Raw genomic sequence first — 230,686 nt, 5'->3', positions numbered from 1 at the left:
CGGCAAAGCCCGGGCGAGCCGCTCCGCCTGGTCGATCATCTCCCGGTCCGAGGTGTTCACGATCGCCACGGAGAGCACGCACATGACGTACTGCTCCTCCATGCCGGGCGGCGGCGTCCGGCCGACCATGGCGAGAGTCCTCTCCGCGAACGCCCGGCCCTCCATCCGCATGCCGCGCAACATCCAGTACCACCACAGCGCGGCGACCAGCCGCAGCGCCCACCCGCTCCGCCCGGACCCGATGGCCCGGTGGAGCGCGGCGCGTATCTCGTCCTCCTCGGCCGCCAGCCGGCGCAACCAGACCAGCTGGTCCCGGCCGTGCAGTTCCGGGGCGGCCCGCTCGGCGAGCGCGGTGAGGTGGCCGGCGTGGGCCTCGCGCAGCCGCTCCTCCTCCCCCGACTCGGCCAGGCGCTCGGCGCAGAAGACCCGGATGGTCTCCAGCATCCGGTAGCGGCCCCCGGCCACCTCGATCAGCGACTTGTCCACGAGCGCGGCCAGCAGATCGAGGGCGTCCCGGCCGCCGTCCCCGCAGACGCGTTCGGCCGCCTCCAGCGTGGCGCCGCGGGCGAACACCGCGAACCGCCGCGCGAACACCCGCTCCGGCTCCTCCAGCAGGTCCCAGCTCCAGGCCACGACCGCGCGGAGGGTGCGGTGCCGGGGCAGCGCCGTACGGCTGCCGCCGGTGAACAGCCGGAACCGGTCGTCCAGCCGGTCGGCCACCTCCCCGGCGTCCATCGAGCGGAGCCGGGCCGCGGCCAGCTCGATCGCCAGGGGCAGCCCGTCCAGCGCCCGGCAGATCCGCAGCAGGGCCTCCTCCCCGGAGTCCTCGGAGTCCCCGGAGGCTCCGGAGTCGAAGCCGGGCCGTACGGCGGCCGCCCGGTCCCGCAGCAGCCGCAGGGCGAGCTCCTCCGGCAGCGGGTGCACGGGCAGCAGCACCTCCCCGGTGATCCCGAGCGGCTCGCGGCCGGTCGCCAGCACCCGCACCCCCGGGCAGGCCGCGAGCAGCCGGTCGGCCAGGCGGGCGGCGTCCTCCACGACGTGCTCGCAGTTGTCCAGGACCAGCACCAGGTCGCGCCCGGCGAGCGCGGCGAGCGCGGCGACCAGCCGCTCCTCCGGCTCGGGCGGGCGGGTCACGCGGAGCGCGGTCTCCCGGACGCCGAGCTCGCCCAGGAGCAGCCGCGGCAGGTCGCGGCCGTCGCGCAGGTGGGCCAGCTCCGCGAAGCAGACCTCGGCGTCGAGGCCGGCGGCCGCCTCGGTCGCGAGCCTGGTCTTGCCCACCCCTCCGGGCCCCGTGAGGGTGACCAGCCGCCGCTCCCGCAGCAGCCCGCGGATGCGCAGGACGTCCTCCCGACGCCCCACGAAGCTGGTGAGCTGGGCCCGGACGCCGCGCCTGACCGGTTCCCGGGCCGGCTTCCCAGCCGGCTCCCCGGCCGGGTCCGTCCCGCGCAGGATGGCCAGGTGCGTCCCGGCCAGGTCGGGTGAGGGGTCGGCGCCCAGTTCCTCGGCGAGCACGCGCCGGGTGTCCTCGAAGACGGCCAGCGCCTCGGCCCGCCGTCCCTCCGCCCGCAGGGCCCGCATGAGCAGCCCGCACAGCCGTTCCCGCAGCGGGTGCTCGGCCAGCAGCGCCCGCATCTCGGCCACCGAGCCGCCGCCCGCCTCGAAGCGGTCCTCCAGGGCGCCGAGCCGCAGTTCCGCCAGCCGCCCGGCCAGCGGCTCGGGCGCCGGCCCGCGCCACAGCCCCAGCGCCTCCTCCACGAGGGCGAGCGCCCCGCGCCGCTCCCCCGCCGCCAGCGCGGCGCGCCCCTCCCCCGCCAGCCGCTCGAACCGGTGCGCGTCGACGTCCTCGGGCCGGGCCGCGATCCGGTAGCCGGACGGGAGCAGCTCGACGGCGACGCCGAGCCTGCGCAGCCGGGAGATCTGGGAGTGCAGGGAGCGGTGGGCGCCGGGCGGGGGGCGCTCGCCGTACAGGACGTCGATCAGGCGGTCGGCGGAGACCGTCGCGCCGGGGTCGGCCAGGAGCGCGACCAGCAGCGCGCGCAGCCCAGGCCCGGGGACCTCGACGGGATCGCCGTCCTCGCCCGCCAGCCGGACGGGGCCCAGCACCTCGAAGCGCATGGTTCGATTCTCGCCCCCACGGCCGGAACCCGCGCGGCGGAGATCTCCGGGCGCCGTTCTCGCGATGCGCGGCCCCGCCGGAGGGGCCGCCGACAGCGGCCCCTCCGGGACGCCGTTCCGGGAGCGGGGCCTACGCCAGGCGGCGCGTGCTCTCCCGCAGGACGACCTCGCCGGGGATCTTCTCGACCCTCGCCTCCTCGACCTGGTCGAGGGCCATCTCCAGGGCGCGGGCGCCCATGTCGGCCAGCGGGAGCCGTACGGTGGACAGGGCCGGGACCAGGTCCCGCAGCGTGGCGATGTCGTCGAACCCGGCGACCGAGACGTCCTCCGGCACCCGGACGCCCCGGTCCCGCAGGGCCGCGAGCGCGCCCACCGCCATCACGTCGTTGACCGCGAACACGCAGGTGGCGCCCGCCTTCACCGCCTCGCCGACCGCCGCGTAACCGCCGTCCCGGTCGAAGGACCCGTGCACGACGTACGGCGCGGGCAGGCCGAGCCCGGCGAGCGCCTCGGCGAACCCGGCCGTCCGGTCCCGGGCGGTGATCAGACCGGCGGGCCCGGCCAGCACGGCGAAGCGCCGGTGCCCCAGCCCGGCCAGCGCGGCGGCCAGGGCGGCGGCGCCCTCCCGGTTGCCGGGCGCCACCGTGTCGGCGCCGAGCAGGTCCTGCCCGACGCACGCGACCCGGCCGCCGCCCTCCCGGTAGCGGTCGAGCTCCTCGCGGAGCCGCCGCGTCGCGCGCAGGTCGGCGGTCCGCGATCCGGCGAGGAGGACGGCGCGCACCCGCTGGGCGCTCAGCGTGGAGACGTAGGCGATCTCGCGCTCGGTGTCGCGGTGCGTGGTGCCGACCATGACCATCAGCCCGCGGCTCTCGGCCACCCGCATCGCCCCGTCGGCGAGCGCGGCGAAGTAGGGGTCGACCAGGTCGTGGACCACCAGCCCGACCACGTTGGCGGCCCCGCGCGCCAGCGTCTGCGCCGCCACGTTCGTCCGGTAGCCGAGCTGCGTGGCGGCCAGCTCGACCCGTGCCCGCAGAGACGCGCCCACCTGGCGGGTGCTCCCGTTGAGCACTCGCGACGCGGTGGCGAGCGAGACTCCCGCGTGCTTGGCGACATCCTCAAGGGTGACCACGACGACCTCCAGGAAAGCGATTTCCAAGTCTGCCAGACGGCGACTCCCCCCGCACGCGATCTTCGTCGCCCCCTCTCTCCGGCGCAACCGGAAGCCGGTCCGGGACGGAACCGCGCCGGACGGCGCCCGTCCCCGGAGGCCCGCGCCGGGGAGACCCGGTCCCGGGCGGCGCCCGCCCTGGAAGATCCGCACCGGGGGACCCGTCCCCGAGCTGGGGTCGGACCGCCCGGGCCGCGGGAACAACCCGCCCGCACCGAGTGTTGTTACTGACCAGTAGCATGTCTGCGGAAGCTACCCAGCAACGAGGAGCGAACCCCGTGCCTTCGTCTCGTGACGTCGTATTCGTCGACGGAGTGCGCACGCCCTTCGGCAAGTCGGGCCCCAAGGGCCTGTACGCCGAGACGCGCGCCGACGACCTGGTGATCCGCGTCATCCGCGAGCTGATTCGGCGTAATCCGAACCTGCCGCCGGAGCGCGTCGACGAGGTGGCCATCGCGGCCACGACCCAGATCGGCGATCAGGGGCTGACCATCGGCCGCTCCGCCGCCGTCCTGGCCGGTCTGCCCAAGAGCGTCCCCGGTTACGCGATCGACCGCATGTGCGCCGGCGCGATGACCGCGGTGACCTCCGTCGCGGGCGGCATCGCCTTCGGCGCCTACGACGTGGCCATCGCCGGCGGCGTCGAGCACATGGGCCGCCACCCGATGGGCGAGGGCGTCGACCCCAACCCGCGGTTCGTGGCCGAGCAGATCGTGGACGGCTCCGCCCTGGTCATGGGCATGACCGCGGAGAACCTGCACGACCGCTACCCGACCATCACCAAGGAGCGCGCGGACGCCTTCGCCCTCGCCTCCCAGGAGAAGGTCGCCAAGGCCTACGCCGACGGCAAGATCCAGCCCGACCTGGTCCCGGTCGCCGTGCGCTCCGCTGAGAGGGGATGGGGCCTGGCCACCGCCGACGAGGCTCCCCGTCCCGGCACCACGCTGGAGGGCCTGAGCACGCTGAAGACCCCGTTCCGCCCGCACGGCCGGGTCAGCGCGGGCAACGCCTCCGGCATCAACGACGGCGCGACCGGCTGCATCGTGGCCGCCGCCGACGTCGCCCGGGAGCTGGGCCTCACGCCGAAGATGCGCCTGGTCTCCTACGCCTTCGCGGGCGTGGACCCCGAGGTCATGGGCGTCGGCCCGATCCCGTCCACCGAGCGCGCGCTGCGCCTGGCCGGGCTCTCCATCGACGACATCGGCCTGTTCGAGATCAACGAGGCGTTCGCCGTCCAGGTGCTGGCCTTCCTGGAGCACTTCGGCATCGCCGACGACGACTCCCGCGTGAACCCGTACGGTGGCGCGATCGCCTTCGGCCACCCGCTGGCCTCCTCCGGCGTGCGGCTGATGACCCAGCTCGCCCGCGAGTTCGGCGAGCGCCCCGACGTCCGCTACGGCATCACCACGATGTGCGTCGGCATGGGCATGGGCGGAACGGTCATCTGGGAGAACCTCGCCTGGGAAGGTGCGAAGTGATCAACGAGCTTTTCAAGGACGAGGTCGTCACCAAGGCGATCGTCCGCGACGTCGAACTGCCGTACGGCGCGGGCACCATGGCCCTGATCACGCTGGACAACGGCTTCGACCACACCAAGCCGTCCACCTTCGGCCCCGGCGGCCTGACCTCGCTCGACGAGGCCCTCGACGCCGTCGCCGGCCGGAGCGACCTGGCCGCGGTGGGCGTCGTCGGCAAGCCGTTCATCTTCGCGGTCGGCGCCGACCTCAAGGGCGCCGCCCTGGTCTCCGAGCGCGAGCAGGCGCTGGCCATCGGCAAGCTGGGCCACGACGCCTTCCGCCGCCTCGGCGAGCTGTCCGTGCCGTCGTTCGCGTTCGTCAACGGCGCGGCGATGGGCGGCGGCCTGGAGGTCGCCCTGCACTGCACCTACCGGACCATCTCCTCCGGCGTGCCCGCGGTGGCCCTGCCCGAGTGCTTCCTCGGCCTGGTGCCCGGCTGGGGCGGCACCCAGCTGCTGCCCCGCCTGATCGGCCCGGCGAACGCGCTCAAGCTGATCATCGAGAACCCGCTCGCGCAGAACCGCATGATCAAGGGCCGGGACGCCTTCAAGCTCGGCATCGCCGACGCGATGTTCGAGGGCGCCGACTTCCTGGAGGAGTCGCTGCGCTGGGCCGCCCAGGTGCTCCGCGGCGAGGTGACGGTCTCCCGCACCGACCACACCGCCGAGGACTGGTCCAAGACGATCGCCGACGCCCGCTTCCTGCTCGACATGAAGCTGCACGGCGCCAACCCGGCCCCCTACCGGGCGCTGGAGCTGGTCGAGCTGGCCCGCACCGCCTCCCGCGACGAGGGCTTCGACGCCGAGGACCAGGCGCTGGCCGACCTCCTCATGGGCGACGAGCTGCGCGCCGGGCTCTACTCCTTCGACCTGGTGCAGCGCCGGGCCAAGCGGCCCGCCGGGGCGCCGGACAAGGCGCTGGCCCGCAAGGTCACCAAGGTGGGCGTCGTCGGCGCGGGCCTGATGGCCTCGCAGATGGCGCTGCTGTTCGCCCGCCGCCTGGAGGTCCCGGTCGTCCTGACCGACCTGGACCGGACCCGCCTGGACAAGGGCGTCGCCTACGTCCACGCGGAGGTCGACAAGCTGCACGGCAAGGGCCGGATCTCCGGCGACCAGGCCAACCGGCTCAAGGCCCTGGTGACCGGCTCGCTGACCAAGGACGCCTTCGCCGACGCCGACTTCGTCATCGAGGCCGTCTTCGAGGACATGAAGGTCAAGCAGAAGGTGTTCGCCGAGGTCGAGGCCGTGGTCTCGGAGACCTGCGTGCTGGCGACCAACACCTCCTCGCTCTCGCTGACCGAGATGGGCTCGGAGCTGAAGCACCCCGAGCGCCTGGTGGGCTTCCACTTCTTCAACCCGGTCGCGGTCATGCCGCTGCTGGAGATCATCCGCGGCCACGCCACGGACGACGCCACGCTGGCCACCGCGTTCGCGGTCGGCAGGTCGCTGAAGAAGTCCAGCGTGCTGGTGAAGGACGCCCCGGCGTTCGTCGTCAACCGGCTGCTGACCCGCTTCATGGGCGAGGTCATCACGGCGGTGGACGAGGGCACCCCGCTGGAGGTCGCCGACCACGCGCTCGACGGCCTCGGCCTGCCGATGACCCCGTTCGCGCTGCTCCAGCTCGTCGGCCCGGCCGTCGGCCTGCACGTCTCCGAGACGCTGCACGCCGCCTTCCCCGACCGCTTCGGCGTCTCGGAGAACATGGCCGAGCTGGTCGCGGCGGGCAAGCCCGGCGTCTACGCCCCGGACTTCTCCCTCGACCCCGAGGCGGTGGCGATCTTCTCCGGCGGGACCTCCCCGTCCACCGCCGAGCAGGTGCGCGAGCGCACGCTCCGGGCGCTGGAGCAGGAGATCCGCATCATGCTGGAGGAGGGCGTGGTCGCCGCGGCCCAGGACATCGACCTGTGCATGATCCTGGGCGCGGGCTGGCCGTTCCACCTGGGCGGCATCACGCCGTACCTGGACCGCGCCGGCGTCGCCCGGCCGCGTTTCCTGGAGCCGGGGGTGGCCTCCGTCCCCGCGTAGCACCGGGTAACCCCGCGTCCCGCCGGAACCCCGGCGCGTGAGAGGGCCTCGCATCCGCGAGGTCTCGCACGCCGGGGAACCCCGTGCCGGGAGAGCCCCGTGACGTCCGCGCCCTCCGCCCCCATCCGGGGCGGAGGGCGCGCGTGCGTGCGCCGCCGTCCCGATCCGGTCAGGCGGAGCGTTTCCCGCCGCAATATTGATCTTGACCGTGCTACGCTCCCTCCCGGCGTCGCGCTCCGTCCCAGCGGAGATCGCTCTTGCTGTGGTCCGGGAGCCCGCGGCGTCCGCGTTCCGGGAGCTCGCGGCGTCCGCTACCCGATGCGTCCGCCCGTGTGAAAAAGTCACTGTTCGGGCACGTCTTGAGCGGGATCCTTCCGGGCGGCGCAGACGGCGGGGCCGGGCGACCGGCCCTTAAGGGCGAGGGGGGAGGCGCCCGTAAGCCCGGCAGAAGGAGACCGTAAGGGCCCTGCGCCACTGTGGAGTCATCGGAAGCGGGCAGCACCGCACCGGACGAACGGGAAGGAAGCATCTCATGCGTAAGCTCAAGCTCCAGGTCCAGACCACCGTCGATGGCTACATGGCCGGCCCGAACGGCGAGATGGACTGGATGAAGTTCCCCTGGACCGACGACATCGGCGCCTACATCGACGCGCTCACGAAGCCGGTCGACTGCATCGTGCTGGGCCGCAAGCTCGCCGAGGGCTTCATCCCGGCCTGGAAGTCCGAGCCCGAGGGCGAGTCCCAGGAGTCGATCGACTGGATGAACAACACCCCCAAGGTCGTCATCTCCGACAGCCTCACCGAGTCGCCCTGGGACAACGCCGTCGTGGCCGGCGGCGACCTCACCGAGGCGATCAACGCCCTCAAGGCCCGGCCGGGCGGGGACATCGTCGTCTACGGGGGCAGCACGCTCGTGTCGAACCTGATCGCCGCAAACCTGATCGACGAGCTGCACCTGTTCGTCAACCCCACCGCGATCGGGACCGGCCTGCCGGTCTTCCCGGCCACCGGCGCCAACCAGCCCTTCCGCCTGGTCGGCGCGCACCCCTTCGAGTGCGGCATCACCGCGATGCACTACGAGCCGGAGCGCGCCTGACCGTGCCCGCCGCCGAGGGGCCGGCCCGCCCCCGGCGGGCTCCCGGCCGGCGCCGGTCAGCCCCCGGCCGGGACCGGATCGGCGGCCTGCGCCGCCACCAGCTTCGCGTACCGGCCGCCCCGGGCGAGCAGCCCGTCGTGGGTGCCCCGCTCCACGATCTCCCCGTCGTCCACGACGAGGATGAGGTCGGCGTCCCTGACGGTGCTCAGCCGGTGGGCGATCACGATGCGCGTCTGGGTGAGCCAGCCGAGGTTGGACTCGATCCGCGCCTCGCTGGTGCTGTCGAGGTGGCTGGTGGCCTCGTCGAGAAGCAGGATCTTCGGACGCGCCAGCAGCGCCCGGGCGAGCGCGAGCCGCTGCCGCTGGCCGCCGGACAGGCCCCCGCCCTCCACCAGCATGGTCTCGTACCCCATGGGCATCGCGCAGATCTCCTCGTGCAGGCAGGCCAGCTCGGCCGCCTCGATGATCCGCTCCAGCGGGGCGTCGGGATCGTTGAGCGCGATGTTCTCCCGGATCGAGCCGGTGAACAGTGACGGCTCCTGGTTGACCACGCCGAACTGGTGACGCAGGGAGCGGAGGTTGAGCTGCGGCAGCGGCACCCCGTCGTAGCTGACCTGTCCCTCGGTAGGGGTGTACAGGGCCAGCAGGAGCCGGGCCAGCGTGCTCTTGCCCGCCCCGGACGGGCCGACGAGCGCGACCTTCTGCCCCGCGCGGATCTTCACCGAGATGCCGCGCAGCGTCCACGGCCCGCGCGGGTCGTGCCGGAAGCCGACGCCGTGCAGCTCGATCGAGCCGCGCAGCCTGACCACCTCGATCCCGGCGGCCGGCTCGGGCTCGGAGGCGAGGATGTCGGAGAGCCGGTCGAAGTGCGCCCCGGCCTGCTGGAGCCCCTGCAGGCTGGTCATCAGCGCGGCGATGGGCATGAGCGCGGCCACGGACAGGGCGTTCAGGGCCAGCAGGGCCCCCAGGGTCAGCTCCCCGTCGAGCACCCGCCACGCGCCGACCCACAGCAGCGCGAGCGGGGCGAGCAGGCGCAGGGCGCCGAGCGCGGCGTCCAGCAGGCCCTGGGTCAGGCCGCCCCGGATGTCGGCGTTCAGCTGGTCGGTGAAGTGCTTCGACCACTGCTCGACCGCGCGGTGCTCCGCTCCCGACGCCTTCAGCGTCTCGATGCCGCCGATGGCCTGGACGAGCTGGCTCTGGGTGGCGGAGAAGGCGCTGAGCTCCTCCTGGGTGAGCCGGTTGACCCTGCGGGCGGTGGCCAGCAGGAGCAGCACCTGCAGTGCCGCGAACCCGAGCAGGCAGGCGCCGACGACGGGGTCCCAGACGAACACCAGGACCAGGTAGCCCAGGGCGAGCGGCCCGTCGAGCAGGGCCGAGAGCACCTGCCCGGTGAGCATCTCCCGCAGGACCGCCACGCTCCCGGCGCGCGCCACCAGATCGCCCTTGCCCCGCTGGGTGAAGTAGCGGTACGGCAGGGCGACCAGGTGGGAGACCACTCCCCCGGTCAGTTCGGCGTCGGCGCCCGCGCGGACGGAGACCAGCAGCACCGAGCGGAGGTAGCCGACCGCGAACTGGGTCACGCCGGCCAGCGCCAGCCCCAGGCCGATCATGCTCAGCAGCCCGCCGTCCTCCCCCGGCAGCACGCGGTCCACCAGCGCCTCGGAGAACAGCGGCAGCGCGAGACCGAGCAGCTGGAGCAGGAGCGAGGCCAGGACGACCTGGGCCAGCAGGCCCTTCCTGCGAGCCAGCAGCGTGCGCAGGAACCGGCGGCGCCAGGCCGTGCCGGCGCTGGAGCGCCCCGGCTGGAAACCGGGGCCGGGCTCGAAGGCGAGCACCACGCCGGTGAAGCCCTCGTCGAACTCCTCCGCGGTGAGCCTGCGGCGGCCCCTGGCGGGGTCGACGATGTCGACGCGCTCCGGGGACCAGCGCTCGACCACCACGAAGTGGTTGAACTCCCAGTGGACCACCGCGGGCATCGGAACGCGGGCGAGGTCGGCGGGGCTCAGGGAGAAGGCGCGCGCCTTCAGCCCGCACTCGCGGGCGCCCTCCAGCAGCGCCTTCGCGCTGAGACCGTCCCGGCCGATCTGCAGCCGGTCGGTGATCTCCTGCAGGGAGGCGCGGTGGCCGTGGTGGGACAGGACCATCGCCAGGCACGCCGCGGCGCACTCGGTGGCGGTGTTCTGGAGCACGACGGGGACGCGTCTCACGCCACGCCCCCGATCCGGGTGTACAGCGCCGCGGCGAACACCGCCGCCACCACCGCCAGCAGGGCGACCACCGCCCACAGCGCCACCAGGGTGCCCGTGCCGATCGTCAGCCGAGTACGGTCCCGCCGCCCCGCGCTCCGGTGCCGGCGGAGCGACTCCTCCCGGAAGATGCGACGGCTCACGACCAGTGCCATTCGACTGCGGCCCGGCGGCGGCGCTCGGCCAGCCACTCGGTGAACGCCACGCGCCCGGCGGCGGCCAGCGTGCGCTCGTCGTCGCGCGCGGCCGTACGGCCCAGGACCGCCCCGGCCAGGAATCCCCCGCCGTGGGGCACGGGACCGGCGACGGTCCCCGGCCCGGCCTCGCGCAGCGGTGCGGGCAGGTCGGCGGCGAAACGCTCGGCGATCACCGTCTCGACCTCGCCGTCCAGCTCCGCCAGGGCGGCGGTCCCGGCGCCGTGGAGGGCGGCCAGGACGGGGAGGTTGCCGGTGACGTCCCCCTCCGGCCCGGTGATCCAGGCGGCGCGGACCCGGTCGAAGTCCCCGGGGCGGGCGGCCAGGCGGGCCGGGCCGAGCTCGGCCTCCTTGCGGCGGCGGAAGCTCCGGCGGCGGGCGATGCCGCCGATGTAGTCCTCGAACTGCCCGGGGGTCATTCCCATCTCGGTCAGCCAGGCCAGCGTGGCGGCGCGGTCGTGCAGGCCCCGGCCCCTGCGGAACTCGTCCGCGGCGGCCTGGAGCTCCTCGTCGGAGACCGGCCCGTCGTCGCCCGCGACCTCGTTGATGATCAGGCACTGGTCGACGATCTCGTCGTGCGGCGTCGTGTCGCGGCGCGACAGCGAGCGGATCATGGTCAGGGCCTGCGCCACCGACAGGTGAACCTCGTCCACGGTGACCAGCTGACCGGCCGCCCAGTGCGTGGAGTGGTCGATCAGCCAGGGCACGCCGTCCTCGGCCTGCGCGCTGAGGGCGACGGTGCCGCCCTCGGGATCCGACAGCAGGAGGTCGAAGTCGACCACCGGGGTGCCGGGCCGCTCGTCGACGACGAGCTGGGCCTGGAGACCGGGATGGTCCGCCGCCCACGCGGCGGCCGTCCGCCTGGCCTGCGCCACGTGCGCCCGCCGCCGGGGCAGGCCGCGCAGCAGCCGCGCCCCGGACTCGAGCGCGCTTCCGAAGTCACTCATGATCTGTCTTTCCGTCCACGGTGTCGTTCGCGGGGTGGGTCGCCGTGTCGTTCACGGGGGCGCTCATCGCGTGCTCCGCGATGCCGTCCGCCGCCACGAGCCAGTCGGCGATCGCGTCGCTGACGGGCAGCCCCGCGCGCTGCTCCACGAAACCCCAGGCGCCGTTGGGGTTGATCTCCAGGAAGGCGTACTCCCCGTCCGGAGTGAGGATGAGGTCGATGGCGCCGTAGGTCAGTCCGAGCGAGGCGGTCAGCTCCGCGCACGCGCGCTCCAGCCCGTCCGGGAGACGGTGCGCGGCGTAGCGCACCCGGTCGTCGTCGTAGTGCCGCCAGTCGTCCCTGGCCGTGCGCGAGTCCCGCGCGTCGATCTCGGCGGCGAAGACCCGCTCGCCCACCACGATCACGCGCAGCTCCACGGCCTTGGGCACGTAGGGCTGGAGGATGACCGGCTCGTGCTGGAGACGGTGACGGGAGGTGAGGTGGCGGCGGCCCAGGACGGTGGTGTACGTGCGATGGTCGGCGCCGTCCAGGGTGAACTCGTCGGAGTTGATCTGCTTGGCGATCAGGTTGCCGCCCGCGCGCTCGTAGGCGGGCACCAGTTCGGCGGGGTCGTTGGTGTAGACGGTCTCCGGGACCCGGAAACCGAGCGCCGCCGCCCGCGCCATATGGATGATCTTGTTGTGCGCCCGGCGCTCGACCTCCCTGCGCGAGGGCAGCCACCGCGCGGGGGCGAGTTCCCACGCCCCGTCGAGCAGGAACTCCGCCTGCCAGACCGCGTGGCGGCGGTGCGAGGGCTCGGTCACCGTCTCCGCCGGGCGGGGCGCGTTCGGCCGCCGCCGCCACACCGCGCGCACCTCGGCCAGGTCCAGCCGCTCGGCGCCGGTGTCGAGCACGATCCGGTGGCCGCCGTCCGCGAAGGCGGCCGTGAGCCTGCCGCGGGCGGGGAAGTCGCCGGGATCCCACCAGGTCACCCGGGCTCCACGCCGCTCCAGCTTCGGCAGGACCAGCTCGACGGCGTCGTCCCGCCGGTCACTCAATATCAGGATCATGCTCGTTTCCGTCACAGAGGAAGCCCGTCGCAAAGGAAGCGGCGGAGCGGGAGGGCCCGCTCCGCCGCTTGTCACCCCGTGGTGTCAGGGCAGGGTTAGCTGATGACCCACTCGGCCGGCTTGCCGCCGATCTTCCAGGACACGCTCATCCGGCCGCCGGCGACCTCGCCCAGCTCGGCCTCGGTGAGCTCCGCGCCCTCGAACGGGATGTCGTCGATGCTGAACTTCGACATATTGGTTTCCCCCTTTGAGCCGTCATCTACGGCTTCGATCTTTTCTTCCGGGTCTCCGACTCGGTGACCCGCTTACGAGAAAAGACACTAAAAGGTGCCGCTTGACCGTTTCTTGAATGCACCTTTCATCACACTTGTCACTCCTGAAACAGCAGTTCAGCGGGCCGGTCGGCAGGAGGCCCGCGGCGGGAAGCACCTCCGCCGCCGCCGCTTACAGACCGCTTGCAAGCACGCCGTAAGGGACGGCGGCCGGATCACCGGTCCCGGATGCGGCACACGGGCGGCAGCGGCTACACGCCCCCGTAGGCGGCCAGCACGATCTCCATGCCCCGGTTGCCGCCGGGGGCGCCCGGATTCCGCACCTGGTTCGTCACGTACGACACCACCATGCGGGCGTCGAAGTCGATCCAGGCGATGGAGCCGTCCATCCCGCCCCAGAAGCAGGCCCGCGGCCCGCCCGGCGCACCGCCGTACAGGGCGTATCCCATGCCGTAGCGCATGCGCATGTCCAGGTAGCGGTCCACCCCGTCGAACTGCTCTTCCAGGGCGCGCTCGCAGCCCGCCGGCGACAGCAGCCGCACCCCGCGCACCGTGCCGCCGCAGGCCAGCGCCGACTGCGCGAGGGCGACCGACCGGGCGTTGCCGTGCCCGTTGCCGGCCGGGATCTCGGCGCGCCGCCAGGCGGTGCCGTTGGCCGCCGTCGGCGGGAGCAGCGGGTTGGCGATCTCATGGGCCCGCGGGGGCACGGCGGGGCCGTCCGGCGCCTCGGGGGCGATGACCGGGGCGACGCGGTGGTCGTGCTCGGCGGCCAGCCCGATGTGGAAGTCGGCTCCCAGCGGCCCGGCCACCTCCTCGGCGAAGAAGGCGCCCAGGCTCCGGCCGGTGACGCGGCGCACCACCTCGCCGACCAGGAAGCCCTGGGTGACCACGTGGTAGCCGGCGTCGGCGCCCGGCTCCCAGCGCGGAGCCTGGGCGGCCAGCCTCCGCACGGCCCCCTCCCAGTCGTAGAGGTCCTCGGCCGTCATCGGCTCGTCCCAGGAGGGCAGGCCCGCGGTGTGGGAGAGCAGGTGCCGCACCCGGACGCGCTCCTTGCCGGCGGCGGCGAACTCCGGCCAGTACGCGGCGACCGGCGCGGCCAGGTCCAGCTCGCCGCGGTCGGCGAGGATCAGCGCGCACAGCGCCGTCATCGTCTTGGTCGTGGACCAGACGTTGGTGATGGTGTCGCGCTCCCACTCGACGGTGCGGGCCTCGTCGACGTGCCCGCCCCACAGGTCGACCAGCGGCTCGCCGTCGACGTACACCGCGGCCGAGCCGCCCACGTCCGCGGTCTCCAGCAGGCTCGCCAGCGCCGCGCGCACCTCGTCGAACCGGGTGGCGCACGTACCGTGGATCTCCACCATGCACGGAATCTAGGCCGTTCCGCTCCGGCCGCGCCACAGAATTAGGCCCGGTTACGACAGGTCAGGGCGCTTGTGCCGGAAATCGCGGCGCACGTTTCCATGACACCGCCTGTATTTCCGTGACATCGCCCGGGTTTCCGTGACATCGGGCCGTACTTCGGTGTCACGTAATCGGCCTGCGGTTTGTGCGGATGTGCCCGGCCGGCGCCGGACGGCATCGTCTCAGTGACCGGCCGCGGAGGGCCGGTGACCCAGACGTCCCGTTCCGTGGGCGTCCGCACCCACGGGAGAGCAATCGTGTCCGTCACCGCGACCGGCGCCACGTCACGCGCGTCCTCACCGGACGGCCGCGCGCCCTCGGCTGCGGCGCCCGCCCGGGAACGCGTCCGGTGGGCCGACACCGCCAAGGGCGTCTGCATCCTGCTCGTGGTCCTGTGGCATGTGGTCGCCAAGCACTACCTCCGGGTCGACTGGCGGATCGACCTGCCGGTGGCGGGAGCGTGGGGCGCGCTGGGCGAGCAGCTCCTGCCGCTGCGCATGCCGCTGTTCTTCACCATCTCCGGCATGTTCGCGCTCGGCGCGGTGAACCGGCCGTGGCGGATGACCGCCCGGTCGCGCGTGGCGAAGTTCCTCTACCTCTACGCGCTGTGGCTGCTGATCCACACCGCGATCCTGAGCACGACGCCGGAGTTCCCCACCGACCGCGCCACGGGCGTGGCGGGGCTGGTGGAGCAGCTCACGATCACTCCGTCCAATCTGTGGTACCTGTACGCGCTGGCGCTGTACTTCGTGATCGCGAAACTCACCCGCCGGTTCCCGCGGCTCCTGGTGCTGGGGCTCGCCCTGACGCTGTCGGTCCTCGCCTCCGCCGACCTGATCGCCGCTCCGGGCAACCGCGCCGGGCTGTACCAGAACCTGGTGTTCTTCCTCGCCGGGATGCACTTCCGCCCGGCCGTCGAGCGGCTGGCCGCCGCCGCGGACCGGCGCCGTCTCCTGCTGACCGGCGGCGGTTACGCGACGGCGCTGCTCGTCATGGCGGTCCTCGGCGCGCAGGCCTGGCCGGGCGTCTGGCCCGCGGTCTCCGTGGCGGCGACGGCCTTCGGGGTCACCGCGGCGGTCGCGCTGAGCCGCTGGAGACTGCTGTCCACGCCGCTGGCGGCCCTCGGGCGGCAGACGCTGCCGATCTACGTCATCCACATGCCGGTCCTCGCGCTGCTGGACCTCGCGCTCGCCGGGCCGCTGTCCGGTCTCGGCGGCGCGGGGGCGACGGCGGTCGCCGTCGTCGAGCCGATTCTGCTCACCGCGCTCGTGACCGGGATCTGCCTGGCGCTGAACCGGGGGCTGCGCGCGGCCGGCGCCGTCCCGTTCCTGCTCGACCTGCCCGGCCGCGGCCGGGCCGCCGGGCGGCACCGGGACCCCGCGGGCCGCCGGTCGCACGACCGGGAGGCGGCGCAGACGGCCCAGCACTCGCGGAGCTCGCGGAGCCCGAGGAGTCCGCAGAGCTCGGAGGCCGCTCCCTCCCGTCGTACCCCGGAGCCCGCCCTCCCCCACCGCGGCTCGGAACCCGTCCTCGCCCGCCGCGGCCCGGAGCCCGTCCTCGCCCACCGCGGCCCGGCCACCGTTCCCCACGGGACCGGGGACGCCACCATCCCCTACCGGATTCCGGAGCCCGTCCTCTCCCGCCGCTCAGCCGTCGCCCCGGGCCTTCTCGCCGACCCACCAGCGCACGATGTGCGCCCGTGAGGGCAGGTCCAGCTTGGCCCGGATGCGCTCCAGGTGGGTGTGCACCGTCCGCTCCGACACGTGCAGCCGCCGGGCGATCTGCCGGTTGGCCAGGCCCTCGGCGACGAGCTTGGCGACCTCCCGCTCCCGGCCCGTGAGGACGGTCTCCCCCGTCCCGGCGCCGCGCGGCCGCGGCCGGACCCCCTCGTCGAGGGCGTAGGCGATCAGCTGCGCGGCCCCGAACCTCCGGCCCTCCCCCTCGGCGGCCGCCGCGGCCGGAGCGGACAGCGCCGACCGGGCCGACGTCACCGCCGCGTCGAGCAGGTCGCCGAGGCACACGCCGGCGTGGAGACGCTGCTCCCGGCCGAACGCCTCCGCCGCGGCCGCCAGCCGCAGCGCCCGGGCGGCCTCCTCCCGCCCGGCGGCCACGACGGCCAGGCCCCTGACCAGCTCCAGGACGAGCGGGGACGGCAGGCCGCGAGCGGACCCCTCCGGCGCGGTCTCGCCCGGCGCGGTCCGGTAGCGGGCCAGCCCGTCCCGCAGCCTCCTGTCCGCCGTCTCGGTGTCGCCGCGGGCGAGGGCCAGCATCGCGGTGAGGTCCAGCCACTCGACCGGCACGGGACCGTTCCCATGGCTCAGATGGGCGGTGAGGCATTCCTGCAGCAGCGCGTCCGCGTCGTCCAGATCCCCGGTCAGGACCGCCAGACGGGCGCGGTCGCGCAGGCACACGGCGATGTCCAGCAACCCCGCGGAGGAGCGCAGCAGCTCCAGGCAGCGCCGCGAGGCGTCGTCGGCGGCGCCGAGGTCGCCGCGGGCCTGCTGTACGGCCTGCAGGGTCGCCAGCGCGCGGGCGAGCGTCATGGGGCGCCCGCCCGCCTCCCCCAGCGCGACGGCCTCCCGCGCCAGGGACAACGCCCTGTCCGCCTCGCCCTGGAGCAGGGCCAGGTTCCCGGCCTGCGCGAGGGCCACGCCGCGCCCGGGGAACGCCGGGTCCGTACCGGCGAGGGTCCTCCCCAGCAGCCTGCGGCCCTCGACGATCCGGCCGCGCCGCCACAGGCAGTGGCTGAGCGCCACCGCCAGCAGCACCCCGCGGTCGTCACCGCGCCGCTCCGCCCAGTCCACGGCATGCCGCAGGGCGTCCAGCTCACCGTCCAGCGGGTCCAGCTCGTGCGCCGACCACAGCAGGCGGGTCTCCGCCACGGCCGGTGCGGCCAGCCCGAGCAGCCAGCGCACGAAGCGCTCGTAGACGCGGTCGGCCTCGCCCGCCTCGACCAGCCGCTCGTACCCGTAGAGCCGGATCGACTCGGCCATGCCGAACCGGCTCCGGTCCTGCTCCGGGACGATCAGCGACTTCGTCTCCAGGCCGCCCAGCAGGTCCAGGACCTCCTCGCGGGTCAGGTCCGTACCGGCGCACACCGCCACCGCGCCGTCCGCCGTGAACCCGCCGGTCAGCACCGACAACCGGCGGAAGACCTCCCGTTCCCGCGGGGTCAGCAGCTCGTAGCTCCACCCGATCGCGGCGCGCATGTCCCGGTGCCGGGGCGCGACCGTGCGGGCCCCGCCGCTCAGCAGGCGGAACCGGTCGTCGAGGCGGGAGAGGATCTCGCCGACGGACCACAAGCGCACCCGGCTCGCCGCCAGTTCGATCGCCAGGGCGTTGCCGTCGAGACGCGCGCATATCTCGGCGATCTCGTCGCCGTTCCCGGCCGTCAGCTCGAAGGACGGGAAGACGGCCCGGGCCCGCTCCGCGAACAGCCGGACCGCGTCCGACCGCAGCAGCTCACCGCGGGTGCGCGTGCCGCCCGGAGCGGGCAGCGACAGCCGGGGCACCGGGAAGAGGTGCTCGCCCGGCGCTTCCAGCGCCTGCCTGCTGGTGGCCAGCACGGCCAGGCCGGGGCGGCAGCGCAGCAGGGTCACCGCGAAACGCGCGCTCGCGTCGATGAGATGCTCGCAGTTGTCCAGGATGAGCAGGACCTTGCCGGCGCCGAGGCTGTCCGCGACCGCTTGCGCGGCCGCCTCCGCCCGGTCGGCCGGGAACCGGGTGACGCCCGGGTCCGCCGCGGCCCGCCGTACGGGCGGCGAACCGTCCGCGAGCTCCGCGAGCTCCGCGAGCTCGACCAGCCGGGTCCCGCCCGGGTACGCCCCGCGCACCCTCTCGGCCAGTTCGAGGGCGAGCCTGCTCTTCCCCGCCCCGCCCGGCCCGACCAGGGTGAGCAGCCGCGCCCTGCCGAGCAGCGCCTTCAGCTCGGTGAGCTCGTCCTCGCGCCCGACGAACTTGTCGAGGGGGGCCGGCAGCCCGGCCACCGGAAGCGGGACGGGCCCGGTGGAGGAGACGGGATACGGGGCGGGGTAGGAAGGGGGGACGGCCGCGGCCTCATTCCCCGCTTTCCCCGCTTTCCCCGTGGCCTCTCCCGTCGCCTCCTCCGCGAGCTCCGCGAGCTCCGCGGATTTCCCGACGGCTCTCTCCTCGATCTCCGCGAGCTCCGCGAGCTCCGCGGGTTTCCCCGTTTCCTTGCCCTTCTCCGCGGCCGCTCTGAGCCGGCGAGCGCGCTGGCGGCAGGCGCCCGAGCAGAACCGCGCCGGCCGGCCGGCCCCTCCCGCGCCGGTCCGCTCGCGCAGCTCGGCGCCGCAGTGCTCGCAGCGCCCGGTGTCGGCCGCTCCGGACCCCCGTCTCGCGCTCACCACCCGGTCACCTGCCCTCATAAGCGCGGGGCGTGGATTCCCCGCCGCGCGCTCGAGGCTAACCACCCGCTATCCGATGACTACGGATAAATATGCGTTCGTCAATATGCGTTCGCCTGACGAAGAGGGAAATATGCCGGGAATACCGGTAAGGGCTGTATGGCGGAGCCGTCGCCCGTGACCGGCGGCGCGCGTCGTCACGGCTTCGGCGACTGCCGCGCCAGGCGGCTGTGGCGGTAGCCGTACCCGATGTAGAGGAGGAATCCGACGAGCATCCACGCCACGAACCGGATCCAGGTCTCCACCGGCAGGTTGAGCATCAGGTAGAGGCAGGCCAGCACCGACAGGACCGGCAGCAGCGGCATCAGCGGGACGCGGAAGGAGCGCGGCAGGTCGGGGCGGGCACGGCGGAGGACGACCACCGCGATCGAGACGACGACGAACGCGAAGAGCGTGCCGATGTTCACCAGCTCGGCGATCTCGGCGAGCGGGACCAGCCCGGCCAGGACCGCGACCAGCGCACCGAGCAGGATCGTGATCCGGTACGGCGTGCGGTACGTCGGATGCACCCTGGCCAGCCCGCGCGGGAGCAGCCCGTCCCGGCACATCGCGAACATCACTCGCGACTGCCCCAGCATCAGGATCATCACCACCGTGGTCAGGCCCGCCAGCGCGCCGATGCTGATCAGCGTCGCGGCCCAGGTCTGGCCGACCGCCGTGAACGCGTCGGCGAGCGGGGCGGCCTCGCTGAGCCGGCTGTACGGCTGCATGCCGACGACGACCAGGGAGACCGCCACGTACAGGACCGCGCAGACGGCGAGGGAGGCGATGATGCCGATCGGCAGATCCCGCTGCGGCCGCCGGGTCTCCTCAGCGGCCGTGGCGACCACGTCGAAGCCGATGTAGGCGAAGAACACGATGGCGGCGGCGCTGAAGATCCCCACGACCCCGAAGGCCACCGGGGTGATGCCGAACAGCACCTGGATCAGCGGCGCGGACAGGCCCTCGACAGCGGGCGTCGGCGTGGCCGGCGGGATGAACGGAGTGTAGTTCTCGGCCTTGACGAAGAACAGTCCCGCCACGATCACCAGGAGGATCACCGCGACCTTGATCGCGACCACGGCCAGGTTGAGCCGCGCGGAGAGCTTGATCCCGACGACCAGCACCGCGGTGAGGATCAGCACGATGACCGCGGCGGGCAGGTTGAAGACCGGGTCGTCCCCGGCCAGCGCGGCGGGCAGGTCGATCCCGAGGGAGGACAACAACGAGGTCAGGTATCCCGACCAGCCGACCGCGACGACCGCGGCGCCGAGCATCATCTCCAGGATCAGGTCCCAGCCGATGATCCAGGCGGGGAACTCGCCCATCGTGGCGAAGGAGAAGGTGTAGGCCGAGCCGGCCACCGGAACCGTGGAGGCGAACTCGGCGTAGCAGAGCGCCGCCAGCGCGCAGACGACCGCGGCGGCGACGAAGGACAGGGCGACCGCCGGGCCGGCCGTCTCCTTGGCGACGCGCCCGGTCAGGACGAAGATCCCGGTGCCCACGATGACGCCGATGCCGAACACCGTCAGGTCGAGGGCCGTGAGGTCCTTCTTCAGCCGGTGCTCGGGCGCCTCGGTGTCGGTGATCGACTGCTCGACTGACTTCACGCGGAACATGCTCATGGCGTCTCCCGGTCCGGTGGATTCCCCGGTGCTTCCCCGTGATCGGCGGCCCATGCGGGCCGGGAGCGTCAGGACAGTTCGGGGAGGGCGGCGAAGCCGTCCAGGAGCGCCGTCAGGCCGAGCTCGAACAGCGCGTCGAGGTCGAGGTCGTAGCCGCCGGCGAAGGACGTAAGGATCTTGGCGAACGTGGGATAGCGGCCCGAGGCGGCCAGCGCGTCGAACGCGGCCTGCTGGGAGTCCACCCACTGGTCGTCGGTGAGGCCGCTGGCGGCCTCGGCCTGTGCCCTCCGCTCCAGGTTGACGGCCAGGCCGTGGACGTGGGTGTAGAGCAGCAGGTGCAGGTTGAAGGCGGCCTCCGGTTCGAGCCCGCGGGCGTCGAGGGCCGCCAGCACCCATTCGGAGTGCGTCGCCAGGCCGGGCAGGGCCAGCGGCCGGTTCAGCGAGCTGATCTGCGCCAGCCACGGATGCCGCCGGTGGAGCCCCCACATCGTGCGCGCGCCCAGCTCCAGGCGGGCGCGCCAGCCCTGCGGGGGGTCGTCGGGATAGGACGCCTCGGCGTAGACGGCGTCGGCCATGAGCAGGATGAGATCGTCCTTGCCGCCCACGTAGCGGTAGGGCGACATGGTGGCCACGCCCAGCCGGGCGGCGACGCCGCGCATGGACAGCGCCTCCAGCCCCTCGGCGTCGGCGATCTCGACGGCGGCGCGCACGACCCGCTCGCGGGTGAGCTCCCGGTCGGCGCCGGCCGCCCGGGGCCGCGCCCGCTCCGGTACGGCGTCGCGCGGCGCCACCACGGTGCCCGCGCGGGGCTGGGCCCGCACGACGCCCTCCTGGCTCAGCGTGGCCAGCGCCCTGGTCGCGGTCGCCAGGGCGACACCCCACTCCCGCGCGATCTGCCGCGTCGAGGGCACCCGGTCGCCCGGCGCCAGCTCTCCGTCGGCGATCCTCCTGCGGATCTCGGCGGCGATCCGCAGGTACGGCGGGTCGATTTCCCCGGCCATCGGCACCCCTTTCCGGCTGTCCTAGTACAGACAATACCAGGGATCCCTCGCCGACCCTCCCTTCTGTACTAGTTCAGGAAGAGAAAAATGCCTGGTTGACGGCCCTGTTCGTACGTCGTACATTCAGTTGCGTACAAGGTACACCAACGCATTCCAGCGTATTCCTCGAGGGGGCTCTCCCATGACGACGGTTCTCATCTCGGGCGCGGGCGTCGCCGGCCCGGTCCTGGCCTACTGGCTGCGCCGCCACGGATTCGTCCCGACGGTGGTCGAGCGGGCCCCGGCGGTGCGCACCGGCGGGCAGGCCATCGACATCCGCGGTGCCGCGCTCGGCGTCGTCGAGCGCATGGGCCTGCTGGAGGAGGTACGGCGCAACCGCACCCGCATGCGCGGCATGTCGGTGCTCGACGGCGACGGCAACGAGATCATGCGCGACACCGAGGCCACCTACAGCGGCGGCCGGCTCGACAACGACGACGTCGAGCTGCTGCGCGAGGACCTCGTCCGGATGGTGCACGAGCTCACGCGCGACGACGTCGAGTACGTCTTCGGCGACTCCATCGCCACGCTGCGGGAGCACGGGCACGGCGTCCTGGCCGGCTTCGACGGCGGCGCGACCCGGGAGTTCGACCTCGTGGTGGGCGCCGACGGACTGCACTCGAACGTGCGCCGGCTCGTCTTCGGCGAGGAGGAGCGGTTCCTCCACCACCTGGGCACCCACCTGGCGATCTTCAGCACGGACAACTTCCTCGGCCTGGAAGACTGGCAGGTCTGGCTCAACGAGGGCGGCGCCGGATACGGCATCTACCCGGTGCGCGACAACACCGAGCTCAGGGTCACCATCGGCTTCGGCGCCGAGCCGTTCGCCTACGACCACCGCGACGTCGAGCGGCACAGGCAGCTCGTCGAGGAGCACTGCTCCGGCCTGCGCTGGGAGACCCCGCGGCTGCTGAAGGCCATGCGGGAGGCCCCCGACTTCTACTTCGACTCGATGGCGCAGGTCCGCATGGACCGCTGGTCGTCGGGGCGGGTGGTGCTGCTCGGCGACGCCGGCTACTGCCCGTCGCCGATGTCCGGGCAGGGCAGCAGCCTGTCCCTGGCAGGCGCCTACGTCCTGGCCGACGAGCTCGGCCGGGCCCGCGGCGACCACCGCGCCGCGTTCGCCGGCTACGAGGAGCGCATGCGCCCCTTCGTCGCGCTCAACCAGGCGCTGGCCACCGAGAACCCCGGCGGCCCGGCCCCCGAGGAGTCGGTCGAGCGGGCCAAGAACGCGATCTCCCTCGACGCCTGAGCCCCGTACGGCAGACCCGCACGGCAGCCCCGCACGACAGGCCCTCACGGCAGCCCGCGCGGCAGGCCCGCACCCGATCGTGGCGTCGCCAGAACTAAGGGTTCTTCTAGGGGAAAGTCCGGATCTCCTCGCCGCCTCCGGCGGGAAGGATGGGGGCATGATCCTGGACATACTGGCCCAACTGGACCCCTACCTGGTGGGCGGGGTGCTGATGGCCGTACTGATACTGGACAACACCCTGCTGACCGGGCTGGTGGTCCCCGCGGACGCGTCGATCCTCGTGGCCGGCGCCGCCCTGACGGGCCCGGCCGAGATCCTGCCGGTCGCGGTGGTCGGCACGATCGGCTGCTGCCTGGGGGCCAGCGGCGGCTGGCTGCTGGGCCACCGGTACGGCTCGCGGGTCCGCCACAGCCGGGCCGGCCGGTGGGTCGGGGAGCACCGCTGGGCTCGCGCCGAGCGGATCGCCACCGGCGACGGCGGCGGTCCCGCCCTGGCCGCCGCCCACTTCCTGCCGGTGGTGAACTCGCTGATCCCCGTCCTCGCCGGGGCGCTCGGCATGCCGTACCGGAGCTTCATCCGCTGGGCGCTGCTGGGCGGGGCGGCCTGGGTGACGACCTACCTGACGCTGGGATCCCTGGCGGCGGAGTTCGTGCGGGAGAACCAGCACCTGACGGTGCCCCTGGCCGCGTGCGCCGCGCTGCTGGTCGCCGGCCTGGCCGTGATCGGCCGGCGGGCCCGCGCGACCAGGGCCGCGCGGGCGGAGTCCGAGACCTCCGACGCCTCCGGCGAGCCCGGTACCGCCGGCGCCCTCGACGGGCCCGGCGGATCCGGTTCCGCCGGGGTCAGCGCGCCGGGTGGTTCTCCAGAACCGGAGACCGCTTCGCGACCGCCTCGGTGATCTCGCGGGCGACGTCCTGGGCGGTCAGCCCGATCTCACCGAGGATCTTCGCCCGCTTGGCGTGGTCCAGGAAGCGCTGCGGGATCCCGTAGGTGCGGACCGGGACGTCCACGTCGGCGTCGCGCAGCATGCGGGCCACCGCGTCGCCGACGCCGCCGACCCGGCCGTTGTCCTCGACCACCACGACCAGCTTGTGCACGCGGGCGGCCGCCACCAGCGCCTCGTCCAGCGGCTTGACCCAGCGCGGATCCACCACGGTGGCGGAGATGCCCTGGGCGTCGAGCAGGCCGGCGGCCTCCAGGCACAGCTCGGCCATCGGGCCGACGGAGACCAGCAGCACGTCGGGGTCGCCCGCGCGCAGCACGTCCATCTCACCGAGCTTGCCGACCGCCTCGATCTCCGGGCCGACCGGGCCCTTGGGGAAGCGCACGACGGTGGGGCCGTCCTCGACCGCCACGGCCTCGGCCAGCAGCTCGCGCAGGCGCGGCTCGTCACGCGGGACCGCGACGGCCAGGCCGGGGACGACCTGCAGGATCGACAGGTCCCACATGCCGTTGTGGCTCGCGCCGTCGTCGCCCGTGACGCCCGCCCGGTCGAGCACGACCGTGACCGGCAGCCGGTGCAGGGCGACGTCCATCAGCAGCTGGTCGAAGGCCCGGTTGAGGAAGGTCGCGTAGACCGCCACGACCGGGTGGAGGCCGCCCAGCGCCAGGCCCGCGGCGCTGGTCAGGGCGTGCTGCTCGGCGATGCCGACGTCGTAGAGGCGGTCGGGGTAGGCCTCGGAGAACGGGATCAGCCCCGTCGGGCCGAGCATCGCGGCGGTGATCGCGACGATGTCCTGCCGTTCGGCGCCGAGCCGTACGATCTCCTGGCTGAAGACGTTGGTCCAGCCGTGCGGCTTGGGCTTCTCCTCCCCGGTCAGCGGGTCGAAGACGCCCGGCGAGTGGAAGCAGTCCTCGCCGTGGTTCTCGGCGGGCGAGTAGCCGAAGCCCTTCTTGGTGAGCACGTGCACGATCACCGGGCGGCGGAAGCCCCGGGCCTTGCGCAGCGCGGCCTCCACGGCCTCCTCGTCGTGGCCGTCGACCAGCCCGATGTACTTCAGGCCCAGGTCCTCGAACATGGCCTGCGGGGCCAGGACGTCCTTGAGCCCCTTCTTGACGCCGTGCAGCGCGTCGTAGACCGGCGGGCCGACCACGGGCACCCGCGTCAGGTTGTCCTTGACGAAGTCGAGCACGTCCTCGTAGCGCTGGCTGGTGCGCAGCGAGGCCAGGTGGTTGGCCAGTCCCCCGATGGTCGGGGAGTACGAGCGGCCGTTGTCGTTGACCACGATGATCACCGGCAGGTCCTTCTGCCCGGCGATGTTGTTCAGCGCCTCCCAGGCCATGCCGCCGGTGAGGGCGCCGTCGCCGATCACCGCGACCACCGAGCGGTCGCTCTCGCCGCGCAGCTTGTACGCCTTGGCCAGGCCGTCGGCGTACGACAGCGCGGTGGAGGCGTGGGAGTTCTCGATGATGTCGTGCTCGGACTCGGCCTGGCTCGGGTAGCCCGACAGGCCGCCCTCCTGGCGCAGGGTGTCGAACATCCCCGCGCGGCCGGTGAGCATTTTGTGGACGTACGCCTGATGGCCGGTGTCCCACAGGATGCGGTCGCGCGGCGAGTCGAAGACGCGGTGCAGGGCGATGGTCAGCTCGACCACACCCAGGTTGGGACCGAGATGTCCGCCGGTGCGCGCGGTGGAGGCGACGAGCAGATCCCTGATCTCGGCGGCCAGGACGGGCAGCTCGTCCGCACCCAGCAGCTTGAGGTCCCGTGGTCCCTTGACCGACTCCAGAAGCCTGCCCGGCCGTGCGGTCCGCTCGCTCACGGAATCATCCCCTCATGTCCAGCCATCATCAACGCGAGTCTAGTTCGCTCCCCAACCAGTGCCTTCCATAGGAGCGGAAACCGCACGTTTTATTCACACTTGCCCTAACCTTTTGCACATCATGAACGTGCTTCCCTCTGCTCTACTGTCGTCACTTCTGTTCGCATCTGTAGCCTTCTCCGCAGCGACAGGCGGAGACGAGGCGGGAACGGGCACCGTGACCCCCGTCACGGTCACCGCCCCCGCCCAGGCCGCTCCCGTCCAGGCCCCCGCCGCACGGCCGGTTCCCACCGGCAAGGCGGCCGCGACGGCGAACCCCCTCTACCGCACCGGCTCGATGCCCACGGTCCGATGCTCGACCGGCACGCTCCGCGCGGGGAGCGCCGCCTCCTACCGGGTCTTCATGACGCGCGTCAACCGCTGCCTGGGGAGGGCGTGGGCGACCCAGTTCCGCAAGGCCGGGCTCTCCTTCAGCCTGCCGAAGCTGCGCTTCGTCACCTCCAAGGTGAGCAGCCCCTGCGGCAAGTGGCCCAGCGGCGCGGGCGGCTACTACTGCTCCAGCAACCGCACCATGTACATCGGCGTGACCCGCGCGGTGCTCAAGAACCCCTACGGGCCGAACCACGCGCAGTTCATGGCCCACGAGTACGCGCACCACATCCAGCAGATCGCCGGCATCCTGCCGTACTACAGCAAGGTCGCCTGGCGGGCCAGGGCCTCCACCAAGCTCGCGCTCTCCCGCCGCCTCGAACTCCAGGCCGACTGCCTGGCCTCGGCCTTCCTTCGCGGGGCCGCCGAGGACCTGGAGCTCACCCAGGAGCACTGGGACGCCATGGTCGAGTGGACCGCCGAGAACGGCCACAAGGCCTGGCCGAAGAACGACCACGGCAAGGGCCGCAGCCAGGCGTACTGGATGCAGCGCGGCTTCAACTCCGGCTCCCCGTCGTCCTGCAACACCTGGACCGCCCCCAACCGCACCGTGGCCTGACCGGACCGCACCCGGGCGGCCCCTCTCCCCTTACATGATCAAATATTGCTTTCACCTTGCCTTTTACGTGCAATAGGGTTTTCGACCATGCGTATCCCTTTCGCCGCCCTGCTGTCCGGGGTGCTCGCAAGCCTGCTGTTCGCCGGTACGGCCGTCGCCGACAGCGCGGCGCAGAGCGGACCGGTGCCCAGCGGGAACAAGGCGCTGACCGATAACCCGATCTACAAGACCGGGAAACTCGACTCGCGGTCCTGCCAGGAGCAGCCCGTCCTCCCCGACGACCTGGATTCCTCCCGGGTCTACCTGGAGTTCGTGCTGGAGTGCCTCAACGAGTCGTGGGAGGCGCAGTTCGCCAAGGCGAAGCTGCCCTTCTCCAAGCCCAAGTTCGAGACCACCCGCCGCATCGGTTTCCCCACCGGCTGCGGCGGGTTCCCCGAGGGCGCCCAGGCGGTCTACTGCCCGATCAACAAGAAGATCACTTTCCTGCTCGACCAGGGGATCCTGCGCGAGTCCGGTGAGCTCTTCCTGTTCCAGGTGATGGCGCACGAGTACGGCCACCACGTGCAGCAGCTCTCCGGGATCCTGCCCGCCTTCCACCGCAAGCACGCCAGGACCAAGAGCCTGAAGGCCGTTCTCCCCGACCTGCGGAAGAGCGAGCTCCAGGCCGAGTGCCTGAGCGGCGTCTTCATCGGCAGCGTCTGGCGGTCCCTGAACCGTCGTCCGTCCGATTTCACCTACGTCCTCCGCGCCGCGTACGACACCGCCAGCCACGGCAAGGCCCGCAACATCGCCTACTGGCTGAAGCGCGGCTTCGACCAGGAGGGCCCCGGTTCCTGCAACACCTGGACCGCCTCCGCCTCCAAGGTCTCCTGACCCTCCGACCCCGACCGCGAGAACCCGCCGCACGGTCCCGTGCGGCGGGTTCTCGTTCTTCTCCGCCCGGTACGGCTCCGGCCGGTCAGGACCCCCGGGCGAGGACTTCGAGGGGGTCGGCGAGGACCTTCGTGAAGGCGAGTTCGGCGGCGCCGACGAGAGTGGCGTCATCGCCGAGGGCCGAGGTGCGCAGGCGCAGGTGCTCCCGGGCCGGGGAGAGCGCGTCGGTCGCCAGACGGCTGCGGACCTGGGCGGCGGCGCCGAGATAGACCTCGCGGAGCATGCCGCCGAAGACGACCATCTCGGGATTGAAGATGTTGACGAGGTTGGCGACTCCGAGGCCGAGCCAGTCGCCCACCCGGCTGAGCGCCGCCTGGGCGACGATGTCGCCGCGGTCGGCGGCGTCGACCACGGCGCGGACGGCGTCCCGGCCGACCAGCGCGCCGCCGGAGTCGGCCGGGGGCGGGGAGCCGGCCGGAGGGGACGAGCCCGCCGGAACCGGGGAACCGTCCCCGGGCCGGGCGGCATCGCCCGGTGGAGCGGTCTCGCCGGAGCGCGCGCCGTCCGCCGGGTCCGCGGGCCGCCCGCCGTCCGCGAGCCGGGCGTCGCCCCCGGACCGCTCGTCGTCCCGGAAGGCCGCGCCGGCCCAGGGCTGGGAACCGTCCCGGGGCTGGGGGGCGAACGCTCCGAAACGCCCGGCGGCCTCCAGCAGGGCGCGCTCCCCCACCTCGGCCTCCAGGCAGCCGAGCGAGCCGCAGCCGCAGGGGCGGCCGCCGGGGTTGACGACCATGTGCCCGACCTCGCCGCCGAAGCCGCGATGACCGCCGAGCAGGGCGCCGTTGACGATCACGCCGCCGCCGATGCCGACGTCGCCGTGGAGGTAGATCAGGTCGCGGCAGCCGACGCCGACGCCGCGGGTGTGCTCGGCCAGGGCCCCGAGATTGGCGTCGTTGCCGACCGACACGGGCAGGCCGAGGCCGAGGCGGCGGGCCAGCTCCTCGCCGAACGGCACGTCCACCGAGCCCATGTTCGGCCCGAAGCGCACGACGCCGTCACCCCGGTCGACCCCTCCGGAGAAGGCCGCGGCGATCCCGACGCAGACCGTGTCGGGCCGGGTCTTGCGGTGCATCTGCCGGGCGAAGGCGGCCAGCGGGCCGACGACGTCGTCCAGTGAGAAGGGCCCGCGCCGCCGGACCGTCTCGCGCCGGTCCAGGATCGTGCCGCCCAGGCCGACGCGGGCGGCGACCAGCCGGTCGACGCCCACGTCGAAGGCGAACACGTAGACCCGGGCCGACTCCGGGCGGACCACCAGGGAGGGGCGCCCGGCCCGGCGGGTCTCCCGCGGGAGCTCCTCCCTGACCAGGCCCGCGGCGGTGAGGTCGGCGGTGAGCGCCATGATGGTGCTGCGGTTGAGCCCCATCCGGTTGGTGAGCTCCGCTCGCGAGGTGGGCCCGCTCAGGTGGACATGGCGGAGCAGCGCGCCGAGGTTGTGGCGCCTGATCTCCTCTTGGGAGGGGCCGGCCCGCATCACGTGGTGTTCCTTCAGGGGGTTAGGATCACCGGTCACCTTAGCCCAGTGGCGGCGGCCCGCTTGCGGGACAGCGCGTCCACGCTCGCCGCCAGGAGCAGCACCGACCCGGTGACGATGAACTTGACGTCCGAGCCGTAGCCCATCAGGCCCATGCCGTTCTCGATGACCGCGACCACCGCGCCGCCCAGGACCGCGTCCAGCACCCGGCCCTTGCCGCCGAACAGGCTGGTCCCGCCGATCACGGCCGCGCCCACGGCGTAGAGCAGCACGTTGCTGCCGCCGGTGTTCGGGTCGACCGAGCTGGCCCGGGAGGCCGCGATGATGCCGCCGACGGCGGCCATGGAGGAGCAGATCACGAAGGCGCTGATCTTCATCCGGTCCACGTTGATGCCCGCCCGGCGCGCGGCCTCGGCGTTGCCGCCGACCGCGTACAGGTGACGGCCGAAGGCCGTACGGCGCAGCACGAACGTCCAGACCACCAGGAGCACGATGATGATCGGCACGACGACCGGCACGCCCTTGAGCGAGACCAGCGCGGCGTTGCGGCTGCGCTCCAGGTTGAGGACGTAGACGGCGAGACCGCCGAGCGCGGCCAGCGCCCCCACCCGGACCGCGATCAGCGAGATCGGGTCGGAGGCCAGGTTGCGCCTGCTCCGCTTGCGGGCCCGCAGCAGCTGGATCGCGGCGTAGCCGCCGACCCCGATGGCCAGCATCCCCCAGCTCAGCACGGGCGAGAGGTTGTTGTTGGAGATCGCCAGGATCGTCTCGTCGCGGACGGAGATGTTCGTGCCGCCCTCGACCAGCACCAGGACCAGGCCCTGGAAGCCGAGGAAGGCGGCCAGCGTCACCACGAAGGAGGGGATGCCGAGCTTGGCCACGAGCGTGCCGAGGACGACGCCGATCACCGTGCCGACGGCGATCGCGGCGAGCGCCGCCACGTACCACGGCTGGCCCTGCTCGGCGAGCAGGATCGCGAGCACCGCCGCGCAGACGCCGCTGGCGAAGCCCGCCGACAGGTCGATCTCGCCGAGGAGGAGCACGAACACCAGGCCCATGGCGATCACGGTGACCGCCGCGCCCTGGGTGAACAGGTTGGCGAAGTTGCCCGCGGTGAAGAAGGACGGGCGCATGATCGCGAAGACCGTGCAGAGCACGATCAGGCCGAGCACCGCGGGCAGCGCGCCCATGTCGCCGCCCCGGACCCGCTCGGCGTAGCCGCGGACGTTGGAAGTGATCGAGGGGGCCTCGGGCTTCTGCTCGATGGTGGCGGTCATGCCGGAACTCCGTTGGTCAGGCCGAGGTCCCCGCTCCGGCCGGAGGTGATCAGTTCGACGACCTGCGAGTGCGTGACGTCGGAGGTCTTCACCTGGGCCGCCATCCGGCCGAGGTAGAGCGCGGCGATCCGATCGGACACGGCGAACACGTCGTTCATGTTGTGCGAGATGAGGACCACGGCGAGACCCTGGTCGGCCAGGCGGCGGACCAGCTCCAGCACCTGGGCGGTCTGGGCGACGCCGAGCGCCGCGGTCGGCTCGTCGAGGATGACGACCTTGCTGTTCCAGAGCACGGCCTTGGCGATGGCGACGGTCTGCCGCTGGCCGCCGGAGAGGCTGGAGACGTGCTGGCGGATGGACTTGACGGTCTTGACCGACAGGCTCGCCAGGGTCCTGGCCGCCATCTCCTCCATGGTGTCCTCGTCGAGGACGAGGCCCCGCTTGTTCTCTCGTCCGAGGAACATGTTCTGGACGATGTCGAGGTTGTCGCAGAGCGCGAGGTCCTGGTAGACGATCTCGATGCCCAGCGCCGCGGCCTCACGGGGGCTGTGGACGTGGACGGGCTTGCCCTCGAAGAGGTACTCGCCGGAGTCGATCGGGTGGATGCCGCCGACGCACTTGACGAGGGTGGACTTGCCGGCGCCGTTGTCGCCGACCAGCGCGGTCACCTCTCCGGCGCGGACGGTGAGGGCGACGTCGTGCAGGACCTGGACGGGACCGAAGCTCTTGTCGATCCCGCGGAGTTCCAGTACGGGGGTCATAGCTGCTCCTCGGATGCGGGGAGGGCACGGCCGCCGCCGGGGCGGCCGGCCGTACCCTCACGGCGCGTTACTGGATTCCGGCCTCGGTGCACTTGGCGGCGAAGTCGCCGGTGCACAGCTCTTCCTTGGTCACGAAGCCGTCGGCGACGACGTCCTTGACGCTCTCGAAGAAGATGGGCTGCGGGTCGAGCAGGACGGCGGGCACGTCCGCGCCGCTCTCGGTGTCCTTGACCGTGCCGGTCGCCGCGGGCTTCTCACCCTTGGCCAGCCCGATCGCGAGCGCGGAGGCCGCCTCGGCCTCCTTCTTGATCGCCTTGTAGACCGTCATGCACTGGTCGCCGGCGAGGATGTTCTGCAGGCCCTGCACGGTGGCGTCCTGGCCGGTGACCGGGACCTTCCCGTTGAGCTTGTTCTTCTTCAGCACGGTGATGGCGGCGTTGCCGAGGCCGTCGTTGGCGGCCAGCACGCCGGCGATGTCCGGCTTCTCCGTCAGCATCTGCTCGAAGAGCGTTCCGGCCTTGGTGTTGTCCCAGTTCTCCACCGACTGCTCCGGGCCCTTGACGTACTCGCCCGCGTCGAACTTGGGCTTGAGCACGCCGTCGTAGCCGTTCTTGAACAGCGTGGCGTTGTTGTCGGTCGGCGAGCCGTTGAGGTAGGCCACGATCGGCTTCTCGGCCTTCTTGTCCGTGAGGCACTTGACCAGGCCCTCACCCTGCAGGGTGCCGACCTTGGTGTTGTCGAAGCTCACGTAGTAGGCGGCGCCGCCGCCCAGGGTCAGGCGGTCGTAGTCGATGGTGGCCACGCCCTGGCTCTTGGCCTTCTCGAGCACGGCCTTGCCGGTGCCGCTGTCCAGGTTGACGATCATCAGGACGGTGGCCCCATTGGTGATCATCTGGTCGGCGATGGTCTGGAACTGGGTCTTGTCACCCTGTGCGTTCTGGATGTCGTAGGCCACGCCCGCGGCCTTGAACGCCTCCTCCAGGTACTTGCGGTCGGCGGTCTCCCAGCGGGCGGAGGACTTGCTGTCCGGCAGGATGACGCCGATCTTTCCGGCGGCGGCGGGCTTGCTCTCGCCGGGGGCCGGGCTGGCCTGGGCACCGGTGTCGCCGCCCTCACTCCCGCAGGCGGTGAGACCGAGGGTCATGGCCGCGGCGGCGGCGGTCAGGCTGAGGATCCCCTTGCGCATGGTGCACGGGTCCTTTCTTCGAGAACTTCGTGAAGTGGGGGGTATGAAGTGCGGCATGCCGAGTCAGCGGTACGGCCGCCCCGGGTCGCGGTGCGCCGTGCCGTTGAATGTTGTTTGCGGCAACGTATTCCCCGCCAGCCAGGAACGCTAGCCCTCGGATGGCCAAAATTTGTTGTGGCTGGTAACAATCCAGAAACGCGGCTTTAACCCAGGGCGCTCTGCACGATCAGCCCCAGGGCCGAGAGGGTGACCACCACGAGGACCGCCGTCCTGACCCGTCCGGCGTCCAGATAGCGCCGGAGCGGCCCGGAGGCCAGGAAGCCCACGATCACGAAGGGGACGAGCGCCGCCCCGAACGTCGCCGCCCCGACCGGCAACCGGCCCAGGAGCGCGAGGATCGCCAGCGACTGCGCGGCGCTGAGGAAGAAGAACATCGCCAGGGTGGCCCGGATCTGCGGGCCCTTGGCGTTCTGGTAGACGAGGGCGATCGGCGGGCCGCCGATCCCGGTCGCGGTGCCGGTGATCCCCGAGACGAAACCGGCCCCCGTCAGGGTCGCGGGAGTGCGCGGCACGGCCGCCGCCCGTACGGTGAGGACCACCGCGATCAGCACCATCACGGCCACCAGGACGCCCAGGAGGCGGGTGGAGACGTAGACGACCACCAGGCCGCCCACGAAGCTGCCCGGCAGCCGGCCCAGCACCGCGAAGCCGAGCCCCCTCCAGTCCACCCTGCGCCACTCCGCCATGAGAGTGAACAGCGGCAATGTGACGTTCACCATCTGGATCGCCCCGGGCATGACGGAGGGCGCCAGCATAGTGATCATCGGGGCCGCCACCAGCCCCAGCCCGAACCCGACCGCCCCCTGGACGACCGCCCCGGCGAACACCGCCAGCCCCGCCAGCCCCAATGTCAGCAGCTCGTCACTCATACGTGCGACCGTAGACCCGGCCGCGGGAAGGGCCCCGAAGAGCCCGGAACGACGGCGGCCGCCCGGCGGGACGCGTTCCCGCCGGGCGGCCGCCCGAGGTCCTCCTGATGCGGGCGGGGCCGCGCGGCCCCGCCCGGCTGCCCGCTACTTGGCGAGCAGGGAGCGCAGGACGTACTGCATGATGCCGCCGTGGCGGTAGTAGTCCGCCTCGCCCGGGGTGTCGATGCGCACGACCGCCTGGAACTCCTTGTCGCCCGCCTTCACCGTCACGGTGCGCGGGATGCCGCCCTTGTTGAGCTCCTCGACACCGGTGATGTCGAAGGTCTCCTCGCCGGTCAGGCCCAGCGAGGACGCGGTCTCGCCCTCGGGGAACTGCAGCGGCAGCACGCCCATGCCGATCAGGTTGGAGCGGTGGATGCGCTCGTAGGACTCGGCGATGACGGCGCGGACGCCGAGCAGCGCGGTGCCCTTGGCCGCCCAGTCGCGCGAGGAGCCGGAGCCGTACTCCTTGCCGGCCAGGACGACGAGCGGGATGCCCGCGGCCTGGTAGTTGGCGGAGGCGTCGTAGATGAAGCTCTGCGGGGCGCCGTCCTGGGTGAAGTCGCGGGTGTAGCCGCCCTCCACGCCGTCCAGGAGCAGGTTCTTCAGCCGGATGTTGGCGAAGGTGCCGCGGATCATCACCTCGTGGTTGCCGCGGCGGGAGCCGTAGGAGTTGAAGTCCTTGACCTCGACGCCGTTCTCCCGCAGGTACTCCGCGGCCGGGGTGCCCGGCTTGATGGAGCCGGCCGGGGAGATGTGGTCGGTGGTGACCGAGTCGCCGAGCTTGGCCAGCACGCGGGCGCCGGTGATGTCGGTGACGGGCTCCGGCTGGGCGGGCATGCCGTCGAAGTAGGGGGCCTTGCGGACGTAGGTCGAGGCCGGGTCCCACTCGAAGGTGTCGCCGGTCGGGATCGGCAGCGACTGCCAGGTCTCGTCGCCCTTGAAGACGTCGGCGTAGTCGCGCAGGAACATCTCCTGGTCGATCGAGCCGCTGACGACCTCGGAGACCTCCTCCGGCGACGGCCAGATGTCCTTGAGGAAGACCGGCTGCCCGTCGGACCCGGTGCCGATCGGCTCGTTGTTCAGGTCGATGTCCATCGTGCCCGCGAGCGCGTAGGCGACCACCAGCGGCGGCGAGGCCAGGTAGTTCATCTTGACGTCGGGGTTGATGCGGCCCTCGAAGTTGCGGTTGCCGGACAGCACCGCGGTGACCGTGAGGTCGTGCTCCTGGATGGCGGCCGAGATCTCCTCGTCCAGCGGCCCGGAGTTGCCGATGCAGGTGGTGCAGCCGTAGCCGACCAGGTTGAAGCCGATCTTGTCGAGGTACGGCTGCAGGCCCGAGCGCTCGAAGTAGCCGGTGACGACCTGGGAGCCGGGGGCGAGGGAGGTCTTGACCCACGGCTTGCGGGTCAGGCCCTTCTCCACCGCCTTCTTGGCCAGCAGGGCGGCGCCCATCATGACGTACGGGTTGGAGGTGTTGGTGCAGCTGGTGATGGCCGCGATGGTCACCACGCCGTGGTCGATCTCGAAGCCGGTGCCGTCGGCCAGCGTGACCGGGACCGGCTTGTGCGGGCGGACGCCGTCGGCGCGGGCGTTGGAGGCCGGGGCGTCGGAGGCCGGGAAGCTCTCCTCGACGGCCTCGTCCACGCCGTCGCCGTCGAAGTCGGTGACGTAGTTGCGCACGTCGCGACGCCAGGTCTCCTTGGCCGCGGACAGCGCGATGCGGTCCTGCGGGCGCTTGGGGCCGGCGATAGACGGGACCACGGTGGCCAGGTCCAGCTCGATGTACTCGGAGAAGACCGGCTCCTCGGCCGAGGGGTCGAGCCAGAGGCCCTGGGTCTTGGCGTAGGCCTCGACCAGGGCGACCTGCTCGTCGGAGCGGCCGGTGAGCTTCAGGTAGTTGACGGTCTCGCCGTCGATCGGGAAGATCGCGCAGGTCGAGCCGAACTCGGGGCTCATGTTGCCGATGGTGGCGCGGTTGGCCAGCGGCACGCTGGAGACGCCCTCGCCGTAGAACTCGACGAACTTGCCGACGACGCCGTGCTTGCGCAGCATCTCGGTGATGGTGAGCACCAGGTCGGTGGCGGTGGCCCCGGCGGGCAGCTTGCCGGTCAGCTTGAAGCCGACCACGCGCGGGATCAGCATGGAGATCGGCTGGCCGAGCATCGCGGCCTCGGCCTCGATGCCGCCGACGCCCCAGCCCAGCACGCCGATGCCGTTCTCCATCGTGGTGTGGGAGTCGGTGCCGACGCAGGTGTCCGGGTAGGCCTTGCCGTCGCGGATCATGACCACGCGGGCGAGGTGCTCGATGTTCACCTGGTGCACGATGCCGGTGCCCGGCGGGACCACCTTGAACTCGTCGAAGGCGGTCTGGCCCCAGCGCAGGAACTGGTAGCGCTCGCGGTTGCGCTCGTACTCCCGCTCGACGTTGCGCCGGAAGGAGTCCGGGCCGCCGAAGAAGTCGACGATGACGGAGTGGTCGATGACCATCTCCGCCGGGGCCAGCGGGTTGATCCTGGAGGGGTCGCCGCCGAGGTCGCGGACGGCCTCACGCATGGTGGCCAGGTCCACGACGCAGGGGACGCCGGTGAAGTCCTGCATGATCACGCGGGCCGGGGTGAACTGGATCTCCACGCTCGGGGCCGCGGAGGGGTCCCACTGGCCCAGCGCCCGGATGTGGTCGGCGGTGATGTTCGCGCCGTCCTCGGTGCGGAGCAGGTTCTCCAGCAGGATCTTCAGGCTGTACGGGAGGCGTCCCGACCCCTCGACGGCGTCCAGCCGGTAGATCTCGTAAGCCGCGTCGCCAACGCGGAGCGTGTCACGGCTGCCGAAGCTGTTCGCGGACACGATTCGCCTCCCTCATCGCCAAGTCGTCTGCGCGCCTCGTCCAGAGGCGCAACTGAAATCCTGCCGCACCGCGGAAGTGCCCACGTCAGTTAGGTATGCCTAACCGACGGCCCCCCGCAGGTTGCAGCGGTTGTCTCGACATCAAGATATCCCCCAGATATCTCGACATCAAGTTACCCACCAGTATGGTCAGGCCGGGACGAGGCGCCAGTACAACAGGCCCAGAACGACGACGGAAAGTACCGGCGCGAGAAACTTCTGCTCGAAGGCGCGGCCCGTCTTGATGCCGATCTTCCACGGCAGCAGCCAGCGCTGCCTCATCGGCCACAGGACCGGGCAGCCCTTCTCGGTGCAGCAGTCCCCCACCACGTGCACCAGGCACCCGATCGCGACGGCCAGCCCCAGCCAGGCGTAGCCCACGTTGTCGGAGCGGAACACCGCGAACAGCCCGGCGGTCATGGCGATGTTCACCATCGCCGAGGCGAACTTCTTGCCCGGGACCCCGATGCCGATCGCCCGCAGGGCGAGGCCGATCAGCAGCACGACCAGGATGTCCCGGCCGAGCGGGAGGCTGTTGGCCAGATAGTGGGCGCCGAACCCGGCCCCCACCGCGAACAGCAGCGAGTGCGTGGCGTGCCGGTGCCCGCCGGCCAGCCAGTTGACCGCCTTGCTCAGCGCCCAGGTGACCGGGCCGAAGGTCTGCGCGATCGTCGCGCTGGGATGGTCCAGGTCCGGCAGCATCGCGGCCCCGGCGCAGATCAGCGCGCCCGCGACGAACTCGGCCGGGTTCATCGCGTTCACCATGATCCCGGTCTCGACGAACCGGGAGGACTCGGTCAGCAGCGGCAGCGCGGCCAGCGTCGGCGCCACCCCCAGCCAGGCGATCGCCCCCGTCAGCGCGTGCGTGTGCCCCATCACCGCTCAACCACCACCATCACGATCACAGTGATCGACTGTACGGCAAAGCCGCCCCTCGGGGGATGACGCCGGCTTGCACCGTCACCCGACAGATCGGGCCCATCCGTCCTGCTTCGCGGCACTCCGCGGCGGCCGGGCGGGATCAAGGACCGACGGGTCACCGACGGGTCATCAATGGGTCGCCGCGGGGCCACCGACAGGTCACCGCCGCGGTTCCGGGCGCCGTCGAGGCGGTCGCGGACCCCGGCGCCGCCCGGGTCGCCGATCCGTAGAAGTTCCCCGCGACAACCGTCCAGCGGTGGAAATTTCCCTGTGACGAGAGCCTCCGGCAGGAGAAACGACAGACGGGACCGTTCCGTGCCGAAAGCACCCCCCAGCCCTTCCGGCGCGGAACGAATCCCGTCTATGTCCTTTGTAACGTGTAGGTCTCGGTGCTTGTTCCGAAATCCGGCGAGAATCGAGTGATCTATCTCACTTCTTCGACCGCACGGGCGACATCTTGTCGCTCAGTATCCCCATCGTCACGGTCGGCGACTTTCCCGAGGAAGACGCGTTCCACGACAGAGGGTTGTCATAAGAATGTTCTCGATATATCTTTGAAGAGTCGAGAGCGATCGAATGGCGATCGCGAACCTTCGGAGGAACGACATGACATACGCACACTCGATGGGCGACCGCTGGGCGGGCACGGACCCGCGTGAGATCCGCCGCCAGATGAAGCGCGCCGCCAGGGAGGCATGGCGCGCCGTGAACGAGAGCCGGCATCAGGCGGGCGCGCCGGGGCGGCACGGTCCGCCCGGCCCGCGCGAGGGCGGCCCATACGAGGGCGGCCCGCACGAGCACCGCCACCGCGGCCATCGGGGCGGCCCCTGGGGCGGCTTCCCCTGGGACTTCGGGCGCGGTCCCTGGGGCGGCCCGGGGCGCGGCGGCTCCTGGGGCGGGCGGCCGCCGTTCGGCCGGGGCCGCAAGGCCAAGCGGGGCGACGTCCGCGCCGCCATCCTGGCGCTGCTCTCCGAGGAGCCGCGCAACGGCTACCAGATCATCCAGGAGATCGCCGAGCGGAGCCAGGGCGGGTGGAAGCCCAGCCCCGGCGCGGTCTACCCGGCGCTTCAGCAGCTCACCGACGAGGGCCTGGTCCTGGCCGAGGAGAACGACGGCCGCAAGACCTTCCGCCTCACCGAGGAGGGCCGGGCCTACGTCACCGCGCACCCCGACGAGGTGCGCGCGCCGTGGGAGGAGATGACGCCCGACGTCGACGACACCACCCGGGAGCTGATGGACCTGGCCCGCCAGTCCGGGTTCGCCATGCTGCAGATCCTGCAGACCGGGAGCGAGGCGCAGATCCGGCAGGCGCGCCAGCAGCTGATCGAGACGCGCCGCAAGCTCTATCAGATCCTCGCCGAGGGCGACCCCGCCGACGAGTAGAGGACGGCGGGCCCACCCCCCGGGGGTCGGCCCGCCGAGGGCGTTTCCATACCGATTCCATTTCCACGATGACGAGGAGCACACATGACCCCCCGGGACGACCTCCGCGTCGGAGACGCGGAACGCGATGCGGCGATGGCGGTGCTGCGCGAGCACTACGCCCACGGCCGCCTGACCCACGAGGAGCTCGACGAGCGTCTCGGCCTGGCCCTGTCCGCCCGCACCGGGGGCGACCTCGCCCGGGCCCAGGAGAACCTCCCCGACCCGTACGAACCGCCCGCCGACGCCCGCCGCGGCGTTCCCGGGGACGCCTTCCGGGACGGAGCCTTCCGGTACGGCGTGCTCGCCGGCCCCGGGGCGGCGCACGCGGCCTGGCGTGCGGAGCGGGCGCAGTGGAAGGCGATGTGGCGGGAGCAGCGGCGGGAGGCCTGGCGCCGGCACGCGGAACGACACGCCGCCTGGCACCGGCACGCGGCACGGCACGGCGGCTGGCACCGGCACCCGATGGCCCGCCGGGGCGGGCCGCCCGTCGCGCCGCTGCTGCTGGTGCTGCTGGTCGCCGGAGTGGCCGTCGCCGGGTTCGGGGTGCTGAAGTTCCTCTTCCTGGCCTGGCTGGCGGTGACGCTGCTGCGGGTGGTCCGCCACCGGGGCCACGCCCGCCGGCCCAGCCGCCCCGGCGCCTTCTAGCCTCCCGGCGCCGGGATCCCTCCCGTGCGGCGCGTCACACGGACGCGCCGCGCCGGCAGGTCGGGGAAACACGCCGGAGCGGCCCGGAACGCCCCGGAGGGGCGTCAGGAGGCGGCCCGGAACTCGGACCCGGAACGACTCTCGGAGGCGTCGGAGAGGCGAGCCGGAACGACGCGGAGGGGCGTCAGAGCGGCGTCAGAGCGGCGGCCGTCCCAGGGACTCCCGGAGCCGTCGCATCTCCCCGGCGATCCGGTCCAGCGTCCAGTGGGCGTTCAGCCCGCTGGGGTTGGGCAGCACCCAGACCGCCGTCTCCCCGACCCGGTCCTCCTGCGGCCCGACCGCGGCCTTGGGCCGCCCGAACGCCGTCCGGTAGGCCGTCACCCCCGCCACCGCCAGCACCCGGGGCGCGACCTCGGCGACCAGCCGCGCCAGCCGCAGACCGCCCTCCCGGTACTCCTCGTCCGACAGCTCCGCGGCCTGGGCCGTGGCGCGCGGCACGACGTTGGTGATGCCCAGCCCGAAGGAGGGCAGCAGGTCCTGCTCCGCCGGGGACAGCAGCCGGGGCGTGAAGCCGGAGCGGTGCAGGGCCGGCCAGAACCGGTTGCCCGGCCGGGCGAAGTGACGCCCGGTGGCGGCCGAGTACAGGCCCGGGTTGATCCCGCAGAACAGCACGTCCAACCCGGGGCCCAGGATGTCGTCGACGGTCAGGTCCTTGGCCGCCTCAAGCTCGGCTCTCGTCGGAGGCATGAACGCTTCCCTCCCCTCCCAGACGGCTTTCACTCATCCCGGCCCGCCGCCGTCCGCTCCTCCGCCCCGGCCCGGGCCCGGACCCGCATCAGCGGCACGGCGGCGGTGAGCGCGCCCGCCGTGCCTAGCACCAGGATCAGGAGCGGGCTCACCCCTTCGGCGAGCGCGTCGGCGAGTGACTCCAGCGGTCCCTCAAGGATTCCCGCCAGACCCGCGATCATGAACAGCGTGGCCCCTGTCCGGCCCAGCAGGCGATCGGGTGTGACCGCCTGGCGGTGGCTGAGCAGAATGATCGCGGTGAGTGTCCACCCCATCCCCGGGACGTACGTGCCGAGCACCTGCCCGGCCGTTTCCCATACCGTGCCGCCCAGCGCGAACAGGAGCGCGAACGGCTGGGTCACCAGCACGGTCAGCCACGCCAGCCGGAGGGCGCCGACCCGCCGGTACAGCAGAACGGCCAGCAGGGCCCCGGTGGGAGACGCGCCCCACCACAGCCATGACAGCCCTGCCGCCTCAGTGCCGTACGGCGAGCGCAACTCGTCCCCGGCCTCGTCGATCACCCCTTCGAACAGCACCGACAGCACCAGGTACAGGGCGATCGCCCGGAGCACCGGATGACGCAACGTGAAACGCACCCCTTCGGCCGTCTCCCGCCACAGGGCCTTCCGCGGCCCCGGGGGTTCCTCGGGTGCAGCGATCCCCCGGAACATCAGCGCCGCGGCGGCGGAGAGCACGGCCGCGCCGAGCAGGACGACGGCGGAGAAACCCTTCACCGTCTCCTCGCTCAACGGCAGGAAGATGAGAAGAGGCACGAGGATCCCCGGCACGATCGTCAGCGCGGCGTTCGCCGGGACCAGCCAGTCTCGTCCGGCGACGGACGGCAGGAAGGAGTTGCGAGCGTTCTCCCCGGTGGCCCGCAGCACCGCCAGGAACGCGCCCACCGCTGCGAGGTGCGGCAGAGTGCTCACCCCCAGCCACTCCGCGGCTGAGACGGAGAGGAAGAGGAACGCCGCCAGCAGGCTCACGGCCACGAGCACGGACCTGCGCCGCATCCGGTCGATCAGCACGCCCAGGGGGAGCGCCAGCAGCAGCGGGAGCAGACCCTCCGGCATCATCACCAGGCCGAAGTAGGTGTAGCCCCCGCCGTTTCCCATGACCGCGTTTATGACGAGCAGGCTCATCACACTCGCCTGGACGTACACGGCGGCCTGGAAACCCATGTCACCGGCGAGGAAGAGGAGGAAGGAACGGCGCCGGAAGAGGCTGGGGGAGATCATCCCCGCATCCTTCACACCGCCGACAGAAGCCGCAAATCAACCGGCGGAGTGCGCCCGGGGCCGTACCGGCGGAACACACCCCTGGAAACCTCGTCTCCGGCCGCACCGGCCCCCCTGCCGGCCCGCGCGGATCCGATGGGTCCGCGCGGGTCCTGCGAAGGCCTGTCCGAAGCCTCAGAGGCGGGGGTCGACCGGCTCCGACTCCAGGGCGAGGACGGCGAAGACCGGCTCGTGCACCCGCCAGAGCGGCTCGCCCTCGGCCAGGCGGGACAGCGCCTCCAGGCCGAGCGCGTGCTCGCGCAGGGCCAGGGAGCGCTTGCGGCCGAGGAAGCGGTTGCGCAGGACGTCCAGGCTCTCGGTGTAGTCGGGGCCGTAGATGATCCGCAGGTACTCCCGTCCGCGGACCTTGATCCCGGGCTGCACCCGGCCCGTGCGCGCCTTCTCCGCCCGCGGCTCCCGTGCCCCGCCCTCCGGCCCGCCCTCGGGCCCGCCGTCCGGGACGCTCTCCCCGGTACGGCCCTGCGGCGCGGCGGCCATGGTGACCGGCTTGACCACCATGCCCTCCCCGCCCCCGGCCGTCAGCTCCGACCACCAGTCGGTCGCCGCCCGCCTCGACTCCGCCGAGTCCAGGTCGACGTAGACGTGCCGGGTGGGCGCGATCAGCGGGTCGTCCAGGCGGGACAGCAGGTCCAGGTGCCAGGGGTGCGGCTCGGTCGCCGCGGTCGCCCGGCCCTCGCACGCCAGGATCTGGAACGGCGCCACGCGCAGGCCGTCCAGCCCGGAGACCGGCCAGCAGTAACGCGCATAGGCGTCCCTGAACCGGGCAGCGTTGTCCAGACGGCGTCGGGCGTGGTCCAGCAGACCGCCCACACCCAGGCCGCGCCCGGCCGCCGCCTCCAGCGCCGCGATCGCCTCCGGAAGCGCGGTGCGGGCCGCCGCCCCCACCGACGCGTACTGGCTGCGGATCAGCCCCTCCGCCTTGGCCGACCAGGGCAGCAGCTCGCAGTCCAGCACCAGCCAGTCCGAGCCCAGCTCGTCCATGAGCGGCGCGCACGCCTGCCGGAGCCGGTCCACGAGCCCGCCGGCGACCGCCGGGTCGTCGAAGAACGGCCGCCCGGTGCGGGTGTAGACCGCCCCCGCGCTCCCGTCCTCGACCCCGAACCGCGCCTCCGCGGCCGTGGCATCCCTGGTCAGTACGGCCACCGCCCGCGAGCCCATGTGCTTCTCCTCGCACACCACCCGGCCCGCCCCGGCCGCCGCGAACTCGTCGAACGCCTCGGCCGGGTGCTCCAGGTAGCCGTCCAGCCGGGAGGTCTCCGGCGGGGCCATGGTCGGCGGCAGGTAGACCAGCCAGCGCGGATCGACCGCGAACCGGCTCATGATCTCCAGCGCCGCGGCGGCGTTCTCCTCCCTGACCTTGATCCGGCCGCCGCCGTGGCGCACCTCGATGTGCTTGGTGCCCTGGACGTCGGCGATGGACAACATCCCGGGGTCGCGGTAGCCGGGCGCGGTGAGCGGCCTGGCCGGCTCGTACCAGACCCGCTCCGCGGGCACCGATACGATCTCCCGGCTCGGGTAGCGCAGCGCGGTCAGCTTGCCGCCGAACACCACGCCGGTGTCCAGGCAGATCGTGTTGTTGATCCACTCGGCCTCGGGGACCGGCGTGTGCCCGTAGACGACCATGGCCCGGCCCCGGTACTCGCGCGCCCAGGGGTAGCGGACCGGCAGGCCGTACTCGTCGGTCTCCCCGGTGGTGTCGCCGTACAGCGCGAAGGAGCGCACCCGGCCGGAGGCGCGGCCGTGGTAGGCCTCCTTCAGCCCTGCGTGCGCGACCACGAGCCGGCCGCCGTCGAGCTGGTAGTGGCTGATCAGGCCGTCCATGAACGCCAGCGCGGCCGTGCGGAACTCCTCCGGCTCGGCGGCGAGCTGGTCCAGCGACTCCTGCAGGCCGTGGGCGACGCGCACCTTGCGCCCGTTCAGCGCGCGGGCGAGCTTCTGCTCGTGGTTGCCCGACACGCACAGCGCGGTCCCGGCCGCGACCATGCCCATGACCAGCCGGAGCACGCCCGGCGTGTCCGGTCCGCGGTCCACCAGGTCGCCGACGAACACCGCCGTGCGGCCCTCGGGGTGGGACGCGCCGACGCCGCCGGGCTCGATCTCCCAGCCCAGCTCGCGCAGGAGCGCCTCCAGCTCGGCGCGGCAGCCGTGCACGTCGCCGATGATGTCGAACGGCCCGGTCAGCTCGCGGCGGTCGGTCCACGCCTTCTCGGTGACGACCGTGGCGGCCTCGATCTCCTCCACGCCGCGCAGCACGTGGACCCGGCGGAAGCCGTCCCGGGAGATCTTCCCCAGGGAGCGCTTCAGCTCCTTGCGCTGGCGCCGTACCACGTGCGCCCCGAAGTCCCGGTCGGGCCGGGTCTCGTTGCGCTCGACCGCGACCTCCTCGGGGACGTCGAGGACGATCGCGTCGACCAGGACGTCCTGCGACTTGGCGAGGTCGATCAGCTGCCTGCGCGCCTCCCACTGGACGTTGGTGGCGTCCACGACGGTGAGCAGGCCCCGCTTGAGCCGGGTGCGCACGATGTAGTGGAGCACGTCGAAGGCGTCCGGCGTGGCCGCCTGGTCGTTCTCGTCGTCGGCGACCAGGCCCCGGCAGAAGTCCGAGGAGATGACCTGGGTCGGCGCGAAGTGCGTGCGCGCGAAGGTCGACTTCCCGCTCCCGGACACCCCGACGAGCACGACCAGCGACATCGCCGGGATCCCGATCTCGGTCATTCCGCTTCTTCCCTCTCCCTCCGGGACGGTGGTCCCGGTCGCCGTGTCCCTCCCGCTCCCCGGGGCGGTGTTCTCCGTCATTCCGCCCCCTCCAGCGTGAAGACGGCCATCTGCGTGGGCGGGCCCAGCTCGGGGTCGTCGTCCCCGACCGGGCGGAAGGCGACGGTGTAGCGGTACTCGCCGCACACCTTCGCCGCCCAGGCCGCGAACTCGGCCCGGGTCCACTCGAAGCGGTGGTCGGGGTGGCGCATGCCCGTCAGGAACTCGTAGCGCACGTTGTACTCGACGTTGGGCGTGGTCACGACGGCGTGCCGGGGACGGGCCTCACCGAAGACCACCCGCTCCAGCGCCGGCAGGCGCGGGGGGTCGACGTGCTCGACGACCTCCATGAGCACGGCGGCGTCATAACCGGCGAACCGCTCGTCGGCGTAGGTCAGGGCCCCCTGGAACAGCTCCAGCCGCTCCCGCTGCCGATCGGGCATGCGGTCGAGCCTGAGCTTCCTGGCGGCCACCGTCAGCGCCTGCGCCGACACGTCCGTCCCGGCGACCTTGGTGAAGGCGGGGTCCGCCAGCAGCGCCCCGACCAGCTGCCCGGTCCCGCAGCCCAGGTCGATGACCTTGCGCGCGCCCAGTTCCCGGAGCACGCCGACCACCGCCTCGCGCCGCGCCACGTTCAGCGGCCGCTTCTCCCCGGACACGGCCGCACCATCTCCGCGCCCGGGCTGGACGGAACCGTCCCCGGCCGGGGCGGCGGGGGTTCCGGGGCCGGGGACCGGAGGGAGGCCGGCGAGGGCCTCTTCCGCCGGCGGGACCACGGTCTCTGTCAGGAGCGGCTCGGGGAACTCCTCCGACGAAGCGGTGAGCTCTTCCTCGATGGGCGGCTCCAGGTCCTCCTCCACGTCGTCGCCGAGCTCGGCCAGGCGGGCGAAGGCCGCGCGGGCGAGAGCCCAGCGGCGGCCGAGGTAGCGGCGGGTGATCAGGTTCTTCTCGGGGTGCGCGGCCAGCCACGACTCGCCCGCGCGGATGAGCTTGTCCACCTCGTCGGGGGCGATCCAGTAGTGCTTGGCGTCGTCCAGGACGGGCAGCAGCACGTAGAGCTGGTTGAGCGCGTCGGCCAGCCGGACCTCGCCGCGCAGCGCCAGCCGCACGTAGCGGGAGTCGCCCCACTCCGGGAACTCCTCGTCCAGCGGTACGGCCCGCGCCTCGACCTCCCAGCCCAGCGGCTCGAACACCCGGTGCGCCAGCTCGGGGCCGCCCCGGCAGGGCAGCGCGGGAAGCGTGATCTCCAGGGGGATCGGCCCGGCCGCCAGTTCGGGCCGGGCGTTGCAGCGGCCCGCGCGGGCCGTGCGGAAGACGTCCGCCAGCGCCCCGGCCAGCAGCGAGGAGGCCGCGTAGGGGCGGTCGTTGACGTACTGCCCCAGGGCGTAGTCGGGCGTGGACCGGCCGCGTGAACGCACCAGCCGGACCGGGTCGACGTCGAGCATGAGCGCCGCCGTGCAGCGCTCCTCGCCCGCCTCCGGGTAGAAGACTCGGGCCACGCCGTACGACTGGCCGAACTCCTGGACCCGGTCCGGATGCTTGTGCAGCAGGAAGCCGAGGTCGGTGGCGGGCCGTGCGGTCGTGGATATGGTGAGCAACACCCGGAAAAGTATGGCTCAGCCGGAAGCGTCTGACCAGCGATTATCCCGCCCGGCGATCACTGACCGCCCTGCACGTGCGGCAGGACCTCCGCGGCGATGAGCTCCAGGTGGTCCAGGTCGCCCAGGTCCATCACCTGCAGGTAGACCCGGTCGGCGCCCAGCTCGGCGAACTTCCCGATCTTCTCGACCACCTCGGCGGGGGTGCCCGCCAGCCCGCCGGCCCGCAGGGCCGCCACGTCCTGCCCGATCGCCTCGGCCCGGCGCGCGATCTCGGCGTCGCCGGACCCGACGCAGACGGTCTGCGCGACCGAGAGCACGATCGGGGACCGGTCCCGCGCCTCGCACTCCTCCCGGACCCGGCCGAAGCCCACGGCCGTGTCCTCGAGGGTGCGGAAGGGCAGGTTGTACTCGTCGGCGAAGCGGGCGGCCAGCCGCGGGGTCCGCCGCGCCCCGAACCCGCCGATGATGATCGGCGGCCGGGGGCTCTGCGCGGGCTTGGGCAGCGCGGGGGAGTCGGCGAGCCGGTAGTGGGAGCCTTCGAAGGAGAAGGTCTTGCCCGCGGGCGTGGTCCAGAGCCCGGTGAGGATCTCCAGTTGCTCCTCGAACCGGGCGAAGCGCTCGCTGACCGGCGGGAACGGGATCCCGTACGCCGTGTGCTCGGAATCGAACCAGCCGGTGCCCAGGCCCAGCTCGACCCGGCCCCCGCTCATCTGGTCCACCTGGGCCACGCTGACGGCCAGCGCCCCGGGCAGCCGGAAGGTCGCCGGGGTGACCAGCGTGCCGAGCCTGATCGTGGAGGTCTCCCGGGCCAGGCCCGCGAGGGTCACCCAGGCGTCGGTCGATCCGGGGCCGTGGTCGCCCGGCCCGATCCGCATGTAGTGGTCGGAACGGAAGAAGGCGTCGAACCCCAGCCGCTCCGTCGTCCGCGCGACCGTCAGCAGCTCGTCATAGGTGGCGCCCTGCTGCGGTTCGGTGAAGATCCTCAACTTCATGAGCCCTATTATCCGGGCACTCCGGACGGCATCCACAGAAAGCTCACGGCATGGCGCAGCAGCTTGCTAACGTTCGAACTCCCGGTGCTCTGGGTAATGCAACGAGCACCCTAAGCGATCGTCCGGTGCCGCCCAAGAAGCCGGTGTCGTCGAGAAGGTGGAGGCACATGCCGCTGGCGACCGACCGTACCGCCGCTCGCCACGCCCGCGAGCCGGGCACTCTCCCCCGCTCCGTCACCGCGCTCGCGTCGGTCGCCCTGGCCGCCGCGACCGGCACCGCGGTCTGGATGCTGCCGACCAAGACCGACCAGTGGGCCACGCCCGCCCGGGCCGCGCACGCCGCGGGCGGGGAGCCCGCGCCCGGCGCCGGGTCTCCGGCCGGGCGCGGGTCCGTCCCCGCCGGCGAGTCCCCGGCCGGGGCCGGGTCCGTCCCGGGCTCCGGCGGCTCCGCGGACCCGCCGGGCACCGCTTCCGCCGCCCCCGCCTCCCCGCTCTCCCCCGCGCCCGGAGGGCCGTCCGGCTTCGTGACGTTCGTCGACGCGGTCCGCGACCCGCTCTTCGACCTGCCCCGGGCCGCCCGGCGGAGCGACGCCCGCTGGTTCGTCCTCGGCCACCTCACCGCCGGCTGGGACGGCTGGGACAACTGCTCCTCCGGGTGGGGCGGCATCCCCGAGCCGGGCGCCGGCCCGGTCGCGACCCGGCTCGACCTCCTGCGCGCGGTGGGCGGCGAGGCCGGTCTGATCTTCGGCGGCCCGGCCGGCCGGGAGCTCGCCTCGGCCTGCGCCTCGCCCGACTCCCTCGCCTCCGCCTACCGCCAGGCGGTGAGCGTCCACGGCGCGACCTACATCGACTTCGAGGTCCAGGACGCGGCCGACCACGAGACCGTCGTGCGGCGCGCCAAGGCGATCGCGACGCTGCAGCGGGAGTTCCAGGACACCGGACGCTCCCTCACGGTGAGCTTCACCCTCCCCACGACCGAGACGGGCCTGTCCCCGCGCGACGAGATGATGGTGCGGACCACCCGGGAGGCCGGGGCCCGGATCTCCGCCGTCAACCTTCTCGTCCCGATCCGGCCCGCCCGCACCGGCCAGAGCCACCTGCGCCCCATCGCCTCGACGGTCCGCGCCGCCCAGCCCCAGATAGCGGCGGCCCTGGGCGCGCCCACGGCCTCGGGCCTGGTCGCCCTCACCCCCGTCCTGGTCAGTCCCGGCGACCTCTCCCCCACCGACGCGCGCAAGCTCGTGGGCTTCGCCGCCCGCCACCGCCTGGCCTGGCTCTCCACGCGGGGCGCCGCCCCGTCGTCCGACGTCCTGCGCCTGCTGAACTCACCCCCGCTGTGAGACACGCGGGGATCTACGCCGCCCCCCGGGAGCGCTGGCCGGAGGATCCCCAGGGGGCGATTTCATGATCGTGCGCTGCGCATGCGTCATGATCTTGCAGGAACGCCAGGGATCCCCGGGGATCGCCGGGGATTACGCGTTGCATCACGCCAGGTCAGGGCCTAGATCGACTCGTTGACCAGCAGGGCCACGGACTCCACGTGGTGGGTCATCGGGAAGGCGTCGAAGGCGCGCAGTCCGGCGAGGCGGTAGCGGCGCTCGGCGAACCAGGACAGGTCGCGGGCCAGGGTGGCGGGATCGCAGGAGACGTAGACGATGCGGGACGCCTCCAGCCCGGCGACCCGGTCCACGACCTCGCGGCCGAGGCCCGTGCGGGGCGGGTCGACGACGACCAGGTCGGCGCGTTCGATCCCGTAGCGGTCGAGGGCGTCCTCCACGAACCCCCGCCCGGCACGGGCCTGGGGGAGGTCGCGCAGGTTGCGCTCGGCGTCGCGGACGGCGGCGGGCTCGGACTCGACGCCGAACACGGCGCCGTCGGGGCCGACGGCCTCGGCCAGGGCCGCGGCGAACAGGCCCACGCCGCAGTAGAGGTCGAGGGCCCACTCCCCCTGCTTCGGGGCGGCGAACTCCATGACCGCCTCCAGCAGGGTGGCGGCGGCGCCGGGGTGGATCTGCCAGAAGCCGCTGCCGGTGACGCGAAAGTCCCGGCCGTCCACCCGCTCGGTGACGTGGTGGTGGCCGTGCACCGTGCGGGTGCGGCCCCGGCCCTCGTTCACGAAGACGGACACGCTCTCGTCGAGATCGGGCACGGCCACCGTACGGCGGGGCTTGGGGGAGATCACGACGGCCCGGTCCCCGCCGGAGGAGGCGATGACCTCCACGGAGGAGGCGCCGCGCCAGTTCAGGGTCTCCGCGCCGACCCGCTCCACCTCGGGGTGGGCGATCAGGCAGGCGTCCACCGGCTCGATGTCGTGGGAGCGGTGACGGCGCAGGCCGGGCGTGCCGTCCCGGTCGACGGCGAACTGCACCCGCGTGCGCCAGCCCAGGCCGCCGGGGGCGCCGGGGACCTCCTCGACCCGTCCCTTCCACTCGATCCCGCCCAGGCGCCGCAGCTGCTCGGCGACCACGTCGGTCTTCAGGCGCCGCTGCGCCTCCGGGGAGGCGTGCTGCCAGTCGCAGCCGCCGCAGCGGCCCGGACCGGCGAAGGGGCAGGGCGGGACGACCCGGTCGGGGGACGCCTCCAGGACCTCCACCGCGTCGGCCCGCAGGAAGCGCGTGGTCTCCTCGGTCACCTCGGCGAGGACGCGCTCGCCGGGGAGGGCGTGCCGGACGAAGACCACCCGGCCGTCATGGCGGGCGACGCACCAGCCGCCGTGCGCGACCGGTCCCACCGTCAGTTCAATCGCCATCGTCCCCGTCGTCCCGTCGTGTCGTCGCCTGTGAGTTCCTCCCTGCCGCCGCAGAGCCGTCTAGAAAGGTTATGCCTTGCCGTCGCCCTCCCGGGCCATCTCCTTGCGCGCCGCCTCCTTGCGGGCGGCCTCGTGCCAGGGGCGGCGGACCGCGCCGGGGGCGAAGGGCTCGGGGCGGCCCTTGAGGCGGTCGGAGGAGTGCAGCTGCCAGGGCACGCTGATCACCATCACGCCGGGCTGGAAGAGCAGGCGGCCCTTCAGCCGCAGCGCGCTCTGGTTGTGCAGGATGTGCTCCCACCAGCGGCCGACGACGTACTCGGGGATGTAGACGCTCACCACGTCGCGCGGCGAACGGCGGCGCAGCGACTTGACGTACTCCAGGATGGGCCGGGTGATCTCCCGGTAGGGCGAGTCGAGCGTCTTCAGCGGCACCGGGATGCCCCGCCGTTCCCACTCCTCCTGAAGGGCCCGCGCCTCCTCGCCCTCCACGCCCACGGTGACCGCCTCCAGCGTGGAGGGCCGGGTCGCGCGGGCGTAGGCCAGGGCGCGCAGGGTCGGCTTGTGGATCTTGGAGACCAGGACGACGGCGTGGTTGCGGGCGGGCAGCATCGACTCGTCCGTCTGGGAGTCGTCGTCCACCGAGAGCTCGCGGGCGATGTTCTCGTAGTGGCGGTGGATGCCCTTCATCATCAGGAAGAGCAGCGGCATGGCCACGCAGACGATCCACGCGCCGTGGGTGAACTTGGTGACCAGCACGACCACCAGCACCAGGCCGGTCATGACGCCGCCGAAGAAGTTGATGGCCCGCGAGCGCTGCATCCGCAGCCGGGCCCCGGTGTCGGGCTCGGTCTTCATGTGCCGGCTCCAGTGCCGGACCATGCCGATCTGGCTCAGCGTGAACGACACGAACACGCCGACGATGTAGAGGTTGAGCAGGCGGCTGACGTCGGCCTGGAAGCCCCAGAGCAGCAGGACGGCCCCGGCCGCCAGGATGACGATGCCGTTGGAGAAGGCCAGCCGGTCGCCCCGGGTGTGCAGCTGGCGGGGGAGGTAGCGGTCCTGGGCGAGGATCGAGCCGAGCACCGGGAAGCCGTTGTAGGCGGTGTTGGCGGCCAGGAACAGGATCAGCGCGGTGACGGCGGCGACGGCGTAGAAGAAGAGCGACCCGCTGCCGAAGACCGCCTCGGCGACCTGCGCGATGATCGGCTGCTGGTGGTAGTCGACCCCGGCGGGGTGGCCGTCGATGAGCACGTCGCGGGCCGCGTAGGCGGGCTCGGCGAGCTTGACGCCGGAGGCGAGGCCCAGGGTGACGATGCCGCTGAACATCGTCACCGCGATCAGGCCCATCATCAGCAGCGTCTTGGCGGCGTTCTTGCTCCTGGGCTTGCGGAAGGCGGGCACGCCGTTGCTGATGGCCTCGACCCCGGTCAGCGCGGCGCAGCCGGAGGAGAAGGCGCGCAGGATCAGGAAGGCCGCCGCGAAGGAGGTCAGGTTGGTCTGCTCGGCGATGATCTCGTAGTTGGCGGTGGGCGCGCGCAGCTCGTCGCCCAGGACGTAGAGCCGGAAGAAGCCGCAGACGATCAGGCCGAGGACCGCGGCCATGAAGGCGTAGGTGGGGATCGCGAAGGCCACCCCGGACTCGCGGATGCCCCGCAGGTTCACCAGCGTCAGCACGCCGACGATGGCGATCGCCACCAGCGGCTTGTGCTCGGCGACGAACGGGATCGTGGCTCCGACGTAGTCGACGCCGTTCGCCACGGACACCGCGACGGTGAGCACGTAGTCGACCATGAGCGCGCTGGCGACGGTGAGACCGGCGTTGCGGCCCAGGTTGACGTTGGCCACCTCGTAGTCGCCGCCCCCGCTGGGGTAGGCGTGCACGTTCTGCCGGTAGGACGCGACGACCGTCAGCAGCACCACGACGACGGCCGCCGCGACCCAGGGGCTGAAGTTGTAGAACGACAGCCCGGCGAGCGAGAGGATGACGAGGATCTCCTGCGGGGCGTAGGCCACCGAGGAGAGTGCGTCGCTGGCGAAGACGGGCAACGCGATACGCTTGGGGAGCAACTGCTCATGCAGCTGCGTACTGCGCAGCGCACGCCCGATGAACAGGCGTTTGGTAAGGTCCGTCGCTTTCGGCACGTCTGCCGATGCTAGCGGCCCACCCCCCGGCCCACTGACGCGACGCTCCAGAACGGGGCCATACTGGCTAGTGCCACGACCGGCAGCTCCGCCCGCGACGGGGTGGAGATCGGCGGGGACGGCACCAGTCAAACACATCGGAAGACGAGATCCGCCTCGACTCGACCGGCGGGGGAGCATGCATATCGTGATCATGGGGTGTGGCCGGGTGGGTTCGACCCTGGCGCACATCCTGGAGGACAGCGGCCACTCAGTCGCGATCATCGATCGGGATCCGCAGGCGTTCCGGCGCCTGCGCGCCGGATTCCGGGGTCGCCGGGTGACCGGGATCGGCTTCGACCGCGACGTCCTGGAGGAGGCCGGCATCGAGTCCGCCGGCGCCTACGTGGCGGTGAGCAGCGGCGACAACTCCAACATCATCTCCGCCCGGGTCGCCCGCGAGACGTTCGGCGTCGACAACGTCGTGGCCCGCATCTACGACTCCCGGCGCGCCGAGGTCTACCAGCGCCTGGGCATCCCCACGGTGGCCACGGTCCGCTGGACCGCCGACCAGATCATGCGACGGGTGCTCCCCGAGGGCGCCGAGCCGCTCTGGCGCGACCCGACCGGGACCGTCGTGCTGGCCGAGGTGGCCTACCACCCCGGCTGGATCGGCACGCGGACCAAGGACCTGGAGGAGGCCGTGGGCACCCGCCTGGCCTTCGTCAACCGGATGGGCGAGACCCTGCTGCCCCGGCACGACTCGATGGTGCAGGAGGGCGACATCCTGCACGTCATGGCCGCCGAGAACGACATGGACCGCATCAACAAGGCGCTGTCCGGGGCCCCGGAGGAGGACTACTGATGCGCGTCACCATCGCGGGCGCCGGCGCGGTCGGCCGCTCCATCGCCGCCGAGCTCCTGGAGAACGGCCACGAGGTCCTCCTGATCGACATCGATCCCAAGGCCATCAAGATCGATTCGGTTCCCCGGGCGGAGTGGCTGCTCGCCGACGCCTGCGAGATCTCCTCGCTGGACGAGGCCGGCCTGACCGACTGCCACGTGGTCGTGGCCGCCAGCGGCGACGACAAGGTCAACCTCGTGGTCTCGCTCCTGGCCAAGACGGAGTACGGCGTGCCGCGCGTGGTCGCCCGGATCAACCACCCCAAGAACGAGTGGCTGTTCAACGAGTCGTGGGGGGTGGACGTCGCCGTCTCGACCCCGCGCCTGCTGAGCGCGCTGGTCGAGGAGGCGGTGAGCGTCGGCGACCTGGTCCGCCTGATGACCTTCCGCCAGGGCCAGGCCAACCTGGTCGAGCTCACCCTCCCGGAGAACGCCCCGGTGGTCGGCCAGCGCGCCGGCTCGGTGCCGTGGCCGACCGACACCGCCCTGGTCGCGATCCTGCGCGAGGGCCGGGTGCTGGTCCCCACCGCCGACGACCCGCTGGAGGCCGGCGACGAGCTGATGTTCGTGGCCACCCAGGAGGTCGAGGACGAGCTGGCCCAGCTCCTGTCCCCGCATCCGAGGTGACGGCCGCGGGTGGGGAGAACCCGTCTCCCCACCCGGGACGACGGCTCCCCACCCGGGACGACGGCTCCCCACCCGGGACGACGGCTCCCCACCCGGGACGACGGCCGCGGGCGCTTGCGGCGCTCCCGGCCGTACGACGGGGCGGTCAGGAGGCGGGCTGGACCGGGGTGCGGCCCCGGGTCAGCAGCCAGACCATGGCGCCGAGGGCGGCGATCTGCAGCGGCCAGCCCATAACGATCTTGAGGAGGCCCAGTTCGGCCACGGCGTCGTTCCCGCCGATCAGGTAGACGGGGGCCTGCACGGCCACCCGGACCACGCACGGGATCATCAGCATCCAGGTGAGTTTGGTGCAGAGCTTCACCACGGCCGGATCGTTGCGCCAGGCGGTGGGATCGCCGGTGACCGAGCCGATCAGGAAGCCGACCACCGGCCACCGGGTGACGATCGAGATCAGCATCACCACGGAGTAGCCCGCGTTGTAGAGGATGCCGGGCAGGTAGACGTCCTTGGCCTCGCCGGTGCGGGTGGCGAAGAACCAGCCGATGCCGATGCCGATCAGGCTGTTGAGGACGTACTGCGGCGTCGAGCGCTGCACCAGCCTGACCACCAGCAGCAGCACCGCCGCCGAGGCGCTGACGATCAGCGAGAGCTGGAGCTGCGCCGTGACGACCCACATCACGGTGAAGGCGGCCGTGGGCACCGCCGCTTCGATGACGCCGCGGATGCCGCCGAACGCCTTGGCCAGCTGCCCCCGGATCGCGGCCTCCACCGTGTCGTGCGCGGCCGCCTGCTCGGAGATGGTCGTCTTATCGTTCATCGTCTTCCAGCTCGCCGGTTCCGGGCCCATGGATCACTCACGCCCCGTTCACCGGGCGCAGCTCATACCGAGGATTGAACATCACCTTGCGACCGTCCTGCATGCTCACCAGCCCTTCGGCGAGCACCATCCGGCCCGGCTCGATGCCGGCGATCTTCCGGCGGCCCAGCCAGATCAGGTCGATCACGTCGGAGCCGTCGTAGAGCTCCGCTTCGAGCGCCGGCGCGCCGCCCCGGGGTCGCAAGGTCACCGTCCGCAGTGTACCGGTGACGCAGAAGCGGCGACGCCCACCGCACGAGGCGATGGGCGTGGCACCGTGCCGATCGAGGTCCTGCTGCAGTTCGTCGGCCTCCAGCTCGGCCTGGCTCGTCGCCAGCCGCTGGAAGAAACCTCGCAATCCGCGTTTTTTATGCGGTTCCTGCGAACTCACGACCTCTCCTTTGCGAACGTGTCGAATCAGCGTACGCGATCCGGCACGTCAGCGGGTCTCGGCGATCTCCGGACCACGCTCGAAGGGGTTGAGGTCGGGCCTTCCCTGCTCCTGCTGCCCCATCGCCTGCCTCGCCTCGGCGGGCAGGCGCAGCTCGATCGACTCGTGCGGCGCCATCGGCCCGTCACCGCGGACCACCACGATGTCGCGGACGACGTCCTCCAGCGTCGCGGCCACCTCGGCGTCCAGGGCGGCGCGCCCGCTGATCGCCGCCCGCAGGAGCCAGCGCGGCCCGTCGACCCCCAGGTAGCGGACCGGCTGGGAGACCCCGTTGTCCGGGATCCGCGCGTCCAGTTCGGCGCCGAACGGCCCCTGACGCTCCTCGCACGTGCCGCCGGCGTTCTTCACCGCCGCGGCCACCTCACCGCGGACCTCGTCCCAGATGCCGTTCCGCTTGGGCGCGGCGAACGCCTGCACCTGCAGGGCGCTCTCCTGGAAGAGGACGACCGCGCCCGAGATGCGGTCGCCCTCCACGGTGAGCTGGATCTCGAACCCGGGGTCGACCGGCAGGAGCAGCCCGCCGAGGTCGACCCGCTCGCGCGCCGGGTGCGGCTCGTCGGCGTCCCACGGACCGGACTCCCGCGTGGGGGTGCGCTCGACCTCCTCCGCGGGATCAGGGGCCTCCGCGTGCTGTCTCTCCTTGCGGCGTCCGAACATCTTCCTCACGCTCCTTGACGATTGTTGACGGCTCGACGGCCGCGGACCGCCGACCGGCGCGGCAGCCCGCTCAGCGGCCGGTGGACCCGAACCCGTCGGCGCCGCGCGCCGATCCGGGCAACCGGTCCACCTCGTAGAACACCGCCTTCTCCACCTTCTGGATGACGAGCTGCGCGATGCGGTCACCTCTGCGCAGCCGTACGGCCTCCTTGGCATCGGTGTTGATCAGCGTCACCTTGATCTCACCCCTGTACCCCGCATCGACGGTGCCAGGCGCGTTGACCATCGTCACCCCGTGCTTGGCGGCCAGACCGGACCGGGGGTGGACGAACGCGGCGTACCCATCGGGCAGGGCGATCGCCACCCCGGTGCCCACGATCGCCCGCTCGCCCGGGAGCAGCTCGACGTCCGTCGCGGCGTACAGGTCGGCGCCCGCGTCCCCCGGATGCGCGTAGGAGGGCGTCGGCAGCCCGGCGTCGAGCCGGTGGATCAGCACCTCGACATTGCGCGTCACGGGTTCACCTCGTACTCGTGGTGCTCGTCGGCGATGGCCTGGGCGTCGCCGTGCTCGGCGAAGTGCTCCATGCCGACCTCGATGAAGAGCGCGGCGGCCCGCACGGCGACGGGACCGTCCGGGGAGCCGATCCGGCCCTCGGCTTCAAGATATGCCTTCCGGCCGGACATGCCGGTGCACCAGGCGCGGAGGTGGAGGGCGGAGCCCACCGGGACCGGCGCCAGATAGTCGGTCTCCAGCCGCCCGGTGACGTAGGGACGCTGGAACAGCCAGACGGACATGCCGATGACCTCGTCCATCGCCGCGGCCAGCACACCGCCGTGCGCGAGGCCCGGCGCGCCCTGGTGCGCCTCCCCCACGACGAACCCGGCGGTCACCGAGACTCCGTCGGGGGTGACGGCGGACAGGTGCAGGCCGGTCGGCTGCTTCTCGCCGCAGCCGAAGCAGCGGCTGTAGTGCGAGCCGAGCGAGGAGCCGGGGGCGGGCGCTCCGGGAAGCGGCTGCGGGAGCGTCGCCCCGGGCGGGGGCGTGGTGATGGTGGAACGGGTCACGGGGCAGAACGTTACCGGCTGGGCTGGGACGATTCCGCACTCACCGGGGTTCGGAGGTCCCGGACGGCGCACCCGGAGCCGCCTGCGCCGGATCGGCCGCCGGATCGGGCGCGCCCGGAACCGCCGGGCCGGGCGCCGTGTCCGGTGCGGCGGGCTCCGCGGGCGGCACGGCGCCCTTCGGATCCGTCGCCTCCCCGGACTCCGCGCGCCCCGCGGGCTGCGCGGGGTCCGCCTGCGGCACGAGGTCGGTCGGCGGCGCGGGGGCCGGCGGCGGCGCCTCGGAGTCTCCCGCCAGCAGGGGCGCCGCTCCCGGCGGGAGGGCGACCGGCGGATCGCTCAGGAGCTCGGGCACCGCCCGGTAGATGACCGCCGCGACCGGGACCGCCACCGCGGCCCCGGCGATGCCGCCCACGATGCCGCCCACGGCCAGCACCAGGATGATCGCCAACGGGTGGAAGTTCAGCGCCCGGCCGACGATGAGCGGCTGCAGCACGTGGTTCTCCAGCTGCTGCTCGACCACCAGGATGCCCACGAAGATCAAAGCGTAGATCGGGCCCTGGGCGCCGAGGGTGACCAGCGTGGCGACGGCCCCGGCGAAGAAGATGCCGACGATGGGGATGAAGCTGGCCAGGAAGATCAGCACCGCGAGGGGCGCCCAGAGCGGCACGCCCATCCCGGCGAGCACGATGCCCATGATCACACCGTGCACCGCCGCCACCGCCACGGTGCCCTGCACGTAGTGCGAGAGCGTCACCCAGGCGGCCCGCCCGGCCCGGTCCACCCGGGGCGTGGCCGAGCCGAACGCCTTGAGGAACCAGGCCCAGATCCGGTCGCCGTCCTTGAGCAGGAAGAACGTGACGAACAGCAGCAGGACGATCGAGGCGAGCACCTCCAGCGCCACGGTGGCGCCGGTGAGAACGGTCTGCTGCTTGGTGACCTGCGCGGCGATGTTGCTGACCCAGGTGGAGATCTGGGTGGGCTGCAGGTGCAGCGGACCGGTCTGCAGCCAGGTCTGCACCTCGTCGGCGGTCTCCTGGACCTGCCTGACCAGCCGGGGGAACTCCTCGTTGGCCCGCACCCCGATGATCCACCCGGTGCCGCCCAGCACCGTGAAGGCGATCAGCATGCTGACCCAGGTCGCGTAGATCGGCCGCATGCCCGCCGTCCGGAGCCTGCGGGTGATCGGGAACAGCAGCGCGGTGAACAGGAACGCGATGGCCACGGGCAGCGCCACGATCCGCAGGGCGGCCACGCCCTGCGCGACGTAGGACACGGCCCAGCCGATGATGATCAGGCACAGGCTCCACACGGCCATGCGGAGCAAAGTGCGCGGCACCAGCTGCGTCAGACGCTTCCTATCCGAGATCACGCGCTCCAGACTGTCACGCCCCGGCCGGAAACGCGCGCCGTTATCTCCCCGGGGAGAAAACCGGGCACCGGGCGGCCGTGGGCCGGACCGGTGAACGGGATCGGCCCGGAGAGCCGGGGGGCGGAGAGGAGCGGCCCGGAGAGCCGGGGGGCGGAGAGGAGCGGCCCGGAGAGCCGGGGGCGGAGAGGATCGGCCCGGGGAGCCCGGACACTGAAGAGGACCGGCCGTCCGGACCGGTCCCCTCCGCGCCGATTCCCGGTCAGCGCTCTTCCGGCGGCCGAGAGATCACCCGGTCCTCCAGGTAGCAGTCGCAGTTGCCGCACCCTGGCGTCATCCTCTGCCCTCCCTCACCTCGGATATCTCGACCGTACGACACACATTCGTTTCGGACGCCTGACCGGAGAGGTCAGATTGGCGTTTGACGCCACGGCCGCGACGGGACCGGAACGGATATCCACGACGGCGGTCTCCTCGCGATCCGTTCCACGGGACGGGAGGCGGTGGACGGCCGTGACGCGCGCGAGGGCGGCGCGTGACGCGGCCCGGTGGAGCTTCCGGAACAGCGCGGAAAGCTCACGGAGCAAGGTGGAAAACTCACCGAACAGCGCGGAAAGCTCACGGAACAGGGCGGAAAAATCCGGCTATAGCCAACGATATTCGCGAACGCGCGGAACAGAGTCCCCGGCTGTCGCGCCTTTCATGCTAAATCATGATAAATGCTCAAAAGAGCGAGTCGGAGATGGAGGAGCAGCCGTACAGAAGGGGCCCGCGAGCCCTCCGAAAGGCGCCGGCCGTCCCGCGGGAAAGGCCGGAACGCCCCGTGAGGGGGCGGCCCCGGCCTTTCCCCGATCGGACCTGCGCGAGATCAGACGAGGACGACCTCGACGGTGAGGTCGCCCTCACCGGGCTCCAGCACGAACTCCTCGACGGCTCCCGCGCCGCACAGGTCGTCCTGCCCGCGCCGGACGAGGTCGGCCCGGGCGCCGGTGACGGTCAGCCGGGAGACCTCGGCGCGCATCGAGAGCCTGGCGTCGGACTTGGCCCTGCGGACCCGGCCGAGGACCTCGGCCACGGCGGGCAGCAGTTCCGGGTCGCCGCCCCGGTCGTCGGGCGTGGGCCAGGCGGCCCGGTGCACCGAGCCCTCGCGCCACCAGGACCAGACCTCCTCGGTGACGAACGGCAGGAAGGGGGCGAACAGCCGGAGCATCACGTCCAGCGCCTCGCGCAGCGCCGCGCGGGCCGAGCGGGCGCCCGCGTCGCCGGGGTCTCCGGCGTCGCCGTACGCCCTGGCCTTGACCAGCTCCAGGTAGTCGTCGCAGAACTCCCAGAAGAACCGCTCGGTCCGCTCCAGCGCCCGGGTGTAGTCGTAGGACTCGAACGCCTCGGTGGCCTCCCGGACCACCTCCGCCAGCCGGGCCAGCATCGACAGGTCGAGCGGCTCGGTGACCCGGACGGCCTCCACGGACGTCTCGGGGCCGTCGAGGACGTCCCCGGGGACGGGCTCCTGCGGGGCGCCGAAGCCGAGGACGAACTTCGAGGCGTTCAGGATCTTGATCGCCAGGCGGCGGCCGATCTTGATCTGACCGGTGTCGAAGGCCGTGTCGGTGCCCGGACGGCCGCTGGCCGCCCAGTAGCGGACCGCGTCGGAGCCGTACTCCTCCAGCAGGCCCATCGGCGTGACGACGTTCCCCTTGGACTTGGACATCTTCTTGCGGTCCGGGTCGAGGATCCAGCCCGAGATGGCCACGTTGCGCCAGGGCAGCGTGTCCTCCTCCAGATGGGCCCGGACCACGGTGGAGAACAGCCAGGTACGGATGATCTCGTGGGCCTGCGGGCGCAGGTCCATCGGGAACACCCGCCGGAACAGGTCCTCGTCCCGCTCCCAGCCTCCGGCGATCTGCGGCGTCAGCGAGGAGGTGGCCCAGGTGTCCATGACGTCCGGGTCGCCGGCGAACCCCTCGGGCTTGCCGCGCTGGTCCTCGGTGTAGCCGGGCGGCACGTCGCTGGACGGGTCGATCGGCAGCGCCGACTCGTCGGGCAGGATCGGCGCGGAGCGGTCGGGCTCGCCGTCGGCGTCCAGCGGGTACCACACCGGGATGGGCACGCCGAAGAAGCGCTGCCGGGAGATCAGCCAGTCGCCCGCCAGGCCCTCCACCCAGTTGTCGTAGCGGACCTTCATGTGCGGCGGGCGCCACGTCAGCTCCGCGCCCCGGCCGAGCAGCGCCTCACGCAGGACGCGGTCGCGCCCGCCGTTGCGGATGTACCACTGGCGGGTGGTGACGATCTCCAGGGGCTTGTCGCCCTTCTCGTAGAACTTCACCGCCCGCTTGACCGGCTCCGGCTCGCCCGGCATCTCCCCGGACGCGCGCAGCATCTCCACGATCCGCTCGCGGGCGCCGTGGACGGTCTTGCCCGCCAGTTCGGCGTACGGCTCCGCGGGCACGCCGGCCGGCGGCTCGGCCAGGATCCGCCCGTCCCAGCCGATCACCGCCCGGGTGGGCAGGTCGAGCTCACGCCACCAGACGACGTCGGTGACGTCGCCGAAGGTGCAGATCATCGCGATGCCGGATCCCTTGTCCGGCTCGGCCAGGTGGTGGGCCAGGATCGGGACCTCGACCCCGAACAGCGGCGTGCGGGCCGTGGCGCCGAACAGCGGCCGGTAGCGCTCGTCGTCGGGGTGGGCGACCAGCGCCACGCACGCGGGGATCAGCTCGGGGCGGGTCGTCTCGATCCAGATCCGCTCCCCGGACGGCCGCGTGAAGGCGATCCGGTGGAACGCCCCGGGCCACTCCCGGTCTTCCAGCTCGGCCTGGGCGACGGCGGTGCGGAAGGTGACGTCCCAGAGCGTGGGCGCCTCGGCGACGTACGCCTCGCCCCGGGCGAGGTTGCGCAGGAACGCCCGCTGGGAGGCGGCCCGCGCGCCGCCGTCGATCGTGGCGTAGGTCATGGTCCAGTCGACCGACAGGCCCAGCCGCCGCCACAGCTCCTCGAACGCCTTCTCGTCCTCGACCGTGAGCCGCTCGCACAGCTCGATGAAGTTCCGCCGGGAGATGGGGATCTGCTGTTTGCCCGGCTTGTCGGGCGGCTGGAACGAGGGGTCGTAGGCGGTGGCGGGGTCGCAGCGCACGCCGAAGTGGTTCTGCACCCGGCGCTCGGTGGGCAGGCCGTTGTCGTCCCAGCCCATGGGGTAGAAGACCTCGCGGCCGCGCATGCGCTGGAAGCGGGCGACGGTGTCGGTGTGGGTGTAGGAGAAGACGTGGCCGACGTGGAGGGACCCCGAGACGGTCGGCGGCGGGGTGTCGATCGAGTAGATCTCCTCCCGCGTGCGCGAGCGGTCGAAGCGGTAGGTGCCCTCGTCCTCCCAGCGGCCTGCCCATACGACTTCCAGGCCGTCGAGAGTCGGTTTCTCGGGCATGGGCGCATGGCGCGGTCGCTGATTCGTCATGCCTCCTTATGGTATGGCTTCGCATGATCCACCGCTGAAGCAGACTAGTGTTCGTTACCCGAGGGGAATCATCGAGGGAGGAACACCATGGCCGAGGACAAGGAGAAGCAGGACATGGCCTGGCGGGCCATCGGCGGCCTGGTGGGACTCGCCACGGCCTGGGCGGCCAAGAAGGTCCTGGGGTTCGCCTGGGAGAAGGCGACCGGCAAGAAGCCTCCGGCGGACCACGACTCGCTGGAGATCAGCCTCGGCGAGGCGATCGCCTACGCCGTGGTGATGGGCGTGGGCATGCAGGTGGCGCAGATCGTGATGACCCGCACCGCCAGGAAGCGCTACGACGCGTGGAGGGCCATGAAGGACGCGGCCAGGGAGATCGCCTCCTGACGGCCGCCCGAACGGCCCCGTGACGGCCCCGGGAGGCCGGGGCGGTCTCCATGACGGTCCCGGGAGGCCGGGGCGGTCCTCGGAGCGGCTCCGGTGCGGTCTCCGTGACGGTACGGCCCGCCGCGCGGGAACGGCGCGGCGGCCGTGCCGGCGGCGGGTCAGCTCTCCAGCGCGGCGAGGAAGTCCTGCGCCCAGCGGTCCACGTCGTAGGTGGCGACCCGGCGGCGCAGCGAGCGCATCCGCCGGGACAGGTCGTGGGGGGTGGCCCGCATCGCGGACAACATCGTGCGCTTGAGGCCGTCGATGTCGTAGGGGTTGACCATGAACGCCTGCTTCAGCTCCTCGGCCGCCCCGGCGAACTCGCTGAGCACCAGGGCCCCGCGCAGGTCGTGGCGGCAGGAGATGTACTCCTTGGCCACCAGGTTCATCCCGTCGCGCAGCGGCGTCACCACCATCACGTCCGCCGCCAGGTAGAGGGCGGCCAGCTCGTCTCGGCCGTAGGACTGGTGCAGGTACTGCACCGGCTGCTGGCCCAGCTCGCCCTGCTCGCCGTTGATCCGGCCGACCTGCAGCTCGATGGAGTCGCGCAGCCGGATGTACTCCTCGACCCGCTCCCGGCTGGGTGTGGCGATCTGCACGAAGGCCGCCTCCCCCGGCTTGATCGAGCCGTCGGCGAGCAGTTCCCCGAACGCCTTCAGCCGCTGGCCGATGCCCTTGGTGTAGTCGAGCCGGTCCACGCCGAGCAGCACGTGCTCAGGGTTGCCCAGGTCCCGGCGGATCTCCTGCGCCCTGGCGACGATGTGCGGCTCGCGGACCAGGACGTCGAGCTCTCCGAAGTCCACCGAGATGGGGAACGCCTCGGCCCGCACCACGCGGTCCTCGACGTAGATCTCGTGCTTCTGGTACTGGAGACCGAGCGTCTTACGGCACAGGCGGATGAAGTTGGACGCGCCGCCGGGGCGCTGGAAGCCGACGAGGTCCGCGCCGAGCAGTCCCTCCAGCAGTTCCCTGCGCCAGGGCAGCTGCTGGAACAGCTCGCCGGGCGGGAACGGGATGTGCAGGAAGAAGCCGATGCGCACGTCGGGGCGGAGCTTGCGGAGCATCGCGGGGACCAGCTGCAGCTGGTAGTCCTGCACCCATACGACCGCGTCCGGCGCGGCGGCCTCCGCGGCGGCGTGGGCGAAACGTTCGTTGACCAGGCGGTAGGCGTCCCACAGGGCGCGCGAGTAGACGGGCGTGGCGACGACGTCGTGGTAGAGCGGCCAGAGGGTGGCGTTGGAGAAGCCTTCGTAGTAGAGCTCGACCTCCTGCGCCGACAGCGGCACGGGGATGAGGTGCATGCCGTCGTGCTCGAAGGGGTCGAGGCGCTCGTCGGGGGCGCCGTGCCAGCCGATCCAGGCGCCCTCGCGGCGCTGCAGGACGGGAGCGATCGCGGTGACCAGGCCGCCGGGGCTGCGCCGCCACATGTCCTCCCCGACCCGGTCGACGGGCAGGCGGTTGGCGACGATCAGGAACGAGCTGGAGCCCGGCACAAAACCCTCCAATAGTTGACTTATCCAATCAACTACCCCATTAAGCCGTTTTTATGACTTTCAGGGGGCGGCCGGCGGGAGGGAACGTTGTTGCCGGAGATCGTCCCGGACGATGTCGGCGAGCTTCCTGGTGGCCGCGCGGTTGAGGGTGCCACCGGCCACGGCACCGGTCAGGAACGGGCCGAGCGTGGTGAGGTGCCGCCCGAGGGTGCGCATGAGGCGGTTGCGCAGGGCGGTCTTGGCCGCGGTGCCGAGCGCGACGGTGACCGAGCCGGGGGCCATGGGATCCACTCCGCGCTGCTTGGACCAGGCGGTCACGAAGGCGATGGCGCGCTGGGTGCCGGTCCCGGGGACCTGCACGCCGTACACCTCGTGGAGTTCGGCGATGAGCTTGACCTCGATCGCGGAGACCACGAGGGTCTCGGCGACCAGCTGGGCGGGGGCCGACAGCAGCAGGGGCGGGGCGGCGAACTCGGCCGCCGCGAGGGCCCCGCCGATCGCGCCGACCGTCATGGTGGCCTTGGCCGCGGTCCGGGAGAGGTCGTCGGCCAGCGCCTCGCCGGTGAGCCCGTGGTGGTGGGCGGAGAGAGTCGCCAGATCGCGGATCGGGATGCGGGGCGCCACGGCCATGAAGACGTCGGCGAGCCAGCGGCCCCGGCCCGTCCCGGACTCCTTGGCCCGCTTCGCCCCGGCGGCCAGCGCCTTCGTCAGGCGGCCGAGCAGCCGTCGCCGCTCGGCGCCGTCCATCTCGCCGGGCTCGGCGAGCCTCCCGACGAGTTCGGCGACTTCCTGATCGGTTCCCTGGGCGGCGGCCTCACGACCCGTCTCCGGGGTGGGGTCGCCGTCCGAGGCGCCGTCCGAGGCAGTGGCCCGGGTGCCGTCCGGAGCGCCGGCCGACTCCGCGGCCGTGGAGTCGTCCGGCGTGGCACCGGTCTGCCTGTTCTCTGACGTCATGTCGCGGAACCTCCTCAAGGCTGTCCTTCTGCCCTACCCGTCGATGGAAGGACACACATCGGACAGGCCGTCGGAACGGTCGTCAGGCCGCGCACTCCCGGCAGATCTGCTGGCCGTTCCTCTCGACGGCGAGCTGGCTGCGGTGGTGCACCAGGAAGCAACGCGCGCAGGTGAACTCGTCAGCCTGGCGAGGAATCACCCGGAGCGAGAGCTCCTCGTTCGACAGGTCGGCGCCCGGCAGCTCGAGCGACTCGGCGAGGTCGGTCTCGTCGATGTCGATGCTGCCCGAGGACTTGTCGGTACGGCGCGCCTGCAGTTCCTGAAGACTGTCCTCGCTGAGGTCGTCGTCAGTCTTGCGTGGGCTGTCGTAATCGGTAGCCATCGGTCTGCTCCATCCCCCTCATCTATCTGTCTGCGCTCGCTCGCGCGTGTGTCAACGTACGAGAGGCCCGTCTTGTGCCCGGTCCGGCAGAGAGATTCCTGCTTCGGTACCCCGCCGGAATGGTCACCGAACCTCCTCACACGTGAGGGACCGGCCGCACATGGGCGTGGTTAGCCAAATATGGCGAAACACACAGCCCTGGCGACATGCACCACCGTGTTCGACGGCACATCCAACCACATGTGCGACCCGAACGAGACGCTCCCCGCCGGATCAACGTGGCTGGAGTCTCACGGTCACCACGAGACCGCCCCCGTCCCGGGGAACGGCGGTCACGTCGCCACCATGAGCGCGCACGACCGCGCGGACGATGGAGAGCCCGAGCCCCGACCCCTTGGCCGAGTCGATCCGGTCGGCGTTGAGCCGGCGGAACGGTTCGAACAGGCTGCTCACCTCGTACGCGGGCACGTGAGGCCCGGTATTGGCGACCTGAACAATCAGAACGCCCTCCACCATTCCCGCCCGGACCCAAATACGTCCCGACTCGGGAACGTTGTACTTGATCGCGTTCTCGACGAGATTGGAGACGCACCGTTCCAGGAGCACCGGATCGCCCACGGTCTCGGCGCTGCCGATCTCGGTGGCGACCGTGACGCCGGCCTCCTCCGCGCGCGGCGCGAGCTGCTCGAGCGCGGTCTCCGCCACGTCCTTGACGTCCACGGGCTTGCGCACGCTCAGCGCGCGCTCACTGCGGGCGAGCAGGAGCAGGCCCTCGATGAGCCGCTCGTTGCGGGCGTTGACCTCCAGGAGGGTACGGCCCAGCGCCTTGAGGTCCTCCGACGCCTCGGGGTCGCCCAGCGCGATCTCCAGCACCGTCCGGTTGATCGTCAGCGGGGTTCGCAGCTCGTGCGAGGCGTTGGCCACGAACCTGCGCTGCGTGTCGAAGGCGACGTCGAGCCGGGTGAGCATGGCGTCGAAGGTGTCGGCCAGCTCCTTGAGCTCGTCGTCGGGGCCCTTGAGGTCGATGCGCTCGTGGGCGAGGGTCGAGGACGAGAGCTTGCGCGCGGTGGCGGTCATCTTCTGGACCGGTTTGAGCGCGCGGTCGGCCACGACGTACCCGATGACGATCGCGAGGATGCCGACGCCCAGCAGCGCCAGGAGCGACCGGGTGAGCAGGGCCTGGCGGGCCTCGGAGACGGCGAGGTGCTGGTGCCAGGTCCACTGGCGCTCGATCTCCAGGGCGTCGTCCGGTGAGAAGCTGCTCAGGTTGAGGCCGGGCCACGCCGAGTCGATCGCCCAGGCGACCATCATGTACATCACGAACAGCAGCAGCGCGCCCGCCATGAAGAACAGCACGGCGTAGGTGAGCGTGAGCCGCCACCGGATGCTGAGCCGGTCGCTGATCTTCCTCACCCGGTCGACGAGGGACGGCTTCAGCGGCAACGCGCCCACCGGGGGAGGACCGTCCCACGCCGGCGGGCCGCTGGGCGGCGGCGGCTGCACGGGACGCGGGGACGGCGAGGGCTGCGTGGGCGGCGCGGCCGCGCCGCCGGCCTCCCCGCCCTCGACCGGGTGGGAGCCGGGCTCCTCCCGCTTCGAGTGCGGACTGATCATGGGGTGGGTCGGCGCCGCGCGCCGCCGCTCGTCCGGCGGGACGAACTCGGGGCGCTCCCCGGGCGGGGCGAACGCCGGCCGCTCCTCGGGCGCGCTCACAGCTTGTATCCGACCCCGGGCACCGTCTCGATGACCGCCGGCTCGCCCAGTTTCTTCCGCAGGGTCATCATGGTCACCCGCACCACGTTGGTGAACGGGTCGATGTTCTCGTCCCAGGCCTTGTCCAGCAGGTCCTCCTGGCTGACGACCGCGCCCTCGGCGCGCATCAGCTCCTCCAGGACCGCGAACTCCTTCTTGGTGAGGGTGATCTCCTCACCGTTCCTGGTCACCAGCCGCTTGCCCGGGTCCAGGCGGACGCCGGAGCGCTCCAGCACCGGCGGGAGCGCCGGGGCCGAGCGCCGGCCGAGCGCCCTGACCCGCGCGACCAGCTCGATGAAGACGAAGGGCTTGGCGAGGTAGTCGTCGGCGCCCAGCCCCAGGCCCTCGACCTTGTCGTCGACGTCGCCGGAGGCGGTCAGCATCAGGATCCGGGAGGCCGACCGCTCGGCCACCAGGCGGCGGCAGACCTCGTCCCCGTGGACCTTGGGCAGGTCGCGATCCAGGACGATCACGTCGTAGTCGATGTAGCCGGTCCGCTCCAGCGCGCCCGCGCCGTCGTAGGCGACGTCCACGGCCATGGCCTCCCGCCGCAGCCCCGTCGCGATCGCGTCCGCGAGCACCCGCTCATCCTCGACCACAAGCACCCGCATGGCCTCTGACACCTCCCTGCAGTCCGCCGGACAGCCGCCCGAACGGTTCCCCATTCTCACCCCACCGGCCGTAAGCCGGTGGTAAGGCCACCGCCACGATAAGCACACCCACGGTGATGTATGACACAGGCAGGTTTAGGGCAGTCCACGCGATGGGTACAGACGCTCCCAGTCCCTGCTTCGGAACACCCTCCGGCCCCCCATGAGAAAGAAGGTGAGATGGGCGAGTTCACGACCACGATCGAACACCGCCTCGACCAGGCCTACAAGAACCTGCAGGAGGCCAGGTCCACCGGCGACGACTACCTCGCCGACACCCTCACCGCCGAGATCGAGGACCTCCGCCGTCTCGCGACCGACAACGGCGTCCCGCTCCAGCGCTGACCAGACGTGACGGGGCCCCTCGCTCCTCCCCGGAGGAACGAGGGGCCCTCGTGCGTCCGCGCCCGCCGGATCAGGCGTCGCGCTCGGGGTCCAGCGGGGCCAGCAGGTCGTGGAGCGCCTCGAACAGGCCGGGCGCCGCGCAGAGCGTCAGCCCGGGGTTGTACGGCTTGCCGTGCATGCCGCCGACCCTGGCCCCCGACTCCGCCGCGACGAGCCCCCCGGCCGCGTAGTCCCAGTACTGCGGGCCGCGCTCGTAGTACCCGTCCACCCGCCCGGCCGCGACCGCGCACAGGTCCGAGGCCGCCGAGCCGCCCCGGCGGATGTCGCGCACGCGCGGCACCACGTGCGCGAGCACCTCCGCCTGCACCGCCCGCCGCCCGGGGTCGTAGCCGAAGCCGGTGGCGATCAGCGCCTGGTCCAGCGGCACGCCGGTGTTGCAGCGCAACCGCTCGCCGGCCAGCCACGCGCCCTCGCCCTTGGCGGCCGTGAAGACCTCTCCGCGGGGCACGACGTCGACCACGCCCGCGACGACCTCGCCGTCGACCTCGACCGCGATGCTGACCGACCACTCGGGCAGGCCGTACAGGAAGTTGACCGTCCCGTCGATGGGATCGACGATCCACCGGACGCGGCCGTCGCCGGTGGCGCCGCCCTCCTCGCCCAGGATCGCGTCGTCCGGCCTGGCCTCCTTGATCCTGGTGCGGATCAGCTCTTCCGCGGCCCTGTCCAGCGCGGTCACCACATCGGTGGGACTGGACTTGGTGGCCAGCACCTCGGGCCGGGCGGGCCGCTTGGCCAGGAGCATCTCCCCGGCCTCACGGGCGATCCGCTCGGCCAGTTCCAGATAAACGGTGCTCATGGCCGCTCCCCGTCTCTCACTCGTCTCACGACCCCATCGTCCCGTGCGGCCGCTCCCACCGGCCGCACGGGGTCAGGGCGTCGTCCCGGAGAGGGACGTTCAGGAGAGCGACTCCGGCCGCTTCCACTCCTGGCCCAGGACGTGCTGCGCCAGGAAGGCCAGGACGGTCTCGTACCAGACGACGGCGTTGCCCGGCTTGAGCACCCAGTGGTTCTCGTCGGGGAAGTACAGGAACTTCGCCTCCACGCCGGAGCGCTGCAGATCCCACCAGAGGCGCAGACCTTCGCCGATCGGCACCCGGTAGTCCTTGTCGCCGTGGATGACCAGCATCGGCGTGGTGATCTTCTCCAGCGACCGGTGCGGGGAGAGCGTGTCGTACAGCTCGCCGCCCGGCTCGCCGAACTCCCGCTGCCAGTACATGGACGCGTCGGTGGTCCCGGCGAACTGCTCGAGGTGCCACAGCGAGGCGTGGGTGACGATCGCCCTGAACCGGTCGGTGTGCCCGGCGATCCAGTTGGCCATGTAGCCGCCGAAGGATCCGCCCATCGCGGCGGTCCGGCCCGGGTCGATCCCGGGAACCTCCAGCGCCGCGTCGGTGATCGCCATCAGGTCGGCGTGGGTGCGCGGGCCCCAGTTCGCCCAGCCGCGCCGGATCATCTCCGGCCCGTAGCCGGTGGACAGGCACGGGTCGGGCAGCAGGACGGCGTAGCCGTGCGCCGCCATGATCCACGGGTTCCACCGCCAGGACCAGTCGTTCCAGCTGCTCAGCGGCCCGCCGTGGACCCACAGCAGCAGCGGCGCCGGGTTGTCGGCGGAGGCGCCCTCGGGCAGCACCAGCCAGGCGCGGATCTCCGCGCCGTCGTCGGCGGTCGCGGTGACCTCGGTGAGCGTGCCGGGCGGTTCCAGCTCGGGGGCCGGGGAGGCGAGCTCCTCGACCGTGCCGGCCGCGCCCTCCAGGGTGATCCTGACCGGGCCGGCCGCCCGGTCCACGCCGCTGCGCAGCGCGTACAGGGTCCCGCCGGGGGCGACGTTGACCGCGGAGTAGGCGGCGTCGTCGGCGGTGAGCCGTACCGGCTCGGAGCCGTCGGCCGGGACGCGGAAGACCGGGCGGCGGCCCCGGTGGTCGGCGACGACGTAGAGCGAGGCCGAGTCGGGCGCCCACCTGATCTCCGACGGCCAGAGCTCCCCGCCCGCCGCGTGCCCCTCGCCGGTGGCCAGGTCGACGATCCAGAGCGTGACCTCGGGGATCGTGCGGGTGTCGGCATGGCTGCTGCGCACGCAGGCGACCCGGCGGCCGTCGGGCGAGACCGCCAGCGGCCCCTCGAAGTCGTGGCCGTCCTCGCTGGCCAGCACCCGGCGGGCCCCTCCGCCCGCGATCTCGATGGCGACCAGGTCGGAGCGGAGCTCTCCGCCCGGCAGCACGGCCGCCCAGGTGGCGATCGCCGTGGCCCCGTCCGGAGTGACCTCGTAGGAGGCGTTGGTGAGCGCCTTGCCCGGCTCCGGCGTGAGATCCCTGACGTCGGCCAGCCGGTCCTCGCCCACCGTCCCGGCGAACAGCCGGGTCTCGCCGGGCCCCAGGTCGTGGTCCCAGTAGCGCACCGGGTAGCCCTCGTGCAGGATCGCGCTGATCCCGGCGTCCTTGCGGGCCTTGCGCCGCTCGGCCTCGGTCGACTCGTCGCCGGGGAGCACCCCGGAGGCGAAGACCACGGTCGGCCCGCCGGTCGCGAAGCCGTCGATCCCGCCGGGCCGGGAGGCCACCTGCCGGGCCTCGCCGCCGGCGGCGGGCAGCAGCCAGAGCGCGGAGACCTCGTCGTCGGGGTCCTTCACCGTCGGGTCGGGACGGCGGGACCCGAACAGGACGTCGCCCTCGGCGGTGAACTCGGCCCCCGCCTCGCCCTTGAGGGATCTGGTCAGCCGGTACGGCCTGCGCCCGTCGAGAGGGATCTCCCACAGGGCGGTTCCGTAGGACTTGCCGTCCGGGTTGAGCGCCTGCACCACGCCCACCAGGCGGCCGCCGTCCGGGGAGAGACGCAGCGAGGTCAGGCGAGGTACACCGACATAGTCATGCATGTCAGAAAAAGAGGTCACGCTACCGAACCTACCTCTACGGTCTGACACGATCACCTTCCCGTCCGGCGAGCCCTCCCCCACCCCGGCGGCACCCGGATCCGAGTACGTCCCGGCATGCGGTTGGATGAGCACATGGGGACTTACGACGCGCTTCTCGTGGTCTCGTTCGGAGGCCCGGAGAAGCCGGACGATGTGATGCCGTTCCTGGAGAACGTGGTGCGCGGCCGGGGGGTTCCGAGGGAACGCCTGCTGGAGGTCGAGGCCCACTACCAGCGATTCGGCGGAGTCAGCCCGATCAACCGGCAGTGCCGCGACCTGATCGCGGCCGTCGGGCCGACCGTCGATCTGCCGATCTACTGGGGCAACCGCAACTGGCACCCTTACCTGGAGGACACACTCCGGCAGATGGCCGCCGACGGGGTGCGCAGGGCGGCGGCGTTCGTCACCTCCGCCTACGGCTCCTACTCCTCCTGCCGGCAGTACATCGACGACATCGCCCTGGCCAGGGCCGCCGTGGAGGACGCCCCGGAGATCGTCAAGCTCCGCCACTACCACGACCACCCGGGCTTCGTCGCGGCCATGGTGGACCACACCCGCCAGGCCCTGGACCGGCTGCCCGCCGAGCACCGGGACGCCGCGCGGCTGGTCTTCACCGCGCACAGCATCCCGACCTCCATGGCCAGGACGGCCGGGCCCGGCGGCGGGCTCTACGAGACCCAGCTGGCCAGAACGGCCGCGCTGGTCGTGGCCGGGCTGGGCGGCGACCGGGAGTGGGACCTGGTCTGGCAGAGCCGCAGCGGCGCGCCGCACATCCCGTGGCTGGAGCCCGACGTCTGCGACCACCTCGAGGAGCTCGCCGCGCAGGACGTCCCGGCGGTGGTGCTGGTCCCGATCGGCTTCGTCTCCGACCACATGGAGGTCGTCTACGACCTCGACGTGGAGGCCAAGGACCTGGCGGCCAAGCTCGGCCTCCCGCTGACCCGGGCCGCCACGGCGGGCACGCACCCGCGGTTCGTCGCGCTGGTCGGCGAGCTGCTGGCCGAACCGGAGCCGACGGCCTGCGGGATGACCTGCTGCCCGGCGCCGCCGCGCCGTCAGGGGCCGAACGGCTCCCACGGGTAGCCGGGGCCCTCGCCGGCGGGCGCGGCTCCCACGGGTAGGCGCGGGCCTCGCCGGCGGGCGCGGCTCTCACGGGTAGGCGCGGGCGTAGGCCTCGGATATCGACAGGACCTTCCTGACGTACGACCACGAGTGGTTGTAGAACCAGACGGCCTTCTCCAGCTTCTTGCCGCCCTGGCCCGCGCCGTTGGCGCACAGGTAGTTGGCCGCCGAGGGAACGGCGTCGTAGGGGCTCCAGATGTCGGCCACGCCGTCGCCGTCGCCGTCCACGCCGTAGGCCTTCCAGGTCGCGGGCATGAACTGCATCGGTCCCTGCGCACCGGCCGAGGACGGGCCGTTGTTGCGCCCGTGCGAGCTCTCCACCTGGCCGATCGCGGCCAGCACCGTCCAGGACAGGCCGGGGCAGACCCCGGCCGACTTGCGGTACAGCTCCAGGTAGGTGCCGGGCCGCCCGACCGTCACCCGGCCCGCCGCCCGCGGCCGCGGCGGGGTGCTCGCCCGGGCCTTCGCCGGGGCGCTCGCCGCGCGGCGCTCGCCCACCGCGACCACCTGCGCCCCCGAGCCCAGCAGCTTGCGCACCCCGGCGTCGAGCGCGCTCGCCGCCCTCTCCGGGCCGTGCACCAGCAGGGCCGCCCCGGGCAGCAGTCCCAGGCGGCGTCCCGTCTCCTCCCCCACCAGGCCGTCCACCCCGGGCAGCCCGAACGGGGCCGAGGCCGCGACCCGCAGCCGGGGCCCGCCGTCCACCTGGTAGTACGAGCCGAGCGCGAGCCCGAGGCGGCGCACCGCCGTACTGTCGGCGACGAACTCGCCCCGCAGCAGCGCGTTCCAGACCTCCTGCTGCCCGGCCACCTCCTCGGGCGCCCAGGCGCGGAAGCGGGCGGGGTCGACCGCGAGCAGGTTGAGGCCGACCCCGGAGACCTTGACCGCCCCGCCGTCGAAAGAATCGATCTTCTCGACGTGCTTGAGCCCGGCGATGTCCCGCTTGGTCTGGTGGGTCAGGGTGGAATGGGAGATCACCATCACCCGGGGCGGCGTGGGGGTGATCCCGGGGCCTGCGGTGACCTGGGCCGTCTCGGCGGGTCCGGCCCCGGCGGACGGGAGCGCGGCGGACGGGACCGCGGCGGGCTCGCGGGGCTGCGGGGCGAGCGCCGCCAGGTCGGGGACCTCGGCCCGGACGGCGGCCGCGCCGGAGACCGCCGGGGCGGGGGCCAGGAGGGGCCGTGCGACGAGGAAGACCGCGCCGCCGGCGGCGGCCAGGGCGAGCACCCCGGCCAGGAGCGCGAGGAGGACCTTCGGCCGGGGAAGAGGCTCGGCCGGGCTCATTTTGGCTCCAACGGGACGCGGTATGTACTGCCATGCACAAAACTGTTTGCAGTCTCGCCGTTTTGTGCGGAAAAGTCAGGCGAATTCATACATTGCAGGCACGAAAGGGGAATATCGGTGGTCGGGCCGTATCGGGAGCTGTTCAGCAGGCCCGGCGTCAAGGGCTTCGTGATCTCGGGGCTGATCGGGCGGATGCCCATGTCGATGCTCGGACTCGGCATCATGCTGCTCATCCAGGAGCTCACCCGCTCGTACGGCATGGCGGGCGCGGTCGCGGGCACCGTCAACGTCTCCTACGCCGTCGCCGCGCCCCTCATGGGACGCCTGGTGGACAGATTCGGTCAGGCCAGGGTAATCGTCCCACTCGTTCTCACGCACGGTACCGCGCTGGCCGCCCTGATGCTCTGCGTCGAGTTCGGTGCGCCGTCCTGGACCCTGTTCGCCGTCGGCATCGTGATCGGAGCGGCCGCGGTCCCGCTCGGCTCGCTGGTGCGGACCCGCTGGACCCACCTGCTGGGCGGGACGGACCAGCTGCACACCGCGTTCTCGTTCGAGTCGGTCGCCGACGAGGTCGTCTTCGTCGCCGGGCCCGCGCTCGTCACCGCCCTGGCCACCATGGTCAACCCGTACGCCGGACTGATCGTGACGCTGGTCTGCGCGGTCGGCGGCACACTCGTCTTCGCCATGCAGCGCGCCACCGAGCCGCCGGTCCGCGTGGGCGGGAAGCACTCCGGCACGCCGATCACCATCCCGGGGATCGCCCTGCTGTCCTGCGTCTTCCTGGCCATGGGCGCGGTCTTCGGCGCGGTCGACCTGATCACGGTCGCCTTCGCCGAGGAGCGCGGGGTCAAGCCCGCCGCCGGTCTCCTGCTGGCCGCGATCGCGAGCGGCAGTCTGATCTCCGGGCTCTGGTACGGCGCGCGACGCTGGGAGGCCTCCCTGCGCAGCCGGTTCATCCGCGCGCTGGCGGTGTTCGCGGCGGGGTTCACCCCGATCGCGCTGATCGGCGACGTCTGGGTGATGGCCGTGGCGCTGTTCGTCGCCGGGCTGGCCATCTCGCCCACGATCATCGCCGGTTACGCGCTGATCGAGCGGCTGGTCCCGGCCCACCTGCTCACCGAGGGCATGACCTGGGTCTCCACCGCGGTCGGGTTCGGCGTGGCGCTCGGCGCCTGGGCCGGCGGGCGGCTCACCGACGCCTACGGCGCTTCCGACGCCTACGTCTTCGCCTTCGGATGCGCCCTGCTGGCCGTGGCCATCGGGATCGGGGGCTCGGCGTGGCTGCGCACCCCTGTTGCCCGGCAGAAATCATGAGTATCTTTCATGTTTATGAGCGAGTTCCGTAACTGGGCGGGCAACCAGTCCGCCGTGCCCGCCGAGATCCGCACCCCCTCCTCGGCCGGGGAGGTGGCACGTGCCGTACGGGACGCCGCGGCGTCCGGCCGGCGGGTGCGCATGGTCGGCACCGGCCACTCGTTCACCGGGGTGGCGCTCACCGACGGCCTGCTGCTGCGGCCGGAGGGACTGACCGGGATCCTGGAGACCGGCGAGGGCTGGGTGAGGGCGGCGGCGGGCACGCCGCTGCGGGAGCTCAACGAGGAGCTCCACCGGATGGGCCTGGCCCTGGCGAACATGGGTGACATCACCGCCCAGACGCTGGCCGGGGCCATCCAGACCGGCACCCACGGCACCGGCCGGGACGTCGGGGGCCTGGCCGACCAGGTGCTCGCGCTGGAGATGGTGCTCGCCGACGGTGAGATCGTCACGGTCCGCGCGGACGGCGGGGGCCAGGACCGGGACCTGTTCGACGCAGCCCGGGTGGGCCTGGGCGCGCTCGGCGTGCTGACCTCGGTGACCTTCCGGGTGGAGCCGTCCTTCCTGCTGCGCAGCGTCCGGCAGCCGATGGCGCTGAGCGAGATCCTCGGCTCGCTCGACACGATCACGGCGGAGAACGAGCACCTGGACTTCTTCTGGCTGCCGCACACCGACACCTGCCTGACCAAGCGGAACAACCGCAGCCCCGGACCGGCGAACCCGCCGGGGGCGTTCAAGCACTGGCTGGACAACACGTTCCTGGAGAACACCCTGTTCGGCGCGCTGTGCGGGATCGGCGCCCGCTTCCCGGGCGCGATCCCGCGGCTGAACGCGGTCTCCGCGGCGGCGCTGTCCGCCTCCGCCTGCACCGACACGTCCTACAAGATCTTCACCAGCGTGCGGGAGGTGAGGTTCCTGGAGATGGAGTACGCCATCCCGCGCGAGCGCCTCGGCCAGGCCCTGCGCGAGACCCGCGACCTCGTCGAGCGGAGCGACTGGAAGATCACCTTCCCGATCGAGGTGCGGGTCACCCCGCCCGCCGACGCCTGGCTGTCGACGGCCTACGGCCGCGACACGGCCTACATCGCCTGCCACATCTACCGGCCCACGCCCAACCCGGCCTACTTCGAGGGCGTCGAGGAGATCATGACGCGGCTCGGGGGACGCCCGCACTGGGGGAAGCTGCACACCCGCGACGCCGCCTACCTGGCCGGGGTCTACCCGCGGTTCGCCGACTTCCGGGACCTGCGCGACCGGCTGGACCCGGACCGCCTGTTCGCCAACGACTATCTGGACACCGTCCTGGGCCCGTGAGCCGGCCGCTCCCGGTCACCGACGGTCCACCGGCGGTGGACCGCCGGCGCCCCGGTGGCGGCCCGGCCGCCGGCGGCCGGTGATCAAAGGGCGCGCCAAGGATCTCCAGCGGAAACGGCGCAGCGGCGTGTCCCGGGGTTCCGCCGGCCCTCCGGAGGGGCACATTCTCACGGAAGCGCCGCGATACCCGACCCGAGGAGCCCCCCGGAGATGACCTTCCCCCGCCGGTTCCCGGCTCTTCGCCCAAGTTCACAGCGTCGGGAGAGGTTATTCGGAAGAATCCGTCGAGGACCTCGGATCCGCCGCTCCGCCTCGCCGTCTGATAGTGGACGAATGTAGCAAATGTGACTGGCGTCACATCGCCGCTGGCCCCTTCCAGGAAGGCGATGTTCGGACATGCCGGGTACGGTGCTGGCAGGCAACCGGCACACGCGAGAGACTCAAGGGTCCGGGGGAAGAATGAGCACGACGACGAAGGGACTCGCATGCAGGAGCTCCGACTCGTCGCGGTGAGTGAGGACGGGACCTACCTCGTGCTGGCGACAGCCGGCCGGGGCACCCGGTTCACGCTGCCCGTCGACGACCGGCTCCGCGCTGCCGTCCGCGGCAACTTCTCCCGTCTCGGCCAGTACGAGATCGAAGTGGAGAGTCCGTTGCGCCCCAAGGAGATCCAGGCTCGGATCCGCGCCGGCGAGACAGCCGAGGAGATCGCCGCGACGGCGGGCATCCCGGTCGAGCGCGTGCGGTGGTTCGAGGGTCCCGTGCTCCAGGAGCGGGAGTACATGGCGCAGCAGGCACAACGTTGCGCCGTGCGGCTGCCCGGCGACTCCGCGCCCGGTCCCACCCTCGGCGACCTCGTCGCCGAGCGGCTGACCCGGCGCGGCGTACCCGCCGACGAGATCGACTGGGACTCCGCCAAGCGGGACGACAACATGTGGCGGATCAAGCTCGGTTTCGTGTGGAACGGTCACACGCGCAGCGCCGAATGGCTCTTCGATCCGCGCCGCCGCCACATCACCCCGCACGACGACGAGGCCATGCGCCTGTCCGCGAGCGAATACGTCGACCCGGCCGAGGACACCAAGGTCACGCCGTTCGTGCCCCGCGCGGCCAAGCTCGCCCCGGTTCCGCCGCTGGCGCCCGAGCCGCTGAGCCAGCCGCCCGTGTCCTTCCCCGCCGTGGTACGGCAGGAGCCCTCCACCCCGGTCCGGCCCGCCTACGGGCAGCAGGAGCCGCCGGCGCCGTACCTCCAGCCCGAACCCCCCGCCGTGGCCGCCGAGGTCCCCGTCGCCTACGAGCGGCCGCCGATGCCGCCGCTCCCCGAGGGTTTCGAGCCGCCCGCCATCCCGTCGGTGCCGCCGCTGCGCGCCCCGGGCCCGGGCAGCCCGGAGGCGGTCAGGGGCGCCGGCCCGCTCCGGGCGCCGAGCTCCGCGAGCTCCGCGGAGCCCGCCGAGTTTGCGGCGTCCGCTGAGCCCGTTGAGGTCGCGGAGCCCGTTGAGGTCGCGGAGCCCGTTGAGGTCGCGGAGCCCGTTGAGGTCGCGGAGCCCGCGGAGCTCGGGCCCGCCGCGATCACGCCTTCCGCGCCCGCGGACGTCCGGCCGGTTGAGGATTCCGGACCGCCGTGGATGTCCGGGGTCCCGGAAACGCCTGCGGTCCTGGAGACCGCCCCCGTTCCGGAGACGCCCGCGCTCCCGGAGACCTCCTCCGTCCCGGTGTCCGGAGAGAGCGGCGGTCCGGCCGCCGTCCCGGGATCCGCCGCCGCGGCCTCCGCGGAGCCGGCCCCCTCCGGGGAGACCGCGCAGGCCGCAGGGAAGACCGCCGAGGCCGCGGTCGTCGTGCCCGCGGCCCGCCCCGGCGAGGCCCCGCGCGACGAGCGCCCGAAGGACGAACCGGTCCGCAAGGAGACGGAGGAAGCGGTCGCCGCGGAGCCGCGGGCGGCCGAGCCCGCTCCGGTCGGCGAGCAGCCGCGGGAGAACGTGCAGACCTCCGGCGCCGGCCCCCGGGAGGGAGCCGGGACCGCCAGGCCTGAGACGGTCGAGGAGACCGCGGCGGCCGTCCGGGAGACCGGGGCGGGCGAGCAGCCGGGGGAGCGGCACACGCAGGCGCCCGCGGCCCCTGCCCGGGCTCCCGAGTCCCAGGCCCCCGCGGCCGAGATCCCCGCGCCTCAAGCTCCCGCGGCCGAGGATCCCGCGCCCGCGGCGGAACAGGCTCCTGCCCAGACACCCGCGCCCGCGGCGGAACAGGCTCCTGCCCAGACACCCGCGGCCCCTGCCCGGGCTCCCGAGCCCCGGGCCCCCGCGGCCAAGGCTCCCGCGCCCGCGGCGGAACAGGCTCCCGAGCCTCCCCCGCCCCCGGCCGCACCGGCTCCCAAGCCCGCGCCCACCCGCCCGGCCCGGAAGTCCCGGGGCCGCCGCGCGTCCGTCCCGACCTGGGACGAGATCATGTTCGGCGCCCGCCGCCCGGACTGACCGGCTCGCGCCCGCCGCCCGGCCCGCCCGATCCGGCAGGCCGGGCGGACGCCATCGCGGGCCGATCGCTCGATGAATCCCCGGGGCCGGCCGCGACCGGCCCCGCGGGAGAGCCCTGCTCGCCGCCGGGGAGGCCGCAGCCCGAGCGGCCCCGCAGGCGCCCGCCTACGCGGCAGGCCCTGCCTCGACTCCGCGGATTCTTGCCGGGCTCATCGCAGGAGCCCGCCTACGCGGGAGGCCCGGCCTCGACGAACGGGGCGAGCCAGTCGGGGGTGACCTCGGCGACGAAGCCGGTCCCCGCCGCCTCGCCGACGTCCACGGCGGCATAGCCCCCGGTCCCGGCGCCCACTCCGGCGGTGACGGTCACCAGCCCGGCCCTGCGCTGGAACCAGGTCTGGCTGAGCGTCCAGCCCACGACGGCGCGCCGCTCCACCACGGCCTGGGAACGGCGCAGCGACCCCGACCTGACCGAGAGGTGGGAACCGTCGTAGGTGTGGCCGAGCGAGCGGTAGCGGTCGAGGCCGAGCGGGACGCCCAGCGCCGCCAGGAGCAGGGCCGCCGCCATGAGGCCCCACCAGAACCCGGACTCGGCCACGGCCGCCGCCGCCGCGCACGCGGCGATCACCAGCCACGGGAAGATCGCCCGGAACAGCCTGCGCCTGCGCGCCGCCGCCGGATGGCGCCGCAGCTCGGTCGTGATCCGGCCGGCGGCCTCCCCCGTCACTTCCAGCGCCGTGACACGCGGCACGACGGGCAGGAGCTGGCCCCGGGTCTCCGAGTCGCCCAGGCCGGTCACGATCGCCCAGGTCCTGGCCATCCCCGCCCGGCGCTCGACCAGCCCTTCGACCAGCTCGAACCCGCGCACCCTGCGCCGCTCCAGCGACACGCTCCTGCGGGTGAGGAGCCCCCGCTCCGCGACCAGGTATCCCTCCCGCGACCGCAGGGTGAAGTCCCAGTTGAACACGGCGTACATGACCATGCCGACGACCGGCATCGCGAGCAGCAGGAGGACGAAGGCGGCGGCCAGCAGCAGGGGGTGCTCCCACAGCCACTCCCCCATGCTCCACACGGTCCGCTCGTCGATGTTCAGCTCGCCGCCCCACTGGAACGCCGCGCCCACGGCGCCGGCCACCAGCGCGAAGGGCGTCAGCAGATACGCCCCTGACAGGGGCCCGTAGAGGAGCCACTTGCGCGGCACCATGAGGAACACCCGGCCGGGAGCCGTTTCGGGGAACACCTGGCCGGGAGCCGCTTCCCCCGCTCCGGGAGTCCCGGAAGTCCCATGAGGCCCAGGAGTCCCGAGAGTCCCGTGACGGACCGCGGCGGGTCCCCCGGCGCCCGGCGCCGCACCCGCGAGATCCGGCACCGCGGTCGCGCCCCCCGGCGTCGCGTCCGTGAGACCCGCACCATCCGGGCCGGTGCGCGCCTGCACGCCCGCACGGGCCCGCGCGTGCCAGAGCAGCACGGCCTTGAGCCGCTCCGCCTCCGCGGCGGTCACCCCGTCGAGCTCGCCCTCCTGCTTGTCGCCGCCGCCCGCGCCGGTGTCGATCCGGAGGACGGCGATGTCGAGCAGGCGGTGCAGCGGCGGGGTGCTGACATCGACCCCGCGGATCCGCTCCAGCGGGATCGTCCGCACCGACCGGCTGATCAGGGCCCTGGTGAGCTCCAGCCGGTCACCGACGACCTGGTAGGTGAAGGTCGCCCAGCGGATGGCCGAGTAGACGACCGACCCGGCGATGCCGAACGCCGCCCACACGAACGAGCCGGGTGAGAACCCGCCGATGAACAGCACACCGGCCAGCGGCAGGAGGAGGGAGGGCAGCATCCGGAGCGGGTAGGTCAGCAGCACCTTGGGGCTGAGCCGCAACGGCGGGGTGGCCGGAGCCACCGGCACCGCCGGACCCGGCGGAGCGGGCGGCGGACCGTACGCGTAAGGGCCTGGCCCATACGGGCCGGGCGGGTTCGGACCGGTGCCATGGGGACCCGGCGGGTTCGGATCGGGCGGGTACGGGCCGGGTGGGGTCGGGCCAGGCGGCTGCGGAGGGGCGGCGTGGGGGCCGGACAACTGCGGGTCGGGCGGGGTCGGATCGGGTGTTCCGTGGCCGGAGGGGGCCTGGCCGGATTGATCGCTCACGTCGCGTCGTCCCTCAGTTCCTCGGCCCGCCGGGCGAGCCGGTCGGCGAGCTCGGCGGCCACCTCGTAGTCGAGACCTTTGATCGTGGACGATCCGGCGTGGGAGGCCGTACGGATCTCCACCGTGGCCAGGCCGAGCATCCTCTCGACCCATCCCTGCGCCTTGTCCACGGTCTGGATCCGGCTGACCGGGACGAACACCCAGGCCCTGCTGATCCACCCGGAGCGGGCGTAGACCACGTCCTGGGTGAGCTCCCAGCGGTGCGTCGCGTAGCGCCAGAGGGACTCCGTGACCGACAGCGCGACGAGGGTGATCCCGAGCAGCCACGGCAGGAGCGCGATGTTGTCCGGCACCCAGCCGGGCAGCCACGACCAGCGGGCCTCGCCGACCCATCCGGCGAGGGCGTACGAGCCGAGGGTCAGCAGGACCGACCAGAAGATCCCCTCCAGCAGCCACATCGCGATGGCCTTGCGGGAGACCGGGTGCACGGGGTCGCGGAGCGGGACGCCCGCGGGCCGTACGGCCGGCTCGCCCGCCTGGCCGCCCCTCCCCCGGCTGTCCGCTCCATCCCCGTTCACATGGTTTTGGTCGCTCACACCCTCAGCCTAAACGGTCATGGTCAGGCCGACGGGCGGGCCGTGTCAGCCATATGTCAGCGCCCCCGATCCCCCGTCAGCTCCGGGTCCGAAAAGTGTCAGTGGGCTTCTGCATTCTGGAGGAGCGAGCCGACGAAGGAGACGTGAAGATGCGATACGCCATCCAGGCAGAGGGTCTGGCCAAGCGCTACGGGGAGACACGGGCGCTTGACGGTGTCGACCTCGCCGTGCCGCAGGGCAGGCTGCTCGGCGTTCTCGGGCCGAACGGGGCGGGCAAGACCACCGCCGTGCGGATCCTGGCGACGCTGCTCCGGCCCGACGGCGGCAGGGCCGCGGTCGGCGGGTTCGACGTGGTGAAGGACCCGCACCGGGTGCGTTCGCTCATCGGGCTCACCGGCCAGTACGCCGCGGTGGACGAGATGCTCACCGGAGTGGAGAACCTGGTGATGATCGGCCGCCTGCTCGGCATGTCCCGCGCCGACTCCCGGCGGCGGGCGGTCGAGCTGCTGGAGCGGTTCTCCCTGGCCGACGCCGGGGCGCGGGCCGCCAAGACCTACTCGGGCGGCATGCGCCGCCGCCTCGACCTGGCCGCGAGCCTGGTCGGGCGGCCTCAGGTGCTGTTCCTCGACGAGCCGACCACCGGTCTCGACCCCCGCAGCCGCACGGAGCTGTGGAGCGTCGTGCGCGGCCTGATGGCCGACGGGGTGACGGTCCTGCTCACCACGCAGTACCTCGAGGAGGCCGACCAGCTCGCCGACGACATCCTGGTCTTCGACCACGGCAGGGTGATCGCCTCCGGCACCTCCGACGAGCTGAAGGCGACCACCGGGGCGCAGGTCCTGGAGGTCCGGCCGCTCAAGGAGTCCGACCTCGACCTGGTCGCGCAGGTCGTGGCCGACGTCATCGGCGAGACGCCGGACCTGACCGGCGGCAGGGCCACGGCGTCCGTGCACGACCCGGCGGTCGTTCCCGCCATCGTCCGCAGGCTCGACGACCTCGGCGTCGTCGCGACCGAGCTGGCGCTACGCAAGTCCAGCCTGGACGAGGTGTTCCTCGCCATCACCGGCCACCGGGCCGAGGAAGAGCCCGCCGCCGGGGCCGGGGAGAAGGAGGAGGTCTTCGCATGACCGCCATGACCACCACGACCGGCACGACGCCGACACCGACACCGACACCGGCGGGGCACGTCGGTCCGCTGGCCACGCTGCGGCAGACCATGACTCTCGCCTGGCGGAGCCTGGTGCAGATCAAGCACAACCCGTGGGAACTGCTCGACCTGAGCATCCAGCCCATCATGTTCCTGCTGCTGTTCACCTACGTGTTCGGCGGCGCGATCTCCGGATCGACGGGAGACTACCTGCAGTTCGCGCTGCCCGGCCTCCTCGTGCAGAACGCCCTGTTCTACACGCTGTCCACCGCGATCGGGCTGAACACCGACATCACCAAGGGCGTCTTCGACCGCCTGCGGAGCCTGCCCATCGCCCGGACCGCCCCGCTGTCCGGCCGGATCATCGCCGACACCGCCAAGCAGGTGTGGGCCTTCGCCCTGCTCGTCGGTTTCGGCATGGTCCTGGGCTTCCGGGTCGAGACCAGCGTGGTCGGCCTGCTGGGCGCCCTGGCCCTGCTGGTCGTGGTCGCCCTGGCCATGTCGTGGATGTCGGTTCTGATCGGACTGAAGGCCTCCAACCCGGAGAAGGTCCAGATGATCGCCTTCTCGACGATGATGCCGCTGACGTTCACCAGCAGCGCGCTGGTGCCCTCCCAGACCTTCCCCGGCTGGCTGGAGGCCTGGTCCGACATCAACCCGGTCACCCACCTGGCCGACGCCATCCGCGGCCTGCTGATCGGCGGCGACGTCGCCAGAGCCACGATGATCTCCCTGCTCTGGGCGGCGGGGTTCGCCGTGCTCTTCGCTCCGCTGGCGATCCGCGCCTTCCGCAGCCGCGTGTAGGGCCGTGCGGAACCGCGCGCGGCGCGGAGCACGCGGAGCGGATGAGGACCGGCCCCGGCACTGCCCGGGGCCGGTCCTTCGCGTATGCCGTACCGCGGGCCGGGCGGGAAGCCGAGCCATACCGCGAGCCGGGCGGGAAGCCGAGCCATACCGCGAGCCGGGCGGGAAGCCGAGCCATACCGCGAGCCGGGCGGGAAGCCGGGCCGTACCGCCGTCAGAGCCCTTCCGGCGACGCCCCGTCACGGCGGAGGTCCAGGAGGAGGTCCCGGCCGGCGCGGGAGACGAGTTCGTCGCGGGACAGGGCCCGGCCGTGGCCGTAGCACCGGGAGAACTCCTCCTCGCCGAGCGCGGCCCGCGTCCGCTCGGTGATCCGGACGTGGTCGAAGTCGACCACCACGTCGACGCCGCGGACCACCGCGGCGCCGCCGAGCAGCTCCGCCGCTCCGGCCGGGTCGTCCGCCGAGAGCCTCAACCCCGCCCCGCCGATCAGCAGCAGGCCGAGAAGGGATGCGTCCGACGGGCCCGCCACCTGCTCCAGCGCCGCGTCGAGCAACCTCCGGGCCCGGGTGAGGTCTCCCTCCTGACCGGCCAGGAGGCTCAGGGAGGCGTTGAGCACCGCCCTGATCTGACCGGGCATGCTCTCCTCCGCGTCCACCACCCGCAGGGCCTCGGCGTAGTGGCGTTTGGCCTCGGCGACGTCCCCGGCCTCGCGGGCGAAGTCCCCCCGGTAGAGGTGGAGGGCGACCAGGGACACCCGGTCCCCGGTCCTGCGGGTGCCCTGGATCAGCTCGTCCAGCAGCTCGCGCGCGGCGACCTGTTCTCCCTGCAGATTGAGGCCGAAGGCGAGCCTGCTGCGCAGGTAGGCGACCTCCTCGGCGGCCCCGGCCTCCTCCAGGACGGCGATGGCCTCGCGGACCCGTGCCAGTCCTCCGTCGGCCTCGCCCCGCAGGAAGTTCACCTCCGACAGCGCGGCCAGCGCGTTGCCGATCCCCCAGCGTTCCCCGAGCTTCCGGAAACCGCTCAGGCTGGTCTGGAGCTCTTGCTCGCTCTCGTCCACCCGGCCCGCGGAGAGCTGCTCGTACCCGCGGAACAGGCGTGCCAGGGCCAGAACCCAGGGATCCGGGTGGGAGGACATCTCGCGCAGGTGGCGGCCGTCGTCCGGGGGCAGCCCCTGGAACAGCGCGACGACCGGGCCCGTCAGCGCGACCAGGGGATGCCAGGGGGACTCGATCTCCTCGCGGGCCAGTCTGAGTGCCTCGGTCAGCTCGCTCCGCGCCCGGTCGAGCTCGATCCCGGTACCGAGCGCGTTGATCCCGTACGCCGCCCGGACCAGGGCCAGCGACGCGGGATCGACCTCACCGGCCAGGCCCGCACCCACCAGGTCTGTGCTCATCGAAGCTGTGTCCACCGGATCCGCGCCCACCAGGTCTGTGCTCACCGAGCGCGCGTTCACCAGGTCGAGGACCTCCCCGGCGCGCTGGGTGCCCTCAAGGCGGTGGCCGCGCAGCCACCAGTACCAGCCCAGGGCGCCGACCAGTCGCAGCGCCAGGTCCAGGCGGCCGGCCTCGACGGTCCAGCGCAGCGCGGCCGACAGGTTGTCGTGCTCGCGGGACATCTCGGCGATGGACGCCGCCTGGCGGCGGTCGCGCAGCCCGGGATCGGTCGCCTCGGCCAGCTCCGTGAAGAACAGCGCGTGCGCCAGCCGTACCCGCTCCCGATCACCCGACTCGGCCAGCCGTTCGGCGGCGTAGGCGCGGATGCTCTCCAGCATCCGGTAACGGGGCGCGGCCTCGTGGTCGGAGACCGCCAGCAGCGACTTGTCCACCAGCCGGGCCAGCACGTCGAGCACGTCGGCCCGGTCCAGCCCCTCGCCCGAGCAGATCCGCTCGGCGGCGTCGAGGGTGACGCCGCCCGCGAAGACGGACAGCCGCCCCGCCAGCCTCCGCTCCTGCCCGTCGAGCAGGTCCCAGCTCCACTCCACCACCGCGCGCAGCGTCTGGTGGCGGGGCAGCGCGGTACGGCTGCCGCCGGTCAGCAGGCGGAAGCGGTCGTCCAGCCGGGCGGCGATCTGCCCGGCCGTCAGGGACCGGAGCCGGGCGGCGGCCAGTTCGATGGCCAGGGGCATGCCGTCGAGCTCGCGGCAGACCCGCACCACCGCCTCAGCCTCCGACTCGGGCCGGTAACCGGGGCGTACGGCCGCGGCGCGCTCGGCGAACAGGCGGGCGGCCGGGTAGCCGAGCGCCTCGCCCGGGTCCCCGCCCGGCGGGGGAAGCTCCAGCGGCGGCACCGGCCAGGTCAGCTCACCCGTGATGCCCAGGGGCTCGCGGCTCGTGGCCAGGATGCGCACCCCGGGGCAGCCGGCCAGGACCCGGTCGGTGAGCTCCGCGGCCGCCCCGACCACGTGCTCGCAGTTGTCCATGATGATCAGCAGCCGCTTCCCGGCCAGGGCCGAGACCAGGCGGGAGAGGGGGTCGCGGGCGGCCGGGACGGGGATGACGCCGGGCGGCGCCTTCGGGGAGCCGTCGCGCAGGCCCAGCGCGGCGGAGACGGCCTGGGCCACCTCGGACGGCTCGGCCACCGGGGCGAGCTCGACCAGCCACACCCCGTCGGGCATCAGGCCGGTGACGGCCTCCGCCGACTCGACCGCCAGCCGGGTCTTGCCCGCGCCGCCGGGACCGAGGAGGGTGACCAGCCGGTGCCCGGCGAGCAGGTCCGTCACGCGGGCCATGTCGTGCTCCCGGCCGACGAAGCTGGTGAGCCTCGCCCGCAGGTTGCCGGGCCGCGCGTCCGGCATCGGGAGGACCGTCCGGGTCGGGGGAGTCACTTGAGACGGGGCGGAGGCGGAGGCCGGGGTGGACACCGGTACGGAGACGGGAGCCGCATCGGAAGAAGGGGGCGGTGCGGAAGCCGGGATGGGGGCGGGGGAAGCCGGGATGGGGGCGGGGGAAGCCGGGGCGGGGGAAGCCGGGGCGGGGGAAGCGGGCCGAGTCTCGTTCCCTAGCCGTTCCCGGCGCAACATCGCCAGGTGGAGCTCGGACAGCGCGGGCGAGGGGTCCGCTCCCAGCTCCCGGGCGAACGTCTCGCGGGCCTCCTCGAAGGCGGCCAGCGCCTCGACGTGGCGGCCCGAGCCGTACAGGGCGCGCATGAGCTGGCCCCGCAGCCGCTCCCGCAACGGGTGCGCGGCGATCAGCGCGGGCAGCTCGGCGGCGGCCTCGGCCTCCCGGCCGAGCAGCAGGTCGGTCTCGATCCGCTCCTCCAGCGCGGTCAGGCGGAGCGTGTCCAGCCGGGCGAGCGAGGCGGCGACGACCTCGTTCCCGGCCAGGTCCGCCAGGGCGGGACCGCGCCAGAGCGCCAGCGCGGCGCGGAGCGCGCCGGCGGCCTCGGCCGGGAGTCCCGCGGCGAGGGCGGCCCGGCCCTCGGCGGTCAGGCGGGCGAAGCGGTGGGCGTCCACCCGGTCGGGCTCGACCGCCAGCCGGTATCCGTCCGCCCGGACCTCGACCAGCCCTCTCCGCTCGCCCAGCGCGGCCCGGAGGCGGGAGACCAGGGCCTGCAGGGCGTTCGCCACCGCGACCGGCGGCCGGTCTCCCCACACCCCCGCGACCAGCCGGTCGATCGGGACGGGCCGGCCCGCGTCGAGGAGCAGCAGCCCGAGGAGCGCGCGCAGCCGCTGCCCGGCGATCTCCACCTTCTCACCGCATGAGCGGACCTCCAGGGGACCGAGGACCGCGAAGCTCATTTCCGTGTCCAAGCTCACCCCGCCCACCCCACGATTCTGTCTGATTCGTCGCTATTGTCACGCCATGAAACCCCGAGATCCGGTCAGCGCACCTCCCAGTTCCGCGTAGCATCATCGGGCATGGGGCTGTCGAACACGTCTGCGCGCCTACGGCGCACCGCCAGCGCGGTGACCGCCGCCGGGCTCGTCGTCGTCTCCTCCGGCTGCGGGATGGTGGGTGGCAGCGCCGCCTCCGCCGAGGGGGTCCAGCTGGAACCGCTCAGCGTCACGAGCCCCACGCTGCAGGACGGCGGCCCCCTGCCGTCCGACTACTCCTGCCACGGATCGATGGGAAACCCGCCGCTGCGCTGGTCCCGCGTGCCGGACGACGCCAAGTCCGTCGCGATCGTGGTCGACAACAACAACTCCCGCACCGGCGCCGAGGTGCACTGGGTCGTGCTCGACATCGACCCGCGCACGAACGAGGTGGCCGAGAACACGGTGCCGGTGGACGCCGTGGAGGGCAGAACCACCAACGGCAAAGTGGGCTATACGCCTCCGTGCCGTCGTCAGGAGAACTATCGTTTCACTGTCTACGCGCTCAAGGGGAAAGTCGATCTCGATAAGGGTGCCCCCCTCTCCGAGACTCTCCGGAGCATCGCGGACATGACGATCGCCTGGGGACGGCTCACCACGACGAACATCGAGTAACCGGGTAAACACCGGAGGTAGTAATGGTTACCAATTCTTCACGTTCAGTGTGACAACGCCCATAGTGGTCCGACACAATCAGATCCAATGTCCGAGCGCAGGTGATCACAGGGGGCAGGTCGCGTCGATGGCCGCGCGACCTCACCGGCGCCGCTGGGAGGCCATGGCCTTGAAGGTGGTGCAATGATCCCGGTCATAGTGAGCCTGGTGGCCGTCGTGCTCCTCGTGATCGTCGTCGTGACGATGGGGATGCGCTCGATGAGCCGCAGGGAGAGCGCGCTTCCTCCGGAGCGGTTGCGTGAGATGGCCGAGAAGGAGGCGTCGACCCCGACCCGGTCCACCGACGAGTTCGCCGCCAGGGAACCCAAACTGGACCATTACACTCCCGATCTCTCGCCGTTCGACGAGCCCAAACCCCGTCCGCCCCGCAAGCGGAACGAGTTCGGCGAGCCGGACGACTACGACGACGACTACTGGACGCGCCTCCAGGCCGACGAGGGCGGCTTCGGAGGGCCCTTGGCGACGAGGACGGGCGCCGACCGCCCCCTCGACCAGGACGGCCCGTCCCAGGTGGACGCCGACGCGGTGACCGTGCAGGCCCCCCTGCCGAGCCGGCCGCAGCCGCCCCGGGCCCGGCCGTCCGTTCCCGCGCCCGCTCAGCCGCCCGTGCCCGCGCCGGTCGCGAGCTCCACGGGCTCCGCGAGCTCGCTGCCCTCGGGCCTGGCCGACCTGGTGGGCCCGGTCCAGCCGAACCCCGCCCCCACGGCCGCCGCGCTGGCCGAGCAGAAGACGGTCACCTTCGCCGCGCCCACCCCCGGCGCCTTCGGTGAGAGCCGTACGCCGCGGTCCCGCCGGGGCGGCCGCGCCTCCGGCTCGAGCTCCGCGGGCTCCGGAGGTTCCGGCGGCCCGTCGCGCCCCGACCCGCTGAAGGATCCCCTGAGCGACCCGCTGAGCGGCTCCTACCCGCGTGACACCGCCACCTCCAGCGGCTCGATGCCCGCGCTCGACCCGCTCAGCGCTCCGGTGCCCCCGCGCGCCGCGCGGAGCCCGCAGAGCTCGCGGAGTTCGGCCGCCGGCGGTCCCGCGCTGCCTCCGATGGGCCCCACGACCAGCGGCGGCTTCCCCGCCGCGACCTCCTCCACACCGGCCGCGGACCCGCTCTCGGCGCCGTACGGCTCGCCCGAGCCGCCCACGCCCGTCTCCGACAACCCCTGGGCGCGGGCCACCGCCCCGGACTCCGGGGGCTGGGCGGCCATGAACACCGCCGACATCCTGGACGACCCCGGGCCGTCCTACAGCTCGTACCAGACGCCGGTCTACGGCGCCCCTCCCTCCGGCTCCTACGAGGTGAGCTCCGGCTGGGCGACCATCGAGGACGACGTGCTCACCGGCCCGAGCCCGACGGTGTCGACCTCGACCAGCCCGTCCCGCGCCGTCTCCCCCTACGACCGTCCGGCCGACGGCGCCGGGTCCGTGAACGGCGGCTACGGCTACGAGGGCGGTTCGTACGTCTCGCCCGCGACTCCGTCGGCCCCCGCCGCCTGGCCCGAGCCCGCCCCCGCCCCCGCCGGCGGGAACGCGAGCTGGCCGAGCTACGGCGACCTGTACGGCACCGGCCACGCGGCCGCCCCCGACGGGCACGACCGCCCGGGCTCCCGGGGCGGTCACCACCGGAACCCCGAGCCGGACTATCCCGACTATTACCGCTAGGGATCCCCGCAGGAGGCAAAAAGCCCCCGCAACAGCGCCTGACTTCTCCGGTCCTCCGTAAAGGCCGCCGGTGGCTCCTTAGCAAACAAGGGGTCACCGGCATAAGGTCTGCTTCATGGGGACGGACACGAAGAGTGATATCAAGGCGACACGGAGTGACATCTCCTCCGTGCTCCGCCATGACCTGCCCGCCTCCCTCGTGGTGTTCCTGGTGGCGGTGCCCCTCTCCCTGGGGATCGCCGTCGCCTCGGGGGCGCCCCTGGCGGCCGGGCTCGTCGCCGCCGTGGTGGGCGGCGTCGTCGCGGGGTTCCTGGGCGGCTCGGTCGTCCAGGTCAGCGGCCCCGCGGCGGGGCTCGCACTGGTGGTCGCCGACCTCGTCATGAGATACGGCTGGCGGGCCACCTGCATGATCACCCTGTTCGCCGGCGCCCTCCAGCTGGTGCTGGGAGTGTTCCGGATCGCCCGCGCCGCGCTCGCGGTCTCCCCCGCCGTGGTGCACGGCATGCTGGCCGGCGTGGGCGTGGTGATCGCCCTGTCCCAGCTGCACGTCATCCTCGGCGGCAGCCCGCAGAGCTCGGCCGTCGCGAACCTGGCCGAGCTGCCCCGGCAGATCACCGAGAACCACAACCACGCGGTCCTCGCGGGACTGCTGACCATCCTGGTCCTGGTCGTCTGGACCCGGCTGCCCCGGCGGCTGCGGGCCGTCCCCGCGCCGCTGGCGGCCCTGTCCGCCACCGCGGCGGCCTCGATCGTCCTCGGCTGGGACGTCACGCGGGTCGACCTGTCGGCGAGCCTGGAGGGCTGGGCCGCCCCGGCCTGGCCGCAGGGCGACTGGCACGGGATCGCCGCGGCGGTGGTGCTGGTCGCCCTGCTCGCCGGAGTGGAGTCCCTGCTCTGCGCGGTGGCCGTCGACCGGCTGCACGGCGGCAGACGGGCCGATCTCGACCGGGAGCTCACCGCCCAGGGCGCGGCCAACATGGTGACCGGCGCGCTGGGCGGGCTGCCGGTGGCCGGGGTCATCATGCGCAGCACCACCAACGTCCGGGCGGGGGCGCGCAGCCGCTGGTCGGCGATCCTGCACGGTTTCTGGGTCCTGCTGTTCTGCCTCGGCCTGGGCTGGACGATCACCTTCGTCCCGATGGAGGCGCTGGCCGCCCTGCTGGTCTTCATCGGCGTCCAGATGGTCGACGTCGGCCACATCCGGAACCTGCGCGGTCACGGCGAGGTGCCGGTCTACGCCGTGACGATGGCGGGCGTGGTGTTCCTCGGCCTCGCCGAGGGCGTGCTGTTCGGCCTCGGCCTGGCCGCGCTGCTCGCGCTGCGCCGCCTCACCTCGGTGACCGTGGACAGCCGGGAGGACCCCCAGGGCCACTGGCACGTGATGATCGGCGGCTCGCTCACCTTCCTCGGGGTGCCGAGGATCACCGCGGAGCTCCGCACCATCCCGGCCGGGGCCGAGGTGGACCTGGACCTGAACATCGACTTCATGGACCACGCGGCCTTCGAGGCCATCCACGCCTGGCGGCAGGACCACGAACGCGGCGGCGGGTCCGTGAACATCGACGAGATCCACGACGAGTGGTACGCCATGGCCGCCAGCGGCGCCCGGGTGTTCCCCGCCAAGACGCCGCCCCGGGCCCCGGACCGCTGGTGGCTGCCGTGGTCCCACCGGCGGCGCCGGGGACGGGCCGCCGCAGACGTCCGCGTCCCGGCGCGGGACGTTCCCGGCGGCTCCGCCGTGCCCGGCCCGGGCGGCGGCTCCCCCGCGGGCTCCGCCGGGCCCGTGCCCGAGCCGGACGGCGGGGTCCTTCCCGGGGCCCCGTACGGGGAGACCCTCGTGTGCGGGCCGCTCGCCCGCGGCGGGGCCGTCCCCGAGCTCCTCGCCGGAGCCGGCGAGTTCCACCTCCGCACGGCGCCGCTGATCCGCCCGGTGCTGCACGGCATGGCCCGGGCGCAGAAGCCCTCGCACCTCTTCATCACCTGCGCGGACTCCCGGATCGTGCCGAACCTCATCACCTCCAGCGGCCCCGGGGACCTGTTCACCGTCCGCAACATCGGCAACCTCGTCCCGCGCCGGGGGGCGTCCGCCCCGGACGACTCGGTCGCCGCCGCGATCGAGTACGCCACCGACGAGCTCGGCGTGCGGACCATCACGGTCTGCGGGCACTCCGGCTGCGGCGCCATGGTCGCGCTGCTCAGCGGCGGGGAGACGACGGGAGATCTGCCCGCGCTCAACCGCTGGCTCCGCCACGGCCACCACAGCCTGGCCCGCTTCATCGCCACCGAGAGCGACGGCTCCGACGGCGGCCCGCTCGACCGGCTCTGCCGGATCAACGTGATCCAGCAGCTGGAGAACCTCCGGACCCACCCCCGGGTGGACCGGCTGGTGCGCGCCGGGCGCCTGGAACTGGTCGGCCTCTACTTCGACATCGGAGCCGCCCGCGTCCACGTCCTCGACCAGCCCGCCGCCCAGGTCGCCCCGCTCTGACCGCCCCGTCCGTCGTCCCTGTCCCGCCCACCCCGTCCGGAGCTTCCGCCCCGGGCGTCCCTCCTGACAGTCCTGTCCCGGCCGCCAGCCCCTGCGGCTCCGCTCTGGGCGTACGGCTTGCGCCGGAGGTGAAACCACATGGCCCGCGCCCCGCCGGAGGCCAAGAATGAGGCGCCATGAGAACCCTTGTTATCGGCGGCTCGGTCTTCCTCGGCCGGGCGATCGTCGAGGAGGCGCTGCGGCGCGGGCACGAGGTCACGACGTTCAACCGGGGCGTGAGCGGGCAGGACCTGCCCGGGGTCGAGGCCGTCAGAGGGAACCGCGAGTCCCCCGAGGATCTGGCCCGGCTCGCCGAGGGCCGCGAGTGGGACGCCGTCGTCGACGTCTGCGGATTCGTCCCCCGGGTGGTCGGCGACTCGGTGCGCGCCCTCAACGGCAGGGCCGCCACCTACGCGTTCATCTCCAGCATCTCGGCCTGTTCCGGCTGGCCGGGCTCGAGCCCGACGGACGAGAGCACCCCTCGCTTCGACTGCGCCCCGGACGCCGGGCCCGAGGACGGCGACTACGGAGTGCTCAAGGCGGGCTGCGAGCGCGCGGTGGAGCAGGGTTTCGACGGCAACGCCCTGATCATCGAACCGGGCCTCATCCTGGGCCCGCACGAGAACGTCGGCCGCCTGCCCTGGTGGCTGACCCGGATCGCCCGGGGCGGGAAGGTCCTCGCGCCCGGCGATCCCGAGATCGCGATGCAGCTGATCGACGCCCGCGACATCGCCGCCTTCACCCTGTCCCAGGCCGAGGCGGGGACGGCCGACCGGTTCTTCGTCAGCGGGGTCGAGGGCAACGCCACCTACCGCGGCCTCCTCCAGGAGTGCCGGGCCGTGACGGGTTCGGACGCCGAGTTCGTCTGGGTGGACGACCGATTCCTGCTCGACCGTGAGGTCCAGCCCTGGACCGAGCTGCCCGTCTGGGCCCCGCGCAGCCCGGAGTTCGCCGGGGTGTGGCTGCCGTCCTCCGCCAAGGCCCGGGCCGCCGGGCTCACCTGCCGCCCGGTGGCGGAGACCGTCCGCGACACCTGGGCCTGGCTCCGCGACATCCCGGTGGAGCGGCGTTCCTTCGGAACCGCGCGGATGAGTCACGGGATCGACCCGGACAAGGAGGCCGAGATCCTGGCCGCGTGGGAGGGGGAGGCTTCCCCGGCACCGGCGTGAGCATGGCTCCGTGAACGTGGATTTCTGCACAGACGCCCGCGCCCGTCCGGCTTAGGTTACGGGTGTCCGGCCTCGTCCCCCGAATGCCGGACGGCGGTCCATGCTCCCAGGGTCGCAGGTGGGGGGCGGCCCGATCCGCCCCCCACTTCCCGGTGTCCCGGCCGCCCTGATCACCCGCCGCCCTGATCACCCGCCGCCCTGATCACCCGGCCGGCTCCCGCCCCGCCCCGACGGTATTCCGATCTCCGCGAGTTCCGTGAGTGCGAGCTCCGCGAGCTCCGCGAGCTTCGCGAGCCGTGAGATCTACGGGTTCCGCGATCCGGGGTCCCGGAGGAGACTGAAGGGCGATGCCCGTCTTCTGCCGGACGGAAGGCCGAGGATGACCGACCTGGGCGCGCTGCGCGAGAGCATGGTCGAGCGCGTGCGTGCGCGCGGGATCAGCGACACCGTGGCCGACGCGCTGCGGGCGGTGCCCCGGCACCTCTTCCTGCCGGAGACCGCGCCCGCCGACGCCTACCGCGACGAGGCGATCGTGACCAAGCGCGACGCGGACGGCCTGCCCATCAGTTCCTCGTCCCAGCCGACGATCATGGCGCTGATGCTGGACCAGCTCGGCCTCGAACCCGGCCAGCGGGTGCTGGAGATCGGGACCGGGACCGGCTACAACGCGGCGCTGCTGGCCTGCCTGACCGGGCCCGGCGGCGGGGTCGTCAGCGTCGACATCGACCCCGACATCGTCGACCGCGCGCGCCGACGGCTGGACGCGGCCGGCTTCCCCCAGGTGGACGTGGTGTGCGCCGACGGGGCGGAGGGCTTCCCCGGGCGGGCGCCGTACGACCGGGTGATCGCCACCGTCGGGGTGTGGGACCTCGCCCCGGCCTGGCTGGAGCAGCTCGGACCGGCCGGCCGCCTCGTCGTCCCGCTGGACCTGAGGGGGGTGCAGCGTTCGGTGGCGATGGAGCGGGCCGGCGGGCACTGGGTCAGCCGTTCGGTGGTGCCCTGCGGGTTCATGCGGATGCGCGGCCCCTTCGCCGGCCCCGAGCTGATCAGCGTCCTGGACCACGCCTCGGATCTGACGATCTCCCTCCCCGAGGAACGGGAGATCGGTGACGTCCTGGCAGCGCTCGACGGCGCCTCCGCGGCCTTCCGCACCGAGACGAGCGCCGACCGGGGAGAGCTCCTCGACGGGTTCGGTCTCTGGCTCGCGGTCCGCGAGCCGCGCTGGTGCGCGCTGTTCGAGACCCGCCCGGGACGGCTGCCGTCCACGCCCACGGACCTGCCCGGGTTCACGGTGGCCACCGGGATCGTCGAGCGGGGCAGCCTCTGCGTCCTGGAGCACGGACGGCCCGGCGGCGCGCTCGCCGTACACGCCTACGGCCCCGAAGGCCCGGAGCTCGCCGCCGACCTCATCACCCACCTGCGCGACTGGGACATCGCGGGCCGGCCCGGCTCCGGGGACCTGCGCATCGAGGCCCACCCCGCCGGACGGGGCCCCCTCTCCCCCGGCGCACCGGTTCTCGACAAGCGTCACACCCGGCTCGTCCTGCGCTGGCCGGGGCTCTCCCCGCGATGATCGTTCGCTGAACCGTCCGGAACCGGCTGCGACCGTCTGAAAACCGTCACAACCCTAAAGCCGTCACACACCTAAAGACACGCCGTTCGGAGCCGATGCTGAGGACGCCAGAAGTGTCCGAGTCGAGCAGATGGCGGATCGAGAAAGAGAATATGAGGAAGACCTCCCCTGAAGCAGTCCGCGCCGCCGGATCCCGCCTTGCGCGGGAGCCGTACGGCTGGCTGGTGTACCTTCTCGTCGGTGGTCTGTTCACCCTCGTGACCCCGCTGCTCACCCCCGTCTTCCCCGGCCCCGGCGTCGCGGTCCTGGCGCTCCTGCAGCTGGTGTCGGTGCTCGCCGTCATCGTCGGCGTCCGCCGCCACGGCCTGTCCGGCCAGTGGCACTGGCGGCTGATCGCCGCGGCGGCCGTGGTCTCCTACGTGGAGGGCGTGCTGTTCGAGGGCGTGGGCTGGTTCTGGTTGGAGATCCCGGCCTTCCTCGTGCTGTCCCAGCTCGGCACCCCGATCGCGTACGGCCTGGCGCTGGCCGGGCTGGTGCTGCTGGGCCTGCGGACCGGCGGCGCGCGCTGGGCGGGCCTGCTGGACGGCGGGATCATCACCGTCGGCGTCGGCATGCCCCTGTGGACCTTCCTCATCGACCCCGCGCTGGACCGGGCCGAGACGATGACCGCGGGGATCGTCCTGGCGGTGACCGTCCTCTGCATCGACCTCCTCATGCTCGGCGTGCTCGTGCGGATGGTCTTCGACGGCGGGCGGGCGCCCTGGCTGGCGCTCATGACCACGTCCTTCGCCGTCCTGATCGTGGGCGACGGCGCCCACCTGCTCGACCAGGTGGCCGGGCGGGACGCCGGCGCGCCGGCCATGACCGCCTGGCTGGGCTGGGCCCTGCTGACCGGGTGCGCCGCGCTCCACCCCAGCCTGGCGAACACCGCCCAGATCCGTCCCCCCGCCATCACCAGCCGGGCGCGGGTCACCACGTTCCTCGCCGTCACGCTGCTCAGCCCGCTGATCTCCAGCCTGGTCCCCCTGCTCTCCGGCACCGATGAGCTGTCCCTCCGGGACTACGTGGCGATCGTCCTGATGACCGTGCTGCTGGCCGTCCTGCTCGTGCTCCGGCTCACCATCGTCGCCCGCGTGGCCGAGACCCGCGCCGTCGCCCTGGACAGCCAGGCCGAGCAGCTCATCGCCCAGACCGCCAAGCTGACCGTCGCCCTGCACAAGCAGGAGCAGCTCCAGCGCCAGCTGACGCACCGCGCCTCCCGCGACCCGCTGACCGGGCTGGCCAACCGCACCGTGTTCGGTGAGGCCCTGCAGGAGTCCCTGACCGATCCGGAGACCCCGCCCGCCCTGCTCCTCCTCGACCTCGACGGGTTCAAGGACGTCAACGACACCTTCGGCCACTCCGTCGGCGACGAGCTCCTCTCCCAGGTCGGGCGCCGCCTGCGCGGCATCGTCACCTCGGGGCACACCCTGGCCCGGCTCGGCGGCGACGAGTTCGCCATCGTGATGCCCGGCACCGCCCTCGTCACCGCGACCGCCGTCGCGCAGCAGATCCTGCACGCCCTGCAGACCCCGTACCGGGTCGGCGGGCGCGAGCTCCACCTCACCACCAGCATCGGCGTGCTGGCCGACATCCCGGTCAGCAACGCGTCCGAGGCGCTCCGCGACGCGGACATGGCGCTGTACGCCGCCAAGAACGCGGGCAAGAACCAGCTGGCCACCTTCGACCCGGAGATGCGCGCCGCCCGCCTGGAGCACAGCCGGCTGACCACCGGGCTCCGCCACGCCATCGCCCAGCAGGAGCTCACCCTCAACTACCAGCCCGTCGTCGATCTGAACAGCGGCGCCATCACCGCCGTGGAGGCTCTGCTGCGCTGGAATCCCACCGGGGGCAAGCCGGTCCGGCCGGACGTGTTCATCCCGATCGCCGAGGAGACCGGGCTCATCATCCCGATCGGGCTGTGGGTGCTGGAGCAGGCCTGCGCCGACGCGCGCCGCTGGCACGAGCAGTACGGCATCTCCGTGACCGTCAACGTCTCCGGCCGCCAGCTGCGCGACGAGAACTTCAGTGACGCCGTGCTGACGATCCTGCGCCGCCACGACCTGCCCGAGCAGGCGCTGGTACTGGAGATCACGGAGAGCATGATGCTGGCCACCACCACGGCCGAGACCCAGCGTCTCATCTCCGTCCTGCAGGCACTGCGCGATCACGGGGTGCGCATCGCCCTGGACGACTTCGGCACCGGATACTCGTCCCTGGCCTACCTGCGCACCCTCCCGGTCGACATCCTCAAGATCGACCGTTCGTTCACCACCGCGCTCACCGAGGCCGACCGCCGCCAGCAGACCCGCGCCTTCACCAAGGCGATCGTGGAGCTCTCGGCCAGCCTGGACCTGCGCACCGTCGTCGAGGGCGTGGAGACGGACGACCAGGCCGGCATGCTCCAGCAGATGGGCTGCCCGCTGGCGCAGGGCTACCTGTTCTCCCCGCCCGCCCCCGCCGCCCGGATCGACGACCTCCTCCAGTCCGCCCCGTGGCGGAAAGCGGCGGCGTAGGGAGCGGACGGGCGGGAGGGGCCGCTCAGGGAACCCGACAGGTTCCCCGAGCGGCCCCGATGCGTTCTCAGGGCGCCTCGACGGAGGAGATCCGGTATTTCTCCACCTGCGCCACGCGGATCTCGGCCAGCCGGTCGGGCCCCGTCCCCGTGCACCGGAACCGCTGAAGGTGGACGTCGGACTCCCACCGCTCGTACACGTTGATCCGGCCCGGTTCGATCGGGTCGGCCGTGAGCGCGAAGTCGAGGCAGCCGTCGGCGGCCCGTGCCCGCCGGATGACGGCCACGCACCCGTCCAGGTATCCCTTCCGGATCTCCGGATCCACATACAGCTTCCCGGACACGATGATCAAAGCGACTCCCGCGGGCACCTGACGGACGGTGCCGGAACTCTACGCCCCGGCGGGTCCGGCCAAAAAGGCGGTGCCGGGCCACGGGATCGGGAACCGGTCAGACGACGCCGGGCCACGGGATCATGGACCGGTCAGGCGGCGCTCTCCGCGAGTGGTGATCACGAACACCTGCCAGTTGTAGTAGGCGTAGTAGTTCCTGACGTCCCGCTTGATCTGGCGCGCGTGCAGCAGCACCGCGTCGACGTACGCCCAGGAGTGGTTGTAGGCGTACAGCGCGCGCCGGTAGTCGCGCGGCGCCCCCGACGCGTGCAGGTAGTTGGCCGCGGCGAGTATGGCGTCCCGGGTGTCGTGGACGTCACCGCCCATCCCGTACGCCTCCCAGGTCCGCGGCATGAACTGCATCGGCCCCTTGGCTCCGGTGTGGCTCGGCGACCTGACGCGGCCGAACTTGGTCTCGACGAACATCACCGCTGCCAGCACCTCCCAGTCGACGCCGAACCGGCGCTCGGCGCGCCGGAAGTGGCCGATCAGGACGTCGGCGGGCTCGGGCTTCTCGACGCGGAACTTCGCGGGATCGCTGACCGGGTGGGCGAGGGAGAGCAGCTTCCGGATGGCCGTCACATCGGCCTTCGCGGGTCCGGCCAGGGCCTTCGGCAACGCGGCGTAGGTGCGGGAGGCGACCTCGGAGTTGCGCGCCAGATGGCGGTAGAGGCGCTGCTGGTACAGGGCCGGCAGCACCACCGAGTCGGGGACCCGCCCCGTGGCGGTGCCTCCGGCGCGCCTCCAGTCGTCGATGGCGCGCCGCAGCTGCGCGGCGGTGCCGGTCAGAGCACGGGCCAGCTCCGCCGGGGCCTTGGGGATCGCCTTGCCGGGGGCGGGCAGGGCGGGCGCCCGCACCGTCGGCGTCCCCGCCGCCGGCGTGGCCGACGGCTCCGCGGCCGCCTGTGTCACGCTCCGGCCGGGAGCCGCCGGTGAGGAGGCGCCCTGCGCGACGGTGCAACCCGAGAGCGCCACGACCAGGCCGACGAGCGCGGCGGCCATCGGCCCGCCACGCGACCGGCCGCGCGCGCCCTGCGCCCTGTCCTCCACGGCGTCCGCCTGCGCGATCATCGCCCACCCCCTCGACCGGCGGCCGTGTCCCAGCCGTACGGCCCCCGCGTGCCGATCCTTCACCGGCCCAACGTACCCGAGCCCACGCCCGCCCGCCGGTCCGCAGCACGAGGCGGCCGGTCGCGATCACCGGCTCGTACCGGGACCGCTCGTCTCCGCTGTACGGACGACCGGCCGTCCCGCGCCGCCTCGGGAGTCGATCCCGGCGATCGGCGCCGGTCCCGCCAGGACATCACGGCGGGACCGCCGGCCCCGTGCCTCGCCGGGCGCCCGCACAATCGTTCAAGACCGGCGCCGCCACCCGCCGCTACAACTGTCGTGCCGCCGTCCCACCGAGGGGCGCGGCGGAGGTGGACGGATGGACCTGGGTTTCCTCGGCCTCGGGCTCATGGGCCGGCCCATGGCGCTCAACCTGGCCCGCGCGGGCACGCCCCTCGTCGTCTGGAACCGCTCCCCGGGCCGGTGCGACGCCCTGCGTGCGGCCGGTGCGAAAGTGGCGGCGAGCCCCGCCGAGGTGTTCGAGCGGGCGCGCGTGGTGATGCTGATGCTGGCGGACGAGGCCGCGACCGACGCCGTGCTGGAACGCGGGACGCCCGGGTTCGCGGAGAAGGTCGCCGGGCACGTCGTCGTCCACATGGGGACGACCGCGCCCGGGTACTCGGCCGCGCTGGGAACCGACGTCCACGGCGCCGGAGGCGCCTATGTCGAGGCTCCGGTCTCGGGGTCACGCGGACCCGCCGAGGCCGGGCAGCTGGTGGCGATGCTCGCCGGGGAGCCGGAGGCCGTGGAGGAGGTCCGGCCGCTGCTCCGGCCGATGTGCCACGAGACGGTCGTGTGCGGCGCCGTCCCCTCGGCGTCGCTCATGAAGCTCGCGGTCAACCTGTTCCTGATCACGATGGTGAGCGGTCTCGCCGAAGCCGTGCACTTCGCGAACCGGCACGACCTCGACCCGGAGGTGTTCCTGCACGTGCTCGGCTCCGGGCCGATGGCCAGCGCCGTCTCCCGCACGAAGGCCGCCAAGCTGGCCGGGCGCGATTTCAGCCCGCAGGCGGCGATCGCCGACGTGCTGAAGAACAACCAGCTGATCGCCGAGGCCGCCCGCCGCTCGGGGACGGCCTCGCCGCTGCTGGACGTCTGCCTCGCCCTGTTCGGTGAGACGCTGGCGCTGGGGCATGCCGAATCGGACATGGCGGCCGTCATCCACGCCATCGAGGCCAGGACGTCCCCGCCGCCGCGGAAGGGTTCCGGTGGCGGGTGACCGTGTGGCCGCCGCCGTACAGCCGGCCGACCGGACAGCCGGCTGATCACACGACGCGGCTGCCCGTACGGCGCGGCCACCCCGACAGCGGTGACCGCCCCGGACGGCGGTGACCGTCACCGCCCGGCGAGCGCCGCGGTCCACGCCGCCGGAGTGAGCCCGTACGTCCGCTTGAACATCCTGGTCATGTGGCTCTGGTCGGCGAAGCCCGCCGCCAGCGCGGCCTCGATCGGCGGCGTGCCATCGCTCAGCAGCCGGCGCACCCGGTCGAGCTGCCGCATCGTGCGGAAACGGGTCGGGCTGGTGCCGAACGCGGCGCGGAACTGGCGGGCGAGCGTCCAGCGGTCCAGTCCCGCGACCTTCTCGAGCTCCTCGACGGAATGGCGGGTCACCGGGTCGTCCACGATCAGCCCGCGCACGCGCGACAGCGCTTCCAGCGCCAGCGTGGAGCCCCTCCCCGGCCGGGCCGCGGAGTGCCGTTCCAACATGTCCGCCACCAGCAGAGCCACGTCGATCCGCGCGAAGTCGTCGAGCGGATCGTCGATGTCCCGCAGGCACGCCGACAGCGGCGAGCGCGCATCGCGCCGCCTCACCACCGGGTCGGCGACGAACGGCAGCGGCCGCCCGCCCAGCGCCTGCTGCACGAGGAACGGATCGACGTAGAGGATCCGGTAACCGAAGCCCTCGTCCGTCCCGGGCATGCCGTCGTGCACCTCGTCGGGATGCAGGACGTGCCAGTCGCCGGGCAGGCAGTGCCGCAGCTCGCCCCGGTAGCGGAACGTCTGCACGCCCGCCAGCGTCACCCCGATCGCATAGGTGTCGTGCCGGTGCGGCGCGAACCCCTCACCGACCAGCGACGCCTCGAGACGCTCGATCCCCGCCGCCCCGGAGCCGAACCGCAGCCGGTGTCCACCCGCCCCGCCGGCCAGATGGCGCCGCAACCCGTCGAGACCGCCCGCCTGACCGCCGTCGCCATCCCGCCGTCCCACTCCCCCAGGCTAACCTCCCCCCTCCGGAAGACCCCGGAATCTCACGAATGCCCCGGGAGAACGTCGACTCGATGTCCGCGACCGGGATGAACGCGGTTCCGAGCCGTACGCCGGCCGTGCCCGGCACGGGAACACACCTCGTTCAGGGCTGCGAGGTCACCGCCGCTAGCAGGAACCCCAGCACGGCATCGGTGAAGGCCTCCGGCTCGGCCTGGTGAATCAGGTGACCTGCGGGGATCGTGATGTGTCGGCTGCCGCGGATGCGGCGCGCCAACTCGGCGACCCGTTCCTGCGGTATCGGACTCTCCGGTCCGCCTCCGATGACGAGCGTGGATGCCGTGATTCGGCTGAGCTGCTCCAGCCAGATGGAATCGGGGTCGTCGATTTGAGCCTTGATCGCCTGCACCATCGCCCAGTCGTAGGGCAGAGGCCCGTCCGGTCTGGTCGTGATGCTCCGCTCACGCGGCAACGGCGCCGGGACATCTTCCAGAACGAGCCGGTGCACCCGTGGGGGAGCCGCCTGAGCCAGCAGATATCCCACGATCCCGCCCATCGAGTGCCCGATCACATCCACCCGGTCGAGCGACGATCCGTCCATGAATTCCAGCACGTCATCGCGCATCAACTCCAGCGAGTACTCTCCCGGCCAGTCGCTCTGGCCGTGGCCACGCAGGTCAAGGGCGTACACCCGCCAGTGGACGGCGAAGGCCTCCGCCACACCGCCCCAATCCGCCGAGGATTCCCCCAACGCGTGCAGCAAGAGCAGCGGTGGAGCATCCTCGGGGCCGATCGCCCTGTAGGCGAGCCGGATGCCGCCGGAATCGGCGGTCTGATGATCGATCACATTCCAGACGGTACCCGCCCGCCGTCGGCGGGGTCGTCGTAGAAGTCGATGCGGCGGGCCCCGGCTCAGGGCTCCAAGGGCCTGGCGCCGTCCCAGACATCGTCGAAGCTCTCCAGGTAGGTGGTGACCATGTCCCCGCCCAGCACCTTGCGCAGATGCATGACAGGAGCATCGGTGGCGAACTTGCCGTAGATGTGGGTGTTGACGAGAAGTTGGTCGTCACCGCGGTAGATGGAGTTGTACAAGATCGTGTGATGGAGCCGGATCTCGATGCCCTCGACCGGCCGCAGCGGGCGATAAAGCAGCTGCGCCATACGGGTCTGGGCGACCATGCCGTCACTGACGCCTTCGTCGGCTCCGGGCTGGGCGACCTCCAGCGCGTCCGGGTCGCCGAGCAGGATGCGCACCCGCACCCCGGCCCTGGCCTTCTCGGCGAAGGTGCGCATGATGCCGGTGTCCTGGGCGATGAAGATGCCGCTGTAGACCAGCACGCCGATCTCCCGCTTGGCCTGGGTGAACAGACGTCCCCACGCGTCCCTGGGTACGGCCCAGCGATGCGGATAGACCGTGACGATCTCGCTCTCCGAGGCGTCCGCCACCTGCTGGGGCGTCAGCGCCTCGGGCCACAGGTAGGACTCGTCCATCTTCAGGAACGACGCCGCCGCTAGACGGTGCTTCCGGTACGGCGTGCGGTTCTTGGTGATCCACCGCTCCACGGTTTTCGGATCGACCCGAACCGCCTCGGCCAGCTCGGCCACCGATGTCCCGCGCTCCAGCAAGGCCGCGCGCAGTCGCTCGTTCGCCATTCCACCTGCCCGGCAAGGGACGTCCAGGGACGCGGCAATCGTAGACCGGACGTCCTGAACCTGTCCCGTCCTGTGGTGATCTCGTCCCTGCCGGTCGGCGCACCCTCGGTATCGCACGCCGGAGGCAACCGGCCGAAAGGAGCGCTACCAATGATCACTAGCACCACCGGCTCATTCGATGAGGTCGACGAGCCCCCGCCAGCGCGTACGGCGCGGCCCGGGGCGGGACACAGCCCCTGTGGCGTGCATGCCGGGCACGGGAGCGCCGGCTCAAGCGCCGGGAGGGCCGGCGCAAATCGTGCAGCCGACGGCGCGAGAACCGCCGCCCGGCCGGCCGTCCCCGCAACCGCAGCCAGGCGCGGGTGATCCGGTCATGAGCGTGATCCCACTGGTCATCGGCCTGGTTCTCGGTGCCGCCGCGCTCGTCGGCTACGTGCTCGTCATGATCGGTATGCGGCAGGAGGACCGGCGGATGCACCTGGCCGAAGTCCCGCCGAGCCGTACGGCACGGCTGGCGCGCCGGGTCACCGGCTGCCATGTTCGGACGGCGGCACCTCGCGGCTACCCGGCGCCTTCTCCACCTTCGCCTCGACACGCGGGCCCACCCGAATGCGCCCCCATTGCGCCCTCTGAGCGTTCTGGTCTTGCCGGGATACGGCTCCACCTCTGGTCAGAGGGATGAAGGCGGACGAGTCGGCCTGTAGGCCGGGTTTTGTCCTTCACGGGTGTGAAGGGGCGACCATCCATCTAGGGCCGACGTTGCCGGCGGCCTCAAGCGGTCTACCCGCGCGGCTCGGGCGGGCCGCCCTCAGGCGCCGCGCGCGGGACGCCCCGGAGGGCGTCCCTTCTTGACCTTGCTCCGGGTGGGGTTTACCGAGCCGCCCACGTCACCGTGGGCGCTGGTGGTCTCTTACACCACCGTTTCACCCTTACCCCTCTCGGAGAGAGGGGCGGTCTGTTTTCTGTGGCACTGTCCCGCGGGTCACCCCGGGTCGGCGTTACCGACCACCCTGCCCTGTGGAGCCCGGACCTTCCTCGGCGGGCCCCGAAGGGCCCGACGCGGCCGCCCGGCCGGCTCGTCCGCCGTGCCTCAAGCTTAACGGCTTCCGACCGGCCCTCCGTTCCGGGGCACGTGCTGTAGATCTTCCTGTTCGTCGTAGCATCAGGAGGCCGGCACGATGCGGCCGAGGCGGCTCGTTCCGGCCCGCGGGCGCATGGAGGCTCAGGAGTCCCCGAGGCCCCGCTGTTCCTGCAGGCGGCGGAGCAGCTCGAAGGCGGGCTTGTCCATCGACCGCTGGGTGTTGCCGATCGCGATGACGGCCGCCTGCCGCTCCGGGTCGAACCCCACGAACGAGGAGAATCCGCCGGTCATCCCGTTGTGCCAGATCTGCAGGCCGCCGCCCTGGCTCGCGTGCAGCCGCTGGCCCATCCAGCCCAGGTGAACCCAGGAGAAAGGGGTGTTCCGGTGCTCGGTCTCACGGGTGAGCCGGATCGCCTCGGCGAGCTCGCCGGAGTCGGGGTTCAGCTGGGCGCGCACGAAGGCGACCAGGTCCGCGGCCGTCGACCGCAACCCGCCGGCTCCGGCCAGGTCGGCCAGGTGCCACGGCGAGACGGGCCGGCGGCGCCGGTCGTGTCCCTGGATGAGACGGCCTGACTGATCGGTGAGACCGGTGTCGGTCATCCCCAGAGGTTCGCAGATCTCCCGGGTGATCAGTGTCTCGTAGTCGGTGCCGGCCCGGCGGGCGAGCGCCAGCCCCAGCAGACCGGCGCCGAGGTTGGAGTAGCGGAACCGGCGTCCGGGGACGGCGCCCAGCCGGGTCGCGGCCAGGGTCCCCAACAGGAACTCGGCGGTGCATCCGGCGTACGGATCCGGCGTCGACGGGCGCAGCAGCGCCCGCAGGAGCATGCCCTTGGGCAGCCGGGGCAGGCCCGAGGTGTGGGTCGCCAGGTGCCGGAGCGTGATCTCCTTGCCGTCGCGCGACGGCACCCGCGTCCCCTCGGGCAGCAGCGCGGCCAGCGGCTCGTCGAGATCGGCCTTGCCCGCCACGGCCAGCCGCGCCAGGGCCAGTGCCGTGAACACCTTGCTCACCGAGCCGATCTCGAACACCGTGTCGGCGTCCGGGACGCCGTCGTGCTTGCCGCCCGTCCGTCCGGCGCCCCGGATCTCCACCGATTCTCCGGCGATCGCGGCGACCACCACGCCCACATGCTGCTCTGCGAGCCGGTCGGCGGTCTCCCGCACCAGGCTGCCAAGGTCCGTCATATCCGGCAATCTAGTGGATCGTGGGACGAATGGGCGCTGTCCGGGCCTCTTCTCGTGACCAGTGAAGATCAGTGGAGATGTGAGGTGTCGTTGAACGCCTTCACCACGGCCGGCCCGTCGGCGTAGTACTCGATCCGGGAGACGCACGCCAGGTCGAGGTGCATGCGGTACAGCGCGGCGGGAGGCGCCAGCAGGGCGAGCCGGAGCAGCGTCTTGATCGGCGTGACGTGGGAGACGGCGAGGACCGTCCTGCCCTCGTAGCGCTCGACGAGAGCGTCCAGGGTCTCCTGGACCCGCCGGGCCACCGTCTCGAAGCTCTCTCCGCCCGGCGGCGCGACGGACGGGTCCGCGAGCCAGGCCGCGAGCTCGTCCGGCCAGCGGCGCTGGATCTCGGTGAAGGTGTGGCCCTCCCAGTCGCCGAAGTCGGCCTCCCGCAGCCCTTCCTCGACGATCACCTCCAGGCCGGTCCGCGCGGCGACGGCCTCGGCGGTGGCGCGGGCGCGCTTGAGCGGGGAGCTGACGATCACCTGGACGCCGTACGGCGCCCGCGCGAGCCTGGCCGCCGCGGCCTCGGCCTGGGCGGTGCCGTTGGGAGTGAGCTCGGGGTCGCCGAGTCCGGAGAACCTGCGCTCGACGGAGAGCGCGGTCTCGCCGTGGCGGAGCAGGATCAGGGTGGTGGCGGCGGTCGTGGCCGGCCGCCAGCCGGTCCCCTTCGCGGCCGCCCCTGGAACCTCTGACGATATTTCGGAAACATCCGTCGAATCGAAGAGGGACTCCTGAGCACCCCCGGCCCCCGGCACAGCCGAAGCCGGGGATCCGGGCCCGCCCGAGGTGGTCGTGGAGTGCCAGGCGATGCCCTTGGCCGCGGCGTCCATGGCCTCGTTGGCCAGGCGGTCGGCCTCCCGGTTCTGCTCACGGGGGATCCACCGCCAGCTGACGCGGAGACGGCGGGCCAGCGCCCCCGCCTCCAGCGCGAGCGGGCGCAGGCCCTCGTTCTTGATCTTCCAGCGGCCGGCCATCTGCTCGACCACCAGCTTGGAGTCCATCCGGACCTCGACGGCCGCGCCGTCCCCCGCCAGGTCGAGCAGGGCCCGCAGGCCCGCGATCAGCCCGCGGTACTCCGCGACGTTGTTGGTGGCCGTACCGATCGCCGCGGCGTCCTCGGCGATGATCTGCCCGTCGGCGGCGTCCCTGACCACCGCGCCGTAGCCGGCGGGGCCGGGATTGCCCCGGGACCCGCCGTCGGCCTCGACGACGTAGGACGTCACAGACCGGACTCCGGCGTGCGGACCAGGATGCGGCGGCACTCCTCGCAGCGCACCACCTCGTCGTGGGCGGCGGCCTTGATGCGGTTGAGGTCGGCGATGGACAGGCTCGTGCGGCAGCCGAGGCAGCGCCCGCCCTGGAGCATCGCGGCGGCCACGCCGAACTGCTCGCGGAGCTTCTCGTAGAGGGAGAGCAGGTCACCGGGGACGCCGCCGACGACGGCGGCGCGGCGCTCCTGGGCCTCGGCCCTCTCCTTGTCGATCTCGGCGAACGCGGCGTCCCTGCGGTCCTCGGCGGCGGCGCGGGACCCGGCGAGCTCGTCGCGCTCGGCGGCCAGCTTCGTCACCTGGGCGTCGGCCGCCTCCCTGCGCTCCATGATCTCCAGGACGACCTCCTCCAGGTCGCTCTGGCGGCGGTGCAGGGAGGCGATCTCCGACTGGAGGCTGGCGAGGTCCTTCGGGGAGGACACCTGCCCGGAGTCGAGGCGCTTCTGGTCGCGCTCGGCGCGAGTGCGGACCGAGTCGACGTCGCCCTCGGCCTTGGCCTGCTCCCGGGCGAGGTCGCTCGCCTCGGTCTCGGCGGCGATCACCTGGGTCGCCAGCTTGGCCACGCGGGCGGCGAGCTCGTCGATCTCCGCCAGCTCGGGCAGGGTGCGGCGGCGGTGGGCCAGCCGGTCGATGACGGAGTCGATCTCGGCCAGGTCGAGCAGGCGCTTCTGGTCTGCCGGGGCTGCTTTCACGTCGTTTCCTCGCACTCTGCTGTTGTCGTCCACGCGTCCGTGACCGTCTCGGACACGCGCGTCTCAACATTAATCCCCTCGGCCGCCAACTCGGACGCCACGATCCGGGCCGCGTCGGCCAGCCAGGGCCACTCGGTGGCCCAGTGGGCCGCGTCGATCAGGGCGGGCCCGCCCCCGTCCGCGGCGGCCTCGATGAACTCGCTGGCCGGGTGGTGGCGCAGGTCCGCGGTGAGGAACACGTCCACCCCGGCGGCGCGGGCCGTGCCGAGCAGGGAGTCCCCCGCTCCCCCGCTCACCGCGACCCGCCGGACCTCGCGGCCGGGGTCTCCGGCGACGCGCAGGCCGCCCGCCGTGCCGGGAAGGCCGCGGGCGGCCTGCCCGGCGAAGTCCCGCAGGGACATCGGGGCGGGCAGGGAGCCGATGCGGCCGAGGCCCCGGCGGGGGTCGTCGGCGGCGGGGCTCAGCGGGACCAGCGGGCCGGTCAGCCCGACGGCGCGGGCGAGGGCGTCGGAGACGCCGGGATCGGCGACGTCGGCGTTGGTGTGGGCGGTGTACAGGCCGATGTCGTTCTTGATCAGCGTGTGGACCAGGCGGCCCTTGAAGGTGGTGGCGGCGACGCTCGTGGTGCCGCGCAGGTAGAGCGGGTGGTGGGCGACGATCAGGTCGGCGCCCCAGGAGACCGCCTCGTCGGCGACGGCGGCCACGGGATCCACCGCGAACAGGATCTTCGTGACGGGCTGGAACGGATCGCCGCAGACGAGCCCGACCGCGTCCCACGACTCCGCCCACCGGGGGTCGTAGGCGGATTCGAGCACTTCGACGACGTCGGCGATGGTAGGCACCTGCGCAGACTATCGGCCCGCCGCCGGGGGCACGTGATCCCGGCCACCCGGCCGACGGGAGGCTCGGCCGGCCGTCCCGATCAGGGAAGGTCGTGGAGGCCAAGCAGGCCAGGAAGGCCAGAGAGATCAGGGAGGTCAGGGGAGGACAGGGAGATCAGGAGAGGACGGGGAGGTCAGGGAGACGCCGAGGGCGGTCGTCATGTACAGGACGTTGCGTCCGGATCGCTCGCGCGCGACCAGCCCGTTCTCGCGCAGCACCGCGAGGTGCTGCGACACGGCGCTGGGTGTGACACCCAGCGCGCGGGCCAGCTCCGTCGTCGTGGCGGGAGACCGCAGTGCCTCGAGCAGCTCGGCGCGCGCCCGGCCGAGCAGCCGGACCGTGCTCCCCGCCGGCGGCCGCGTTCCCGCGGTCCACAACGCGCCGACGCCCCGTGCCGGGTACCGCACCGTGGTCTGCGTGGACGTGCTCTTCTTGATCATCACATGGGGCGGGCCGAGGACGACGGGGATGAGGACCAGGCCGCCCGGGCCGCGACGCACCACGTGCTCGGTCCGCCAGTGCCTTCCCCGCATCGTCAGCCGGCCATCGCACCAGTGCAGATCCGGATGCAGGTCGGCGAAGAGCTTCTCGGCGCCGCCCGCCGCCAGCTGCTTGGCACGGTAGATGACGTCCGCGTCGAGTACGGCCCGGATCCGCGGCCAGTGCGGCGCGATGAGCCGGTCGTGCGCCGTGCGCAGTTCCGCGGCGATCGCCCGCAGGCCCGCCGCCGGCTGCGCGGCGAGCGCGGCGGCGGCGTCGGGGAGCTCCTCGCCGAACACCCGCCGGAGGCTGGCCCGCACGTGAGACGCGGTCGTTCTCTCCACCGCGGCCAGGTCGTCCTCGATCGCCGTCGCAGCGCCGAGCGGAGCGGGGACGAGGAACTCCGGCCAACTCCGCCGGTCGTTCACGAGCAGCGGCCGGACACGTGACAGACCGAGGGGGCGCCTGGCGATCTCGTCCGCCGCCCACCGCAGCCACCGCAGGTTGAGCGGGTTCCGATCACGACCGCCCAGCTGCTGCAGGCCGGCCACCGTCTCGGACAGCGGTGAGATCGCGAATCGCGTCGCCGCCAGCTCGGCCACACCGAGATCGACCCTCAAAGCCATGAACCGACTATGTACGACTCTGTAGCGGAGGGCTAAATGCTGTCGTGGCGCCGCCCGGCGCCCGAAGATCCCGGCATGAAAGGCATGGAACCGGACGGCACACAGACCGGCACACGACAGGCCGATGCCGAGCCGCGCCTGTCCGCGGCCTACTGGCGGTTGTGGTGGGCGACGGGCGTCAGCACAGCCGGTGACGGCGCGTTCGCCGCGGCGGTTGCGCTGCTGGCCGTCACGGTCACGCGCGACCCGCGGCTCGTGTCGGTCGTGTCCGCGGCGACGTACCTGCCGTGGCTGCTGCTGTCGCTGCCCGCCGGGGCGCTCGTCGACCGGTACGACCGCGCCGGCCTCATGCGGCGCGCGCAGGCGGTCCAGGCCGTGATCGCCGGCGTCATCGCGCTCCTCGCCGCGTCCGGCCGCATCGGCGTCCCAACGTTCGCGGTCATGGCCTTCGGGCTGGGGGCGTGCGCGGTCGTCTCCGCCGGCGCGGCGCAGGCGATCCTGCCGGACCTCGTCGCCAAGCCCCTGCTGCACCGGGCGAACGGCCACCAGCAGACGATCACCACGATCGGCTCCCAGTTCCTGGGACCGCCGATCGGCGGCCTGCTCTTCGCGGTCACTGCGGCGCTGCCGTTCGGGATGGGCGCCGGCTCGTTCGCCCTGTCCGCCGCGCTGCTGACGCCCCTGCCCGGGCGCGGTCCCCGGCAGGGCGGGCGCCCGCCGACGCATCCACTGCACCCGCCGACGCGCACGGCGATCGCGGACGGCCTGCGCTGGCTGGCCCGCCACCGGCTGTTGCGCACCCTCGCCGTCCTGCTCGGTGTCAACACCTTCTGCGGCCACCTCGGTAACGCCACCCTCGTCCTGCTGGCCACCCGGACGCTGGGTCTCGACGCGCGCGGCTACGGACTACTGCTGGCCGGCGCCGCGGTCGGCAGCCTGCTCGGCGGCCTGACCGGCGCGCGCGTCATCAGCAGGGCCGGGGAACTTCCCGCGCTCCTCACCGGGCTCGCCGTGAATGTCGCCGTCTTCATCGGGATCGGACTGAGCCCGAAGGCGATCGTGCTCGGCGTCCTGCTCTCCGTCAACGGTTTCGTCGTCACGCTCTGGAACATCGTGACCGTCAGCCTCCGGCAACAGGTCGTGCCCTCCGAGATGCTGGGCCGGGTGAACGGCGTCTACAGGATGCTCGGCTGGGGTCTGATCCCGCTCGGAGCCCTGGCCGGCGGGTGGATGGCGCACGCGTTCGGGTTGCGCGCGCCGTACCTCGTGGCGGGCGCCGTGCGGGGGATCGCCCTGCTGACCGTGACGCCCGCACTGATCCGCGCCATCCGCGGCCGGAAAGGATCGGGGTAGCCCGGCCCCTCGCTCACGGGGCCTGGAACCCGCGCCCGCACGGGCGATCATTGCTGATCACGACGCCGGTGGTGCCCGGCCTCAGGCACGGCGGCCGGCGGCTTCACCAGCAGACGATGGTCTGGAGTGACGATGGTCTGGAGTCCGGGAGGACGAGCCGGTCCGCCCGGCGCCGCGCCCCGCCGGGTTCCCGGGCGGACGCCGTACGGCCCGGCGGATCGGATGTTCCGGGCGAAGCTCACACTGTTCCCCAATGCGGCCAGATCGCCTAATGTAAGTGGATCCTGACTCCCCCGGAGGACTGCCATGGGTCCCACTGTCGCGATCATCGGTGCCGGATTCGGCGGGCTGTGCATGGCCATCCAGCTCCACAAGGCGGGCATCGACTCCTACACGCTCTTCGAGAAGGGCGACGACGTCGGGGGCACCTGGCGTGACAACACCTATCCCGGGGCCGGTTGCGACATCCCCTCACACCTGTACTCCTTCTCCTTCGAGCGCTATTCCAGCTGGACCCGCCGCTATCCCGGGCAGCCGGAGATCCTCGACTATCTGGAGAGGTGCGCCGACAAGTACGGCCTGCGCCCCCGCATCCGGCTGAACACCGAGGTCGTCTCCGCCGCCTACGACGAGACGCTGGGCAAGTGGCGGGTGCGCACGGCGAGCAGCACGAAAGGCGCGGCGGGAGACGCGGGCGGCGCGGGCGGCGCGGAAGATGGGAACGGCACAGGAGACGGGAACGGCGGCCGCGCGGCAGGCGGGGAGACCGAGGAGCTCTTCGACGTGGTGGTCTCGGCCGTGGGCCAGCTCAACCGGCCGCACCTGCCCGAGATCCCGGGCATGTCGTCCTTCGCGGGGACGTCCTTCCACTCGGCCCGCTGGGACCACTCGGCGGACCTGACCGGCAAGCGGGTGGCCGTGATCGGGACCGGCTCGTCGGCCGCCCAGCTCATCCCGCCGGTGGCCGAGGCCGCCGGGCACCTGGACGTCTTCCAGCGGACCCCCAACTGGGTGATCCCCAAGCCGGACGCCGTCTTCAACCGGGCGGCCCGGGCCGCCTTCCACTATCTGCCGTTCACCCAGCGGGCCTACCGGGAGTGGATCTACCGCTACGCCGAGGGCACCCTCTACCACGCCCTCGCGGGCGGCTGGAGCACCGGTCTGCTCCGCAAGCGCGCCCTGGACCACCTCCGCGCCCAGGTCCCCGACCCGGAGCTGCGCGCCAAGCTCACCCCGGACTACCCGATCGGCTGCAAGCGGGTCGTCATCGACAGCGCCTTCTATCCCGCGCTGACCCGCCGGAACGTGGACGTGGTCACCGACCGGATCGTCCGGATCGTCCCGGAGGGGGTGGAGACCGAGGCCGGGGTCCGCGAGGCGGACACGATCGTCTACGCGACCGGTTTCCTGACCACCGAGTTCCTGGTCCCGATGGAGCTCGCCGGCAGGCAGGGGCGCCGGCTCCACGACGAGTGGAAGGACGGCGCCGAGGCGTATCTGGGCATCGCGGTGCCGAACTTCCCCAACCTGTTCCTGCTGTACGGGCCCAACACCAACCTCGGCCACAACTCGATCGTCTTCATGATCGAGTGTCAGGTCCGCTACATCATGGGCTGCCTGCCGTACCTGAAGGAGCGGGGGCCGATGGAGGTGCGGCCCGAGGCGATGGACAGCTGGCGGCGGGCCCTGGAGCGGGCCATGGACGACATGGTCTGGCAGGCGGGCTGCGCGAGCTGGTACAAGAACGCGGCCGGCCGGGTGACGAACAACTGGCCCGGCTCGACGCCCCTGTACCGCAGGCTCACCCGGGCGCCGCGCCCGGCGGCGTTCCGCTTCGCCCGCTGAACGGCGGCCGCCGACCACCGGCCGGCGACCGATGCTCCACGCCCGCCGATCGGCGGCCGCCGGCCGGTGACGTCACGGATTCCGCGGCGCCCCCGGTCCCGGTAAGGTCCGGGGCACACACACTCGCGAGGAAGGACCCGCCCGTGTCCCCCGCCCCCGCCACCCCCGCCGAGCTGCACGCCGACGCCGTGGTCGCCGACACGCACAACGACCTGCTGATGGCCGTGGCGGCCCGGCCGCCGGAGCGGTGGGCGTCGTTCTTCCGCGAGCGCTGGCTGCCCCAGCTCCGCGAGGGCGGGGTGGACCTGCAGGTGCTGCCGGTCTTCATCGACGGTCAGCACCGGCCGGAGGGGGCGCTCCGGCAGACGCTGCGCATGATCGAGTGCGCGCACACGCTGGCGGAGGGCAACGCCGACGAGGTACGGCTCTGCCTGGACGGGGCCCAGATCGACGAGGCCCTGGCGGAGGACAGGATCGCCCTGGTCCTGGCCCTGGAGAGCATGCCGGGCCTGGACGCGAGCGTCGAGCTGCTTCCCACGATGCACCGGCTGGGGGTGCGGGTCGCCTCGATCGCGCACTGGGGCCGCACTCCGCTGGCCGACGGCAGCGGCGAGGACGCGACCGGGAGCAGGCTGACGGCGGCGGGGGTGGCCGCGGTCCAGGAGATGGAGCGCCTCGGCATGATCTTCGACGTCTCCCACCTGGGCGCGTCGGGCGTGGAGCACGTGCTGGAGCTGGCCAACCGCCCGGTGATGGCGACGCACTCGTCGGCCCGCGCCCTGCGGGACCACCACCGCAACCTGACCGACGACCAGATCCGGGGCGTCGCCGCGACCGGCGGCGTGGTCTGCGTGAACTTCCTGGCCGCCTTCCTCTCCGACGACCCGGCCGCCTTCACGGTGGACCGGCTGGTGGACCACATCGCGCACGTCGCGGCGGTGGCGGGGATCGACCACGTGGGCCTCGGACCGGACTTCATCCGCGAGGTCCTGCGCGACGTCACCCCGCCCTGCTGCGAGTACGGCCCCAGCGGCCTGGACGTGATGGCGTCCGTCCCGGGCCTGGACGGGCCGGCCGGCCTGCCGCTGGTCACCGAGGCGCTGGACAAGCACGGCTTCGCGGAGGAGGAGATCGTCAAGATCCTCGGCGACAACGTGCTGCGGCTGTTCCGCGCCGAGCTGGGCAAGCCCGTCTGATCGGGGAACCGCATCGGTGCGGGACCGGCCCCGGGCAGGCCCGTCCGATCAGCCCTTCCACACGCCGGTGGCCGCGACGGCGCTCACGTAGCCGGCGAAGTCGCGGGGCTCCCGTCCCAGGGCGCGCCGGACGCCGTCGGCCAGGTGGGCGTTGCGCCCGTCCAGGATCTCGGCGAACATCCCGGCCAGCACCTCCGCCTCCATCTCCGGCACGCCGTACTCCATGAGCATGCTCGCGTAGCCGTCGGCGGAGACCGGCACGTAGCGGACCTCCCGCCCGGCCGCCCGGGAGATCTCGGCGGCCGCCTCGGCGAAGGTCAGCAGCCGGGGGCCGGTCACCTCGTACACCTGCCCGGCGTGGCCGTCCCCGGTGAGCGCCGCGGCCGCGACATCCGCGATGTCCTCGGCGTCGACGAACGGCTCGGCGACGTCCCCGGCCGGGAGCGCGATCGTGCCGCCGAGCACCGGCTCCAGCAGGTGGCCCTCGTCGAAGTTCTGGAAGAACCAGCTCGCGCGGACGATCGTCCACTCCGCGCCCGACTCCTGGATCACCCGCTCGGCGGCCGCCGCCTCCGGTTCTCCCCGTCCGGACAGCAGGACCAGCCTGCGGACCCCGCTGTCCACCGCCAGCGCGGCCAGGGCGCGGATCGCGTCGGAGGCCCCGGGCGCGGCCAGGTCCGGGTAGTAGGTCACGTACGCCGCGCCCGCGCCCCGCAGCGCGGGCTCCCAGGTGGCCGGGTCGGCCCAGTCGAAGGGCGGGGTCGCGGACCGGGAGCCGGCCCGCACCGGCAGGCCGCGCTCCCGGAGCCTGGCCTCCACCCGCCTTCCGGTCTTGCCCGTACTGCCTATGATCAAAGTTGTCTTCTCTGCCATGGAATCCGTCATGGAATCAGTGAATCGCGATCTCCATGAGACGCTCCATGGCTGAGATACTCAATTCCATGTTTTATCGTCTACGACTTGTCCGGTGGTTGTCCAGGCCGGGTGTGGGGTGAACGAGATGGACGCGCTGACGGGGCTGCTGGACGGGCCGCGGGCCCGGGAGGCGTTCCTGCTGCGGGCGATGATGGCTCCCCCGTGGTCTGTGCGGATCGAGGACCGCGCCCCCCTCTCCCTGACGGCCGTGGTGCGCGGCGAGGCGTGGGTGATCCCCGACCGGGGCGGGGCGGTACGGCTCCGCCCCGGGGACATCGCGATCACCCGCGGCCCCGATCCCTGCACGTTCGCCGACGACCCGGCCACCCCGCCGCAGGTCGTGGTCCATCCCGGCCAGCGCTGCACCACCCCGGAGGGCGAGGAGCTGTCCGAGGCGATGACCCTGGGCGTACGGACCTGGGGGAACGACCCGGACGGCCCGATGGTGATGCTCGTCGGCACCTACCAGCCGCACTCCGAGATCAGCCGGCGGCTGCTGCGGGCGCTGCCCACGCTGCTGGTCCTGCCGGGCGACTCCCTGGGCAGCCCGCTCGTCCCGCTGCTCGGCCAGGAGATCGTCAGGGAGGAGCCCGGCCAGGAGGTCGTCCTGGACCGGCTGCTGGACCTGCTGCTCATCGCCGTGCTGCGGGCCTGGTTCTCCCGTCCCGAGGCCGAGGCGCCGGCGTGGTACCACGCGCTCGGCGACCCGGTGGTGGGGCGGGCGCTGCGGTTGCTCCACGCCCACCCCGACCGTCCCTGGACGGTGGCCGGGCTCGCCGCCGAGGTGGGCGTCTCCCGGGCGGCGCTGGCCCGCTCCTTCACCGAGCTGGTCGGCGAGCCGCCCATGGCGTACCTGACGGACTGGCGGCTGACGCTCGCCGCCGACCTGCTGCGCGGCTCCGACGCCACGGTCGGCGCCGTGGCCGCGCGGGTCGGGTACGGCAGCGCCTTCGCGCTCAGCACCGCCTTCAAGCGGGTGCGCGGGGTCAGTCCCCAGGAGCACCGCAGGAAGGCGCGGGCCGAGGAGCCCGAGGCGGTCAGTCAGTCGTGAGACTCTCCTTTTCCGACTTTTCCGACTTTTCCGACAGATAGGTCTCGCGGACCTTGGAGCGGGAGAGCTTCCCGGTGGGGGTGCGGGGCAGCTCGTCCCGGAACTCGATCACCCGGGGGTGCTTGAAGTGGGCGATGCGCGGCTGGAGGTGCTCCAGCAGTTCCCCGGCCGACGGCCGGGGACCGGGGGCGGCCTGGATGAGCGCGACCACGGTGTGGCCCCACTCGGGGTCGGGGACCCCGATCACCGCCACGTCCGCCACCGCCGGGTGCTCCAGCAGCGCCGCCTCGATCTCGGCGGGGTAGATGTTCACCCCGCCGGAGATGATCAGGTCGGTGCGGCGGTCGCACAGGAACAGGTAGCCGTCCTTGTCGAGATAGCCGATGTCCCCCGGGGTATACCACTCCCCTCGCATGCTGGCCGCCGTCTTGGCCGGGTCCTTGTGGTATTCGAAGCCGCCGATGCCCGACTTGACGAAGATCATGCCGGGCTCGCCGGGCGGCAGTTCCATACCGCTCTCGTCGAGGATCCTGACCTCGAAGGTCGGGGCCGGACGGCCGACGGTGCCGGGGCGCTCCAGCCACTCCCGCGGTTTGACGGCGAAGGCGATGGCCGACTCGGTGGAACCGTAGTACTCGTACAGGACCGGGCCCCACCAGTCCATGATCCCCTGCTTGACCGCCACCGGGCAGGCGGCGGCGGTGTGGATCACCTGCCGGAGCGACGACACGTCGTGGCGCTCGCGCACCTCGGGCGGGAGCCGCAACATCCGGTGGAACATGGTCGGCACCATCATGGCGTTGGTGACCCGGTGGCGCGCGATCAGCTCCAGGACCGTCTCCGGCTCGAACTTCGGCGCGATCACCAGCGTGTGCCCCAGGTGCAGGGCGAAGATGGTGTGCGCGCACGGGGAGGAGTGGTACATCGGCGAGGTGATCAGGTGGATCTCGTCACCGGGCTTCAGGTCGCACACCTCGCCGAGGAACCAGGTGTAGAGCGGGATCGTCGCCTCCGGCTCGGTGTCCGACAGCGGACGGCGCACCCCCTTGGGGAAGCCGGTGGTGCCCGAGGTGTACCACATGACGGCGCCGGACGTCCGGTCGCCGGGCTCGGTCTCCGGCTGCCCCTCGGCCAGGGCGGCGGCCCCGCCCGACTCCGGGGTGACCGTCAGCCGGGCCCCGCTGTCGCCGACGATGTAGTCGATCTCCCTCTCGGTCAGGTGCCAGTTGATCGGCACGTAGTACAGCCCGATCTGCCCGGTGGCCATCAGCATGGTCACCGCGTCGATCCCGTTGGGCAGCACGCCCGCGACCGCGTCGCCCCTCTTCAGGCCCCGGGCCCGCAACCCGTGCGAGACCCGGTTCACTCGGGCGAGCAGCTCGCCGTACGTCGTCACCGTCCCGTCGGTGTCGATCACCGCCCGGCGGTCCGGGTCGGCCTGTGCGATCCGGTAGAAGCCTGGCAGCCCGCTGATGTCGGCCATGCGTTCTTCTCCTCTCACAGCTCCAGCAGGTCGGCGAGGCGGGCCCGGTGCGTCCGCGGCGGCCCGAGGAGGACCTCGTCGGCCTTGGCCCGCTTGTAGTACAGGTGGGCGTCGTGTTCCCAGGTGAAGCCGATGCCGCCGTGCAGCAGGAGGCTGTCGCGGGCCACCTCGAAGCAGGCCCGGCCCAGGTAGACCTGGGCGAGCGCGGCGGCCGCGGGCAGCTCTGCGGGGGCCTCGTCGGCGGCCCAGGCCGCGTGCCGGACGATCGACTCGGCCTGCTCCAGCTTGCAGTGCATGTCGGCGAGTTTGTGCTTGACCCCCTGGTAGGAGCCGATGAGCCGGTTGAAGGCCACCCGGACCTTGCTGTAGGCGACGATCGCGTCCAGCGCGGCCCGGAGCACGCCGAGCTGCTCGGCCGCCACCGCCACCGCCAGCAGGTCCCGGGTGCGGGCCAGACCGTTCTCGTCGCCCTCCGAGATCACCCGGCCCGCGGCGCCGTCGAAGGTCACCCCGGCCTGGCGGCGGGTGGGGTCGAGCGTGGTGAGCGCCCGCCGGGTGACGCCCTCGGCGGCGGACTCCACCGCCACCAGCGCCCCGTCCGCGGTCTCGACCAGCAGCACGTCGGCGTCCATGCCGTTGATCACCTGGGGAGCGGTCCCGCGCAGCACGGCCCGGCCGTCCCCGCCCGCGGCGTCGACGCCGACGCCGGACGCCGGGACGTAGACGGCGTTCAGGCGTCCCTCGGCGATGCCGGAGAGCAGTTCCTTGTCCGGCGTGCGGGCCTGGGTGAGCGCGACGGCGGCGGCCGTGGTGGCCAGGAACGGCCCCGGCAGCAGCGCCGCCCCGGTCTCCTCCAGGACCACGGCGAGTTCGGCGTGTCCGGCGCCGGCGCCGCCGTACTCCTCGGGGACGATCAGGCCGGTGAGCCCGAGCTCTCCGGCCAGCCTCCGGTAGACGGCCGGGTCGTGGCCGGTCTCGGAGTCCATCGCGGTCCGTACGGCGGACAGCGGCGAGGCCGTGGCGAGGAAGCCGCGGACGGCCTCGCGCAGCTCCCGCTGCTCCTGGGTGAGAACGAGCTTCATGCGAGCCTCCCGTCCGCGGCGGAGGCGTCCCCGCTCGTCCTCAAATCCTTGAACGGCACGTTCTTGTCGGTCCGCGGCTCGGGCGGGAGGTTCAGCACCCGCTCGCCGACGATGTTGCGCATGATCTCGTTGGTCCCGCCGCCCAGGGCCATCCCGGGGGCCATCGCGATCGTGTTGGCCAGCCGGACGCCCGCGCTCTCGCCGCCGTCGCCCTCACCCGGGTAGGCCACGGCCTCCGGCCCGGCCAGCGAGGTGGCCAGGTCGGCCTGGAAGAGGGTCAGCTCGGCCAGCAGCAGCTTGGCCGCGCTGCCCCGGGCCCCGGGGAAGATCCCCGCCTTGGTCTCCTGGGCGAGCCGCTGGTTGAACAGGGCGAGCGCGCGCGAGCGCACGTAGAGCTCGACGAGCTGGTCCCTGACCAGGGGGTCGGTGGCGCCGCCCGGGCCGGCGTGGGCGGCGCGCAGCGCCTCGAAGGCGGCCGGGTTGTCCTTCTGCCCGCCCATGCCGACGCCGCTGGAGATCGACAGGCGCTCGTGCAGCAGGGTCGTGACCGCGCAGCTCCAGCCGTCGCCGACCTTGCCGACCACGTTCTCCGCCGGGATGTGCACGCCGTCGAAGAAGATCTCGTTGAAGTGGGCGCGGCCGCTCATGTCCCGCAGCGGCCGGACCGTGACGCCGGGGGCGTGCATGTCCACGATGAACATGGTCAGCCCCTTGTGCTTGGGCACGTCCACGTCGGTACGGGCCAGCAGCAGTCCCAGGTCGGCGTGGTGGGCGACGGAGGTCCAGACCTTCTGGCCGTCGACCACCCAGCCGCCGTCGGTGGGGACCGCCCGGGTCTGCAGCGCCGCGACGTCGCTGCCGGCGCCGGGCTCGGAGAAGAGCTGGCACCAGATCTCCTCCCCGCGCAGCAGCGGCCGGATGTAGCGCCGCCGTTGCTCGTCGGTGCCCAGGTCGACCAGGGTGGGCCCGCACATGCCCAGGCCGATGGAGAACACGTAGGTCGGCAGGGCGAAGTCCTGGGCCTCGGCGGCGAAGGCGCGGTCCTCGGCCTGGGTCAGGCCCTGCCCTCCCCACTCGCGGGGCCAGGTGATGCCGGAGTAGCCCGCGTCGTACAGCTTCACCATGAATTCCTTCGCGGCGGCCACGCCGCCCGCGTCGGGTGCGCCCTCGGCCCTGGTGTCCGGGGCGTTCTCCGCCAGCCAGGACCTGGCCCCGCGGCGGTACTCGTCAAGATCCATGCCCGCTCCAATCAGTGCTCACTTACTCTAACCAGCGGGCGATCAGCCGTACAGAGCATCGCTCTACACGAGAAGCGGATGCGATCTTTGCCCTCACTTGGCCATGTATCGCCAGGAAAAGGCAATCAATCTGCCTGATGCGATCGTCTGAGAGCGTGCACGCGGGATCCCGCCCGCGAAGTCCCGTCGCGCGTCGGGGTTCCGCGGGATCCGCGGGCAGGCTCCAATCCGGGGGGTGAAGATCGGCGTGCCCGTACGGCGCTCGTGGTCTGTCCGGACCCGGCTCACGCTGATCGCCGTCACCACGGCCGCCCTGTCCGACACCGCCGTCACGGCGGTGGCGCTGTACTTCCTGCACGACCTCGCGGACGCCTACTATCCCGGCGAGCCGATCCCCTGGTACGTCCACCCCGGGCTGTTCGCCTTCCTGGTGGGCACCTCCGCGCTGGGCGTGGCCTTCTCCGGCATCAGCGCCTACCGTACGGTGACCGGCGCGCTGGGCCCGGTGAACTCGATCACGAGCGAGCTCGCGGAGATCACCTCGACCGACCTCGGCCGCCGGGTGCCGGTGCCGGATGCCCACGACGAGATCAGGGAGCTGGCCCAGACGATCAACCAGGCCCTGGACCGCCTGGAGAAGGCGGTGGAGCGGCAGCGCAGGTTCGCCTCCGACGCCTCCCACGACCTGCGCAGCCCGCTGACCGCCATGCGCGCCCAGGTCGAGGAGGCGCTGCACTATCCCGAGGACGTCGACTGGGGGCCCAAGGCGCAGGCCATGCTCGCCAGCCTGGACCGGCTCCAGGCGATCGTGGCCGACCTGCTGACGCTCGCCAAGCTCGACGCCGCCGCGCCCTCCGCCCGGGAGCGGATCGACCTGGGCCGGATGGTCGCCGACGAGCTGGACCGCCGCGAGCGCCGGGTCGAGGTGGTCCGGAGGCTGGAGCCCAGCGTGACGGTGGCCGGCGACCCGCTCCAGCTGGCCCGGCTGCTGACCAACCTGATGGACAACGCCGAGCGGCACGCGACCTCCGCCATCATGGTCACCGTCTCGGCCCACGAGGGCAAAGCCGTGCTGGAGGTGCTGGACGACGGGGCCGGGATCGCCCCCGCCCAGCGGGAGGTGGTCTTCGCCCGGTTCACCCGGCTGGACGCCGCACGGGCCCGGGACGCCGGGGGCACCGGGCTGGGCCTGCCCATCGCCAGGGAGATCGCCCAGACCCACGGCGGGAGCCTGGTCGTGGAGGACAGCTCCCGGGGTGCGCGCTTCGTGCTGCGCATTCCGCTGGCCCGCAGGGCCAGCGACCCCGGCCGCCCGTCAGGGCACTCCCCGGGCCGGGCGGCGGCCGGGTAGCACGGCCAGGAGCATCGCCGTCGCGATCAGCCCTCCCCCGAGCAGGACGGCCCAGGTGAGCGGCTCGCCGTACACGACGGCGGCCAGGGCGGTCACCCAGAGCGGCTGGGCCGACAGGATCACCGCCGCGGGCGCCGGGGGGACGTGGGCCTGTCCGAAGGAGCGGGCCAGGAAGCCCAGGGCGCAGGCCACGATCGACAGGTGGGCGAGGATCGCCCAGTCGGCGGGGGACGAGGGGAGGGTGAGGCCGTCCGGGACGGCGAGGATGCCCGTCATGAGGGCGATGACGCCGAGCTGGATCACCGCGACCGCGTAGGCGTCCTGCCGGGCCCGCTCGAAGGCGCCCAGCACCAGGGTGTGGGCGGAGTACAGGATCGCCGACAGCAGGGTGACGGCCAGCGCCGGCAGGGAGACGTCGGCGTCCCCGCCCCCGCGCAGGAGGGTGAAGACCGTCATCGCGGCCGTCGCCAGGGCGACCGCCGTCCAGGTCCGGCCCGAGAGCCTGGCCCCCAGCAGGACCAGCCCGAGGACCGGTGTGATCACCACGTAGGACCCGACGGTGAACCCCGAGACCGGCGACGGCAGGTCGTGCAGCGCCACCGCCTGGGCGGTCTGCCCCACCCCGAACAGCAGACCGAGCAGGATGCCGGTGATCCAGGTTCTCTCCGGCAGCCCGCGCAGGCAGCGCGGATGCAGCGCGAACAGCACCAGCGTCGCCACCCCGTATCGCTCCGCGAGCAGGTCGGCCACGGGAATGCGGCCGATCAGGTCTTTCATCAGCGGGAAGGCCGACCCCCAGGCGGCGCTGACGAACAACAGAAGCACGGCTCCCACCAGGGGTCGGGGAGCGGTCACTGCTGTCACAAGGGAAGCGTCGCATCACCGTGAGCGAGCGAGCGCTGCTCCGCAAGCCCGGGAGTGGACTGATTACAACCCTGAGTTAAGGACGTCCCTCCGGCATGAGGCAGCTTCATCCCCAACTCGGACCCCACGAGACGTCCTACGGATCGTAGGGGCCCGCGCGGAGGACGGACGTGAGACACCTCACATCCTCCGGGGGACTTCCCGCTCTATTGGATTCTCCGTACAATTAAGGAGCAGGACATCCGATGGGAGTTGCACCGATGACACCCGCTCCGAGCACCACAGCGAACAGAGAGAACGACCAGCAGGTCGTGGAGAAGCGCGCCTACGAGGCGGTCATCGAGCGTCTCTCCAAGGCCTCGGTCGACAAGCACTGGGAGCCCTACGTCGACATCCCCTGGGACGACCCGGACTTCCAGGTCCGCCAGGACGACCCGCGCTGGGAGCTGCCCGGGGTCGACAAGCTGGGCGGCCATCCGTGGTACCGGGCCCAGCCCCCCGCGGTCCGGGCCAAGATCGGGCTGTGGCGGGTGGCGACCGCCATGAAGATCGGCCTGCAGTTCGAGAACCTGCTCAAGCGCGGCCTGCTCAACTACGCCTACCGGCTGCCGAACGGCACCCCCGAGTTCCGCTACGTCTACCACGAGACCATCGAAGAGGGACATCACGGGATGATGTTCCAGGAGTTCGTGAACCGCACGAAGCTCCCGATCAAGGGCATGCCCGGGCCGCTCAGCCTGCTCGCCCAGATCACCCCGTGGATCCCGCTGATCTCCACCGAGCTGTTCTTCATCTTCGTGCTCGGCGGCGAGGACCCGATCGACCACGTGCAGCGCAAGACCCTCAAGGAGGGTCAGATCAAGCACCCGCTCGAAGAGACCATCATGCGCATCCACATCGCGGAGGAGGCCAGGCACATCTCCTTCGCCCGGCACTACCTGCGCCGCCGGGTCCCGCGCATGCCGCGCTACCGCCGCTTCACGCTGGGGATCATCTCGCCGGTCATCCTGGGCATCATGGCCCGGATCATGCTCTCGCCCCCCGGGTCCATGATCAGGGCGTTCCGCATCCCGGAGCAGGTGGTCAAGGACGTCTACACCGAAAATCCCGAGGCCGCCGCGCAGATCCGCGACTCGGTGAGCAAGACCCGGGAGCTCTGCGCCGAACTGGGCATGATGAACGCGCTCCAGCGCAGAGTCTGGAAGATCATGGGAATCTACGACGCCCCCCCTGCGAAGAAAGCGGCACGGTGAGCGAATCATCTGACAGGTCATCCGGCTCCGGCACCGCCCGCCCCGGAGCCAGGACGGCGATCGTGACGGGAGGCGCGTCCGGCATCGGCCGGGCCGTCTGCCGCGAGCTGAGCCGGCGCGGCATGCACGTCGTGGCCGCCGACATCGACGAGGCGGGGGCCGAGCGCACCGCCAAGGAGTTCGGCTGCGCGAGCGCCGGGCTCGACGTCACCGACGCGCGGGCCGTACGGGACCTCGTCCGGCGGGTCAAGGACGAGCGCGGACGGCTGGACTTCATGTTCAACAACGCCGGGATCGCGGTCGGCGGCACCACCGACGAGCTCACCCTCGACCACTGGAACCGCACGATCGACGTGAACCTGCGCGGCGTGGTCCACGGCGTGCACGCCGCCTACCCGATCATGCTGGAGCAGGGCCGCGGCCACATCGTGAACACCGCCTCACTGGCCGGGCTCACCCCCGCCCCCCTGATGCTGCCGTACACCGCGACCAAGCACGCGGTGGTCGGGCTCTCGCTCGCGCTGCGGGCCGAGGCGCGGGCGCACGGCGTACGGGTGAGCGTGGTCTGCCCCGGTTTCACCGACACCCCGCTGCTGGACCACGCCAACCCCGGCCTGCCGCAGACCGCCACGGGCGCCGACGCCCGCGGCTCGGCGACCAGGACCATGGGCCGGCTCTACTCCGTCGACTCCCTGGCCGACGACATCATGCGGGGGGTCGCGCGGAACAAGGCGCTCATCGTGGCTCCGGCCTCGGGACGGCTGGCCTGGCGGGGGGTGCGGCTCTCCCCCGCGGCGGCGGTCCGCGTGGCCGCCCTCGCCGTACGGCGGCTGCGCGGCTAGCGCCTCCGGCCTGCGAGCGGCGGACGACCGTCCCGGGGCCCGCGGCCGTGCGCCGGGCGCCCCGGGCCGCCGAGCGGCGGACGGCCGTTCCGGGTCCATGTCGGGTTGCTCCCGGAACGGCCGTCCGTCCCCCGCTCTCAGCGCTGCCCGGAGGCTCCCAGGTTCCCGGCGAGCAGCTCGATCAGGGGTCCGCGGCGCACGCAGGACGACAGCGCGAACGAGTCGGCCAGCGCGAGCAGTTCCTCGTCGGACAGCCCCTTGAACAGGGCCGCGTACTCGGGAAGCAGCGCCTGCGCGATGAGGATGTGCCGGATCAGGTCGTCGGTCTGGTAGCGGGCGCCCCACGGGTAGGGGTCCCACCCGGGGAACTCGGTCTCCACCAGCCGGTGCAGCGGCGCGAGGACGTCGGCCGATTCCTCCATGGTGGAGCCCCACCGGTCGGCGCCCAGGCGCGCCTTCTTGGCGATGAACGGCCCGAAGCGCTCCAGGTACGGCCCGGCCGGGTCCGGGGTCGCCAGGCCCTGGAGCCCGACGTCCTTGTAGGTCCACAACGACCAGCCGGCCCCGTGGGCGTCGTAGATCTCCAGCTGGTCGCGGAGGATCTGGTAGCGCTGCTCGTCGACCGCCGGGTCGCCGGTGTAGACGGGGCCGAACTCCCCCACCCACAGCGGCGTGCCGGTCTGGCGCTGGAAGACGGTGCGCCGCTCGAAGGTCCGCTCCAGCTGGGCCCGGTCCACCCACTCGCCCCGGGTGTGGCCGGGGTACGGCCCGCCGTGCGCGAAGCCCGCCAGGGCGTAGTCGTGGCAGACGAAGACGGTGTTCTCGTAGAGCTCGCGGAAGACCGAGAAGTCGGTGGAGTAGGTGTTGCCGTCGAGGAAGAGCACGTGGTGCGGGTCGGCGGCGCGCACCGCCTTGACCAGCCGGTCGTAGAACGGGCCGACCACGCGCCCGCCGGAGTCGCCGGGCTCGTTGACGGGGTTGTACCCGGCCACCCACGGGTTGTCCCGGTAGCGGTCGGCCATCACCTCCCACAGGTGGACCACCCGGTCCTGGAAGTGGCGGTGCCGCCAGAAGGAGGCCACGTGCGTGGGGTTGTCGGAGTGCCAGTGCTGGTTCTGCGCGCCCGGAACCGCGTGCAGGTCGATCACGCTGTAGATCCCGTGCCGGCCGAGCAGGTCGATCACCCGGTCCAGGTGGCGGAAGCCGTGCTCGATGATCTCCAGAGGCCGGTCGTCGGACTCGAAGTGACGGTAGTTGACCGGGATCCGCACGCAGTTCATGCCGATCTCGCTCAGGAGGGCCGCGTCGGCCTCGCCGAAGAACGACGTCAGCAGCCGGTCGAAGAACAGCTCGGCGCGTTCCTCTCCGATCGCCTCCGCCACGGCCTCGCGCATCGCCGACTCGTTCGCGGGGTAGCCGGTGATGAAGTTCTCCATGTTCATCCAGCCCCCGAGGCCCACTCCGCGCAGCCGTACCGGGGTGCCGTCGGCGGCGACGAGGTGGGTTCCGGACACATGCAGGGTCACGCGTTCATCCCTTCGTAGCTCCAGCGGTCAGTCCGCTGATCAGGTGACGTTCGGCGACCGCGTAGAAAGCCAGCGCGGGCACCATGGCCAGGACGACGTAGGCGAGGGTTCGGGCGATGTCGCTGGAGTACTGTCCCTGGAACTGCTGGACGCCCAGCGGGATGGTCCACCAGTCGGGGTCGTTGAACACCGCCAGCGGCAGGAAGAAGTTGTTCCAGCTGGCCACGATCGCCAGGACCGAGACGGTGGCGAGGGCGGGCCGGGCCATCGGCAGCAGGACGCGCCAGAAGACGCCGAACGGCGTGCAGCCGTCGATGACGGCGGCCTCCTCCACCTCCCGCGGGATCGCGGCGAAGAAACCGCGCAGAATGATGATCGTCATCGGCAGGCCGAACGCGGCCTGGACCAGGATCACCCCGAGCGGGTTGTCGAGCAGCCCGAAGGTGCGCATCAGGACGAACAGCGGCAGGATCGCCACCGCGAAGGGGAACATCAGCCCGGCCGTGAAGATCGTGAAGAGTACTTCCCTGCCCCGGAACGCGAAGCGCGCGAACGCGAACGCGGCCATCGCCGACAGCCCCACGACGAGCACCGTGGTGGCCAGCGCGATGAAGACGCTGTTGCCGATCTGCCGCCAGAAGGAGCCGGAGGCGAGCACCTCGGTGTAGTTCTCCGGGTGCCACGGCGCGGGCAGCCCGAAGGGGTTGGAGGCCAGCTGGGCGTTGTCCTTGAACCCGCCGAGCAGGGCGAACACGAGCGGGACGAGGACGAACACCGCCAGCGTCGCGGCCAGCAGGTGCAGCGAGACCCCCTTGGCGCGCGACGGCCCGGCGGGACGGCGGCGGCGGTCCGGGCGGCGGCCCGCCGCGGGACCGGCCACCGGGCTCGGCACGGGGCTGCTCATCGGTGGTCTCCCATCGTCGTCACGGCGCCCCGGGTGTCCCTCCGCATGACGAAGCGCAGGTAGGCGAGCGCGAAGATCATGCTGAGGACGAACATCACCACGCTGATCGCGCTGGCGTAGCCGATCTGGGTGCGCTTGAAGCCGAACTGGAACATCGTCACGGCCATCGTCTCGGAGGCGTGGTCGGGCCCGCCCGCGGTGAGCACCCAGACCAGGTCGAACAGCTGGATCGTGCCGATGATGGACAGGAAGGCGGCGATGCGGACGGTCGGGCCGAGCAGCGGGAGCGTCACGTACCGGAACTGCTTCCAGGGGGTGGCCCCGTCGATGGCGGCGGCCTCGCCGAGCTCCCTGGGGATGCTCTGCCGGCCGGCCAGGAACAGGATCATGTAGAAGCCGAAGTACTTCCAGGTCATGACCAGGAACAGGGCGGGCAGGACGGTGGACGGGTCGGCCAGCCACGCGCGTTCCAGCTCCTCCAGGCCCACCGCGCGCAGGATCTGGTTGGCCAGTCCGGCCTCCGGCGAGAGGATCAGCGAGAACAGGACACCGGTGATCACCTCGGACAGGACGTAGGGCGCGAAGAACATCAGCCGGTAGACCGCCCTGCCGCGCATCCGCTGGTTGAGCAGGAGCGCCAGGCCCAGTGCGAGCGGGAGCTGGATCGTCAGCGACAGGACGATGATGATCAGGCCGTTCCGCAGGTCGCCGTGGAAGACGTCGCTGGCGAAGAGCCGGGTGAAGTTGTCGAAGCCGATGAAGTCCTCGGGCCGGCCGCCCAGGCCGTTCCAGCGGAACAGGCTGGTGTAGGCCGCGATCGCGATGGGGGCGAGCACCAGCAGGCCGTACAGCACCAGGGCCGGCAGCAGGAACAGGGCGATGGTCGCCAGGCCCCTGAGCCGGCGGCGGCGCCGGTCCGCGGCCCGCGGAAGGCCGGGCCGCGGACCGGCTCCGGGCTGTGCCCGCTTCTCCGGGCGCTCCGTCAACGCCGGATGTGTCATATGCGTTGCTCCGTGTCGGGGGGTGGACGGGCGGGCGGGCCGATCGGCCCGCCCGCCGCTGCCGGACGCCGTTACCCTTCGGCCTTGGCCGTCTCGGTGATGGCGGCCGAGACCTGCTCGGGTGTCTTGGAGCCCGCGATGAGCCCGGCCACGCTGTCGTTGATCTCCTGTCCGACCGCGGGCGGGTAGGCCTGGTCCAGGTAGAGCTGGAAGCCGGTCGCCCCGGCCAGCGTGCCGGCCACGTTCTTGAGGTTGGCGTCCTTGATCGCCTCCTCGGCGCCGTTCACCGCCGGGAGTCCGGCGCCGGACTCCACGAACTGCTTCTGGTTGTCCATCTGGGTGATGAACTTCAGGAAGTCCACGGCCTCGGCGGGGGCGTCCGCGCCGACGGCGAAGCCGTTGCCGCCGCCGAGCGCCTCGGTGGCCGTCCCCTTGCCGCCCTCGACCGCGGGGAAGGGGAAGAAGGCGAGGTCCTCGCCGATGCCGCCGCCGGAGTCCTTCTGCACGGACGGGGCCCACTGCCCCATCAGCTCCATCGCGGCCTTGCCGCCGCCCACCGTGGCGGCCTGCCCGTCGGGCGTGCTGTAGGCCGCGTTGAGGAAGCCCTTCTGGAAGGGCTGGAGGTCGACCAGCTCCTTGAGTCGCTGTCCCGCGGCGACGAAGTCGGGCCCGGTGAAGTCGTGGGTGGTCGCCGCCTGCTTGAGCGCCTCGAGCCCGCCGACGCGCATGGCGAGGTAGGTCCAGTAGTAGTGGCCGGGCCACTTCTCCTTGCCCGCCAGCGCGATGGGGGTGATCCCCGCCGCCTTGAGCTTCTTGACCGTCTCCAGGAAGGCCGCCCACGTCGCGGGCGGCTCCGAGACGCCGGCCTTCTCGAAGAGCTTCTTGTTGTACCAGAAGCCCACCATGCCGACGTCGATCGGGACGCCGTACGTCTTGCCGTCTACCTGGTAGGCGGCCAGCGCCGCCGGGGTGAAGTCCGCGATCGCCTTCGCGTCCCCGAGGTCCTTGACGATCCCGGCGTCGAGCTGCTGCTTGAGCACGCCGCCGCCCCAGGTCGAGAAGATGTCCGGGGCGCTGGCCGCCGTGGTGACGGTGGCCATCTTGGACTTGAACGCGTCATTCTCCATGGCCGTCACCTTGATGGTGACATTGGGGTTCTTGGCCTGGTACGCCTTGACCCACCCCTCGTAAATCGTCTTGTTCGGCTCGGCGGTCCCGATGTGCCACCAGTCGAGAGTGACCTTTCCTCCGCCGGCGGCCGGCTCCGGGCTCTCGCCCGCGTCGCTGCCACAACCTCCGAGGAGGAGGACGGAGGCTGCCAGTACTGCTACACCGTGTCGACGCAGTGACATCGCCGTCAATCCTTTCCGCGTCGCATGAAAGTTTCGGATAGCCCCCGAATGTTTCATGGCCGGAAGCCTAGGTAAAAATCGGGTGAAGCGTCAATAGACCTCGACGGACATTGGGGACATGGGCCGACAACATGTGCATCTCAGGTCCCGAAAGGTTTCGGCTAGACTTCGCCACATGTCCACCAAGAGGCGGGTAACGATCGCTCAGATCGCGGAAGAGGCCGGGGTCTCGGTCCCCACGGTGTCCAAGGTCATCAACGGCAGGCCCGAAGTGGCCCCCGACACCCGCCACCGGGTCGAGCGGCTGCTCCACAAGCACGGCTACCAGCGCCGCGTCAGCCAGGACGACGGACCGGCCGGCCTGGTCGACCTGGTCTTCGCCGAGATCGAGAGCCCGTGGGCCATGGAGATCGTCCGCGGCGCCGAGGACGCGGCCCACGAGGCGGGCGCCAGCGTCGTCATCTCCGTGCTGCACACCCACGCGGGGCCGGGCCGCGACTGGCTGGAGCGGCTCGCCGCCCGCCGCACCGACGGAGTGGTGATCGTCGCGTCCAAGCTCTCCAGCATGGTGCAGGCCCAGCTCACCGCACGATCCCTGCCGTTCGTGGTGGTCGACCCCGAGGGTGAGCCCGCGCCCGGCGTCGCCTCGGTCGGCGCGACCAACTGGCACGGCGGCCTGGCCGCCACCCGACACCTGCTGGAGCTGGGACACCGGCGCATCGGCATGATCAGCGGGCCCGCCGACATGCTCTGCAGCCAGGCCAGGATCGACGGCTACCGCGCCGCGCTGGAGACCGCCGGGATCGAGGCCGCGCCCGAACTGATCCGCCGCGGCACCTTCCTGGTCGACTCCGGGCACGACCACGGCCACGCCCTGCTCTCCCTCGGCGACCCTCCCACCGCGATCTTCGCGGGGAGCGACCTGCAGGCCTTCGGCGTCTTCGAGGCGGCCCGCCAGCGCGGGATGCGCGTCCCCGAGGACCTGTCCGTGGTCGGCTTCGACGACCTCCCGCTGTCCCGCTCGGCCTGGCCGCCGCTGACCACCGTCCGCCAGCCGCTCCAGGAGATGGCCGCGCTGGCCGCCCGGACCGTGCTCGGCATGAGCCGGGGGGAGGCCCCGGAGACCCGGCGGGTGGAGCTCGCCACCGAGCTCATCGTCCGGGAGAGCACCGCCCCGCCCCGGCTGTGATCCCTTCTCCGGCGACCCCTTCCCCGGATTCCCCGGCGTTCCTCAGCGACCCCTCCCTCGGGCGTTTCCCCTTTCACAAAACGGACATAAGCCCCCTTAAAACGAAATATCTCTTGGGGGGTTCCATGAGTTCGAAGTCGCGTCAGACGAAGGCGCAGCACCAGCAGCAGAAGGCGACGCCGGTCCGCAAGGGGCCGGGCCCGGTGACCTCCGCCCAGCTGCGCGAGGAGAAGGGCGGCGGCCAGGGGGCCGGCCGGGGCGCCGGCGGGCCTCAGGGGCAGCGCCAGGCTCAGCGTCTGGCCAAGCAGTCGATGCCGCTGCGCCGGGGTCAGCACACGGGGACCAACCGCCAGTCCTGAGAGCGGAGGAGCGCCGGCGGGCCGGTCAGGGCGTCAGCAGGCCCGGTGCGGCACGGCGCCGGCGGGCCGGTCAGGGCACTGAGCGGATCTTCCAGACGAGGCCGGCCCCGAGCAGGACCAGCGCGGCCGAGACCAGGTAGAGCACGGGATAACCACCCGCGCCCGCCACGATCGGCCCGGCGATGACCGGGCCGAGCACCTGGGGGCCGGAGTTGGCGATGTTGATCACACCCAGGTCCTTCGCGCGGCCCTCGGCCGTGGGCAGGACCTGGGTGACCAGGGCGTTGTCGACCGACAGGTAGACGCCGAACCCGATCCCGAGGATCGCCGCGCCCGCCATGGTCACCGGCCACAGCGGCCAGAACGCGAGCATCACCGCCGGGACCGCGCCGATCAGCCCGGAGACGGTGACCAGCGTCTTGCGGCGGCCCAGGCGGTCGGAGACCACCCCGGCCACGACGGTGGTGAGCACGACGGCCGCCGTGTAGATCAAGATGAGGACGAGCAGCCCGTCCTCGGCCTTCTCCCCGGGGAACAGCCGCTCGTAGCCGACCGCGTCGGCGAGGAAGTACAGCAGGTACAGCGTGGCCGTCGCATTGCCCAGCTGCATCAGGAACCGGGTCAGCCACGCCCAGAAGAAGTCGGGGTGGGCGCGGGGGCTGATCCGGAAACTCCGCAGGAAGGCGCGCGCGTCGAACGGCGGACGGGAGCCCAGGGGCGGGTCGGCGGTGGTGAGGACGAACGGCAGGGCGCACAGCGGGATCAGCGCGGCGATCAGGAGGTAGCCCGCGTCCACGGTGGTGGCGACCATGGTGACCAGCACGACCGCCAGAACCACGCCGAGAGACTGCGGGATCCCGATCCAGCCGGACACCTCGCCCCGCTGCCGGACCGGAACGTGGTCGGGGACCCCGGCGTTCAGCGACGCCTGCATCATGTTGAGCCCCGCCTGGGCCAGGCACCAGCCGATCACCATCCCGATGATCGTGCTCTGCCCCGCGAGGAGGACCAGCGCCCCCGCACCGGCCAGGGCGCCGGCGAGCGTCCAGGGATGCCGCCGACCGGCCAGCCCCGAGCGGCCGAACCTTCCCCAGGGCCGCGGACTCCGCCCGGGCCGTCCCGCGCCGCCCGCCCCGGCCCGCCGGGCCGTGCGGTCGGACAGCGCTCCCACGATCGGGTTGGTCAGCATCGCCACCGCGGCCCCCGCTCCGGTCACCACCGCCAGCGCGGTCTCCTTGCCTCCCGGGGAGATCTGGGCCGCCTGCGAGGGCAGCAGCACCTGCAGCGGCCCGAAGTACCCCATCCAGAGGGCCAGGTTGGCCAGGGAGATCCCGGCGACCCACCACGGCCCCACCCGGCGCGTCGGCTCGGCGAGCGCCGGGGGCGGGCCGCCGGCGGAGACCGGGGCGGAGGAAGGGGAAGGAGCCTCGGGCGGATCCGGGACCGGCTGGGCGACGCTCATGGGATGGGCACTCCGTCCTCGCCATGGTGAACCGTGCGCCCGGCAACGTGAGGCGTGCTCGGATGTTACGCCGCCTCCCCGCCCGGCAAAAGCCCTCTCCCACAGACGGGGGGCGCGGAGGTGGCCGTCGCCCTAATTATCAAGAAAGTTTCCTAAAAGAAAGGATTGACGGTCCAGGTGGGAGGGCATAGTTTCACGATCAACAACCCGGACGGGGGCGGGCCGGGCGTGTCCGACAGGTCCCATCGCATGGGGATCCACCGGACGCCCCGGGCATTTCCACGCCTGCTCGTGAAAGGTGGCACCCCCCGTGTCCTCACGCCTGCGCACCGGCCTCGCAGCGGCCGGCGCGTCCCTCGCCCTCCTCGCCGGAGCGCTCACCGGAGCACTCTCCGGGACGGCCGCCGCGGCCGTCGACCACGAGACCTGCCGCCCGGACGGCCTCTACACGACGCCGGGCCTCGCCGTCCCCTACTGCCTGGCCTACGACGAGAACGGCCGGGAGAAGATGGGGGCCGACCACCCCCGCCGGATCATCGGCTACTTCACCGGATGGCGCACGGGCAAGAACGGCCAGCCGTCCTACCTGGCCAAGGACATCCCGTGGAGCAAGATCACCCACATCAACTACGCGTTCGCGCACGTCGGCGGGGACAACAGGATCTCCGTCGGCGCCGACGGGCCGGACAACGCCGCCACCGGAATGGAGTGGCCCGGGATCGACGCCCTCGACCCCGCGCTGCCGTACAAGGGGCACTTCAACCTGCTGAACAAGTACAAGAAGGCGAATCCGGACGTCAAAACGCTGATCAGCGTCGGCGGCTGGGCCGAGACCGGCGGCTACTTCGACTCCTCGGGCAACCGCGTGGCCTCCGGCGGCTTCTACTCCATGACCACCAACGCCGACGGCTCGGTCAACCAGGCGGGCATCGACGCCTTCGCCGCCTCCACCGTCGACTTCATCAGGAAGTACGGCTTCAACGGCGTCGACATCGACTACGAGTACCCGACCTCGATGAAGGACGCCGGCCACCCGCTGGACTGGCAGCTCGCCAACGCCCGCCGCGGGTCGCTGATGAAGGGCTACGTCGCGCTGATGAAGACCCTGCGCGACAAGCTCAACGCCGCCTCCGCGGCCGACGGCAGGTACTACCTGCTGACGATCGCCTCGCCCTCCTCCGGCTACCTGCTGCGCGGCATGGAGACCTTCCAGGTCACCCAGTACCTGGACTACGTCAACATCATGTCCTACGACCTGCACGGCGCCTGGAACGAGTTCGTCGGCCCCAACGCCGCGCTCTACGACGACGGCAAGGACGCCGAGCTGGCCAAGTGGGGCGTCTACACGACCTCCCAGTACGGCGGCATCGGCTACCTCAACACCGACTGGGCCTACCACTACTTCCGCGGGGCCATGCAGTCCGGCCGGATCAACATCGGCGTGCCGTACTACACCCGCGGCTGGCGCAACGTCACCGGCGGCACCAACGGCCTGTGGGGCAAGGCGGTCGGCGCCAACTGCCCGACCGGCCTGACCTCCTGCGGCGACGGCGCGCGCGGCGTCGACAACCTCTGGCACGACCTGGAGAACGACAGGGAGGTCAGCGGCGGCGGCAACCCGCTCTGGCACGCCAGGAACCTCGCCGAGGGCCGCATCGGCTCCTACGCCTCCGTCTACGGCCTCGACCCGAACGACCCCGAGGACAGGCTGACCGGCGCCTACACCGAGCACTACGACCCCACCCTGGTCGCGCCGTGGCTGTGGAACCCCACCAAGAAGGTGTTCCTGTCCACCGAGAACGAGAAGTCGATCGGAGCCAAGATCGACTACGTCAAGGACAAGGGCATCGGCGGCATCATGATCTGGGAGCTGGCCGGCGACTACGACTGGGACGCCGCCAAGGGCGAGTACTTCATGGGCGACACGCTCACGACCCTGATGTACGACAAGCTCAAGACCGCCGCGCCGTACGGCGCCGCCCGCGCCAAGGTCGCGATCCCGAACGAGAAGCTCGACGTGCGGATCGAGGCGGGCGGCTTCCCGGTCGGCGACAGCAACTACCCGATCAGTCCCAAGCTGACCATCACCAACAAGTCCTCGGTGACGATCCCGGGCGGCGCGGAGTTCCAGTGGGACTACCCCACCGCCGCGCCGAACAACGCCAAGGACCAGTCCGGCTTCGGCCTGAAGGTGATCAGCAGCGAGCACTCCACCGTCGGCAACGTCGGCGGCCTGAAGGGCGACTTCCACCGCGTCTCGGTGAAGCTCCCCGCCTGGCAGTCCCTGGCCCCCGGCGCCTCGGTGACCATGGACTACGTCTACTACCTGCCCGTCCCCGGCCCGGCCAACCACACGCTGACCTTCGGCGGCAAGACGTACGGCCTGGCCTTCGAGAACGCCCGCGGCGCCACCACCCCCGGCCCGGACCCCACCCCCACGCCGACGGTCACCGAGGACCCGGACGGCACCTGCGCCGACCCCGCATGGGAGGCCGGGAAGGTCTACACCGGCGGCAACAAGGTCTCGCACAAGGACCGCACCTGGGAGGCCAAGTGGTGGACCCAGAACAACGAGCCCGGCACCACCGGCGAGTGGGGCGTCTGGAAGGACCTCGGCCCCTGCTGACCCCTCCGTGACACCCCTCAGCCCGAGCGGACGGCTCCACCCGCCCGCTCCGCGGCTCCCGTAGCTCCCGCTGACCCGGCGTGACGGCCCCCGGGCGGCGGAGACAGGACCGCCCGGCCCGGAGACCCCGGGCCGGGCGGTTCGATTCCCGGGGTGAACGGCGGGGATGGGAACATGGTCGGGCTATGAGGACATCGAACGGAAGGCCGCGACCGGTGCGGCGGCTGCTGACCGTCATGCTGCTGACCGGTGCCGCGCTGCTCGGCGCCGTCGCGCCCGCGCAGGCCCACAACGTGCTGATCGGCAGCGACCCCGAGGACGGGGCCGAGATCGCCACCGCGCCAGAGAAGATCACGCTCACCTTCGACCAGCCGGTCCGGCAGGGATTCGCGAAGATCACCGTGACCGGCCCGGACGGCACCCGCTGGGAGGACGGCGCGACGGCCGTCGCCGGGGAGAAGGCCACGGTCCGGGTCAGGCCCCTGGGACCCGCCGGCGAATACGTCGTGGGCTACCGGATCCTGTCCTCCGACGGTCACCCGGTGGCGGACACGCTGAAGTTCACCCTGACCGCCCCGGGGCCGGGCACCGCCTCCCGGCCCGCCACGGACGCCCCGCCCACCGCCGCGCCCCCGAGCACACCCGACCTGAGCGCCCAGGCGGCCGAGGCCGCGCAGAACGGCGGCGCGGGGATGGCCGTGGTGTGGATCGCCGGGTCGCTGGTCGTGCTGGGCGGCGCCACGGTCGTGGCGCTGCGCCGCACTCGCGAGCGGGAGGGGACGAAGTGACCGCGGGAGAGAGCGGAGCGGCCACGGCCGCCGGGCGGACCGGCGAGCCCGGAACGACCGGAACGACCGGAACGACCGGAACGACCGGGAGGCTGCCCGCCTGGGGCCTCGTCGCCGGGGCGGTGTCCGCCGTCCTCGTCGCGACGGCGTTCGGCGCCGCGGAGGCGGTGCCGGGCATCGCGCTGCCCTCCCCGGTGGTGGAGTACGGCCTGCCCGTGCTGCGCGTGCTGCTGGATCTGGCGGCGGTGGCGGTGGTCGGCCTGAGCTTCCTGCCCAAGCTGCTCGGCTTCGACGACCCGGAGCGCACCGAGCCGGTGATGCGCCGGGCCCGGCCGCTGGCGCTCTCGTTCGCCTGGGCCTGGGCGGTGCTGGCGCTGCTGACCATCGTCTTCCTGGCCGCCGAGCTGAACCCCGGGACCTTCCCCACCCCGGGAGCGGTCGCCGCGTACGTCGACAAGTTCGGCGCGGGCCAGGGCCTGCTCTTCAGCGCCGCCTGCGCGCTGGCCTACGCCGGGATCGGGCTGCTGGCGGTGCGCTTCGGCGAGAAGGTCCCGGCCGAGCTGCGGATCGTGATCGCCCTGTTCGGCCTGCTGCCCATCCCGGTCACCGGCCACGCGGTGGACTCCGTGTGGCACGACCCCATCATGGTCTCGATGGAGTTGCACGTGCTGGGCGCGGCGGCGTGGACCGGCGGGCTCGTGGTGATCGCGGTGCTGGTCGCCCCGGAACGGGAGCTACTGGCCCGGATCCTGCCGAGGTTCTCCCGGCTGGCCACCCTCGCGCTGGTCGTGGTCGGCCTCTCGGGGCTGGTGAACGGGCTGGGCACCATGGCCCTCACCCCCGGGGTGCAGCTCCCCGGCGACCTGCTGTCCAGCGAGTACGGCCTGCTGGTGCTGGCCAAGGTCGCGCTCACCGCCCTGCTGGTCCCGCTCGCCGCCCACATCCGCTTCCGCCTCCTGCCGCGGATCGAGCGGCGGGAGGGCACGGCGGTCGCCGCCTGGGCGGCGGCCGAGGTCACCGTCATGGGACTGGCCTACGGGATCGCGGTGGCGCTGACCACCGCCCAGATCCCGCCCGGATGACCGGCTCGGCGCCCTCGGACGGCGCCGGAGACGGCGAAGCGGGGGCGGACGCCGCCCCCGCTTCGCCGTCTCCGGTGCCGGTGCCGGTTCCGGTTCCGGTTCCGGCGAGCGCTATCCCGGCGTCCGGCTGAGCGCGGGGTCCGCGTTCCGGGCCCGGAGCCGGTAGCGGGTGAGGAACCACTCGCCGGCCAGCCAGAGGGCGGCGAGCCCGGCTCCCCCGATCGCCATGGTCACCGGGCTGATCAGGGGCGGGGAGGCCGCCCACGCGTTCTGCACCCGCAGGACCTGGTCGACGACGAGGGTCGCGACGAGGGAGCCGGCCAGCGCCCGGACGACCGGGTTGCGGATCAGGAACGCCAGGTCGATCGCGAGCGCCCCGGCGATCAGGAAGGCCGGGACCGCCGAGCGCGGGAAGTCCGCCACCGCCAGCAGCGGCCAGATCAGCGTCCGGTAGGCGACGTAGGCGCCGGCCACGGCGGTGGCGGCGAACATCTTGCCGATCATCGCGCGGGCGAAGACGAGCACGATCATCGCCGCCATCGCGGCGTAGAGCGGGTAGACCTGGTCGGGCACCGGCAGCGCGAACCTGACCACCATCTCGCGGTCGATCGCGCGGCCCATCTGGTCGGCGGCGAACTGCAGCAGGATCGGCTCGGCCTCGGGCTTCCCGGCGTCCCACGCCCGGATGCCGAAGACGCCGTACTCCTGGTGCTGGGCGGGGAACCAGACGTTCTCGAACATGAACACGAACAGGCCGCCCAGGACGAGCGTGCGCACGCGTCCGGGCGGGGCGCCCGTGAACCAGCCGCGGATAACACCGGCGAGCATGAAGAACGTGCCGATGTACAGCAGCATGTGCGACGGGCTCCACGACGTGATGTCGAGCCCGTTGACCCGGTGGTTGATCAGGTCCAGCGGAACGGCGATCAGGAACGTCCCGGTGCCCCACTGGATGAGGCGCTGCGCGGTCCTGTCCACGCCGTAGCCGGTGTAGACGTGGATGATCGTGAGGGCCACCACGATGACCGTGCCGACGCTGTTGAGCAGGTGCGGCGGCGCCAGGTCGTCCCGGAGCCACTTGAAGTGCCAGGAGACGTCCCAGGAGGCTCCGAGCACCTTCAGGGTGAACGCGGCGAGCCATCCGAAGTACAGCACCCGGAACAGCTCCGGAGGAGTCTCCCTCCCCGCCTGCCCGCGGGTCCAGTACGGCAGAGCCCACGCGGCGACCGACATGGCTCTTTTTCTCAGGCTTACTGCTGTCACGCGTCGAAATGATGCCTGGCCTTGATGAAGACCGCAATCAGGGATGCCCCGGAGACGATGGTGAATAATTGCCAGACATGGAGTCTTTTGTTCGGAAAGGCGGCCCCGACGACGTCGAAGCCGTCCTGAAGATCAAGAACGCGACCTGGAGAACCGCCTACCGGGACCTGCTCCCCCGGGATTTCCTCGACGGGATGAGCGTCACGCGCCGGGCGGTGGAGGCCTGGCGCGGCCTGATCGGCTCCGGTGAGCAGCATCTGTTCGTGGGCGGGCCCGGCGGGGAACCGGAGGGGGAGATCGCCGGCTTCAGCCTGCACGGCCCGGCCCGGGACGCGGGGATCGACGGCGGGGAGGTCTACGCGATCTACGTGCTCGCCGGCCACTGGTCCACGGGGCTGGGCCTGGCCCTGATGACGCGCTCCGTCGAGCACCTGCGTGAGCTGGGGCACCGGGAGGCGGGACTGTGGGTGCTGACGGGCAACGCGCGCGCCCGCCGCTTCTACGAGCGTTTCGGCTTCACCCCGTCGGGCCGCGAGCAGGACGTGGCGGGCCTGCCGTTCCCGGTTCCGGAGGTGCACTACCGCATGTCCCTGGACCCGGCGCCCTCCTCTCCCTCCCGGCCCGCCCCCGCCCGCCGGACCGCCTAGCCCTCACGGTCCTCGCGGACCGTCCGATCCGCGCGTTCCCCCTCCCGGTCCGCCTCCGCCGCCAGCGCCGACCAGACCGCCTGCGGGGTCAGCGGCGTGCCGGTGATCCGGCCGGCGATCCCGGGCAGGGCGGCGGCCACGGCGTTGCCGATCGCCGCGGGCGGCCCGATCGTCCCGGCCTCGCCCACCCCCTTCATCCCGCCGGGCGTCACCGGGGACGGCGTCTGCATCAGCCGTACCTCGATGTCGGGCACGTCCGGAGCCGCCGGCGGGAGGTAGTCCATCAGGGGCTGCCCGCCGGGCGTGTAGGCCAGTTCCTCGGTCAGCGCCATCCCGATTCCCTGCACGACCCCGCCGCGCAGCTGCCCCTCCACGATCGCCGGGTTCACCACCACGCCGCAGTCGTTGACCACCCAGTAGCCCTCCACCTCGACCGCGCCCGTCTCCGGATCGACCGCCACCGCCGCCGCGTGCGCGCCGAAGGCGCAGGTGTAGGAGGCGGGGTCGTAGGTCACCCGCTCCTCCAGGCCGGGATCGACCCCCTCGGGCAGGTCCCACGCCCGCCACGCCGAGACCGCGATCTCCGCCAGGGTGCGGGAGGCCGCCGGGTCGCCCTTCACCCGGACGACGTCACCGGCGATCTCCACGTCGGCGGGGGACGCCTCCAGCTGGTGGGCGGCGATCATCGTGATCTTGTCGCGGAGCCGTACGGCGGCCCGGACCAGCGCCCCGCCGCCCAGCACGAGCGCCCGGCTGGCGATGGAGCCCACCGGGGAGTACGGCGTGGCGGCCGTGTCCCCCAGCAGCACCCTGACCCGCTCCAGCGGCACCCCCACGTGGTCGGCGGCCAGCTGCGCCAGCGTCGTCTCGATGCCCTGGCCGATGGCCGCCACTCCGGAGGCGACGACCACCGAGGCGTCCTGCTCCATCCGCAGCACGGCCGTCTCGTAGCCCCCGGCCCGGGTGCCTCCCCGCCGCATCTCCTCCGAGGGGCCCATGCCGGTGGCCTCGACGTGGCAGGAGAACCCGATCCCGCGCCGCCTGCCGTCGTCGCCCCGCCGGTCGGGACGCCGCGTCCGCACCAGTTCCCGCAGCGCCTCCAGCGCGGCGGGGTAGTCCCCGGAGTCGTGGGGCAGCCAGGTCCGGGAGGTGTGCGGCAGCTCGTCGGGGCGCAGCAGGTTGCGCAGGCGCAGCTCCACCGGGTCCACGCCCAGCAGGCGCGCGGCCTCGTCCACCAGCCGTTCCCGGGTCCAGGTCGCCTCGGGCTGGCCGAAGCCCCGGTAGGAGCCGGTCGGCGTGGTCGTCGTCACCGCCGCGCGGACCCGCGCGCCCACCCGATCGAACCGGTACGGCCCCTGCAGCGTCACCCCCGTCACCGCGAACGGGGAGATGCCGGCGTTGGACGGATGCGCCCCGAGGTCGCCGAGGATGTCGCAGTACAGGGCCCGGAACCGCCCGTCACCGTCGAACGCCAGCCTGGCCCGGTGCACGGCGTCCCTGGCGGGCAGGGTCGCCGCCAGGTGCTCGCTGCGCGACTCCGCCCACCGCACCGGACGGCCCAGCCGGATCGCCGCCAGGCACACCAGCGCCTCGTCGGGATAGACGTGCTCCTTGCCGCCGAAGCCGCCGCCCACGTCGCACGCCACCACGCGCACCCGCCCGTGGCCGAGCCCGAGGGCGTCGGCGAGGTGGTCGCGGACGTGGTGCGGCGCCTGCGTGGAGGCCCACACGGTCAGCTCGCCGTCCTCGGACGAGGCCGTGATCCCCCGCGGCTCCATCGGGTACGGCGTCGCCCGGCCCAGCCGCACCGTCAGCTCGACCACGTGCTCCGCCGCGGCGGCGGCCGCCTCGCACTCGGCCGGCGGGTCCCCCAGCGGGAAGTCGGTGACCAGGTTGGAGCCCCACTCGGGATGGAGCAGGGGCGCGTCCCCGGACAGGGCGTACTCGGCGCCCAGCACCGGGGGCAGCTCCTCGATGTCCAGATCGACCAGCTCGGCGGCGTCGTGGGCGGCCGCCTCGCTGCGCGCCACCACCAGCGCCACCGGCTGCCCGGCGTAGCGGATCGCGTCCGCCAGGACCGGGTAGTCCACGGCCCGCTGGCCGGGCGCGAGCGTCACGCACGGCAGGCGCACCCCCGCCGCATCCGCGGGGGTCAGCACGTCCAGCACGCCGTCGGCGGCCAGCGCGGCCTTGACGTCGCACCGGACCAGCCGCCCGTGCGCGACCGGGCTGCGCACCACGACCGCGTGCGCCGTCCCGGGCAGCCGGACGTCCCCGGCGAACCGGGCCCGCCCGCGCACCAGCCGGGCGTCCTCCCTGCGGGGAACCCGCGCGCCGACGTATCGCCCGCCGCCCCGTCCGTCGTCGTGTCGCCCATCGTCGCTCATCACCCGATGATGAGCCGCCGGGCGGCTCCCGCCAACAGTCCGCGGGCCTCCTCGCGGGATCCCCGGCCCGCGCGCCGGTCCGGCCGTTCACAGGGGGTGGTCTCAGGTATCTCTCAGCTACGCCTAATAACCTCCTCGTATGAGGCTTTCGGGGAGGCGCGCCGTCTGGGTCGCGGTGGTCGCCGTGCTGGTCGTCGGTGTGGCGGCCTGGTTGGTGTGGCCGTCGGACCCGCCGGTGCGCGGGCAGGAGCAGACCATCGCGGTGGTCGACGGGCCCGCCGACGACCAGCGGGTCACGCTCGACGCGACCTTCTTCCCGCCGGCCGGAGGCGGGAAGGCTCCCGCGGTGCTGCTCGCCCACGGCTTCGGCGGCAGCAAGCAGAGCGTCCGGGACTCCGCGGTGCGGCTGGCGCAGGAAGGCTACGCCGTGCTGACCTGGTCGGCCCGGGGCTTCGGCCGCTCGAGCGGGCAGATCGCGCTCAACTCCCCCGACTACGAGGTCAAGGACGTGCGCCAGCTGGTGGACTGGCTGGCCAGGCGTCCGGAGGTCCGGCTCGACGCGAGCGGCGACCCGCGCGTGGGCATCGCCGGCGGGTCGTACGGCGGCGCGATCGCGCTGATGACCGCCGCCTACGACGACCGGATCGACGCGATCGCCCCCCAGATCACCTGGTACGACCTCGCCGACGTGCTGTTCCCCAACGCCACCGGGCAGGGCCCGGAGAGCGGGGTGTTCAAGCGCATGTGGGCCGGGCTGTTCTTCAGCCGCGGCGGCCCGCAGGCCGCGGGCGGCCTGGCCGCGCTGACCGGCCAGGGCGGGATCGGCGGCCAGGACGGCCAGGCAGGTCAGGACGGCGGGGACCCGCAGGCCGTACCCGGCGGGCAGGACGGCCGCAGCCCCGGGACGGTCCGGCCGCCGACCGTCGAGGAGGTCCGGTGCGGCCGGTTCCTCCCGGAGATCTGTGACATGTACCAGCAGGTGGCCGAGACCGGGCGGGCCACCGCCGCGGCGGTGGAGACCCTGCGCCGCTCCAGCCCCGTCTCCGTACAAGGCAAGATCAGGATTCCGACCCTGCTGCTGCAGGGCCAGCGCGACTCGTTGTTCCCGCTGGGCCACGCGGACGCCAACGCCAGGGCCGTCGCCGCGACCGGCGCCCCGGTCCGCGTCGCCTGGTTCGACGGCGGCCACGACGGCGGCAACGGCGAGGTCGACTGGCTCCACGAGCAGACCCTCTCCTGGTTCGACCACTACCTGAAGAAGGCTCCCGTCGGTGACACCACGGGCAACGCTCCCCCGGTGGTGGCCGGGGCCCCGCAGCCCGCCTCCGGCTCCCCGGCCGAGGGTCCCGAGGGCGTGAGCGTGTTCACCGTCACCCGTGACGGCGGCCGTGACCCCGGCACCCGCCGCCCGGTCCAGCTGCACGCCGTCACCGGCGTCTACCCCGGCCTGTCGGGCAGCCGACAGGTCTCCGTCCCCCTGTCCGGGCCCGAGCAGCCGGTGGCCAACCCGCCCGGCGGCTCCCCCGCCTCCATCTCGGCGATCCCCGGTTTCGGCGGCCTGAGCACCGGCTCGGCCAACCTGAGCCTCTCGGTGGACATGGCGGGCCAGAGCGCGAGCTTCGAGTCCGCGCCCCTGTCCGCTCCCCTCCAGATCACCGGCAGCTCCACCGTCAAGGTCCGCGTCCGCGTCGCCTCCACCGGCACGGGCGCCGGCGCCGGAGAGGAGAAAGCCGGAGGAGAGGCCGGGGAGACCGCCGGGGGTCCCCAGGACGTGACGCTGTTCGCCAAGCTGTACGACGCGGCCGGGGGGACGCAGGCGCCGGTCCTGCCCGAGGGGCTCGTCGCACCGGTCAGGATCACCGTCCCCGAGGGCGGCGCCGGGGAGGCCACCGTCACCCTGCCCGCCGTCGACCACCGTTTCGAGGTGGGGCACCGGCTCCGCGTCGCCTTCACCACGACCGACCTCGGCTACGACACCCCGGCCTCCCCGGCCGTCTACCAGGTCAGCCTGGCCTCCCCGGCCCTTGCGGCGCCCACCGTCACCTCGTTGACCGCCCCCTCCACCGGCCCCGCCTGGTGGACCTGGGCCCTGCCGCTGGCCTCCGTGCTCGTCGCGACGGTCCTGGTCCTCGCCGGGCGGCGCAAGCTCCGCGACGACCACACCCCGGGCCTGGACGCCGTCCCCCTGCGCATCGAGGGACTGACCAAGGCCTACCGCAACGGCGAGCTCGCGGTGGACGACCTGTCCTTCACCGTCGAGCCCGGCCAGGTGCTCGGCCTGCTCGGCCCCAACGGCGCGGGCAAGACCACCACGATGCGGATGATGCTGGGTCTGATCCACCCCGACCGGGGCGAGATCAGGATCTTCGGCCACCGGGTCGTCCCCGGCGCGCCGGTCCTGTCCCGGCTGGGCTCCTTCGTCGAGGGCGCCGGGTTCCTGCCGCACCTGTCGGGCCGGGCCAACCTGGAGCTCTACTGGAAGGCCACGGGCCGCCCCGCCGGGGACGCCCACCTCGACGAGGCCCTGGAGATCGCCGGGCTCGGCGCCGCCCTGGAGCGCGCCGTGCGCACCTACTCCCAGGGCATGCGCCAGCGCCTGGCCATCGCCCAGGCCATGCTCGGCCTGCCCGACCTGCTGGTCCTCGACGAGCCCACCAACGGGCTCGACCCGCCCCAGATCCGCGAGATGCGCGAGGTCCTGATCCGCTACGCGGCGCGGGGCCGTACCGTCATCGTCTCCAGCCACCTGCTCGCCGAGGTGGAGCAGACGTGCAGCCACGTGGTGGTCATGCACCGCGGCCGTCTCGTCACGGCCGGGCCGGTGGGCGAGCTGCTGCGCAGCCGTACGACCGGCAACGGGATGAGCACGCGCCTGGAGGACGTGTTCCTGGACCTGATCGGAGAGAAGGCATGAACGACGCCAACGGCGCGGCCGCGGGTCCGGACGCGTCCGGGACCGGCGGCGGGACGGCTCTCGCCGCTCGGGACCGGGAGCACGGGGCGGCGCGGGGATACTCCCCGAGGCACACGCTGCCGCTCTCGGTGGAGATCGTCCGTCAGTTCCGGCGGCGCCGGACCATGGTGATGTTCGGCCTGCTGCTGGCGCTGCCGTGGGTGCTGGTGATCGCGTTCAAGGTCGGCGGCGGGTGGGGGCGGCCCGGCGGCAACTCGCTGCGCATCTCCGACCTGGCCGCCGACGGCGGGCTGAACTTCGCCGCGTTCGCGCTCTCGGTCTCGGCGAGCTTCCTGCTGGTCGTGGCGGTCGCCCTCTTCTGCGGCGACACGGTGGCCAGCGAGGCCGACTGGTCGTCGCTGCGCTATCTGCTGGCCGCGCCGATCCCCCGCGACCGGCTGCTCCGCCAGAAGCTGGTCGTCGCGCTGGGCTACTCGGCGGCGGCGGTGATCTGCCTGCCGCTGATGGCGCTGCTCGCCGGGACCCTGGCCTTCGGCTGGAACGACGTGCGCGTCCCCGGGACGGGCGAGGTCATCCCGGCGCTGGACGTGCTGCCCCGCTTCGGGGTCGTGATCGGCTACGCCCTGGTCAGCCAGCTCGTGGTCGCCGCGACGGCCTTCCTGCTCTCGGTCAGCACCGACTCCCCGCTCGGCGCGGTCGGCGGCGCGGTCGGCCTGGTGATCGTGAGCACCATCCTGCAGGCGGTGGAGGCGCTGGGCTCGCTGCGGGAGTTCCTGCCCACCTTCTGGAACACGGCCTGGCTGGACGCGCTCGCCCCGCAGCCGGACTTCAGCGGCATGATCAAGGGGGTGGCCGTGGCGGTCGCCTACGCGGCGATCCTGTTCGCCTTCGCCTTCCGCCGGTTCCGGACCAAGGACGTCGTGTCGTAGATCGTGACGCCGCGGATCGCGGGCGGCGCCGGGGGCGCGCGGTTGCCGGGCCCGGGGGCCGGGGAGCGCGCTCCGGCCCGGCGGTCTCAGCCCCAGTGGGGCGGGCGCTCCTCCAGCAGCCTGGCGTCGTCGCCGCCGGACCCGCGCCACTCACCCCAGCCGACGTCGGTGTCGTCGCTGGTCTGGTCGGGCAGGATCTCCGGGCCGTCGTCGAAGAGGTCGACCGGCCGCAGGTCGTCTGGTTCGCGCTCTGTCACGCGTCCCATCGTAGCGACCCTCACGGTGAGTGACCGCCCGCCGGTAAAGCCGGGCGCCGCGTATCCGATGCCCGAAGGACAGTCAACGACCCACGCTGTACGATGCGATGGCAGGTGTCAGCTACCCCCGTGAGGCGGCCATGGCAGCGCCATCAGGATGGCGGCGAGAGGGCAATCTCCCCAACGAGCTCACCAGCTTCGTGGGACGCACCCGGTTGCTGACGACACTTCGCCAGAAGCTGCGCGAGCACCGCCTCGTCACCGTGACCGGCATCGGCGGCGTCGGGAAGTCCCGCACCGCCCTGCGCATCGCGCACATGATACGAGACGAGTTCGGCGACGGCGTGTGGTTCGCCGATCTGGCCCGCCTGCAGGATCAGGGGATGGTCCGGCACACGATCACCTCGGCCCTCGGGATCGCCGACCAGTCCGCGCGGGCGACCGACGAGACGCTGGTCGAGTGGCTCGGGGACCGCGAGATCCTGCTGATCATCGACACCTGCGAGCACCTCGTGGACGCCTGCGCCGCGCTCTTCGAGGACCTGCTGACCCACGCGCCGGGGCTGACCATCCTGGCCACCAGCCGCCAGTCGCTGAACGCCCGGGGCGAGTACACCGTCGCCATCCCGCCGCTGACCGTCCCCGGCGACGCCCCCGGGGAGAACCCCTTCACCAACGAGTCGGTGCAGCTCTTCGCCGCCCGGGCCGGCGCGGTCCTGCCCAGCTTCGTGCTCGACGAGAACAACATCGGCCCGGTCTCCGAGCTCTGCCGCCGCCTGGACGGCATCCCGCTGGCCATCGAGCTGGCCGCGGTCCGCATGCGGGCGCTCTCGGTCGAGCAGATCCTCGCGCTGCTGGCCGACCGCTTCAGCCTGCTGGCGGGCGCCAGCCGTACGGCGCTGCCCCGGCACCAGACGCTGCGCGCCGCGATCGGGTGGAGCCACGAGCTGTGCGAGCCCGCCGAGCGGCTGCTCTGGGCCCGGTTGTCGGTCTTCGCCGGCGACTTCGAGATGGACGCCGCCCGCTACGTGTGCGCCGGGGACAACCTGCCCGGCGAGAGCATCATGGAGCTCGTCTCCAGCCTCGTGGAGAAGTCCATCCTGCTGAGCGTCGGCACTCCCTCGGGACACCGCTACCGGCTGATCGACACCCTGCGCACCTACGGCGAGGAGTGGCTGGACAAGCTCGGCGAGACCCCGCAGGTGCGGGAGCGGCACCGCGACTACTACCTGCAGCTGGCCAAGCGGGGCGAGGAGGCCTGGTCCGGCCCCCGACAGGTCTACTGGTACGTCCGGATGCGCCACGAGCACGACAACATCCGCGTCGCGCTCGAATACTGCCTGAACGTCCCCGGCCAGGTGCGGTACGGCCTGGAGCTGCTGTCCGCGCTGTGGTTCATGTGGGTGGCCTGCGGACTGGCCCGCGAGGGCCGTCTCTACCTGGAGAAGACGCTGGAGCTGACTCCCCAGCCGAGTTCCGAGCGGTGCAAGGCGCTGTGGGTGCTCTCCTACATCCACAGCAGCCAGGGCAACATCCCCGGGGCCATCGAGGCCGCCGAGCAGTGCAGCTCGGACGCCGTCCGGGTGGGCGACTCGGCCGCGGTCATCCTGGCCACCAAGATGCTCGGCACCGCGGCGTGGCTCCAGGGCGACCTGCAGAAGGCCAGCGCCCTGCTCGGCGTCGCGATCGAGTTCCACCGCAGCGGCCGGGAGCTGAACCCGGGTCTGCTCCCCTCGATCGTCGAGCTGTCGATGGTGCTGCTCATGCAGAACGAGCCGGTCGAGGCCGAGGTCCTGCTGCGCGACTGCATCGCGGTGTGCACCCAGCGCGGCGAGGTGTGGCTGCGCTCCTACGCCATCTACGCCCTGGCCAACGCCTTCCACGGGATGGGCCGGCCGGCCGAGTCGATGGTCCACGCCCGCGAGGCGCTCCGGCTCAAGCGCTACTTCCACGACGTGCTCGGCATCGGCCTGACGGTCGAGCTGATCGCCAAACTGGCGCTGGAGGACGGCCAGGCCCTGCTCGCCTCGCAGCTGATGGGCGGCGGTCAGCAGAACTGGCGGACCTACGGGCTGCCCCAGCTGGGCTCGCCCTTCTTCAACAGCGAGCACGACCGGTGCATCAAGGAGTGCAAGCGGCTTCTCGGCGAGCAGGTCCACGAGGAGGCGTTCTCGCAGGGCAAGAGGCTCAGCCTGGAGGAGCTGATCGAGCTCGCCCTCGGCGACCAGGAGCCGGACGACCCGCTCCTGCAGCTCTGAGCCCGATGCGGGTCCGTCCCGGCGTGGAATCGATCCCGGGGCGAGGCCGATCCCGGCCGGTCGCGCGGTCCGTCCCGGGCGTTCACCCGGCGAGCAGGCCCTCCCGCTGCCAGGCGACGGTGTAGCGGGAGCTCGTCAGCGAGTAGTCCACGCTCCCGCTGATCCAGTACTCCAGTCCCCGCACGTAGGCGTCCACCGCCTTCGAGCGCAGCCGCGCCAGCGAGGCCCCCAGCTCGACCATCTCGGCGACGGCCTGGTCCCGCATCCCGCCGATCTCGTCCATGGCCCGCTGGCAGGAGTAGCCCCGGTGCCGGGCCAGCACGGTCACCAGGTTGTTGACGGAGTTGCCCGCGCCCCTCTCCTTGGCGTAGGAGATGAGGTCGTTGTCCCAGACGACGACGTCGTTGGCGCTCTGGGTGATCGCCCGCAGATCCGGGTGGCGCCATTCGTCCGGGGTGAGCCGCAGCCCGCTGGCCACGTCGATCAGCGTGAAGACGGTCAGCATGGCGCCGGTCCGCCGCCTCATGAGGATGTAGTCGCCGAGGGTCGGCACCACCCCGTCCTGGCGGTTGGCCGCCTCCCACACCTGGGCCGCCAGGTAGTCCTTGGTGACGACGCACCACCGGTCGAGCTGGTCGGCGTCGCCGTACCGGATGATCCGGCTCTTGATGTCCAGCAGGGCCCGGGCGAACACGTCGTCCACGTGCAGGCTGCTCCGGCCGGGCTGGATGTCGTCCAGGACGGTGACGAACCGGGGCATCGCCCGGGCGATCTCCGCGGCATGCCGGTCGGTCTCGCAGAAGACGTCGTCGAAGGCGAACAGCCACACACACCAGTCGGTCACGAGCCTCAACCGGTGATAGGCGGCGTAGGGATAGGTCCGGGCCCCCAGCCAGCCGTACCGCGCGTTCCTGTAGCGTTCCACCGTCTCGGGACCGTCCAGCAGTTCCGAGGCGACGGCCCACTCGACGGTCTCCCGATCCACCAGCTCCACATGGGGATTGACCTCGCTGGGGAACGGACAGGACAGGGCAGGAAGCCGGAGGGGTGCGCCGGGCGGGTGCGCATTGCTGACTGCCACGCACTCCAGAATGACTGAACGGCGCAGAATTTCCTATACGTGTTCAATACACGAACGGCTGTGGCTCAGGACAGCCCTTCGCACCCTTCGGTTACATCCGCCCGCCCTGTCAGCCGCCGGGCCGCTCCGGCGTTCCTCCTGGTCGGAGATCCGCGGTGGTCATGCCGGTGACGTCCCGGCACGGGTCCGCCGGCTCCGGGTCTGGCTGCATGACGCCCGTTCTGTCCCGATAGGGTGCCCTCCAGGTCGCCGGGCGGGCGGAATTCCCCCGGCATCCCGCGGGTTCATCTGAAGAGACGATCGACGAAAGGCTGGAACACCGTGTTCGACCCGACGGATCTCTACCGGCTCGGTGAGGACGTTCCCGAGCTGACCGATCCGGTGCTGCTCTACCACTTCGACGGGTTCGTGGACGCGGGCGGAGCCGGCCGGCTCGCCATGGGGCACCTCCTCGCCGAGCTGGATCACCGGGTCATCGCGACCTTCGATGTGGACCGCCTGCTCGACTACCGGTCCCGGCGTCCGATCATGACGTTCGACACCGACCGGTGGGTGGACGTCGAGACCCCCGAGCTCGCCCTGCACCTGGCCCATGACGCGACGGGCACGCCCTTCCTCCTGCTCACCGGCCCCGAGCCGGACCGCGAGTGGGAGCTGTTCGCCGCCGCCGTCGAGACGCTCGTCACCCGGCTGGGCGTCGCCAAGCTGGTGACCGCCCACGGCATCCCGATGGCCGTCCCCCACACCCGCCCGCTGGGCGTCACCGCGCACGCCAACCGCCCCGAGCTGATCGCCGGGAAGACCAGCGCCTTCGGCAGGGTCCAGGTCCCCGGCAGCGCGGCCGCCCTGATCGAGTTCCGGCTCGGTGCCAGGGGCCACGACGTCCTCGGCTACGCCGTGCACGTCCCGCACTACCTCGCCCAGGCCGAATACCCGACGGCGGCGCTGACCGCCCTGGAGTCGATCACCGGTGGCACCGGCCTGGTGTTCCCGCTGGAGAGCCTGCACGAGGCCGCCGGACGCACCACCGCCGAGATCGCCTCGCAGATCGAGGCGTCGGAGGAGCTGTCGACCGCGATCCACGGCCTGGAGCAGCAGTACGACGCCTTCGCCGGCGGCACCGAGCGGGAGAACCTGATCGCCGAGGCCGCCGAGATGCCCACCGGCGACGAGCTCGCCGCCCAGTTCGAGGCATTCCTGGCCGAACGGGACGAACGAAGCAACGAGTAAAATGACCGAAATGACTGATTTGAACGACCGTCCCGAGCTCCGCGTCGGCCTGATCGGGTACGGCGTGGCCGGGGCGTTCTTCCACGCCCCGCTGATCGCCGCCACGCCCGGCCTGAAGCTGTCCGCCGTGGTGACCGGCGATCCCGGGCGCGCCGCCGAGGTGTCGTCCCGGTACGGCGCGCGGCCGGTCGCCGACGCCGCCGGGCTGTGGAACGCCGGGGACGCCGGAGACGCCGTCGACCTGGTCGTGATCGCCTCTCCCAACCGCACTCACGTCCCGCTGGCCGAGGCCGCCCTGGAGGCGGGCCTGCCGGTGGTGGTGGACAAGCCGCTGGCGGCGACCGCGCAGGAGGCCCGCGGCCTGGCCAAGCTGGCGCGGGATCGCGGCCTGATGCTGACCGTGTTCCAGAACCGCCGCTGGGACGGCGACTTCCTGACGATCGAACGGCTGGTCGCCTCCGGCGAGCTCGGCTCCGTGAACCGGCTGGAGTCCCGGTTCGAGCGGTGGCGGCCCGTCCCCAAGGGCGGCTGGCGCGAGACGGGCGGCGCGGCCGAGGTCGGCGGCCTGCTGTACGACCTCGGCAGCCACCTGGTCGACCAGGCGCTGCGCCTGCTGGGCCCCGTCACCTCGGTCTACGCCGAGTCGGACGTCCGCCGGGCCGGGGTCGTCTCCGACGACGACACCTTCATCGCCCTCACCCACGCGGGCGGCGCCCGCTCCCACCTGTGGATGAGCGCGGTAGCCCCCCGGCTCGGGCCGCGCTTCCGGGTCCTGGGCTCGCGTGCCGCCTACGTGAAGTACGGTCTGGACGTCCAGGAAGACCGCCTGCGCGCCGGCCTCACCCCCGACTCCCCCGGTTTCGGCGACGACCCGCAGGATCGCTGGGGCGTGCTGGGCTCCGACGAGGACGGCCGCCGCGTCCGCACCGAGCCGGGCGCCTACCTGGAGTTCTACCGGGCCGTGGTCGCCGCCCTCCGCGAGGGCGGGGCGCCTCCGGTCACCCCCGAGGAGGTCGTCGAGGCTCTCACCGTCCTGGAGGCCGCCCGCCGCTCCGCCGCCGAGGGCGCGACCGTCTCGCTGTAGTCCTTCGGGGCTCGCTGCAGTCCTTGCGGGCGGGTTCCCGGCTCACGCCGGAGTCCCGCCGCGCCGGCCGTCCCGCAGACACGAGGCCCGCAGGCGTCAGTCCCGCAGACGTCAGTCCCGCAGACGTCAGTCCCGCAGGCGGGACTTCAGCGCCCGGGAGTCGGCGGCGGTCCAGCCCTGGGCCGCGAGCCACTCCAGGGGGCCGCCGAAGCGCTCGTCCAGCACCCGCAGGAACTGCTCGATGTACTCGCGCCGCGGGCGGTGCTCGTCGGCGGTGCGGGTGTCGAGATCCTCGCGGTAGGTGGAGCTGGCGCGCAGCCGGGCCAGGATGCCCTCGATGCGCTCGCCGGTGGCGACGTAGTCGTCGACGATGGCCTCCCGGGTGGCCCCGGCGATCTCCAGGGCGAGGGCGCAGACGACGCCGGTGCGATCCTTGCCCGCCGCGCAGTGCACGACGGCCGCGCCGTCGTCGGCGGACATCGCGCGCAGGGCGGCCACCACCGAGTCGGGGCGGTCGCGCAGGTAGCCGTAGTAGAAGCCGGTGACCCGCAGTTCGGCCGCGTCCGCCTCGGCCCGCCGCTGCCAGGGCAGCACCTTGTCGGCGTCGATCCCGCCGATCGTGCCGTCCGCACCGCCGGTGTCGGCGTCGACGTCGGTGTACCGGCCGCCCTCGGCGAAGAAGGTGTGGTGGTGGATGGTCACCTCGGGGACGCGGGTGAGCGGGCCGGGGCCCTCCAGGGACACCTCGGGGCCGGAGCGCAGGTCGACGACGTGCCGGAGCTTGAGCTCGTCCACGAGCCGTTCGACGTCCCGCCCGGTCAGGCCCTGCAGGTTGTCCGACCGGTACACCCGGCCGAAACGCGTGGTCCCGCCGTCCACGGTGGCGAGCCCTCCGAGATCGCGCACGTTGACGGCGCCTTCAAGATCAATCCATCGCGTGAAGTCGTTCATCACGATTGAGTCTATACATCGATATATGGCCGCACAGTTAACAGCGGGCGCGCATTACCGCAAATGACGATTTCATCGTCTTGTGACCTAAACCCCTCGATAACGCTCAGAGTGATGAAAAGTGGGAAGCAGTCGGCGAAGTCGCCCATGCCATACCGTGAGGAGGTCGCGTGAGCCCGCAGAGCCGCTCCCCTCGCCTGGTCGTCGATCCGGCGCTGCCCGAGTCGATCTCTTCCGTTCTGCGCTCCGCCCCCGAGACGCTCCGGGCGGTCCGGATGGGCGACATCCCCTCCGCCCGGGGACCGGACCCGGCCAAGCTGTTCCCGACCGCGGCGTTCCTGATCCTGATCTGGGCGCTGACCAGCCTCAGCGGCATGCTCATGACCCTGGTTCTCATCCTCGTCCTCACCGGCCTGCGCCGGCTGACCGCCGACCCCACGGCCCGGCGGGAGCGACGCCGGCTGCGGACGGCCGTCGATCACGCCAGCCGGTTCGTCCTGCCCGAGGACCTCGACGCCGACTGCGGCACGCTGCTCCGCCGCGCGCAGGACGCCACCGAGACCGTCCTGGACTCCCGCGTCAACCGCGCCGGTCTGCTCGACACCATCGACAACGCGGTGACGCTGCCCGACCAGATCTGGCAGATCGCGACCAGACTGGTCCGGCTCTCGTCCATGCGGGCCGAGCACCGCAGGATCGTCCCGGGCACGCCCCCGCCCGAGGTCGCCGAGGCGTTCTCTCCCTACTCCAAGGCGCTGGAGGCCGCCGCGCGGTCCCTGACCCGGCGGGTCCAGGCGCTGGAGGAGTACGCCGCCCAGGTCCGCAGGGCCGACGAGGTCTACCACTCCTACCGGCAGCTGGAGCAGCTCAGCGAGCGGGCCCCGCAGTACGAGGAGCTGATCGCCGACACGGTGGGCGACGAGCTGGCCGTACCGCACCTGCGGGAGCTGACCGCCCAGGCGCAGCGGATCCGCGACCTCTTCGCGGAGAGCATGGAGGGGGCCCGACGGGCCGCCGGGCATCTGCTGCGCGCCGAGGGGCCCGGACGCTGAGGGCGTCGCCGGGCCCGGCGACGGCGCGGCTCGATCCCGATCCGGTCCGGCGGGTCCGGGGCGCGGCTCGCTTCCAGACCCGGAAGGTCCGGGGTGCGACTCACTCCCGGGCCCGGCCCAGCAGATCCAGGGTGCGGCTCATTCCCGAGAGGTTGCCCAGGGTGCGGTAGATGTCCTGGGCCTGGACGAGCGGATCGATCGCCTTGCCCTTGTCGCCCGCCTCCAGGTGCGCCTCGCCGAGGTAGCGCAGGCTCCGGGCCGTCCACCACTGGTCGCCCAGCTCCTCGAAGGCGCGCACCGCCCGCCGGAGCGTCTCCTCCGCCTCGGTGATCCGGCCCAGCCTGGCGTGGGCGCGCCCCTCGGCGAGCTCCACCCTGGCCACCCCCCACGAGTCGCCGAGCGCGGTCAGGATCTCCCCTGCCCGACGGACGTGCTCCAGCTCGGCCAGGCCGTTGGCCGGGTTGCCGACCCCTCCGGCGGCCCGCAGGCACCTGGCCTGCTCCCAGAGCTCGCCGCGGAGCCGGAACCGGTCGGCGGCGCGGTTCAGGATGAACTCGGCCTTGGCGAAGTGCTCCCGGGCGGCCCGGGTCTCCCCGCGGGCGAGCAGCTCCCTCGCGATGGCGCCGAGGACTTCGCCGTAGACGCGCAGGGTCTGCGCCTCGGAGTAGCGGTTGCGGTCGCGTTTGAACACCAGGAGGGCGTCCTCCAGCAGCTCGCGGGCCTCCTCCGGCCTGCGCTGGGCGAGCCTGAGCTCGGCCAGGTTGCGCTGGGTCCTCGCCGCCCACCAGGGGTCCTTCTCCTGCTTGAAGGCGTTGATCGCCCCGATGAGGTAGCCCTGCGCCCGGTCGATGTTCCCGTCGTTGAACAGCGTCATGCCGACCGACCGCATGGCCCGCGCGGCCCACCAGGACTCGTCCAGCTCCGTGAAGGCGACCAGCGCCCGCTCGACGTCCTCCCCGGCGGTCCTGCGGCCGCCCTGCCCGCCGGTCACGGCGGCCCGGTCCAGCAGCGCGATGCCCAGCGCCCGCGGGTCTCCCATCCGTTCGGCGGCCTCGCACACGATCTCGGCGACCGCCCGCCAGTCGGACCAGTAGGCGCGCATCGAGTGGCACAGCGAGCAGAAGGCCCGGCCCAGGCCCCACGCCAGCTCCCACAGCTCCAGGTCCCGCGCCTGGTCGATCATCGCGATCAGGGTCAGCCGCTCGGCGTTGAGCCAGTCGGCCGCCGCCGTCTGCGCCCGCGCCACCGGGATGCCGCCGGCGCCGCCCTCCACGCCGAGGTCGTCGTCCTCGCCGATCTCCTCCAGGACGTCGCGGCCGGCCTCCTCCCCGGCCTCGTCTCCGGCCCTGCGCCCGCTGCGCCCCCAGTCCTGGGGCCAGCGGGCCACGGCCTTCTCCTCGGCGCGGCGGCGGTAGCCGGACAGCGCCCGTTCCACGGCGGCCCGGCCGCGGCCGTCGGCGTCCTCCCCGTCCGCCGGCTCGCGGGCGAAGATCCGGACCAGGTCGTGCAGGCGGTAGCGCCGGGCGCCGGAGAAGTCGACGCCGGAGGACTCGGCGAGCTGGGCGTCGATGAGCGACTCCAGCTGGTCGACGCCGTCCAGCTCGGAGGTGCCCAGCAGCTCGCCCGCCACCCAGCCCGGCACGTCCGGGGCGGTGAGCAGGCTGAGCGTGCGCAGCAGGCGGCGCTGGATGCCGGTGCAGTCGTCGTAGCTGAGCTGGAGGGAGGCCCGCACGCTCAGGTCGAGCCTGCGGGCCACTTCGAGCTGGTCCAGCCGGTGGCGCTCGTCCCTGAGCCGATCGGCCAGCTCGCGCAGCGACCAGTTGCGCCGGGTGGCCAGGCGGCCCCCGCAGATGCTGATGGCCAGCGGCAGGTGGTCGCACATGCGCACGATCTCCCTCGCGGACCGCGGGTCCGCCTCGACCCGGTCGTCCCGGGCCAGCCGGGACAGCAGGTTCGTGCCCTGCTCCTCGTCGAAGACCGGCAGCTGCGTGTCGTAGGCGTTGAGCAGGTACAGCGGATGCCGCGAGGTGACCATCACCACGCATCCCGCCTCGGCCGGGATCAGGTCCTTGACCTGGTCGCCGTCGTGCGCGTTGTCCAGGCCGATCAGGATGCGCCTGCCCTTGGTCCAGGTCAGCCAGAGCTTGCGCAGCTCGCTCGGGCCTCCGGGGTCGGTCGTGAGCGGCACTCCCAGGGCCCGCAGGAAGCCGATCAGCACCTCCTCGGGCCGGACCGGGGCGTCCACCGTGCCGCGCAGGTCGGCGTAGAGACGCCCGTCCGGGAACCGGGCGGCGATCTCCTCGCCGAACCTGGTCATCAGCGCGGACTTGCCGACCCCGCCCCTGCCGTACACCGAGACGACCAGCGGCGGGGCGTCGCCGGCCTGGGCGCGGGGCCGGTAGCGCTCGCGGAAGACCTCGCGCAGCTCGGCCAGCGCCTCGCCGCGGCCGGTGAAGTGCTCGACGACGGGCGGCCACTGGTCGGGCGGCCGCCAGGTGAGGCCGGGCGGCAGCTGGTGCGACGCGTGCCGCCGGTCGGCCGTGGCCCAGGTGAGGACGCCGACCAGGAGGGCGGCGAACACAGTGATGGCGACCTTGGCCGAGGTGGGCAGGTCCTCCACGACGTCGAGGGAGGTGGCCAGGATGCTCGCCACGGCGGCGGCGACGCCGGCGACGGCGGGCGCCGCCAGCGAGAGCGGACGTCGGCGGGGTCGCGGCGCGTCTGGCGTGTCATCAGGGTGGTTAGGCACGTGTGACCTGGGCATTCACACCCCCGAGGAGGGTCGCGGCCCCCGGCGCGACCGGTGCGTCGTTTCAAGATTCATTCAACCAGACGCAAAGCGGAATGGGGCGGCCGCGGTCGATACCGACCGGACGGTATGCTGCGGTGCCATGAAGCGAACCATCTACGGTCCCGACCACGACGCCTTCCGCGAGTCGGTGAGGGAGTTCGTCGCCCGCTCGATCACTCCCCGCGCCGAGGAGTTCATCGAGAACCGGATGATCGACCGCGAGGTCTGGCTGGAGGCCGGACGGCAGGGTTTCCTCGGCCTGGAGGTGCCGGAGGAGTACGGCGGGAGCGCGGCCGGCGACTACCGCTTCAACGCGGTGCTGGGCGAGGAGCTGTCCGGGCAGAGCGCGGCGCTCTCCTCCAGCCTCGGCATCCACTACGACGTGGTGGCGCCGTACCTGGTGGAGCTGACCACCGAGGAGCAGAAGAAGCGCTGGCTGCCCCGCTTCTGCTCCGGTGAGATGATCACGGCCATCGGCATGACCGAGCCGAGCGGCGGCTCCGACCTGGCCGCGCTGCGCACCACCGCGGTCCGCGACGGCTCCGACTGGATCGTCAACGGGTCCAAGACGTTCATCACCAACGGCTACTGCGCCGACCTGGTGGTGGTCGCCGCCCGGACCAGCCCCGAGAAGAAGGCCAAGGGCATCACGCTGTTCGCGGTCGAGACCGGGATGGAGGGCTTCACCCGGGGCCGCAAGCTGGACAAGGTGGGCCAGCCGGAGGCCGACACGGCCGAGCTGTTCTTCGAGAACGTGCGCGTCCCCGAGGAGAACGTGATCGGCGAGATCGACCGGGGCTTCATCGCGATGATGGAGCGCCTCCCGCAGGAGCGGCTCGGCTCGGCCGTGGCGAACCTGGCGCACGCGGCGGCCGTGCTCGCCGAGACCCTGGTCTACGTCCGCGAGCGCAAGGCCTTCGGCCAGGCCGTCGGCTCCTTCCAGCACAACAAGTTCGTCCTGGCCGATCTGGTCACCAAGATCGAGGTCTCTCAGGCCTTCCTGGACCAGTGCATCCTGGCCCACACCGAGGGCGAGCTGAGCGCGGTGAACGCGGCCAAGGCCAAGATGTGGACCTCCGAGGTGCAGGGCGAGGTGCTGGACGCCTGCGTGCAGCTGTACGGCGGGTACGGCTACATGAAGGAGTACCGCGTGGCCCGCGCCTGGATGGACGCCCGCGTGACCCGCATCTGGGCCGGGTCCAACGAGATCATGCGTGAGATCATCGGCCGCGACCTCGGCCTGTGATCCGGCGGCCGGCCCGCTGACGGGACGCGGCCGGCGGGTGACGGGATGCGACCGGCCCGGTGACGGGAACGGCCGATCCGGCCCGGTGACGGGACGCGGCCGGCGGGTGACGGGGCACGGCGCGGACGGCCGTGCCCCGTCGCGGTTCTCCCGCCGGATCCGGTCCCGCTACAGGCCGATCACCCGGCAGGTCGCCCTGGCCGTCTTCGACGGGTCGCTCTCGGAGACGGCGGTCAGCGTGACCTTGGCCAGGCGGCTGCCGCCCGGCGCCCGCACGGCGTGGACGTCCGCCGCCGTGCGCCGGCCGGCCTCCGCCGACGCCAGCGCGTTCGGCAGCGAGACCGTCCAGCCGCGGCCCTCGACGGTGGCCGACAGCCGGTAGACGTCACTGTCCAGGTAGGCGCTCACGTCCTCGGGGTGCTGTCCCTGGGCGGGAGCCTTCCCGCCGGTGTTGAACAGCGGGAAGCGGCAAGTCGAGTACCCCTTGCCGGTGGGGATCCCGGCCGCCGGGAGCAGCCGCACGCCGCGCCTGGCCGGTCCGGCGCCGTCCAGGGAGCGGAGCGCGACCGTGTAGGAGAGCAGGCCCTGGCGGTCCCGGTGCACGTCGAGCACGTAGAAGTGCAGGCGGTTGGCCTCGTCGACGTACTCGAACTCGCTGCCCGAGCCGGTTCCCGCGTGGAACAGCGCGTCGGAGAGCTGGCGGTAGTCGCCGATCGTGATCGGCACGGCGGTGCCGTCCGGCAGGACGTAGTCGGTCATCCCGATGTCCTGCGGGTTGGCGTCGATCACCCACTCGAACGGCGCCCGGTCCTCGTTCTTGGTCTTGGCCAGCAGCACGCCGGAGTCCGGGGTGAAGGAGTCGGAGCCCATCCGGTCGACGACCTCGACGGTGTAGTTCTCGTAGCCGCCGCCGTCGCAGAACGGGTCGGTGGCGACGTCGCAGGCCGGGCTCTTGTCCCCGGTGTCGAAGGCGATGTTGACGCCCGACAGGCCGTTCCCGGCCGGTTGCACGACGCGGGCGGTCACCCGGGCGACCACCAGGCCGGACTCGTCGAGCGCCTCACGCGACAGGCGCAGGACGTTCTCCTCGTCCACCATCTTCAGTTTGATCTTGTTGCGGAGCATGTGCTGGGCGCCCATCGAGGCGCCCGCCGTGGGCGGGATCAGCCAGCGGCTGTGCGGGCCGCCGGGCCCGTTGAAGGTGCCCCGGCTGAGCATCTCCCAGATGCCGGAGTAGGCCCGCCGCGGCGGGACCCCGTACGGGTTGTTGTAGTTGTCGCCGATGCCGAGGATGTGGCTGAGCTCATGGGCGTAGACGCTCTGGCCCGAGCTCTCGGCCTGGACGGAGGAGCCGCCCCCGGCGTTGGGCCAGATGGAGGCGGCCGAGGCCCAGGAGGTCCACTCGACGTAGCGGGTCCTGGCCCAGTTGGGCAGGGCCGGGTCCGGCGGGCCGAACTCGTCGGTCACCGCCTCCTTCGTCGGGAACTTCATCGGCCCGAACTCCTGCCAGGTGGCCGACTCGTCCTGACCGGCGCTGAGGTAGAAGACGAAGTCGAACCCGGCGGGGACCTCCGATCCCACGTCCGCGATCCAGGCGGCGCGCCCGTCGGTCCTGATGTTCTTGTTGCAGGCGTCCCCGGCCGGGCAGGCGGTGCCCGCCTGGAACTCCATCGCGTACTCGTGGGACTTGCCGGGCATCTGGTACGGCCCGAAGGCGGTCAGGTCGACGCCGTAGCGCCCGGCGGAGTCCTCCATCCAGTACTCGTGGATGGTGTGCCCGCGGTTGAGCTGGTTCGGGGTGTTGAGGAAGTCCTTGTAGAACTGGGCGACCTGCTCACGCGGGACGTCGTGGGCCTCGGCGCTGGGGTTGCCGAAGACCGTGGAGCCCTTCGGCTGGGTGACCGCGAACGGCTGGTTGGGGTAGTCGAGCAGGACCAGCGCGCCGCGGAAGGTGCGCTCGGACCCCTTGACCGCCGGGTCGGCCCAGTTCGTGCCCGGCGGCTTGACGTAGTCGGCCCACGTCATGTGGTCGGGGTTCTTCCAATTCTGCGGGTCGATGGGCGCGGGCCCGTCCGGGCGCTGCTCCCGCAGGGCGGCCGCGGGCCCGTCCTGCTGCCAGGGCTGCTGCTGCGGCCAGTGGTCCAGACGCCAGGGATGCTCGGGATCGGGGGACGGCTCTGCGGACGCGGGGGTTCCGGCGAGGCCGAGGGGGAACAGGATCGCTGCCGCGACCAGGGCCTTCACCAAACTGGGGGGTTTGATCACGTTAAATGACGCTATATATCTGCCCCAAGGAGATCAATGACCCCGGGCAGACCAGAACGGACACGGAGCACGTCAGTCGGAATTTTTCCCTCGCGGGGTATTTGAGAAGAGCGGGTCACCGCATTTAATCTCCCGGAGAGGACAGACGGACAGGAGTGCCTATGCCCACGCGCGCCGGCCAGTTCCTCGGCACGCGCGCGCCCTCGACGACGGTGGTGCACAGCGCGCCGATCGTCCTGCCCGTCTCCGGTCCGCCGGTCCCGTACGGCGCCATCGCCGTACGGCAGGACCGGGTGATCGCCGTCGGTCCCCGCGAAGAGATCGAGGCCGCCTACCCCGGCTCCGACCCGGTGCGCTGGCCGGGCATGATCGTGCCGGGGTTCGTCGACGCGCACGTCCGGCTCGGCCGCGACTTCGCCCCCGCCCACCCCCACGGCGTCACCGCGGTCGCGGGCGTGGCCGCCGACCTGGAGGACGCGGCCGTCGTCGGCGAGACCGGCCTGGACGGCGTGACCTACCTGGAGACGCGCTGCGCGAGCGAGGAGCGCTGGGAGGGCGGTGAGCGCGACCGGCTCATCACCGCGATCCGCGAGGTGAACCACCCCGGGATCATCGGCATCGCCGCGCACTCCCCCGATCCGGTGGTCATGGAGGACCTGGCCATCCTGTCCCGGACCTTCGGCCTGCGGCTCCTGGTCGAGCTCGGCCGCCGCACCGCCGGTTTCCTGGACGAGGTGGGCGCCCTCGGAGACGGCGTCCACGTCGTGCTCTCCGGCCCGCTCGACGAGGCCGACCGCAAGCTCCTGCGCATCCGCGGCACCGTCGCCGCCGTCACCTCCCCGTTCGCCGCCGAAGGCATGCTCGACGGCGAGAACCCGGTCGCCCTCGGCACCCGCACGGGCGACGACCCCCTCGCCCTGGCCCGCCTGCTCCGCCAGGCCCTCCCCCGCGACCCCGGCCTGGACCACCTCCTGGTCGAGGCGCTGACCCTCGGCGGCGCCGGAGCCGTCGGCCTGGCCGAGGGCCCCGGCCGCCTGGGATGCCTGGAACCGGGCGGTCGCGCCGACTTCGCCGTCTTCGCGGTCGAGGCCACCCCGGCCACCGCCTGCACCGCCCTCCTCCAGGAGGGTCCGGGCCGCTGCCTGGCCACCTTCACCGCCGGCCGCCCCTCCCGGCACCGTACGGCCCCGTACGAACTCCCCGGCCCGGCCGACACCGCCGCCGCCGGCTGACCCGATTCAACAGATCATCAGGAGAGAACCGCACGCCGTTCCCCTGTCCGCGACCTGCATTCAAGAGCAGATCACGGGTGCGTGAGTTCCAGCGCTGAGTGTCGCTGCTCCGGCGCGAGGACGAACCCGCACTCAGGGAACCCGGACTCGACCGCTCGGAGGCCGTGGACGGCCCTGGTCCGGTGGCGGTTCCGTCGATAGGCTCACCGTCCATGATCTCCCTGGACGATCAGGGGCGGCCGGAACCTCCCCTCGCGGCCGACGAGGCCGCCACCCTCACGGGCTTCCTGGACTACCAGCGCGCGACCCTGGCGTGGAAGTGCTCGGGGCTGGACGCGGCCGGGCTGAGGGCGACCGTCGGCCCCTCGTCGATGACCCTGGGCGGGTTGCTCAAGCACCTGTCATACGTCGAGGACCTGTGGTTCTCCCGGTGGCTGCACGGGCGGGCCCCGGAGCCCCCGTGGGACGCGGTGGACTGGAAGACCGACCCCGACTGGGACTGGCACTCGGCCGCCGGGGACACCCCCGAGCAGCTCCATGCGCTCTGGCAGGGCGCCGTGGCCCGCTCCCGCTCACTCGTCGCGGAGGCGCTGGCGGGCGGCGGCCTGGAGCAGCCGGCCCGGCGCTCCTGGCCCGACGGGAAGACGCCCAGCCTGCGGTGGATCCTGGTCCACATGATCGAGGAGTACGCGCGGCACAACGGCCACGCCGACCTCCTCCGGGAAGAGGCGGACGGCCTCACCGGGGAGTAGCCGCCGGCAGGCGCACCTCGACGCGCGTCCCGGCGCCGCCGTGCGAGCCGGTCACGGTGACCGCGCCGCCGTGCAGCGCCACCTGCTGGCGGACCAGGGTGAGGCCGAGCCCGGAGCCGGGGCTGCCGGTGCGGCGGTGGAAGCGGGCGAACACCCGCTCCCGGTCGGCGGGCGGGATGCCGGGACCGGCGTCCTGGACGACGAGGACGGCGACGCCGCCGCCATCCGGGGCCGGGGTGGCCGTGCTTGCCGGGAGTGCCGGGGACGGCGGCACGGGAACCGCCGAGGTCGCGGAGAACGACAGGGTGACGGTGATCGTGGCGCGTCCGTGGGGGTCCGCGCCGTGGATCGCGGCGTTGTCGAGCAGGTTGTCCACGATCACCCTCAGCCCCTCCTCCCATCCGCGCACCCGCGGGCCGTCCGCGAGGGCGATGGTGATCACGGCGCCCGGGTGGCGGCTCCGGGCGTCCTCGGCCGCGGCGGCGACGATCTCGGTCAGGTCGGTCCCGGTGAAGGTCGCGGGATCGATCAGGTCACCGCGGGCCAGTCCGCGCAGCAGCGTGATCAGCCGTTGCATCCGGGAGTGCTCGGCGATCAGGTCCGCGACGGTCTCGGCCCGCTCGGCCGGGTCCAGGCCGGGATGGTCGAGCAGGCCCAGGTTGGCGCCCATGCTGGTCAGCGGGGTCCTCAGCTCGTGCGCGGCGGTGGCCGCGAAGGCCCGGGCGGTCTCCAGCGCCTCGCCGGTGCGCGCCACCGCGGCGTCCCGCCGGTCCAGCAGCTCGTTGAGCAGACCGGCCAGCTCGTCGATCTCGGTCACTCCTGAGCCGGTCGCCAGCCGGGCCCCCGTCCGGGGCTGCGTGTCGATCCCGCGCGCCTGTCCGTGGAGCACCGTCAGCGGCCGGACGGCCAGGCGGCCGAGCCCGAGTCCGGCCAGGGCGCCGGCCCCCGCCGCCACCAGCGTGGTCAGCACCACTCTGCCGGTGAGCGCCCGGATCCGCCCGGCCAGGCGGTCCTCCGGATCGAACACCCACAATCGGCCCCGGTCCCCCCGCACGCCGAGGTCCACCGCCGCGAACCGCCACCGCCGCCCGCCGTCGGCGCCGTCGCCGTCGCCGCCGACGGTGCTCCCGGTGCCGACCGAGCCGCCGGTTCCATCGGCTCCATCGGCTCCATCGGCTCCATCGGTGAAGGTGGCCGGGCCGGTCTCCCCGGTGGCGGGCAGCGTCGCGGGCACGGCTCCGACGACGAGCGGCTCGGCCCCTGCGACGTCGAGGTACACACCGCCCGAGCTCTCGCCGCCGGTGGCCGCCACGGCCAGCCGCTGCCCCAGGAGGTCCGGCAGCGCCGTCCCGGGCGACAGGTGGACCCGCCGGGCGTAGGTCAGGGCCATCGGCGCCAGCGCGCGCAGCCGTACCGCCAGCTGCCGGTCCCGTTCGGCGCGCAGGTCCTGGACGGCGAGGCCGAGCACGAGCGCCCCGGCCAGCAGCACCAGGAGCGGGACCAGTACGGCGAGGCGGACCGCGAACCGGGTGGACAGCCGCATGGCCCGGCGCCGTGGGCGGCGCGGATCCCCGGCGGCGCGTCCCCGGGCTCGACGTGGATCTCCGGCAGGGCGCGGATCCCCGGCCGGACGTCCCCGGGCGGGACGCGGATCCCCGGCCGGACGGGAGTCTCCGGCGGGACGTCCCGGGGCGGATCGCGCGTTCATGACCGGGGCTCCCGCAGCACGAACCCGACCCCCCGCACCGTGTGCACCATGCGGGGCTCTCCTCCGGCCTCCAGCTTGCGCCGCAGGTAGCCGACGAAGGTGTCCACGGCGTTGTCCGTCACCTCGAAGTCGTATCCCCAGACGCGTTCCAGCAGCACCGGCCGGGACAGCACGATCCCCGCGTTGCGCGCCAGGACCTCCAGCAGGTCGAACTCCCGCCGCGTCAGCTCGACCCCCCGGCCGCCCACGGCGACCGCGCGGGCGGCCGGGTCGATCGTCAGCGGGCCGAGCCGGACCGCCGCGCCGGGGGCACGGCCGGCCCGCCGCAGCAGGGCGCGCAGCCGCAGCACCAGCTCCCGCAGGTCGAACGGCTTGACCACGTAGTCGTCGGCCCCGGCGGCCAGCCCCGCCACCCGGTCGTCCACCTCGTCCATGGCCGACAGCATGAGCACCGGCACCTCCGACCCGCGGGCGCGCAGCCGGGCGCACACCTCCGTCCCGGACAGTCCCGGCATCGAGACGTCGAGGACGACGGCGTCGGGCGGGGAGGCGCAGGCCGGGGAGGCGCCGGTCAGCTCCAGTGCCCGCTCTCCGGAGTCGGCGGTCTCCACGCCGAAGCCCTCCAGCCGCAGACCTCGCCGCAGGGCCCGCAGAATCGCCGGGTCGTCGTCGACGACGAGGATTCGCTGCCCGGACATGGGCCTCCTCTACGGGTCGGGGAGGGACGGGGGGACCGGTGGACGGCGGGGGGCGACGCGACCTGGCGGATCCGCCGGGATGCCCGCCACCTTATTGCGGCGGGACGGCATGCGGGGGAGGCGCATCGCGGAGATCGAGGCACCACGGAGATCGAGGCACCACGGAGATCGGGACACCGCGGAGGCGGGGCTGCCGTGGGGACGGCGGTGCCGGCTCCGTCGGCCCGGCACGGGGGCCGTACGCTCGGGAACATGCACAACACCCGCTACGCGCGCTCCGGAATGGTGTCCACGGTCGATCATCTGGCGTCCAGAGCCGGGGTCGCGATGCTGGAGCGGGGCGGGTCCGCGGCCGACGCCGCGGTCGCGGCCAACGCCGTGCTGGCGGTGACCGCACCGCACATGTGCGGTCTGGGCGGAGACCTGTTCGCCCTGGTGCACGACGGGTCCGGCGCGCCCGCGGCGCTCAACGCCTCCGGCCGGGCGGGGTCGGGCGCCGACCCGGAGCGGCTGCGGGCCGAGGGGCACGAGCGCATGCCGTTCCACCACGACGTCCGTTCCGTGCCGGTGCCCGGCTGCGCGGACGGGTGGCTGGCCCTGCACGGCCGGTACGGCAGGCTGCCGCTGACCGAGGTGCTGGCCCCGGCGATCGGCTACGCCACCGACGGCTTCCCCGCCTCGCCGCTGCTGGCTCCCGCCCTGCCGACGGTCGGCCCGCTGTGCGAGGACTTCGCCTCCGCGCGGTCGGCCGGTGAGCTGATCCGGCGGCCGGGTGTGGCGCGGGCGTTGAAGGCGCTGACCGGCGGGCGGGACGGGTTCTACCTGGGCGAGTTCGGGGAGGGGCTGCTCGCCGTCGGCGGCGGCGAGTATACCGAGGACGACCTCGCCGGGGACGGCGCGCAGTGGACGGATCCGCTGCGGACGCGGGTCTTCGGGCACGACGTGTGGACGATGCCGCCCAACTCGCAGGGCTACCTGCTGCTGCTCGCACTCGCCGTCGCGGAGGGCCTCGACCTGCCCGCGGACCCGTCCGACCCGCTCTGGGCGCACCTGCTGGTGGAGTCGGCCCGGGTCGCCGGGCACGACCGGCCCGAGCTGCTGTACGAGGGCGCGTCCGTCGCCGCCGCCCTGGACTCGGCCGCGGCGCGCCGCGCGCTGGTCGATCCGTCCCGGCGGCTCGCGGTGCGCGACCTGGCCGCCGCCGGCGACACCACCTACCTGTGCGCGGTGGACGGCGACGGCATGGGAGTCTCGCTGATCCAGTCCAACGCCGCCGGGTTCGGCAGCCTGGTCTTCGAGCCCCGTACCGGGATCAACCTCCACAACCGTGGCATCGGGTTCTCCCTGGTCCCGGGCCACCCCGCCGAGTACGGCCCCGGGCGGCGACCCCCGCACACCCTGGTCCCGGCCCTGATCACCCGCCCGGACGGGTCCCTCCGCGCGGTCGTGGGCACCATGGGCGGCGACGCCCAGCCGCAGATCCTGCTCCAGGTCGTCACCCGTCTGCTCGCCTGCGGCCAGACGCCCGGGGAGGCGATCGGCGCCGCCCGCTGGCGGCTGGGCTCCGGCGGCACCGGCTTCGACGCCTGGCTGGCTCCCGACGAGGCCGCGGTGGAGGTGGAGGAGGGCGCCCCCTGGGCCGAGGGTCTCGCGCGGCGCGGCCACCCCGTCGGCGCGCTGCCGTACGGCTCCGCCTTCGGCCACGCCCACCTCATCGACGTCCTCCCCTCGGGCGTGCCGGCCGGGGCGGCCGACCCCCGCTCCCTCATCGGAGCCGCGCTCGGGGTGTGAGCTGCGGTTTTTCGAGTTGATATGGGGTATTTATCCGGTATGAGTCAAATGCCTCCCGACCGTTTCGGGATGAGCGACGAGCAGTCGGTCGAGGTCGAACAGGCGACCAGCGACCTCGGTTTCAACCATGAGATCGTGGAGGACGACCCGCAGCACCGCGACACCCTCGACGAACGGCTGCGCCGCGAAGCCCCGGAACGCGAGCGGGCCCACCGCTCCGAGGACCGGCTGGTCGCGCCCGACGCGGGCATCGGCCCCGACTGGGCGCGTGAGTCCTACGCCATCGACGTCGGCCGCGACAGCGGCGACCTGTCCGCCGAGGAGCGCGCCATCCACATCGAGTCCGACCGGTAGATCCGCCCGCCCCGCCCGCGACGGGGCGGGCGGCTACCGGCGCCGGAGGGCGGCGACCAGGCCGGGGAAGTCCGAGACGACGTGGTCGGCCTGGGCCGCCTCCGGACGGGCCGCGTGGAGATACCCCCAGGGCCCGCGGCGGATCAGGGCGGTCCGCATGCCCGCTGCCCGGGCGGGGAGCACGTCGTTGTCGAGACGGTCGCCCACGTAGAGGATCTCCCCCGGCTCACGGCCGGAGACCGCGACGACCTCGGCGAAGAACGCGGGGTCGGGCTTGGCGACGCCCCAGCCGTCGGAGGTGTAGACGGCGTCCACCGGCAGGTCCATCGCGGTCAGCGCGTCGTAGGCCTGCGGCGGCTGGTTCCCCGCGATGATCAGCTCGTAGCCGAGGTCGCGGAGCGCGGCCAGGCCGGGCCGTACGTCGGGATAGAGGTCGTCGGCGTCGAAGTTCACCCGGAGCCCCTCGGGGTCGTCGCGCTTCCACGCCTCCTGCTCGGCCTCGACGTCGAACCCGGGCCTGACGATCTGGAACGCCTCGGCGAAGGACCGGTCGAGCGCGGCCATGCCGCCCAGCACGCCGAGCATGGTGAACCGGGTGACGCCGAGCCGGTCCGCCCAGCGCGACCAGATCCGCGTCTCGTCGATCAGGGTCTCCCCCACGTCGAACACCAGCGCCCGGATCACGGCACCCTCCCCCTTCGCTCCGGCCCACCGAATCTTATTCGCAGGACTGGACGGGGCCGTCCCCCGCCACGGCGAGGGCCCCGGGGACGAGCCCCAGCGCCACCAGGTGCCGGTGGAGAAGACTCGCGCCTTCGAGCATGACGGCCGCCCGCTCGATCAGTTCGGCCTGGCGCTGCGCGATGGCCGCGCGCAGCGCGTCGCTGCCGCCGGTGCGGCGCAGACCGTCGAGGATCGGTTTGATGCGGGTCAGGGGGTAGCGGCTCTGGCGGAGCAGCCGGATCATCCGCGCGTCCCGCACGTCCGCCGCGTCGAAACGGCGATATCCCGTGCCCGCCTCGCGCCCGGGGGCCAGCAGCCCCGCGGACTCCCACAGCCGCAGGGCGGAGGTGCGCACCCCCAGGTAGACGGCCACTTCTCCGATCCGCAGGCCCGGCCGCGGCACCTCCTCGGCGTCCGGCGCCTGCTCCGCGACGGCCTCCAGCGCCTCGCCCGCCGCCCGCAGGGAGAGCCGTTGCTCGTGCAGCGCGGCGTGACCGGCGTCCATGAGGGTGAGCGCCTGGGGCAGGTCTCCGGCGTGGACGGCCTGCATGATCGATCGGGCGGTGTGCAGGCCGTACCCCCGCTCCAGCGCCCGGTAGGCGAGCAGGGCCCGGCGGTGCCGGGTGTCGAACCTGCGGTAGCCGGAGGGGGTCCGCGGGGCCGGGGGCAGGATGCCCAGGTCGGCGTAGTTGCGGATCTGCTGGGTCGAGAGGCCCACCAGCCGGGCCAGGTCGACGGGGCGCAGCCCGGCCGGCGCACGCCCTCCCGGCCGCCCCGGCCGATGGCCCGCCGAACGGTCCGGCAGATGGCCCGCCGGCCGCTCCGGCATCGGCCGGGCTTCCCCGGCGGGTTGAGGGTTGCCGTTCATATTCCCAGGATTATCCCCGACTTCCGCTGAAAAGTATTCATAGGAACTTCAATGAGACACTTGAACGCATGAATGTCGGCAACAGTTCAGGAGCACCCGAGCGTCACGTTTCACCGGAAGAGAACGGCCGCCTGCCGGAAGGCGGCGCCGCCACGGAGGCGGCACCAGCCCCGGCCTCCGGCCGCCCCGACGGCGGCGCCCTCCACCGCGACGGTGCGGGCGGGCCGGATCACGCCGCCGCGGACAGCCACGACCGCATCCAGGTCCGCGGCGCCCGGGAGAACAACCTCACCGGGATCTCCCTCGACATCCCCAAGCGGCGGCTCACCGTCTTCACCGGGGTCTCCGGCTCCGGCAAGTCCTCACTCGTCTTCGACACGATCGCCGCGGAGTCGCGGCGGCTGATCAATGAGACCTACACGGCGTTCATCCAGGGGTTCATGCCGCCCCTCAACCGTCCGGACGTGGACACGCTGCACAACCTGAGCGCGTCGATCATCGTCGACCAGGAGCGGATGGGCGCCAACGCCCGCTCGACCGTGGGCACCGCCACCGACACCTACACGATGTTGCGGATCGTGTTCAGCCGGATCGGCGTCCCGCACGCCGGCCCGGCCTTCGCCTTCAGCTTCAACACCCCGCAGGGCATGTGCCCGGGCTGCGAGGGCCTCGGCAAGATCACCGACATCGACGCCGACGAGCTGGTCGACCGCGAGCTGTCCCTGAACGAGGGCGCGATCAAGGTGCCCGGGTTCGGGGTGGACACCTGGTACTGGCAGGTGATGGCGAACTCGGGCTTCTACGACCCGTCGGTCAAGCTGAAGGACTTCACCCCGCAGCAGTGGGAGGACTTCCTGCACAGGCCGACCACCAAGGTCAAGATCGGAACCAGCAACCTCACCTACGAGGGGCTCGTCGTCCGGGTGCGGAAGCAGTACCTGGGCAAGGACCGCGAGTCGTTGAAGGGTCAGGCGCGGGCGTTCGCCGACCGGGCGGTCAAGCTCGTCCACTGCGCCGACTGCGACGGCACGCGGCTGAACGAGGCCGCCCGCTCGGCGAAGATCGACGGCCTCAGCATCGCCGACTGCTCGGCGATGCAGATCAACGATCTGGCCGAGTTCCTCAGGAAGATCCACGACCCCGTCGTCGGACCGGTCCTGGAGAACCTGCAGTCGACGCTGGACTCCCTGGTGGAGATCGGCCTGGGTTACCTGAGCCTGGACCGGGAGTCCGGCACGCTCTCGGGCGGCGAGGCCCAGCGGGTGAAGATGGTCCGGCACCTCACCTCGAGCCTGAGCGACGTCACCTACGTCTTCGACGAGCCGACCGCCGGGCTGCACCCGCACGACATCCAGCGGATGAACGGCCTGCTGCTCCGGCTGCGCGACAAGGGCAACACCGTGCTCGTCGTGGAGCACAAGCCGGAGATGATCGGGATCGCCGACCACGTGGTCGACCTCGGCCCCGGCGCCGGCTCCGCGGGCGGCCGGCTCTGCTACTCCGGCGACCTGGCGGGACTGCGCGCGTCCGGCACCCTGACCGGCAGCTACCTCGACCACCGGGTCGAGCTGCGCGAGAGCTTCCGCCGGCCCTCCGGGCACTTGCCGATCCGAGGCGCCACGCTGCACAACCTGCGCGGCGTCGACGTCGACATCCCCCTCGGCGTGCTGACCGTGGTCACCGGGGTCGCCGGGTCCGGCAAGAGCTCGCTCATCCACGGCTACGTCTCCGGCCGGGAGGGCGTGGTGGTGGCCGACCAGTCGCCGATCCGCGGCTCGCGCCGGAGCAACCCGGCCACCTACACCGGGCTGCTCGACCCGATCCGCACCGCCTTCGCCAAGGCCAACGGGGTCAAGCCCGCCCTGTTCAGCGCGAACTCCGAGGGCGCCTGCCCGGCCTGCAAGGGCATCGGCCTCATCTACACCGACCTGGCGATGATGGCCGGGGTGGCGACGGTGTGCGAGGAGTGCGAAGGCAAGCGCTTCACCCCCGCGGTGCTGTCGTACACGCTGCGCGGCAAGAACATCAGCGAGGTGCTGGAGATGCCGGTCGCCGAGGCGGTCGAGTTCTTCACCTCCGGTCCCGCGCGGGCCATCCTGGACCGCCTGTCGGCGGTGGGCCTGGGCTACCTGGGCCTGGGGCAGCCGCTCACCACCCTGTCCGGAGGCGAGCGGCAGCGCCTGAAGCTGGCGGTCAACATGGCCAGGAACGGCACCACGTACGTCCTGGACGAGCCGACGACCGGCCTGCACCTGGCCGACGTCGACCACCTGCTGGGCCTGCTGGACCGGCTGGTCGACGACGGCAACACGGTCATCGTCATCGAGCACCACCAGGCGGTCATGGCGCACGCGGACTGGATCATCGACCTCGGTCCGGGCGCCGGCCACGACGGCGGCCAGGTCGTCTTCTCCGGCACCCCCGCCGAACTGGTCGGCTCCGGCACGTCCCTGACGGCGATCCACCTGCGGGACTACGTGAACCGGCCGTAGCTCCGGGTTCCCTCGCCACGCGTCCGGATTCGTCCGCCGCCCGGTTGATGAACCGGGCGGCGGGTGAAAGATTCGTCAGCACAGGCACATCTCCTCCGGAGGAACGTGCGTGGCGAGGGACCAGTCGAACGACTCGTTTGCCCGGGCGAGTTTTCTCGCCCTGCTGTCCGGCCCGCTCAGAGCCCGGCTGCTGAGCCTGGGGGTCACCGCCCACCGCCCCGCCGGGCACGAGCTCATCCGCCAGGGTGACAGCGGGGACGTGGTGTTCCTGCTCATCGACGCGATCGTGAAGATCACCGCGATGGCGGAGAACGGCAGCGAAATCCTGCTCGCCGTCCGGGTGAGCGGGGACGTGGTGGGCGACATGGCGGTGCTGAACGAGGCCCCGCGCTCGGCGACGGTGACGACCTGCGGCCCTTCGGCCGTCTGCGTGATCAAAGGCCCGGTCTTCCTGGACTTCCTGCGCAGGTCTCCCGAGGCGGGGCTGGCCCTGAACCGCCTGATCAGCGATCGCCTGCGCTGGGCGAACCAGCGCAGGCTCGACTTCGCGGGCTACGAGGCCGACATCCGCCTGGCCCGTCTCATCCTGGCGCTGGCGGAGCGTCACGGCCGGCGCGCCGCCCAAGGGCTGGACCTGGGAGTCCCGCTCACCCAGGCGGAGCTCGGCGCCCTCATCGGGGCGAAGGAGGCGACCGTGCAGAAGGCCCTGCGGGAATTGGCGGACCGGAAGCTGATCCGGCGTGGCCGGCGGGGCGTGCTCATCGTGGAGCCCTGGGAACTCGCGAAGTTCGCCGAGACCCCCGACACGATCGAACGGCCGAGGGCCCGCTGACCCGAAGCCCTATTAATCCGGGTTCGGCATGTTCTATCGGGCTCATGGTGGAGTCCCATCCCACCGTACGGAGGCCCTCCATGGAACACCGCACCGAACACCGGATCATGATTGCCGCCGACATCGAGGACTACAGCAGCCGCAACCGCGACAGCCAGGCGACGCTCCAGCGGGATCTGGTCCGGGCCCTGGACCACGCGGCGACACTGGCGCAGCTCGGCACGCTCGACTGGCGACGGCAGGAGCAGGGTGACGGGCAGTTCGTCGTCCTGCCGCCGGGAACCGGCGCCGTCACCGTCCTGACCTCCTTCGTCACCGAGCTCAACGAGGTCCTGGCCGGGTACAACAGCGCGACGTCCCGGATGCGGATGCGGCTCTCGGTCCACGAGGGGCCGGTCGTCGTCGACGGGGCGAACGGTTTCCCCGGGGCGCACGCCGTGCAGGTCAACCGGCTGGTGAACGCCGCCGCGCTGAAGGCCGCGATGCGGGCCCGGCCGGAGGCCGATCTCGGAGTGATCATCTCGGACCGGACGTTCGAGGACTACGTCGGCCAGAGCCGCGGCGGGCCGTCGAAGGACGACTTCCGGCGGGTGAAGGTGGCGGAGAAGAAGGAACGCTACATCGCTCACATCCATCTGCCCGGTCACAACGTGCACGCGCTGGGAGCCCTCCCCGGATCCGCGGAGCCCGCGGGTCCCGGGAGCCCCAGGGCGGCCGAGGACGCCGGAGCCCCGGCCGGCCACGTCTTCCGCCTCACCGGGAAGGGCGCCAACGCCAACGTCAGCGGCCGTGACCAGACGATCAACCAGAGGTACTCCTGATGGACGCGGAGCGGGCGCCGGACGCCCGGAGCCAGGAGCCCGACCTCCCGCCGGAAGAACCGCCGGAGGAATCCCCGCAGGAGACGGCTCCCGGGGAGGATTCCGGAACGCCGGACGGACCCGCCCCGGGCGGGGAGGAGGACGCCGAGCCCTCCATCCGCGAGCGGACGGAGCAGAGCGAGCGGCGGCGCCGCTTCCGCCGTGAAGGGCTGCCCCAGCTCTGGGCCGACATCTCGGGGAAGGGCGGCAACGCCAACGTCTCCGGCGGCGACCAGACGATCAATCAGTTCTACGACGGCTCCGGCCCCGCCCCGCGGCCGGTCTCCGTCCTGCCGCCGGCGAGGGTGCGCGATGTCGAGCGCTACACGGTGTGCACCTCGTCGAGCACGCGGCTGGCCGCCCGGCTGGCCCGGGACCCGGTGGTGCTGTTGCGCGGGCGTCCGGAGACCGGTCGCGCCAGCGCGGCCTACCGCGCGCTCCTGGACTGGTCGGCTCCGGTACGGGGCCCGGAGGACACCCCCTTGGGCATGCTCCGGACCGAGGAGGGCCTCACCGCCGGGGACCTCTCGGAGGCGAAGGGCTTCGTGTTCGATGCCGGTGACTTCAACCCCGGTGATTCCAGCGCCGGCGACGCGCCCCGGACCTCCGCTCCCGGCAGCGTGATCGACCGGCTGCAGGTCCTGGCCGAGGAGGCGAAATGCCGGATCGTCATTCTGGTGACCGAGAAGTACGAGCGTGACGTCCTGGTCGTCGAGCACGAACCGGCCGACGCCATGGAGGTGTTCCGCCGCTGGCTGGCCGCCGACGGTTCTCCCGGCCTCTGGACGGAGCACAGATTCGGCGAGCACCTCTCGGCGCTGCCGGACCTGCTCGCCGGGCACGGGCCCGCCCGGGTCCGCGAGTACGCCCTGGAGATCGCCGCGAGACTGCGTGACGGGCGGCGGTCGCTTCCCGAGGTCCTCGGCACGCTGCGGCTGGACCCCCGCGAACGGCTCCGGCAGGAGTTCCGCAGGGAGAACGCGGACGAGACCAGGCAGTGCTTCCTCATCAGCGCCGGCGTGCTGCACGGTCTGAGCGAGGCGGAGATCTCCGGCTCCGCGCTGCGCCTGGCCGAGCTCGTCCGGGAGGTGGAGAACGATAAGGACCGGCGAGGTCCCCGGGTCTGGGGATACCTGCACACCTGGCTGAATCGCGACGGGCTGAGCTGCCACCCTCCCGCCGCGCCGGGCGAGGGTCACCGCGTCCTGCTGAGGCAGGATCCGACGGCCCAGATCCTCTCGGTCGCCTGGGAGGAGGCGCCGGTCCTGCGCGGCCCCCTGTACGCCTGGCTGCACGAACTCACCGGGCGGCCCGACGAGAGGATCGCGATCAGGGCCGCTCAAGGGGTCGCGCACCTGGCCGCCTGCGATTTCCGGAACGTGCGCGAGAATTTCCTCGACGGCTGGTCCAAGGACGGCGCCAAGGGCAAGCGGGACCTGGTGAAATACACGCTGGAGGCCGCGGCGCTCAACCCCGCGCTGGCTCCCCTGGTCCATGAGCTCCTCGACGCCTGGTCGACGGGGAACCTCTCCAAGCGGACCACCGCCACCGTGGTCTACGGCTCCGAGATCGGCGTCCGGGCCGTCAGCCGGGCCCTCGAGGTGTTCCGCAGGACGATCCTGCTCTCGCCCGCCGCCGGCCAGTCGACCGGCAACTGGCCGCTGCACCTGACCGTCACGGCTTCCGTGGCGGAGATCTACACCTCCACGACGGCCGAGCGGGTTCTCGCCGAGCTCGGCGCGTGGGCTCGGTCGGGCTCGCCCGGGTTGCGGCGGACCGCCGCGTTCGCCTTCGTCTGGCTGGCCTGCCTGCCGTCCTCCGGCGACCCCGACCGTCCCCCGCTGACCGGCTACCGACACATGCCCGAACTGCCGGAACTGTGGTGCAATGCGCTCGCCTGGGGACGGCTCACCGGCTCCGGCTCCGCCGTACCGGAGGTGTGGCGCCTGCTCGGGCAGTGGGCCGGACGGCCCGAGTGCGATCCCGTGGTCGACCAGATCTTCCGGACGACCGCGGCCCGCCATCCCGATCTGCGCATGCCGCTCCGCTTCTCCCTCCGCGCGTGGCACGGCTGGGAGCTGATCACCGCCGACCGGCGCGCGGCGCTGGACGGCCTGCTGTCAAGGAGATGACCACCGGTGTTCACGCTCATGTGGAAGTTCGACAACCCCAACGCCGCAGACACGACCGGCTCCCCGGAGCTCGCCTTCGAGACCCCTTCGGCCGGGGACGGCTTCGCCTTCCGGGTGGCCGTCCACTGCGCCCGTGAAGCGGGCGGCGGGCGTCGCGCGCGGAGATCCGCACCCGACCTCGGCGCCGAGCGGGAGGAGGTGCTCGACCGCGCCAGGACCGTCGTCCGCGAGACATGCCGCAGGCATCCCGCCTTCCGCCCGGAATCGGCGGAGCGGGAAGTGAACCGGAGGCTGGAGGCGGAGCTGCGGGACGGGCCGTGGACGGTCCGCGTCGAGGTCGGCCTCACCGAGGAGGTTCGCAGGCTCCAGCAGACCAATCTCATCGCGCAGCACAAGGTGGTGACCGAGGCCGAGTCCACGGAACTGCGTCTGGAGCGGCTCCACGCGCTCAGCACGAGGTGCGAGGGCTTCCTCCGGGCGGCGGGACACAGCTGGGAGACCCTTTACGCGCTGCGGCTCGCCGAGGACCCCGGCGCGGCCGCCGACATCCTGGCGCGTATGGTCGAGGACCGCCGGGAGACCGCCACCGATCTGACCAAGCTGGTTGCGAAGATCACCGAGGCGCAGCGCACGGCCGGTCTCTACGATCTGGTCCTCGCCAGCGAGAACGCGCTGCGCCAGGCGTTCGAGCGGCTCGGCGTGCCGCTGCCGCCGCTCGACCCGGACTCGCCGTTCGCCCCCATGGCCGAGAGCGCCTAACGCCGGAACGACGTGCCCAGGTCCACGCTCTCCATCGCCTTGCGGATGCGCTTGTCGGAGACGGGGTACGGCGTGCCGAGGGTCTGGGCGAAGTAGCTGACCCGGAGCTCCTCGATCATCCAGCGGATCTTCTTCAGGTCCTCGTCGTCGCGGCGGGCGGGCGGGAGCTTGTCGAGCAGGTCGTGGTAGTCGTCCTCGATGTCGTGGACCTGGCGCATGCGCTCCTCGTCGCGGTACGGATCGTCGGGGAGCTTCTCCAGCCGCCGCTCGGCCGCCTTCAGGTAGCGCGTCAGGTCGGGCAGGCGCGAGTGGCCGGTGGCGGTGACGAACCCGGGGTAGACGAGGTTGGCGAGCTGCTCGCGGATGTCCTCCACCGCGGGGGTGGGACGCGCCTCGGCCAGGCGGGCGCCGAGGCTGTGCCAGACCGCCAGGATGCCCCGGACCCGCTCGACCACCTCGGCGGCGGTGTCGAACAGTTCGGCGCGGACCTTGTCGTGCAGGGTGGTGAAGGCGGATTCGTCCCAGACCGGCCCGCCGTACTCGCTCATGAGCTTGTCGGCGGCGCAGGCGACGCAGTCGTCGAACAGCGCCGTGGCGCCGGCGTGCGGGCTGCGGCTGAGCGTCAGCTTGGCCTGGTTGTCCAGGCGGCCGAGGATCCACTTGGCCGGGGAGGGGGTGTTGAGCAGCAGCAGCCTGCGGGTGCCCTCCCACATGGCGCGGCGCTGCTCGGCCTCGGTCTCGAACATGCGCACGGCCACGCTGGAGCCCTCGTCGGCCAGGGCCGGGTAGGCCTTCATCCGCCGCTGCTCGAACGTCTTGGGCAGCGCGCCCACGCTCCACGCGGTCAGGCCCGTCTGCTCGATGCCCGCGGCCTTGGAGAGGGTCTGGCGGAGCTTGGGCGCCAGCCGCCGCTTGAGCTCGGCCAGGTCCTTGCTCTCGGCGAGCTTGTGCTTGCGGCCGTCGACCACCCGGAAGGTGATCTTCAGGTGGTCGGGGACGTTGTCGAGCTGCCACGCCTCACGCGGGACCTGGATGCCGGTGAGATTCAGCAGCTCCCGCTCCAGCACGGCCAGGAGCGGCTCCTGGGTGGGCTCGGCCCGCTGGAGCACCTGCTTGGCGTAGTTGGGGGCGGGCACGAAGTTCCGCCGGATGTTCTTGGGCAGGGAGCGGATCAGCGCGGTGAGCAGGTCCTCGCGCAATCCGGGGATCTGCCAGTCGAAGCCCTCGACGTTGACCTGGTTGAGCAGCGAGAGCGGGATGTGCGCGGTGACGCCGTCGGCGTCGGCGCCGGGCTCGAACTGGTAGGTCAGCGGGAACCTGAGCCCGCCCTGCCGCCAGACGTCGGGGTAGTCGCGCTGGCTGACGTCCCCGGCCGTCTCGCTGATGAGCATCGACTTCTCGAAGCTGAGCAGGTCGGGGTCGGCCTGCTTCGCCTTCTTCCACCAGGAGTCGAAGTGCCGCCCGGAGACGACCTCCTGGCCGACGCGCTGGTCGTAGAAGTCGAACAGGGTCTCGTCGTCGACGAGGATGTCGCGGCGGCGGGCGCGCTCCTCCAGCTCCTCGACCTCCTCCAGGAGCTTGCGGTTCTCCTTGAAGAAGGCGTGGTGGGTCTCCCAGTCGCCCTCGACCAGGGCGTGCCGGATGAACAGCTCGCGGCTCGTCTCCGGGTCGATGCGGCCGTAGTTGACCTTGCGCTGGGCCACGATCGGCACGCCGTACAGCGTGACCTTCTCGTAGGCCACCACGGACGCCTGCTTCTTCTCCCAGTGCGGCTCGGAGTAGGTGCGCTTGATCAGGTGCTGGGCCAGCGGCTCGACCCACTCGGGCTCGATCTTGGCGTTGACCCGGGCCCAGAGCCGGGAGGTCTCCACCAGCTCGGCGGACATCACCCAGAGCGGCTGCTTCCTGGCCAGCGCGGAGCCGGGGAAGATGGCGAAGCGGGCGTTGCGGGCGCCGACATACTCCGTGATGGGACGGCGCTGCCCCTCCTGGGGGCCCTTCTTGTCGATGTCCTTGACGCCGATGTGCGACAGCAGGCCGGACAGCAGCGAGACGTGGATCTTCTGCTCGTCGCCGGGCGTGCTGTTGAGCGTGACGCCGAGCGACTTCGACATCTGCCGCAGCTGGCTGTAGACGTCCTGCCACTCGCGCACGCGCAGGTAGTTGAGGAACTCGGCCTTGCACAGGCGGCGGAAGGCGCTGGAGGACAGCTCCTTCTGCTTGTCCTGCAGGTGGTTCCAGAGGGTCAGGTAGGTCAGGAAGTCCGATTCCTTGTCGGCGAAGCGCCGGTGCATCTCGTCGGCGGCCTGCTGCTTGTCGGCCGGGCGCTCGCGCGGGTCCTGGATCGACAGGGCGGCGGCGATGACCATGACCTCGCGGACGCAGCCGTTGTGGTCGGCCTCCAGCACCATCCGGGCCAGGCGGGGGTCCACCGGGAGCCCGGCGAGCTTGCGGCCCAGCGGGGTGATCCGCTTGGCCTCGTCGAACGCGCCGAGCTCGCGCAGCAGGTCCATGCCGTCCTTGACCTGGCGCTGGTCCGGCGGCTCGACGAACGGGAAGGCGGCGATGTCGCCCAGGCCGATGGAGGTCATCTGCAGGATGACCGAGGCGAGGTTCGTACGGAGGATCTCCGGATCGGTGAACTCCGGCCGGGCCAGGAAGTCCTCTTCCTCGTAGAGCCGGATGCACACGCCCTCGGAGACGCGGCCGCAGCGGCCCTTGCGCTGGTTGGCCGAGGCCTGCGAGACGGCCTCGATCGGCAGGCGCTGGACCTTGGTGCGGTGGCTGTAGCGGGAGATGCGGGCGAAGCCGGGATCGACCACGTATTTGATGCCGGGCACGGTCAGCGAGGTCTCGGCCACGTTGGTGGCCAGCACGACGCGGCGGCCCCGGTGCGGCTGGAAGACCCGGTGCTGCTCGGCGGCCGAGAGCCGGGCGTACAGCGGCAGGATCTCGACGTCCTTGCGTTTGGACAGGGCGTCGGCGGTGTCGCGGATCTCCCGCTCGCCGCTGAGGAAGACCAGGATGTCGCCGGGGCCTTCCAGGCAGAGCTCGTCCACCGCGTTGCCGATGGCCTGGATCTGGTCGTCGTCCTCGCCGACCGGCCGGTAGCGCACCTCGACGGGGTAGGTCCGGCCGGACACCTCCACGATCGGGGCGTCGCCGAAGTGCCGGGAGAAGCGCTCCGGGTCGATGGTCGCCGAGGTGATGATCACCTTCAGGTCGGGGCGGCGCGGGAGCAGCTGCTTGAGGTAGCCGAGGATGAAGTCGATGTTGAGGCTGCGCTCGTGCGCCTCGTCGATGATCAGCGTGTCGTACTGGACGAGGTCGCGGTCGCCCTGGAGCTCGGCCAGCAGGATGCCGTCGGTCATGACCTTGACGAGCGTGCCCTCGCCCGCCTGGTCGGTGAAGCGCACCTTGTAGCCCACCGCCTCGCCGAGCGGGGTGTCCAGTTCCTCGGCGACGCGCTCGGCCACGGTCCTGGCCGCGATCCGGCGGGGCTGGGTGTGCCCGATCAGGCCCTTGACGCCCCGGCCCAGCTCCAGGCACATCTTCGGGATCTGGGTGGTCTTGCCCGAGCCGGTCTCACCGGCGACGATCACGACCTGGTGGTCGCGGATGGCCGCCAGGATGTCGTCCCGGCGCTGGCTGACCGGCAGGGCCTCGGGATAGGTCACCTCCGGCACGCCCGCGCGCCGTGCGGCGATCCGCTGCTCGGCCCGGTCGATCTCGGCGCCGATCTCCTCGGCGATCTTCTGCTGGGCCGCGCGGTTCCTGACCTTGCGGGCGCCGTCCAGCCGCCGCCCCAGGCGCCGCTGGTCGCGGAGCGTCAGCTCGGGCAGGCGGGTGCGGAGCTCGGCGAGTGGAGGTGTCAACGGAGGCGTTCCCATGATTACTTGCCAGGATACTTTCGGCCCATCGGTCAGGAGCCAACCGCCCATGGTGCCTGACTCCTTCCCCCGACGCATCCCAATATCCGCCGGCACGGGCGCGCCGCCTCCTCGCCGTTCCCCGCCGTCTCACGCGGTACGGCCCCGCACGCGGTCGGCCCCCGCCGGCCCCCGCACGCGGTGCGGCCCCGCCGCTCCCTGGCGGGGAGCGGCGGGGCCGCGTGCTCTACCGGGCCGCGTCAGCGGTGGGGACTACTGGACGGGCGGGTAGGCGTTCTTGAGCAGCTCCCGGAACTGGGCGGAGAACCACTGTCCGGAGATCGGGGCGTCCGGCAGGGCGCCGCTCTTGTTGTTGCCGTTGCGCTCGTTGCCCTCGTAGGTCGGGTCGCACATCCGGTCGAAGCCCTTGCCCTCGTCGTTCGGGATGAACTTGCTGGAGCCGTCGGACTCACCCGGAGGCTTGATCCAGACGTAGGCGTCCAGGCCGGCGGCCGGGTTGGCCTGCGGCCGCTCGCCGAGGCCCGCGCCGCTCTGGTTGCACCAGTTGCCGGCGTGGATGCGGCGGTCGACCCGGGAGTCGTTGACGAAGGTGTCTACCACCGTGGAGGTGCTGGGCGCCGACGGGCGGGCGGCGCCGCCCCAGCCGTTGCGGGAGGTGTCGATCAGCATGCCGATGTTCGACTTGAAGCCCCGCCGGATGAGCTCCTGGCGGAAGGCCTGGGCGAAGGTGAGTTCGTCGACGTAGAAGTTCCAGTCGATCCACCTGGACTGGCGGACCGTCTGGCCGTTGACGGTGGTGTTGATGGTGAAGTGCGGCTCCCGCAGCGCCGAGTAGTTGGCGGTGTTGGTGATGAAGCCGTCGACGCTGTCGAAGCCCTTGGCGGTGCCGGCGACGGTGGTGGCGAACAGCGCGGCGGAGGGGCCGAAGTTCGTGTCCCAGCCGATCCAGCCGTGGTGGGCGGCGTCGATGTAGGTGTAGACGTTCGTGATGGCGTGCAGCTTGTCCAGGGCGTAGCGGATGCCGTCGACGTAGGCGCCGCTGTCCTTGGCCTCCTGGCACTTGGCCACGTTGAGGTTGGTGACCAGGTTGGGCAGCGAGTCGATCTCAATGATCGTCACGATCCGCAGGGCCGCGTACTTCGGGTCCTTCATGATGGCGGCGATCGGGTCGATGTACTCGTTCTTGTATCGGTTCAGGCCGTTCTGCGCGATGAGCAGCTCGCCGTTGGAGGCCAGCGCCGAGCAGTCGCGGTTGGGCAGGTTGTAGATGACGAACTGGATCGTCAGCGGCTTGCTGCCGTTGGCGGCGTCCTGCTTCAGGGCCTCCTCCAGGTGGGCGCGCAGGCCCATCGCCGAGGCACTGCCCTCGATGGCCGCGATCCGGTCCAGCCACACGCCGGTGGAGATGTTCGCCACCGCGGCGCCGCCCGGCTCGGCGGCGGCCTTGGCCGACCACTGCGGGTTCACGTAACCGGTGGCCCCGTCGTAGGGGTTGTCGACGTGCTCGCCGACCGGCGGCGTGTCGCCGTCGTTGTCCTCCTCGGTCGCGGTGACCGAGGCGCCGGTGTGGCCGGTGGCGGCGGCCGCGATGGTGGCGGTGCCGTTCGCCTCGTCGGAGTCCTCGGCGGCGGAGACCGTCACGTTCTGCGCGGTGTTCCAGTTGGAGGCGGTGAAGGTCAGCGAGGAGGGCGCGATCGTGAGGTCGGCGTCACCGGTCTTGGACAGGTTGACCGTGACGTTGCCCGACGGCGCCTGGCTCAGCTTGTACCCGACGGTCTTGCTGCCGCCCTCGGGAACGCTCACCGAGGTGGGCGAGGCGACGATCGACGGGTTGCCCGTTCCGCCGACCGTGAAGGGAACCTCGGTGCTCTCCTTGCTCAGGACCGGGGTGCCGTTGTCGTAGGCCTTGGCCTTGGCGGTGTGGGCCCCGGAGGACAGGCCCGTGGCGGAGTGGGAGTAGGGGGCGCTGGTGTCGGTGCCGACGAGCGCGCCGTCGACGTAGAACTCGACCTTGCTGACCGCGCCGTCGTCGGAGGCCGTCGCGGAGAGCGGCACGGCCGCGCCCGCGGCGTGCGTGGAGCCGCTCGCCGGGCTGGTCAGGCTGACGGTCGGGGCCTGGTTGACCGGGGGCTGTCCGCCGCAGGCGACGCCGTTGACCGTGAAGTCCGTCGGCTTGGGGTTGGAGCCGGTCCATGAGCCGTTGAAGCCGATGCTCGTGGAGGCGCCGGTGGCCAGCTTGCCGTTCCAGTCGAGGTTCTTCGCGGTGACCTTGTCCGAGCCCGCGGGCTGGGACCAGGTCGCCGACCAGCCCTGCTGAACCCTCTGGCCCGCGGTGAAGGTGAAGCCGAGGGTCCAGCCGTCGATCGCGTCACCGAGGTTCTTGATGGTGACGTTGCCGGTGAAGCCGCCCTGCCAGTCGTTGGTGGAGTAGGCGACGTCGCAGGCGACGGCCGCGTGCGCGGTCCCTGCCTGACCGGCGGCGAGGCCCGCCGCGGCGACCAGTACGGCCGCCGTGGTCGCAGCCCGGTTCCGCCAGGCTAGGCGGCGCGGATGTGCTCTCATGGGTGTCATCTCCAGATGGGGGTGGGAGCGCTCCCATCGTGCGGATGTTTCCGTTGTGTGTACAGCATCCGACCTCCGGCGGACGGCTCGATGACGCCTTCACCAACCCTGACCTGATGGAACGCTCGCACAACCCGATGAAAGTTTCAGCAGCCGGCCCGCCGTCCGGCCGTCCGCCTCACCCGCCGGGGAAGTCCGACAGCCGGTACCAGGCGGCGAAGTCCCCGTAGACGATCAGGTTGTCCTCGTAGGACTGGCGCTCCCGGTCGTAACGGCCTCCGCAGGTCACGAGCCGGATCGTCGGGTACGGCCGGACCCGGTAGACCCGGCTCACCGGGAAGGCGTCCTTGCGGGCCCGCTCGATCGACGACACCCGGAAGACCACCACGGTCCCGTCCGAGCGGACCACGGCCACCGCGTCACCCCGTGCGACGCCCGGCAGCCGGGCGAACACCGCGGGACCGGTCCTGGTGTCGAGGTGGCCGACGACGACCGCCGGCCCGTCCTCGCCCGGCGCCGGGCCGGAGCGGTCCCAGCCCACGACGTCGGCGCGCCAGAGCGGCGGCGCGTCCAGCACGCCGTCGCGCGCCGGGCCGATCCAGGTGATCGGGGCGTTGACCCCGGCTCTCGGGACCACGAGCGCCACCGGTTCGGCCGGGCCGGGCCGGCCGGGCAGCGGAGCGGGCCACCGGGAGCGCGAGGCGGCCCCGGCCCCCTTCTTTTGTCGGCCGGGCGTCCCGGAGGCGGTGGAGCCCCCGGTGGAGTCTCCCCGCGAGGCGGCCGCGGCGGAGTCCTCCGGCCACGCCGGCGCGGCTGAGCCTCCCGGCGGGGCGGGCGCGGCGATCGGCAGGGAACGGGCCAGCGCCGGGTCCGCCTCCTCGCCCGTCACCCCCCGGCATCCCGCGACCAGCAGGACGATCCCGAGTCCCAGCGCCGGGACGGTCCTCCCGGCGCCCCTCACCTCGCGTTCCGGCGCCGCCGTACCAGGACCAGCGCGCCTCCGCCGGCGAGCGCGGCGGCGATCCCGCAGGCGGCCCAGAGTCCCGCCGCGCCGGTCCTCCCGGTCGGCAGGCCGGTTCCCTCTCCTGACACGCCGCCCTCTCCCGGCACGCCGCCCGGCAGGGCGAGACCGCCGCCGCCGGTGTCCGGGCCGCCGCCGGCGACGACCTCGAAGGCCCCGTAGAGGGTGACGCCGTTGCCCTCGCAGACGACCTCGACGACGTGACGGCCGAGCTCGGCCTGGTGGGCCACCTGGGCGGACCCGGCCGGGTTGCCCTCGCTTCCCCCGGTGAGCCCGGCCTCGCCCTGGAACGCCTCCGACGTGGCGACGGCGGGCGCGCCGCAGTCGTGCGCGACGACGTCGAGGCTCCCCCCGGCCTCGACCCGGTACGGCGAGACCTCCACGTCCTCCACCGGAGCGGGAGAGGCGGCCGTTCCCGCGGGGAACGCCGTCCCGGCGGGGAACACCGCCACGGCGATCGCGGCGACCGCCGCGCCGATCCAGCGCCCGGCGCCACCTTTCGGCCGCATAGTGTCTCCCCGTCCCGTCAGATCAGATCGTGCTGGCTCCCGCTATCTACCCGGGTCAGGGGGCATGTCCGGCAAAACCGGATCAAAGTCTGAACGGCCTTTCCGGCATATGCCGGATAAGACCGTTAAAGGGCCGACGCGGCCATGGCGGCTCCGACGATCCCGGCGCTGTTGCGGAGCACGGCCGGGACGACCCGGGTGCGGACCCTCACCAGCGGCAGGAACTTCTCGGACTTCTTGCTGACTCCGCCGCCGATGACGATCAGCGAGGGCGAGAACAGCATCTCGACGTGGCGGAGATACTCCTCGACCCGCGCCGCCCACTCCGGCCAGCTCAGGTCGTGGTGCTCCCGGGCGTGGTCGGAGGCGCGCTTCTCGGCCTCCTTGCCGTCGATCTCGAGGTGGCCGAGCTCGGTGTTGGGGACGAGACGCCCGTCGATGAACAGGGCGCTGCCGATCCCGGTGCCGAACGTCAGCATCAGCACCACTCCCGCCTCCCCCTTGGCCGCGCCGACCGCCACCTCGGCGAGCCCCGCGGCGTCGGCGTCGTTGAGCACGACCACGGGCTGCCCCGTCGCCGCGGAGAACAGCCCCCGCGCGTCCCTCCCGATCCAGCCGGGGTCCAGGTTGGCGGCGGTCGTGGTGATGCCGTCCAGGACGACCCCGGGGAACGTCACCCCGATCGGCCCGGTCCAGGAGAAGTGCCCGGCGATCTGCCCGACCACCTCCGCCACCGCCTCGGGTACGGCCGGGACGGGGGTCGGGATCCGGAACCTCTCCTCGGTCAGCTCGCCCCTCTCCAGGTCCACCGGGGCGCCCTTGACTCCTGATCCTCCGATGTCGATGCCCAGTACTCGCATGGTGTGCCTCCTTCGCCCGCCCTCTACCCTCGAACAAAGGTGGCAAAATCGCTTAGGTGATCAAGGTTCTCCTGGCCGAGGATCAGCGCATCCTGCTGGAGGCGCTGGCGGCCCTGCTCGACCTCGAAGAGGATCTCACCGTCGTGGCCCGGGTGAGCCACGGCGACGGCATCCTCCCGGCGGCGCTGGAGCACACCCCGGACGTCGCCGTGCTGGACGTCGACCTGCCCGGGGTCGACGGGATCACCGCCGCCGCCGAGCTCGCCGAGCGGCTGCCCGCCTGCCGTACCGTCATCCTGACCGGGCTGAGCCGCCCCGGGCACCTGCGGCGGGCGCTCGGCGCGGGCGTGGCGGGATTCCTGCCGAAGGACAGCGACCCGGCGCAGCTGGCCGCCGCGATCCGCGACGTCGTGGCCGGCGAACGGGTGGTGGACCCCCGGCTGGCGGTGGCGGCGCTGGACGCGCCGGACAACCCGCTCACCGCGCGGGAGACCGAGGTGCTGAGGCTGATCGCGTCCGGGGCCGGACCCGCCCAGGTGGCGGCGGAGTTGTTCCTCTCCCACGGCACCGTGCGCAACTACCTCGCCTCGGCGGTGAGCAAGCTGAACGCGCGCAACCGGATGGACGCCGTCCGGATCGCCACCGAGGCCGGGTGGCTCTGACGGCGCCCGGCTCCGACGTCCCACCCGATGCCCCGCTCACCCCGGCGCCCTGCTCACCCCGACGCCCTGCTCACCCCGGCGCCCTGCTCACCCCGGCGGCTTCCCTCCCCGCGGCCCCTCCCCCTGCGAGCTCTCTCCCCGCGAGCTCTCTCCCCTCGCGACCGGCACCTCGGCCACCACGCTGAAGCGGTCGCACTCCCGCTCCGCGGCCAGCTTCCCGCCGACGGCCGAGACCCGCGCCTCCAGGTTGGCCAGGCCGGTGCCCTCCCGGACGGCGGGAGCCGCCACGGCCCCGTCGTTGGTGACGCGGAGCCGTACGGGGCCGTCGGCCACACAGGTGACGACGACACGGCGGGCGGCGCTGTGCCGCAGCACGTTGGTCACGGCCTCGCGCAGGACCGGGGCCAGCACCGCCCCCGCACCGGCCGGTACGGCGCCGGAGGTCTCGACCCGCACCTCGATCCCGGCGGAGGCGAGGACCTGACGGGCCGCGGCGATCTCCTCCTCCAGCGACAGCTCCCGGTCACCGCGGGCCAGCGCTCCCAGGTCCCGCCCGGCGTTCCCGGCGATCCGCAGCGCCTCGGCGAGATGGGCGCGGGCCGCCGCGGGGTCGGTGGCGAGCAGCCTCCGGGCCAGGTCGCACTTGAGCGCCACCGCCGACAATCCGAACCCCATCAGGTCGTGGACGTCCTTGGCGACGCGCAGGCGCTCGGTCAGGACCGTCATCCGCACCACCCGCCCCCGGGCGTCGGCCAGGTCGATCAGGAGCCGGGTCAGCTGGGAGAGGACGGCGAAGGCGACGATCCACAGCCAGTTCGGCAGGAGCCGGTGGAGATGGTCGATCTCGTCCGTTCCGGCCCGCGGCCAGAACGCGCCGAGCGCCCCGGCCGCCGCGGCCAGCGACCAGGCTCCCGGACCGCTCAGCGTGATCAGGATCGACGCGCCGAGCAGGGCCGTCGCCGCCATCCAGTCCGGGCCGAAAAGGGGCAGGGGCGCGAGGGCCAGGAACGCCTGGAGCGGCAGCAGCCACCCGGCCCGGCGCGGACGGGCGATCATGACGATGTGGACCGCCGCGATCGCCACGAGAACGGTGAGGGCGACGATCCGGTGGTGGGGGATGTCGAGGATCGGCCAGATCACCAGGGCCGCCGTCGACATGCCGATGACGATCCATCCCGCCCGCGGGGCGTCGGCGTCCCCGTCCGGCGGGGACGCCACCGGTTCCCGGTAGCTGTCGGCCATCTCCCGCACCCGGGCGAGCGTCTCCCGCGCCAGCGCGGAGACCGTCTCCAGCCCGGCCTCCACCCCGGGGAGCGCCGCGGCCGGGATCGTCGCGGGAGCGTCGCAGACCCGCCGCCGGGCTCCCGGCGTCACGGGAACGCGGGAGGCCGTCCCGCGAGCCCTCGGGGCGGCGCGCATCCGCCGGGAGGTCCTGCCGAGGGTGGCGGTGATGGTGGCCAGGCTCGCGCCGAGCACCTCGTGCAGCCGGCTGGAGGAACGCAGGCGCTCCTGCACCAGCGCCAGGCGCGCCAGCTCGTCGCGGGTCTCGTGGAGCCGCCTGACCAGCCCCGCCAGGCGGGGGACGCCGTAGGCGAAGGCCGCGACGTTGAGGGTGGTCCACAGGGCCGCGAGCTCCTGCCCCGCCTCGGGCCACGACAGCGAGAACACCCGGGTGTGCAGCGCCGTCCCGGCGACGGTGACCAGGACGGACAGCGGCCACCGGAGCACGCCGCGGACGCCTCCTAGGACGGCGGCGACCAGGAACCCGTCCAGGACCACCCAGTTCCCCCGGAAGACGATCACCGGGGCCCAGCAGAGGAACCCCTGGGCGGCGACGGCCCGCCAGGACCGGCCCCGCAGGGCGACGAACACCTGCGCCGCGTACACGGCGGCGACCAGGAGCGCGGACATGACCGCCCCGCCGAACAACATGGGCTCCATCCGGAACAGGGCGACGAAGGCGCTGACCCCGCCGAGCAGGACGAAGAGCACCGGGGAGCACGCTCCCACCAGCGGTGGAAGCGCGCCGGCCCGTACGGCCCCGCTCACGGCCATCCCCCGGTATCACCGCCCCGTCATGCGGACAATATGCAGAACGCACTTTATGGGCATGCGCCGCGCACGGCCATCCGGCGCACCACGCACTACGGCCGCCCGCGTCCGGTGAGGAAGGATGGCTCTCCGATGGGAGGCCCCTCTCGGACCGGCCCACCTCCGGCCATGTCCGAAGAACCCCGTGCCCGGTGTCCTCCGCAGCTCGCCGGCGGGAGCCTCCCATCCGGTGGCCCGGCGCCACCGCCGCGCCGCCCGCGGTCCGGCCGACGGCCCGCACGCATCACGGGGGCGTGCGTCCGGCCACCGGACCGCGGGCGGCCGGACCCCTCCGGGGCGCCCTCCCCGGAAAAGGCCCGTCCGGAGAGCGGCGCGGGTCAGGCGAGCCGGACGCCCGCAGCCCGGCGGGTCGGGGTCAGGCGAGCTGGGCGCCCTGGAGTCCGGCGTAGACGCCGCGCAGCCGTACCAGCTCCTCGTGGGTGCCGATCTCCTCGATCCCGCCGTCCCGCATCACCACGATGCGGTCGGCGCCCCGGATGGTGGACAGGCGGTGGGCGACGACGAAGACCGTGCGCCCGGCGACCAGGCGGGCCAGCGCCTGCTGGATGAGCGCCTCGGACCGGGTGTCCAGCGCGGAGGTCGCCTCGTCCAGGATCAGCACGCGCGGGTCGCGGATCAGGGCGCGGGCGATGGCCAGGCGCTGCTTCTGCCCGCCCGACAGGCGGGCGCCCCGCTCCCCGACGACCGTGTCGAGCCCGTTCGGGAGCCGGTCGACGAACTCCATGGCGTTGGCGTCCTCCAGCGCCCGCCGTACCCGCTCCTCCGGGACGCCGGCCAGGCCGTAGGTGACGTTCTCCCTGATGCTGCCCTCGAAGAGGATGGACTCCTGCGGCACGACCGACAGGAACCGGCGGTAGGTGCGCAGGTCCAGGGTCTCCATGTCCCGACCGTCGAGCAGGATCCGCCCGGCGGTGGGCCGCAGGAAGCCGATGACGAGGTTGAGCACGGTCGACTTGCCCGCCCCGGAGGGCCCGACCAGGGCGATCGTCTCGCCGGGGGCCACCTTCAGGGTGAAGTCCCGCACGGCCGGGCCCCCGCCGTCCTCGCCGTAGCCGAATTCGACGTCGCGGAACTCCACCTCGCCCCGGACCGCGGCCACCTCGGTCTTGCCCGCGTTGTGCTCCAGGTCGGGGGCCTGGAGCACCTCGCCGACCGACCGCACGGACGCCAGTCCCTTGTTGATCACCGGGGTCAGGCTGAGCAGGGAGGTGACCGCCGAGGTGAGGATGGGGAAGAAGGTGCTCAGCATCACCACGTCCCCGACGTTGATCGGGATGACCTGGTAGTAGGCCACGAGCGCGGAGCCGGCCAGGACGGCGGCGCCGATGGTGTTGAGCAGGATCCAGGCCAGCGCGCCGAAGCTGCCGTTGAGCAGGTCGAGCCGGAGCCCCTTGCTCAGCACCCTGCTCAGGGTCCCGTCGACCCGGTGCAGCGCGTCGCGCTCCAGGCCGTGCGCCCGGGTGATGGGGATCAGCGTGGTCATCTCGCTGACCCGGGCGGACATCTTCTCCACCTCGCGGCGGAAGCTCTCGTTGTCCTCGCGCATGCGGGTGCGGAGCCTGATGACCAGGTACGCGGCGGCGGGCACGACCACCAGGAAGACCGGGATCGCGAGCGGCACCCGGAAGGCGACCATCACCAGGCCGCCGGCCAGCGTCGTCAGCGCGGACAGCCCCATGTCGCCGGTCTGCTGGGTGGTCTGCTCGATGTTCTCGACGTCGCGGATGACCTTGGTCTGGAGCACGGCGGCGCTGACCCGCGAGTGGTAGCCGATGGACAGGTGCTGCATGCGGCGGCAGAGCGCCGTGCGCAGGCCCGTGCCCACCCGCCGGATGGCGCCGTGCAGGCAGCGCACGTAGAGGAGGTGGAGGGGGTAGTTCAGCAGGAGCAGGGCCAGCAGCGCCCCCGCGTTGACCCACAGGCCGGTGATGCTTCCGCGGCCCTCCACGACGTCGATGATGTTGGCGGTGACGAACGGCAGCACCCAGATGGGGCTGTGCTTGACCAGGAAGGCGAAGACCGCGGCAAGGAGTTTGCGCCGTTCTCCGGCGAAGAGGTAGATGAGCGTGCGGATGGGGTGCTCGCCCCGGTAGCGATGATCGAGAGCGCCGACCACAAATCCCCCAAATCAGGATAGAACTCTGCCCTATCCTCTCCTGTGGGATATTTCACCCGTATTTCGGCCGCCGCCCGGCTCTCCGGCGCCCCGGACCCGGCCGCCCTCAGATGTCGTACGGCCGGGCCGCCCGAGCCTCCCGCAGTGCGGTCCCCCACCAGATGAGCTGGTCCAGCAGCACCTTGGCCGCCCCGTTGACCCCGGCCGGATCGACCGGCTCCCCCTCCTCGTCGAACTGGCCCTCCACCCGGTGGAAGCTCACGGTGTCGCGGAGGGTGACCACGTGCAACTCGGCGAAGACGAGCCGGAGCTGCTCCACGGCCCGCAGGCCGCCGGACTGGCCGCCGTACGAGACGAACCCGGCGGGCTTGGCCGCCCACTCCCCGCGGACCGCGTCGACGGCCAGCTTGAGCGCGGCCGGATAGGCGTGGTTGTACTCGGGCGTGATCACCACGAACCCGTCGGCGGCGCCGATCCGCGCGGCGAGCTCCCGCGTGGCCGCGTCGGTCTCGGCGGGCGGGCGCCGGGGGTGGAGCGGCGGCAGCGCGATCCGGTTGAGGTCGATGACGTCCACGTTCAGGTCCGCCCGGAGCCCGGCCCGCCCGAGGAACCACCGGCTCACGTTCGCCCCCGAGCGGCCCTCGGGACTGGTGGCGGTGATGACGGCGATGTCGAGCATGGCGTTACTCCTGGCTGCGCGGCGTGTCGCACGCCAGTCTGCAACCTCGACCACGCTTGAGGTCAACTCCCCTTCCGCCCCGGCCCGCGGCATGGACCCGCCTCCGCGCGCCCGTCGCGATCCGCCCGGCCGGACGGTCTCGGTACGGCATCCGCTCGGTAGATCTTTCTCTGGGCGATATAAGCATCTATAGGCGTTTTATAGATTTATGTCCGCTTTAAGGACCCTTGACCCTAGGACGCCCATGCTCGCCCTCGTGCTCTCCCTCGCCCTCGTCAGCCCCGAGCCCGTCAGCCACGCCGTGCCGCAGAACACCGCGGCGAGCGACGTCTCCGGCTACTGGACCAGTGACCGGATGGGCTCGGCCCGCCCGGTCGCCCCCCGCAAGGGCAGCCCCCTCCGCGCCATCCGCGCGACCGGCGCGCCCACCGCGCTGGCCAGGACCGTCACACCGCTGTCGATCAGGGGGACGAAGCAGCCGCGCAGCGTCGGCAAGGTCTTCTTCACCATGGGCGGCCGGGACTACTCGTGCTCGGCGAGCGTCGTGAACTCCCGGGGCCGCAACCTGCTGGCCACCGCCGCGCACTGCGTGTACGACGCCAAGCGGTGGGCCAAGAACTGGATCTTCATCCCCGGCTACTCCTACAGCCGCGGCAAGCACCTCAGGCCGTACGGCGTCTGGACCATGACCAAGGCGGTCATCGAGCCCGAGTGGGCCAGGTCCTACGACCCCGACTACGACTACGCGTTCGTGACCGTCGGCAAGTACCGCGGCAGGAACGTCGCGAACGTGGTCGGCGCCCAGGGCATCCGGTGGAACCAGCCCGCCAAGGTCAGCGTGCTGATCTACGGCTACCCCGCCGAGTACCCGTGGAACGGCTCGCGCGTGGTGGGCTGCTCGCGGACCACCGAGCTCGACACCGTGCCCGCCGCCCGCGTCGCGCGGCACAGGTTCGCCCGCTGCACGCTCAACGGCGGTTCGAGCGGCGGCCCGTGGATCCGGAACTACTCCTCGGCCACCGGGACCGGCTACCTCGTCGGCGTGCAGAGCATGAAGTGGATGAACTCCAGCGGTGTCACGACCTGGAACTCCTCGCCCTACCTCGGCGACCGGGCCTACAAGCTCTACCTGAAGCTGGGCCGCTGACCCGTCCCGTCCGACGCCGGGCCGCTCCATCCGACGCCGGGCGGCCGGTCCGCAACTCCGTCCGCCTCCCCGCGCCGGAGCGGCGCCTCAGAGCTCGGTGACCTTCCCGTCCTCGACGTGGAGGCGGCGGGCGGTGTGGACGGCCTCCAGCATCCGGCGGTCGTGGGTGACCAGCAGGAGCGTGCCCGGGTAGGAGGCCAGCGCCGACTCCAGCTGCTCGATGGCGGGCAGGTCCAGGTGGTTGGTCGGCTCGTCCAGGACGAGCAGGTTCACGCCCCGGGCCTGGAGCAGCGCGAGCGCGGCCCGGGTGCGCTCGCCCGGCGAGAGGGTCCCGGCGGGGCGGAGCACGTGGGCCGCGCGCAGGCCGAACTTGGCCAGGAGCGTACGGACGTCCGCCGGGACCATGCCGCCCGCGGCGGAGGCGAAGGCCTCCAGCAGCGGCTCCTCGCCGAGGAAGAGCCCGCGCGCCTGGTCCACCTCGCCGACGACCACTCCGGGACCGAGGGAGGCCTGTCCCCCGTCCAGCGGGAGGCGGCCCAGGAGGGCGGCCAGCAGCGTGCTCTTGCCCGAGCCGTTGGCCCCGGTGATCGCCACCCGCTCGGCCCAGCCGACCTGGAGGTCCACCGGGCCGAGGGTGAACGCGCCGCGCCGCACGACCGCCTCGCGCAGCGTCGCCACGACCGCCCCGGCCCGGGGCGCCACGGCGATCTCCATGCGCAGCTCCCACTCCTTGCGGGGCTCCTCGACCACCTCCATGCGCTCGATCAGCTTCTCCGTCTGACGGGCCTTGGCGGCCTGCTTCTCGGTCGCCTCGACGCGGAAGTTGCGGCCGATCTTGTCCCCGTCGGTGGCCTTGCGCCGGGCGTTCTTGACGCCCTTCTCCATCCAGTTGCGCTGCTTCAGCGCGCGGGCCTTGAGGTCGGCGACGGTGTCGGCGTACTCCTCGTACTCCTCGCGGGCGTGCCGCCGGGCGACCTCGCGCTCGGCGAGGTAGGACTCGTAGCCGCCGCCGTAGGCGCGGATCCGCTGCTGGGCCAGGTCGAGTTCGACGATCCGGTTGGCCGTCCTGGCCAGGAACTCGCGGTCGTGGCTGACCAGGACCGTCCCGGCGCGCAGGCCGGAGACGAAGCGTTCGAGCCGCTCCAGGCCGTCCAGGTCGAGGTCGTTGGTGGGCTCGTCGAGCAGGAAGACGTCGTAGCGGCTGAGCAGCAGCGAGGCCATGCCCGCGCGGGCGGCCTGGCCGCCCGACAGGGCCGTCATCGGCCGGTCGAGGCTCACCTCCAGGCCGAGGTCGGCGACGACCTCGGCGGCCCGGTCCTCCAGGTCCGCGCCGCCCAGGGCCAGCCACCGCTCCAGGGCCGCCGCGTAGTCGTCGTCGGCTCCGGGGCGGCCCTCGACCAGCCCTTCGGTGGCGGCGTCCAGCGCGCGCTGCGCGCCGGCCACCCCGGTCCGCCGGGCCAGGAAGGCGGCGACCGTCTCGTCGGCCCGGCGTTCGCGCTCCTGCGGAAGGTAGCCGACCGTGGCCGAGGGCGGGCTGAGCCGTACGGCGCCGTGCTCCGGAGGGAGCAGCCCGGCGAGGATCCGCATCAGGGTGGACTTGCCCGCCCCGTTCACGCCGACCAGGCCGACGACGTCCCCCGGGGCGACGACCAGGTCGAGCCCGGAGAACAGGGCGCGGTCGCCGTGTCCGGCGGCCAGGTCCTTGGCGACGATGGTGGCGCTCATGAGGGAACGCTACCGGCCCCGGGCGAGGACACCGAACGGTTTCCCAGGCGACACGCAAGCCATATTCCCGACAAATCGGACAGTCTGCGGATTTTTTCTGCCGTATCCACAACCAGACAAAATGCCCGAACGACCTGCGGTCCAGCGGCACAATCGTGATCAAAAAGAGACTTGACGCCTCATTTACCTAGCCTTTACCCCACCCGTCCCTCGCCGCCCGCGCGTTAACCCCCTGGAAGCGATCACCCCGAGCGTCGCTTCCGAAGCAACGGGGAAAGGAACGACCTTGTTCAAGAGAATCGCCGCAGGCGCCCTGGCCACGGCCGCGGGTGCCTCTCTGGTCCTGACCGCCGGAGCCGGTACGGCTTCCGCCGCTCAGGCCGAGCTCAGTGTGAACATCACCGAAGTGAGCCCGAACCCCGTCGTGGTACGGGGCAACCGGGACGCGAGGGTCGCCATCGAGATCCGCACCACCGAGGCGGAGCGCGTCGAGCTCCACCTCCGGCCGGACACCGACGCCCCTCACACCCTCGTGGCGAAGGAGGCGAAGCTCGTCCGCGACGGCGAGCTGTGGCGCTTCGTCACCAGCTTCGACAAGTCCGACTACCGCGGCCGCTGGATCGCGGTCGCCGACGCCTACGGCAAGGACGGCAAGAAGCTGACCGACACGGCCGGCTTCACCGTCAAGTACGTCCACGGCTGGAGGAAGGCCGACACCCGTCTGGTCGACTTCAACGCCGGGCCGGAGCCGCTCCGCAAGGGCAACACGGTCTACTTCGCCGGCCGTCTGCAGGCCCGCGACCACTGGAAGTGGCGCGGGGTGCGGCACGAGGAAGTGGACATCTACTTCCAGGCCGACGGCTCCAGCGCCTGGAAGTACGTGACCTCGGCCGACACCCGGTGGGACGGCAAGTTCAAGGCCACCTCCCGCGCGGTCCGGAGCGGTGAGTTCCGCGCCGTCTTCGACGGCGACCGCAGGCTCGACGACAGCGTCAGCCGCCCGGACTGGGTCAAGGTCAAGCGCTGGCACCGATGACCGGCTCGCGGTGACCGTTCCCGGCAGGTGACCGGTCACCGCTCCCGGCAGGCGCACGATACGGCTCCGGCCCCGCTCGGCGGGGCCGGAGCCGCTTGCTTTCCTCTCCCCCGGGCAGTGGGGCGGGCACATGACGCACACGAGAGAGGCGAGGCGACGATGCTCGGCGACTTCTACGACTACTTCGACCTGCTCGACCAGGAGGAGCGGGAGACCGTGCTGCGGGTGCGGGAGTTCATGACCGAGCACGTCGCGCCGGTGGCCGACGAGATGTGGACGAACGCCCGGTTCCCGCACCACCTGATCCCGGAGCTGGCCAAGCTGGACGTCGCGGGCCTGCCGTACCGCGGGGCCAGGAGCCTGCTGACCGGGTTCGTGGTGCTGGAGATGAACCGGGTCGACCCGTCGATGGGGACGTTCTTCGGCGTGCACAACGGGCTGGCGATGGGGAGCATCGACCGGCTGGGGTCGCAGGAGCAGCGGGAGCGGTGGCTGCCGCCCATGGCCGCCATGGAGAAGATCGGCGCCTTCGCCCTGACCGAGCCCGAGGGCGGCTCCGACGTGGCCGCGGGGTTGCGGACGACGGCCCGGCGTGCGGGCGACACCTGGGTGCTCAACGGCGCCAAGCGGTGGATCGGCAACGCGACCTTCGCCGACCTGATCGTGGTCTGGGCCAAGGACGAGGCCGACGGGCAGGTCAAGGGCTTCGTGGTGGAGAAGGGCACCCCCGGCCTCACCGCCGTGAAGATCGAGAACAAGATCGCGCTGCGGACGGTGCAGAATGCCGACATCACCCTGACCAACTGCCTGGTCCCGGAGGCGAACCGGTTGCAGGGGGCCGGCAGCTTCCGCGACACCGCCGCCATCCTCCGCAAGACCCGGGGCGGGGTCGCCTGGCAGGCGGTGGGCTGCATGATGGGCGCCTACGAGACGGCGCTGGCCTACGCCAAGGAGCGCGAGCAGTTCGGCCGGCCGATCGCGGGCTTCCAGCTGGTGCAGGACCTGCTGGTGCGCATGCTGGGCAACGTCACCTGCTCACTCGGCATGGTGGTGCGGCTGGCGCAGCTCCAGGACGCGGACGTCTACCGGGACGAGCACTCGGCCATGGCCAAGGCCTTCTGCACGGTCCGGATGCGCGAGGCCGTGGGCTGGGGCCGCGAGATCATGGGCGGAAACGGGATCGTCCTCGACTACGGCATGGGCCGGTTCGTGGCGGACTCGGAGGCGATCTACTCCTACGAGGGCACGCGCGAGATCAACAGCTTGATCGTCGGCCGTGCGATCACCGGGGTCGGCGCCTTCGTCTGAGGGCCCGCGCGACCGGAGGCGCACGGTCAGGATGAGGGACCCATGTCCGGCTCCGGGGCCTGGGTCCCCTCTCCACCGGCCTCCTCCCCGCCGTCGCCTTCCGGCGGGGAGGGCTCGACCGGATCCGCCGGGAGGGGCCGCTCGGGGAAGTCGGTGTCGGCTCCCGACCGCGCCGCCACCGTCCGGCTCTCGCCCAGGTCCGCGTCCGGGACGGCGGGCGGCGGGTCACCGCCTTCCCGCTGCGGGGAACCGGTCTCGGCGGTGTCACGTTCGTCGTTCATACCGCCCCCTCTCCCCCGAAAGGGGGCACGTCATGCCCGCGCACCGGCCGGGACGCGGCCCGTGCCCGCGGACCGGCCGGGCACGGCCCCGCAGCCGGAACTCAGTCGGGTACGGCCTCGTGACCGGGGCGGCCGCGCGTGCGGCGGCGTTCCTTCATCCCGGCCTCGTGGAGATGGCGGCGACCGCCCGCCAGCGCGTTCCTGGCCCGCTCCTCCAGATGGCGGAAGCAGCGGTAGTAGCCGTCGTCGTAGTCCTCCACGATCTGGAAGGTCCAGCGGCCTTCGATCACGTTGCGCCCGATCAGCTCGGCGGAGACCGCGTCGGCGTACTCGTCGTGCCCGGCGGCGCGCAGCAGTTCCACCGCCTCGTCGAGCATCAGGTCGGCGTGACCGGTGAGCTGATGGAAGGTGTACAGGTGCCCCCGGGCGCGCTCGGTCGTCTCCAGGGCCTCCGACAACTTGCCCAGCGCCTCGACGGTGGCGTCGTCGAGCCCTTCCGGCCTGCGGTGCTGCGGGTCAGGACGATCCTCGTTCATGACGCCGCGTTACCCGGCACGACGTGCGCTAGTCCTCACTCCGGCGGCCCCTCACTCCGGCGGCCCCGAACTCCGCGGGCTCCGCGCGTTTGCCCACCCCCTGCCGGGTCAGGAAAAGCCATGAACCACGGCCGGCGCCCCGCAGAAGCCGCGGGCGCACGCCGGCCGCTCTGTCGACGGGGGTGGGGTCATGCCTGACAACGTGATCGTCATCGGTGCGGGCCTCGCCGGACTGGCCTGCGCCCTGAGGCTGCGCGCGGCGGGAGTCGCCGTCCGTGTGCTGGAGTCCTCCGACGGGGTCGGCGGCCGGATGCGGACCGACGTGGTGGAGGGTTTCCGCCTCGACCGCGGGTTCCAGGTCTTCAACACCGCCTATCCGGAGTGCCGCCGCGTGTTCGACCTCGGGGCCCTGGACATCCGGGCGTTCAGCTCCGGGCTGCTGGTCTTCCACGGCGGCCGCAAGGAGCGGGTGATGCTCCCCTGGCGGCATCCCCGGCACGCCCTCAGCGGCGCCCTCGCGGACGTGGGCTCCATCCGCGACAAGGCGGCCCTCGCCGCACTGACCGCGCGCGACATCGCCCTGCCGGCCTCCGTGCTCAAAGGCGGCTCCGAGCGCACCACGGCCGAGGAGCTCCGGAGCTGGGGCATCTCCCCCCGGATGATCGAAGTCCTGCTCCGCCCGTTCCTCTCCGGCGTGGTGCTGGAACGGGAGCTGGAGACCTCCAGCAGGATCTTCCACCTGTTCTGGCGCTCGTTCGCGCTGGGCACGATCGGCCTGCCCGCGCTGGGCATGGGGCGGGCCCCGGCCCAGCTCGCCGGCCGTCTCCCCGAGCGGGCGATCTCACTGGAGACCCCGGTCGAGGCCGTGACCGAGGAGGGCGTCGTCCTCGCCGGGGGCGAGGAGATCCGCGCCGACGCGGTGGTCGTGGCCACCGATCCCGGGACGGCGGCCCGCCTGCTCCCCGGGCTGGAGGCGCCCGCGATGCGCGCCGTCACGACCTTCTACCACGCCGCGCCCGAGTCTCCCCTGGGGGAGCCCACCCAGGTCCTGGACTCCGAAGGGGTGATCACCGACACGCTCGTCCTCACCGACGCGGCCCCCGGCTACTCCCCGGACGGCCGGGCGCTGATCGCCACCTCGGTCCTGGGCGTCGCCTCCGACACCGACGAACCACGGGTGCGCGCCCGCCTGGAAGAGATCTACGGCACCACGGCCTCGTGGGAGCACATCGCCACGTATCCGATCGAGAGCGCGCTGCCCGCGATGCCGCCGCCGATGCCGCTGCGGCGCCCGGTCCGGCTCGCTCCGGGCCGGTACGTCTGCGGGGACCACCGCGACACCGGGTCCATCCAGGGCGCGCTCGTCTCCGGGCGTCGCGCCGCGCGGGCCGTGCTCAAGGAGCTCGCGGAGCTCGCGAAGGTCGTCAAGCCCGTGGAGCGCGCGAAAACCGCGGAGCTCGCGGAGCCCGCGGAGCGCTCGGAGCCCGGGCGCCGGGCGAGGTGACCGGGGCAGCAGGACCGGCCGCCCGGACGCCGGGCGGGTGGCCGGCCACGCCGCGGAGCCGGCCGGACGCCGGACCCGATCGGCCGCGGTCTACCGCGACGTGGCCTCGATCAGCTTGCGGCGCTGCTGGGCGCCCAGGCCGCCGATGCGCCGGGCCTCGTCCACGTCGGCCTTGGCCATCAGCTGCGCGGCCTTCACGTTGCCCACGCCGGGCAGTGCGCGCAGCGCCTGGGACACCTTGATGCGCTTGGCGATGTCGTCGTCCCGGTCGAGCAGTTCTTTGAAGGAGACGGCGCCGGACCTGACGTCGGCCAGCAGCTTGGCGCGGGCGGCCCGCGTCTCTGCGGCCTTGGCGAGGGCGGCCTGGCGCTGTTCGGGGGTAAGAGTGGGGAGAGCCATGGTTTACTCCTTCATCTGTTGCGCGTGACCATCCTGCTACCCACAACGACCAGGGTAATCACGCGTGCTTCCGGAGCAAGCGAAAATGGTCAAGCTCGCCGTGCGGCGCCACGCCGCAGGAAACGGCGCGCGAAGCGCCGCGGAAGGCGGCGCGCGGCCCGCGAGGGGAGGGCCGCGGCGCCGGCGGCGACCGCGAGGGCCAGCACGAGCAGCGCGGTCGGGCGCCAGGGCCAGGCGGGGCCGGTGAAGGTCAGGTGGGCCGCGGGATATTCGGTGAACTTGGCCGTGGCCAGGGCGGTCGCCCGGTCGGCGCGGGCGGCCAGGTCGCGCAGGACCGGGTCGAACGCCGACTCCCCCGCCCCGCGGTCCCGGTGCGGCAGCTCGACGGGCAGGCCCCGTCCGGCCGCCCAGGCGACCAGCTCCGGACCGGCCTCGTCCTCGTGCCGGGCGCCCGGCACGACCAGCCGGTCCACGGGGGCGGTCGCCGCCCCGGCGGGTTCGGCCACGAGGATCATCCCGTGCCGGGTCCTGACCGTGCGCCCGGCGGCGACGGGGATCGCGCGGGCGGCGAACGAGGTGCCCGAGTAGACCTCGAAGACCGCGGCGGCGTCGATCTCGCCGACGCCCTCGGCCAGTCCGACGCCGAGGGACGGGCGCCCCCACGGGAAGGCCGCGTTGAGCCCGTACGGCAGGTCGGCCGGGGCCAGGCCGTTGACCGGGATCTCCGTCGAGCCGTCCGCCGACCAGCCCGGGTAGGCCAGGTCGCGGCCGATCCGCCCGGCCTCCCCCGCCCCGGCCAGCTGCTCGACCAGCCGCAGCGCCCCGGCCATGCCCGAGGTCACCCCGGCGGTCGTGGTGATCGGGCCCGACTGCACGTAGCGCCGGCCGCGCACCCACTCCACCCGCGGGTAGGCGCTCTGAAGCGAGCCGATCCGGTCCCAGAACGAGGTCGCGGTGCGGCCGTCCAGCACGCCGGTCGCGGCCAGCAGGTCGGAGCCCGCGCACACCCCGAGGATCCGGGCCCCCCGCCCGGCCTGCCGGCTGATCCACGTCCGCAGCGGCGCCTCCCGCCCTCCCCGGGGCTCGACCACCGCGGGCACCACGACCACGTCCGGCGCCGGCGCCGTGCCCGCCTCCACCTCGCCGAAGGTGTGGTCGGGCAGTACGCGCAGGCCCCCGGAGAGGGCCACCGGCTCCCGGCGTTCGGAGACGGTGTAGACGGCGAACCGTTCGGACCGGGCGAACACCTCGTACGGCGGGAGCACGTCTCCGACCACCGAGCCGGTCGTGCCGAGCACCACCGCGACGACCGTGCGCCCGGCCGGGACCGGAGCCGGCGCGGGCCATCCCCGCGGGGGCGCCGCTCCCGGCGCGGCCGGGAAGCTCTCGCGCATCGTCGCCGCCACCCCGGCCAGGCCCGTCCCGGCCAGGACGGCGGCGGCCAGCGCGAGGCCGGACACGACGCGCAGCAGCGTGCGGGCACGGCGGGGGAACGCTCGGGAAGCTGACACGATGACTCCTGGATGCGGGAAGGACACGGCGGACGCCGCCCGGCGGGACGATCCCGTCCTCCGGGCGCGGCCCCGTGAGGCGGCGGGATCGGACGGAGCGGAACCGCCGGTCAGCGGCCGGCGGGACGGGCGGAGCCGGGGCGGGCGGGATCGGGACGGCGCCGGGATTCCGAGGGCGGCATGCCGTACCGGGTGGTGAACAGGCGCCGGAAGTGGCGCGGGTCGCGGAACCCGCACCGGGCCGAGATCGTCTCGACGGTCAGGCCGGTCTCGGCGAGCAGCGTCGCCGCGAGCTCCAGCCTGAGCCGCTGCCGGTACTCCAGCGGGGTGATCCCGATCGTGGCGGTGAACGCCCGGCTCAGACCGCGCGGCGACAGGTGCGCGACGGCGGCGAGTTCGGCGAGGGTGTGCGGGGCGCCGAGGTTCTGCGCCAGGTGGTCCTGGACCCGGTGGACGGCCGCGTTGAGGTGCGCCCGGTACTGCAGGAAGGCGCTGATCTGCTCGTCCGTCCCGGATCTGCGCAGGTAGACCACGAGCTGGCGGGCGACGGCGGCGGCCAGCGCCGGACCGTGGTCGCGCTCGATGAGCGACAGCGCCAGGTCCACGCCGGTGGCGATCCCGGCGCTGGTGCTCACCGGCCCGTCGTGGACGTACAGCACCGCGTCCTGCACCCGGGCGGCGGGGTAGCGGTGGCGCATCGCGTCGATCAGCGACCAGTGGGTGGTGCACCGGCGGCCGTCCAGCAGCCCGGCCTCGCCGAGCGCGGCCGCCCCGCTGCAGACCGAGGCGATCCGGGCCCCGTCCCGGCAGGCGGCGCGCAACCACTCCACCACCGTCGCGGAGACCAGGAGCTCTCCCGGCGCGGGCTCGTGCAGCCGGTGGCCCGGCACCAGCGCGAGGTCCCCCGGCCCGAGCTCTCCCAGCGGTCCCAGCCCGGCGAAGCGCAGTCCCTGCGCCGACACCACCTCCGGGGTGTCGGCGGCGTACTCCACCCGGTACGGCGCCCCCAGGTGGGCCGCCGCGTCGAACGCCTGAACCGGACCGGCCAGATCGAGCAGGTTCACCTCCGGCAGCACCAGTACGACCACCCGCCCGGTACCGCTCCGCGCCTCGTTCACGACCTCCACGCTAGAACCCGGAGCGCGGACGTGTTCAGGGTCGCACCGGACCGGCACCGGACGGATCAGGTCAGCCGCTCCGGGAAGGGCGGCGGTCCGGGCGCGAACGACGGTTTGCCCCGGGGGACAGGGGGCATGGCGGGATGCCTGACCGACCTGAGGAGGTACGCATGGTCGCGAAGCGGAGCCTCGGTCTGGCCGCGCTGGCGGCGGGAGGGGCGATAGCCGTCGGATACCGCAGGCGCAAGGCGGTACGGCCCGGACCCGCCGAGTGGTTCGCCGTCACCGTCGACTGCGGCCCGGAAGAGCTGAGCGGCGCGAACCGCCCCGACGCCCTGGGGAGGCTGACCGAGCACCACGAGGTGCGGATCACGCCGGCGCCCGGCGGGCGGGGCACCGAGATCGCCGTACACGCCGCGGACGGGAAGGTCCGCGAGGAGGTCCGGGCGCTGAAGCAGTTCCTGGAGACCGGCGAGGTCCTGCGCGTCGAGGGTCAGCCGGAGGGGCACCGGACCGTGCTGGGACGCGCCGCCGTCCCGGTGTCCCGGCAGCTGATGAGGAGGGGGGTGCGATGAAGGCGCTGTGCTGGACCGGAGTCAACGAGGTCGCGGTGGAGGAGGTCCCCGACCCCCGGATCCTCAACCGCCAGGACGTGATCGTCCGCGTCACCGCCAGCTCGACCTGCGGGTCCGACCTGCACCTGCTGGACGGATACGTGCCCACCATGATGGCCGGGGACGTCATCGGGCACGAGTTCCTCGGCGAAGTGGTCGAGACGGGCCCGGACGTCCGCGACCGCCGGGTCGGCGAGCGGGTGGTCGTGTGCTCGATCATCGGCTGCGGGCGCTGCCGCAACTGCCGCGCGGAGATGTGGTCGCTGTGCGACAACAGCAACCCCGACCCGGGGTTCCTGGAGACCCTCAACGGGCACGCGACGGCGGGCATCTTCGGCTACTCCCACGCCATGGGCGGCTTCGCCGGCAGCCACGCCGAGTACGTCCGCGTGCCGTACGGCGACGTGAACGCCTTCCCGGTGCCCGAGGGGGTGGCCGACGCCAACGCGGTGTTCGCCTCCGACGCCGTGCCCACGGGATGGATGGGCGCGGACATCGCCGGGATCCGGCCCGGCGACGTGGTGGCCGTGTGGGGCTGCGGCGGAGTCGGGCAGATGGCGGCGCGCGCCGCCTTCCTGCTGGGCGCCGAACGGGTGATCGCGATCGACCGTCTCCCCGAGCGGCTGGAGATGACGGCCCGCCACACGGGCGCCGAGACGCTGGACTACGAGGAGGTCGACGTCCTCGACGCGCTCAAGGAGATGACCGGCGGCCGGGGTCCCGACGTGTGCGTCGAGGCCGTCGGGATGGAGGGGCACGGCACCGGCGCGCAGTACGCCTACGACCGGGTCAAGCAGGCGGTGCGCCTGCAGACCGACCGGGGGCTCCCGTTGCGCCAGGCCATCCACGCCTGCCGCAAGGGCGGCACCGTCTCGGTGCTGGGCGTGTACCTGGGGTTCGTCGACAAGTTCCCCATGGGCGCGGTGATGAACAAGGGCCTCACCCTGCGCAGCGGCCAGCAGCACGGCCAGCGCTACATCCCCATGCTCCTGGAGCGCATGGCCGCGGGGGAGGTGGACGCCAGTCACCTGCTGACCCACCCGATGGCGCTGGAGGACGCCCCGCGCGGCTACGAGATGTTCAAGAACAAGGAGGACGGCTGCGTCCGCGCGGTCTTCACTCCCTGACCCGTCCGGAACTTCCCGGGCGGCCCGTCCGGAACTTCCCGGGCGGCCCGTCCGGAACTTCCCGGGCGGCCCGTCCGGGACCCCCGCGGTCCCGCGGTCGCGGCTCCCTGAATCCTGAGCCGTCCGGGTCGCGGGGCCGCCCCCCTCCCGGGGCCCGTCCCCCGGTCCGGGGAGGGGCGGCGCCGGGATCCCGCCCCGGTCACCCCTCCTGGTCGGGCATCCCCGAACGCCCGGCGGCCTTGCGGTCGTCGGGGACGTCGGCGGGGGGGCCGGCCGGGTCCTGCCCGTCGGCGACGTCGCTCCCCGCCGAGTCCTCACGATCGTCCGGGACCTGGGCCGGCGGCTCGTACGGCACGGCGGGGTCGGGCGTGTTCTCCGGATCCGTCTCGGTCATCTGATGTTCTCCTCTCCCGTCTGGCTTCTCCTGCCGGCTCTCACCGGATCAGCGCCCCGGTCAACGGCCGGGCTCCGAGGCCCCGAAGACGCTCCGTCCCGCCCCGACCGTGGCCCAGTCTCCCGGCTGCCTCGGCCGTACGGGCAGGTGGACGGTCTGGCCCCGGGCGACGTAGCGCACCCGGTCGGCCATCCGGACCCGGGCGACCTCCTCCCGGAAGTCGTCGAGCGAGGAGGTGAACGCCTCGTAGTCGTCGTAGTGGACCGGGATGACGGTCCGGGGGTCGATCAGGTAGAGCCAGTCGGCGCCCTGCCTGCCGTCCATGGTCACCGTCGTGCCGAGGACCTTGGTCCCGCCCAGGTGCAGGATGGCGGCGTCGATGTCGGGATACCGGCGCGGGATCGCGTCCAGCTCCCGGTTCATCAGGGTGTCGCCGCTGATGTGCAGGCGGAACTCCACCCGCCCGTTGCGGGCGAACTCCAGCATGCTGCCCATGACGGGCGGCAGCAGCGCCCGCAGCGCACCCGGCGCGTGGCATCCCGGCAGCGAGGTGATCGTCAGCGTGCGGTCGCCCCGGCGCAGCTCGTGCTGCTGCCAGGTGTTCAGCCCCTGCGCCTGGCCGAATCCCTGGCGGCGGAGCCGGCCGGCGGCCTGGGTCGTGGTGACGACGGGCACGTCCTTGTCCAGGCCGCGGCGGGCCACCCGGTCCCAGTGGTCGCCGTGCATATGGGAGAGCACCACCGCGTCCAGCGGCGGCAGCTCCCCGATCTCGATCGCCGGATCGGTGCGCCGCCGGGAGCTCAGCCCGTAGCCCAGGTAGGCCCGCTGGCCTCGGTGGAGGAAATTCGGATCGGTCAACAGGGTGAACCCGCCGTAGCGGATCAGCGTGGTCGCGTTCCCGATGAAGAAAACGCTCGCGGTCTCAGGCTCAGTCATGGCCCCCTCCAATCTCCGGGAGTCCCCTACCTACCCCTGACACCGTTGATCACCCCGCCGACCTGGCGGAAATGCGACGATCACCCGTCTCAGGCGGAGGCGGAGCCGGTGCCCGTCCCGTTGGCCGCCATCGCCGGTTCGGGCACCTCGATCGCCGGGAAGGTCCCGGTGTCGACGATGCCGTGCTCGCGCGCGGCCTCGATCAGGGCGTGGGCGCGCGGCTCCAGCTTCCACAGGGCACGGCACTTGCGGGCGATGGCCAGCGGCATGCCGGTCTCGTGGGCGATGTCGGTCGCGCGGGGGACGAACTTGCGCTCGATCTGCTTGTCCCAGTACTCCCGGGCCGCCCGCATCAGGAGCGCCCGCTGCGCCGGGTCGGAGACCTGCGCGGCGGCGTCCTCGCCCGCCGGCCCGGCCTCCTCGTCGTCGTCGTCGAGGACCCCCACGACGGGCGGCGGGGCGGGGAGCGCCGGCGACGGGACCTCGGACTCGGGCGCCCACGGGACGGGCGGGCGCAGGTCGATCAGGGCGGAGGTGTTGTAGAGCGCCCCGATCTGCGCCAGCAGCGCCTCCTGGCGGGCCGGGTCGGCCGCCAGGCCGGTGTGCTCCACCGCCCGGTCCATCTCCCGGTCCAGCTTGGCCAGCGCCGCGCGCATCTTCCGCTCGGGCGCCCCGGCCTCGCGGAGTTGCCGGGCCTTCTTGGCGGCCAGCGCGACCCGGGTCAGCCTCCGGTGCGCGTCCACCTCGCTCGCCGTACGGTCGCTGACCTCGGCCAGCCCGATGCGGACCAGCATGCGCTCGGGGGTGAGCCGCCAGTGGATCCGTCCGCGCCCGGTGATGCGGTGCCGCTCGATCGCCATGCCGCGCTCCCAGAGCCACGCGGCCACCAGCGGGGCGGCCAGGCGGAACACGGCCTCGGCGGGACTGCGGGCGTCCATGCTGGACAGCACCGCGGTCAGGCCGGTGAGCGCCCACACCGCGATGCCGTCGATGCCCGCCGAGAAGTTCTCCCGCATGTTGCGCCGGGCCCGGACCGCGCTGGTGATCACGGCGACCTCGATGAACGCGAAGAGCAGCAGCCGCAGCGGCCCGTCGAACCCGAGGACGTCGCTGGAGAAGCGCCACATGCCCTGGGCGGACACGCCGGTGGCGATGCTGGCGGCGACGATCGTGAGGATGTCCTCCACCGGACGGGGCGCGACGTAGCGGTGGAAGAGCCGGGTCGCCACGCGAGCGACGGCACGGACGACGAAATAGCCCAAGACCAGGGCGATCAGGGCGACCACACAGATGACGGCGGTCCCGATCGGCTTTTCGGTCACATAAGCGGCGATCTCATCGATAAGGGGCATGAGTTTTGGTCCGTCAGCTCGATGTCCTACGGGATATCAGGAGGATCATTCCAGAACGAGAATGTTCTGTTCGCCAAACGGACGCCGACGCTTGTTACAGGAGGGATACGAGTGCATACCCCCGGTGCCGCGGGGGAGCCTCCGCTCCCCCGCGGCACCGTCAGAACGGCCAGCCCGCTCCCGTGCCCGTCTCCAGCAGCGGGATCATCCGGAACGTCGCGTCGGAGAAGCCGCCGAACTCGTGACGGTTCCCCGAGCCGGTCGGCATCGCCGCGTGCCGGTATCCCTGCAGGTTGAAGCCGTACATGGGGACGTGCGCCGGGGCCGCGCCGGTGACGCCGCCGCCGTAGTGGCCGCCCATGGTCTGCATGTCGGACAGGATGACGACCCGGTCGTGCCCGGCGTAGGTACGGCGGACCGAGTCGGCGATCTGCGTGCCGTGCCCGACCTCGCCGATCCGCGCGCAGAACCGCTCCACCTCCTTCAGCACGGACGCGCCGCGGCCGATCCGGTGCCGGAACACGCCGTCGGCGAATCCGTACAGGTCGACCTGCTCACCGCGGGCGGTGAGCGCCACGCCGAACAGCGCGGCGGCCTGGACCGGCGTGACCGTGCTGCGCGCGGAGATCCCGCCCGAGCTCATGGACGCCGAGGTGTCCACCAGGACGAGGGTCCGGCCGCCGAACGACGGCACGTTCCCCGTCGCCAGGGCCAGCGCCTTGTCCAGCGCGTGCCCCCAGCGCTGCGACGGCGCGTTCCGGTACGCGGAGTAGAACCGGAACGGCAGCTGCCGCGAGCGGGCGACCTCGCCCGGGTCGGCGAGCTTGGCGGCGACCCGCGCGGCGACCTCGTCGGAGACGCCCGCCGCGTCGAAGTTCCGCAGGTTCCTCAGCAGCGCCATGTAGCCCATCGACGGGATGACCGCCTCCCAGGCCCGGGCGTCCATCGGCCCCTGGAGCCATCCGGCCAGCGCCTCCCAGGTCATGCCCGCGGCGGCCAGCCGGCCGGAGTCGGCCAGCACGGCGCGGCGCTCCTCCACCGGCAGGGCCGTCAGCTCCGCGCGGGCGCGCAGCGTCGTCAGCGCGCCGGGGATCGGCTTGTCCCGGTCGTGCCTGCGGTCCAGGGCGTGCGCGAACAGCTCACCCTGCCACGGCTTGTCCGCGGCCGGAGCGGGGTGCACGAGGTCGATCACGTCGCCGAAGCGGAAGCCCCGGGTGTCGGCGTCGTACTTGAGCAGGCTTCGCTCGCCGTACAGCCGGCGGACGGCGTCGGCGACGCCGCGCTTGACCGGCTTGGGCACCGCGCGGCCGTAGCGGGCCATCCAGTAGGCGAGGGCCTCGCCCGGCTCGTCGGCACGCTGCAGGACGCCGTCGACCAGCTGCCGGTTGAGACCGTGCTCCCCGGCGGCCAGCCGTGCCCGGACTGACTCCAGGGCGGCGACGATCGGCGCGGTGCGCATGTTCGCCGTACCGCGCAGCCACGGCAGGAACCGGGACATCCACGCGCCGTCCTCGACCGCGACCCGGTGCACGAGGGAGCGGAACCGCTCGTCGCGGTCGCCCGCCTTCTCGTAGAAAGTGTCCTCGCCGACCATGTTCGCCACCGCGAGGAGGAAGAGCTCGCTCTTGGCGTCCCGCGCGTATCCGGGGGCGCCCTCGTGGGTGCGGCCGGACGGCGTGCGCCCGGTGGTGATGGGGCTGGAGACGGCGGAGCGGGCGCTCCCCTTTGCGGACGAGTTGAACTTGGACATGGACGCGAGCTCCTTTCTACGATTTTCTTGGCTTTTCCGGGGGATTTTCCGGGACGGGCCGGAGGGAACCCGCGCCCATCGGAAAACGCGCCCGAGATCGAGGCGACGAAGGCACACAGGTGCTCTGCCGATTGAGCTACGGGGCCGCGGAGGCCCCGGCCGGACTCGAACCGGCAACCACCCCATTAACAGTGGAAGTATCCCTCGCCTGCGCACCGGGCGCGTTCTGAAAAGCGGTGTCCCTCCCGAGATCGGGGTGACGGCGGTTTCGCCCACCGTTGGGCTACGCCCCGAAGGTCGAGGTGTAAGGGATCGAACCTTGAAGTAACCGCCGCCGTCGCACCGGGAGGTGCGTATGAAGTTGAGGCTTCCCCGAGATCGGAGTCGGTGACGGAATCCACGTGACCTGGGCCGCTAGTCGACACCAGCCGAGGCTGGCGGCGGGATTCGAACCCGCGTCTCGCTCTTGAGAGGAGAAGAAGTAACCGTCGCCTGCGCACCGGGGAAGAAGTATTCGTTTTCGATTGGTCTGTTCGTGTGGTCGTCTTCATGCGCCGCAGAGTTCGAGATCGAGCCCGGCGTGGTTTTCTTTGCCGAAAAGAAGTAGCCGGTCTCTTCGCACCTGCGACGTTTTCAACGGTAGCGACGATCACCCGGAATCACATCTGATTATTCGCGGGCGGTTCAGATGAACGGATCGGGCGGCGGGTCAGACGGCCCGCAACGCCGCCACCGCCTCCTCCTCGATCCGCACGGCCCGCGCCGCCAGCCCGGCCAGCTCGGCCAGGAGGCCGGTCCGGTCGTCCTCGCCCGGAGAGCCCTCGTAGGCGCCCGTCGCGGCGATCTCCCGCAACCGCCCGGCCGCCGCGGCCCCCTCGGTGAGCAGCAGCTCCGCCTTCTCCGCCGCCAGCTCCCGGTATCGGGGGAAGGGCTCGACGGCCCGCGTCGCGATCCGCGACCACAGCTCGCCCGCCTCGCGGTAGAGATCGGCCGCCCGGGCGCACGCCGTACCGCCCGCACCGCCGAGTAGTGTCCCGGCCTCCTGAAGGAAGGCGGCGTACAGCGGACGGGTCGCGCCGGGCGCGGTGTACTCGGCTTCCAGGCACTCGTGCAGCCGGGTCATCGCGATGAAGAACGCCTCGGGATCGGCGAACCGCCGCGCCCAGCCGGTCCTCCCCTCGGCATCCCCGAGCTGCCCGGCGAACCGGTTCATGCCCGACAGGCCGAAGTTGACGTCGAAGGAGGTGCCCAGCACCGGACCGGTGAGCCGGGCGACGGTCCCGGCGATCGCCTCCCGCACGGCCGCCGCCAGGTCGGCGCCCGCCGGGCCAGCACCCGCCGGACCGGTGACCGCCCGACCGGCCCTCGGCGGGCCGGTGACCGCCGGACCGGCGATCGAGATCAGGTGGTGCCGGGACTTCTTCAGCGCCGACCACGCGGTCATGAACTCCGCGAGCGGCAGCCGCTCCGGCTCGGATCTGGCGTCGAGCACGAGGACGTCGTCGCCGTCGGCGCCGACGACCGCGACCTCCAGCGGGTCCGGGAAGGGGAAACCCGGCCGCCAGGGCAGCGCGAACCGGCTGACCCGGCAGACCGCCGCCCGTCCCGCCGCCAGGGTCTCGCGCAGGGCGCGCTCGGCGACGCGGGCGGAGCCGGTCCGGCTCACCTCGTGGGGGATCCCGGCGCGGGCGAGCGTCACGGGGATCACGGGTTCGGGGTGGGCCTGGGCGACGATCGTCACCATGGGGTGGTGGCCCCGGTACTCGAAGACGGCGTACATGAACCCGATGCCGCCGCCGAGTCCGGCGAGCATCGCCTCGCTGTGCGAGGGCAGCAGGCGGTGCAGGAGCCCCGCGTCGTGGTGCCCGCTGCGCCCCGCGTGTTCGTCGTGCCCGTTCTGCGTGCTCTGCCCGCTCTCCGGATGCCGTCCGGAAACGGCGTCGGGGACGGCCTCGCGGGCGGCGAGGACGTGGCGCAGCGCGGTGGTGTAGGACTCGCCGGTCCTGGCCATCCGCTCGCGGACGCGGCGCTTGAGGTGCTTGTGGTCGGTCATGGCCTGCTCCTGGGGCGGCGGCGCACGCGCACCTCTCCCACGCTCGGCGCCCGCTCCGCCGTACTGCCTCGTCAGACCGGAGAACCGCTGTCACGCCCCGAGGACATCGATCCCCTCTGCCTCCGCGGGGGCTCGTGGCGTGGGCACGTGCTCAGGAGGTCCGGCGCGGGACGGCGCCGTCCCCAAGAATATCCGGCCTGGGCACGTAGGAGGAGCCGTCGGGGTGGAACTCGTGCTTGGCCCGGAGCCTGTGCCGGATCCGCGTGCGGTCGGCCATGACGGGTCATCACGCCTCCGATGCGGGCCGGAGGTTCAGGCGGCGCTGGGCGGTGGCGGCGAGCCGGGCCAGCCGGGCGGTCTCCTCGGCCAGCACCGCGCGGCCGTGGCCGGTCAGGTCGTAGTAGCGCCGGTGGCGCCCGGCCACGACCTCCTCCTTGACCACGGCCATCAGGCCGTCGCCGGAGAGCCGGTCGAGCGCCCCGTACAGCGTGCCCGCGCCGAGCCGTACCCGCTCCTCCGAGAGCTCCCGGACGGCCTTGATCACGCCGTATCCGTGGAGCGGGCCCTCGGACAGGGCCAGCAGGATCAGATAGCTCTGCTCGCGTAGCGCCATATCCGATATATAACGCCAGACGTACTATCAGGCAATGCCCAGAGCAAGGAATCCCACAAATCACCCCCGCGCGGACGGGAGCCCAGCACAATGACTCGCAACCGCCCCAGCCGTCCCAGGAGGAACCCATGACCGCCCCGCATGAGAGAGACAACCTCGACCTCGCCGCGACCGCCCAGGAGATCGCCGACGGCGCCCGGGCCGGATCACTCGACCACGCCGCCGCCGCGTCGGTGGCCATCACCTGCGCCACCACCCGGGATCTCTCTCATGCCAGGACCGTGCTCGCCGGCGTCACCCCCGACGAGGTACGGCGGGCGGCACTGGAGCTCTTCGAACGGCTCAGCGCGCCGGACGGGCGAGCACGCGGGTGAGGACGCCTTCGAGCACGCCCTCCGGGTCCCCGGCCGTCTCGCGCGACCGCCAGGCGACGTAGCCGTCCGGGCGCACCAGCACCGCGCCGTCCGCGCGCACGCCGTACCGGCGCTCCCAGGCTCCGGCCGGATCGGTCAGGTCGCGGCCGATCCGGTACGCCGTGAGCCGGACGCCCAGCCGGTCCGCCGCCGAGACGGCGGCGCGCGCCCACTCCCCTCCGCCCGCCCCCGCGAGCAGGACGAACCCGGAGCCGAACAGGTCGTGGGCGGAGATCGTGCCGCCCTCCCGTTCCAGCACGACGTGCGGGGCGCGGCTGCCAGGCCGCCCGGTCGGCTCGCGCGGGTCCTCCAGGAGGGAGCCGTCGTCGCCCGGCTCGCCGACGACGATCGGTGAGTGGTAGCGGTAGCCGATGATCGCGGCGAACGGGTCGGCGAGCGGCTCCGGATAGTCGACGCGCATCGCCGGGGGCATCCGGACGCCGAGGTTGGCGAGCTGGGCGTCGGCGGTGAGCGTTCCGATCGGGCGTCGCTCGGCGTCGTAGGCGTCCAGCAGCCCCTCCCCGGCCTGGCCCGAGAGCACCAGCCAGAGCCGCCAGGCCAGGTCGCAGCCGTCCTGCAGCGCGGTGCTGCCGCCCTGCCCGCCGGTCGGCGGCATCGTGTGCGCCGCGTCGCCGGCGAGGAAGACCCGGCCCTGGCGGTAGCGTCCGGCCAGGACGTGGGCCATGGCGAAGCTCGTCCGGTCGAGGAGCTTCACCTCCAGGCCGGGGCGGCCGGTGGCGCGCCGTACCAGCTCGACGCAGCGCTCGTCGGTGAAGTCCGCCTCGCTCTCGCCGCGGGCGGGGTCGTAGTTGACGCCCAGCACGTGGGAGCCGGCCCCGGTCCCGGTGATGATGACGCCGCTGAACGTCTCGTTCTGCAGGTACCAGAGCGTCACCTCCCGATCGGGGGCCAGCCCGGTCAGGTCGGCGTCGAACATGATGGAGCAGAGCCGGCCCAGCTCTCCCCTGCCGGTCACCGGGATGCCGAGCCGCTCGCGCACCGGGCTGCGGTGCCCGTCGGCGGCCACCAGGTAGTCGGCGCGCACGCGCGTCTCCGCGCCGGTCGCGCAGTCGCGCAGCAGCGCGGTGACGCCGGAGTCGTCCTGTTCCAGGGAGAGCAGCTCGGTGGAGAACCGGAGCTCGGCCCCGAGGTCTTCGGCGGCGGCCCGCAGCGCCCGTTCCACCTGCGACTGGGGCGCCCCGACCGTCGGGACCGGGGTGATCTCCGCCAGGAAGTCGTAGTCGCCCCCGTGGGTGCTGAAGATCACCTGAGGTTCGGGATCGCTCAGGTCGGCGGCGATGGCGATCCGCATGTCGCCGTCGCCGACGCCCTCCGCGATCTCGACCAGGGCGCGTTCGAGGCCGGGGACCGGGCGGAGCAGCTCCATCGCCCGCTGGTTGACCCCGAACGCCTTGGGCTGGACGGACGTCCCGGCGTGCCGCTCGACCAGCAGGACGGGGACACCGCGCCAGGCCAGCAGCGCCGCCGCGCTCAGCCCGGCGTAGCCGGCTCCGACGATGAGGACGGGCACCCGCTCGACGGGGTGTCCGGAGTTCGATTGCATGACGCCTCCACGTTCGATCGCACTCGATGCGTGGAGGCCGCGCCCGTTATGGTGGGTTGAGCCTTGTCACGAGGCCGGGTTTCGCCTCCACGCGAGACCTTCCGGTCCCGGCGCGGTGTTGCCGCACCCGCCGGGGCCGTTCTTCTTCTCCGGCCGGCTCCCGCCGGCCTCTCTTCGATCTCCTCCGATCTCCGACCGGTCTTCCCGTGCCGGTCCGACCGGGCTTCCCTCCTCCTCGCGGCTCGACCATCGTGAGATCTTCGAATATCCGATTCCGAGTATCCATCAAGACGCGATACATCTCAATGCCCTCTTCGCAAGATCCCGGACGAGGGGGCGGCGATCATCCGGTGAAGGATTCCGGCCCCGCGCGGTAAGTACAGGTGACCGCAGACGCCACGAAAGGCCGACATGCATGACAATCACCCGCGAGGTCATCGAGACCGATGACGCGACCCTCATCGGGAGATCGCTGAACGAGCCCGAGGTCTTCGCCGTTCTGTTCGACCGGCACGCGCCGCTCCTGCACCGCTACGTGACCAGGCGACTGGGTCCCAGCGAGGCGGAGGACGTCGTGGCCGACACCTTTCTGGCCGCCTTCCAGCACCGGAGCGATTACGACAGGGGCCGTTCCGACGCCCGCCCGTGGCTGTACGGCATCGCCTCCAACGTGATCGGCAAGCGGCGACGCGCCGAGACGAACCTCTACCGCGCCTACATCCGCAGCGGCGTGCACCCGGCGGAGATACCGGGTCTCCAGGTAGAGGACGGAGTCAACACCCTGGCCGTCAACCGGCCGCTGGCACGGGCCCTGCTGGCGCTCACCCCGGCCGATCGCGACGTGCTGCTGCTCGTCGCCTGGGCCGAACTGAGCTATCAGGAGGTCGCCGACGCGCTCTCCATCCCGCCGGGCACCGTCGCCTCCCGGCTCAACCGGGCCCGTCTCCAGATCCGCCACGCCCTGAACCGGGAAGAACAAGAATGACGATGAACTCATTGGAGACCATGTGGGCGGCCATCCCCCCGGCCTCCCCGGAGGAGCTCGCCGGGGCGCGCCGGCGCCTGCTCGACGGGATGCGCCCCCGGCGGCGCTTCGTGACCGTTCCCCGGCTGCTGGTCGCGGCCGGTGTCGCGGCCGCGGCCGCCGTCACGCCGCTGCTCATCGGGAACGGCGCCCCCGCCTACGCGGTGGCCGAGAGCTCGAACGGCACGCTCACGGTGACCGTCAACGAAATGCGCGACCCCGACGGGCTGGAAGCCAGGCTGGGGGCGGCCGGCGTCAAGGCCGACGTGACGTTCCTGCCCGCGGGCAAGGGCTGCGCGGTCCCGCGGTTCGCCGGCGTGGACGCGACCTACGGCGGGCCGCCCGCCGCGGGAGCGGGGGAACTGCGCGCGCTCGTGAACGAGGCGCGCTCGTCCAAGGCCACCCGGGTGACCTCCGCGCGGACGTTCCGGATCTTCCCGGAGCACATCAGGCCGGGCGAGACGCTGGTGCTGGAGTTCCGCGACAACGGGAACGCGCAGAAGCCCTGGCGTCTCGGCGGCTGGCTGGCCCGGGCGCACACCCCCGTGCAGCCCTGCACGCCCGTCGACGACCTCGGCTGAGGACCGCGGGTCACGGCGCGGCCGTCCCGTGGATCCGGCCCTCGGTCCGGCTCAGCGGCATCCCGGTCCCGCCCCAGCGGTTCTGGGTCAGCTCCGCCGCGATCGAGACCGCCGTCTCCTCCGGCGTGCGGGCGCCGATGTCCAGGCCGATCGGCGACCGCAGCCGCCCGAGTTCCTCCTCGGTCAGGCCCGCCTCGCGCAGCCGCTTCATCCGGTCGTCGTGGGTACGGCGGCTGCCCATCGCGCCCACGTAGCCCGCCGGGGTGCGCAGCGCCACCTCCAGCAGGGGGACGTCGAACTTGGGGTCGTGGGTGAGCACGCAAATCACCGTCCGCCCGTCGACCTCGGTCTCCCGGAGATACTGGTGCGGCCAGCGCACCAGCACCTCGTCGGCGTCCGGGAACCGCTTGCGGGTGGCGAACACGCCGCGGGCGTCGCAGACGGTGACGTGGTAGCCGAGGAACTTGCCGACGCGCGCCACGGCCGCGGCGAAGTCGATCGCCCCGAAGACCAGCATGCGGGGCGGCGGCGCGAACGATCGCACGAACACCGCGACCTCGTCCATGCGCCGCTCCCCGTGCCGCCCGTAGTGGCGTTCGCCGGTCACCCCCTGGGCGAGCATGCCGCGCGCGTCGTCGTCCACGGCCACGTCGAGGCCCTCGGCGCCGAGGGTGCCCGAGGCGCGGTCCGGCCAGATCACCCGCCGCGCGCCGGCCACGACCGACGCCGCGCCCGCGCCGGAGCCGCCCTCCGCACCCGGACCACCGTCCGGCCCGGGGCCGCCTCCCGCCCCCGGGCCGCCTGCCGCGCCGGGCACGGTGACGACGGTCGCGACGGCGACCGGGCGGCGACCGGCCACCGCCGCCGCCACCTCGGCCAGTTCGGGGAAGGTCCGGCGGTCCACCGGCTCGACGAAGACGTGCAGGATGCCGCCGCAGGTGAGACCGACGGCGAAGGCGTCGTCGTCGCTGACGCCGTACTTCTCCAGGACGGGCAGCCCCGACTCCATCACCTGCCGGGCCGTCTCGTACACGGCGCCCTCCACGCAGCCCCCGGAGACGCTGCCGACGACCTCCCCGTCCGCGGACACCGCCATCGACGCGCCCGGCTCGCGGGGCGCGCTCCTGAACGTGCTCACCACCGTGGCCAGTCCGAACGTCCGGCCCGCCGAGTACCACTCCAGGATCGCGTCCAGGACATCCCGCACCGCCGGCTCCCCTCACGGGTCAGTGGACCACCTCAATCTGGACACTTCCCCGGGAACCTTCCGGCCGTCAAGACGCGGAGCCCAACCAGCAAAAGGACCATCTGCGTAATCCGGCACAGACCTCTCCCCGGGACAGCCGCTTCCCTGGAGCGGTCCACAGCTCAGAGAGCAGATAAGGGTTTTGTCATGTCGCGTATGCGTCGCACCATCACCGCGCTGGCACTGGCCGCGGCCGGCCTGTCCACCGCCGCCGCCGTCGCCTCCCCCGCCCACGCCGCGGAGACGGCCACCGCCACGGTGGGGTCGTTCGGGAACATGTCCGTCGTCGGGACGTTCGTCGACGACACCATCACCCTCACCCCGAGCAGCGGAAAGATCATCGTGACCTCCGACACGGGGGTGACCGCGGGCGCCAACTGCTCCCAGGACGGCCCGAAGACGGTGTCCTGTTTCGGCGTCAAGACCATCATGGTCAACGCCCGGCCCGGCGCCGACACGGTGAGCAACAACACCGCGCTGTTCACCGAGGTGTTCGGCTCAGCCGGTGCCGACACCCTGAACGGCGGTTCCGGCCGCGACATCCTGGTCGGCGGGAGCGGCAACGACAAGCTGACCGGCAACGGCGGCAACGACACCACCGACGGCGGACCCGACAAGGACACCTGTGCGGGCGAGTCCGAGGTCAACTGCGAGCTCTAGGAGGACCGTGCGCCGCGGTCCTCCCGCGGCGCACGACGGCTCGCCCCGGCCCGGAGGGAGGCGGAGCCGGTGACGTGTGGCGTCACGTCACCGGCCCCGCCCCCTCCGGGCCGGAACTTTATCTCCGCTTTATCCGTCCTGTGGGGAGACGGAGGGTTCCGCGCACAGAAAGGGCACGGACGCTGACCGACAGGCCATCGACTCTCCCCGGGGGCGGCTGCGAGTTCCGGGTGATCGGCGACCACCTCGTCGCCGAGACCCCGCCTCCAGGCCCTGCCCGGCGACCATGCTCTCCTGGGACGGCTACACGCTCGTGGCGGCCGATCCGGCGGCCGGCGGCCCGGCACGGCTCAGGCCCGCGGCCCTCTATCACTACCGGTACGCCCAGGAGGTCGGCGATTCCGACGAGACGGAGAAGAAGACGAAGACCGTCCACGGGCTCGCGGCGCTCGACCGTGACGGCCTGGTGCTCGCCGTCTTCCCGGGGAGATGGCGGGCCCGAGATGTGACCGGCTTCGCCGAGACCCGGGGCGTGCCCGTCGTGAACGCCCTGGACGACGCGCCCGCGCGGGTGCGCGCGACCCTCGCCGGGCGCGCCCCGGACTGGGGGCGGTTCACCGGGCTGCCCGCGGCCCGCCTGGCCCGCTGGAAGCGGATCGCGGCCGTCGGCGCGGGTGTCGCGGGCCTGCTGGTGATGGCCTACGTCGCCACGACGGCCGGCTGGATCGCCTGGCGGGGGCTGGGCATGCTGGGGAACCTGCTGCTGGACCTCCTGGACGCCAAGTGGCTGGCGATCTTCTTCGCTCCCCTGGTCGTCGTTCTGGCCCCGCTGCGCCGGAGAATGCACACCGGGCAGGTCAGGCGCGGCGTCACCGTCGGCTTCCCGGACGGTCCCCGGCTGCGGATCCCACGGGGGAAGCGGAGGAAACTGCGCGTCACACCCGGTCGCGGGGCGGCCCGCACCGACCTCGACCTCGGGCCGGGGCCGGATTCCGCGACGAGCCTGACGCTCTACCGCCACGAGGGGCTGCGCGGCCTCTTCGTGCTCGACGGGCACGGCTGCCCGCTGTACCACCTGCCCGGTCCCTGGAACCCGGAGGACGCGCACCGCTTCGCCGTACGGAACGGCCTGGGATTCGAGGTCCGCGCGCTGAACCGGGCGGAGTATCTCGATCTCGCCACCCAGGCGTGGGACGCCCTCCCCTGACCGCGAGCGCAGGACGACCACGAGCGCAGGACGACCGCGAACACAGGCGGTCGCGAGCACGGGGCGGCTCCGCGCCGCTCCGGGCCGGGATGGGCCGCCCTTTTGCATCCGCCCCTATATCCCCATTTCCCGGGATTTCCTAGCGGAAAGAATTACAAAGCACTCCGACAGAATTATCCAGGAGCGTCGACCCGAAATACCCACATATCCTTAAATTAGCTGGATAAATCACCTCGGGTTATGGTGGATGATTAACCTTCCGAGAATCGCGGGTACGAACCTCTTGTGCAGCGGTGGGGCGATACAGCCGCTCACAGCCGGGATGAGACTTCCCGTTACGTTCGGACGACCAGGGGGAAGAACGTCGTGTTCTCCCAGGCCGGGCGTTCACCCGGACTCCTCCCCCGGCACGTCCGCTCTCCCGCCCGCGAGCGAAAGGTTCTCTGTGAGAGGTACTCTCCGCGCGTTCCTGCTGTCCGGCACCGCCCTCGCCACCGGCGTCGTCCTCACCGCCCTCCCCGCGCCCGCCGCGGCCGCCCCGCCGGGCGTGCCGAAGGGCGCGAGGAAGGCGATCGTCCTGCGGATCGTGGACGGCGACACCATCATCGCCCGGCTGACCAGGGGCGGCCCCGGCGTCCGCGTCCGCTTCCTGGGGTTCGACACCCCCGAGGCCGGCCGATGCTGGTACAGGTCCTCCACCGAGCGCGCCGCCAAGCTGATGCCCGTCGGAAAACGGATCTACCTGCTGCGGGACAAGGACTTCAAGGACCACTACGGGCGCCGCCTCTTCTACGCGTGGAACTACAACGGCGTCTCCGTCGGCCGCAACATGATCCGTCACGGATACGCCAGGGCCCTGCTCTACCGGTCCAACGACCGCTACATCCGGGCGATGCGGCTCCAGCAGGCCAGGGCGCGTCAGGATCGGCTGCGGATCTGGTCGGGCCGGTGCGACCGGTCCGCGAACACGGTGGAGCCGGACTCCTCCCGGTGACCGGCCCTCCCCGGAGCCCGCACGGCTCTCGGAACCCTCGGGCTCCCGGACGTCCTCGGAGTTCCGGGAGTCCTCTGGGATCCCGGAGCCACCGGAGCCGCCGGAGTCGGCGGAATTCCCGGATTCTCCGGAAGAGCGGAGAACATCCCGTAGCCCCCCGAGTGGAAGACCAGCGGATCGCCCTCCGAGCGGTGGAAGTGCTCCACCTCTCCGACGAAGATGATGTGGTCCCCGCCGTCGTGGGCGGTCACCGTACGGCAGGCGAAACTGGCCAGGGCTCCGGCCAGCGCCGGAAGACCGCCGGGCAGCGGACGGGTCTCCACCCCGGCGAACTTGTCCGGTGACGGCGCGGCGAACCGCCGCGACAGGTGGTCCTGGCCCGCGGCCAGGACGTTGACCGCGAACCGCCCGGCCTCCAGGAAGACCGGCGCGCTGGGGGCCCGCCGGGACAGGCACCACAGGACCAGCGGCGGGTCGAGGGAGACGGAGGTGAAGGAGTTGACGGTGACTCCGGCCCGGTCCCCGTCCGGGGTCGCGGTGGTGACCACGGCGACCCCCGTCGCGAACTGCCCGAAGGCGTCACGGAGAGAGCGCACGATGCCTCCTCGGTTTCCCGGTGCGCGTTCTCAGGAACCGGTCCGCGCGAGGTAGTCGCGCGCGCCGGCGGGGTCCATGAACCAGCCGGCGTAGTCCGACGGGTCGTCGAAGCCGTTGACGAACCTGGAGGCCACCTCGGGCGACCGGCCCGCGGCCTGCAGGATCTCCAGCACGTGCGGGGGCGGCGGCGCCAGGAGCGCGTTCGTCCAGGCGGTGACGTGCCGGGCGTCCCGCCAGTAGCGCTCGAACGCCCGCTCCATCCAGGCCGCGTCGAACGGCCGCGCGCCGTGCTCCAGGATGGCGTCGAGGTAGGCGGTGGCGCACTTCGCGGCGTTGTTCGCCCCCTGGCCGGTGATCGGGTCGTTGAGCACCACGACGTCACCGGCCCCGAGGATCGCGGCCCCGGAGGGCAGGGTGGCGACCGGCCTGCGGACGACCGGGGCGAAGCGGCCGGACAGGACGCCGCCCCCGTCGGTGAGCTCGACGCCGCCGCAGCGCTCGGCCTCCCACGGCAGGAAGGTCTCCAGGATCCACCGGCTCCTGGCCAGGTGCTCGGCGGGGGTGCGCACGTCGGCCCAGCAGTCCATCGGCCCGCCGGGCAGCCCCTCGAACACCATGATCTCGCAGGGGCCGCCGACGGTGAGCGCGGGGAAGACGAAGTACTCGCCGACCCCGGGGATCAGGTTGAAGCACACCGCGGAGTGCTCCGGGCGCGGGGTGAGACCGGTGACGTAGGTCAGGGCCAGCGCCCGCTGGGGGGTGTCGTACGGCGAGCGCGCGGCGTCCCGCCCGAACAGCGAGGCGATCGGCCCCTTGCCCGCGGCCACCACGACCAGATCGTGCTGGGCGGCGTAGGTCTCCAGATCCTCCACCGTCGCGTCCTGGATGACGATCTTCCCGCCGAGCCGTTCCACCTCGCCCATCCAGGCGGGCATCTTCAGCCGCTGGTCCACCGAGCGGGCGGGCGTGTCGAGCCGGGCCGCCCAGTGGATCGCCCGGTCCCCGCCGGGTCCGGGCACGGTGAGCTCGATCCCGTCGATCGGCGGGCAGGCGTCCGCCCACAGGTCCAGGCCGAGGGCGCGCTCGTGGCCGAGGGCCGTCCCGAACATGGCCTGGCTGGACATGACCCGGCCGCCGCGGATGTCGTCCGGGGTCCGGTTGGAGACGACGGTGACGTCGTATCCGTTCCGCAGCAGGCCGACCGCGAGGTGGAGGCCCGCCTGCCCGGCGCCGACGATGAGGATTCTGCGCATGACTGTGTTTCCCTTCCGGGGGTGTGATGAGTGGAGAGGTGATCGATCGGCGCCTGGAAAGAAGGTACGGCGGGCGCGGCCGTACGGGATATCCGCTCAGCGCGGGTTACGTCCGTCTGGCGCGGACTTTCCCGGCCCCGGCCCCGGGCGCGCCGCCCCCCGCGCCGCCCGCCGCGCCGACGCCCGCACCGCCCGCCGCGCCACCGTCAGTGCCCGCGCAGCGTCTGCGACGGCGTCCGCCCGTGCCGCGCGCGGTAGAGCGCGGCGAATCGCCCCTGGTGCGGGAAGCCCCACCGCATGGCCACGCCCGTCACGGTGCACCGGGCGGGGTCGCCCGCCAGCAGCTCCTGGTGGACCCGGTCCAGCCGCACGTCCCTGAGGTACCCCATGGGGGTGAGACCGAGATGGCGGCGGAACCCCTCCTGGAGCGAGCGTCCGCTGACCGCCACGGCGCGGGCGACGTCCTCGGTCGTCAGCGGCTCGTGGGCGTGGCCGTCGATGAACTCCATCGCCCGGCGCACCACCTTGGGCACGGCGGGCGGGCGGGGGGTGTTCAGCCGCGCCAGGTAGTTGGACGGCTGCATGGTGAGCAGGGAGGAGAGCAGCGCGTTCTCCAGGTGGGCGGCCGCCAGCGGCTGCGCGGCGAGCCCGTCGTCGTGCTCGGCCTCGCCGACGACCAGGTCGACCATCGCCCGCCAGGACCGCGCCCAGCCCGCGGTCAGGTCCAGGCCCAGGCCGAAGACGACCGGCCGGTCGAGCCGCTCCCCGAGCAGCTGCTCCAGGGCGCCCTCGACGGCGGCCCGCTCGAACTTCACGATCAGCTGGGGGCAGCCCGCCTCCCAGCGCATGTCGAGGTGTTCCGACGGCGACGGCAGGGAGGCCAGCAGGGGCGTCGAGACGATCTCCTGGCCTCCGCACCGGATCAGGCTGCGTCCGGCCAGCGGGATCTGCACGAGGAAGAACGACTCCAGTTCGCCCGGCTCGATGCGGACGTCCGCCCCGTAGTCCAGGTAGCTCAGCCGTACGGCGCCGAGGCCGGCGGAGTTGAACCGCGCGGCCAGCCGGGAGACGCCGCCGCCCGGCTCCAGCCGGTGCGGGCAGAACACCCGGGCCACGCGCTCGCGCGCCTCGTCCACGTCCCCGGTGGCGAAAAGCGTCCTGCTGCCGAGCGGAACCCGCTCCCCCACCTCGCCCATCGGCCTTCCCATCCCCGGATGCCCGTCTCCCGTGCCCGGCGCGCGCGATCACGGCCGGTTCACCGATGCTCACCGGACCGGGCCGGACCGACCACGTAAAAATGCGCACGGGAGGACGCGCGCGGGCGTCGGAAGGGCCGCCCCTCCGCGGCGGGCGTTGTCTCCGCCGGGGGAATTACCTAACGTGGCGCAATGGGCGCAACGATGAACGACCCCCTGCTCGCCGTGGCGGCGGCCTCCGTGGACGGGGAGCGCACAGTCCTGGAGACGTTCCTGAACTTCCACCGCGCGACGATCGTCCGCAAGGTCCGCGGGCTCTCCGAGGAGGACGCCCGCCTCAGGCGCGTGCCCTCCCTGACCACGCCGGCCGGACTGGTCAAGCACCTGACCGTCATGGAGCTGCGGTGGTTCCAGCGCGTCCTGGCCCGCCGCACGGAGGAGGAGCTCCCGCCCGAGGGCGAGGAGGGCTGGATCCTCGACGAGCACGACACCGTCGAGTCCCTGATCGCGGAGTACGAGCGGGTCTGCGCGCTGTCCAGGGAGACCGCCGCCGGCTTCGCCCTCGACCACACGGTGCCCCATCCCCGGCTGGTCCGGGTCTCGCTCCGCTGGATCTACGTGCACCTGATCGAGGAGACCGCCCGGCACGCCGGGCACGCCGACATCCTGCGCGAGCTGACCGACGGCTCGACCGGTGACGTCGGCTGAGCCCTCCGCGCACCGGCCGCCCTCCCGCGGTCTCCGCGAGCCGCTCGTCCGGCTCGCTAGGGTGGGGATGTGATCGACGCGATCGGAGCGCTGCTCGGCGACCGCCTGCCCGGCTACGAGGTCAGGTCCGTCACCCGGCTGGGCGAGGGGTGGGACAACGTCGCCTACGAGGTCAACGGCGAACTGATCGTCCGGCGGAGCAAGGAGCCGGACCCCTCCCTGCGGGGCGAGTCGGTGCGGCGCGAGGCGGACCTGCTCGCCGCCGTGGCCCGGCTGTCCCCCCTGCCGGTCCCGGAACCGCTCTTCGCCGACGCCGAGGCCGGCGTCATGGCCTACGCCAAGCTCCCCGGCGTGCCGATGAGCGAGCACCGGGTGGCCGATCCGGCCCGGCTGGCGCCCGTGCTCGGCGCGTTCCTCAGCAGCCTGCACCTGGCTCCCGTCGCGGAGATGGAGAAGGTGGCCGAGCGGGACTTCGAACCGCCGCAGGCGTGGCTGAGCGAGGCCGGGGAGGACTACCGGGAGATCGCGGAGCTGATGTCCGCGACGGCCCGCCGTGCCGTCGAGGGCTTCCTCGGCCGCACGCCCCCGGCGGCGGGACCGCGCGCCCTGGTGTTCTGCCACAACGACCTGGGCGACGAGCACGTGCTGGTGGACCCGGGAACGGACGCCGTCACCGGGATCATCGACTGGACCGACGCGGCGATCGCCGACCCCGCCTACGACCTCGCCCTCATCTACCGGGACCTCGGCCCGGAGGTCCTCGACCTGACGCTGGCCTCCTACGGGGGGCGCTGGGACGGGGCCGATCTCGAACGGGCCGTCTTCTACGCGCGCTGCACCCTGCTCCAGGACATCGCGTACGGCGTGCGCACCGGCGCCCGGCACTACACGGAGAGCGGGCTGGCGCACCTGGACAGGACCTTCGCCGACGCCTGACCCGGCGGCCCGCCGCATCCCGGCGACGCCCGCCCCCGGCCCGCCCGGTCCACCGTCACCGGCCCCGCCCCGTCGGGCCCGCTATCGCCCGGCCCCGCCCGCCACTCCCAGCTCGGCCTCGAAGGCGTCGACCATCTGCCTGGGGGCCGTCAGGCACCACGCCTCGGCGACCAGCTCGAACAGCTCATCTGAGTCGATCTTGTCCAGGTGCACCACGACCCAGCCGAACCGGCCCGTGGTGAACTGGACCTCGAACACCTCCGGCCGCTCCGCCACCAGCGCGATCTGCTCGTCGATCGTCGCCTTGAGCCCGACGGTCTCCGTGCGCTCCCACAGGTAGCCGAACCCCTTGCCGCGCACCTTCAGCGAGACCCATTCGCCGCCGTCGCTCTGCGCGACCTCGGGCAGCTTGTTCAACATCTGCAGGAACTCATCGACGCTCACACCCATGGGCCCACGTCTACCAGAGAGCCCCGACACTTTTCCCGCCGATCCCGCCGGCGGGAGGCCGCGGCGGGGGCGGGGGTTCACCCCTCCGCGCCGACGCAAGCGCCCGGCGGCCTACGGCACCGGCCGCGCATGTGTGAGACCTCCGCCACGGGGCAGCGAATCAGTGCAGCTCAGCGCGGCTGGGCGGACCGACCACGACCGGGGGGGCAGGGGTGACGCACAGGCGCTCGGTATCCCCGCGGCCGGAGGGCGACGCGCCTCCGGCTCTCGGCACCGGCCGGACCGTACCGGCCCCGTCCGTCGCGGAAGCACCGCAGGTAGGCGTGGAGGAGGAGTTCTTCCTCTTCGACCCCCGTACCGGCCGGACGGCCCCGCGCGCGGCCCGGATCATGGCCGAGGTGCGCCGTCCCGACCGGGTGCAGCGGGAGTTCGCGGCCTGCCAGATCGAGACCGCCTCCAGCCCGCACACCGATCTCGGCGCGCTCCGCCGGGAACTGGTCCGGCTCCGGTCGGAGCTGTCCGGCGCGGCGCGGCGGGAGGGCTGCCGACTGACCGCCTGCGGCTCGGCCCCCTTCGAGCACTCGGCCAGCGACGCGCCCGTCGCCGACGAGCCGCGCTACCGGCGGATAGCCCGCGTCTACGGCGCCATCGCCCGCGGGGAGAAGTGCTGCGGCTGCCACGTCCACGTCGAGGTGCCCGACCGTGAGGAGGCCGTGCAGGTCTGCAACCACCTGCGGCCCTGGTTCCCCACGTTGCTGGCGCTGACGGCCAACTCCCCCTTCACCGCCGGCCGCGACAGCGGATACGCCAGCTGGCGGGCGGTCGCCTGGGGACGCTGGCCCACCGTCGGCCCGCCGCCGCTGCTCGGCTCCGCCGCCGAGTACCGCGCCACCGTGGACGCGCTGATCCGCTCCGGCGTCATCCTGGACGAGGCGATGGTGTACTGGCTGGCGCGTCCCTCCCACCACCTGCCCACGGTCGAGGTGCGGGTCGCCGACGTGTGCGCCACCGCCGAGGAGGCCGTCGCCTACGCCGCGATCGTGCGGGCGCTGGTGGCGACCGTGCTGCGCGACATCCGCTCCGGGACGCCCCCGCCCCGCCCGCCGGAGGCGCTGCTGGAGGCGGCCTACTGGCGGGCGGCCCGTGACGGGCTGGAGGGAGAGGGCCTGGACCCGGTCACGGGGACGCCGGTGCCGGCCTGGCGCCTGGTCGACGGGCTCATGGCGCGCATCGGCCCGGCGCTGGCGGCCGCCGGGGACCTGCCGATGGTGACCGAGCGGCTTTTCCTGCTGCGCTGCCTGGGGTCGGGGGCGGCGCGCCAGCGCGCGGTGTACGACCAGCGGCGCAACCTGCACGACATGGTGGCGTGGATGGGGCGTCAGACCGCGCCCGGAGCCGTCACCGCCGTACCGCTTCTCGCCTCATGACGGGCTAATTACGTCATAGCAGTTCAGGAAGGTCTTTTTTGGGCAGATGACAAAAACTCTATTTAATCAGCGTATTTCTGGGGTGATGGGAATGGCGGGTCAGGCGAATCCGATCACAGTCGGCGTCGAAGAGGAATTCCACGTCGTGGACGTCCAGACCAGGCACCTCGTGCCCCGGTCCGGCCTCCTGCTGGAGCAGTTGCCCCAGGACCGGTTCTCCCCCGAATTGCAGCGTTCGGTGGTGGAGGCCAACAGCAGCCCTTTCACCCGTCTGGAGGACCTCGCCGGCGAGCTGACCGACCTGCGCCGCATGGCGATCCGGGCGGCGGACGGGCTGGGACTGGGAATCGTGGCCGCCGGGAGCGTGCCGCTCGTGGACCTGGAGGCGCTGAAGATCTCCCCGGACCCCCGCTACGAGCAGATGCTCGACGACTATCAGGCGCTCACCCGTGAGCAGCTCATCTGCGGGACCCAGGTGCACGCCGGGATCGGGGACCGGGAACTGGCCGTCGCCGTCGCCCACCGCCTCGCCCCCTGGGCTCCCGTGCTGCTCGCGCTGAGCACCAGCTCGCCGTACTGGCTGGGACAGGACACCGGGTACGCCGCCTACCGCCCCCTCGTCTGGCAGCGCTGGCCCACCGCCGGGCCCATGCCCGAGTACGCGTCGGCCGCGGAGTACGACGAGGCGATCGCCGAGCTCATCCGGTCGGGCACGATCACCGACCCCGGAATGATCTACTTCGACATCCGGCCCTCGGCGCACGTCCCCACCGTGGAGCTGCGGATATGCGACTCCTGCCCCCTGGTGAGCGACATCGTGCTGATCGCCGGGTTGTTCCGCGCGCTGGTGGCCCGCGAGCTGGAGGCGGTGCGGGAGGGGCGCCCCCACGACGTCCAGCCGGAGCTGGTGCGCGCCGCGACGTGGCGGGCGGCGCGCTCCGGCCTGGAGGACGAGCTCGTCGACCCGGACGGCGGCGATCCCCGGCCGGCCGCCGAGGTGATCGGGCGGATGGTGGACGGCCTCCGGCCGCAGCTGGAGAGCGCCGGCGACTGGGAGCTGGTCACGGCCCTGACCCGGGAGGCGCTGGCGCGCGGGAGCTCCTCCGCCCGGCAGCGGAAGGTCTTCGCCCGGGACGGCGGGGCGGCCGACGTCGTCGATCTCCTCCTGGCCGAGACACAGCGCGAGGACTGGGCGGGCGCCCCCGCCGGGGCGGCGTGAGGTCCGTCCCGCGGGCGGAGGCTTGAGAACGATCGTGTGCGGGGCTTGACGAGCATGACGCGGGGCTTCGAGAACGACCATGACTACGTGAGGGATGACTAGATGTGCGGGCTGAGCGGTGAGATCCGATTCGACGGGCGGACGGCGGACATCGGCGCCGTGGGCCGGATGACCGACGCCATGCACGAGCGCGGCCCCGACGGGTCGGGGCTGTGGTCGCTGGGGCCGGTCGCCCTCGGCCACCGCCGTCTGAAGATCATCGACTTGTCGGAGAAGGCGGCCCAGCCCATGGTGGACAGCGCCCTGGGCCTGACGGCGGCGTTCAACGGCTGCCTGTACAACTACCGGGAGCTCCGCGAGGAACTGCGGGGCCGGGGATACCGCTTCTTCTCGTCCTCCGACACCGAGGTGCTGCTGAAGGCCTTCCACCATTGGGGACCCGACTGCGTGGAGCGGTTCAAGGGCATGTTCGCCTTTGCGATCTTCGAGCGGGACACCGGCCGTCTGACGCTCGCCCGGGACCGGATGGGCATCAAGCCGATGTACCTGACCCGCGACGCCGGCCGGCTGCGCTTCGCCTCCTCGCTGCCCGCGCTGCTGGCCGGCGGAGGGGTGGGCGGCGACATCGACCGGGTGGCCCTGCACCACTACATGACCTTCCACTCGCTGGTGCCGGGTGAGCGCACGATCCTGGCCGGAGTCCGCAAGCTCCCGCCGGCCACGGTGCGGACCGTCGAGGCGGACGGCACGACCCGGGACCGCCGCTACTGGCGGCCGCCCTACACCCGCTCGGCCCTGCCGGAGTACGCCGGGATGGGCGCCGACGACTGGCGTGAGGCCGTGCTGGAACGGCTGCGCGCGGCCGTGCGGCGGCGCATGGTCGCCGACGTGCCGGTGGGCGTGCTGCTCTCCGGCGGCCTGGACTCCAGCCTGATCGTCGCGCTGCTGGCCGAGGAGGGTCAGGAGGGGCTGTCGACCTTCAGCATCGGGTTCCAGCCGGCCGGCGGCCTCGCCGGGGACGAGTTCGTCTACTCCGACCTGGTGGCCGAGCGCTTCGGCACCCGCCACCACCGCCTCCGCGTCGAGGACGCGTGGCTGGTGCCCGCCCTGGAGCGCGCGGTGCGGGCGATGAGCGAGCCGATGGCCAGCCACGACTGCGTCGCCTTCCACCTGTTGTCCGAGCAGGTCGCCAAGCACGTCACGGTCGTGCAGTCCGGACAGGGCGCCGACGAGGTCTTCGCCGGCTACAGCTGGTTCCCGCCGCTGGCCGGCGTGGCGCGCGAGCAGGCCGCCGCCGTCTACGCCCGCGAGTTCTTCGACCGCCAGCACGAGGCCATGGCGGAGATCCTCTCGCCCGAGTACCTGATCGGCGAGGACGCCAGCGGCGCGTTCGTCCGGCGCCACCTGGCGGCGCCCGGCGCGGAGACCGCGCTGGACGCGGTGCTGCGCCTGGAGGTCGAGGCCATGATGGTCGACGACCCGGTCAAGCGGGTGGACAACATGACGATGGCCTTCGGCCTGGAGGCCCGGACCCCGTTCCTCGACCACGACCTGGTCGAGCTGGCCGCGGCCTGCCCGCCGGAGCTCAAGCTGGCCTCCGGCGGCAAGGGCGTGCTCAAGGACATCGCCCGCAAGCTGCTGCCCGCCGAGGTCGTCGACCGGACCAAGGGGTACTTCCCGGTCCCCGCCGTACGGCACGTCGACGGGCCGCTGCTGGAGCTCGTCCGCGACGCGTTGAACGCGCCCGCCGCGCGCGCCCGCGGCCTGTTCGACCGGTCATATGTGGCGCGGCTGCTCGACGCGCCCAACGAGCACCGTACGCCGGTCGGCGTCAACGTGCTGTGGCACCTTGGACTCCTGGAGTTGTGGCTGCAAGCCCAAGGAGTTCGATGACGCATATCCTCGGCGTCCGCCCGCACCTTCCGGCGGACGCGAGCCTGGCCGCCTGGCACTGCCGGGCTCCCGCCCTGGCGCCCGACGCGAGCGCCGTCGCCTTCGTGGGCGACTCCGGGGGCTCGCCCCGCGTCTGGGTCCAGCCCCTGACCGGGGAGGCGGAGGCGTGGCCGGTCGACACCGGACCGGAGCCGGTCGCCGACGTGGGCTGGTCCCCCGACGCCAGGCGGCTGGCGGTCCGCGTCGTGCCGGGCGGCGGGGAGCACGCGCAGGTCTGGACGGTCCGGCCCGACGGCACGGATCTGCGGCCGCTGGCCGCCCCCGCGGGCGGATCGGCGTCGTTCGTGCGCTGGACGGGGCGCGGAGAGCTCCTCCTCGTCGCCGAGACCTCCGCGTCGGGCGTGACCGAGGCGGTGCTGGTCGACGCCGTCTCAGGCAGCCGGGAGGTCGTCGCGGCCGGTCCGCTGACGCATCCGGCCGCGATCAGCCGCGACCACCGGCGGATGCTGCTGCGGCGCGGCCCGCGCGGCGTGCGGAGGATGTCCGTGGTGGATCTGGCGGGCGGTTCGGAACGTTCCACACCGGACGGGCGGACCCCGGCCGAGGACCGGCCGCCGGGGGAACGGCCCCTGCTGACGGGGCTGCCCGGCTCCACCGACTACGGCATCCTCTCCCCCGACGGGATGACCGTCTACCTGCTGTCCGACGCCGGCCGCGACCGGCCCGCGCTGGTCGCGGTGCGGGGGGACGGCCGGACGGACACGCTGGCCGAGCGCCCGGACGCCGATCTGGACCAGTTCGCCCTCAGCGCCGACGGCGACCGCGCCGTACTGGTGTGGAACGTCTCCGGCAGGTCGGAGCTGGAACTGATCGAGACGGACACCGGCGCGCTGCACCCGCTCCCCCCTCCGCCCGCCGACGTGGTGACCTCGATCAGGGTGTCGCTGGACGGCTGCCTGGCCGTGCTCGGCGCCGAGGGACCCGGCCGCCCTCCCCACGTGCTCCTGTGCGAGCTGGCGACCGGCCTCTACCGCCGGGTCGCGGGGGCGGACGCGCTCGCCGAGGCGGTCGAGCCGGAGCTCGTGCGCTTCCCGGCGCGGGACGGCGTGGAGCTGAGCGGATGGCTCTACCGGGTCCCGGGGACGCAGGCGCCGTCGCCCTTCCTCATGTACCTGCACGGCGGCCCGGAGTACCAGGAACGCCCCACCTTCAACCCGCTGTACCAGAACCTGCTGGCCGCCGGGATCGGGGTGTTCGCGCCCAACGTCCGCGGCTCCTCCGGCTCCGGCCGGGCCTTCCGCGACGCCGACAACCACGCGCTGCGCTTCCGCGCGATCGACGACGCCGCCGACTGCGCCGAGGAGCTGGCACGGCTCGGCCTCGCCGACCCCGCCCGGATCGCCTGCATGGGGTGGTCGTACGGCGGCTACCTGACCCTGGCCGCCCTCGTCACCCGCCCCGACCTCTTCCGGGCCGGGGTCGACGTCTGCGGCATCTCCGACTTCGAGACCTTCTACGCGCGGACCGAGCCGTGGATCGCCGCGGCCGCCGTCAGCGAGTACGGCCATCCCCGCGACGACCGCGACCTGCTGCGCGCCCTGTCGCCCCTGCGCTCCTTCGACCGGCTGACCGCCCCGCTGCTGGTCGTGCACGGCGCCCATGACACCAACGTCCCGGTGCGCGAGGCCGAGCAGGCCGTCCAGGCCGCGCGGGGCCGGGGGGTGCCCTGCGAGTACCTGCTGTTCGAGGACGAGGGGCACGAGATCAGGCGGCCCGCCAACCGGGCGGCCTTCGTCAGGAACGTCGTCGCGTGGCTCGAACGGCACCTGATCGTCCCCGCCCGGGTGTGACGCCGTACCCGCCGGGACCGGAAAGGGGATGAGCTATGTACAACGTTGAATACAACGTTGTACAAATGGCTGGCGAAAGGATCGTCCAGGCAGGGCTCGGGGGCCGGAGCGGAAGAGGTCTTCATGGTCATCAGAGTCGTCCAACGCGTGATCATGGCATTGGCGGGATCAGCCTGCCTGCTCGCGGCGGCGCCGGCCACCGCGGCCCCGGGCGCGCCGGCCGCTCCCGCGCCGGCCGTCCCGGCGTCGGGTGATCCGGCCCCGGCCGGGCCCGTCCCGGCCTCCGGCGGAAGGCCGGGGACCTACAGCAACCCGGTCAGCCGTACCTTCGCCGACACCTACGCCGACCCCGCGATCGTCCGCGGCGAGGACGGCTGGTGGTACGCCGTGGGGACCAGCGACCCCCTGCGGGAGGGCGAGGGAGAGCGGCACTACCTGCCGATCTCCCGGTCGCGGAACCTGACCGACTGGAGCTACGTCGGCGACGCCTTCACCGCGGAGACCCTCCCCGGGTGGGCCGACACCGCGGCGGGCGCCAGCCTGTGGGCGCCGGACATCCGGCGGGTGGGCGGCGAGTACCGCCTGTACTACGTGGTCACCCAGACCACCGTCACACCGGAGCAGAACGACAACGCGATCGGGATGGCCACCGCGCCCACGCCGGCCGGGCCGTGGACCGACTCGGGCGCCCCGGTCGTGGGCCCGCGCAGGGGCGGCGGCGGACCCGGCGACTTCAAGTGGACCTTCGACCCGAGTCACGCCGTCGACACCGACGGGACCGAGTATCTCGTTTACGGCTCCTACTACGGCGGGATCTTCATCACCCGCCTCGACCCCACCGGCGGGAAGGCCGTGGGCGAGCCCACGATGATCGCCATCGACAACAAGTTCGAGGGCGGCTACCTGGTGCGCCGCGGCGGCTACTGGTACCTGTTCGCCTCCTCCGCCGACTGCTGCGCGGGCCCGACCACCGGATACAGCGTCTACGCCGGGCGCTCCCGCTCCATCACCGGGCCCTACGCCGACCGCGAGGGCGTCCCGCTGGTCGCGTCCCGGGCCGGCGGCACGATCGTCATCGCGCCGAACGGCAACCGCTGGGTGGGCACCGGGCACAACGCCGTCGTGACCGACCCCGCCGGGCAGGACTGGTTCGTCTACCACGCCATCGACCGCGCCGACCCGTACCTCGACGAGCCCTTCGGGATCAACGAGCGGCCCATGCTGATCGACCGGCTCGACTGGATCGGCGGCTGGCCGACCGTCCGGGGCGGCGCGTGGGCCTCGGAGGACCCCCAGCGGGCGCCCGGCCACGCCGGGCCCGTGAAGGTCGCGCCCACCCCCCGGCCCGGCCCGGTCGACCGCGGCCGCAGCGACGAGTTCGACGGCACGCAGCTCCGCCCCGGCTGGAGCTGGGTGCGCGCGCCGCAGGGAGAGCTCACCGGCGGGGCGCTGCGCTGGCCGACGCAGGACGCCGAGCTCAACAGGGACACCAACACCGCCTCGGTGCTCCTGCGCGAGGCCCCCGAGGGCGACTGGACCGCCGAGACCAGCCTCCGCATCGACCTGGGCACCGACACGGTCCGCAACTACCAGCAGGCGGGCCTGATCGTGTACGCCGGGGACGACCTCTACACCAAGCTCGTCCACGTCGCGATCTGGAACACCCGCCAGACCGAGTTCGGCAAGGAGATGCCCTACGCCGGCCGGATCGCCTATGGCGGCACGATCGTCGGGCCGCCGGCCGAGGAGACCCGGCTCCGTCTCATCCACCGCGTCGACCGGCGCGACGGCGAGCACGAACTCCGCGCGGCGACCAGCCGTGACGGCCGCACGTGGGTCTTCGGCGGCGTGTGGACGCTACCCGCCGAGGCCGACCTGCGCGTCGGCCTCATCTCCCTGGGAGGCGCCGGCGCCACGGCCGAGTTCGACTACTTCCGTCTCCACCGGCGCTGACGGGCCGTCCGCACCGGCCGCTGACGGGCCGTCCGCCCTCCGGAAGGGCTGACGGTCCGTCGGCGCGCCTCGGAGTGGAGGCGCGGGGCGGCGAGCCGTTCGAGGCGCGCTCGCGCGGGCAGGACCTCGTCGTGAGAGTAGCGGTCCTGTCCGACACCCACGCGCCGCGGCGCTGGAAGTCCTGCCCGCCGCGGGTCGCGGAGCACCTGCGCGACGTGGACCTGATCCTGCACGCCGGGGACGTCTGCACCGCGGGCGTGCTCGACGAGCTGGCCGCCTACGCGCCCGTCCACGCGGTCAAGGGCAACAACGACGGAGACGACGTGGTCGCGCCCGAGACGCTCGAACTCGACCTCGGCGGGCTCCGGGTGGCGATGATCCACGACAGCGGCGCGGCGCGGGGGCGGCTGGCCCGGCTGCGCCGCCGGTTCCCCCGCGCCGACCTGGTCGTCTTCGGGCACTCGCACATCCCGCTCGACGAGAGCGGCGACGGCCTGCGCATCTTCAACCCCGGCTCGCCCACCGACCGCCGCCGCCAGCCGTACGGCACCATGGGCCTGCTGCGGATCGAGGGCGGAGCCTTGGCCGAGGCGGCGATCGTGCCGGTCACCTGACCCGCGCGCCGGGGCGATGCCTCACTTCGCGGGATCCGTACCATTGTCCTCCAACCGGATACCGGCGGAAGTGAGGACTCCATGCGGCTCGCAGGCGCGCTGGCAGCGGTATCGCTCACGCTGGTTTCAGCCGCGTGCACGTCGGAGAGGTCGGGGACGGGTGGACCGGCGAGCACGCCCACCGAGGCCGCCGTATCGGTGACCTCGTCCGTGGGCGCGAGCGCGGAGGCGGTGACCGTCTCGTCCGAGGACTGCCCCGAGCCCGCCCGCACCGCGGACGGCTTCCAGGCGGCCTCCGTCCCGTCCGGCTGGGAACTGCTGGCGGCCGGGGAACGAGGCGCCCTCCGGGGCGGTGTGGTGACCGCGGACGGGGCGCTGTGGGCGCTGCGCGAGGAGGGACAGGGCGACCTGACACTGCGCCGCTGGAAAGACGGCCGCTGGGAGGCGGTGGCCGGGCCGCCCGGGATGAAGCCCGGCGCCCTGGCGGCGAGTCCCGGCGGTGGGATCTGGGTGGCGCAGCCGGGAGAGGGGATGTGGAGCGACACGGGGACCTGGAAGGTGGGTGTGCGCGAGGGCGGCGGATGGCGGACGCTCGCACTCGACGTGCCGGATCAGAAAGCGGGGGGCGGCTCCGCCGACGCGCACGGCGGCTGGATGACCTTCAGCACCGTCGCCGTCCACTGGGACGGCGCGAACTGGAAGCGGATGAACCTGCCCGCCGGCCAGGAGGACGTGGGGGGCTTCTCGGACGTCGACGCATACCGGCTGTCCGGCTCCGCCGAGGAGATCTGGGCCGTTCCCCTCACCGGGGCCACGGCCGTACGGCTGCGCGACGGCGTGTCGCAGACGGTGCAGTTCACGCTGCGGATCGACGCGAAGGAGGCCATCCACGACACCCAGGGCGGCCTCTTCTACCCGCAGGCCGTCGCGGTCGTCGGCGCGGACGACAGGTGGCTGCTCGGGACGGCGGCGTTCGGCACCCACTACCTGGACGAGAACGAGGACACCGTCGCCGGGCGGCTGGTGGCGGTGCGCCACACACGGGGCGAATGGACCTGCACGTGGGGTCCCTTCCATCGGGAGCAGTTCGACGGCGCCTTCGTGGACGCGGTGCCGGACGGGGACGGCGGGCTGTGGGCGGCGACGGCGCACGGGACGTTGTGGCACCTCGGCGACGGGCGCTGGACCAGGCAGCGCCTGCCCGCGGACGAGGGCGCGGAGCCGAACGTCAACGATCTGGTGGTCGGCGGCGACCAGATCTACGCGCTGGGCTGGGTCGCCTCGCAGGGACGGTTCCACGGGGCGCTCTGGCGCGCCGGCTAGCCGGGCTGATAGCTGCAGAGCCGCCCGGTCCGGATGGTCAGGCGCAACTCCTCGCCGAGGATCGGGTCGGCGGAGGCGATGCGGCCGATGGCACGCCGGACGGCCTTGCCGACCGCGACGCGGGCACGTTCCCCATTTTCCGGGAAATTCCGGATCCGTCCGGCCAGACCGGTTGCGGACTCCAGCTCGTCGATCAGCCAGTCGCGCTCGACCCGCGCCCGCTCCGCCCGGACGATGTCGTTGGCCGCCTCGTGTTCGTCGATCTCCTCCTGCAGCAGCGACAGCCGTTCGCGGTACGTCCGCATCGCCGCCTCGTCCAGTGCCGGCTGGGCGCTGCCGGCGCCGGCCCCCGCCGCGGCCCCGCCGCGCGGCGCCGGACCCGCGGCCAGCTCGACGGCCGGAATCTCGTAGCGGGGATTGGCCACCAGGACCGCGAGATAGGCCATCCCCCGGCTGTGCTCGACCCACACGCTCCGCTGCCCCATCCCGACCCGCCACCGGCGGCCCTCACGCCGGCATTCCACCCGTGCCCGCCGCCCGCCGACCCCGGCGGCGGCGTCCCCGGCGTGCGGCTCCCTCCCACCGGGCAGGACCATGCCCAGCTCGGCCGCCTCGCCCGTGGCGATCTCCCGCTGCCGGGCCGCCTCGGCGGCGTCCCCCGGCCCCGCCCGGAGCGCCAGCGCCTGCGCCCACCGCGCGCGCGACAGCACCGCGGCCGGCCAGTGTCCCATGGCCAGGTTGTCCTGTACGGCCGCCCGCAGATGCTCGACCGCCCGCTGCGCGTCGCCCGCGGTCAGCTCGGCCACGCCCAGCGTGTGCCGGGCGGAGCCGAAGCACGCGACGCCGAGACTGGCCACCATCGGCAGCCGGGCGAACGGGCCGAGCAACTCGGCGGCCACCGTCGCGGTCTCGGCGTCCCCCAGCAGGTGCGCGGCCTCCACGATCCCGTACATGGCCACCAGCCAGGTGCTGGACCGGGGCAGCAGGGCCAGGTCCCGGCCGCGCAGCCGTGCCAGCGCGCCGGCCGCCAGCCGCCGGTCCCCGGCTCCGGCGGCGGCCACCGCCAGCGCGGCCACGTAGGCGTTGTCCACGGTGCTGAGCTCCGGCGAGTTCACCTCCTCGGTCAGCATCGGAATCAGCTCGGCGATGCGCCCCTGGTACCAGCGGATGGCCACCAGCTGCGCGCCGTGCCAATTGGCGGCGTCCGCGTCTCCGGCCCGCCTCCCCTGTTCGGCGCAGGCGGCCGCCTCGGCCTCGGCCCGCGTCAACCGGCCCGCGCGGATGTCGAGCATCACCTCGATCGCCCGCACCACGAACCCGACCGCCAGGTGGTCCTGCCGGGCCAGCAGGCCGCGCAGTTCCGCCAGGTGGCGCTCCGCGTGCGGGTCCGCGTCGAGAATGCGGTCGATGGTGCGCCACAGCAGTCCCATCAGCAGGTCGCTGCGGCAGGAGGTCCGGAAACTCGCGGTGATCAGCTCTTGGGCGAGTCCGTGCCGCGTCTCGCTCTGACCGGGTCCCAGCAGGCACTGGTGGGCCAGGCTGAGCGCCTCGGTCCACGCCGCCGGATCGCCCGACCGCCTGGCCTCCTCCGTCACGGCGAGGACCGCCGTGCGCCCGCCCGACCGGTAGTCGGCCTCGGCGGCCAGCCGTACCCGGAGCCGGAGAGCCAGCGACGAGCGCGGGTCCACCGCCGACAACGCGTGCCGCAGTCGTGCCTCGATCGACGCGGCGGCCGTCACCCCGCGGTGCTCGTGCACCCACAGACCGGACATCCCCAGCGCCGCCAGGGCCAGCGCCGGGCCGTCGCCCCGCTCCTCGGCCGCGCGGTACGCCGCGTCGAAGCACTCCCGGCTGGAGCGCAGGTCGCCGTCGACGCACCGGGCGCGGGCGCCGTCGAGGAGCAGCGATCCGACCTCGTCGTCCTCGGCCACCGGTGCCGTCCCGAGGTGCGGCGGGCAGCCGCCGCATCGAGCTCCGCGAGCTCCGCGAGCTCCGCGGCTCCCCCGTCCCCCGCCCACGCCGCCGCCGACCGCGGCCGGCGACTGGCGATCCACGGCAGCAGTCATCTCGGTGGCTCCTCCGATCGGTGTGCGATCAGGGTGCCACGGGATGGTTTCAGCTGGCTTGAACATCTTTGCTCGGCGGATCCGCCGTATCCATCGCCGGATCCGTCGCCTACCCTCGCTAGGGTGCGAACATCCGTGGCACTCGCCGCCCGGCCCGGTTTCGCGGTCTCGGCGGTGACCTGCCGTGACGACCACACGGGATGGTCCGAGGCCGAGACCCACACCGGCTACCGGGTGGTGCTCGTCAACCGCGGCAGGTTCCGCAGGATGGCCGACGGGCTGACCGAGACCGTCGACCCGACCATGGCCTACCTCGGCGTCCCGGGCGAGGAGCAGCGCTTCTCCCACCCGGCGGGCGGCGACGTGTGCACCCTGGTGAACCTGACTCCGCGACTGTGGCGGACCCTCGCCGGAG

183 protein-coding genes and 1 other RNA gene (2 of these 184 cut by a window edge) are annotated in these 230,686 nt (G+C 72.7%); 80 read left to right on the top strand and 104 right to left on the bottom strand.

The genetic code is table 11. The features are described from left to right. Both Plo01_RS15235 and Plo01_RS15230 read right to left on the bottom strand, forming a co-directional pair. Nucleotides 1-2,115, bottom strand: partial view of an ATP-binding protein gene (locus tag Plo01_RS15235; RefSeq protein ID WP_203891216.1) — the 5' portion only. The gene continues 1,041 nt to the left of window position 1, outside the view; only the first 2,115 of its 3,156 coding nucleotides appear in the window; its start codon is at nt 2,113-2,115; its stop codon lies off the left edge, out of view. Nucleotides 2,116-2,245: 130 nt separating this feature from the next. Continuing rightward, nucleotides 2,246-3,256: a LacI family DNA-binding transcriptional regulator gene (locus tag Plo01_RS15230; protein ID WP_203891333.1), complete on the bottom strand. Its 1,011-nt coding sequence runs from the start codon at nt 3,254-3,256 to the stop codon at nt 2,246-2,248. A 305-nt stretch (nt 3,257-3,561) separates the two neighbouring features. Here Plo01_RS15230 and Plo01_RS15225 point away from each other — a divergent pair, with 305 nt between their 5' ends. The 3 genes from Plo01_RS15225 (at nt 3,562) to Plo01_RS15215 (ending at nt 7,920) form a co-directional block, all read left to right on the top strand. Next, nucleotides 3,562-4,761: a thiolase family protein gene (locus tag Plo01_RS15225; RefSeq protein WP_203891215.1), complete on the top strand. Its 1,200-nt coding sequence runs from the start codon at nt 3,562-3,564 to the stop codon at nt 4,759-4,761. Further along, nucleotides 4,758-6,824 (top strand): 3-hydroxyacyl-CoA dehydrogenase NAD-binding domain-containing protein, encoded by a 2,067-nt coding sequence (locus tag Plo01_RS15220; RefSeq protein ID WP_239316364.1) that lies wholly within the window; start codon nt 4,758-4,760, stop codon nt 6,822-6,824. The genes Plo01_RS15225 and Plo01_RS15220 overlap by 4 nt, the downstream gene beginning before the upstream one ends. 532 nt (nt 6,825-7,356) lie before the next feature. After that, a complete protein-coding gene (locus Plo01_RS15215) occupies nt 7,357-7,920 on the top strand; it encodes a dihydrofolate reductase family protein (protein WP_203891214.1) in 564 nt (187 codons plus the stop codon). 56 nt (nt 7,921-7,976) lie between these two features. Here Plo01_RS15215 and Plo01_RS15210 read toward each other — a convergent pair whose 3' ends face one another. The 6 genes from Plo01_RS15210 to Plo01_RS15185 form a co-directional block, all read right to left on the bottom strand. Then, on the bottom strand, nt 7,977-10,127 hold the full coding sequence (locus tag Plo01_RS15210; protein ID WP_203891213.1) for a peptidase domain-containing ABC transporter: 2,151 nt from the start codon (nt 10,125-10,127) through the stop codon (nt 7,977-7,979). Next, a complete protein-coding gene (locus tag Plo01_RS15205; RefSeq protein ID WP_203891212.1) occupies nt 10,124-10,309 on the bottom strand; it encodes a hypothetical protein in 186 nt (61 codons plus the stop codon). The genes Plo01_RS15210 and Plo01_RS15205 overlap by 4 nt, the downstream gene beginning before the upstream one ends. Next, nucleotides 10,306-11,307, bottom strand: a complete 1,002-nt coding sequence (locus Plo01_RS15200; RefSeq protein WP_203891211.1) for a TIGR04500 family putative peptide maturation system protein — start codon at nt 11,305-11,307, stop codon at nt 10,306-10,308. Before Plo01_RS15200 ends, Plo01_RS15205 begins: the two co-directional genes overlap by 4 nt. Next, nucleotides 11,300-12,355 (bottom strand): MvdC/MvdD family ATP grasp protein, encoded by a 1,056-nt coding sequence (locus Plo01_RS15195; RefSeq protein WP_203891210.1) that lies wholly within the window; start codon nt 12,353-12,355, stop codon nt 11,300-11,302. Before Plo01_RS15195 ends, Plo01_RS15200 begins: the two co-directional genes overlap by 8 nt. A gap of 95 nt (nt 12,356-12,450) precedes the next feature. Further along, nucleotides 12,451-12,588, bottom strand: coding sequence for a putative ATP-grasp target RiPP (locus Plo01_RS15190; RefSeq protein WP_203891209.1), 138 nt, complete (start codon nt 12,586-12,588; stop codon nt 12,451-12,453). Nucleotides 12,589-12,878: 290 nt separating this feature from the next. Next, nucleotides 12,879-13,988: a serine hydrolase domain-containing protein gene (locus Plo01_RS15185; RefSeq protein WP_203891208.1), complete on the bottom strand. Its 1,110-nt coding sequence runs from the start codon at nt 13,986-13,988 to the stop codon at nt 12,879-12,881. Between the two features lie 297 nt (nt 13,989-14,285). On the opposite strand from Plo01_RS15185, the gene Plo01_RS15180 reads away from it, so the two are divergent. Then, nucleotides 14,286-15,731, top strand: coding sequence for an acyltransferase family protein (locus Plo01_RS15180; RefSeq protein WP_203891207.1), 1,446 nt, complete (start codon nt 14,286-14,288; stop codon nt 15,729-15,731). On the opposite strand, the gene Plo01_RS15175 is transcribed toward Plo01_RS15180, so the two are convergent. From Plo01_RS15175 to Plo01_RS15165, 3 genes are all read right to left on the bottom strand, one after another. Continuing rightward, complete coding sequence (locus tag Plo01_RS15175) at nt 15,675-18,392, bottom strand: ATP-binding protein (protein WP_203891206.1); 2,718 nt, start codon at nt 18,390-18,392, stop codon at nt 15,675-15,677. The genes Plo01_RS15180 and Plo01_RS15175 overlap by 57 nt on opposite strands. A gap of 197 nt (nt 18,393-18,589) precedes the next feature. After that, nucleotides 18,590-20,056, bottom strand: coding sequence for an amino acid permease (locus tag Plo01_RS15170; protein ID WP_203891205.1), 1,467 nt, complete (start codon nt 20,054-20,056; stop codon nt 18,590-18,592). Nucleotides 20,057-20,124: 68 nt separating this feature from the next. Next, the gene (locus tag Plo01_RS15165; protein WP_203891204.1) at nt 20,125-21,057 is read right to left on the bottom strand and encodes a TetR/AcrR family transcriptional regulator C-terminal domain-containing protein; all 933 of its coding nucleotides are present in this window, start codon (nt 21,055-21,057) and stop codon (nt 20,125-20,127) included. Between the two features lie 181 nt (nt 21,058-21,238). Between Plo01_RS15165 and Plo01_RS15160 the strand changes: the two genes are divergently transcribed. Together Plo01_RS15160 and Plo01_RS15155 are read left to right on the top strand one after the other, a co-directional pair. Then, nucleotides 21,239-22,348, top strand: coding sequence for an FAD-dependent monooxygenase (locus Plo01_RS15160; protein ID WP_203891203.1), 1,110 nt, complete (start codon nt 21,239-21,241; stop codon nt 22,346-22,348). A gap of 157 nt (nt 22,349-22,505) precedes the next feature. Beyond that, nucleotides 22,506-23,246: a DedA family protein gene (locus Plo01_RS15155; RefSeq protein WP_203891202.1), complete on the top strand. Its 741-nt coding sequence runs from the start codon at nt 22,506-22,508 to the stop codon at nt 23,244-23,246. Here the strand turns inward: Plo01_RS15155 and dxs are convergent. After that, nucleotides 23,191-25,110 (bottom strand): 1-deoxy-D-xylulose-5-phosphate synthase, encoded by a 1,920-nt coding sequence (dxs, locus tag Plo01_RS15150; RefSeq protein WP_203891201.1) that lies wholly within the window; start codon nt 25,108-25,110, stop codon nt 23,191-23,193. The genes Plo01_RS15155 and dxs overlap by 56 nt on opposite strands. 217 nt (nt 25,111-25,327) lie before the next feature. Between dxs and Plo01_RS15145 the strand changes: the two genes are divergently transcribed. Together Plo01_RS15145 and Plo01_RS15140 are read left to right on the top strand one after the other, a co-directional pair. After that, nucleotides 25,328-26,098 (top strand): neutral zinc metallopeptidase, encoded by a 771-nt coding sequence (locus Plo01_RS15145; protein WP_203891200.1) that lies wholly within the window; start codon nt 25,328-25,330, stop codon nt 26,096-26,098. An 87-nt stretch (nt 26,099-26,185) separates the two neighbouring features. Next, a complete protein-coding gene (locus Plo01_RS15140) occupies nt 26,186-26,971 on the top strand; it encodes a neutral zinc metallopeptidase (protein ID WP_203891199.1) in 786 nt (261 codons plus the stop codon). A gap of 85 nt (nt 26,972-27,056) precedes the next feature. Here the strand turns inward: Plo01_RS15140 and Plo01_RS40260 are convergent, their stop codons facing one another. From Plo01_RS40260 to Plo01_RS15100, 7 genes are all read right to left on the bottom strand, one after another. Continuing rightward, nucleotides 27,057-28,499 (bottom strand): ROK family transcriptional regulator, encoded by a 1,443-nt coding sequence (locus Plo01_RS40260; RefSeq protein ID WP_239316395.1) that lies wholly within the window; start codon nt 28,497-28,499, stop codon nt 27,057-27,059. A gap of 35 nt (nt 28,500-28,534) precedes the next feature. Next, nucleotides 28,535-29,776, bottom strand: coding sequence for a sugar ABC transporter permease (locus Plo01_RS15125; protein WP_203891198.1), 1,242 nt, complete (start codon nt 29,774-29,776; stop codon nt 28,535-28,537). Continuing rightward, nucleotides 29,773-30,537, bottom strand: a complete 765-nt coding sequence (locus Plo01_RS15120; protein WP_203891197.1) for an ATP-binding cassette domain-containing protein — start codon at nt 30,535-30,537, stop codon at nt 29,773-29,775. Before Plo01_RS15120 ends, Plo01_RS15125 begins: the two co-directional genes overlap by 4 nt. Before the next feature lie 67 nt (nt 30,538-30,604). After that, entirely contained in the window at nt 30,605-31,723 is a 1,119-nt protein-coding gene (locus Plo01_RS15115; protein WP_203891196.1) for a sugar ABC transporter substrate-binding protein, read from the bottom strand. A gap of 203 nt (nt 31,724-31,926) precedes the next feature. Beyond that, on the bottom strand, nt 31,927-32,652 hold the full coding sequence (locus Plo01_RS15110; RefSeq protein ID WP_203891195.1) for a sulfite exporter TauE/SafE family protein: 726 nt from the start codon (nt 32,650-32,652) through the stop codon (nt 31,927-31,929). Between the two features lie 144 nt (nt 32,653-32,796). After that, nucleotides 32,797-35,538: an aconitate hydratase AcnA gene (gene acnA, locus Plo01_RS15105; protein ID WP_203891194.1), complete on the bottom strand. Its 2,742-nt coding sequence runs from the start codon at nt 35,536-35,538 to the stop codon at nt 32,797-32,799. Nucleotides 35,539-35,727: 189 nt separating this feature from the next. Further along, nucleotides 35,728-36,453, bottom strand: a complete 726-nt coding sequence (locus tag Plo01_RS15100) for a metal-dependent hydrolase (protein ID WP_239316361.1) — start codon at nt 36,451-36,453, stop codon at nt 35,728-35,730. A 651-nt stretch (nt 36,454-37,104) separates the two neighbouring features. On the opposite strand from Plo01_RS15100, the gene Plo01_RS15095 reads away from it, so the two are divergent. Both Plo01_RS15095 and Plo01_RS15090 read left to right on the top strand, forming a co-directional pair. Then, complete coding sequence (locus Plo01_RS15095) at nt 37,105-37,881, top strand: PadR family transcriptional regulator (protein WP_203891192.1); 777 nt, start codon at nt 37,105-37,107, stop codon at nt 37,879-37,881. A gap of 84 nt (nt 37,882-37,965) precedes the next feature. Continuing rightward, entirely contained in the window at nt 37,966-38,568 is a 603-nt protein-coding gene (locus Plo01_RS15090; protein WP_203891191.1) for a DUF1707 SHOCT-like domain-containing protein, read from the top strand. Nucleotides 38,569-38,763: 195 nt separating this feature from the next. Here Plo01_RS15090 and mug read toward each other — a convergent pair whose 3' ends face one another. The 5 genes from mug to Plo01_RS15065 all read right to left on the bottom strand — a co-directional run bounded on the left by mug (nt 38,764) and on the right by Plo01_RS15065 (nt 45,999). Next, nucleotides 38,764-39,315, bottom strand: a complete 552-nt coding sequence (gene mug, locus Plo01_RS15085; RefSeq protein WP_203891190.1) for a G/U mismatch-specific DNA glycosylase — start codon at nt 39,313-39,315, stop codon at nt 38,764-38,766. 29 nt (nt 39,316-39,344) lie between these two features. After that, nucleotides 39,345-40,592 (bottom strand): MFS transporter, encoded by a 1,248-nt coding sequence (locus Plo01_RS15080; RefSeq protein WP_203891189.1) that lies wholly within the window; start codon nt 40,590-40,592, stop codon nt 39,345-39,347. Nucleotides 40,593-40,766: 174 nt separating this feature from the next. After that, on the bottom strand, nt 40,767-43,367 hold the full coding sequence (locus Plo01_RS15075) for a polynucleotide kinase-phosphatase (protein ID WP_203891188.1): 2,601 nt from the start codon (nt 43,365-43,367) through the stop codon (nt 40,767-40,769). Between the two features lie 77 nt (nt 43,368-43,444). Beyond that, nucleotides 43,445-45,007 (bottom strand): 3' terminal RNA ribose 2'-O-methyltransferase Hen1, encoded by a 1,563-nt coding sequence (locus Plo01_RS15070; RefSeq protein ID WP_203891187.1) that lies wholly within the window; start codon nt 45,005-45,007, stop codon nt 43,445-43,447. A gap of 56 nt (nt 45,008-45,063) precedes the next feature. Further along, entirely contained in the window at nt 45,064-45,999 is a 936-nt protein-coding gene (locus Plo01_RS15065; protein ID WP_203891186.1) for an LLM class F420-dependent oxidoreductase, read from the bottom strand. Nucleotides 46,000-46,166: 167 nt separating this feature from the next. Here Plo01_RS15065 and Plo01_RS15060 point away from each other — a divergent pair, with 167 nt between their 5' ends. Then, on the top strand, nt 46,167-47,339 hold the full coding sequence (locus tag Plo01_RS15060) for a glycoside hydrolase family 18 protein (protein WP_203891185.1): 1,173 nt from the start codon (nt 46,167-46,169) through the stop codon (nt 47,337-47,339). Between the two features lie 161 nt (nt 47,340-47,500). Here Plo01_RS15060 and Plo01_RS15055 read toward each other — a convergent pair whose 3' ends face one another. Together Plo01_RS15055 and Plo01_RS15050 are read right to left on the bottom strand one after the other, a co-directional pair. Next, nucleotides 47,501-48,748, bottom strand: a complete 1,248-nt coding sequence (locus tag Plo01_RS15055) for a class I SAM-dependent RNA methyltransferase (protein ID WP_203891184.1) — start codon at nt 48,746-48,748, stop codon at nt 47,501-47,503. Between the two features lie 69 nt (nt 48,749-48,817). Continuing rightward, nucleotides 48,818-50,890: an APC family permease gene (locus Plo01_RS15050; RefSeq protein ID WP_203891183.1), complete on the bottom strand. Its 2,073-nt coding sequence runs from the start codon at nt 50,888-50,890 to the stop codon at nt 48,818-48,820. Between the two features lie 178 nt (nt 50,891-51,068). On the opposite strand from Plo01_RS15050, the gene Plo01_RS15045 reads away from it, so the two are divergent. Together Plo01_RS15045 and Plo01_RS15040 are read left to right on the top strand one after the other, a co-directional pair. Continuing rightward, nucleotides 51,069-51,734, top strand: coding sequence for a potassium channel family protein (locus Plo01_RS15045; RefSeq protein ID WP_203891182.1), 666 nt, complete (start codon nt 51,069-51,071; stop codon nt 51,732-51,734). Next, nucleotides 51,734-52,399, top strand: a complete 666-nt coding sequence (locus Plo01_RS15040; protein WP_203891181.1) for a potassium channel family protein — start codon at nt 51,734-51,736, stop codon at nt 52,397-52,399. Before Plo01_RS15045 ends, Plo01_RS15040 begins: the two co-directional genes overlap by 1 nt. Nucleotides 52,400-52,544: 145 nt before the next feature. On the opposite strand, the gene Plo01_RS15035 is transcribed toward Plo01_RS15040, so the two are convergent. The 7 genes from Plo01_RS15035 to valS form a co-directional block, all read right to left on the bottom strand. Next, complete coding sequence (locus Plo01_RS15035) at nt 52,545-53,216, bottom strand: DUF3159 domain-containing protein (RefSeq protein WP_203891180.1); 672 nt, start codon at nt 53,214-53,216, stop codon at nt 52,545-52,547. 37 nt (nt 53,217-53,253) lie between these two features. After that, nucleotides 53,254-53,646, bottom strand: coding sequence for an OB-fold nucleic acid binding domain-containing protein (locus Plo01_RS15030; RefSeq protein ID WP_203891179.1), 393 nt, complete (start codon nt 53,644-53,646; stop codon nt 53,254-53,256). Between the two features lie 48 nt (nt 53,647-53,694). Continuing rightward, on the bottom strand, nt 53,695-54,363 hold the full coding sequence (locus Plo01_RS15025; RefSeq protein WP_203891331.1) for a DUF3710 domain-containing protein: 669 nt from the start codon (nt 54,361-54,363) through the stop codon (nt 53,695-53,697). 70 nt (nt 54,364-54,433) lie between these two features. After that, nucleotides 54,434-54,877 (bottom strand): dUTP diphosphatase, encoded by a 444-nt coding sequence (gene dut, locus Plo01_RS15020; protein ID WP_203891178.1) that lies wholly within the window; start codon nt 54,875-54,877, stop codon nt 54,434-54,436. Continuing rightward, the gene (locus tag Plo01_RS15015; protein WP_203891177.1) at nt 54,874-55,428 is read right to left on the bottom strand and encodes a PaaI family thioesterase; all 555 of its coding nucleotides are present in this window, start codon (nt 55,426-55,428) and stop codon (nt 54,874-54,876) included. The genes dut and Plo01_RS15015 overlap by 4 nt, the downstream gene beginning before the upstream one ends. A gap of 40 nt (nt 55,429-55,468) precedes the next feature. Further along, on the bottom strand, nt 55,469-56,743 hold the full coding sequence (locus Plo01_RS15010; protein ID WP_239316359.1) for an AI-2E family transporter: 1,275 nt from the start codon (nt 56,741-56,743) through the stop codon (nt 55,469-55,471). Between the two features lie 919 nt (nt 56,744-57,662). Further along, nucleotides 57,663-60,242 carry a valine--tRNA ligase gene (gene valS / locus Plo01_RS15005; RefSeq protein ID WP_203891175.1) on the bottom strand — a complete coding sequence of 860 codons (2,580 nt, stop codon included), beginning with the start codon at nt 60,240-60,242 and terminating at the stop codon, nt 57,663-57,665. Nucleotides 60,243-60,329: 87 nt separating this feature from the next. Here valS and Plo01_RS15000 point away from each other — a divergent pair, with 87 nt between their 5' ends. Beyond that, complete coding sequence (locus tag Plo01_RS15000; protein WP_203891174.1) at nt 60,330-60,626, top strand: DUF4235 domain-containing protein; 297 nt, start codon at nt 60,330-60,332, stop codon at nt 60,624-60,626. A gap of 158 nt (nt 60,627-60,784) precedes the next feature. Here the strand turns inward: Plo01_RS15000 and Plo01_RS14995 are convergent, their stop codons facing one another. The 5 genes from Plo01_RS14995 to Plo01_RS14975 all read right to left on the bottom strand — a co-directional run bounded on the left by Plo01_RS14995 (nt 60,785) and on the right by Plo01_RS14975 (nt 65,857). Beyond that, complete coding sequence (locus Plo01_RS14995; protein ID WP_203891173.1) at nt 60,785-62,158, bottom strand: alpha,alpha-trehalose-phosphate synthase (UDP-forming); 1,374 nt, start codon at nt 62,156-62,158, stop codon at nt 60,785-60,787. Between the two features lie 60 nt (nt 62,159-62,218). Beyond that, the gene (locus Plo01_RS14990; protein ID WP_203891172.1) at nt 62,219-63,112 is read right to left on the bottom strand and encodes a hypothetical protein; all 894 of its coding nucleotides are present in this window, start codon (nt 63,110-63,112) and stop codon (nt 62,219-62,221) included. A gap of 82 nt (nt 63,113-63,194) precedes the next feature. Next, on the bottom strand, nt 63,195-63,494 hold the full coding sequence (locus Plo01_RS14985; RefSeq protein WP_089206330.1) for a DUF4193 domain-containing protein: 300 nt from the start codon (nt 63,492-63,494) through the stop codon (nt 63,195-63,197). Nucleotides 63,495-63,767: 273 nt separating this feature from the next. After that, nucleotides 63,768-65,108: a sensor histidine kinase gene (locus Plo01_RS14980; protein WP_203891330.1), complete on the bottom strand. Its 1,341-nt coding sequence runs from the start codon at nt 65,106-65,108 to the stop codon at nt 63,768-63,770. A gap of 95 nt (nt 65,109-65,203) precedes the next feature. Further along, nucleotides 65,204-65,857, bottom strand: a complete 654-nt coding sequence (locus tag Plo01_RS14975; RefSeq protein WP_203891171.1) for a response regulator transcription factor — start codon at nt 65,855-65,857, stop codon at nt 65,204-65,206. A 219-nt stretch (nt 65,858-66,076) separates the two neighbouring features. Between Plo01_RS14975 and Plo01_RS14970 the strand changes: the two genes are divergently transcribed. After that, on the top strand, nt 66,077-66,241 hold the full coding sequence (locus tag Plo01_RS14970) for a hypothetical protein (protein WP_203891170.1): 165 nt from the start codon (nt 66,077-66,079) through the stop codon (nt 66,239-66,241). A gap of 70 nt (nt 66,242-66,311) precedes the next feature. Here Plo01_RS14970 and Plo01_RS14965 read toward each other — a convergent pair whose 3' ends face one another. Both Plo01_RS14965 and Plo01_RS14960 read right to left on the bottom strand, forming a co-directional pair. Next, nucleotides 66,312-67,100 carry an inositol monophosphatase family protein gene (locus tag Plo01_RS14965; protein WP_203891169.1) on the bottom strand — a complete coding sequence of 263 codons (789 nt, stop codon included), beginning with the start codon at nt 67,098-67,100 and terminating at the stop codon, nt 66,312-66,314. 99 nt (nt 67,101-67,199) lie between these two features. Then, nucleotides 67,200-69,170 (bottom strand): S9 family peptidase, encoded by a 1,971-nt coding sequence (locus Plo01_RS14960; protein ID WP_203891168.1) that lies wholly within the window; start codon nt 69,168-69,170, stop codon nt 67,200-67,202. 132 nt (nt 69,171-69,302) lie between these two features. Here Plo01_RS14960 and Plo01_RS14955 point away from each other — a divergent pair, with 132 nt between their 5' ends. Then, entirely contained in the window at nt 69,303-70,292 is a 990-nt protein-coding gene (locus Plo01_RS14955; protein ID WP_203891167.1) for a ferrochelatase, read from the top strand. Nucleotides 70,293-70,358: 66 nt separating this feature from the next. On the opposite strand, the gene Plo01_RS14950 is transcribed toward Plo01_RS14955, so the two are convergent. Beyond that, nucleotides 70,359-71,612 (bottom strand): lytic transglycosylase domain-containing protein, encoded by a 1,254-nt coding sequence (locus tag Plo01_RS14950; RefSeq protein ID WP_203891166.1) that lies wholly within the window; start codon nt 71,610-71,612, stop codon nt 70,359-70,361. Nucleotides 71,613-71,729: 117 nt separating this feature from the next. Between Plo01_RS14950 and Plo01_RS14945 the strand changes: the two genes are divergently transcribed. The 3 genes from Plo01_RS14945 (at nt 71,730) to sepH (ending at nt 76,708) form a co-directional block, all read left to right on the top strand. Next, on the top strand, nt 71,730-72,926 hold the full coding sequence (locus tag Plo01_RS14945; RefSeq protein WP_203891165.1) for an MFS transporter: 1,197 nt from the start codon (nt 71,730-71,732) through the stop codon (nt 72,924-72,926). A 15-nt stretch (nt 72,927-72,941) separates the two neighbouring features. Further along, complete coding sequence (locus tag Plo01_RS14940) at nt 72,942-74,240, top strand: D-arabinono-1,4-lactone oxidase (protein ID WP_203891164.1); 1,299 nt, start codon at nt 72,942-72,944, stop codon at nt 74,238-74,240. Between the two features lie 485 nt (nt 74,241-74,725). Continuing rightward, complete coding sequence (sepH, locus tag Plo01_RS40255) at nt 74,726-76,708, top strand: septation protein SepH (protein ID WP_239316355.1); 1,983 nt, start codon at nt 74,726-74,728, stop codon at nt 76,706-76,708. A 226-nt stretch (nt 76,709-76,934) separates the two neighbouring features. Here the strand turns inward: sepH and Plo01_RS14930 are convergent, their stop codons facing one another. Both Plo01_RS14930 and Plo01_RS14925 read right to left on the bottom strand, forming a co-directional pair. Next, complete coding sequence (locus Plo01_RS14930) at nt 76,935-78,602, bottom strand: PH domain-containing protein (RefSeq protein ID WP_239316353.1); 1,668 nt, start codon at nt 78,600-78,602, stop codon at nt 76,935-76,937. Between the two features lie 236 nt (nt 78,603-78,838). Next, entirely contained in the window at nt 78,839-79,438 is a 600-nt protein-coding gene (locus Plo01_RS14925) for a PH domain-containing protein (protein ID WP_239316351.1), read from the bottom strand. A gap of 149 nt (nt 79,439-79,587) precedes the next feature. Here Plo01_RS14925 and Plo01_RS14920 point away from each other — a divergent pair, with 149 nt between their 5' ends. Continuing rightward, nucleotides 79,588-80,565 carry an ATP-binding cassette domain-containing protein gene (locus Plo01_RS14920; RefSeq protein WP_203891163.1) on the top strand — a complete coding sequence of 326 codons (978 nt, stop codon included), beginning with the start codon at nt 79,588-79,590 and terminating at the stop codon, nt 80,563-80,565. Beyond that, nucleotides 80,562-81,389 carry an ABC transporter permease gene (locus tag Plo01_RS14915; RefSeq protein ID WP_239316349.1) on the top strand — a complete coding sequence of 276 codons (828 nt, stop codon included), beginning with the start codon at nt 80,562-80,564 and terminating at the stop codon, nt 81,387-81,389. The genes Plo01_RS14920 and Plo01_RS14915 overlap by 4 nt, the downstream gene beginning before the upstream one ends. 214 nt (nt 81,390-81,603) lie before the next feature. On the opposite strand, the gene Plo01_RS14910 is transcribed toward Plo01_RS14915, so the two are convergent. Then, nucleotides 81,604-85,125 carry an AfsR/SARP family transcriptional regulator gene (locus Plo01_RS14910; RefSeq protein WP_203891162.1) on the bottom strand — a complete coding sequence of 1,174 codons (3,522 nt, stop codon included), beginning with the start codon at nt 85,123-85,125 and terminating at the stop codon, nt 81,604-81,606. A gap of 120 nt (nt 85,126-85,245) precedes the next feature. Here Plo01_RS14910 and Plo01_RS14905 point away from each other — a divergent pair, with 120 nt between their 5' ends. From Plo01_RS14905 to Plo01_RS14880, 6 genes are all read left to right on the top strand, one after another. After that, a complete protein-coding gene (locus Plo01_RS14905) occupies nt 85,246-85,815 on the top strand; it encodes a YbhB/YbcL family Raf kinase inhibitor-like protein (RefSeq protein ID WP_203891161.1) in 570 nt (189 codons plus the stop codon). A 183-nt stretch (nt 85,816-85,998) separates the two neighbouring features. Then, nucleotides 85,999-87,525, top strand: coding sequence for a hypothetical protein (locus Plo01_RS14900; RefSeq protein WP_203891160.1), 1,527 nt, complete (start codon nt 85,999-86,001; stop codon nt 87,523-87,525). Between the two features lie 115 nt (nt 87,526-87,640). After that, nucleotides 87,641-90,013, top strand: coding sequence for a SulP family inorganic anion transporter (locus tag Plo01_RS14895; protein WP_203891159.1), 2,373 nt, complete (start codon nt 87,641-87,643; stop codon nt 90,011-90,013). 176 nt (nt 90,014-90,189) lie between these two features. Next, a complete protein-coding gene (locus tag Plo01_RS14890; protein ID WP_203891158.1) occupies nt 90,190-91,221 on the top strand; it encodes an NAD-dependent epimerase/dehydratase family protein in 1,032 nt (343 codons plus the stop codon). Nucleotides 91,222-91,600: 379 nt separating this feature from the next. Next, nucleotides 91,601-92,794, top strand: coding sequence for a methyltransferase, FxLD system (fxlM, locus tag Plo01_RS14885; protein WP_203891157.1), 1,194 nt, complete (start codon nt 91,601-91,603; stop codon nt 92,792-92,794). Nucleotides 92,795-92,946: 152 nt separating this feature from the next. Next, nucleotides 92,947-95,349, top strand: a complete 2,403-nt coding sequence (locus Plo01_RS14880; protein WP_203891156.1) for a putative bifunctional diguanylate cyclase/phosphodiesterase — start codon at nt 92,947-92,949, stop codon at nt 95,347-95,349. 67 nt (nt 95,350-95,416) lie between these two features. On the opposite strand, the gene Plo01_RS14875 is transcribed toward Plo01_RS14880, so the two are convergent. Next, entirely contained in the window at nt 95,417-95,692 is a 276-nt protein-coding gene (locus tag Plo01_RS14875) for a putative quinol monooxygenase (protein ID WP_239316391.1), read from the bottom strand. A 129-nt stretch (nt 95,693-95,821) separates the two neighbouring features. Beyond that, nucleotides 95,822-96,874: a lytic transglycosylase domain-containing protein gene (locus Plo01_RS14870; RefSeq protein ID WP_203891154.1), complete on the bottom strand. Its 1,053-nt coding sequence runs from the start codon at nt 96,872-96,874 to the stop codon at nt 95,822-95,824. Nucleotides 96,875-97,169: 295 nt separating this feature from the next. On the opposite strand from Plo01_RS14870, the gene Plo01_RS14865 reads away from it, so the two are divergent. Next, entirely contained in the window at nt 97,170-98,069 is a 900-nt protein-coding gene (locus Plo01_RS14865; RefSeq protein ID WP_203891153.1) for an NAD(P)-dependent oxidoreductase, read from the top strand. A 116-nt stretch (nt 98,070-98,185) separates the two neighbouring features. Here the strand turns inward: Plo01_RS14865 and Plo01_RS14860 are convergent, their stop codons facing one another. From Plo01_RS14860 to Plo01_RS14820, 9 genes are all read right to left on the bottom strand, one after another. Next, entirely contained in the window at nt 98,186-99,058 is an 873-nt protein-coding gene (locus tag Plo01_RS14860; RefSeq protein WP_239316347.1) for an AraC family transcriptional regulator, read from the bottom strand. 142 nt (nt 99,059-99,200) lie between these two features. Further along, nucleotides 99,201-99,902: an alpha/beta fold hydrolase gene (locus tag Plo01_RS14855; RefSeq protein ID WP_203891152.1), complete on the bottom strand. Its 702-nt coding sequence runs from the start codon at nt 99,900-99,902 to the stop codon at nt 99,201-99,203. A gap of 65 nt (nt 99,903-99,967) precedes the next feature. Then, nucleotides 99,968-100,708, bottom strand: coding sequence for a helix-turn-helix domain-containing protein (locus Plo01_RS14850; RefSeq protein WP_203891151.1), 741 nt, complete (start codon nt 100,706-100,708; stop codon nt 99,968-99,970). Between the two features lie 685 nt (nt 100,709-101,393). Beyond that, an RNA gene (gene rnpB, locus Plo01_RS14845) (RNase P RNA component class A) lies at nt 101,394-101,787 on the bottom strand. Between the two features lie 143 nt (nt 101,788-101,930). Beyond that, on the bottom strand, nt 101,931-102,971 hold the full coding sequence (locus Plo01_RS14840; protein WP_203891150.1) for a serine hydrolase domain-containing protein: 1,041 nt from the start codon (nt 102,969-102,971) through the stop codon (nt 101,931-101,933). Nucleotides 102,972-103,039: 68 nt separating this feature from the next. After that, entirely contained in the window at nt 103,040-104,239 is a 1,200-nt protein-coding gene (locus Plo01_RS14835; RefSeq protein WP_203891149.1) for a bifunctional RNase H/acid phosphatase, read from the bottom strand. Further along, on the bottom strand, nt 104,236-104,976 hold the full coding sequence (locus Plo01_RS14830; protein ID WP_203891148.1) for a zinc ribbon domain-containing protein: 741 nt from the start codon (nt 104,974-104,976) through the stop codon (nt 104,236-104,238). The genes Plo01_RS14835 and Plo01_RS14830 overlap by 4 nt, the downstream gene beginning before the upstream one ends. Next, a complete protein-coding gene (locus Plo01_RS14825; protein ID WP_203891147.1) occupies nt 104,973-105,818 on the bottom strand; it encodes a Nif3-like dinuclear metal center hexameric protein in 846 nt (281 codons plus the stop codon). Before Plo01_RS14825 ends, Plo01_RS14830 begins: the two co-directional genes overlap by 4 nt. 135 nt (nt 105,819-105,953) lie before the next feature. After that, on the bottom strand, nt 105,954-106,964 hold the full coding sequence (locus tag Plo01_RS14820; protein WP_203891146.1) for an ArsR/SmtB family transcription factor: 1,011 nt from the start codon (nt 106,962-106,964) through the stop codon (nt 105,954-105,956). A gap of 75 nt (nt 106,965-107,039) precedes the next feature. Between Plo01_RS14820 and Plo01_RS14815 the strand changes: the two genes are divergently transcribed. From Plo01_RS14815 to Plo01_RS14805, 3 genes are all read left to right on the top strand, one after another. After that, nucleotides 107,040-108,317 (top strand): MFS transporter, encoded by a 1,278-nt coding sequence (locus tag Plo01_RS14815; RefSeq protein ID WP_239316345.1) that lies wholly within the window; start codon nt 107,040-107,042, stop codon nt 108,315-108,317. Between the two features lie 306 nt (nt 108,318-108,623). Next, nucleotides 108,624-110,162 (top strand): flavin-containing monooxygenase, encoded by a 1,539-nt coding sequence (locus Plo01_RS14810; RefSeq protein ID WP_203891145.1) that lies wholly within the window; start codon nt 108,624-108,626, stop codon nt 110,160-110,162. Nucleotides 110,163-110,305: 143 nt separating this feature from the next. After that, entirely contained in the window at nt 110,306-111,358 is a 1,053-nt protein-coding gene (locus Plo01_RS14805; RefSeq protein ID WP_239316343.1) for a dipeptidase, read from the top strand. Between the two features lie 48 nt (nt 111,359-111,406). Here Plo01_RS14805 and Plo01_RS14800 read toward each other — a convergent pair whose 3' ends face one another. Further along, on the bottom strand, nt 111,407-112,231 hold the full coding sequence (locus Plo01_RS14800) for an NAD(P)H-binding protein (protein ID WP_239316341.1): 825 nt from the start codon (nt 112,229-112,231) through the stop codon (nt 111,407-111,409). 127 nt (nt 112,232-112,358) lie between these two features. Between Plo01_RS14800 and Plo01_RS14795 the strand changes: the two genes are divergently transcribed. Further along, entirely contained in the window at nt 112,359-113,324 is a 966-nt protein-coding gene (locus Plo01_RS14795) for an AraC family transcriptional regulator (RefSeq protein WP_203891143.1), read from the top strand. Here the strand turns inward: Plo01_RS14795 and Plo01_RS14790 are convergent. The 3 genes from Plo01_RS14790 to Plo01_RS14780 are packed head-to-tail and all read right to left on the bottom strand — an operon-like array spanning nt 113,311 to nt 117,127. Then, nucleotides 113,311-114,807, bottom strand: coding sequence for an AMP-binding protein (locus Plo01_RS14790; RefSeq protein ID WP_203891142.1), 1,497 nt, complete (start codon nt 114,805-114,807; stop codon nt 113,311-113,313). The genes Plo01_RS14795 and Plo01_RS14790 overlap by 14 nt on opposite strands. Before the next feature lie 14 nt (nt 114,808-114,821). Continuing rightward, nucleotides 114,822-115,889, bottom strand: coding sequence for an acyl-CoA dehydrogenase family protein (locus tag Plo01_RS14785; protein ID WP_203891141.1), 1,068 nt, complete (start codon nt 115,887-115,889; stop codon nt 114,822-114,824). Continuing rightward, the gene (locus Plo01_RS14780; protein ID WP_203891140.1) at nt 115,886-117,127 is read right to left on the bottom strand and encodes an acyl-CoA dehydrogenase family protein; all 1,242 of its coding nucleotides are present in this window, start codon (nt 117,125-117,127) and stop codon (nt 115,886-115,888) included. Before Plo01_RS14780 ends, Plo01_RS14785 begins: the two co-directional genes overlap by 4 nt. Nucleotides 117,128-117,362: 235 nt before the next feature. Between Plo01_RS14780 and Plo01_RS14775 the strand changes: the two genes are divergently transcribed. Further along, nucleotides 117,363-118,478, top strand: coding sequence for a sensor histidine kinase (locus Plo01_RS14775; protein WP_239316339.1), 1,116 nt, complete (start codon nt 117,363-117,365; stop codon nt 118,476-118,478). On the opposite strand, the gene Plo01_RS14770 is transcribed toward Plo01_RS14775, so the two are convergent. Next, a complete protein-coding gene (locus Plo01_RS14770) occupies nt 118,443-119,303 on the bottom strand; it encodes a DMT family transporter (protein ID WP_203891139.1) in 861 nt (286 codons plus the stop codon). The two genes, Plo01_RS14775 and Plo01_RS14770, sit on opposite strands and share 36 nt — an antisense overlap. Nucleotides 119,304-119,602: 299 nt before the next feature. On the opposite strand from Plo01_RS14770, the gene Plo01_RS14765 reads away from it, so the two are divergent. Then, on the top strand, nt 119,603-120,595 hold the full coding sequence (locus Plo01_RS14765) for an AurF N-oxygenase family protein (protein WP_203891138.1): 993 nt from the start codon (nt 119,603-119,605) through the stop codon (nt 120,593-120,595). Then, nucleotides 120,592-121,437, top strand: a complete 846-nt coding sequence (locus tag Plo01_RS14760; RefSeq protein WP_203891137.1) for an SDR family NAD(P)-dependent oxidoreductase — start codon at nt 120,592-120,594, stop codon at nt 121,435-121,437. Before Plo01_RS14765 ends, Plo01_RS14760 begins: the two co-directional genes overlap by 4 nt. A gap of 137 nt (nt 121,438-121,574) precedes the next feature. Here the strand turns inward: Plo01_RS14760 and Plo01_RS14755 are convergent, their stop codons facing one another. The 4 genes from Plo01_RS14755 to Plo01_RS14740 form a co-directional block, all read right to left on the bottom strand. Further along, entirely contained in the window at nt 121,575-122,963 is a 1,389-nt protein-coding gene (locus Plo01_RS14755) for a glycoside hydrolase family 5 protein (protein WP_239316337.1), read from the bottom strand. A gap of 4 nt (nt 122,964-122,967) precedes the next feature. Beyond that, entirely contained in the window at nt 122,968-123,867 is a 900-nt protein-coding gene (locus tag Plo01_RS14750; RefSeq protein ID WP_203891136.1) for a carbohydrate ABC transporter permease, read from the bottom strand. Then, nucleotides 123,864-124,853 (bottom strand): carbohydrate ABC transporter permease, encoded by a 990-nt coding sequence (locus Plo01_RS14745; RefSeq protein ID WP_239316335.1) that lies wholly within the window; start codon nt 124,851-124,853, stop codon nt 123,864-123,866. The genes Plo01_RS14750 and Plo01_RS14745 overlap by 4 nt, the downstream gene beginning before the upstream one ends. Before the next feature lie 86 nt (nt 124,854-124,939). Next, complete coding sequence (locus Plo01_RS14740) at nt 124,940-126,220, bottom strand: extracellular solute-binding protein (RefSeq protein ID WP_203891134.1); 1,281 nt, start codon at nt 126,218-126,220, stop codon at nt 124,940-124,942. 118 nt (nt 126,221-126,338) lie between these two features. On the opposite strand from Plo01_RS14740, the gene Plo01_RS14735 reads away from it, so the two are divergent. Together Plo01_RS14735 and Plo01_RS14730 are read left to right on the top strand one after the other, a co-directional pair. Then, nucleotides 126,339-127,409 carry a LacI family DNA-binding transcriptional regulator gene (locus Plo01_RS14735; RefSeq protein WP_275415389.1) on the top strand — a complete coding sequence of 357 codons (1,071 nt, stop codon included), beginning with the start codon at nt 126,339-126,341 and terminating at the stop codon, nt 127,407-127,409. A 125-nt stretch (nt 127,410-127,534) separates the two neighbouring features. Further along, nucleotides 127,535-127,768, top strand: a complete 234-nt coding sequence (locus tag Plo01_RS14730) for a hypothetical protein (protein WP_203891132.1) — start codon at nt 127,535-127,537, stop codon at nt 127,766-127,768. A gap of 70 nt (nt 127,769-127,838) precedes the next feature. Here Plo01_RS14730 and Plo01_RS14725 read toward each other — a convergent pair whose 3' ends face one another. After that, nucleotides 127,839-129,230: an MFS transporter gene (locus Plo01_RS14725; protein ID WP_203891131.1), complete on the bottom strand. Its 1,392-nt coding sequence runs from the start codon at nt 129,228-129,230 to the stop codon at nt 127,839-127,841. Nucleotides 129,231-129,540: 310 nt separating this feature from the next. Between Plo01_RS14725 and Plo01_RS14720 the strand changes: the two genes are divergently transcribed. The 3 genes from Plo01_RS14720 (at nt 129,541) to Plo01_RS14710 (ending at nt 133,726) form a co-directional block, all read left to right on the top strand. Next, the gene (locus tag Plo01_RS14720) at nt 129,541-131,856 is read left to right on the top strand and encodes a chitinase C-terminal domain-containing protein (RefSeq protein ID WP_239316333.1); all 2,316 of its coding nucleotides are present in this window, start codon (nt 129,541-129,543) and stop codon (nt 131,854-131,856) included. 185 nt (nt 131,857-132,041) lie between these two features. After that, entirely contained in the window at nt 132,042-132,644 is a 603-nt protein-coding gene (locus tag Plo01_RS14715; RefSeq protein ID WP_239316331.1) for a copper resistance CopC family protein, read from the top strand. After that, entirely contained in the window at nt 132,641-133,726 is a 1,086-nt protein-coding gene (locus Plo01_RS14710; protein WP_239316329.1) for a CopD family protein, read from the top strand. The genes Plo01_RS14715 and Plo01_RS14710 overlap by 4 nt, the downstream gene beginning before the upstream one ends. Before the next feature lie 111 nt (nt 133,727-133,837). Here Plo01_RS14710 and Plo01_RS14705 read toward each other — a convergent pair whose 3' ends face one another. Continuing rightward, a complete protein-coding gene (locus tag Plo01_RS14705; RefSeq protein WP_239316327.1) occupies nt 133,838-134,989 on the bottom strand; it encodes a hypothetical protein in 1,152 nt (383 codons plus the stop codon). Between the two features lie 77 nt (nt 134,990-135,066). On the opposite strand from Plo01_RS14705, the gene Plo01_RS14700 reads away from it, so the two are divergent. Continuing rightward, nucleotides 135,067-135,636, top strand: coding sequence for a GNAT family N-acetyltransferase (locus tag Plo01_RS14700; protein WP_203891130.1), 570 nt, complete (start codon nt 135,067-135,069; stop codon nt 135,634-135,636). On the opposite strand, the gene Plo01_RS14695 is transcribed toward Plo01_RS14700, so the two are convergent. Next, nucleotides 135,633-138,023 (bottom strand): xanthine dehydrogenase family protein molybdopterin-binding subunit, encoded by a 2,391-nt coding sequence (locus Plo01_RS14695; RefSeq protein WP_203891129.1) that lies wholly within the window; start codon nt 138,021-138,023, stop codon nt 135,633-135,635. The two genes, Plo01_RS14700 and Plo01_RS14695, sit on opposite strands and share 4 nt — an antisense overlap. 139 nt (nt 138,024-138,162) lie before the next feature. Here Plo01_RS14695 and Plo01_RS14690 point away from each other — a divergent pair, with 139 nt between their 5' ends. Further along, complete coding sequence (locus Plo01_RS14690) at nt 138,163-140,937, top strand: alpha/beta fold hydrolase (RefSeq protein ID WP_203891128.1); 2,775 nt, start codon at nt 138,163-138,165, stop codon at nt 140,935-140,937. Further along, nucleotides 140,934-141,866 carry an ABC transporter permease gene (locus Plo01_RS14685; RefSeq protein ID WP_203891127.1) on the top strand — a complete coding sequence of 311 codons (933 nt, stop codon included), beginning with the start codon at nt 140,934-140,936 and terminating at the stop codon, nt 141,864-141,866. The genes Plo01_RS14690 and Plo01_RS14685 overlap by 4 nt, the downstream gene beginning before the upstream one ends. An 86-nt stretch (nt 141,867-141,952) precedes the next feature. Here Plo01_RS14685 and Plo01_RS14680 read toward each other — a convergent pair whose 3' ends face one another. Further along, a complete protein-coding gene (locus tag Plo01_RS14680; RefSeq protein WP_203891126.1) occupies nt 141,953-142,132 on the bottom strand; it encodes a hypothetical protein in 180 nt (59 codons plus the stop codon). Between the two features lie 131 nt (nt 142,133-142,263). Between Plo01_RS14680 and Plo01_RS14675 the strand changes: the two genes are divergently transcribed. Beyond that, nucleotides 142,264-144,381 carry an ATP-binding protein gene (locus tag Plo01_RS14675; RefSeq protein WP_203891125.1) on the top strand — a complete coding sequence of 706 codons (2,118 nt, stop codon included), beginning with the start codon at nt 142,264-142,266 and terminating at the stop codon, nt 144,379-144,381. A gap of 82 nt (nt 144,382-144,463) precedes the next feature. Here the strand turns inward: Plo01_RS14675 and Plo01_RS14670 are convergent, their stop codons facing one another. After that, nucleotides 144,464-145,462: a 4-epi-cubebol synthase gene (locus tag Plo01_RS14670; protein WP_203891124.1), complete on the bottom strand. Its 999-nt coding sequence runs from the start codon at nt 145,460-145,462 to the stop codon at nt 144,464-144,466. A 321-nt stretch (nt 145,463-145,783) separates the two neighbouring features. Between Plo01_RS14670 and Plo01_RS14665 the strand changes: the two genes are divergently transcribed. Together Plo01_RS14665 and Plo01_RS14660 are read left to right on the top strand one after the other, a co-directional pair. Further along, complete coding sequence (locus Plo01_RS14665) at nt 145,784-146,692, top strand: proteasome assembly chaperone family protein (protein ID WP_203891123.1); 909 nt, start codon at nt 145,784-145,786, stop codon at nt 146,690-146,692. A 10-nt stretch (nt 146,693-146,702) separates the two neighbouring features. After that, a complete protein-coding gene (locus Plo01_RS14660; RefSeq protein ID WP_203891122.1) occupies nt 146,703-147,776 on the top strand; it encodes a Gfo/Idh/MocA family oxidoreductase in 1,074 nt (357 codons plus the stop codon). A gap of 126 nt (nt 147,777-147,902) precedes the next feature. Here the strand turns inward: Plo01_RS14660 and Plo01_RS14655 are convergent, their stop codons facing one another. Continuing rightward, complete coding sequence (locus tag Plo01_RS14655) at nt 147,903-148,727, bottom strand: tyrosine-protein phosphatase (RefSeq protein ID WP_203891121.1); 825 nt, start codon at nt 148,725-148,727, stop codon at nt 147,903-147,905. 170 nt (nt 148,728-148,897) lie between these two features. Here Plo01_RS14655 and Plo01_RS14650 point away from each other — a divergent pair, with 170 nt between their 5' ends. Further along, nucleotides 148,898-149,779 (top strand): hypothetical protein, encoded by an 882-nt coding sequence (locus tag Plo01_RS14650; protein WP_203891120.1) that lies wholly within the window; start codon nt 148,898-148,900, stop codon nt 149,777-149,779. A gap of 100 nt (nt 149,780-149,879) precedes the next feature. Here Plo01_RS14650 and Plo01_RS14645 read toward each other — a convergent pair whose 3' ends face one another. Then, the gene (locus Plo01_RS14645) at nt 149,880-152,432 is read right to left on the bottom strand and encodes a tetratricopeptide repeat protein (RefSeq protein ID WP_203891119.1); all 2,553 of its coding nucleotides are present in this window, start codon (nt 152,430-152,432) and stop codon (nt 149,880-149,882) included. 238 nt (nt 152,433-152,670) lie between these two features. Here Plo01_RS14645 and Plo01_RS14640 point away from each other — a divergent pair, with 238 nt between their 5' ends. Further along, nucleotides 152,671-153,816, top strand: a complete 1,146-nt coding sequence (locus tag Plo01_RS14640) for an acyl-CoA dehydrogenase family protein (protein ID WP_203891118.1) — start codon at nt 152,671-152,673, stop codon at nt 153,814-153,816. A gap of 168 nt (nt 153,817-153,984) precedes the next feature. On the opposite strand, the gene Plo01_RS14635 is transcribed toward Plo01_RS14640, so the two are convergent. After that, the gene (locus Plo01_RS14635; protein WP_239316325.1) at nt 153,985-156,081 is read right to left on the bottom strand and encodes a M6 family metalloprotease domain-containing protein; all 2,097 of its coding nucleotides are present in this window, start codon (nt 156,079-156,081) and stop codon (nt 153,985-153,987) included. Nucleotides 156,082-156,242: 161 nt separating this feature from the next. Between Plo01_RS14635 and Plo01_RS14630 the strand changes: the two genes are divergently transcribed. Next, nucleotides 156,243-157,313: an amidohydrolase family protein gene (locus Plo01_RS14630; RefSeq protein ID WP_203891117.1), complete on the top strand. Its 1,071-nt coding sequence runs from the start codon at nt 156,243-156,245 to the stop codon at nt 157,311-157,313. A 212-nt stretch (nt 157,314-157,525) separates the two neighbouring features. Continuing rightward, nucleotides 157,526-158,065, top strand: coding sequence for a DinB family protein (locus Plo01_RS14625; protein WP_203891116.1), 540 nt, complete (start codon nt 157,526-157,528; stop codon nt 158,063-158,065). On the opposite strand, the gene Plo01_RS14620 is transcribed toward Plo01_RS14625, so the two are convergent. Both Plo01_RS14620 and Plo01_RS14615 read right to left on the bottom strand, forming a co-directional pair. Next, nucleotides 158,052-159,608, bottom strand: a complete 1,557-nt coding sequence (locus Plo01_RS14620; RefSeq protein WP_203891115.1) for a sensor histidine kinase — start codon at nt 159,606-159,608, stop codon at nt 158,052-158,054. The two genes, Plo01_RS14625 and Plo01_RS14620, sit on opposite strands and share 14 nt — an antisense overlap. A gap of 161 nt (nt 159,609-159,769) precedes the next feature. After that, the gene (locus tag Plo01_RS14615; protein WP_203891114.1) at nt 159,770-160,471 is read right to left on the bottom strand and encodes a response regulator transcription factor; all 702 of its coding nucleotides are present in this window, start codon (nt 160,469-160,471) and stop codon (nt 159,770-159,772) included. A 252-nt stretch (nt 160,472-160,723) separates the two neighbouring features. Here Plo01_RS14615 and Plo01_RS14610 point away from each other — a divergent pair, with 252 nt between their 5' ends. Together Plo01_RS14610 and Plo01_RS14605 are read left to right on the top strand one after the other, a co-directional pair. After that, nucleotides 160,724-162,262 (top strand): gamma-glutamyltransferase family protein, encoded by a 1,539-nt coding sequence (locus Plo01_RS14610; RefSeq protein ID WP_203891113.1) that lies wholly within the window; start codon nt 160,724-160,726, stop codon nt 162,260-162,262. Nucleotides 162,263-162,331: 69 nt separating this feature from the next. Then, on the top strand, nt 162,332-162,616 hold the full coding sequence (locus tag Plo01_RS14605) for a DUF5709 domain-containing protein (protein ID WP_239316323.1): 285 nt from the start codon (nt 162,332-162,334) through the stop codon (nt 162,614-162,616). 33 nt (nt 162,617-162,649) lie between these two features. On the opposite strand, the gene Plo01_RS14600 is transcribed toward Plo01_RS14605, so the two are convergent. Continuing rightward, on the bottom strand, nt 162,650-163,300 hold the full coding sequence (locus tag Plo01_RS14600; RefSeq protein ID WP_239316321.1) for an HAD family hydrolase: 651 nt from the start codon (nt 163,298-163,300) through the stop codon (nt 162,650-162,652). Nucleotides 163,301-163,334: 34 nt separating this feature from the next. Beyond that, entirely contained in the window at nt 163,335-164,207 is an 873-nt protein-coding gene (locus tag Plo01_RS14595) for a MerR family transcriptional regulator (protein WP_239316319.1), read from the bottom strand. Nucleotides 164,208-164,275: 68 nt separating this feature from the next. Between Plo01_RS14595 and Plo01_RS14590 the strand changes: the two genes are divergently transcribed. From Plo01_RS14590 to Plo01_RS14570, 5 genes are all read left to right on the top strand, one after another. Beyond that, a complete protein-coding gene (locus Plo01_RS14590) occupies nt 164,276-166,699 on the top strand; it encodes an ATP-binding cassette domain-containing protein (RefSeq protein WP_203891111.1) in 2,424 nt (807 codons plus the stop codon). Between the two features lie 109 nt (nt 166,700-166,808). Further along, entirely contained in the window at nt 166,809-167,531 is a 723-nt protein-coding gene (locus Plo01_RS14585) for a Crp/Fnr family transcriptional regulator (RefSeq protein ID WP_203891110.1), read from the top strand. Between the two features lie 80 nt (nt 167,532-167,611). Further along, the gene (locus tag Plo01_RS14580; RefSeq protein ID WP_203891109.1) at nt 167,612-168,352 is read left to right on the top strand and encodes a hypothetical protein; all 741 of its coding nucleotides are present in this window, start codon (nt 167,612-167,614) and stop codon (nt 168,350-168,352) included. After that, a complete protein-coding gene (locus Plo01_RS14575; RefSeq protein WP_203891108.1) occupies nt 168,352-170,523 on the top strand; it encodes a hypothetical protein in 2,172 nt (723 codons plus the stop codon). The genes Plo01_RS14580 and Plo01_RS14575 overlap by 1 nt, the downstream gene beginning before the upstream one ends. Before the next feature lie 6 nt (nt 170,524-170,529). Further along, complete coding sequence (locus tag Plo01_RS14570; protein WP_203891107.1) at nt 170,530-171,282, top strand: hypothetical protein; 753 nt, start codon at nt 170,530-170,532, stop codon at nt 171,280-171,282. Here Plo01_RS14570 and hrpA read toward each other — a convergent pair. From hrpA to ppgK, 5 genes are all read right to left on the bottom strand, one after another. After that, nucleotides 171,279-175,172 (bottom strand): ATP-dependent RNA helicase HrpA, encoded by a 3,894-nt coding sequence (gene hrpA, locus Plo01_RS14565; protein WP_203891106.1) that lies wholly within the window; start codon nt 175,170-175,172, stop codon nt 171,279-171,281. The genes Plo01_RS14570 and hrpA overlap by 4 nt on opposite strands. A gap of 252 nt (nt 175,173-175,424) precedes the next feature. Further along, a complete protein-coding gene (locus Plo01_RS41230; RefSeq protein ID WP_203891105.1) occupies nt 175,425-177,734 on the bottom strand; it encodes a glycoside hydrolase family 6 protein in 2,310 nt (769 codons plus the stop codon). A 178-nt stretch (nt 177,735-177,912) separates the two neighbouring features. Continuing rightward, on the bottom strand, nt 177,913-178,695 hold the full coding sequence (locus Plo01_RS14555; RefSeq protein ID WP_203891104.1) for a class F sortase: 783 nt from the start codon (nt 178,693-178,695) through the stop codon (nt 177,913-177,915). Next, nucleotides 178,692-179,264, bottom strand: a complete 573-nt coding sequence (locus tag Plo01_RS14550) for a hypothetical protein (RefSeq protein WP_203891103.1) — start codon at nt 179,262-179,264, stop codon at nt 178,692-178,694. The genes Plo01_RS14555 and Plo01_RS14550 overlap by 4 nt, the downstream gene beginning before the upstream one ends. 125 nt (nt 179,265-179,389) lie before the next feature. After that, complete coding sequence (ppgK, locus tag Plo01_RS14545; RefSeq protein WP_203891102.1) at nt 179,390-180,124, bottom strand: polyphosphate--glucose phosphotransferase; 735 nt, start codon at nt 180,122-180,124, stop codon at nt 179,390-179,392. A gap of 56 nt (nt 180,125-180,180) precedes the next feature. Between ppgK and Plo01_RS14540 the strand changes: the two genes are divergently transcribed. Continuing rightward, nucleotides 180,181-180,786, top strand: coding sequence for a response regulator transcription factor (locus Plo01_RS14540; protein ID WP_203891101.1), 606 nt, complete (start codon nt 180,181-180,183; stop codon nt 180,784-180,786). Nucleotides 180,787-180,873: 87 nt separating this feature from the next. On the opposite strand, the gene Plo01_RS14535 is transcribed toward Plo01_RS14540, so the two are convergent. From Plo01_RS14535 to Plo01_RS14525, 3 genes are all read right to left on the bottom strand, one after another. Then, a complete protein-coding gene (locus Plo01_RS14535; RefSeq protein WP_203891100.1) occupies nt 180,874-182,841 on the bottom strand; it encodes a sensor histidine kinase in 1,968 nt (655 codons plus the stop codon). A gap of 412 nt (nt 182,842-183,253) precedes the next feature. Then, the gene (locus Plo01_RS14530; RefSeq protein ID WP_203891099.1) at nt 183,254-185,014 is read right to left on the bottom strand and encodes an ABC transporter ATP-binding protein; all 1,761 of its coding nucleotides are present in this window, start codon (nt 185,012-185,014) and stop codon (nt 183,254-183,256) included. 106 nt (nt 185,015-185,120) lie between these two features. Continuing rightward, a complete protein-coding gene (locus tag Plo01_RS14525) occupies nt 185,121-185,693 on the bottom strand; it encodes an NADPH-dependent FMN reductase (protein WP_203891098.1) in 573 nt (190 codons plus the stop codon). Nucleotides 185,694-185,937: 244 nt separating this feature from the next. On the opposite strand from Plo01_RS14525, the gene Plo01_RS14520 reads away from it, so the two are divergent. Continuing rightward, nucleotides 185,938-186,840 (top strand): trypsin-like serine peptidase, encoded by a 903-nt coding sequence (locus Plo01_RS14520; protein ID WP_203891097.1) that lies wholly within the window; start codon nt 185,938-185,940, stop codon nt 186,838-186,840. 87 nt (nt 186,841-186,927) lie between these two features. Here the strand turns inward: Plo01_RS14520 and Plo01_RS14515 are convergent, their stop codons facing one another. Beyond that, nucleotides 186,928-188,565: an ABC-F family ATP-binding cassette domain-containing protein gene (locus Plo01_RS14515; protein ID WP_203891096.1), complete on the bottom strand. Its 1,638-nt coding sequence runs from the start codon at nt 188,563-188,565 to the stop codon at nt 186,928-186,930. Between the two features lie 286 nt (nt 188,566-188,851). Here Plo01_RS14515 and Plo01_RS14510 point away from each other — a divergent pair, with 286 nt between their 5' ends. Both Plo01_RS14510 and Plo01_RS14505 read left to right on the top strand, forming a co-directional pair. Then, nucleotides 188,852-189,601, top strand: a complete 750-nt coding sequence (locus Plo01_RS14510) for a hypothetical protein (RefSeq protein ID WP_203891095.1) — start codon at nt 188,852-188,854, stop codon at nt 189,599-189,601. Between the two features lie 159 nt (nt 189,602-189,760). Further along, nucleotides 189,761-190,909: an acyl-CoA dehydrogenase family protein gene (locus Plo01_RS14505; protein WP_203891094.1), complete on the top strand. Its 1,149-nt coding sequence runs from the start codon at nt 189,761-189,763 to the stop codon at nt 190,907-190,909. Nucleotides 190,910-190,935: 26 nt separating this feature from the next. On the opposite strand, the gene Plo01_RS14500 is transcribed toward Plo01_RS14505, so the two are convergent. Together Plo01_RS14500 and Plo01_RS14495 are read right to left on the bottom strand one after the other, a co-directional pair. Next, a complete protein-coding gene (locus Plo01_RS14500) occupies nt 190,936-191,190 on the bottom strand; it encodes a hypothetical protein (RefSeq protein ID WP_203891093.1) in 255 nt (84 codons plus the stop codon). Nucleotides 191,191-191,291: 101 nt separating this feature from the next. Then, nucleotides 191,292-191,726: a hypothetical protein gene (locus Plo01_RS14495; RefSeq protein ID WP_203891092.1), complete on the bottom strand. Its 435-nt coding sequence runs from the start codon at nt 191,724-191,726 to the stop codon at nt 191,292-191,294. Nucleotides 191,727-191,916: 190 nt separating this feature from the next. Between Plo01_RS14495 and Plo01_RS14490 the strand changes: the two genes are divergently transcribed. Beyond that, nucleotides 191,917-193,230 carry an NAD(P)/FAD-dependent oxidoreductase gene (locus Plo01_RS14490; RefSeq protein ID WP_203891091.1) on the top strand — a complete coding sequence of 438 codons (1,314 nt, stop codon included), beginning with the start codon at nt 191,917-191,919 and terminating at the stop codon, nt 193,228-193,230. Between the two features lie 90 nt (nt 193,231-193,320). Here Plo01_RS14490 and mihF read toward each other — a convergent pair whose 3' ends face one another. From mihF to Plo01_RS14475, 3 genes are all read right to left on the bottom strand, one after another. After that, nucleotides 193,321-193,629, bottom strand: a complete 309-nt coding sequence (mihF, locus tag Plo01_RS14485; protein WP_203891090.1) for an integration host factor, actinobacterial type — start codon at nt 193,627-193,629, stop codon at nt 193,321-193,323. A gap of 89 nt (nt 193,630-193,718) precedes the next feature. Then, on the bottom strand, nt 193,719-195,140 hold the full coding sequence (locus Plo01_RS14480) for a DJ-1/PfpI family protein (RefSeq protein ID WP_203891089.1): 1,422 nt from the start codon (nt 195,138-195,140) through the stop codon (nt 193,719-193,721). Between the two features lie 110 nt (nt 195,141-195,250). Beyond that, entirely contained in the window at nt 195,251-196,258 is a 1,008-nt protein-coding gene (locus tag Plo01_RS14475; protein ID WP_203891088.1) for a GlxA family transcriptional regulator, read from the bottom strand. A gap of 170 nt (nt 196,259-196,428) precedes the next feature. Between Plo01_RS14475 and Plo01_RS14470 the strand changes: the two genes are divergently transcribed. Further along, entirely contained in the window at nt 196,429-196,833 is a 405-nt protein-coding gene (locus tag Plo01_RS14470) for a hypothetical protein (protein ID WP_203891087.1), read from the top strand. Next, nucleotides 196,830-197,999: a zinc-dependent alcohol dehydrogenase gene (locus tag Plo01_RS14465; RefSeq protein ID WP_203891086.1), complete on the top strand. Its 1,170-nt coding sequence runs from the start codon at nt 196,830-196,832 to the stop codon at nt 197,997-197,999. Before Plo01_RS14470 ends, Plo01_RS14465 begins: the two co-directional genes overlap by 4 nt. Before the next feature lie 199 nt (nt 198,000-198,198). Here Plo01_RS14465 and Plo01_RS14460 read toward each other — a convergent pair whose 3' ends face one another. The 7 genes from Plo01_RS14460 to Plo01_RS14435 all read right to left on the bottom strand — a co-directional run bounded on the left by Plo01_RS14460 (nt 198,199) and on the right by Plo01_RS14435 (nt 205,097). Further along, nucleotides 198,199-198,393: a hypothetical protein gene (locus Plo01_RS14460; RefSeq protein ID WP_203891085.1), complete on the bottom strand. Its 195-nt coding sequence runs from the start codon at nt 198,391-198,393 to the stop codon at nt 198,199-198,201. A 60-nt stretch (nt 198,394-198,453) separates the two neighbouring features. Further along, on the bottom strand, nt 198,454-199,329 hold the full coding sequence (locus Plo01_RS14455) for an MBL fold metallo-hydrolase (RefSeq protein WP_203891084.1): 876 nt from the start codon (nt 199,327-199,329) through the stop codon (nt 198,454-198,456). Between the two features lie 89 nt (nt 199,330-199,418). Next, nucleotides 199,419-200,681, bottom strand: a complete 1,263-nt coding sequence (locus tag Plo01_RS14450) for a hypothetical protein (RefSeq protein ID WP_203891083.1) — start codon at nt 200,679-200,681, stop codon at nt 199,419-199,421. A 160-nt stretch (nt 200,682-200,841) separates the two neighbouring features. Continuing rightward, the gene (locus tag Plo01_RS14445) at nt 200,842-202,431 is read right to left on the bottom strand and encodes a TROVE domain-containing protein (protein WP_203891082.1); all 1,590 of its coding nucleotides are present in this window, start codon (nt 202,429-202,431) and stop codon (nt 200,842-200,844) included. Between the two features lie 709 nt (nt 202,432-203,140). Then, nucleotides 203,141-204,484, bottom strand: a complete 1,344-nt coding sequence (locus Plo01_RS14440; protein ID WP_203891081.1) for a BtrH N-terminal domain-containing protein — start codon at nt 204,482-204,484, stop codon at nt 203,141-203,143. Nucleotides 204,485-204,635: 151 nt separating this feature from the next. Then, nucleotides 204,636-204,761: a hypothetical protein gene (locus tag Plo01_RS40960; RefSeq protein ID WP_275415388.1), complete on the bottom strand. Its 126-nt coding sequence runs from the start codon at nt 204,759-204,761 to the stop codon at nt 204,636-204,638. Nucleotides 204,762-204,770: 9 nt separating this feature from the next. Beyond that, entirely contained in the window at nt 204,771-205,097 is a 327-nt protein-coding gene (locus tag Plo01_RS14435; RefSeq protein WP_203891080.1) for a PadR family transcriptional regulator, read from the bottom strand. A 128-nt stretch (nt 205,098-205,225) separates the two neighbouring features. Here Plo01_RS14435 and Plo01_RS14430 point away from each other — a divergent pair, with 128 nt between their 5' ends. Continuing rightward, nucleotides 205,226-205,471 (top strand): hypothetical protein, encoded by a 246-nt coding sequence (locus Plo01_RS14430; protein WP_203891079.1) that lies wholly within the window; start codon nt 205,226-205,228, stop codon nt 205,469-205,471. Here Plo01_RS14430 and Plo01_RS14425 read toward each other — a convergent pair. Further along, the gene (locus Plo01_RS14425; RefSeq protein ID WP_203891078.1) at nt 205,440-207,074 is read right to left on the bottom strand and encodes an FAD-dependent monooxygenase; all 1,635 of its coding nucleotides are present in this window, start codon (nt 207,072-207,074) and stop codon (nt 205,440-205,442) included. The two genes, Plo01_RS14430 and Plo01_RS14425, sit on opposite strands and share 32 nt — an antisense overlap. A gap of 415 nt (nt 207,075-207,489) precedes the next feature. On the opposite strand from Plo01_RS14425, the gene Plo01_RS14420 reads away from it, so the two are divergent. Both Plo01_RS14420 and Plo01_RS14415 read left to right on the top strand, forming a co-directional pair. Next, nucleotides 207,490-208,059, top strand: a complete 570-nt coding sequence (locus Plo01_RS14420) for an RNA polymerase sigma factor (RefSeq protein WP_203891077.1) — start codon at nt 207,490-207,492, stop codon at nt 208,057-208,059. Nucleotides 208,060-208,061: 2 nt separating this feature from the next. Beyond that, nucleotides 208,062-208,679 (top strand): hypothetical protein, encoded by a 618-nt coding sequence (locus Plo01_RS14415; RefSeq protein ID WP_203891076.1) that lies wholly within the window; start codon nt 208,062-208,064, stop codon nt 208,677-208,679. 10 nt (nt 208,680-208,689) lie between these two features. Here Plo01_RS14415 and Plo01_RS14410 read toward each other — a convergent pair whose 3' ends face one another. Further along, nucleotides 208,690-209,886, bottom strand: a complete 1,197-nt coding sequence (locus tag Plo01_RS14410) for an XdhC family protein (protein WP_203891075.1) — start codon at nt 209,884-209,886, stop codon at nt 208,690-208,692. A 195-nt stretch (nt 209,887-210,081) separates the two neighbouring features. Between Plo01_RS14410 and Plo01_RS40955 the strand changes: the two genes are divergently transcribed. From Plo01_RS40955 to Plo01_RS14395, 3 genes are all read left to right on the top strand, one after another. Beyond that, nucleotides 210,082-210,585, top strand: a complete 504-nt coding sequence (locus tag Plo01_RS40955) for a hypothetical protein (RefSeq protein ID WP_275415387.1) — start codon at nt 210,082-210,084, stop codon at nt 210,583-210,585. A 286-nt stretch (nt 210,586-210,871) separates the two neighbouring features. Continuing rightward, the gene (locus tag Plo01_RS14400; protein WP_203891073.1) at nt 210,872-211,792 is read left to right on the top strand and encodes a hypothetical protein; all 921 of its coding nucleotides are present in this window, start codon (nt 210,872-210,874) and stop codon (nt 211,790-211,792) included. A gap of 445 nt (nt 211,793-212,237) precedes the next feature. Next, a complete protein-coding gene (locus tag Plo01_RS14395) occupies nt 212,238-212,786 on the top strand; it encodes a thermonuclease family protein (protein WP_203891072.1) in 549 nt (182 codons plus the stop codon). Here Plo01_RS14395 and Plo01_RS14390 read toward each other — a convergent pair. The 3 genes from Plo01_RS14390 to Plo01_RS14380 all read right to left on the bottom strand — a co-directional run bounded on the left by Plo01_RS14390 (nt 212,711) and on the right by Plo01_RS14380 (nt 215,832). Next, complete coding sequence (locus Plo01_RS14390; RefSeq protein WP_239316316.1) at nt 212,711-213,382, bottom strand: flavin reductase family protein; 672 nt, start codon at nt 213,380-213,382, stop codon at nt 212,711-212,713. The genes Plo01_RS14395 and Plo01_RS14390 overlap by 76 nt on opposite strands. 30 nt (nt 213,383-213,412) lie before the next feature. After that, nucleotides 213,413-214,636 carry a styrene monooxygenase/indole monooxygenase family protein gene (locus Plo01_RS14385; protein ID WP_203891071.1) on the bottom strand — a complete coding sequence of 408 codons (1,224 nt, stop codon included), beginning with the start codon at nt 214,634-214,636 and terminating at the stop codon, nt 213,413-213,415. A 206-nt stretch (nt 214,637-214,842) separates the two neighbouring features. Continuing rightward, on the bottom strand, nt 214,843-215,832 hold the full coding sequence (locus Plo01_RS14380; RefSeq protein ID WP_203891070.1) for an AraC family transcriptional regulator: 990 nt from the start codon (nt 215,830-215,832) through the stop codon (nt 214,843-214,845). Between the two features lie 192 nt (nt 215,833-216,024). Between Plo01_RS14380 and Plo01_RS14375 the strand changes: the two genes are divergently transcribed. Both Plo01_RS14375 and Plo01_RS14370 read left to right on the top strand, forming a co-directional pair. Then, nucleotides 216,025-216,540 (top strand): DinB family protein, encoded by a 516-nt coding sequence (locus Plo01_RS14375; protein ID WP_239316314.1) that lies wholly within the window; start codon nt 216,025-216,027, stop codon nt 216,538-216,540. A gap of 69 nt (nt 216,541-216,609) precedes the next feature. Beyond that, the gene (locus Plo01_RS14370; RefSeq protein WP_203891069.1) at nt 216,610-217,476 is read left to right on the top strand and encodes a phosphotransferase family protein; all 867 of its coding nucleotides are present in this window, start codon (nt 216,610-216,612) and stop codon (nt 217,474-217,476) included. An 81-nt stretch (nt 217,477-217,557) separates the two neighbouring features. Here Plo01_RS14370 and Plo01_RS14365 read toward each other — a convergent pair whose 3' ends face one another. After that, nucleotides 217,558-217,926, bottom strand: coding sequence for an MmcQ/YjbR family DNA-binding protein (locus Plo01_RS14365; RefSeq protein ID WP_203891068.1), 369 nt, complete (start codon nt 217,924-217,926; stop codon nt 217,558-217,560). A gap of 212 nt (nt 217,927-218,138) precedes the next feature. Here Plo01_RS14365 and Plo01_RS14360 point away from each other — a divergent pair, with 212 nt between their 5' ends. The 7 genes from Plo01_RS14360 (at nt 218,139) to Plo01_RS14330 (ending at nt 228,205) form a co-directional block, all read left to right on the top strand. Beyond that, nucleotides 218,139-219,353 carry a carboxylate-amine ligase gene (locus Plo01_RS14360; protein ID WP_203891067.1) on the top strand — a complete coding sequence of 405 codons (1,215 nt, stop codon included), beginning with the start codon at nt 218,139-218,141 and terminating at the stop codon, nt 219,351-219,353. 91 nt (nt 219,354-219,444) lie between these two features. After that, complete coding sequence (locus Plo01_RS14355) at nt 219,445-220,572, top strand: carboxylate-amine ligase (protein WP_203891066.1); 1,128 nt, start codon at nt 219,445-219,447, stop codon at nt 220,570-220,572. Nucleotides 220,573-220,674: 102 nt separating this feature from the next. After that, nucleotides 220,675-222,465 carry an N-acetylglutaminylglutamine amidotransferase gene (locus Plo01_RS14350; protein ID WP_203891065.1) on the top strand — a complete coding sequence of 597 codons (1,791 nt, stop codon included), beginning with the start codon at nt 220,675-220,677 and terminating at the stop codon, nt 222,463-222,465. Further along, entirely contained in the window at nt 222,462-224,315 is a 1,854-nt protein-coding gene (locus Plo01_RS14345) for a S9 family peptidase (protein WP_203891064.1), read from the top strand. Before Plo01_RS14350 ends, Plo01_RS14345 begins: the two co-directional genes overlap by 4 nt. A 123-nt stretch (nt 224,316-224,438) precedes the next feature. Then, nucleotides 224,439-226,268, top strand: coding sequence for a glycoside hydrolase family 43 protein (locus Plo01_RS14340; RefSeq protein WP_203891063.1), 1,830 nt, complete (start codon nt 224,439-224,441; stop codon nt 226,266-226,268). Nucleotides 226,269-226,399: 131 nt separating this feature from the next. Continuing rightward, nucleotides 226,400-226,882 carry a metallophosphoesterase family protein gene (locus tag Plo01_RS14335; protein WP_203891062.1) on the top strand — a complete coding sequence of 161 codons (483 nt, stop codon included), beginning with the start codon at nt 226,400-226,402 and terminating at the stop codon, nt 226,880-226,882. Nucleotides 226,883-227,092: 210 nt separating this feature from the next. Further along, entirely contained in the window at nt 227,093-228,205 is a 1,113-nt protein-coding gene (locus Plo01_RS14330; RefSeq protein ID WP_203891061.1) for a hypothetical protein, read from the top strand. Here the strand turns inward: Plo01_RS14330 and Plo01_RS14325 are convergent. Continuing rightward, on the bottom strand, nt 228,202-230,136 hold the full coding sequence (locus tag Plo01_RS14325) for a hypothetical protein (RefSeq protein WP_203891060.1): 1,935 nt from the start codon (nt 230,134-230,136) through the stop codon (nt 228,202-228,204). The two genes, Plo01_RS14330 and Plo01_RS14325, sit on opposite strands and share 4 nt — an antisense overlap. Nucleotides 230,137-230,394: 258 nt before the next feature. Between Plo01_RS14325 and Plo01_RS14320 the strand changes: the two genes are divergently transcribed. Continuing rightward, a protein-coding gene (locus tag Plo01_RS14320; protein WP_203891059.1) for a helix-turn-helix domain-containing protein crosses the window boundary here: on the top strand, nt 230,395-230,686 show its beginning. The gene runs 542 nt beyond the window's last position; the window shows 292 of its 834 coding nt (coding positions 1-292); it begins with the start codon at nt 230,395-230,397; its stop codon lies off the right edge, out of view.

The organism is Planobispora longispora, from assembly GCF_016863135.1.
Classification (GTDB): Bacteria; Actinomycetota; Actinomycetes; order Streptosporangiales; family Streptosporangiaceae; genus Planobispora; species Planobispora longispora.
The sequence above is the reverse complement of the archived record's forward strand: the minus strand, read 5'-3'. Positions and strand labels throughout refer to the sequence as shown.

Excerpts from the sequence above, each read along its gene's own strand:
- Plo01_RS15215 (WP_203891214.1), top strand. The coding sequence starts at position 7,357 with ATGCGTAAGCTCAAGCTCCAGGTCCAGACCACCGTCGATGGCTACATG.
- Plo01_RS15200 (WP_203891211.1), bottom strand. The coding sequence starts at position 11,307 with ATGAGTGACTTCGGAAGCGCGCTCGAGTCCGGGGCGCGGCTGCTGCGC.
- Plo01_RS15195 (WP_203891210.1), bottom strand. The coding sequence starts at position 12,355 with ATGATCCTGATATTGAGTGACCGGCGGGACGACGCCGTCGAGCTGGTC.
- Plo01_RS15190 (WP_203891209.1), bottom strand. The coding sequence starts at position 12,588 with ATGTCGAAGTTCAGCATCGACGACATCCCGTTCGAGGGCGCGGAGCTC.
- Plo01_RS15185 (WP_203891208.1), bottom strand. The coding sequence starts at position 13,988 with ATGGTGGAGATCCACGGTACGTGCGCCACCCGGTTCGACGAGGTGCGC.
- Plo01_RS15170 (WP_203891205.1), bottom strand. The coding sequence starts at position 20,056 with ATGAGCATGTTCCGCGTGAAGTCAGTCGAGCAGTCGATCACCGACACC.
- Plo01_RS15165 (WP_203891204.1), bottom strand. The coding sequence starts at position 21,057 with ATGGCCGGGGAAATCGACCCGCCGTACCTGCGGATCGCCGCCGAGATC.
- Plo01_RS15160 (WP_203891203.1), top strand. The coding sequence starts at position 21,239 with ATGACGACGGTTCTCATCTCGGGCGCGGGCGTCGCCGGCCCGGTCCTG.
- Plo01_RS15155 (WP_203891202.1), top strand. The coding sequence starts at position 22,506 with ATGATCCTGGACATACTGGCCCAACTGGACCCCTACCTGGTGGGCGGG.
- Plo01_RS15140 (WP_203891199.1), top strand. The coding sequence starts at position 26,186 with ATGCGTATCCCTTTCGCCGCCCTGCTGTCCGGGGTGCTCGCAAGCCTG.
- Plo01_RS40260 (WP_239316395.1), bottom strand. The coding sequence starts at position 28,499 with ATGCGGGCCGGCCCCTCCCAAGAGGAGATCAGGCGCCACAACCTCGGC.
- Plo01_RS15125 (WP_203891198.1), bottom strand. The coding sequence starts at position 29,776 with ATGACCGCCACCATCGAGCAGAAGCCCGAGGCCCCCTCGATCACTTCC.
- Plo01_RS15120 (WP_203891197.1), bottom strand. The coding sequence starts at position 30,537 with ATGACCCCCGTACTGGAACTCCGCGGGATCGACAAGAGCTTCGGTCCC.
- Plo01_RS15115 (WP_203891196.1), bottom strand. The coding sequence starts at position 31,723 with ATGCGCAAGGGGATCCTCAGCCTGACCGCCGCCGCCGCGGCCATGACC.
- Plo01_RS15110 (WP_203891195.1), bottom strand. The coding sequence starts at position 32,652 with ATGAGTGACGAGCTGCTGACATTGGGGCTGGCGGGGCTGGCGGTGTTC.
- Plo01_RS15100 (WP_239316361.1), bottom strand. The coding sequence starts at position 36,453 with ATGGGGCACACGCACGCGCTGACGGGGGCGATCGCCTGGCTGGGGGTG.
- Plo01_RS15095 (WP_203891192.1), top strand. The coding sequence starts at position 37,105 with ATGACATACGCACACTCGATGGGCGACCGCTGGGCGGGCACGGACCCG.
- Plo01_RS15090 (WP_203891191.1), top strand. The coding sequence starts at position 37,966 with ATGACCCCCCGGGACGACCTCCGCGTCGGAGACGCGGAACGCGATGCG.
- mug (WP_203891190.1), bottom strand. The coding sequence starts at position 39,315 with ATGCCTCCGACGAGAGCCGAGCTTGAGGCGGCCAAGGACCTGACCGTC.
- Plo01_RS15080 (WP_203891189.1), bottom strand. The coding sequence starts at position 40,592 with ATGATCTCCCCCAGCCTCTTCCGGCGCCGTTCCTTCCTCCTCTTCCTC.
- Plo01_RS15075 (WP_203891188.1), bottom strand. The coding sequence starts at position 43,367 with ATGACCGAGATCGGGATCCCGGCGATGTCGCTGGTCGTGCTCGTCGGG.
- Plo01_RS15065 (WP_203891186.1), bottom strand. The coding sequence starts at position 45,999 with ATGAAGTTGAGGATCTTCACCGAACCGCAGCAGGGCGCCACCTATGAC.
- Plo01_RS15060 (WP_203891185.1), top strand. The coding sequence starts at position 46,167 with ATGCCGCTGGCGACCGACCGTACCGCCGCTCGCCACGCCCGCGAGCCG.
- Plo01_RS15055 (WP_203891184.1), bottom strand. The coding sequence starts at position 48,748 with ATGGCGATTGAACTGACGGTGGGACCGGTCGCGCACGGCGGCTGGTGC.
- Plo01_RS15045 (WP_203891182.1), top strand. The coding sequence starts at position 51,069 with ATGCATATCGTGATCATGGGGTGTGGCCGGGTGGGTTCGACCCTGGCG.
- Plo01_RS15040 (WP_203891181.1), top strand. The coding sequence starts at position 51,734 with ATGCGCGTCACCATCGCGGGCGCCGGCGCGGTCGGCCGCTCCATCGCC.
- Plo01_RS15035 (WP_203891180.1), bottom strand. The coding sequence starts at position 53,216 with ATGAACGATAAGACGACCATCTCCGAGCAGGCGGCCGCGCACGACACG.
- Plo01_RS15025 (WP_203891331.1), bottom strand. The coding sequence starts at position 54,363 with ATGTTCGGACGCCGCAAGGAGAGACAGCACGCGGAGGCCCCTGATCCC.
- Plo01_RS15010 (WP_239316359.1), bottom strand. The coding sequence starts at position 56,743 with ATGGCCGTGTGGAGCCTGTGCCTGATCATCATCGGCTGGGCCGTGTCC.
- valS (WP_203891175.1), bottom strand. The coding sequence starts at position 60,242 with ATGACGAATCAGCGACCGCGCCATGCGCCCATGCCCGAGAAACCGACT.
- Plo01_RS15000 (WP_203891174.1), top strand. The coding sequence starts at position 60,330 with ATGGCCGAGGACAAGGAGAAGCAGGACATGGCCTGGCGGGCCATCGGC.
- Plo01_RS14990 (WP_203891172.1), bottom strand. The coding sequence starts at position 63,112 with ATGACGTCAGAGAACAGGCAGACCGGTGCCACGCCGGACGACTCCACG.
- Plo01_RS14985 (WP_089206330.1), bottom strand. The coding sequence starts at position 63,494 with ATGGCTACCGATTACGACAGCCCACGCAAGACTGACGACGACCTCAGC.
- Plo01_RS14980 (WP_203891330.1), bottom strand. The coding sequence starts at position 65,108 with ATGATCAGTCCGCACTCGAAGCGGGAGGAGCCCGGCTCCCACCCGGTC.
- Plo01_RS14975 (WP_203891171.1), bottom strand. The coding sequence starts at position 65,857 with ATGCGGGTGCTTGTGGTCGAGGATGAGCGGGTGCTCGCGGACGCGATC.
- Plo01_RS14970 (WP_203891170.1), top strand. The coding sequence starts at position 66,077 with ATGGGCGAGTTCACGACCACGATCGAACACCGCCTCGACCAGGCCTAC.
- Plo01_RS14965 (WP_203891169.1), bottom strand. The coding sequence starts at position 67,100 with ATGAGCACCGTTTATCTGGAACTGGCCGAGCGGATCGCCCGTGAGGCC.
- Plo01_RS14960 (WP_203891168.1), bottom strand. The coding sequence starts at position 69,170 with ATGCATGACTATGTCGGTGTACCTCGCCTGACCTCGCTGCGTCTCTCC.
- Plo01_RS14955 (WP_203891167.1), top strand. The coding sequence starts at position 69,303 with ATGGGGACTTACGACGCGCTTCTCGTGGTCTCGTTCGGAGGCCCGGAG.
- Plo01_RS14950 (WP_203891166.1), bottom strand. The coding sequence starts at position 71,612 with ATGAGCCCGGCCGAGCCTCTTCCCCGGCCGAAGGTCCTCCTCGCGCTC.
- Plo01_RS14940 (WP_203891164.1), top strand. The coding sequence starts at position 72,942 with ATGAGCGAGTTCCGTAACTGGGCGGGCAACCAGTCCGCCGTGCCCGCC.
- sepH (WP_239316355.1), top strand. The coding sequence starts at position 74,726 with ATGCAGGAGCTCCGACTCGTCGCGGTGAGTGAGGACGGGACCTACCTC.
- Plo01_RS14920 (WP_203891163.1), top strand. The coding sequence starts at position 79,588 with ATGCGATACGCCATCCAGGCAGAGGGTCTGGCCAAGCGCTACGGGGAG.
- Plo01_RS14915 (WP_239316349.1), top strand. The coding sequence starts at position 80,562 with ATGACCGCCATGACCACCACGACCGGCACGACGCCGACACCGACACCG.
- Plo01_RS14910 (WP_203891162.1), bottom strand. The coding sequence starts at position 85,125 with ATGAGCTTCGCGGTCCTCGGTCCCCTGGAGGTCCGCTCATGCGGTGAG.
- Plo01_RS14905 (WP_203891161.1), top strand. The coding sequence starts at position 85,246 with ATGGGGCTGTCGAACACGTCTGCGCGCCTACGGCGCACCGCCAGCGCG.
- Plo01_RS14900 (WP_203891160.1), top strand. The coding sequence starts at position 85,999 with ATGATCCCGGTCATAGTGAGCCTGGTGGCCGTCGTGCTCCTCGTGATC.
- Plo01_RS14895 (WP_203891159.1), top strand. The coding sequence starts at position 87,641 with ATGGGGACGGACACGAAGAGTGATATCAAGGCGACACGGAGTGACATC.
- Plo01_RS14890 (WP_203891158.1), top strand. The coding sequence starts at position 90,190 with ATGAGAACCCTTGTTATCGGCGGCTCGGTCTTCCTCGGCCGGGCGATC.
- fxlM (WP_203891157.1), top strand. The coding sequence starts at position 91,601 with ATGACCGACCTGGGCGCGCTGCGCGAGAGCATGGTCGAGCGCGTGCGT.
- Plo01_RS14880 (WP_203891156.1), top strand. The coding sequence starts at position 92,947 with ATGAGGAAGACCTCCCCTGAAGCAGTCCGCGCCGCCGGATCCCGCCTT.
- Plo01_RS14865 (WP_203891153.1), top strand. The coding sequence starts at position 97,170 with ATGGACCTGGGTTTCCTCGGCCTCGGGCTCATGGGCCGGCCCATGGCG.
- Plo01_RS14850 (WP_203891151.1), bottom strand. The coding sequence starts at position 100,708 with ATGGCGAACGAGCGACTGCGCGCGGCCTTGCTGGAGCGCGGGACATCG.
- Plo01_RS14840 (WP_203891150.1), bottom strand. The coding sequence starts at position 102,971 with ATGACGGACCTTGGCAGCCTGGTGCGGGAGACCGCCGACCGGCTCGCA.
- Plo01_RS14820 (WP_203891146.1), bottom strand. The coding sequence starts at position 106,964 with ATGGCTTTGAGGGTCGATCTCGGTGTGGCCGAGCTGGCGGCGACGCGA.
- Plo01_RS14815 (WP_239316345.1), top strand. The coding sequence starts at position 107,040 with ATGAAAGGCATGGAACCGGACGGCACACAGACCGGCACACGACAGGCC.
- Plo01_RS14810 (WP_203891145.1), top strand. The coding sequence starts at position 108,624 with ATGGGTCCCACTGTCGCGATCATCGGTGCCGGATTCGGCGGGCTGTGC.
- Plo01_RS14800 (WP_239316341.1), bottom strand. The coding sequence starts at position 112,231 with ATGGCAGAGAAGACAACTTTGATCATAGGCAGTACGGGCAAGACCGGA.
- Plo01_RS14795 (WP_203891143.1), top strand. The coding sequence starts at position 112,359 with ATGGACGCGCTGACGGGGCTGCTGGACGGGCCGCGGGCCCGGGAGGCG.
- Plo01_RS14790 (WP_203891142.1), bottom strand. The coding sequence starts at position 114,807 with ATGGCCGACATCAGCGGGCTGCCAGGCTTCTACCGGATCGCACAGGCC.
- Plo01_RS14785 (WP_203891141.1), bottom strand. The coding sequence starts at position 115,889 with ATGAAGCTCGTTCTCACCCAGGAGCAGCGGGAGCTGCGCGAGGCCGTC.
- Plo01_RS14780 (WP_203891140.1), bottom strand. The coding sequence starts at position 117,127 with ATGGATCTTGACGAGTACCGCCGCGGGGCCAGGTCCTGGCTGGCGGAG.
- Plo01_RS14765 (WP_203891138.1), top strand. The coding sequence starts at position 119,603 with ATGACACCCGCTCCGAGCACCACAGCGAACAGAGAGAACGACCAGCAG.
- Plo01_RS14750 (WP_203891136.1), bottom strand. The coding sequence starts at position 123,867 with ATGAGCAGCCCCGTGCCGAGCCCGGTGGCCGGTCCCGCGGCGGGCCGC.
- Plo01_RS14740 (WP_203891134.1), bottom strand. The coding sequence starts at position 126,220 with ATGTCACTGCGTCGACACGGTGTAGCAGTACTGGCAGCCTCCGTCCTC.
- Plo01_RS14735 (WP_275415389.1), top strand. The coding sequence starts at position 126,339 with ATGGGCCGACAACATGTGCATCTCAGGTCCCGAAAGGTTTCGGCTAGA.
- Plo01_RS14730 (WP_203891132.1), top strand. The coding sequence starts at position 127,535 with ATGAGTTCGAAGTCGCGTCAGACGAAGGCGCAGCACCAGCAGCAGAAG.
- Plo01_RS14725 (WP_203891131.1), bottom strand. The coding sequence starts at position 129,230 with ATGAGCGTCGCCCAGCCGGTCCCGGATCCGCCCGAGGCTCCTTCCCCT.
- Plo01_RS14715 (WP_239316331.1), top strand. The coding sequence starts at position 132,042 with ATGAGGACATCGAACGGAAGGCCGCGACCGGTGCGGCGGCTGCTGACC.
- Plo01_RS14700 (WP_203891130.1), top strand. The coding sequence starts at position 135,067 with ATGGAGTCTTTTGTTCGGAAAGGCGGCCCCGACGACGTCGAAGCCGTC.
- Plo01_RS14695 (WP_203891129.1), bottom strand. The coding sequence starts at position 138,023 with ATGAGCGACGATGGGCGACACGACGACGGACGGGGCGGCGGGCGATAC.
- Plo01_RS14690 (WP_203891128.1), top strand. The coding sequence starts at position 138,163 with ATGAGGCTTTCGGGGAGGCGCGCCGTCTGGGTCGCGGTGGTCGCCGTG.
- Plo01_RS14685 (WP_203891127.1), top strand. The coding sequence starts at position 140,934 with ATGAACGACGCCAACGGCGCGGCCGCGGGTCCGGACGCGTCCGGGACC.
- Plo01_RS14680 (WP_203891126.1), bottom strand. The coding sequence starts at position 142,132 with ATGGGACGCGTGACAGAGCGCGAACCAGACGACCTGCGGCCGGTCGAC.
- Plo01_RS14675 (WP_203891125.1), top strand. The coding sequence starts at position 142,264 with ATGGCAGCGCCATCAGGATGGCGGCGAGAGGGCAATCTCCCCAACGAG.
- Plo01_RS14660 (WP_203891122.1), top strand. The coding sequence starts at position 146,703 with ATGACTGATTTGAACGACCGTCCCGAGCTCCGCGTCGGCCTGATCGGG.
- Plo01_RS14655 (WP_203891121.1), bottom strand. The coding sequence starts at position 148,727 with ATGAACGACTTCACGCGATGGATTGATCTTGAAGGCGCCGTCAACGTG.
- Plo01_RS14640 (WP_203891118.1), top strand. The coding sequence starts at position 152,671 with ATGAAGCGAACCATCTACGGTCCCGACCACGACGCCTTCCGCGAGTCG.
- Plo01_RS14630 (WP_203891117.1), top strand. The coding sequence starts at position 156,243 with ATGCCCACGCGCGCCGGCCAGTTCCTCGGCACGCGCGCGCCCTCGACG.
- Plo01_RS14625 (WP_203891116.1), top strand. The coding sequence starts at position 157,526 with ATGATCTCCCTGGACGATCAGGGGCGGCCGGAACCTCCCCTCGCGGCC.
- Plo01_RS14620 (WP_203891115.1), bottom strand. The coding sequence starts at position 159,608 with ATGCGGCTGTCCACCCGGTTCGCGGTCCGCCTCGCCGTACTGGTCCCG.
- Plo01_RS14615 (WP_203891114.1), bottom strand. The coding sequence starts at position 160,471 with ATGTCCGGGCAGCGAATCCTCGTCGTCGACGACGACCCGGCGATTCTG.
- Plo01_RS14610 (WP_203891113.1), top strand. The coding sequence starts at position 160,724 with ATGCACAACACCCGCTACGCGCGCTCCGGAATGGTGTCCACGGTCGAT.
- Plo01_RS14605 (WP_239316323.1), top strand. The coding sequence starts at position 162,332 with ATGAGCGACGAGCAGTCGGTCGAGGTCGAACAGGCGACCAGCGACCTC.
- Plo01_RS14595 (WP_239316319.1), bottom strand. The coding sequence starts at position 164,207 with ATGAACGGCAACCCTCAACCCGCCGGGGAAGCCCGGCCGATGCCGGAG.
- Plo01_RS14590 (WP_203891111.1), top strand. The coding sequence starts at position 164,276 with ATGAATGTCGGCAACAGTTCAGGAGCACCCGAGCGTCACGTTTCACCG.
- Plo01_RS14580 (WP_203891109.1), top strand. The coding sequence starts at position 167,612 with ATGGAACACCGCACCGAACACCGGATCATGATTGCCGCCGACATCGAG.
- Plo01_RS14575 (WP_203891108.1), top strand. The coding sequence starts at position 168,352 with ATGGACGCGGAGCGGGCGCCGGACGCCCGGAGCCAGGAGCCCGACCTC.
- hrpA (WP_203891106.1), bottom strand. The coding sequence starts at position 175,172 with ATGGGAACGCCTCCGTTGACACCTCCACTCGCCGAGCTCCGCACCCGC.
- Plo01_RS41230 (WP_203891105.1), bottom strand. The coding sequence starts at position 177,734 with ATGAGAGCACATCCGCGCCGCCTAGCCTGGCGGAACCGGGCTGCGACC.
- Plo01_RS14550 (WP_203891103.1), bottom strand. The coding sequence starts at position 179,264 with ATGCGGCCGAAAGGTGGCGCCGGGCGCTGGATCGGCGCGGCGGTCGCC.
- ppgK (WP_203891102.1), bottom strand. The coding sequence starts at position 180,124 with ATGCGAGTACTGGGCATCGACATCGGAGGATCAGGAGTCAAGGGCGCC.
- Plo01_RS14535 (WP_203891100.1), bottom strand. The coding sequence starts at position 182,841 with ATGGCCGTGAGCGGGGCCGTACGGGCCGGCGCGCTTCCACCGCTGGTG.
- Plo01_RS14525 (WP_203891098.1), bottom strand. The coding sequence starts at position 185,693 with ATGCTCGACATCGCCGTCATCACCGCCACCAGTCCCGAGGGCCGCTCG.
- Plo01_RS14520 (WP_203891097.1), top strand. The coding sequence starts at position 185,938 with ATGCTCGCCCTCGTGCTCTCCCTCGCCCTCGTCAGCCCCGAGCCCGTC.
- Plo01_RS14515 (WP_203891096.1), bottom strand. The coding sequence starts at position 188,565 with ATGAGCGCCACCATCGTCGCCAAGGACCTGGCCGCCGGACACGGCGAC.
- Plo01_RS14505 (WP_203891094.1), top strand. The coding sequence starts at position 189,761 with ATGCTCGGCGACTTCTACGACTACTTCGACCTGCTCGACCAGGAGGAG.
- Plo01_RS14500 (WP_203891093.1), bottom strand. The coding sequence starts at position 191,190 with ATGAACGACGAACGTGACACCGCCGAGACCGGTTCCCCGCAGCGGGAA.
- Plo01_RS14495 (WP_203891092.1), bottom strand. The coding sequence starts at position 191,726 with ATGAACGAGGATCGTCCTGACCCGCAGCACCGCAGGCCGGAAGGGCTC.
- Plo01_RS14490 (WP_203891091.1), top strand. The coding sequence starts at position 191,917 with ATGCCTGACAACGTGATCGTCATCGGTGCGGGCCTCGCCGGACTGGCC.
- mihF (WP_203891090.1), bottom strand. The coding sequence starts at position 193,629 with ATGGCTCTCCCCACTCTTACCCCCGAACAGCGCCAGGCCGCCCTCGCC.
- Plo01_RS14470 (WP_203891087.1), top strand. The coding sequence starts at position 196,429 with ATGGTCGCGAAGCGGAGCCTCGGTCTGGCCGCGCTGGCGGCGGGAGGG.
- Plo01_RS14465 (WP_203891086.1), top strand. The coding sequence starts at position 196,830 with ATGAAGGCGCTGTGCTGGACCGGAGTCAACGAGGTCGCGGTGGAGGAG.
- Plo01_RS14460 (WP_203891085.1), bottom strand. The coding sequence starts at position 198,393 with ATGACCGAGACGGATCCGGAGAACACGCCCGACCCCGCCGTGCCGTAC.
- Plo01_RS14455 (WP_203891084.1), bottom strand. The coding sequence starts at position 199,329 with ATGACTGAGCCTGAGACCGCGAGCGTTTTCTTCATCGGGAACGCGACC.
- Plo01_RS14450 (WP_203891083.1), bottom strand. The coding sequence starts at position 200,681 with ATGCCCCTTATCGATGAGATCGCCGCTTATGTGACCGAAAAGCCGATC.
- Plo01_RS14445 (WP_203891082.1), bottom strand. The coding sequence starts at position 202,431 with ATGTCCAAGTTCAACTCGTCCGCAAAGGGGAGCGCCCGCTCCGCCGTC.
- Plo01_RS14440 (WP_203891081.1), bottom strand. The coding sequence starts at position 204,484 with ATGACCGACCACAAGCACCTCAAGCGCCGCGTCCGCGAGCGGATGGCC.
- Plo01_RS40960 (WP_275415388.1), bottom strand. The coding sequence starts at position 204,761 with ATGGCCGACCGCACGCGGATCCGGCACAGGCTCCGGGCCAAGCACGAG.
- Plo01_RS14435 (WP_203891080.1), bottom strand. The coding sequence starts at position 205,097 with ATGGCGCTACGCGAGCAGAGCTATCTGATCCTGCTGGCCCTGTCCGAG.
- Plo01_RS14430 (WP_203891079.1), top strand. The coding sequence starts at position 205,226 with ATGACCGCCCCGCATGAGAGAGACAACCTCGACCTCGCCGCGACCGCC.
- Plo01_RS14425 (WP_203891078.1), bottom strand. The coding sequence starts at position 207,074 with ATGCAATCGAACTCCGGACACCCCGTCGAGCGGGTGCCCGTCCTCATC.
- Plo01_RS14420 (WP_203891077.1), top strand. The coding sequence starts at position 207,490 with ATGACAATCACCCGCGAGGTCATCGAGACCGATGACGCGACCCTCATC.
- Plo01_RS14415 (WP_203891076.1), top strand. The coding sequence starts at position 208,062 with ATGAACTCATTGGAGACCATGTGGGCGGCCATCCCCCCGGCCTCCCCG.
- Plo01_RS40955 (WP_275415387.1), top strand. The coding sequence starts at position 210,082 with ATGCGTCGCACCATCACCGCGCTGGCACTGGCCGCGGCCGGCCTGTCC.
- Plo01_RS14400 (WP_203891073.1), top strand. The coding sequence starts at position 210,872 with ATGCTCTCCTGGGACGGCTACACGCTCGTGGCGGCCGATCCGGCGGCC.
- Plo01_RS14385 (WP_203891071.1), bottom strand. The coding sequence starts at position 214,636 with ATGCGCAGAATCCTCATCGTCGGCGCCGGGCAGGCGGGCCTCCACCTC.
- Plo01_RS14380 (WP_203891070.1), bottom strand. The coding sequence starts at position 215,832 with ATGGGCGAGGTGGGGGAGCGGGTTCCGCTCGGCAGCAGGACGCTTTTC.
- Plo01_RS14375 (WP_239316314.1), top strand. The coding sequence starts at position 216,025 with ATGGGCGCAACGATGAACGACCCCCTGCTCGCCGTGGCGGCGGCCTCC.
- Plo01_RS14365 (WP_203891068.1), bottom strand. The coding sequence starts at position 217,926 with ATGGGTGTGAGCGTCGATGAGTTCCTGCAGATGTTGAACAAGCTGCCC.
- Plo01_RS14355 (WP_203891066.1), top strand. The coding sequence starts at position 219,445 with ATGGCGGGTCAGGCGAATCCGATCACAGTCGGCGTCGAAGAGGAATTC.
- Plo01_RS14350 (WP_203891065.1), top strand. The coding sequence starts at position 220,675 with ATGTGCGGGCTGAGCGGTGAGATCCGATTCGACGGGCGGACGGCGGAC.
- Plo01_RS14345 (WP_203891064.1), top strand. The coding sequence starts at position 222,462 with ATGACGCATATCCTCGGCGTCCGCCCGCACCTTCCGGCGGACGCGAGC.
- Plo01_RS14340 (WP_203891063.1), top strand. The coding sequence starts at position 224,439 with ATGGTCATCAGAGTCGTCCAACGCGTGATCATGGCATTGGCGGGATCA.